This window comes from Thermodesulfobacterium sp., from assembly GCF_030445475.1.
Taxonomy (GTDB): Bacteria; Desulfobacterota; Thermodesulfobacteria; order Thermodesulfobacteriales; family Thermodesulfobacteriaceae; genus Thermodesulfobacterium; species Thermodesulfobacterium commune.
Window position 1 is genome coordinate 1 of record NZ_JASUTP010000001.1, and the last position, 227,266, is coordinate 227,266.

234 protein-coding genes, 3 tRNA genes and 1 pseudogene (1 of these 238 cut by a window edge) are annotated in these 227,266 nt (G+C 37.3%); 73 read left to right on the forward strand and 165 right to left on the reverse strand.

Annotation, left to right across the window (positions count from 1 at the left end; all coding sequences use genetic code 11):
* Positions 1–217 precede the first annotated feature (217 nt).
* The 9 genes from PWP26_RS00005 to PWP26_RS00045 form a co-directional block, all read right to left on the reverse strand.
* Positions 218–1,069: an HDOD domain-containing protein gene (locus tag PWP26_RS00005; protein ID WP_038063514.1), complete on the reverse strand. Its 852-nt coding sequence runs from the start codon at positions 1,067–1,069 to the stop codon at positions 218–220.
* Positions 1,066–1,548 (reverse strand): chemotaxis protein CheD, encoded by a 483-nt coding sequence (locus PWP26_RS00010; protein WP_038063511.1) that lies wholly within the window; start codon positions 1,546–1,548, stop codon positions 1,066–1,068. Before PWP26_RS00010 ends, PWP26_RS00005 begins: the two co-directional genes overlap by 4 nt.
* Positions 1,549–1,561: 13 nt before the next feature.
* Positions 1,562–2,866, reverse strand: coding sequence for a homoserine dehydrogenase (locus tag PWP26_RS00015; RefSeq protein ID WP_273011460.1), 1,305 nt, complete (start codon positions 2,864–2,866; stop codon positions 1,562–1,564).
* A gap of 18 nt (positions 2,867–2,884) precedes the next feature.
* The gene (locus PWP26_RS00020; protein WP_051754419.1) at positions 2,885–4,651 is read right to left on the reverse strand and encodes an adenosylcobalamin-dependent ribonucleoside-diphosphate reductase; all 1,767 of its coding nucleotides are present in this window, start codon (positions 4,649–4,651) and stop codon (positions 2,885–2,887) included.
* A 14-nt stretch (positions 4,652–4,665) separates the two neighbouring features.
* Entirely contained in the window at positions 4,666–6,450 is a 1,785-nt protein-coding gene (locus PWP26_RS00025; protein ID WP_038063507.1) for a DUF6178 family protein, read from the reverse strand.
* Positions 6,422–6,805 (reverse strand): YraN family protein, encoded by a 384-nt coding sequence (locus tag PWP26_RS00030; RefSeq protein ID WP_051754418.1) that lies wholly within the window; start codon positions 6,803–6,805, stop codon positions 6,422–6,424. Before PWP26_RS00030 ends, PWP26_RS00025 begins: the two co-directional genes overlap by 29 nt.
* Positions 6,802–7,401 carry a ribonuclease HII gene (locus PWP26_RS00035; RefSeq protein WP_038063623.1) on the reverse strand — a complete coding sequence of 200 codons (600 nt, stop codon included), beginning with the start codon at positions 7,399–7,401 and terminating at the stop codon, positions 6,802–6,804. The genes PWP26_RS00030 and PWP26_RS00035 overlap by 4 nt, the downstream gene beginning before the upstream one ends.
* 84 nt (positions 7,402–7,485) lie before the next feature.
* Complete coding sequence (gene rplS / locus PWP26_RS00040) at positions 7,486–7,851, reverse strand: 50S ribosomal protein L19 (protein WP_022854530.1); 366 nt, start codon at positions 7,849–7,851, stop codon at positions 7,486–7,488.
* Positions 7,852–7,902: 51 nt separating this feature from the next.
* Positions 7,903–7,977 (reverse strand) — tRNA-His (locus PWP26_RS00045).
* Between the two features lie 163 nt (positions 7,978–8,140).
* Here PWP26_RS00045 and pgsA point away from each other — a divergent pair.
* Complete coding sequence (gene pgsA / locus PWP26_RS00050) at positions 8,141–9,004, forward strand: CDP-diacylglycerol--glycerol-3-phosphate 3-phosphatidyltransferase (protein WP_038063505.1); 864 nt, start codon at positions 8,141–8,143, stop codon at positions 9,002–9,004.
* On the opposite strand, the gene PWP26_RS00055 is transcribed toward pgsA, so the two are convergent.
* Positions 9,001–9,420 carry a hypothetical protein gene (locus PWP26_RS00055; protein WP_038063503.1) on the reverse strand — a complete coding sequence of 140 codons (420 nt, stop codon included), beginning with the start codon at positions 9,418–9,420 and terminating at the stop codon, positions 9,001–9,003. The two genes, pgsA and PWP26_RS00055, sit on opposite strands and share 4 nt — an antisense overlap.
* Positions 9,421–9,575: 155 nt before the next feature.
* Here PWP26_RS00055 and PWP26_RS00060 point away from each other — a divergent pair, with 155 nt between their 5' ends.
* Positions 9,576–10,841, forward strand: coding sequence for a class II fructose-bisphosphate aldolase (locus PWP26_RS00060; protein WP_301398715.1), 1,266 nt, complete (start codon positions 9,576–9,578; stop codon positions 10,839–10,841).
* On the opposite strand, the gene dprA is transcribed toward PWP26_RS00060, so the two are convergent.
* From dprA to lhgO, 6 genes are all read right to left on the reverse strand, one after another.
* The gene (gene dprA, locus PWP26_RS00065) at positions 10,831–11,886 is read right to left on the reverse strand and encodes a DNA-processing protein DprA (RefSeq protein ID WP_301398716.1); all 1,056 of its coding nucleotides are present in this window, start codon (positions 11,884–11,886) and stop codon (positions 10,831–10,833) included. The two genes, PWP26_RS00060 and dprA, sit on opposite strands and share 11 nt — an antisense overlap.
* Entirely contained in the window at positions 11,879–12,472 is a 594-nt protein-coding gene (locus tag PWP26_RS00070; RefSeq protein ID WP_301398717.1) for a hypothetical protein, read from the reverse strand. The genes dprA and PWP26_RS00070 overlap by 8 nt, the downstream gene beginning before the upstream one ends.
* Positions 12,469–13,077 carry a recombination mediator RecR gene (gene recR / locus PWP26_RS00075; protein WP_301398718.1) on the reverse strand — a complete coding sequence of 203 codons (609 nt, stop codon included), beginning with the start codon at positions 13,075–13,077 and terminating at the stop codon, positions 12,469–12,471. The genes PWP26_RS00070 and recR overlap by 4 nt, the downstream gene beginning before the upstream one ends.
* A 5-nt stretch (positions 13,078–13,082) precedes the next feature.
* The gene (locus PWP26_RS00080) at positions 13,083–13,421 is read right to left on the reverse strand and encodes a YbaB/EbfC family nucleoid-associated protein (protein ID WP_022854537.1); all 339 of its coding nucleotides are present in this window, start codon (positions 13,419–13,421) and stop codon (positions 13,083–13,085) included.
* Between the two features lie 4 nt (positions 13,422–13,425).
* Positions 13,426–14,940 (reverse strand): DNA polymerase III subunit gamma/tau, encoded by a 1,515-nt coding sequence (dnaX, locus tag PWP26_RS00085; protein ID WP_051754415.1) that lies wholly within the window; start codon positions 14,938–14,940, stop codon positions 13,426–13,428.
* A 241-nt stretch (positions 14,941–15,181) separates the two neighbouring features.
* Entirely contained in the window at positions 15,182–16,375 is a 1,194-nt protein-coding gene (gene lhgO / locus PWP26_RS00090; protein ID WP_301398719.1) for an L-2-hydroxyglutarate oxidase, read from the reverse strand.
* A gap of 87 nt (positions 16,376–16,462) precedes the next feature.
* Between lhgO and PWP26_RS00095 the strand changes: the two genes are divergently transcribed.
* Entirely contained in the window at positions 16,463–17,386 is a 924-nt protein-coding gene (locus PWP26_RS00095; RefSeq protein WP_301398720.1) for a TIGR01212 family radical SAM protein, read from the forward strand.
* Here PWP26_RS00095 and PWP26_RS00100 read toward each other — a convergent pair.
* Positions 17,383–17,796 (reverse strand): BON domain-containing protein, encoded by a 414-nt coding sequence (locus tag PWP26_RS00100; protein ID WP_301398721.1) that lies wholly within the window; start codon positions 17,794–17,796, stop codon positions 17,383–17,385. The genes PWP26_RS00095 and PWP26_RS00100 overlap by 4 nt on opposite strands.
* Positions 17,797–17,809: 13 nt before the next feature.
* On the opposite strand from PWP26_RS00100, the gene PWP26_RS00105 reads away from it, so the two are divergent.
* A complete protein-coding gene (locus PWP26_RS00105) occupies positions 17,810–18,199 on the forward strand; it encodes a hypothetical protein (protein ID WP_038063485.1) in 390 nt (129 codons plus the stop codon).
* Here PWP26_RS00105 and PWP26_RS00110 read toward each other — a convergent pair.
* The 14 genes from PWP26_RS00110 to PWP26_RS00175 all read right to left on the reverse strand — a co-directional run bounded on the left by PWP26_RS00110 (position 18,196) and on the right by PWP26_RS00175 (position 27,633).
* On the reverse strand, positions 18,196–19,131 hold the full coding sequence (locus PWP26_RS00110; protein WP_287567528.1) for a D-alanine--D-alanine ligase: 936 nt from the start codon (positions 19,129–19,131) through the stop codon (positions 18,196–18,198). The two genes, PWP26_RS00105 and PWP26_RS00110, sit on opposite strands and share 4 nt — an antisense overlap.
* The gene (locus PWP26_RS00115; RefSeq protein WP_273010411.1) at positions 19,076–19,687 is read right to left on the reverse strand and encodes an HD domain-containing protein; all 612 of its coding nucleotides are present in this window, start codon (positions 19,685–19,687) and stop codon (positions 19,076–19,078) included. The genes PWP26_RS00110 and PWP26_RS00115 overlap by 56 nt, the downstream gene beginning before the upstream one ends.
* Positions 19,688–19,698: 11 nt before the next feature.
* Entirely contained in the window at positions 19,699–20,475 is a 777-nt protein-coding gene (locus PWP26_RS00120) for a phosphatidate cytidylyltransferase (RefSeq protein ID WP_301398722.1), read from the reverse strand.
* On the reverse strand, positions 20,465–21,202 hold the full coding sequence (locus PWP26_RS00125) for an isoprenyl transferase (RefSeq protein WP_301398723.1): 738 nt from the start codon (positions 21,200–21,202) through the stop codon (positions 20,465–20,467). Before PWP26_RS00125 ends, PWP26_RS00120 begins: the two co-directional genes overlap by 11 nt.
* Positions 21,203–21,206: 4 nt before the next feature.
* Positions 21,207–21,761, reverse strand: coding sequence for a ribosome recycling factor (gene frr, locus PWP26_RS00130; RefSeq protein ID WP_273019043.1), 555 nt, complete (start codon positions 21,759–21,761; stop codon positions 21,207–21,209).
* 15 nt (positions 21,762–21,776) lie between these two features.
* Positions 21,777–22,493, reverse strand: a complete 717-nt coding sequence (pyrH, locus tag PWP26_RS00135; protein ID WP_301398724.1) for a UMP kinase — start codon at positions 22,491–22,493, stop codon at positions 21,777–21,779.
* Between the two features lies 1 nt (position 22,494).
* The gene (tsf, locus tag PWP26_RS00140) at positions 22,495–23,091 is read right to left on the reverse strand and encodes a translation elongation factor Ts (RefSeq protein ID WP_038063471.1); all 597 of its coding nucleotides are present in this window, start codon (positions 23,089–23,091) and stop codon (positions 22,495–22,497) included.
* 19 nt (positions 23,092–23,110) lie between these two features.
* Complete coding sequence (gene rpsB, locus PWP26_RS00145; protein ID WP_301398725.1) at positions 23,111–23,953, reverse strand: 30S ribosomal protein S2; 843 nt, start codon at positions 23,951–23,953, stop codon at positions 23,111–23,113.
* A 161-nt stretch (positions 23,954–24,114) separates the two neighbouring features.
* Positions 24,115–24,741 carry an imidazole glycerol phosphate synthase subunit HisH gene (gene hisH, locus PWP26_RS00150; RefSeq protein ID WP_301398726.1) on the reverse strand — a complete coding sequence of 209 codons (627 nt, stop codon included), beginning with the start codon at positions 24,739–24,741 and terminating at the stop codon, positions 24,115–24,117.
* Positions 24,738–25,193 carry a hypothetical protein gene (locus PWP26_RS00155; RefSeq protein ID WP_301398727.1) on the reverse strand — a complete coding sequence of 152 codons (456 nt, stop codon included), beginning with the start codon at positions 25,191–25,193 and terminating at the stop codon, positions 24,738–24,740. The genes hisH and PWP26_RS00155 overlap by 4 nt, the downstream gene beginning before the upstream one ends.
* Positions 25,194–25,208: 15 nt before the next feature.
* The gene (gene scpB / locus PWP26_RS00160; RefSeq protein ID WP_301398728.1) at positions 25,209–25,748 is read right to left on the reverse strand and encodes an SMC-Scp complex subunit ScpB; all 540 of its coding nucleotides are present in this window, start codon (positions 25,746–25,748) and stop codon (positions 25,209–25,211) included.
* 5 nt (positions 25,749–25,753) lie between these two features.
* Positions 25,754–26,704, reverse strand: a complete 951-nt coding sequence (locus PWP26_RS00165) for a radical SAM protein (RefSeq protein ID WP_301398729.1) — start codon at positions 26,702–26,704, stop codon at positions 25,754–25,756.
* 186 nt (positions 26,705–26,890) lie between these two features.
* A complete protein-coding gene (locus tag PWP26_RS00170) occupies positions 26,891–27,235 on the reverse strand; it encodes a type IV pilin protein (RefSeq protein ID WP_028840534.1) in 345 nt (114 codons plus the stop codon).
* Positions 27,236–27,285: 50 nt separating this feature from the next.
* Positions 27,286–27,633: a prepilin-type N-terminal cleavage/methylation domain-containing protein gene (locus PWP26_RS00175; RefSeq protein ID WP_301398730.1), complete on the reverse strand. Its 348-nt coding sequence runs from the start codon at positions 27,631–27,633 to the stop codon at positions 27,286–27,288.
* A 227-nt stretch (positions 27,634–27,860) separates the two neighbouring features.
* On the opposite strand from PWP26_RS00175, the gene purE reads away from it, so the two are divergent.
* Positions 27,861–28,367: a 5-(carboxyamino)imidazole ribonucleotide mutase gene (gene purE / locus PWP26_RS00180; protein ID WP_022854558.1), complete on the forward strand. Its 507-nt coding sequence runs from the start codon at positions 27,861–27,863 to the stop codon at positions 28,365–28,367.
* A 4-nt stretch (positions 28,368–28,371) separates the two neighbouring features.
* Here purE and purD read toward each other — a convergent pair whose 3' ends face one another.
* On the reverse strand, positions 28,372–29,655 hold the full coding sequence (purD, locus tag PWP26_RS00185) for a phosphoribosylamine--glycine ligase (protein ID WP_287567549.1): 1,284 nt from the start codon (positions 29,653–29,655) through the stop codon (positions 28,372–28,374).
* A 169-nt stretch (positions 29,656–29,824) separates the two neighbouring features.
* Here purD and rpmB point away from each other — a divergent pair, with 169 nt between their 5' ends.
* Positions 29,825–30,022: a 50S ribosomal protein L28 gene (rpmB, locus tag PWP26_RS00190; protein ID WP_038063452.1), complete on the forward strand. Its 198-nt coding sequence runs from the start codon at positions 29,825–29,827 to the stop codon at positions 30,020–30,022.
* Here the strand turns inward: rpmB and PWP26_RS00195 are convergent.
* The 5 genes from PWP26_RS00195 to xseA all read right to left on the reverse strand — a co-directional run bounded on the left by PWP26_RS00195 (position 30,019) and on the right by xseA (position 36,689).
* Positions 30,019–32,226: a bifunctional (p)ppGpp synthetase/guanosine-3',5'-bis(diphosphate) 3'-pyrophosphohydrolase gene (locus PWP26_RS00195; protein ID WP_301398731.1), complete on the reverse strand. Its 2,208-nt coding sequence runs from the start codon at positions 32,224–32,226 to the stop codon at positions 30,019–30,021. The two genes, rpmB and PWP26_RS00195, sit on opposite strands and share 4 nt — an antisense overlap.
* A 64-nt stretch (positions 32,227–32,290) precedes the next feature.
* On the reverse strand, positions 32,291–34,159 hold the full coding sequence (gene dxs / locus PWP26_RS00200; RefSeq protein WP_287567552.1) for a 1-deoxy-D-xylulose-5-phosphate synthase: 1,869 nt from the start codon (positions 34,157–34,159) through the stop codon (positions 32,291–32,293).
* A complete protein-coding gene (locus tag PWP26_RS00205; protein ID WP_038063443.1) occupies positions 34,159–35,064 on the reverse strand; it encodes a polyprenyl synthetase family protein in 906 nt (301 codons plus the stop codon). Before PWP26_RS00205 ends, dxs begins: the two co-directional genes overlap by 1 nt.
* Positions 35,054–35,302: an exodeoxyribonuclease VII small subunit gene (gene xseB / locus PWP26_RS00210; protein ID WP_022854564.1), complete on the reverse strand. Its 249-nt coding sequence runs from the start codon at positions 35,300–35,302 to the stop codon at positions 35,054–35,056. The genes PWP26_RS00205 and xseB overlap by 11 nt, the downstream gene beginning before the upstream one ends.
* A gap of 10 nt (positions 35,303–35,312) precedes the next feature.
* Positions 35,313–36,689, reverse strand: a complete 1,377-nt coding sequence (gene xseA, locus PWP26_RS00215; protein WP_287567553.1) for an exodeoxyribonuclease VII large subunit — start codon at positions 36,687–36,689, stop codon at positions 35,313–35,315.
* Between the two features lie 187 nt (positions 36,690–36,876).
* Here xseA and leuC point away from each other — a divergent pair, with 187 nt between their 5' ends.
* From leuC to PWP26_RS00255, 8 genes are read left to right on the forward strand one after another with little or no spacing between them, the layout of a single operon-like run.
* Positions 36,877–38,151 carry a 3-isopropylmalate dehydratase large subunit gene (gene leuC, locus PWP26_RS00220; RefSeq protein ID WP_022854566.1) on the forward strand — a complete coding sequence of 425 codons (1,275 nt, stop codon included), beginning with the start codon at positions 36,877–36,879 and terminating at the stop codon, positions 38,149–38,151.
* Positions 38,152–38,172: 21 nt separating this feature from the next.
* Complete coding sequence (gene leuD / locus PWP26_RS00225) at positions 38,173–38,673, forward strand: 3-isopropylmalate dehydratase small subunit (RefSeq protein ID WP_022854567.1); 501 nt, start codon at positions 38,173–38,175, stop codon at positions 38,671–38,673.
* Positions 38,674–38,675: 2 nt separating this feature from the next.
* Positions 38,676–39,458 carry a nucleoside triphosphate pyrophosphohydrolase gene (gene mazG / locus PWP26_RS00230; protein WP_038063440.1) on the forward strand — a complete coding sequence of 261 codons (783 nt, stop codon included), beginning with the start codon at positions 38,676–38,678 and terminating at the stop codon, positions 39,456–39,458.
* A complete protein-coding gene (locus PWP26_RS00235) occupies positions 39,455–40,186 on the forward strand; it encodes a metal ABC transporter ATP-binding protein (RefSeq protein ID WP_287567554.1) in 732 nt (243 codons plus the stop codon). Before mazG ends, PWP26_RS00235 begins: the two co-directional genes overlap by 4 nt.
* A gap of 2 nt (positions 40,187–40,188) precedes the next feature.
* A complete protein-coding gene (locus PWP26_RS00240) occupies positions 40,189–41,016 on the forward strand; it encodes a metal ABC transporter permease (protein ID WP_287567555.1) in 828 nt (275 codons plus the stop codon).
* On the forward strand, positions 41,017–41,793 hold the full coding sequence (locus PWP26_RS00245) for a TatD family hydrolase (RefSeq protein ID WP_038063432.1): 777 nt from the start codon (positions 41,017–41,019) through the stop codon (positions 41,791–41,793).
* 38 nt (positions 41,794–41,831) lie between these two features.
* Entirely contained in the window at positions 41,832–43,634 is a 1,803-nt protein-coding gene (aspS, locus tag PWP26_RS00250; protein WP_301398732.1) for an aspartate--tRNA ligase, read from the forward strand.
* Positions 43,631–44,083, forward strand: coding sequence for a Mut7-C RNAse domain-containing protein (locus tag PWP26_RS00255; protein ID WP_273019160.1), 453 nt, complete (start codon positions 43,631–43,633; stop codon positions 44,081–44,083). The genes aspS and PWP26_RS00255 overlap by 4 nt, the downstream gene beginning before the upstream one ends.
* On the opposite strand, the gene PWP26_RS00260 is transcribed toward PWP26_RS00255, so the two are convergent.
* The 14 genes from PWP26_RS00260 to grpE form a co-directional block, all read right to left on the reverse strand.
* Positions 44,073–45,080, reverse strand: coding sequence for an electron transfer flavoprotein subunit alpha/FixB family protein (locus tag PWP26_RS00260; protein WP_301398733.1), 1,008 nt, complete (start codon positions 45,078–45,080; stop codon positions 44,073–44,075). The two genes, PWP26_RS00255 and PWP26_RS00260, sit on opposite strands and share 11 nt — an antisense overlap.
* Positions 45,081–45,089: 9 nt before the next feature.
* Entirely contained in the window at positions 45,090–45,884 is a 795-nt protein-coding gene (locus PWP26_RS00265; RefSeq protein ID WP_301398734.1) for an electron transfer flavoprotein subunit beta/FixA family protein, read from the reverse strand.
* A gap of 14 nt (positions 45,885–45,898) precedes the next feature.
* Entirely contained in the window at positions 45,899–47,047 is a 1,149-nt protein-coding gene (locus tag PWP26_RS00270; protein WP_353735817.1) for an acyl-CoA dehydrogenase family protein, read from the reverse strand.
* A 96-nt stretch (positions 47,048–47,143) separates the two neighbouring features.
* Positions 47,144–47,635 (reverse strand): DUF655 domain-containing protein, encoded by a 492-nt coding sequence (locus PWP26_RS00275; RefSeq protein WP_287567563.1) that lies wholly within the window; start codon positions 47,633–47,635, stop codon positions 47,144–47,146.
* A 9-nt stretch (positions 47,636–47,644) separates the two neighbouring features.
* Positions 47,645–47,965, reverse strand: coding sequence for a TusE/DsrC/DsvC family sulfur relay protein (locus PWP26_RS00280; protein ID WP_038063418.1), 321 nt, complete (start codon positions 47,963–47,965; stop codon positions 47,645–47,647).
* Between the two features lie 119 nt (positions 47,966–48,084).
* Entirely contained in the window at positions 48,085–48,537 is a 453-nt protein-coding gene (locus tag PWP26_RS00285; RefSeq protein ID WP_038063414.1) for an N-acetyltransferase, read from the reverse strand.
* 17 nt (positions 48,538–48,554) lie between these two features.
* Positions 48,555–49,244, reverse strand: coding sequence for an SPOR domain-containing protein (locus tag PWP26_RS00290; protein ID WP_301398735.1), 690 nt, complete (start codon positions 49,242–49,244; stop codon positions 48,555–48,557).
* A 13-nt stretch (positions 49,245–49,257) separates the two neighbouring features.
* On the reverse strand, positions 49,258–50,910 hold the full coding sequence (argS, locus tag PWP26_RS00295) for an arginine--tRNA ligase (protein ID WP_287567566.1): 1,653 nt from the start codon (positions 50,908–50,910) through the stop codon (positions 49,258–49,260).
* Positions 50,891–51,082: a hypothetical protein gene (locus tag PWP26_RS00300; RefSeq protein ID WP_287567568.1), complete on the reverse strand. Its 192-nt coding sequence runs from the start codon at positions 51,080–51,082 to the stop codon at positions 50,891–50,893. Before PWP26_RS00300 ends, argS begins: the two co-directional genes overlap by 20 nt.
* 3 nt (positions 51,083–51,085) lie before the next feature.
* Positions 51,086–51,823 carry an RluA family pseudouridine synthase gene (locus PWP26_RS00305; protein ID WP_301398736.1) on the reverse strand — a complete coding sequence of 246 codons (738 nt, stop codon included), beginning with the start codon at positions 51,821–51,823 and terminating at the stop codon, positions 51,086–51,088.
* Positions 51,820–55,494, reverse strand: a complete 3,675-nt coding sequence (locus tag PWP26_RS00310; RefSeq protein ID WP_301398737.1) for an AsmA-like C-terminal domain-containing protein — start codon at positions 55,492–55,494, stop codon at positions 51,820–51,822. The genes PWP26_RS00305 and PWP26_RS00310 overlap by 4 nt, the downstream gene beginning before the upstream one ends.
* A 45-nt stretch (positions 55,495–55,539) precedes the next feature.
* Positions 55,540–56,487, reverse strand: a complete 948-nt coding sequence (gene pdxA / locus PWP26_RS00315; protein WP_273011433.1) for a 4-hydroxythreonine-4-phosphate dehydrogenase PdxA — start codon at positions 56,485–56,487, stop codon at positions 55,540–55,542.
* 48 nt (positions 56,488–56,535) lie between these two features.
* The gene (gene dnaK / locus PWP26_RS00320; RefSeq protein WP_038063402.1) at positions 56,536–58,425 is read right to left on the reverse strand and encodes a molecular chaperone DnaK; all 1,890 of its coding nucleotides are present in this window, start codon (positions 58,423–58,425) and stop codon (positions 56,536–56,538) included.
* Positions 58,426–58,448: 23 nt separating this feature from the next.
* Positions 58,449–59,051, reverse strand: coding sequence for a nucleotide exchange factor GrpE (grpE, locus tag PWP26_RS00325; protein ID WP_301398738.1), 603 nt, complete (start codon positions 59,049–59,051; stop codon positions 58,449–58,451).
* A 102-nt stretch (positions 59,052–59,153) separates the two neighbouring features.
* Between grpE and nadC the strand changes: the two genes are divergently transcribed.
* Positions 59,154–59,999: a carboxylating nicotinate-nucleotide diphosphorylase gene (gene nadC, locus PWP26_RS00330; protein WP_301398740.1), complete on the forward strand. Its 846-nt coding sequence runs from the start codon at positions 59,154–59,156 to the stop codon at positions 59,997–59,999.
* Between the two features lie 32 nt (positions 60,000–60,031).
* Here nadC and PWP26_RS00335 read toward each other — a convergent pair whose 3' ends face one another.
* On the reverse strand, positions 60,032–60,994 hold the full coding sequence (locus PWP26_RS00335; protein ID WP_038063393.1) for a manganese-dependent inorganic pyrophosphatase: 963 nt from the start codon (positions 60,992–60,994) through the stop codon (positions 60,032–60,034).
* A 186-nt stretch (positions 60,995–61,180) separates the two neighbouring features.
* On the opposite strand from PWP26_RS00335, the gene PWP26_RS00340 reads away from it, so the two are divergent.
* From PWP26_RS00340 to PWP26_RS00350, 3 genes are read left to right on the forward strand one after another with little or no spacing between them, the layout of a single operon-like run.
* Positions 61,181–61,693, forward strand: a complete 513-nt coding sequence (locus tag PWP26_RS00340) for a PilZ domain-containing protein (RefSeq protein WP_287567572.1) — start codon at positions 61,181–61,183, stop codon at positions 61,691–61,693.
* Entirely contained in the window at positions 61,694–62,551 is an 858-nt protein-coding gene (motA, locus tag PWP26_RS00345) for a flagellar motor stator protein MotA (RefSeq protein WP_287567573.1), read from the forward strand. It begins immediately after the preceding gene.
* A 10-nt stretch (positions 62,552–62,561) separates the two neighbouring features.
* Complete coding sequence (locus tag PWP26_RS00350) at positions 62,562–63,359, forward strand: OmpA family protein (RefSeq protein ID WP_273010393.1); 798 nt, start codon at positions 62,562–62,564, stop codon at positions 63,357–63,359.
* Here PWP26_RS00350 and der read toward each other — a convergent pair.
* The 23 genes from der to PWP26_RS00465 form a co-directional block, all read right to left on the reverse strand.
* Complete coding sequence (der, locus tag PWP26_RS00355; RefSeq protein WP_287567574.1) at positions 63,348–64,661, reverse strand: ribosome biogenesis GTPase Der; 1,314 nt, start codon at positions 64,659–64,661, stop codon at positions 63,348–63,350. The two genes, PWP26_RS00350 and der, sit on opposite strands and share 12 nt — an antisense overlap.
* A 33-nt stretch (positions 64,662–64,694) precedes the next feature.
* On the reverse strand, positions 64,695–65,135 hold the full coding sequence (locus PWP26_RS00360; protein WP_038063383.1) for an archease: 441 nt from the start codon (positions 65,133–65,135) through the stop codon (positions 64,695–64,697).
* Positions 65,136–65,152: 17 nt separating this feature from the next.
* Entirely contained in the window at positions 65,153–67,591 is a 2,439-nt protein-coding gene (locus PWP26_RS00365; protein ID WP_301398741.1) for a ComEC/Rec2 family competence protein, read from the reverse strand.
* Positions 67,566–68,273: a YggS family pyridoxal phosphate-dependent enzyme gene (locus tag PWP26_RS00370; protein WP_301398742.1), complete on the reverse strand. Its 708-nt coding sequence runs from the start codon at positions 68,271–68,273 to the stop codon at positions 67,566–67,568. Before PWP26_RS00370 ends, PWP26_RS00365 begins: the two co-directional genes overlap by 26 nt.
* Entirely contained in the window at positions 68,261–68,821 is a 561-nt protein-coding gene (locus PWP26_RS00375) for a 5-formyltetrahydrofolate cyclo-ligase (RefSeq protein WP_038063374.1), read from the reverse strand. The genes PWP26_RS00370 and PWP26_RS00375 overlap by 13 nt, the downstream gene beginning before the upstream one ends.
* Positions 68,822–68,883: 62 nt before the next feature.
* Positions 68,884–69,312 (reverse strand): F0F1 ATP synthase subunit epsilon, encoded by a 429-nt coding sequence (locus tag PWP26_RS00380; RefSeq protein WP_038063371.1) that lies wholly within the window; start codon positions 69,310–69,312, stop codon positions 68,884–68,886.
* 11 nt (positions 69,313–69,323) lie between these two features.
* Positions 69,324–70,742, reverse strand: coding sequence for a F0F1 ATP synthase subunit beta (gene atpD / locus PWP26_RS00385; RefSeq protein WP_287567577.1), 1,419 nt, complete (start codon positions 70,740–70,742; stop codon positions 69,324–69,326).
* A gap of 31 nt (positions 70,743–70,773) precedes the next feature.
* Entirely contained in the window at positions 70,774–71,655 is an 882-nt protein-coding gene (gene atpG / locus PWP26_RS00390; protein ID WP_038063365.1) for an ATP synthase F1 subunit gamma, read from the reverse strand.
* A gap of 41 nt (positions 71,656–71,696) precedes the next feature.
* Entirely contained in the window at positions 71,697–73,241 is a 1,545-nt protein-coding gene (atpA, locus tag PWP26_RS00395; protein WP_038063362.1) for a F0F1 ATP synthase subunit alpha, read from the reverse strand.
* A complete protein-coding gene (atpH, locus tag PWP26_RS00400; RefSeq protein ID WP_038063358.1) occupies positions 73,241–73,789 on the reverse strand; it encodes an ATP synthase F1 subunit delta in 549 nt (182 codons plus the stop codon). Before atpH ends, atpA begins: the two co-directional genes overlap by 1 nt.
* Entirely contained in the window at positions 73,786–74,382 is a 597-nt protein-coding gene (gene atpF / locus PWP26_RS00405) for a F0F1 ATP synthase subunit B (protein ID WP_038063356.1), read from the reverse strand. Before atpF ends, atpH begins: the two co-directional genes overlap by 4 nt.
* On the reverse strand, positions 74,379–74,804 hold the full coding sequence (locus tag PWP26_RS00410; RefSeq protein WP_273010389.1) for an ATP synthase F0 subunit B: 426 nt from the start codon (positions 74,802–74,804) through the stop codon (positions 74,379–74,381). Before PWP26_RS00410 ends, atpF begins: the two co-directional genes overlap by 4 nt.
* Before the next feature lie 103 nt (positions 74,805–74,907).
* Entirely contained in the window at positions 74,908–75,999 is a 1,092-nt protein-coding gene (locus tag PWP26_RS00415; protein WP_038063351.1) for an FtsW/RodA/SpoVE family cell cycle protein, read from the reverse strand.
* On the reverse strand, positions 75,980–77,911 hold the full coding sequence (gene mrdA / locus PWP26_RS00420; RefSeq protein ID WP_301398743.1) for a penicillin-binding protein 2: 1,932 nt from the start codon (positions 77,909–77,911) through the stop codon (positions 75,980–75,982). The genes PWP26_RS00415 and mrdA overlap by 20 nt, the downstream gene beginning before the upstream one ends.
* A 7-nt stretch (positions 77,912–77,918) precedes the next feature.
* Positions 77,919–78,422, reverse strand: a complete 504-nt coding sequence (locus PWP26_RS00425; protein ID WP_273010386.1) for a hypothetical protein — start codon at positions 78,420–78,422, stop codon at positions 77,919–77,921.
* Positions 78,423–78,430: 8 nt separating this feature from the next.
* Positions 78,431–79,255, reverse strand: a complete 825-nt coding sequence (gene mreC, locus PWP26_RS00430; protein WP_038063346.1) for a rod shape-determining protein MreC — start codon at positions 79,253–79,255, stop codon at positions 78,431–78,433.
* Between the two features lie 12 nt (positions 79,256–79,267).
* Entirely contained in the window at positions 79,268–80,659 is a 1,392-nt protein-coding gene (gene thrC / locus PWP26_RS00435) for a threonine synthase (RefSeq protein WP_038063344.1), read from the reverse strand.
* Between the two features lie 12 nt (positions 80,660–80,671).
* Positions 80,672–80,890 carry a hypothetical protein gene (locus PWP26_RS00440; RefSeq protein ID WP_287567583.1) on the reverse strand — a complete coding sequence of 73 codons (219 nt, stop codon included), beginning with the start codon at positions 80,888–80,890 and terminating at the stop codon, positions 80,672–80,674.
* Between the two features lies 1 nt (position 80,891).
* A complete protein-coding gene (locus PWP26_RS00445) occupies positions 80,892–81,278 on the reverse strand; it encodes a DUF2703 domain-containing protein (protein WP_038063338.1) in 387 nt (128 codons plus the stop codon).
* The gene (locus PWP26_RS00450; RefSeq protein ID WP_038063335.1) at positions 81,275–82,036 is read right to left on the reverse strand and encodes an MBL fold metallo-hydrolase; all 762 of its coding nucleotides are present in this window, start codon (positions 82,034–82,036) and stop codon (positions 81,275–81,277) included. Before PWP26_RS00450 ends, PWP26_RS00445 begins: the two co-directional genes overlap by 4 nt.
* The gene (locus tag PWP26_RS00455) at positions 82,033–83,541 is read right to left on the reverse strand and encodes a lipopolysaccharide assembly protein LapB (RefSeq protein ID WP_301398744.1); all 1,509 of its coding nucleotides are present in this window, start codon (positions 83,539–83,541) and stop codon (positions 82,033–82,035) included. The genes PWP26_RS00450 and PWP26_RS00455 overlap by 4 nt, the downstream gene beginning before the upstream one ends.
* Complete coding sequence (gene selA, locus PWP26_RS00460; RefSeq protein ID WP_273010384.1) at positions 83,519–84,901, reverse strand: L-seryl-tRNA(Sec) selenium transferase; 1,383 nt, start codon at positions 84,899–84,901, stop codon at positions 83,519–83,521. The genes PWP26_RS00455 and selA overlap by 23 nt, the downstream gene beginning before the upstream one ends.
* 2 nt (positions 84,902–84,903) lie before the next feature.
* The gene (locus PWP26_RS00465; protein ID WP_301398745.1) at positions 84,904–86,139 is read right to left on the reverse strand and encodes an aminotransferase class I/II-fold pyridoxal phosphate-dependent enzyme; all 1,236 of its coding nucleotides are present in this window, start codon (positions 86,137–86,139) and stop codon (positions 84,904–84,906) included.
* Between the two features lie 255 nt (positions 86,140–86,394).
* On the opposite strand from PWP26_RS00465, the gene PWP26_RS00470 reads away from it, so the two are divergent.
* Together PWP26_RS00470 and PWP26_RS00475 are read left to right on the forward strand one after the other, a co-directional pair.
* Entirely contained in the window at positions 86,395–88,197 is a 1,803-nt protein-coding gene (locus PWP26_RS00470) for a cache domain-containing protein (protein WP_301398746.1), read from the forward strand.
* A complete protein-coding gene (locus tag PWP26_RS00475) occupies positions 88,187–89,437 on the forward strand; it encodes a PD40 domain-containing protein (RefSeq protein ID WP_038063323.1) in 1,251 nt (416 codons plus the stop codon). The genes PWP26_RS00470 and PWP26_RS00475 overlap by 11 nt, the downstream gene beginning before the upstream one ends.
* On the opposite strand, the gene flgL is transcribed toward PWP26_RS00475, so the two are convergent.
* The 13 genes from flgL to lysS form a co-directional block, all read right to left on the reverse strand.
* Entirely contained in the window at positions 89,434–90,375 is a 942-nt protein-coding gene (flgL, locus tag PWP26_RS00480) for a flagellar hook-associated protein FlgL (RefSeq protein WP_273019065.1), read from the reverse strand. The genes PWP26_RS00475 and flgL overlap by 4 nt on opposite strands.
* Positions 90,376–90,392: 17 nt before the next feature.
* Complete coding sequence (gene flgK, locus PWP26_RS00485) at positions 90,393–93,614, reverse strand: flagellar hook-associated protein FlgK (RefSeq protein WP_301398747.1); 3,222 nt, start codon at positions 93,612–93,614, stop codon at positions 90,393–90,395.
* 11 nt (positions 93,615–93,625) lie between these two features.
* Complete coding sequence (locus tag PWP26_RS00490; RefSeq protein WP_301398748.1) at positions 93,626–93,955, reverse strand: hypothetical protein; 330 nt, start codon at positions 93,953–93,955, stop codon at positions 93,626–93,628.
* Positions 93,956–93,977: 22 nt separating this feature from the next.
* Positions 93,978–94,298 carry a hypothetical protein gene (locus PWP26_RS00495; protein WP_028840592.1) on the reverse strand — a complete coding sequence of 107 codons (321 nt, stop codon included), beginning with the start codon at positions 94,296–94,298 and terminating at the stop codon, positions 93,978–93,980.
* A 13-nt stretch (positions 94,299–94,311) separates the two neighbouring features.
* On the reverse strand, positions 94,312–95,409 hold the full coding sequence (locus PWP26_RS00500) for a flagellar basal body P-ring protein FlgI (RefSeq protein WP_301398749.1): 1,098 nt from the start codon (positions 95,407–95,409) through the stop codon (positions 94,312–94,314).
* A gap of 10 nt (positions 95,410–95,419) precedes the next feature.
* Entirely contained in the window at positions 95,420–96,082 is a 663-nt protein-coding gene (locus PWP26_RS00505; RefSeq protein ID WP_301398750.1) for a flagellar basal body L-ring protein FlgH, read from the reverse strand.
* A 41-nt stretch (positions 96,083–96,123) separates the two neighbouring features.
* Complete coding sequence (flgA, locus tag PWP26_RS00510; RefSeq protein WP_301398751.1) at positions 96,124–96,828, reverse strand: flagellar basal body P-ring formation chaperone FlgA; 705 nt, start codon at positions 96,826–96,828, stop codon at positions 96,124–96,126.
* 6 nt (positions 96,829–96,834) lie between these two features.
* Entirely contained in the window at positions 96,835–97,617 is a 783-nt protein-coding gene (flgG, locus tag PWP26_RS00515; RefSeq protein WP_301398752.1) for a flagellar basal-body rod protein FlgG, read from the reverse strand.
* A 28-nt stretch (positions 97,618–97,645) separates the two neighbouring features.
* On the reverse strand, positions 97,646–98,407 hold the full coding sequence (gene flgF, locus PWP26_RS00520; protein WP_301398753.1) for a flagellar basal-body rod protein FlgF: 762 nt from the start codon (positions 98,405–98,407) through the stop codon (positions 97,646–97,648).
* A 273-nt stretch (positions 98,408–98,680) separates the two neighbouring features.
* Complete coding sequence (gene bamA, locus PWP26_RS00525; protein WP_301398754.1) at positions 98,681–101,314, reverse strand: outer membrane protein assembly factor BamA; 2,634 nt, start codon at positions 101,312–101,314, stop codon at positions 98,681–98,683.
* Between the two features lie 10 nt (positions 101,315–101,324).
* The gene (locus tag PWP26_RS00530; protein ID WP_287567599.1) at positions 101,325–102,023 is read right to left on the reverse strand and encodes an ABC transporter ATP-binding protein; all 699 of its coding nucleotides are present in this window, start codon (positions 102,021–102,023) and stop codon (positions 101,325–101,327) included.
* Positions 102,016–103,248, reverse strand: coding sequence for an FtsX-like permease family protein (locus PWP26_RS00535; RefSeq protein WP_301398755.1), 1,233 nt, complete (start codon positions 103,246–103,248; stop codon positions 102,016–102,018). Before PWP26_RS00535 ends, PWP26_RS00530 begins: the two co-directional genes overlap by 8 nt.
* Before the next feature lie 13 nt (positions 103,249–103,261).
* Entirely contained in the window at positions 103,262–104,755 is a 1,494-nt protein-coding gene (lysS, locus tag PWP26_RS00540; RefSeq protein ID WP_287567602.1) for a lysine--tRNA ligase, read from the reverse strand.
* A 208-nt stretch (positions 104,756–104,963) separates the two neighbouring features.
* Between lysS and PWP26_RS00545 the strand changes: the two genes are divergently transcribed.
* The 3 genes from PWP26_RS00545 to PWP26_RS00555 are packed head-to-tail and all read left to right on the forward strand — an operon-like array spanning position 104,964 to position 106,560.
* Entirely contained in the window at positions 104,964–105,479 is a 516-nt protein-coding gene (locus PWP26_RS00545) for a bifunctional nuclease family protein (protein WP_287567604.1), read from the forward strand.
* Between the two features lie 11 nt (positions 105,480–105,490).
* Complete coding sequence (locus PWP26_RS00550; RefSeq protein WP_287567605.1) at positions 105,491–106,138, forward strand: histidinol phosphate phosphatase domain-containing protein; 648 nt, start codon at positions 105,491–105,493, stop codon at positions 106,136–106,138.
* Positions 106,096–106,560 carry a hypothetical protein gene (locus PWP26_RS00555; RefSeq protein WP_301398756.1) on the forward strand — a complete coding sequence of 155 codons (465 nt, stop codon included), beginning with the start codon at positions 106,096–106,098 and terminating at the stop codon, positions 106,558–106,560. The genes PWP26_RS00550 and PWP26_RS00555 overlap by 43 nt, the downstream gene beginning before the upstream one ends.
* Before the next feature lie 31 nt (positions 106,561–106,591).
* Here PWP26_RS00555 and rlmB read toward each other — a convergent pair whose 3' ends face one another.
* From rlmB to PWP26_RS00585, 6 genes are all read right to left on the reverse strand, one after another.
* Positions 106,592–107,329 carry a 23S rRNA (guanosine(2251)-2'-O)-methyltransferase RlmB gene (gene rlmB / locus PWP26_RS00560; protein WP_301398757.1) on the reverse strand — a complete coding sequence of 246 codons (738 nt, stop codon included), beginning with the start codon at positions 107,327–107,329 and terminating at the stop codon, positions 106,592–106,594.
* Entirely contained in the window at positions 107,326–107,946 is a 621-nt protein-coding gene (gene gmk / locus PWP26_RS00565; RefSeq protein ID WP_022854637.1) for a guanylate kinase, read from the reverse strand. The genes rlmB and gmk overlap by 4 nt, the downstream gene beginning before the upstream one ends.
* A complete protein-coding gene (locus tag PWP26_RS00570) occupies positions 107,933–108,214 on the reverse strand; it encodes a DUF370 domain-containing protein (RefSeq protein ID WP_022854638.1) in 282 nt (93 codons plus the stop codon). Before PWP26_RS00570 ends, gmk begins: the two co-directional genes overlap by 14 nt.
* Before the next feature lie 77 nt (positions 108,215–108,291).
* The gene (pssA, locus tag PWP26_RS00575) at positions 108,292–109,029 is read right to left on the reverse strand and encodes a CDP-diacylglycerol--serine O-phosphatidyltransferase (RefSeq protein ID WP_287567610.1); all 738 of its coding nucleotides are present in this window, start codon (positions 109,027–109,029) and stop codon (positions 108,292–108,294) included.
* Between the two features lie 4 nt (positions 109,030–109,033).
* Positions 109,034–109,675 carry a phosphatidylserine decarboxylase gene (locus PWP26_RS00580; protein ID WP_287567611.1) on the reverse strand — a complete coding sequence of 214 codons (642 nt, stop codon included), beginning with the start codon at positions 109,673–109,675 and terminating at the stop codon, positions 109,034–109,036.
* A 4-nt stretch (positions 109,676–109,679) separates the two neighbouring features.
* A complete protein-coding gene (locus PWP26_RS00585; RefSeq protein ID WP_287567613.1) occupies positions 109,680–111,542 on the reverse strand; it encodes an ASKHA domain-containing protein in 1,863 nt (620 codons plus the stop codon).
* Between the two features lie 222 nt (positions 111,543–111,764).
* On the opposite strand from PWP26_RS00585, the gene PWP26_RS00590 reads away from it, so the two are divergent.
* Together PWP26_RS00590 and PWP26_RS00595 are read left to right on the forward strand one after the other, a co-directional pair.
* The gene (locus PWP26_RS00590) at positions 111,765–112,793 is read left to right on the forward strand and encodes a mechanosensitive ion channel family protein (RefSeq protein ID WP_287567614.1); all 1,029 of its coding nucleotides are present in this window, start codon (positions 111,765–111,767) and stop codon (positions 112,791–112,793) included.
* 60 nt (positions 112,794–112,853) lie between these two features.
* A complete protein-coding gene (locus PWP26_RS00595) occupies positions 112,854–113,348 on the forward strand; it encodes a rhodanese-like domain-containing protein (RefSeq protein WP_287567616.1) in 495 nt (164 codons plus the stop codon).
* Between the two features lie 53 nt (positions 113,349–113,401).
* On the opposite strand, the gene PWP26_RS00600 is transcribed toward PWP26_RS00595, so the two are convergent.
* Positions 113,402–113,863, reverse strand: coding sequence for a hypothetical protein (locus tag PWP26_RS00600; protein WP_301398758.1), 462 nt, complete (start codon positions 113,861–113,863; stop codon positions 113,402–113,404).
* Positions 113,864–113,956: 93 nt separating this feature from the next.
* Between PWP26_RS00600 and purM the strand changes: the two genes are divergently transcribed.
* The 7 genes from purM to PWP26_RS00635 are packed head-to-tail and all read left to right on the forward strand — an operon-like array spanning position 113,957 to position 122,317.
* A complete protein-coding gene (gene purM / locus PWP26_RS00605) occupies positions 113,957–115,000 on the forward strand; it encodes a phosphoribosylformylglycinamidine cyclo-ligase (RefSeq protein WP_301398759.1) in 1,044 nt (347 codons plus the stop codon).
* A 12-nt stretch (positions 115,001–115,012) separates the two neighbouring features.
* Positions 115,013–115,867 carry a glycine--tRNA ligase subunit alpha gene (glyQ, locus tag PWP26_RS00610; protein WP_287567619.1) on the forward strand — a complete coding sequence of 285 codons (855 nt, stop codon included), beginning with the start codon at positions 115,013–115,015 and terminating at the stop codon, positions 115,865–115,867.
* A complete protein-coding gene (glyS, locus tag PWP26_RS00615; protein ID WP_287567621.1) occupies positions 115,860–117,935 on the forward strand; it encodes a glycine--tRNA ligase subunit beta in 2,076 nt (691 codons plus the stop codon). The genes glyQ and glyS overlap by 8 nt, the downstream gene beginning before the upstream one ends.
* A gap of 9 nt (positions 117,936–117,944) precedes the next feature.
* Entirely contained in the window at positions 117,945–119,858 is a 1,914-nt protein-coding gene (gene selB / locus PWP26_RS00620; RefSeq protein WP_273011855.1) for a selenocysteine-specific translation elongation factor, read from the forward strand.
* The gene (locus tag PWP26_RS00625; protein WP_287567623.1) at positions 119,858–120,538 is read left to right on the forward strand and encodes a uracil-DNA glycosylase; all 681 of its coding nucleotides are present in this window, start codon (positions 119,858–119,860) and stop codon (positions 120,536–120,538) included. The genes selB and PWP26_RS00625 overlap by 1 nt, the downstream gene beginning before the upstream one ends.
* On the forward strand, positions 120,513–121,802 hold the full coding sequence (locus PWP26_RS00630; protein ID WP_287567624.1) for a nodulation protein NfeD: 1,290 nt from the start codon (positions 120,513–120,515) through the stop codon (positions 121,800–121,802). The genes PWP26_RS00625 and PWP26_RS00630 overlap by 26 nt, the downstream gene beginning before the upstream one ends.
* Positions 121,799–122,317 carry a hypothetical protein gene (locus PWP26_RS00635; protein WP_287567625.1) on the forward strand — a complete coding sequence of 173 codons (519 nt, stop codon included), beginning with the start codon at positions 121,799–121,801 and terminating at the stop codon, positions 122,315–122,317. Before PWP26_RS00630 ends, PWP26_RS00635 begins: the two co-directional genes overlap by 4 nt.
* Here the strand turns inward: PWP26_RS00635 and PWP26_RS00640 are convergent.
* The 7 genes from PWP26_RS00640 to PWP26_RS00670 all read right to left on the reverse strand — a co-directional run bounded on the left by PWP26_RS00640 (position 122,295) and on the right by PWP26_RS00670 (position 129,814).
* The gene (locus PWP26_RS00640; protein ID WP_301398760.1) at positions 122,295–123,506 is read right to left on the reverse strand and encodes a pyridoxine 5'-phosphate synthase; all 1,212 of its coding nucleotides are present in this window, start codon (positions 123,504–123,506) and stop codon (positions 122,295–122,297) included. The genes PWP26_RS00635 and PWP26_RS00640 overlap by 23 nt on opposite strands.
* On the reverse strand, positions 123,506–124,273 hold the full coding sequence (locus PWP26_RS00645; RefSeq protein WP_273011872.1) for a tRNA (adenine-N1)-methyltransferase: 768 nt from the start codon (positions 124,271–124,273) through the stop codon (positions 123,506–123,508). The genes PWP26_RS00640 and PWP26_RS00645 overlap by 1 nt, the downstream gene beginning before the upstream one ends.
* A 30-nt stretch (positions 124,274–124,303) precedes the next feature.
* A complete protein-coding gene (locus tag PWP26_RS00650) occupies positions 124,304–125,725 on the reverse strand; it encodes an aminopeptidase (RefSeq protein ID WP_287567626.1) in 1,422 nt (473 codons plus the stop codon).
* A gap of 31 nt (positions 125,726–125,756) precedes the next feature.
* On the reverse strand, positions 125,757–127,184 hold the full coding sequence (locus tag PWP26_RS00655) for an NAD-dependent malic enzyme (RefSeq protein WP_287567627.1): 1,428 nt from the start codon (positions 127,182–127,184) through the stop codon (positions 125,757–125,759).
* A gap of 20 nt (positions 127,185–127,204) precedes the next feature.
* Positions 127,205–127,612 (reverse strand): tRNA (N6-threonylcarbamoyladenosine(37)-N6)-methyltransferase TrmO, encoded by a 408-nt coding sequence (tsaA, locus tag PWP26_RS00660; protein WP_287567628.1) that lies wholly within the window; start codon positions 127,610–127,612, stop codon positions 127,205–127,207.
* Positions 127,613–127,703: 91 nt separating this feature from the next.
* On the reverse strand, positions 127,704–128,000 hold the full coding sequence (locus PWP26_RS00665; protein WP_287567629.1) for a hypothetical protein: 297 nt from the start codon (positions 127,998–128,000) through the stop codon (positions 127,704–127,706).
* A gap of 164 nt (positions 128,001–128,164) precedes the next feature.
* Positions 128,165–129,814, reverse strand: coding sequence for a glycosyltransferase family 39 protein (locus tag PWP26_RS00670; RefSeq protein ID WP_287567630.1), 1,650 nt, complete (start codon positions 129,812–129,814; stop codon positions 128,165–128,167).
* Between the two features lie 68 nt (positions 129,815–129,882).
* Here PWP26_RS00670 and PWP26_RS00675 point away from each other — a divergent pair, with 68 nt between their 5' ends.
* Positions 129,883–131,418, forward strand: coding sequence for a glycosyltransferase family 39 protein (locus PWP26_RS00675; protein WP_287567631.1), 1,536 nt, complete (start codon positions 129,883–129,885; stop codon positions 131,416–131,418).
* Here PWP26_RS00675 and PWP26_RS00680 read toward each other — a convergent pair.
* The 14 genes from PWP26_RS00680 to PWP26_RS00745 form a co-directional block, all read right to left on the reverse strand.
* Complete coding sequence (locus PWP26_RS00680; RefSeq protein WP_273019799.1) at positions 131,400–132,383, reverse strand: hypothetical protein; 984 nt, start codon at positions 132,381–132,383, stop codon at positions 131,400–131,402. The genes PWP26_RS00675 and PWP26_RS00680 overlap by 19 nt on opposite strands.
* 16 nt (positions 132,384–132,399) lie before the next feature.
* Positions 132,400–133,398, reverse strand: a complete 999-nt coding sequence (locus tag PWP26_RS00685) for a beta-ketoacyl-ACP synthase III (RefSeq protein WP_301398761.1) — start codon at positions 133,396–133,398, stop codon at positions 132,400–132,402.
* Positions 133,389–134,396, reverse strand: coding sequence for a phosphate acyltransferase PlsX (plsX, locus tag PWP26_RS00690; RefSeq protein ID WP_287567634.1), 1,008 nt, complete (start codon positions 134,394–134,396; stop codon positions 133,389–133,391). The genes PWP26_RS00685 and plsX overlap by 10 nt, the downstream gene beginning before the upstream one ends.
* An 18-nt stretch (positions 134,397–134,414) precedes the next feature.
* Entirely contained in the window at positions 134,415–134,597 is a 183-nt protein-coding gene (gene rpmF / locus PWP26_RS00695; protein ID WP_022854664.1) for a 50S ribosomal protein L32, read from the reverse strand.
* A 1-nt stretch (position 134,598) separates the two neighbouring features.
* A complete protein-coding gene (locus PWP26_RS00700) occupies positions 134,599–135,147 on the reverse strand; it encodes a DUF177 domain-containing protein (protein ID WP_287567635.1) in 549 nt (182 codons plus the stop codon).
* Between the two features lie 133 nt (positions 135,148–135,280).
* Complete coding sequence (locus PWP26_RS00705; protein WP_301398763.1) at positions 135,281–135,838, reverse strand: hypothetical protein; 558 nt, start codon at positions 135,836–135,838, stop codon at positions 135,281–135,283.
* On the reverse strand, positions 135,829–137,370 hold the full coding sequence (guaA, locus tag PWP26_RS00710; RefSeq protein ID WP_301398764.1) for a glutamine-hydrolyzing GMP synthase: 1,542 nt from the start codon (positions 137,368–137,370) through the stop codon (positions 135,829–135,831). The genes PWP26_RS00705 and guaA overlap by 10 nt, the downstream gene beginning before the upstream one ends.
* On the reverse strand, positions 137,367–137,831 hold the full coding sequence (locus tag PWP26_RS00715) for a phosphate-starvation-inducible PsiE family protein (RefSeq protein WP_301398765.1): 465 nt from the start codon (positions 137,829–137,831) through the stop codon (positions 137,367–137,369). The genes guaA and PWP26_RS00715 overlap by 4 nt, the downstream gene beginning before the upstream one ends.
* A 1-nt stretch (position 137,832) precedes the next feature.
* A complete protein-coding gene (gene pth / locus PWP26_RS00720; RefSeq protein WP_301398766.1) occupies positions 137,833–138,396 on the reverse strand; it encodes an aminoacyl-tRNA hydrolase in 564 nt (187 codons plus the stop codon).
* Positions 138,397–138,401: 5 nt separating this feature from the next.
* A complete protein-coding gene (locus PWP26_RS00725) occupies positions 138,402–138,998 on the reverse strand; it encodes a 50S ribosomal protein L25/general stress protein Ctc (RefSeq protein ID WP_301398767.1) in 597 nt (198 codons plus the stop codon).
* A 32-nt stretch (positions 138,999–139,030) separates the two neighbouring features.
* On the reverse strand, positions 139,031–139,987 hold the full coding sequence (locus PWP26_RS00730; protein WP_287567644.1) for a ribose-phosphate pyrophosphokinase: 957 nt from the start codon (positions 139,985–139,987) through the stop codon (positions 139,031–139,033).
* Positions 139,988–140,006: 19 nt separating this feature from the next.
* On the reverse strand, positions 140,007–140,849 hold the full coding sequence (ispE, locus tag PWP26_RS00735) for a 4-(cytidine 5'-diphospho)-2-C-methyl-D-erythritol kinase (protein WP_301398769.1): 843 nt from the start codon (positions 140,847–140,849) through the stop codon (positions 140,007–140,009).
* Positions 140,850–140,862: 13 nt separating this feature from the next.
* Complete coding sequence (locus PWP26_RS00740; protein ID WP_038063208.1) at positions 140,863–141,135, reverse strand: DUF1844 domain-containing protein; 273 nt, start codon at positions 141,133–141,135, stop codon at positions 140,863–140,865.
* A 1-nt stretch (position 141,136) separates the two neighbouring features.
* Positions 141,137–141,508, reverse strand: a complete 372-nt coding sequence (locus PWP26_RS00745; protein ID WP_038063205.1) for a zinc ribbon domain-containing protein — start codon at positions 141,506–141,508, stop codon at positions 141,137–141,139.
* Between the two features lie 83 nt (positions 141,509–141,591).
* Between PWP26_RS00745 and PWP26_RS00750 the strand changes: the two genes are divergently transcribed.
* The 3 genes from PWP26_RS00750 to PWP26_RS00760 all read left to right on the forward strand — a co-directional run bounded on the left by PWP26_RS00750 (position 141,592) and on the right by PWP26_RS00760 (position 143,895).
* Positions 141,592–142,698 carry an AI-2E family transporter gene (locus tag PWP26_RS00750; RefSeq protein ID WP_273018783.1) on the forward strand — a complete coding sequence of 369 codons (1,107 nt, stop codon included), beginning with the start codon at positions 141,592–141,594 and terminating at the stop codon, positions 142,696–142,698.
* A 3-nt stretch (positions 142,699–142,701) separates the two neighbouring features.
* On the forward strand, positions 142,702–143,511 hold the full coding sequence (gene mutM, locus PWP26_RS00755; RefSeq protein ID WP_301398771.1) for a DNA-formamidopyrimidine glycosylase: 810 nt from the start codon (positions 142,702–142,704) through the stop codon (positions 143,509–143,511).
* 105 nt (positions 143,512–143,616) lie between these two features.
* Positions 143,617–143,895 (forward strand): HU family DNA-binding protein, encoded by a 279-nt coding sequence (locus PWP26_RS00760; RefSeq protein ID WP_022854677.1) that lies wholly within the window; start codon positions 143,617–143,619, stop codon positions 143,893–143,895.
* 11 nt (positions 143,896–143,906) lie between these two features.
* Here the strand turns inward: PWP26_RS00760 and PWP26_RS00765 are convergent, their stop codons facing one another.
* The gene (locus PWP26_RS00765) at positions 143,907–146,513 is read right to left on the reverse strand and encodes a ChaN family lipoprotein (protein WP_301398772.1); all 2,607 of its coding nucleotides are present in this window, start codon (positions 146,511–146,513) and stop codon (positions 143,907–143,909) included.
* Between the two features lie 79 nt (positions 146,514–146,592).
* Between PWP26_RS00765 and PWP26_RS00770 the strand changes: the two genes are divergently transcribed.
* The 6 genes from PWP26_RS00770 to PWP26_RS00795 all read left to right on the forward strand — a co-directional run bounded on the left by PWP26_RS00770 (position 146,593) and on the right by PWP26_RS00795 (position 150,522).
* The gene (locus PWP26_RS00770; protein WP_301398773.1) at positions 146,593–147,405 is read left to right on the forward strand and encodes a phosphoribosylformylglycinamidine synthase subunit PurQ; all 813 of its coding nucleotides are present in this window, start codon (positions 146,593–146,595) and stop codon (positions 147,403–147,405) included.
* Complete coding sequence (locus PWP26_RS00775; protein WP_301398774.1) at positions 147,405–148,163, forward strand: twin-arginine translocase subunit TatC; 759 nt, start codon at positions 147,405–147,407, stop codon at positions 148,161–148,163. Before PWP26_RS00770 ends, PWP26_RS00775 begins: the two co-directional genes overlap by 1 nt.
* Before the next feature lie 64 nt (positions 148,164–148,227).
* Positions 148,228–148,301: transfer RNA gene (locus PWP26_RS00780), tRNA-Ile, on the forward strand.
* A 22-nt stretch (positions 148,302–148,323) separates the two neighbouring features.
* Positions 148,324–149,163, forward strand: coding sequence for a Nif3-like dinuclear metal center hexameric protein (locus PWP26_RS00785; protein ID WP_022854681.1), 840 nt, complete (start codon positions 148,324–148,326; stop codon positions 149,161–149,163).
* Positions 149,139–149,906, forward strand: a complete 768-nt coding sequence (locus PWP26_RS00790; RefSeq protein ID WP_022854682.1) for a zinc ribbon domain-containing protein — start codon at positions 149,139–149,141, stop codon at positions 149,904–149,906. The genes PWP26_RS00785 and PWP26_RS00790 overlap by 25 nt, the downstream gene beginning before the upstream one ends.
* Positions 149,887–150,522 carry an L-threonylcarbamoyladenylate synthase gene (locus PWP26_RS00795; protein ID WP_038063192.1) on the forward strand — a complete coding sequence of 212 codons (636 nt, stop codon included), beginning with the start codon at positions 149,887–149,889 and terminating at the stop codon, positions 150,520–150,522. Before PWP26_RS00790 ends, PWP26_RS00795 begins: the two co-directional genes overlap by 20 nt.
* Position 150,523: 1 nt before the next feature.
* Here PWP26_RS00795 and PWP26_RS00800 read toward each other — a convergent pair whose 3' ends face one another.
* The 10 genes from PWP26_RS00800 to argH all read right to left on the reverse strand — a co-directional run bounded on the left by PWP26_RS00800 (position 150,524) and on the right by argH (position 159,386).
* Entirely contained in the window at positions 150,524–150,724 is a 201-nt protein-coding gene (locus tag PWP26_RS00800) for a hypothetical protein (RefSeq protein WP_038063190.1), read from the reverse strand.
* A gap of 100 nt (positions 150,725–150,824) precedes the next feature.
* Positions 150,825–152,423 carry an L-aspartate oxidase gene (gene nadB / locus PWP26_RS00805; RefSeq protein ID WP_301398775.1) on the reverse strand — a complete coding sequence of 533 codons (1,599 nt, stop codon included), beginning with the start codon at positions 152,421–152,423 and terminating at the stop codon, positions 150,825–150,827.
* A 17-nt stretch (positions 152,424–152,440) separates the two neighbouring features.
* Positions 152,441–153,751, reverse strand: a complete 1,311-nt coding sequence (locus tag PWP26_RS00810) for a cofactor-independent phosphoglycerate mutase (RefSeq protein ID WP_273010828.1) — start codon at positions 153,749–153,751, stop codon at positions 152,441–152,443.
* Positions 153,752–153,765: 14 nt separating this feature from the next.
* Entirely contained in the window at positions 153,766–154,476 is a 711-nt protein-coding gene (locus PWP26_RS00815; RefSeq protein ID WP_273010829.1) for a twin-arginine translocase subunit TatC, read from the reverse strand.
* Positions 154,454–154,762, reverse strand: coding sequence for a Sec-independent protein translocase protein TatB (tatB, locus tag PWP26_RS00820; RefSeq protein WP_273010830.1), 309 nt, complete (start codon positions 154,760–154,762; stop codon positions 154,454–154,456). Before tatB ends, PWP26_RS00815 begins: the two co-directional genes overlap by 23 nt.
* A gap of 3 nt (positions 154,763–154,765) precedes the next feature.
* Complete coding sequence (gene alr / locus PWP26_RS00825; protein WP_367652115.1) at positions 154,766–155,878, reverse strand: alanine racemase; 1,113 nt, start codon at positions 155,876–155,878, stop codon at positions 154,766–154,768.
* A 2-nt stretch (positions 155,879–155,880) separates the two neighbouring features.
* A complete protein-coding gene (locus PWP26_RS00830; RefSeq protein WP_301398776.1) occupies positions 155,881–156,801 on the reverse strand; it encodes an NAD(P)/FAD-dependent oxidoreductase in 921 nt (306 codons plus the stop codon).
* 17 nt (positions 156,802–156,818) lie between these two features.
* Positions 156,819–157,007: a DNA gyrase inhibitor YacG gene (locus tag PWP26_RS00835; protein WP_273010832.1), complete on the reverse strand. Its 189-nt coding sequence runs from the start codon at positions 157,005–157,007 to the stop codon at positions 156,819–156,821.
* 23 nt (positions 157,008–157,030) lie between these two features.
* A complete protein-coding gene (locus PWP26_RS00840) occupies positions 157,031–157,993 on the reverse strand; it encodes a universal stress protein (RefSeq protein ID WP_273010833.1) in 963 nt (320 codons plus the stop codon).
* On the reverse strand, positions 157,986–159,386 hold the full coding sequence (argH, locus tag PWP26_RS00845) for an argininosuccinate lyase (RefSeq protein ID WP_301398777.1): 1,401 nt from the start codon (positions 159,384–159,386) through the stop codon (positions 157,986–157,988). Before argH ends, PWP26_RS00840 begins: the two co-directional genes overlap by 8 nt.
* Before the next feature lie 209 nt (positions 159,387–159,595).
* Between argH and queC the strand changes: the two genes are divergently transcribed.
* From queC to PWP26_RS00865, 4 genes are all read left to right on the forward strand, one after another.
* Positions 159,596–160,285: a 7-cyano-7-deazaguanine synthase QueC gene (gene queC, locus PWP26_RS00850; protein ID WP_287567654.1), complete on the forward strand. Its 690-nt coding sequence runs from the start codon at positions 159,596–159,598 to the stop codon at positions 160,283–160,285.
* Entirely contained in the window at positions 160,278–160,628 is a 351-nt protein-coding gene (locus PWP26_RS00855) for a YkgJ family cysteine cluster protein (protein WP_287567655.1), read from the forward strand. The genes queC and PWP26_RS00855 overlap by 8 nt, the downstream gene beginning before the upstream one ends.
* A 62-nt stretch (positions 160,629–160,690) precedes the next feature.
* Positions 160,691–161,104 (forward strand): Fur family transcriptional regulator, encoded by a 414-nt coding sequence (locus tag PWP26_RS00860; RefSeq protein WP_301398778.1) that lies wholly within the window; start codon positions 160,691–160,693, stop codon positions 161,102–161,104.
* 573 nt (positions 161,105–161,677) lie between these two features.
* Positions 161,678–164,101 carry a diguanylate cyclase gene (locus PWP26_RS00865; protein ID WP_301398779.1) on the forward strand — a complete coding sequence of 808 codons (2,424 nt, stop codon included), beginning with the start codon at positions 161,678–161,680 and terminating at the stop codon, positions 164,099–164,101.
* Position 164,102: 1 nt separating this feature from the next.
* On the opposite strand, the gene PWP26_RS00870 is transcribed toward PWP26_RS00865, so the two are convergent.
* From PWP26_RS00870 to PWP26_RS00940, 15 genes are all read right to left on the reverse strand, one after another.
* The gene (locus PWP26_RS00870) at positions 164,103–164,690 is read right to left on the reverse strand and encodes a hypothetical protein (RefSeq protein WP_038063149.1); all 588 of its coding nucleotides are present in this window, start codon (positions 164,688–164,690) and stop codon (positions 164,103–164,105) included.
* Positions 164,691–165,122: a hypothetical protein gene (locus PWP26_RS00875; protein ID WP_038063146.1), complete on the reverse strand. Its 432-nt coding sequence runs from the start codon at positions 165,120–165,122 to the stop codon at positions 164,691–164,693. It lies immediately after the preceding gene.
* Position 165,123: 1 nt separating this feature from the next.
* The gene (locus PWP26_RS00880) at positions 165,124–166,431 is read right to left on the reverse strand and encodes a FliI/YscN family ATPase (RefSeq protein ID WP_038063143.1); all 1,308 of its coding nucleotides are present in this window, start codon (positions 166,429–166,431) and stop codon (positions 165,124–165,126) included.
* A complete protein-coding gene (locus PWP26_RS00885; protein ID WP_301398780.1) occupies positions 166,421–167,185 on the reverse strand; it encodes a FliH/SctL family protein in 765 nt (254 codons plus the stop codon). Before PWP26_RS00885 ends, PWP26_RS00880 begins: the two co-directional genes overlap by 11 nt.
* The gene (fliG, locus tag PWP26_RS00890; protein WP_287567661.1) at positions 167,178–168,188 is read right to left on the reverse strand and encodes a flagellar motor switch protein FliG; all 1,011 of its coding nucleotides are present in this window, start codon (positions 168,186–168,188) and stop codon (positions 167,178–167,180) included. Before fliG ends, PWP26_RS00885 begins: the two co-directional genes overlap by 8 nt.
* 3 nt (positions 168,189–168,191) lie before the next feature.
* Positions 168,192–169,763: a flagellar basal-body MS-ring/collar protein FliF gene (fliF, locus tag PWP26_RS00895; protein WP_287567662.1), complete on the reverse strand. Its 1,572-nt coding sequence runs from the start codon at positions 169,761–169,763 to the stop codon at positions 168,192–168,194.
* A gap of 20 nt (positions 169,764–169,783) precedes the next feature.
* Positions 169,784–170,077: a flagellar hook-basal body complex protein FliE gene (gene fliE / locus PWP26_RS00900; protein ID WP_287567663.1), complete on the reverse strand. Its 294-nt coding sequence runs from the start codon at positions 170,075–170,077 to the stop codon at positions 169,784–169,786.
* A 17-nt stretch (positions 170,078–170,094) separates the two neighbouring features.
* Entirely contained in the window at positions 170,095–170,514 is a 420-nt protein-coding gene (gene flgC / locus PWP26_RS00905) for a flagellar basal body rod protein FlgC (RefSeq protein ID WP_038063129.1), read from the reverse strand.
* 2 nt (positions 170,515–170,516) lie between these two features.
* A complete protein-coding gene (gene flgB, locus PWP26_RS00910) occupies positions 170,517–170,915 on the reverse strand; it encodes a flagellar basal body rod protein FlgB (protein ID WP_038063127.1) in 399 nt (132 codons plus the stop codon).
* 3 nt (positions 170,916–170,918) lie between these two features.
* Positions 170,919–172,268 carry a sigma-54-dependent Fis family transcriptional regulator gene (locus tag PWP26_RS00915; protein WP_301398782.1) on the reverse strand — a complete coding sequence of 450 codons (1,350 nt, stop codon included), beginning with the start codon at positions 172,266–172,268 and terminating at the stop codon, positions 170,919–170,921.
* A 7-nt stretch (positions 172,269–172,275) separates the two neighbouring features.
* A complete protein-coding gene (locus PWP26_RS00920; protein WP_301398783.1) occupies positions 172,276–174,138 on the reverse strand; it encodes a hypothetical protein in 1,863 nt (620 codons plus the stop codon).
* A gap of 21 nt (positions 174,139–174,159) precedes the next feature.
* Positions 174,160–175,170, reverse strand: coding sequence for a sigma-54-dependent Fis family transcriptional regulator (locus PWP26_RS00925; protein WP_301398784.1), 1,011 nt, complete (start codon positions 175,168–175,170; stop codon positions 174,160–174,162).
* A 58-nt stretch (positions 175,171–175,228) separates the two neighbouring features.
* Positions 175,229–177,067, reverse strand: a complete 1,839-nt coding sequence (locus PWP26_RS00930) for a hypothetical protein (protein WP_301398785.1) — start codon at positions 177,065–177,067, stop codon at positions 175,229–175,231.
* Entirely contained in the window at positions 177,067–177,960 is an 894-nt protein-coding gene (locus tag PWP26_RS00935; protein ID WP_287567671.1) for a MoxR family ATPase, read from the reverse strand. The genes PWP26_RS00930 and PWP26_RS00935 overlap by 1 nt, the downstream gene beginning before the upstream one ends.
* Positions 177,961–178,185: 225 nt before the next feature.
* Positions 178,186–178,365, reverse strand: a complete 180-nt coding sequence (locus PWP26_RS00940) for a hypothetical protein (protein WP_156095593.1) — start codon at positions 178,363–178,365, stop codon at positions 178,186–178,188.
* 247 nt (positions 178,366–178,612) lie between these two features.
* On the opposite strand from PWP26_RS00940, the gene lysA reads away from it, so the two are divergent.
* Together lysA and queA are read left to right on the forward strand one after the other, a co-directional pair.
* Positions 178,613–179,869, forward strand: a complete 1,257-nt coding sequence (gene lysA, locus PWP26_RS00945; protein WP_301398786.1) for a diaminopimelate decarboxylase — start codon at positions 178,613–178,615, stop codon at positions 179,867–179,869.
* A complete protein-coding gene (gene queA / locus PWP26_RS00950) occupies positions 179,870–180,913 on the forward strand; it encodes a tRNA preQ1(34) S-adenosylmethionine ribosyltransferase-isomerase QueA (protein ID WP_038063110.1) in 1,044 nt (347 codons plus the stop codon).
* Here the strand turns inward: queA and hemL are convergent.
* The 3 genes from hemL to PWP26_RS00965 are packed head-to-tail and all read right to left on the reverse strand — an operon-like array spanning position 180,910 to position 183,739.
* Positions 180,910–182,202 (reverse strand): glutamate-1-semialdehyde 2,1-aminomutase, encoded by a 1,293-nt coding sequence (gene hemL, locus PWP26_RS00955; protein ID WP_301398787.1) that lies wholly within the window; start codon positions 182,200–182,202, stop codon positions 180,910–180,912. The two genes, queA and hemL, sit on opposite strands and share 4 nt — an antisense overlap.
* 12 nt (positions 182,203–182,214) lie before the next feature.
* Positions 182,215–182,772 carry a class II aldolase/adducin family protein gene (locus tag PWP26_RS00960; RefSeq protein ID WP_301398788.1) on the reverse strand — a complete coding sequence of 186 codons (558 nt, stop codon included), beginning with the start codon at positions 182,770–182,772 and terminating at the stop codon, positions 182,215–182,217.
* Positions 182,759–183,739, reverse strand: a complete 981-nt coding sequence (locus tag PWP26_RS00965) for an NAD-dependent epimerase/dehydratase family protein (protein WP_301398789.1) — start codon at positions 183,737–183,739, stop codon at positions 182,759–182,761. Before PWP26_RS00965 ends, PWP26_RS00960 begins: the two co-directional genes overlap by 14 nt.
* 169 nt (positions 183,740–183,908) lie before the next feature.
* Here PWP26_RS00965 and PWP26_RS00970 point away from each other — a divergent pair, with 169 nt between their 5' ends.
* The 10 genes from PWP26_RS00970 to PWP26_RS01015 all read left to right on the forward strand — a co-directional run bounded on the left by PWP26_RS00970 (position 183,909) and on the right by PWP26_RS01015 (position 193,877).
* Positions 183,909–185,462: a murein L,D-transpeptidase gene (locus PWP26_RS00970; RefSeq protein WP_287567679.1), complete on the forward strand. Its 1,554-nt coding sequence runs from the start codon at positions 183,909–183,911 to the stop codon at positions 185,460–185,462.
* Between the two features lie 8 nt (positions 185,463–185,470).
* A complete protein-coding gene (locus tag PWP26_RS00975) occupies positions 185,471–186,001 on the forward strand; it encodes a DUF882 domain-containing protein (protein WP_273019249.1) in 531 nt (176 codons plus the stop codon).
* Positions 186,002–186,070: 69 nt separating this feature from the next.
* Positions 186,071–187,399: a signal recognition particle protein gene (gene ffh, locus PWP26_RS00980; RefSeq protein WP_273019250.1), complete on the forward strand. Its 1,329-nt coding sequence runs from the start codon at positions 186,071–186,073 to the stop codon at positions 187,397–187,399.
* A gap of 72 nt (positions 187,400–187,471) precedes the next feature.
* Positions 187,472–187,729 carry a 30S ribosomal protein S16 gene (rpsP, locus tag PWP26_RS00985; RefSeq protein ID WP_287567681.1) on the forward strand — a complete coding sequence of 86 codons (258 nt, stop codon included), beginning with the start codon at positions 187,472–187,474 and terminating at the stop codon, positions 187,727–187,729.
* A gap of 32 nt (positions 187,730–187,761) precedes the next feature.
* Positions 187,762–188,001, forward strand: coding sequence for a KH domain-containing protein (locus PWP26_RS00990; RefSeq protein ID WP_028840977.1), 240 nt, complete (start codon positions 187,762–187,764; stop codon positions 187,999–188,001).
* Complete coding sequence (gene rimM / locus PWP26_RS00995) at positions 188,001–188,516, forward strand: ribosome maturation factor RimM (protein WP_301398790.1); 516 nt, start codon at positions 188,001–188,003, stop codon at positions 188,514–188,516. Before PWP26_RS00990 ends, rimM begins: the two co-directional genes overlap by 1 nt.
* 11 nt (positions 188,517–188,527) lie before the next feature.
* Complete coding sequence (gene trmD, locus PWP26_RS01000) at positions 188,528–189,841, forward strand: tRNA (guanosine(37)-N1)-methyltransferase TrmD (RefSeq protein ID WP_301398791.1); 1,314 nt, start codon at positions 188,528–188,530, stop codon at positions 189,839–189,841.
* A 73-nt stretch (positions 189,842–189,914) separates the two neighbouring features.
* Entirely contained in the window at positions 189,915–191,369 is a 1,455-nt protein-coding gene (locus tag PWP26_RS01005) for an acetyl/propionyl/methylcrotonyl-CoA carboxylase subunit alpha (RefSeq protein WP_301398792.1), read from the forward strand.
* 30 nt (positions 191,370–191,399) lie between these two features.
* Entirely contained in the window at positions 191,400–193,472 is a 2,073-nt protein-coding gene (locus PWP26_RS01010; RefSeq protein WP_038063083.1) for a biotin/lipoyl-containing protein, read from the forward strand.
* Between the two features lie 63 nt (positions 193,473–193,535).
* Positions 193,536–193,877 carry a histidine triad nucleotide-binding protein gene (locus PWP26_RS01015; RefSeq protein ID WP_028840973.1) on the forward strand — a complete coding sequence of 114 codons (342 nt, stop codon included), beginning with the start codon at positions 193,536–193,538 and terminating at the stop codon, positions 193,875–193,877.
* An 11-nt stretch (positions 193,878–193,888) separates the two neighbouring features.
* Here PWP26_RS01015 and metG read toward each other — a convergent pair whose 3' ends face one another.
* The 11 genes from metG to PWP26_RS01070 form a co-directional block, all read right to left on the reverse strand.
* Complete coding sequence (gene metG / locus PWP26_RS01020; protein ID WP_367652114.1) at positions 193,889–195,775, reverse strand: methionine--tRNA ligase; 1,887 nt, start codon at positions 195,773–195,775, stop codon at positions 193,889–193,891.
* Positions 195,772–196,647: a regulatory iron-sulfur-containing complex subunit RicT gene (locus PWP26_RS01025; protein ID WP_287567691.1), complete on the reverse strand. Its 876-nt coding sequence runs from the start codon at positions 196,645–196,647 to the stop codon at positions 195,772–195,774. Before PWP26_RS01025 ends, metG begins: the two co-directional genes overlap by 4 nt.
* A complete protein-coding gene (gene moaA, locus PWP26_RS01030) occupies positions 196,648–197,607 on the reverse strand; it encodes a GTP 3',8-cyclase MoaA (RefSeq protein ID WP_287567692.1) in 960 nt (319 codons plus the stop codon).
* Positions 197,601–198,134 carry a DUF4416 family protein gene (locus PWP26_RS01035; protein WP_038063073.1) on the reverse strand — a complete coding sequence of 178 codons (534 nt, stop codon included), beginning with the start codon at positions 198,132–198,134 and terminating at the stop codon, positions 197,601–197,603. Before PWP26_RS01035 ends, moaA begins: the two co-directional genes overlap by 7 nt.
* Before the next feature lies 1 nt (position 198,135).
* Positions 198,136–198,330: a Trm112 family protein gene (locus tag PWP26_RS01040; RefSeq protein WP_038063070.1), complete on the reverse strand. Its 195-nt coding sequence runs from the start codon at positions 198,328–198,330 to the stop codon at positions 198,136–198,138.
* Between the two features lie 13 nt (positions 198,331–198,343).
* On the reverse strand, positions 198,344–200,230 hold the full coding sequence (locus PWP26_RS01045; protein WP_301398794.1) for a sensor domain-containing diguanylate cyclase: 1,887 nt from the start codon (positions 200,228–200,230) through the stop codon (positions 198,344–198,346).
* Between the two features lie 74 nt (positions 200,231–200,304).
* Positions 200,305–200,655: a hypothetical protein gene (locus PWP26_RS01050; RefSeq protein ID WP_038063064.1), complete on the reverse strand. Its 351-nt coding sequence runs from the start codon at positions 200,653–200,655 to the stop codon at positions 200,305–200,307.
* Positions 200,656–200,657: 2 nt separating this feature from the next.
* Entirely contained in the window at positions 200,658–200,870 is a 213-nt protein-coding gene (locus tag PWP26_RS01055; protein ID WP_038063062.1) for a hypothetical protein, read from the reverse strand.
* Complete coding sequence (efp, locus tag PWP26_RS01060) at positions 200,871–201,434, reverse strand: elongation factor P (RefSeq protein WP_273010746.1); 564 nt, start codon at positions 201,432–201,434, stop codon at positions 200,871–200,873.
* 4 nt (positions 201,435–201,438) lie between these two features.
* Complete coding sequence (locus tag PWP26_RS01065) at positions 201,439–202,488, reverse strand: bis-aminopropyl spermidine synthase family protein (RefSeq protein ID WP_301398795.1); 1,050 nt, start codon at positions 202,486–202,488, stop codon at positions 201,439–201,441.
* A 99-nt stretch (positions 202,489–202,587) separates the two neighbouring features.
* Positions 202,588–202,664 (reverse strand) — tRNA-Met (locus PWP26_RS01070).
* A 143-nt stretch (positions 202,665–202,807) separates the two neighbouring features.
* Between PWP26_RS01070 and PWP26_RS01075 the strand changes: the two genes are divergently transcribed.
* Positions 202,808–203,395, forward strand: coding sequence for a DJ-1/PfpI family protein (locus tag PWP26_RS01075; protein WP_022855641.1), 588 nt, complete (start codon positions 202,808–202,810; stop codon positions 203,393–203,395).
* A 44-nt stretch (positions 203,396–203,439) separates the two neighbouring features.
* Here PWP26_RS01075 and PWP26_RS01080 read toward each other — a convergent pair whose 3' ends face one another.
* From PWP26_RS01080 to PWP26_RS01100, 5 genes are all read right to left on the reverse strand, one after another.
* The gene (locus PWP26_RS01080) at positions 203,440–204,918 is read right to left on the reverse strand and encodes an ammonia-forming cytochrome c nitrite reductase subunit c552 (protein ID WP_301398796.1); all 1,479 of its coding nucleotides are present in this window, start codon (positions 204,916–204,918) and stop codon (positions 203,440–203,442) included.
* Positions 204,919–204,936: 18 nt separating this feature from the next.
* Entirely contained in the window at positions 204,937–205,386 is a 450-nt protein-coding gene (nrfH, locus tag PWP26_RS01085; protein WP_022855639.1) for a cytochrome c nitrite reductase small subunit, read from the reverse strand.
* A 100-nt stretch (positions 205,387–205,486) separates the two neighbouring features.
* A complete protein-coding gene (gene xerA / locus PWP26_RS01090; RefSeq protein ID WP_038063048.1) occupies positions 205,487–206,383 on the reverse strand; it encodes a site-specific tyrosine recombinase/integron integrase in 897 nt (298 codons plus the stop codon).
* The gene (locus PWP26_RS01095; RefSeq protein ID WP_301398797.1) at positions 206,380–207,891 is read right to left on the reverse strand and encodes an ATP-binding protein; all 1,512 of its coding nucleotides are present in this window, start codon (positions 207,889–207,891) and stop codon (positions 206,380–206,382) included. Before PWP26_RS01095 ends, xerA begins: the two co-directional genes overlap by 4 nt.
* A 29-nt stretch (positions 207,892–207,920) precedes the next feature.
* A complete protein-coding gene (locus PWP26_RS01100; protein WP_301398798.1) occupies positions 207,921–209,159 on the reverse strand; it encodes an MFS transporter in 1,239 nt (412 codons plus the stop codon).
* A gap of 231 nt (positions 209,160–209,390) precedes the next feature.
* Between PWP26_RS01100 and PWP26_RS01105 the strand changes: the two genes are divergently transcribed.
* From PWP26_RS01105 to ppcA, 3 genes are all read left to right on the forward strand, one after another.
* The gene (locus PWP26_RS01105) at positions 209,391–209,624 is read left to right on the forward strand and encodes a cold-shock protein (protein WP_273010741.1); all 234 of its coding nucleotides are present in this window, start codon (positions 209,391–209,393) and stop codon (positions 209,622–209,624) included.
* Positions 209,625–209,685: 61 nt separating this feature from the next.
* Positions 209,686–209,916, forward strand: a complete 231-nt coding sequence (locus PWP26_RS01110; RefSeq protein ID WP_273010740.1) for a DUF4911 domain-containing protein — start codon at positions 209,686–209,688, stop codon at positions 209,914–209,916.
* A 35-nt stretch (positions 209,917–209,951) separates the two neighbouring features.
* A complete protein-coding gene (gene ppcA, locus PWP26_RS01115; protein WP_301398800.1) occupies positions 209,952–211,433 on the forward strand; it encodes a phosphoenolpyruvate carboxylase in 1,482 nt (493 codons plus the stop codon).
* A 17-nt stretch (positions 211,434–211,450) separates the two neighbouring features.
* Here ppcA and aroC read toward each other — a convergent pair whose 3' ends face one another.
* Complete coding sequence (aroC, locus tag PWP26_RS01120; RefSeq protein ID WP_301398801.1) at positions 211,451–212,545, reverse strand: chorismate synthase; 1,095 nt, start codon at positions 212,543–212,545, stop codon at positions 211,451–211,453.
* A 70-nt stretch (positions 212,546–212,615) separates the two neighbouring features.
* Between aroC and ispD the strand changes: the two genes are divergently transcribed.
* The 10 genes and pseudogenes from ispD (at position 212,616) to PWP26_RS01175 (ending at position 223,117) form a co-directional block, all read left to right on the forward strand.
* Entirely contained in the window at positions 212,616–213,308 is a 693-nt protein-coding gene (gene ispD / locus PWP26_RS01125; RefSeq protein WP_038063558.1) for a 2-C-methyl-D-erythritol 4-phosphate cytidylyltransferase, read from the forward strand.
* Between the two features lie 30 nt (positions 213,309–213,338).
* Entirely contained in the window at positions 213,339–214,016 is a 678-nt protein-coding gene (locus PWP26_RS01130) for a hypothetical protein (protein ID WP_038063029.1), read from the forward strand.
* 33 nt (positions 214,017–214,049) lie between these two features.
* Positions 214,050–215,990 carry an aconitate hydratase gene (locus tag PWP26_RS01135; protein ID WP_301398802.1) on the forward strand — a complete coding sequence of 647 codons (1,941 nt, stop codon included), beginning with the start codon at positions 214,050–214,052 and terminating at the stop codon, positions 215,988–215,990.
* Entirely contained in the window at positions 215,945–216,970 is a 1,026-nt protein-coding gene (locus PWP26_RS01140) for a lytic murein transglycosylase (RefSeq protein WP_301398803.1), read from the forward strand. The genes PWP26_RS01135 and PWP26_RS01140 overlap by 46 nt, the downstream gene beginning before the upstream one ends.
* Positions 216,951–218,126: a Xaa-Pro peptidase family protein gene (locus tag PWP26_RS01145; RefSeq protein WP_287567716.1), complete on the forward strand. Its 1,176-nt coding sequence runs from the start codon at positions 216,951–216,953 to the stop codon at positions 218,124–218,126. The genes PWP26_RS01140 and PWP26_RS01145 overlap by 20 nt, the downstream gene beginning before the upstream one ends.
* A 3-nt stretch (positions 218,127–218,129) precedes the next feature.
* Positions 218,130–219,800 carry a CTP synthase gene (locus tag PWP26_RS01150; RefSeq protein WP_038063021.1) on the forward strand — a complete coding sequence of 557 codons (1,671 nt, stop codon included), beginning with the start codon at positions 218,130–218,132 and terminating at the stop codon, positions 219,798–219,800.
* Between the two features lie 3 nt (positions 219,801–219,803).
* The gene (locus PWP26_RS01155; RefSeq protein WP_000227988.1) at positions 219,804–220,649 is read left to right on the forward strand and encodes a PHP domain-containing protein; all 846 of its coding nucleotides are present in this window, start codon (positions 219,804–219,806) and stop codon (positions 220,647–220,649) included.
* 50 nt (positions 220,650–220,699) lie between these two features.
* Positions 220,700–221,614, forward strand: a complete 915-nt coding sequence (nadA, locus tag PWP26_RS01160) for a quinolinate synthase NadA (RefSeq protein WP_038063019.1) — start codon at positions 220,700–220,702, stop codon at positions 221,612–221,614.
* 16 nt (positions 221,615–221,630) lie between these two features.
* Positions 221,631–222,741 (forward strand): annotated as a pseudogene (locus PWP26_RS01165) (NAD(P)H-dependent flavin oxidoreductase).
* 175 nt (positions 222,742–222,916) lie between these two features.
* The gene (locus PWP26_RS01175) at positions 222,917–223,117 is read left to right on the forward strand and encodes a hypothetical protein (RefSeq protein ID WP_028840946.1); all 201 of its coding nucleotides are present in this window, start codon (positions 222,917–222,919) and stop codon (positions 223,115–223,117) included.
* A gap of 84 nt (positions 223,118–223,201) precedes the next feature.
* On the opposite strand, the gene PWP26_RS01180 is transcribed toward PWP26_RS01175, so the two are convergent.
* From PWP26_RS01180 to murJ, 3 genes are read right to left on the reverse strand one after another with little or no spacing between them, the layout of a single operon-like run.
* Positions 223,202–223,684 (reverse strand): DciA family protein, encoded by a 483-nt coding sequence (locus PWP26_RS01180; protein WP_038063009.1) that lies wholly within the window; start codon positions 223,682–223,684, stop codon positions 223,202–223,204.
* Positions 223,685–223,695: 11 nt separating this feature from the next.
* The gene (locus PWP26_RS01185; RefSeq protein ID WP_301398805.1) at positions 223,696–225,066 is read right to left on the reverse strand and encodes a phosphomannomutase/phosphoglucomutase; all 1,371 of its coding nucleotides are present in this window, start codon (positions 225,064–225,066) and stop codon (positions 223,696–223,698) included.
* A gap of 32 nt (positions 225,067–225,098) precedes the next feature.
* A complete protein-coding gene (gene murJ, locus PWP26_RS01190) occupies positions 225,099–226,646 on the reverse strand; it encodes a murein biosynthesis integral membrane protein MurJ (RefSeq protein WP_301398806.1) in 1,548 nt (515 codons plus the stop codon).
* A gap of 112 nt (positions 226,647–226,758) precedes the next feature.
* On the opposite strand from murJ, the gene PWP26_RS01195 reads away from it, so the two are divergent.
* Positions 226,759–227,266: the beginning of a bifunctional 3,4-dihydroxy-2-butanone-4-phosphate synthase/GTP cyclohydrolase II gene (locus PWP26_RS01195; protein WP_287567723.1), read on the forward strand. Its footprint extends 695 nt past the window's final position; 508 of the gene's 1,203 nt are visible here — the first part of the coding sequence; it begins with the start codon at positions 226,759–226,761; its stop codon lies beyond the right edge, outside the window.

The window sequence follows — 227,266 nt, forward strand, 5'->3', positions numbered from 1 at the left end:
TGCAGGCTGAGCTGGAGCCTCTGTCTTAGGTGCTTCAGGCTTTGGTGCCTCTTCCTTCTTCTGCTGACATCCTGCTAATCCAATCACACCAACTAAAGCTAAACTTAACATGAAAGATACTACCTTCCTCATCTCTCTTACCTCCTCCCTTTAATTTTTGATTTGTATAAAGTATTCAACTTTTATTTTTTTGTCAAGGGGTTTTTTTATCTAAATCCTAAAATTCTTTTTTAAAAACTAAACTCTTGTATAAACCTATTTTCATGTATTTTAATAATCTGTCCTGTTTTATATCAAGAAAGCCTAAAAGTTGAGAAGGAACTTTATATTTAAAAACATCTACTCCCCCGCCTATCCCTAACATATTGATTAACATGTTTGAAAGAGCAACTATAGCTGCCACATCACTTTGCAACATAAGGTCAGGGTCATGATGCGCTCTTATGGCAAAACAGATGTTTTCAGGGAATCCCCATCTTTTTAAAAGAGTAGCTCCAACCAAACCATGGTCTACCCCAAGTACTAACCACTCTACTTGAATAAAATCTTGTTTTGGATTTTCTTCAAAGGTTTCAATAAACTTATTTAACTCCAACTTAGTATAAAGATCTAATACAATTTTTCCTATATCATGTAATACTGAAGCTACATAAACTGCGTCTATTTTATTTATTGAAAAGCCTGCGTCTAAAGCTATTTCCTCAGCAATAAAGCCACAACCTAAAGAATGCAACCAAATATCTTCAGAACTTAATCCATAACCTATTAGATTTTTCTCAAAATAGTTTTTAGCTACAGAAGCGACAATAATAAACTTAATCTGGTTAACCCCAAGCAGCATCAAGGCTTTAAACAAGGAGTCTACTTTTTGGGGTAGTCCAAAAGCAGGAGAGTTAACTATCCTCAAAAAATTGGCTACGATACCAGGATCACTTTTGATAACTCTCTCTACCTCTCTTAAGTCTACATCTTCTTTTCGTAAAATCTCTAAGGCCTGCATAGCTACTTTAGGAAAAGTTGGAATTTTATCAACCTTATCAAAAATTTTTTCCAAAACTTGTTCTATCATAGTTTTTCTTCTTTTCCGTCAATTTTTATTTTGACAACCTTTTCTTCTAAATCTACCTCAACTTTTACACCACTGTTAAGCCCTACCCTAAATATTACCTGATCTTCTGGTATCATATATCTTTTAAACATCATCTTTACTATTTTTAGGTTTACCTCTGTAAGGTTTAAAAAATCGGGGTTGTTCTGGTATACACCACCTCCAGCAACCACAATTTTAGCGTTACCCCAGCTTATCCCAGAACGTTCTATTTCTTCTAAAAATAAAGGAATAAGAGATTCTCCAGAAAAAATTGTGACCCCTTCTTCTATTTCTAAATCTAAATCCTTATAAGGCAACACAAAACAACATAAACCACCTTGTGTTTTGGTTTTATCCACCACTCCTATAGCCAAACCACTTCCAAGAAAACCTGTGGTTAAAACCACTGGTTTATCTTTTAAAATTTGATATTGACCCATATCTACTTTCACTTTCATACTCAGTCCTTGTTTAAGTGAGGTCCATGATCCGATATTTTTTGGTAGGAGCGCTAACTACCTCTAAGCTGTCTATTTCTTGTAAAGCCTTTAATACGTTTCTTTCTTTAGCTTCGTGAGTAAGCATCACTATAGGAACCGCCTGTTTTTTCTTTTGTCTTCCAATTTGAACCACAGAGGCAATACTTATGTTATACTTACCTAAAACACCAGAAATTTTAGATAAGACTCCTGGTTTATCTATTGCAGAAAAACGAAAATAATACTTAAACTCTACGTCTTCCATAGGCTTTATTTTATATCTTTTTTTATCAAAGGTCAAGGGATACTTTATAAAAGGCTTCTTTTTAAAAAAAGAAAACTCTATCGCTGTAATAAGATCACTTACTACGGCACTAGCAGTAGGTTCTTTACCTGCCCCCAATCCATAAAGTAGAACGTCTCCTACAAAATCTCCTGTAACATAAAAAGCGTTGTAATTTAAACGAATAGAGGCTAATACGTGATTTTCAGGAATAAGGGTAGGATGAACCCTTACTTCTATGTGATTTTTATGTTTGATAGCAAAAGCTAAAAGTTTGATAACATAACCAAAATTTTTGGCAAAATTTAAGTCTATAAGGTCTATGTTTTCTATTCCTTCTACATAAACCTGAGATGCTTTAATAAAACTACCAAAAGCAAGAGAAGCTAAAATAGCTATCTTGTGGGCTGCATCCATACCGTTTATGTCTAAAGTGGGATCAGCCTCTGCGTAACCTTTTTTTTGAGCCTCTCTTAAAGCTTCTTTAAAATCTGTCTTTTCTTCCAACATTTTAGTAAGGATATAATTGGTCGTTCCGTTTACTATTCCCACTATCGATCTTATCTGATTCCCTATAAGTGCTTCTCTAAGAGTTTTTATGATGGGAATACCTCCACCTACCGAGGCCTCAAAACCTAGAAACCTTTGTCTCTTTAAAGCCTCTCCCCAAATTTCGTCTCCGTATTCAGCAAGTATAGCCTTGTTTGCTGTCACTACCTCTTTTCCCTTTTGTAAAGCCTTTAGCACATACTCTTTAGCCGGTGTAATTCCTCCCATCAACTCACACACGATAGATATCTCTGGATCCTCTAATATGTCTTCAAAAGAGGTGGTAAAAATCTCTGGGCTAACCGAAATACTTCTTATCTTCTTTGGGTCCCTTACTAAAATCCGTTTAATCACAGGTACTAATCCTATTCTTTCTTTGATAACCTCGCGATTTTTTTCCAACAACTCATAAACCCCTGTCCCTACCGTTCCAAAACCTAAAAGCCCTATCTTTACCTCCTTCATAAAACCCCCTTTCTTAATCTATCTTAAAGATAGGTCACATACCGAACACCCTAATCCTTCAACCTGGTCTTCCCCTAAATATATCACCTGTTCCTTTTTACAGCCATAACGATAAACGGTAACTCCTTTAAGACCTAACTCATAAGCCTTTAAATAAATAGCCTTTATTTCTTCAACGGTAGTCTCTGGAGATAAATTTATGGTTTTAGAAACGGCATTATGGGTATGCCTTTGGAAAACGGCTTGAACCAAAAGATGATTTTCAGGAGATATTTCATAAGTAGTTACAAAAAGTTTTTTAATTTTTTCTGAAATTTTTACATGTTTTAAGGTGCCTACTTTTTTTACCTGAAATAAAATCTCTTCTACCTCATCGTCTTTATAACCTTCTTTATACAAAAACTCTAAAAACAACGGGTGAAATCCTTTTAAAAGTTTATTCTCTAAAGTCTTTCTTTCGTAATAAATTCCAAAAAGAGGTTCTATCCCTGAAGACACACCAGCTATTAAAGAAATGCTACCTGTAGGAGCGATGGTAGTGGTGGTAGCATTCCTTATAGGTAGATTAAGACTATCCCAGAAGCTACCGTAAAAAGCAGGGAAACACCCCCTTTCTTTAGCTAAATGATGAGAGGCCTTTACAGACTCTTTTTCGATAAATCCCATAACCTTTTCTGCTACCTCTATTGCTCTTTTTTCTCCATAAGAAACCTCTAACTTGATAAGCATATCGGCAAAACCCATCACTCCTAATCCTATCTTCCTGGTAAGCCTTGTAATTTTAGCAATCTGCGGGAGAGGGAACCTGTTAACCTCTATTACGTCGTCTAAAAACCTTACTGCTAACCATATAACCTCTTTTAGTCTTTCCCAATCGATTTTTTTATCTTTAACAAAATTTGCCAAGTTTATAGATCCTAAATTACAAGACTCAAAAGGTAATAAAGGTTGTTCTCCACACGGGTTAGTAGCTTCGATTTCTCCTAAATGTGGGGTTGGGTTATACCGGTTTATGGTATCAAGAAACAAAACTCCAGGATCTCCAGATGCCCAGGCACAATAGGCTATCTTTTCAAAAAGTTCTCGGGCCTTTATATACCTTTCAACTTTCTTATTTCTTGGGTTAACCAGAGGAAAAACGTCTCCCTTTTTTACAGCCTCCATAAAAGAATCAGTTATCCCTACCGAAAGATTAAAATTTTTTAAAGCTTCAGGGTCTTTGCACTTTATTTCTATAAACTCTTCTATGTCAGGGTGGTCTACCCTGAGAATTCCCATGTTAGCGCCTCTTCTTTTCCCCCCCTGCTTGATAGCCTCAGTAGCGGCATCAAACACTTTAATAAAAGAAATAGGTCCACTGGCTATCCCTTGAGTGGTTGCTACTATATCTCCTTTAGGCCTGATTTTTGAAAAAGAAAAACCTGTTCCTCCACCAGATTTATGGATAAGAGCAGCGTGTTTTAGGGTTTCAAAAATAGATTCTAAAGAATCTTCAACAGGAAGGACAAAACAGGCAGAAAGCTGCCCCAAAGGAGTTCCTGCATTCATAAGGGTGGGAGAGTTAGGTAAAAAATCTAAATTAGCCATAAGCTGATAAAATTTTTCCTGATAAAAATCTACTTGAGAGTTACCACCAAAATTAAGCTCTCCTTCTGCCACGGCTTTGGCTACTCTTTGAAAAAGCTCTTCGGGAGTCTCTACTACTTCTCCCTCTTTTTTTAAAAGGTATCTTTCTCTTAGAATCAGCCGAGCTGTTTCAGTTAGATTAACAGGGGTTTTTGTCATAAAACCCAAAATTTTTAATGGTTTAGGTCTACCAGAACCAAAGTTTGATATTTAGGGTCAGGTGGATTTTGCAGGTCGATGTTTTGAAACTCTAAAGATAGTTTGTTCAGAACAAAGTTAAGAAAAGAGTCTAAAAGTTCCTTTTCGTAATACCAATGATTTTTTACATAATTTTCAAAACTTGCAAACAACATCTCTTTTATTTCTGGTTTAAGTTCACAACGATTTTCTTTTTCATAAAAAAGTTCGTTTATAACCTTTTGCCAAGAACTTTTAGGTAAAGCTTTAAATACAAATTCACCTTTATATTTCCAGTAAAAAAGAGAGGTGATGATAAGGCTACTCCAGGTTAAAAAGTTTACATCATAGTTTCTGCCTGGGAGGTTTACCTCTCTAATCCAGGCAAGGGTTGAACCAAACATTCTCTCTATCACAGGAGCCATATATCCGATCTCTTCGATATATCTACGGACGGTATTAACCTCGCTAATTCTTTTGAAAAAGGTATATTCTTCTAAAGTACCTATTTTTTCCGGACAAAAACATTTAATTTGATTGAGATTTTTCACCCAAACCCCTTCTAAGTATCCTTTATATGGTTGGTCAAGATATCTCAAAACCGAGAGGTCAAAATCTTTGCTTTTAACTATAGACAAAGCAAACCTTCTAAGATTTTTAAGTAAGGTTTGGGCTATTCTAAAAAGATCTTCGAGAAAATGTTCTTCTACCAATCGTTTAGCCACCTCCAAATTCCCCTGAGAAAGATATTCTATTCCTAAGTTTAAACTACCCCAGACTTTATCAAGACTTTTTTTAACCTGTTCTATCTCGTCTATCACTACATTATCAACGATAATTACCTTATTAGACAACCAGGCAAGCTCTTTTTTAATCCTATCTATCTGATAGGAATCTTCGATTGTTTCTAAAACTTTAAAAATCATTAAAGGTTCATCTCCGGTATAAACCATGATGTTAACCGGAGAAAACTCCTCTTTCCCTTCAGAAGGAGGAAGATAAACAGGTTCAATTTTCTTTAAACTTTTAGGATGCAACGGAGTATAAACATCTAAAGCCTCAAAATATTCAGGAATTCCTTCGTCAGCTAACCTTCCATTCCTCCATCTATAAGCTCTTTCTTCTACCTCTATCGGTATCTCCCAGATTACAGACTCAAGCAAAGCAAAATAAGTTTCTGGCATTTCTTCTCTTAAAAGTTCTATCATCCTTCTAAAGTAAAACTCTAAAGCTTCGTTTTTAAACTCTATAAAATAAAAATCATCTAACGTAAAATACGGCAAAAAATCCATAGCTTCTATCAGTTCCATATCATCTGGTTTTTTATATACCTTGATAAACTTTTGGAAAATGGCTATTAAAAAATCAAAATCTGCTACCCTCAACCATTCTACAACCTTACCTTCTCCTGCCTGAAAAAGCAATACAATCCAAGAAGCTACCCTTTCTGGTTTGATCCGATCTTTATACCAGCAATCTATGTCGAACATAAACTGAATCTGAGTCCCTTTAGCATAGGAAAGGAGTTCTACCGCTAAGTCAAGAGAAGAAGCTTTTATGGTTAGGAATAACTCTTGATAAGGTAGATTTTTTACCAAACCCTCTGGATAAGGAGAGTTTAGTATAAGTTTAGCTTTAGCTTCCCAAGGGACACTGAGCACTAATTCATATGCTTTATAAAAATCTAAAGCTTGAAGCTTTTTCTCTAATTCTTGGTCTGGACTTTTTAAGATCTCCTCTAACGTGAGACCTTCATAGGTCCTGTTGAAAAGCATCTTCATAATGAAAAACCTCCTTTTCTTTAACTACTACCACATCAAACCTTATATTTTTTATTTTACTTAAACTTTGAGAATTTTTAAACCAAAATTCTTCAGCTACCGCAAGAATTTTTTTCTTTTTTCTTAAATCAACCTTGTCTTCTGCAATAAGTCCTAAGTTTTGAAAATCTGCCTTCACCTCTACAAAAACCAATAAATCTTTTTTAACCGCAATCAAATCTATCTCTCCTTGCTTAGTACGAAAATTCTTACCTATAATCTTAAATCCCTTGGACCTAAGATATTTTTCTGCTAAACTTTCGGCTAAATTTCCTTTTTCTTTTGAGGAAAAAAGGCCGATTAATTTTTTAATCATAAAAAACACTGATAATAAGTTCTATGAACCTCGCAAGGACCATAAATTTTAATCTTACTGAAATGAAGCTTAGTCCCATAACCTTTGTGCTTTTCAAAACCATATTGGGGATAAACCTTGGCAAGCTCTTTCATATAGTTATCCCTTGCCACCTTAGCCAGTATCGAGGCTGCAGCTATACAAACACATAGATTATCACCATCTACTACCGCTTTCTGAACTCCTCGATATTCAGGAATCAACAAAGGTCCGTCTACTAAAACCACCTGAGGTTGAGGATTGAGCCTTTTTAAAGCTTCAAACATAGCCTTAAAGGTAGCTTTGAGGATTCCTTGAGCGTTTATCTCGTCAACGTCTACCTTAGTGATAGCATAGGTTAAAGCATGGGAACAGATGTAGTTAAACAGCTCTTCTCTTTTTTTTGGGGTTAATTTTTTAGAATCTTTTATTTCCTTAGGGTCAAAACCTTCTGGAAGGATCACTGCTGAAGCAAAAACCGGACCTGCAATAGCCCCTCTTCCAGCCTCATCTACCCCAGCTATAAGAGTATATCCACATTCTTTTAGATGACGTTCTAAATCTGAAAAACGAGTTATTAAAGATTTATAAGAAAAGAAAAAACAACCCTTTTTCTTCAACTTTAATTTCTAATACAGGAAGGGGCTTAGCCCCTTCCTGTATTATTCCATAACTTTGTTATCAAACCTTTCTTTGATACGAGCAGCCTTACCAAAACGTTCTCTAAGATAGTAGAGTCTTGCCCTTCTTACCTTACCTCTCCTAACAATTTCTATTTTTTCTATCCTTGGAGAATGTAAAGGGAAAGTTCTTTCCACACCTACCCCAAAGGAAACCTTTCTTACCGTAAAAGTGGCGTTAATTCCAGAGCCCCTTCTCCTAATCACTATCCCTTCAAAAACTTGGATTCTTTCTTTTTCCTCTCCTTCTTTTAACCTAAAATGAACCCTCACTGTATCCCCAGGATTAAACTTAGGAAGATCTTCTTTTAAATAACGTTTTTCTACCTCTCTTACCAAGGGATGCATAAAATAACCTCCTTCTTATTTACCATACCTTTTAGATTTTTAAACATAAAATGGGGAGGCCGACGGGACTCGAACCCGCAACACCCGGGGCCACAGCCCGGTGCTCTACCATTGAGCTACGGCCTCCACCTTAAAGTTAAAGTAATATTATAGTATACCCTATAGAAAATTCAATAGCCTAACCAAAACTTTACCTTAAAATCCAACAAAGTTTTGATGTAAACTATCAGAACTTGTAGTATAATCAAAAATCATAAAAACATAACAAGTATTTAAATACATCAAAACCATGACCAACAGAATAAATCCTAACCTTCTTACCTTGTTAAGGGTGGTATGTTTACCTGTTCCTTGCCTACTTCTTTTTATAAACTCATCGATCGCTAAATTAATGGCCATAAGTTTGTTGTTATTTCTTTCTCTAACCGATTATTTTGACGGCCTCTTAGCCAGAAAATATAACCAAACCTCAAAACTTGGTGCCCTTCTTGACCCGATAGCCGATAAAATCTTTGTAACTACCATCTATCTTATCATGGTAAAACTAGACTATTTCCCTTTTTTACCTGTCTTTTTTCTTCTGCTGAGAGAAATTCTAATCTCTTTTTTAAGAAGTATACTTCCTCAAACCATGAAAGTTAATCTGATAGCTAAATTTAAAACTTTCTTCCAGATGTCCTTAGCTGTAGGGGTAATATTTGCTAAAACCCTCTATCCTGCCCTAAACCCTACCTTAGTAGAAATACTTGTTTGGATAGCAGTACTTCTTTCTTACCTTAGTGGTTTAAAATATATTTTACGTACTATTAATAAGTTAAATTATATTTTTCAAAAACAATTTCAAAATAAACTGCTCTATGAGGTTTTTTGTCCTTTGTTGTTATTGTTATTTTTTCCGTTTACAGAAAACTTTTTCTGGGTGGTACCCTTTCTTATAGGGATGTTATTTTTAAAAGGTGTTAACAAATTAGAGACAGAAAAAAAAGAAAAACGATTTACTTTTTTAGGATTTTCCTTGTTATCTTTAGCGGGAATACTTGAAGTTATCTTTTGGGGAAAGATACAATTTTCAATACTTTTCTTGTTGTTTTATCTAATCTTAAAAGAAGGGATTAAAAGTTTTAACATTATAAAAGAAGCTTTTAAATTCTAATTTTCTGGTTCTTCTTGTTCTTCTTTTTTACCTGGAAATGGGATAACCTTTTCTTCAGGTTCTTTTTTTTCTGGTTTTTTGGGGATTTCTTTTTTTTGGCTGAAAGAAAATGAAGGTTCGGTAAACTTAATAGGAACTGCTTGTTGATAAAGGCTTAAAAGAGTCTTAGGTATCTCAAGGGTATACCAAACTATATGAATCCTCTGTAAAGTAATCGTAGGTATCCCAATTAAATAAGGATAAAGTCCTGTTTTATCAAAGTTAACCAAAGCAGGCCATTCTACCTCAAAAAACTCCTTTTTTTCTAACACAAACTGGATGCTTTCAAAAAGAGGATTATAACAAACGATACCTAAAAAAAGGCCTGTCTGCAGCTGAAAAAGTACAGGTTGTTTACCTACAGGTTGTTCTCTCATATAAATATTTTATTCTCCTTTATGGTTTTTGCAACTTTGATTTTTAGTACAGTGTATGCCTTAATAAACTTTAGGTTGTAAAAATTACTTTTTATGTTTAATTTAAAAGTAAAGATTTAGAAAAATTGGGTCAAGTGTAAAAGAAGGGGGGGTTAATGGAAAAAGCTCAAATTTTAGATCAACTTCAACAAAACCCTGAGACTATAGATTGTTTAGTTTATCAAGCGGTGTTTGAAAAAAGAGGTCTTTTAAATGTATTACATGAAACACTAAATGATTTAGGGTTTCGTGGTTATAGCATTTATCCCTTATATAGGGAATTTTCGAAAAAATTTCTTGGGTTTACCGTTCCTGCGATAAACATTCGAGGGATGACTTATGATATCGCAAGGAGTATCTTTAGAACAGCCAAAAGACTTAAAGCCGGAGCTTTTATCTTTGAGATAGCCAAATCTGAAATAGGGTATACCAAACAACCTCCGTTAGAGTATGCTACCGTAATTTTAGCCGCTGCTTTTAGAGAAAACTATCGTCTGCCAATCTTTATCCAGGGAGACCATTTTCAACTTAACAGAAAATCCTTCTTTGCAAACCCTGAAAGAGAAAAAGAAAATCTTAAAAACCTGATAAAAGAGGCTATATCAGCCCAGTTCTATAACATAGACATAGATGCTTCAACGTTGGTAGACTTAGAAAAAGAGGATGTGTTTGAACAACAGAGATACAACTATGAAGTAACCGCAGAGTTTTGTGACTTTGTAAGAGAAAACGAACCTAACGGGATTAAAGTAACCTTGGGAGGAGAAATCGGAGAGATAGGAAGTAAAAACAGCACCCCAGAAGAACTAAGAGCCTTTATGAAAGGGTTAAATCAGAGTTTAAAAAAGGGAGAGGGAATCTCTAAGATTAGTGTCCAGACAGGCACCACCCATGGTGGGGTGGTATTACCTGATGGGAAAATAGCTGAAATCAAACTTGATTTCAATACGTTAAGAGAGCTTTCTAAGATAGCCAGAGAAGAGTTTGGGCTTGCAGGAGCCGTCCAGCATGGAGCCTCTACCTTACCTGAAGAATACTTTAGTCTTTTCCCAGAAAACGAATGTGTAGAAGTTCACTTAGCAACCGGCTTCCAAAACCTGCTTTACGATCATCCAGCCCTTCCCTCTGAGTTTAGACAAACAATCTATCAGTATCTTAAAGACAACTTCAAACAGGAATGGAAAGAAGGAATGTCAGAGGCACAGTTTATCTATAAAATCAGAAAAAAAGGGTTTGGTGCCTTTAAAAAAGAGTGGTGGGACCTTGATTTAGGAGTAAAAAAAGCCATCTTAGAAGATATGGAAAAGCTTTTAGAGAAAATCTTTTTACGGTTAAACCTTAAAGATACTGAAAACCTGATAAAAGATTTGTTTAACCTTTAAGTTTTATAAAATTACCTGGTAAAACCTGGACTATTCCTTTAAACTCAAGTTCTGTGATGGCTGACAAAACCTCAGATGCAGGAAGGTCGGTTTGCAAAAGAAGGTCCTCTAAGTGGATAGGATAAGATGAAAGAAAAGATAACACCTCTTTTTCCTCTTTGGTTAGTTTTTCTTGAGTTGCCTCAGCTTGACCAAAATCAAACAGGTTAGGAATTTTATCCTTTTCTTGTACTCCCAAAAATTCTAACAATTCTTCTGGAGAAAAAACTGGTTGAGCCCCTGATTTTATGAGAAAATGGGTACCTTCACTTTGAGGAGAAAAGATACTCCCTGGAACAGCAAACACTTCTTTGCCCTGATTTAAAGCCCATTTAGCGGTGATAAGGGTTCCGCTCCTCTTCCCGGCTTCTACAACCAAAATAGCCTCTGAAAAACCACTTATCAGTCGGTTTCTTGTGGGAAAATTTTCTTTTCTTGGAGAGGTGCCAAAAGGAAACTCTGAGACTACAGCTCCATATCCATCAGAAATTTTATCGAATAAAGGTTTATTTTCAGGAGGGTACACCACATCTAAACCTGAGCCTAATATTGCTATCGTTTTACCCTCAACCTCTAAACACACCTTATGTGCTATCGTATCGATCCCCCGTGCAAGACCAGATACCACGACTACACCTGCCTCTGCAAGCCTTTTAGAAAACTTATAGGCTACCTCTTTTCCATAGTTAGTAGGCCTCCTTGATCCGATTACCCCAACCGAAGGACTTATTTTCTCAAGATTACCCTTTACATAAAGAAAAATAGGAGCATAAGGGATAAGTTTAATTTTTTCTGGGAACTCTTTGTCCTCTCTAAAAAGAATCTTTATTCCTAATTTTTCTGCCTTTTCAAACTCTTTAAGACCTAAAATCTCTATTTCTTTAACTTTGTATTTTTTATAAGCTAAAATTTCCTCTAAAGGGATGTTTTCCTCAAAAAATTTTACGGTTTTTAAGACGTTTTTTTCTTTAAGATAAAAACCAAGCCAAAGGATCTTTTTATCCATCCATAAACCTTAAGGTCAAGTTTTGCCTGGAAAGCTTAAAATCTATAAAAGAGGAAAAACTTTCTAAAAACGCTTTAAGGCGTTCTAAAATTTCGAGTTCTAAAGGTTTATCCCAGTTAAACTCAACTGATTTCCCTTTGATGGTAATCACAAGTTTACCTTGTTTTAAGTTCAAAAATAAAAGCTCACCAATCCCACAAAACAAACCTTTTACAAGGTTATTAGGAAGGCTTACCTCTCCTTTCTCTTCTTCTACCACCTCTTTTAAGACGTTATGTTTGAAAACTAAATCTGCTTCCCAAAAACCTAAAGTCTCTTCTAACAAAGCTTTTAAGTCCCATGGTCCTAATGAAGTATCGTTTATGTCTGCATAGGCTATGTCTAAACGTTGCAAAAGTTTTTTAAGAAGGCTAAAAACCTTTTCCAACCTTACGGTTAATTCTTCTGAGGATAACACGTCTTTTTTCATCAAAAGTATCTGAAGTTCTAAAAAAGCCCCTTGCAATATTCCTCTGAGATTATGAAAATAACCTTGGGTTAAACTTCCTAAGGCCAAAGTTTTGCAGAAAAAAAGATCTTCTTTCATTGTTCTTTCAAAAGTTCCCTTGAAAGTAGGGCTCTTTTAAGGGTTAAAGGGTCTACAAACTGTAAATCCATACCCATAGGTACACCACAGGCTAACCTGCTAACCTTTATAGGATAGTCTTTCAGCACCTGTAAGATGTAGCTTATGGTGGCTTCTCCCCCTAAGGTTGGAGAAAGGGCAAAAATAACCTCTTCCACCCTTCTTTTTCTTATCAAAGAAAGAAGTTTATCCATTTCTATCTCTTTAGGACCTATTCCATCTTTAGGGGATAGAAGATAGTGTAACACAAAATAATATCCTTTATATATACCTGTATTTTCTATGTGAAAAAGGTTAACCGGATTTTCTACGATACAAAGAGATTTAGCCTCTCGGGTATCATCATTACAGATTTTACATATCTCTTCTTCAGAAAGATTTCTACAAAACTTACACAACCTTACCTTATAAGGAAGTTCTTTTATTAAATCACCTAAGGTTTCACAGAACTCAGGCTTTGATAACAAGAATAAAGCAATCCGAGTGGCACTCTTTTCTCCTATGCCTGGAATTTTAGAAAGAGATTCTATAACTTTTCTTAAAGTAAGTGGATAACTAACTGACATAACGTCTAAAATAATCCAGGAAGGTTGAAACCTCCTGGTAACTTCAAGCCACCGGTAATCTTTGCCATTTCTTCTTCTACCATTTCTTTAGCTTTTCTTAAGGCTTCGTTTACTCCGGCTAAAACCAAATCTTCTAACATCTCTTTTTCTTCTGGGTTTAAAAGTTCTTTTTCTATTTCTATAGAAAGGATTTCTTGTTTTCCGTTAGCAGTAACGGTTACCATACCTCCACCTACCTGTACAGTAACCGTCTTTTCTTCAAGTAACTTTTGAGCCTCTTCAAGTTTCTTTTGCATCTTTTGAATTTCTTTCATCATTTGTTGTAATTGGGGTGGTAGCTTCATACCTTTACTCCTGGTTTAAGATTTGAATGTTAGCTATTTTAGCAGAAAAAATAGACAAAACCTCCTTTACTTCAGGCCTTTCTTTTATTTCTTCAACCTTAGGTTGAGATACAGGCTCAACCTCTATGTTTACTGTTTTTTTAAAAAAATCTTTAATCTTTTCTATAAGTTCTTCAAAATGTGGAGAATTTTTTAGTGTTGTTTTAACTCTTAAACGTATATGGGAGGCATCAAAAGAAGGGTCAGGTAAACTTTTGGCAAGACCAAACAAAAGAGGACGTTCCCTTTTAAGTTTTTCTAAAAACTCTTGCCAGGTTTTCTCATCGGAAACCTGAGGCTCTTTTTTTTCTTCAACTTCAGCTACCAAAGGTTCTGAGCTTACCTGACGAAAGGTAAGGTTAGGAAGGCTTTCAAGTTTTTCTATAAGTTTGTTTATCGGAACCAATTTAGCTTGTTCACAAATCCTTACCAAGGCTAACTCAAACTGGAGTTGTGGATAACTACTTCTTCTTAAAACCTCAAGGTCTCTGGTAAGACTTTGTAAAATCAAAAAGATTTCTTCCAACTCATACTCTAAAACCAGTTCCATAAGCTGAGGATTTTGGAATGGCTGAGTTTTTTCATGAGGTAAGGCTTTCATCAAGAAAAGTTCTCTAAAAAATTCAGTAAGTTTTTCCATAAGATAGACTAAGTCAGTGCCTTGTTCATAAATTTTTTGAGCTACTTCTAAGGTTTTTTTAAGATTCTTTTCTAACAATACCCGGGCTAACTCTTCTACCAAAAGGGCTTCATGCCATCCAAAAGCCTGGATGATATCCTCTTTGGTATGACTACCATAGGCCATAGCCTGATCTAAAAGCGATAAAGCATCTCTTAAGCTACCTTGAGCTTCCTTAGCGATAAGCCTTAAGGCATCTTCTTCTATTTGATAGTTCTCTTTTTCACAAATAGACTTGAGATGCTTTATTAACTGAGGAAGGTCTAACTTTCTAAAATCATAACGTTGACATCTCGAAAGTATAGTAGGTAAAAGTTTGTTAGGCTCTGTGGTAGCTAAAATAAAATAAACGTGGGAAGGAGGCTCTTCTAAGGACTTAAGCAAGGCATTTGAAGCTTCTTTAGTAAGCATATGGGCTTCGTCAATGATATAGACCTTAGCTTTACCTCTGGTAGGGGCATATTTAAAGTTTTCTATGATTTCACGGATCTGGTCTATACCTCTGTTTGAGGCAGCATCTATCTCTATAACGTCTACAAAAACCCCGCGGTTAATCTCCAAACAATTAGGACACTGATTACAGGGCTCGTAACCGTCAATTAAGTTTAAGCAGTTTAAAGCTTTAGCTACAATCCTTGCTATCGTAGTCTTACCTGTTCCCTTGATGCCAGAAAATAAAAGGGCATGAGAAAGTTTCCCAGATTTTATAGCATTAGCTATAGTCTTAACCACATGGATTTGACCGATTACTTCACTAAAAGTTTGAGGTCTATACCTTCTGGCTAAAACCAAATAAGACATGTTTACTATTTTAAAGCTATTTTGAAAGTTTACAACCGAAACCTGAAATCCAGCTCTCTTTTAATTTTTCGATTTCTTCCTCATATTCTTTTGCAGGCCTCTCTATACCACAGGTAAGACACCTTACCTTAGCCTTAGCTCAGGTGCCCTCTAAAACCGCCTTTCCTCCACAGTACTTACACGTAAGATAATTCTCGCTCTCCTTTGTTTTATAACTTTCTGAAAACCTGTCCATTTTTCTCTAAAAAAATCGAGTTACTACATATTCTGCAAAAGGAAGACAGGCTGTAAAGGCTGGAGAAACGGCATTTAAAATATGAAGGCTATGTTTGTCCCCTTCTATCACAAAATCCTGAACTAATTCCAAAGTATTCTTGTTTAAAAGTTGAGCTCTTATCCCTGGCTTGCCCCATCTGTTAAAACCTTTTTCATCCATTTGATAGACCAACTTTTTAGCCTCCTTTATCAGATAACTCCTGTGATATTTCTTCAACTCATCCCAGGCAAGACTTCTAAACTTAGGATTTTTAAAAAAGAGCAAGCCTAAATAACCTGTAATTTCAACCAACTCAGAAAACCTTAGGTTAGAAAAAATCTGATAGTTTTCTCTCGAAAAACAAGGGGTAGCCGTAGGGCCTATTTTAATGGTACCGTCAACTTTTATCGTAAAATGAACACCTAAAAAGGGATTTTTAAGATTTGGTGTGGGATAGATATTTCTCGAGATAAACTGAGAATTGCCTGTATATTCCAAATAAAGTCCTTTGAAAGGTAAGATAACGTAGTCTTTACCAAAACCAAAGTCTTTGGCTATCTTATCCGCATAAAGACCGGCTGCGTTGATGATTTTTTCTGCAGAAAAAACAAGGTCTCCTGCTAAAACGGTATTTTCACCAAGTCTTTTTTGATAAGGGGTTTTAAAGAAAAACCTTACTCCTTCTGCCTCTAGGTCTGTTTTAAAAGCATGTAGGATCTCTATCGGGTTTACGGTAGAGGTGGTAGGACTCCAAAGGGCTAACTGAAAGGTTCTTGCGTTAGGTTCGATTTCTTTAAGTTCTTTTTCATCTATCAGATAAACTTCTACTCCGTTAGCCTCACCCCTTCTTTTTAGTTCATAAAGGGTAGGAAGGTCTTCTTCAGATTTAGTTACTACTACCTTTCCACATTTTCTAATACTAAGGCCTTTGGCCTCGCAATAACGAGTAAGTTCTTCGTTACCCTTTTTGGTGAATTTAGCCTTTAGCGAATCTGGATAGTAGTAAAAACCTGCATGAAGCACCCCACTATTTCTTCCACTACTATGAGCCCCCAGTGTCTCTTCTTTTTCTAAGACAATGATTTCTTTTTCTGGAAAACGCGTTTTTAATTTTAAAGCCAAAGCAAGTCCAACGATGCCTGCTCCGATGATAAGAAAATCTGTCTTTATTTTTGGCATAAGCTTAAATTAATTAAGTTTTTTCTTTAGTCAAGGCTTGCGTTTTTTTCAGTTGAAAAAAAACAAAAAAACCCTATTATTTAAACCATGAAAAACTTAGTTCTTTACAGGTCGCTAAACTCCTTTTTAAAAGAAAAATTTGGAGAAAAGGTAAAAAAAATCCCCTTAGATGCTGGGCTTACCTGTCCTAACCGTGATGGGACCAAAGGATATGGAGGATGTATTTACTGTGATGCCAAAGGGTCTGGAACCGGGCTTTATGCCCAAGGTAAAACCCTAGAAGAACAGGTTTTATACTTCTTAAATCTCTATAAACCTAAAGGATTTAATAAGTTTATCGCTTACTTCCAGTCGTTTAGTAATACCTACGCAGACCCTCAAACCCTTAAAAGATTTTATGACGTCTTGTTTTTAGACCGTTCCATCGTAGGGATGGCGATAGGGACTCGCCCTGATTGTTTAAACGAAGAGATAATCAAACTTTTACTTAACTACATAGATTTGGGTTACTACGTATGGGTAGAGCTTGGATTACAAACCATCCATAACGAGACCTTAAAAAAAATAAATAGAGGTCATACCTTTGAAGATTTCTTAGAAGCCTATCATCTGTTAAAAAAGTTTGGTATACCGGTGGTGGTACATATTATCTTTGGATTACCTAGAGAAACCAGAGAAATGATGTTAGAAACAGTAAAAACCCTTGGTAGACTTAAGGTCGACGGAATTAAATTTCACGCCTTATACATCCCTAAAGGGTCTCAAATTGAAAAACTGTATCGTCAACAACAGTATACCCCTTTAGACAAAGAAGAGTACGTTTCTTTGGTGGCAGAAGCTTTAACCTATCTTCCAGAAACAACGGTGATCCATAGACTCTGCTCAGAAACGCGAAAAGAAGATTTGGTTGCACCTCTCTGGGTTGCCCAAAAACACGAGGTAGTATCTCAGATTCAAAAATTTATGCAAACCAACCAGCTTTATCAAGGGAAAAATTTTAACCGTATTTAATGTTTTATCTGCAGGTTGTTTATTATGGTCTTAACCCCTGGTACACTTTTAGCTATAGCTACTGCTTTAGACCTCTGATATTCGTTTTCTACCACCCCGGTAAGGGTTACCACACCGTTTACCGTATCTACATCTATAGAAAAAGCTTTTAGATCTTTATCTTCTATAAGTTTCATTTTGATCTTAGCGGTGATCTTGGCATCATCTATCTGTGTACCGACACTCCTTGGATCAGTAGCCACCTTATATCCTGCCGCAACTCCACCACCCACCAATACCCAACCACATCCTCCAAGGTTTAACCCTAATCCTAAAATCACCAAAGCCAACCCTAATTTTTTAAAAATCATCTGACTAAAGGTTTCTTGATTTTTTCCGATTTTATATCTAAAATAAAAATAACTAAGCATAAGGAGCCTCCTTATGAAAATAGAAAATAAAAACTTAGCTTTTTTTAATTTTACCATAAAACCTGAAAAGGTAGAAGGAGGGGACAGCTCCTTCGCCGAATATCTAAAGGTAGCTCTTTCCGAATTAGAAACACAGGAGTTTTTACAAAAGACCCAAGAAGAGAAAACCCAGATGGCTTTTAACAAAATAGAGCAAACTCTAGAAATCTTAGAAAGTATGGTAAACACCTCTTTATCTTCTTCAAAAGCAGAAACTATAGGAGACTTCTTACTTTCGCAAGCGATGGAGATAGATAAGATTGTCTCCTCTTTACCTGAGTCTTATACCAAAAAATTTATCAAAGACTGGGCCTTTCTCCTTGGGGTAGAAGCCCAGAAAATAAAAAAAGGATTTTATTCTTAATACCTTTTTCTTAAGGCTAATTCTAACAGTTTTTGAATTAAACTTTCAAAGGTATAGCCTGCTACTTTAGCAGCAAGAGGTAAAAGGCTTGTTTCTGTCATACCAGGGATGGTATTAGTTTCTAAAACATAAATTTCTTGGTCCTTTATGATCATGTCTGTTCGGCTATAATGTCTTAGTTTGAGGCAGTTGTGTGCTATCAAGCCATAGTTTTGCGCTTTTTTTGTCAGCTCTTCTCCTATAGGTGCGGGGCAAATTTCTTCTGCCAATCCTGGGGTGTATTTGGTAGTATAATCAAAAGTTTCAGAAGCCTTAGGCACGATTTCGACCACAGGTAAGGGCTTGTCATCTAAGATTCCTACCGTGATTTCTCGCCCTTTCAAATACTCTTCTATCAGTATTTCGTTATCGACAGCATAGGCCTTTTCTAAGGCCTCAGACAAATCTTTTTCCTGTTTAACTATGGTTAAACCGATACTTGAACCTTGTGTTGCGGGTTTTACCACCACAGGATATCCTAACGATTTAGCAAAATCTCTTGCTTTTTCAAAACTTTCTTCCTTGGTAAAAGAGCGTCCTTCTGGAATTTTAAGCCCTGCTAAACGATAGAGTTGTTTGGCTAAACCTTTATGCATAGCAAGGGCGCTCCCCAAAACTCCTGCCCCCTGATAAGGAAGACCTATAGAATCTAAAAAACCCTGCAAGGTTCCATCTTCTCCCCCAGGTCCATGTACTACCAAAAAGGCACAATCAAACTCTTTAGCCCTCTGCATCAAAGCCAAAAGGTCGGTTGCTGGGTCAAAAAACTCCCATCTATGTCCTAAAGTCTCTAAAGCCTTCTTTACTGCTTGGGCTCCTTTAAGAGAAACCTCCCTTTCAGAAGACCTCCCCCCTGCAATTAGAGCAACCCTTAAAACAGACTTCGAACACATCCCTTGCCTCCTTGTCAAGTCTTTCTAAGGTTAAAAGTTGTTCAGGACCAAAACTTAAACCTTTAAAAATTCTATCTTCTATCACATAAGAAAGCTTTTCTAAAAAGTAAATCCTAACCTGAGAAGAAAGGGTTTTACCATATCTTATCTTAAGGTCAGAAAACCTTTCTTTAAGGCAAACTATCTCTTCATGTTTTACCCTTTTGTCTGTATAATAAACGATCTCCTCTTCGGTTATCGGACCTTTTAGGGTACTAAGGTCTAAATATACATGTGATTTTATGATAGAAGCTATTTGAGGATAGCCTAAACTTTTTAAAAACCTATAACCTGCTATAGCATGGTTAGTTCCTTTTAAGATAGCTTCGTATTTTTTTATGTCATGAAGCAAAGCCCCTGCGATCAGTAAAGGGATCTCAAGATTTGCCTTACCTTCTTTTTTTAATCTACATCCTAAAAATACCGAAAGTAAAGCTACCTTTTCAGAATGTCTGATGATATGAGGAGGAACTTGTTCTTTTTCTAAAAGAGCATAACAATCTTTTACCGAAAGCATCGCTTAAAGGTTTAGGTTATAAATTTTAGCCAGAAAAGATAGACAGGAGAGGCTATCATAACCCCATCGATCCTGTCAAGAAGGCCACCATGTCCCCAAATAATTTTCCCTGAATCCTTTTTACCTACCATCCTTTTAAACGCAGACTCTAAAAGGTCACCTACTACCCCGAACAAGCATAAAAGTACACCTGTTAAGAGATTTATCTCAAAACTAAAAATTTTAAAAAAGTAATTACAAAAAACACTTACCACAACCCCTAACAATATTCCTCCTATAAATCCCTCCCATGTTTTTTTAGGAGAGAGCGTGGGTACAAGGAGTCTTTTTCCTAGAAGTTTTCCTGTTAGATAAGCTCCAGTATCATTAGCAAAAACTACCGAAAAAAAATAAACCAAATGTTCCCTACTAAAAAAACTTATAATTTCTAAAAAAGGGTAAAGCCCTATTCCCACATAAATAAGACCTAAAACTGCCGGAAAAAACTCTTTAGCAAATCTATCTTTTTCGTAATCCTTAAGAAAAGGTAAAAAAGGAAAAATCAAAAACATGTAAAAAACCATCAAAGGGTCTCTTAACCAAAGAAGGCTTAACAATCCAAAGAACCATAAAATAGACAAGCCTAAAAACCAAGAAAACCTTAGGTCATAAAGACTTGTCCATTCATATAGGCAGATTAAGCCAGACAAACCTACCAAAGTTATAAGTAATTGATAAGGGCCTTTGATTAAAACAACCACCAGAAGAGGAAAAAGAACTAATGCTGTAACTACACGCTTAAAATTCACAAACACCGCCAAACCTTCTTTCTCTCTGTTGATAAGACCAAAGCGCCTTTAGGTATTCTTCTTCGGTAAATTCTGGCCAATAAACAGGGGTAAAATAAAGTTCAGTATAGGCTATCTGAAAAAGCAAAAAATTAGAGATCCTTTCCTCACCGCTTGTGCGGATAAGGAGGTCTGGATCAGGTATGTCTTTGGTATAAAGATGTTCTCTAAATACCTTTTCGTCTATGTTTTCTGGGTCTAACAGGCCTTGTTTGACCTTGTTGGATATCTCTTTCACAGCTTTTAAAATCTCCGACCTCCCTCCATAACTTAAAGCTAAACACAAAGTAAGCTCAGAGTTATTTTTGGTTTCTTCCTCTATCTCTTCTATCAAATTCACCAAATCTTCGGAAAAATCCTTCCTATCCCCGATTACCTTTAAACGAATACCTTTTTCTATTAAAAAGTGCTTTTCCTTGGTAAGATAAACCTTAAGAAGTCCTAAAATAGCCTCTACTTCTTCCTTAGGGCGCTTCCAGTTTTCTTTAGAAAAGGCAAAAAGGGTTAGATAAGGTATTTTTAGTTCATAGGTTTTTTCTATCACTTTTTTAGCGGTTTCTGCCCCTTTTTGATGACCATAAAACCGAGGAAATCCGTGCTTTTTAGCCCATCGACCATTACCATCCATAATGATAGCAACATGCTGGGGAAGTTTAGAAAAATCTAAAGAAAATGAAGAAAAAGCCATCGGGTTATACGGAGAGGATCTCTTTTTCTTTATCTTTTAAAACGGTGTCTACCTTTTTGATGTAATCGTCTGTAAGTTTTTGCACTTTCTTTTCAAGTTGAGTGTAGTCGTCCTCTGAGATCTCTCCTTTCTTTTTAGCGGCTTTAAACTTTTCGAGCACATCCCTTCTGATATTTCTTATGGCAATGCGAGCCTCTTCAGCCAGCTTGTTAGCTACCTTTACCAGTTCCTTTCTTCTTTCTTCGGTAAGAGGTGGCATCACAAGTTTGATGGTTTTTCCGTCTGAGGTAGGATTAATCCCAAGGTCAGATTTTTGGATAGCCTTCTCTATCTCTTTTACCAAACTTGCGTCCCAGGGTTGAATAACTATGGTTTTCCCTTCGATAATATTAACGGTTGCTATCTGAGGAATAGCCATCTTTGTCCCATAGCAATCCACTTTGATACCCTCTAATAAAGCTAACGAAGCCCTGGAAGTCCTTAAATGGGAAAACTCTTCTTTAAGGTTTTTAACTGCCTTTTCCATTCTGTTTTTCGCATCTTCTAAGGCTTGGTTCACAGACCTCACCTCCTTTTAAGCTTTGATGTAAGTTCCTACACTTTCTCCTAAAACTGCTTTTTTAATATTCCCGTAGTTTAAAAGGTTAAAAACCAGGATAGGAAGTTTATAGTCTCTAGCTAAGGAAAAAGCTGTAGCATCCATCACTTTAAGGCTCTTATGCAAAGCTTCATCAAAAGTAAGCTCGTCAAATTTTTTAGCATCAGGATGTTTTTTCGGGTCTTTATCGTAGACCCCATCTACCTTGGTAGCCTTAAAAAGGACCTCACACTTAAGCTCAAGAGCCCTTAGCACTGCTGCGGTATCGGTGGTAAAGAAAGGATTTCCGGTGCCACAGGCAAGAATAAGCACCCTACCTTTTTCAAGATGTCTGACAGCTTTTTCTCTTATGTAAGGTTCTGCCACCTCTATAACTTCAAGAGCAGACATCACCCTGCAAGACACTCCCTGCGCTTCTAGGGCATCCTGCAGGGCTAAAGCGTTGATAAGGGTTGCAAGCATCCCCATGTAGTCTGCACGGGCTCGATCCATCCCCTGCTTTTCTCCGGCTATCCCTCGAAAGATGTTCCCTCCTCCTATCACTATACCTATTTCAAGACCATACTGATAAACCTCTTTTAACTCCTCTGCTATCTGGTTGATCACCTTAGCATCTATACCAAAAGATTTGCTTCCAAGGAGAGCCTCTCCCGAAATCTTAAGAAGCACTCTCCTATACTTTAGTTCAGTCACCCTATTCTCCTATCTGAAACCTGGCAAATCTTTTGATAACTATCTTCTCTCCAGTTTTGGCTATCAACTCGTTTAAAAGGTCCTGGATGGTAATCTCTGGGTTTTTGATAAAAGCCTGTTCTAAAAGTACGTTTTCTTTATAAAACTTTTCCATCTTACCTTCTACAATCTTAGGAATTACGTTTTCAGGCTTTCCGCTTTCTCTTACCTGCTCTTCATAGATTTTCTTTTCTCTCTCGATTACTTCCTGAGGCACCTCTTCTCTGGTGACAGCTATAGGGTTGGTGGCAGCAATCTGCATAGCTATGTCATGGGCAAACTGTTGAAACTCCTCGGTTCTTGCCACAAAATCTGTCTCACAATTTACCTCAACAAGCACACCGATTTTTTTGTTGCTGTGAATATAAGCAGCTACCACCCCTTCAGTGGTTGCCTTACCGGCTCTTTTAGCGGCGATAGCAAGACCCTTTTTCCTCAAAATGTCTATTGCCTTTTCTATGTCTCCTCCTGCCTCTTCCAAGGCTTTTTTACAATCAGAAAAACCAGCAGCAGTCCTTTCTCTAAGCTGTTTTATAAGGTCTATACTAATCTGAGCCATCTTGTAAAACCTCCTTTTTTTAATCTATGTTTTTAGCAAGTTCTTCAAATTCAGCTTCTTTCTTTTCTTCTGCAAGTATCTCTTCTAAAATAGCCTCAGCCGCAGCCTCTTCATCTCTCTTTAAAAATTCTTCCTCTAAACTTAACTCTTTGTCTGTTTGAGCAGCCACCTTTTCTTTATAGATCTCTAAACCCTCCAGGCAAGCATCAGCGATCTTTCCGGTAATAAGTTTGACTGCCCTTATAGCATCGTCATTTCCAGGAATGATATAGTCTATTAAATCCGGGTCACAGTTGGTATCAACGATGGCTACTATAGGAATACCAAGTTTTCTGGCTTCTTTTACCGCAATTTCCTCATGGACTGGGTCTACCACAAACAGCGCCTGAGGAAGGGTTTCCATATCTTTAATACCTTTTAAGTTCCTCTCAAGCTTGTTTTTTAAACGCTCAAGTTTTAATCTTTCTTTTTTAGGAAATCTCTCTATCGTTCCATCTTCGAACCAGGACTCAATCCTTTTTAACTTTTCCACACTCTGTCTTATAGTCCTAAAGTTGGTAAGAGTACCACCAAGCCAACGATAGTTCACATAATACATCCCACATCTTTCTGCCTCTTCCCTGATGGTGTCTTGTGCCTGTTTTTTGGTGCCTACAAAAAGGAGTTTTCCGCCTTCTGCTACTAAATTTACCACAAACTCGTAGGCAATCTCAAAATACTTAATAGTTTGTTGAAGGTCGATGATATGGATCCCGTTTCTTTCCCCAAAGATGAAAGGCTTCATCTTTGGATTCCAACGACGGGTCTGATGTCCAAAATGAACACCAGCTTCCAAAAGCTGCTTCATCGTAATGTGAGCCATTTCTCCTTCCTCCTTTTTGGGGTTTTAGCTTCCGCCTAAGGTAATGGAACACAAGACCCCTTGTTTCAAAAAGGGGCACCCCAAACCTTAGACGTGCTTTTTACATGTTTCCCTAATTAAAACATAGTTTTATATTTTTTCAACTTAAAAACCTGTAAAACCTAAGGGTTCCAACGACAAAACTGGTCTAAAATTTGAAGACCAGGCTTTCCGCTTTTTTCAGGATGAAACTGAAGGGCTACCAAGTTTTTATAGGCTACCACCGAAGGAAAGGATATGCCATGAAAGGTAACCCCGTATATTACCTCTTCCTCCTCTGGCACAACATAATAGCTGTGAACAAAATAATATTCATACTCTGGATCAAGGCCCTGAAAAACAGGATGAGGCTTCTGCCAAACCACCTGGTTCCACCCCATATGCGGCACCTTTAGTCTTTCTCCTTTAAACAAAAGAGGCTCAGGAAACCTTTTTACCTTACCTTTTAGAAGACCTAAGGTCTTAGTTCCTCCGTCTTCTTCACTTTCTTCAAAAATTACCTGCGTCCCAAGACAAATACCTAAAATAGGAGTTCCTTTCAAAAAAATCTCTTTTAAAAACTCGTCTAAACCTGCTTCTTTTAAACTATCCATCGCACTTTTAGCTGCCCCTACTCCTGGAAAAATAATCCTTTCTGCCTTTTTAAGCTCCTCTGGGTCATGAGAAATAACCCATCTATATCCAAAAAAGGAAAGTGCTCTGGCTACACTGGTAAGATTACCGGCCTTGTAGTCAACTATCCCTATCATAACCCTTCCACCTCTCTTTTAAAATCTCTAATCTCTTCCCTGGTAGCTACATTCTCTAAACTGAGGCTCTTCCTCTTTAAATCTGCCTCAAACCTTTTAAAAAGCCTCTTAAGCTTTCTTCTCAAAGCCCCGTCTTTAAAGTCTTCTTCCAACCCAGAATTCTTGATGAAATTTTTAAGCCTTCTTACGTTTATAGCTGCCCGAGATAGGCCACGATAAAAGGGTTTTTCAATAAACTCAGCCGTCAAATCACGCTCTATGATGACTAAATACCTTTCTATTACAGCTTGCTTTAAGGCCTTGAGCTCTTCTTGAGTAAGGGTAAGGCCTAACCCTTCAGGGGGATGAGAAGTAAGATAAAAAAAACTATTCCAAAAACATACCTCAGGGATCTCTCCTCCTTCATACAGGATAAACTCTATCTCTTGTAACACCTCTTTTCTTATACCCATCTTTTCCTGCAGTGTTTAATCTTCTCTTTCAGCTAAACTTTTTAGCTCATCTAAAGGTGGAAGGTCTTTCAGGGATTTTAATCCAAAATATTCTAAAAAGAAAGTAGTGGTCCCGTAAAGAAGTGGCCTTCCAGGCACGTCTTTTCTACCAACCACCCTGATGAAGTTGTTTTCAAGTAAGGTTTTAAGGGCAGCCCCGACATCAACCCCTCCTCTTTTGGCAGAAATCTCAGCCCTGGTAATCGGCTGAAAATAGGCTATCACAGCCAAGGTCTCAAGAAGGGTTTTCGTCCATCTAAACCCTTTGGGCTTTAAAAAGGTCTTAAGATAGTCTGCTACCTCTGGGGCACTTTCTAACCGATAACCCTCAGCCACCTCAACCAGCCTAACCCCTCGTGCCTGATACTCCTCTTTAAGTTCCTGTAAAATGCTTAAAATTTCTTCCTTCGAAAGGTTGTCACAAACCTGAGACAACTCCTTTAAACTTACCGACCGACCTGCCACAAAAAGCACCGCCTCAACCACCTTTTTATAAAAATCCCTCTCGTAAAACATCGTTTTTAGGCTGAATAGTAGGTTTGACCTTCAAGTTCTTTTAACTTTAAGACTCCTTCTTGGGAAAGTCTTTCTAAAAGCTCTAACAAAACCTTAGGCTCTACCCCAAAGGCTTCGCTTAATTCTTCGACTGAGGCAGGCCTTCTTTTTACGTAGGCTACCACCTCTTTCTCTAAACCTTCAAGAGTTAGACTTAAAAGCCTTTTTTCAAGCCTCTCTTTATTTACTATAACCTCTGTCTTTTCTCCTAAAAACCTGGCTATTTCCTCTAACTTAGCATAAGATAAAGGCCTGGCCTCTTGATAGGCTACCGGCCTTACCGCTGTGTTTAACTGAACCTTATGAGGGTTTATTTCTTCTATACATTTTTTAAGTGCCTCCAAGTCTTCTTGGCTGTCGTTTATCCCTGCAAGAAAAAACACCTCAACCCACATCTCACCCTTCATCTGTTTTCTCAACGCTTTTAACCCATCGATGATGTTTTCTAAACTTATCCCTTTAGCCGGCCTGTTTATGAGGTTAAAAGTTTCTGGACGGGCAGCATCAAGGGAAGGAAGCACAAGGTCAGCCTCACACAAAGCCTCTCTAACCGAAGATATATGCAACAAAGTGCTGTTGGTAAGCACAGCCACAGGCTTTGAAAGGTGCTTTTTAGCTAAAAACAGGGTCTCTTCAAAATAAAAGTTTAGGGTAGGTTCTCCACTCCCTGTAAGGGTAAAAACATCAAAAAAATCCTGTTTTTCTTTGGCAGTAAGTATGGCCTCTTCTATCTCCTCTTTGGTAAAATAAAACCTTCTTTCAGCGGTAAGAAAGGTGGTTTTTCCTACCTCACAATAAAGGCAATCCATAGAGCAGACCTTTCTTGGAACCAAGTCTATCCCAAGAGACCTTCCAAGCCTTCTTGACCGAACAGGACCAAAAAGTAGCCTTTTATGAGGAATAAAAGAACCTTCCATCAAATCCTCTCAAGTTTTTTACTAAAGAAAATAATATAACACTTTTTTGTTTCTAAAAAAGAGGAAAAAACCCTCTCTCTTTTAAAAATTAGATTGGTAAAAAAACAAAGACAAAACCTTTGAACGACCAACTCTAATCTACCAACTCTAATCTACCAACTCTAATCTTCAGATAAAAAAGACTTTTTATATTTCGCTACAGGAAACAGCACCAGAGGTTTCGTTATAACTGCAGGAAACATCGCCTGAGACAGAGGTAGCAGTAAGTTTGATGGGAGTCTCTGACTCAAGGATCAGAGTTTGGGTGTATTTAGACTTAGAACAGTTGGCTACTATTTCGGCTGTAGAAAAGGATGAGTCCTCTTGCTTAGAGATGGCGATTTGATTAAGGCAGTTTCTTATGTCAGAAAGTAGGGAAGTTCTTATGGCCTTTGGTAGGTATTGATGGTAAAAAACGATAGCCATCCCTACAAGGATGGCTATCACCGCTATAACTACCAAAAGCTCAATCAGCGTAAAGGCTTTAGACATAAAAACCCCTCCCCTCGCAAAAGGAGGAGAGGGTTTTTAATTTAACATTATTATGAACAGGTCATGGTTCCGTTGGCAGCTATAGTGCAAGTCACACCTGTTGCAGGACCTTTACAAGTACCCGTAGCGGTATCGTTGCCAAATTCTACCTTTACATAGGTAGTCTCCTTCATAATCTCAGAAGCTGATTGACAAGCATCCATACTCTTAGCTTCAGGATGTTGTGCAAGATAAGCTGCACATTGGGTCATTGCGTTTCTCAAGTCTGCCTGACAAGCTGCTTCAGCTGCATTTTTTCTATACTTTTGAAACTGAGGGATGGCAATGGCAGCTAAGATGGCGATGATGGCAACCACGATTAAAAGCTCAACCAACGTAAAACCCTTACCTCTACTCATAACCTACCTCCTAAAGTATTTTTTACTTTCTATAAATAACAACTTTTTATCAAAAAGTCAATAGCTAAAATTATTTTTAATTTTATTAAAATTTATAAAAAATAAAGGGAAAATTATTTTATTTTTATATTTTCAGATATTAACCAAAAATTTGCCTATCTTTTGAATGTTTTCAGAATTTTGGTATACTAATTTTTAAATAAAAATAAACCAGCAAGGAGGAGGAGATGAAAGTAGGTATTATCATGGGAAGTGACTCTGACCTTGAAGTTATGAAAGATGCTGCAGAAACCTTGGAAAAGTTTGGGGTACCCTTTGAGATCACCGTAGCCTCTGCCCACAGGACTCCTGAAAGGGTACATCAGTGGGTAACCACCGCAGAACAAAGAGGAATAGAGGTAATCATCGCAGGGGCTGGGATGGCAGCCCATCTTCCTGGGGTGGTTGCCTCTCTTACTACCCTTCCGGTGATAGGAGTTCCTATAAAAGGTAAAGCCTTAGAAGGACTTGATGCCCTTTTTTCTATTGTCCAGATGCCACCTGGAATCCCTGTAGCAACCGTTGCCATAAACAGTGCCAAAAACGCCGCCCTTTTAGCCTTACAAATCCTTGGGATAAAATATCCTGAGGTCAAAGAAAAACTTAAGGCCTATAAAGAAAAGATGAAAGAAGAGGTACTTAAAAAGGCTGCAAAACTTGAGGCTATAGGTTATAAAAAATACTTAGAAGATTAACCGCTTAGGTTTCTAAATACTTAAAATAGCGTTGCCCGATGTCTTTACGGTAATGGGCGCCGTCAAAGTGGATTAAAGATACCGCCTGATAGGCCCGTTTTATGGCTGAGGGGATGTCTTTATCAAGGGCGGTAACACCTAAAACCCTTCCGCCTGCGGTATAAAAGGCATCCCCCTCTTTTTTTGTCCCTGCGTGAAAAACGATTACGTCTTCAAGCTGTTTTACCTTATCTAAACCTTCTATCTTTTTCCCTTTTTCATAGCTTCCTGGATAGCCTTTGCTTGCCATCACCACACATACGCAGGCCTTATCGGTTTCAACAAGGTCTACCTTATCAAGCCTGCCGTTAAGGGTTGCGTCTAAAAGCTCGATAAAGTCATTTTCTACTCGGGGAAGAATTACCTGGGTCTCAGGGTCTCCTAAACGACAGTTAAACTCAAGCACATACGGGATGTGGTTTACGATCATTAGCCCTGCATACAAAAACCCAAGATAAGGATGGCCTTCCTTGGCCAAGGTCTTTAAAACAGGAGAGATAACCTTTTCTTCTATCTCCTTTCTTAGGTCTTTAGTAATCAAAGGGGTAGGAGAATAGGCTCCCATTCCTCCTGTGTTTGGGCCCTGGTCTCCGTCTAAAAGTCTTTTGTGGTCTTGAGAGGTGGGTAAAGCTTTAAAATGTTCTCCGTCGGTGATTACGATATAAGAGGCTTCTTCACCCACAAGTTTTTCCTCGATCACCACCCTTTGACCAGCCTCTCCAAAAATCCTTTGTTCCATCAACTTTTCTACGGCTTGAAAGGCCTCCTCCTTGGTATCACAAACAAACACCCCTTTTCCGGCACAAAGTCCATCTGCTTTAACCACCAAAGGTGCCCCAACTTTTTCTATGTATTGCCTTGCTTTATCTGGGTCCTCAAACACCTCAAACCTTGCGGTAGGAACCCCTGCTTTAACCATTATCTCCTTGGCAAAAATTTTGCTTCCTTCAAGGTTTGCGGTATAACGATCAGGCCCAAAAACTTTAATCCCTTTTTCTTCAAGAACATCTCTTATCCCTTTTACCAAAGGCTCTTCAGGCCCTGGCAAAACAAGTTCTATCCCTTCTTTTTTACAAAACTCTACAAGGGCAGAAAAATCGCCAGCTTGAATATCTTTGGGAACCTCGGCTATCTCTTCGATCCCTCCGTTGCCAGGAACACAATAAAGTTTCTCCAGATGTTTTGATTTTTTAAGCACATAGCAGATGGCATGCTCCCTCCCACCACCACCAACAACTAATATCTTCATATCTCTACCTCTCAGCCCCGTTTCTTACTCAATTAAGTTATTATAAATCTGAAAAATTTCAACCAAAATTGGATAAAAATGGCTGTTTAGATAGGGTTGTTTTTTTGTCAATTTATTTTATATTTTAGAAGTCTCTAAGAATATTTTTATATCAGCAAGGGAGGAAAAGATGGCTAGGATTTGTGAGATTTGTGGGAAAAAGCCTCATGCTGGAAACCAGGTAAGCCACTCTGGGAAAAGGTCCACAAGATGGTGGTATCCTAACATTCAGAGTGTTAGGGTAAAACTGGAAAACGGTCAGGTAAAAAGGATGAAGGTGTGCACCCGTTGTCTAAAGGCTGGAAAAGTCAAAAAAGCAGTAAGTTAAACTAACTTTCTTTCTACTGAAAGAACACCGTTTATTTTAAAAAGATTAGAAATAATCTTGTCTAAGTGTTCTTTATTGTTAACCTCGATATAAAAGTCAAAAAAGGCTTTTTGGTCAGAGGTGGTCCTCACCTCTGCCTTTAATATGTTACTTTCTGAGGCAGCTATCACAGAAGAAATGTTAGCCAGTAATCCTTTACGGTCTGAACAAACTATAGAAATATGTACAGGATAAGAACGATTTTCTACCTTACCCCATCTAACCTCGATCAGCCTTTCGGTGTCTAAATCCTTTAAGTTTGGACAATCAAACCGATGAACCGAGATTCCCTTGCCCCTTGTAATATAACCTATGATTTCATCTCCTGGAATGGGTCTACAGCACTTGGCTAAATGGAAAAGAACGTTGGTAGTTCCGTCAACCACCACCACATCTTTTAGATTCTGGGTTAAAAACTTTTCTACTAGATCTTCTTTTATTCCTAACTTTTCTACTTGTTCTTCTATCGGAAGCTCTTCTTGAGGTTCTTCTACCTTTTTGGTTTCTAAATAGTTTTTTAATATTTGCTTTGGGGTAATCTTTCCAGAACCTATAAGAAAATAAAGGTCTTCTGTATTTTTTATCCTAAACTCTTGGGAAAATCTGATAAGATCCTCTTCTTTTATAGAGGTGGTACTTAATCCTTGTTTTTTTATTTCTTTGTTCAGAAGTTCTTTTCCTAACTCTATCATTTTTTGTCTTTCTTCTCGGTTTAACCACTGTTTTATCCTGCTTTTGGCCCTACCTGTTACTACGATTTTTAACCAGTCTCTGCTGGGGGTTTGGTTAGGAGAGGTTTCGATTTTAACGATATCGCCTGTTTGGAGCTTATAGTCTAAAGGCACAAGCTTATCGTTCACATAGGCCCTTACACACCTGTGACCAACCTCGGTATGAACCGCATACGCAAAATCAAGGGGAGTGGCTCCTACAGGAAGGGTAATAATATCTCCTTTAGGGGTAAACACATAGATTTCGTCAGGAAAAAAATCAAGCTTTAATGACTCAAGAAATTCCCGTGGGTTTTTTAGCTCTTTTTGAAGTTCTATCAGCTTGCTTAACCATTCTAAATACTTGTACTGTCCATGTTTTGAGGTGAAAACTCCTTCTTTATATAAAAAATGAGCAGCTATTCCTTCGTTAGCCACCTTATCCATGTACTCAGTTCTGATCTGTATTTCTATCTTTTTGCTATCAGGTCCTAACACCGTGGTGTGTAAACTTTGATACATGTTAGGTTTGGGAAGGCTTATAAAATCTTTAAACCTACCAGGGATGGGAGGCCAAAGGGCGTGCACCAACCCTAAGGTTTTATAACATTCCTCTACGGTGTTTACGATAACCCTAAAACCTATGATGTCGTAAATCTGGTCCAGATCTTCTATGGTCAAGTTGTATTTAAGAAGCTTCCTGTAGATACTATAAAGATGTTTAACTCTTCCTAAAACTCTTCCGCTAATTCCGTTTTTCTCTAGAAGGTTTTTTAAAAGGGACTTAACTTTTTCTATATACTCTTGAGAGGCCTCTACCCTCTTTTTTACCTCTTGTTCTAACCTACGAAACTCTTCAGGGTATAGATACTTAAAACACAAGTCTTCTAACTCGCTTTTTACCCAGTCTATTCCTAACCTACCAGCAAGAGGAGCGTATATTTCAAGAGTCTCTCTGGCGATCTTTACCCTTTTATGTTCTGGTTGATATTCTAAAGTGCGCATATTATGCAGTCTGTCTGCTAACTTTACCAGGATCACCCTCAGGTCTTTTGACATTGCAAGGATGATCTTTCTTATGTTTTCTGCCTGTTTGGTAAGCTTATCTTGAGAAGCTGCTCTTTCAGCAGGATTGGGCAGTTTTTTAAGCTTAGTTACCCCATCTACGATAAAAGCTACCTCTTCTCCGAACTCTTTTTTTATTTCCTCTAAACTTATCGCACTGTCCTCTACCGCATCATGGAGCAATCCAGCGGCTATGGTAGGAAGGTCAAGCTTCATTTGAGCAAGGATATAGGCTACCTCCATAGGATGTGAAAGATAGGGATCTCCTGACTTTCTAACCTGACCGTCATGCAGTTTGGCAGCCCAAACGTAAGCCTTCTCTACCAAACGAGTGTTACACCCAGGTAAATAACTCTGTATCTGGTCTAAAATTTTACTTAACGTAACCATATAAATAATTATTAAACAATTATCAATTTTTACAAGGTTGATAAAAATATCGATTTGATATTTTTTAACCCAAAAACTCTTTGATTTTTAAAAGAATACCCTCGGTGTTGAGATGATATTTAGCATGTAAAGTTTTGAGGTCTCCATGTTCTATGAATTTATCTGGAAGACCTAACCTTTTAACCTCGATGCCTTTGATCCCTTTATCTGTCAAAAGTTCAAGCACCGCCGAACCAAAACCACCTATCAAGGTGTTTTCCTCAACCAAAAGCACTCTTTTGGTCTTTTGTGCAGAGCTTAAAATTAAGTCTTCATCAAGGGGCTTAACAAACCTTGCGTTGATTACCTCTACGGAAAGGCCAAACTTTTCTGCTTCCAAAGCTGCTTTTAAGGCTGGATAAACCATAGATCCTACGGCAAGAATGGTTAGGTCTTTACCTGACTTTAAAACCTCTCCCTTTCCAAAAGGTATTTCTTTAAACTCCCAATCTAAGCTTACCCCAACTCCAGCACCTCTTGGATATCGTATAGCTACAGGGTTAGGATATTTTAAAGCACTGTATAGCATGTGCTGAAGTTCGTTTTCATCTTTAGGCACCATTATCACTAAGTTAGGAATAAGTCTAAGGTAAGAAAGGTCAAAAGCCCCGTGATGAGTTGGACCATCCTCTCCTACCAACCCTGCCCGGTCTAAAGCAAAGATTACTTTGGCCTGGTTTAAGGCTACATCATGAATTATCTGGTCAAAAGCCCTTTGTAAAAAGGTAGAATAGATAGCACACACAGGGATAAAACCTTCTAAGGCTAAGCCAGCGGCAAAGGTAACGGCATGTTGTTCACAAATACCTACGTCAAAAAACCTCTCAGGATATCTCTCAGAAAATTCCTTAAGCCCTGTGCCTGAACGCATCGCGGCAGTAATAGCTACCAACTTGGGTTCAATCTCAGCAAGCCTGAGCATGGTCCTACCAAAAATTTCTGTATAGGAAGGCGGGGAGTTAGGAGACTTTAAAGGCTTGCCTGTTTTAACATCAAAAGGCCCTATTCCATGAAACGTCTCCGGGTCTGCCTCAGCATAAGGATAACCTTTCCCTTTTTTGGTAATCACATGCAATAAAACAGGACCTTTTAAAGATTTTAGGTTATTAAGCACCTTTATCAATTCTTCTAAGTTATGCCCATCAACCGGCCCTACATATTCAAAGTTTAAAGCTGTAAAGAGAGCACCAGAGGTTATAGCAACCTTTAACAACTCTTCTCCTTTTTTAAGTATACTCAGTAAATTTTCTCCCCCTGGAACTTTATGACTGATAGACTCTATTTCTCTTTTGATAAACCTTACCAGGTTTCCGGTAAGCCTTTTTGAGATAAAAGAAGAAAGGGCACCTACGTTAGGAGCGATAGACATTTCGTTATCGTTTAAGACCACCAAAAGGTCCTCTTTAGAAAAACCTGCGTTGTTTAACCCTTCAAAAGCTAACCCTGCGGTAATAGACCCATCACCTATAACAGCTATTACTTTTCCCTTTTCTTTTTTAAGACGCAAAGCTGTTGCCATCCCAAGCCCTGCAGAAATAGAGGTGCTGCTATGACCTGTGTCAAGGATGTCATGAGGGCTTTCGGCTCTTTTAGGAAAACCTGCTATACCTTCATACTGCCTTAAAGTGTGAAACTGGTCTCTTCTTCCTGTAATAAGCTTATGGGTATAGCATTGATGGCCTACGTCCCAGATGATTTTATCCTTAGGGGAGTCAAAAACATAATGTAAGGCTAAAGTTAGCTCTACTACCCCTAAATTAGGGGCAACATGACCTCCGTTTTTAGAGGTTACCTCTACGATATAGTCTCTTATCTCCTGAGCTAAAGCCTTCAGATGAGAAATCTTAAGTTTTTTTAAATCCTGAGGGGAGTTAATGTTTTTTAAAAACTTCATCAATATACCCTTTTTAAAACAAACTCAGCCATCGCTCTTAAAGGTATAGCTTTTTCTCCAAAAGGTTCTAAAGCAGAAATAGCCTTTTGGGTGTGTATTTCCGCAAGCTCTCTGGTTTTCTCAAGCCCTACCACAGAAGGATAGGTAAGTTTTTGTTTTTTTAAATCAGAAAGGTTTTTTTTCCCTAACTTTTTTTCGTCCCCTATCACGTCTAAAAGGTCGTCTACGATTTGAAAAGCCATCCCCAGATGTTTAGCATAAGATTTTAAAGCTTGCAACTCCTTTTTTTTAGCCTTGGCAAGTAAAGCCCCTGCCAAAACCGAGGCCTCGATGAGTTTTACGGTTTTGTGAAGATGGATCCATTTTAGTATTTTTAGCCCTGCCTTTTTTCCTTCCATCAAAAGGTCAGCCATCTGACCTCCTACCATTCCCTCAAAGCCTACGGCTTGAGAAATCAGATGAATGGCCTTTAAAAGCGCGCTTTTGCTTACCCTTTTTACCTGTTCAGGGTGGGTAAAAAACCAAAAAGCCAAACTTTGCAACCCATCTCCAGCTAAAATAGCTGTTGCTTCGTCATAGGCTTTATGACAAGAGGGTTTACCTCGTCTAAAATCATCGTCATCCATAGCAGGAAGGTCATCGTGTATCAACGAATAGGTATGAATACATTCGATGCCAGCAGCAAAAAAGAGGACATCTTCATCCCTTCCACCTACAACCTCACAGCTTGCTAAACATAAAACCGGTCTTATCCTTTTCCCTCCGGCAGAAAGGCTATAACTGGCAGCCTCAACCACACGGCCACCATATCCCTTGGGTTGTGGGAAAAACTCGGTTAAAACCTTTTCTACCTTCTCAGCCTTTCTCTTTAGGTAAGCAAAAAAATCAAAATTTTTAGTTTCCATCTTTTAAGATCTCTGAAGCCCTCTCTAAGGTTTCCAATTTAAAACCTTTCTCATCTTTAAGGATAACCTCTACCTTAGCCTTGGCTTTTTTAAGCTTCTCCTCACAAAAATGTATCAAAAACAACCCTCTTTCATAAAGTTCTATAGCTCGTTCTAACTCAAGGTTTTTATTTTCTAACTGCCTTAAAATTTGTTCTATTTCAGCTAAAGCCTCTTCAAAGCTTAGCTCTTTCTCCATCCCCTGCTCCTTACTCTTCGGTTTTTAAAACCTTAACCAATAAACTTCCTCTGCTAAGCTTTACTTCTAAAACCTCCTCAATTTGCACCTCTTCTATCGACCTAACTATCTTTTTGGTTTCTAACTTTCTTACTATACTATATCCTCTTTCTAAAATATTTAAAGGCGAAAGCGAGGTTAGAAGACTTTTTAAGCCGGTCAGTCTGTTTTCGCAGAGCTGAAAATAATTCTCAAAACTCAACTCAAGGCGCCTTCTATAGTTCTGTAAACGGTCCTCCTCCCTCTGTAGAGTTTCGGCTGGATGATATCTTCTTAAAGAAATTTTCTGGTTAAGAACCTTTTTTTCTTTATAAGCTATCACCTCGTTTAAGAGTACGTTTAACCTGTAAAACTTTTGTTTTAGGTCCTTTTCTAAACTATACAGAAGGTTAAAGGGGCTTCTTTCTGTTAAGGCTAACTTTACTTGATAAAGCCTGTTTTGCTTCTTAGAAAGGATGATGTCTAAAAACTGTTTATACTTCTTTTTATAAAGCTCGAGTTTTTCAAGCCATTTATGTTTATCAGGGATAACCTCTTGAGCGGCGGCAGAGGGGGTAGGACATCTTTTATCAGCTATCATGTCGCATAGAGTATAATCTATCTCATGGCCTACAGCAGAAACTACCGGTATTTTTGACTTACTTATCCCCAAGATGATCTCTTCTGTGTTAAAAGGAGCAAGGTCTTCAGCAGAACCACCGCCTCTGGTAATAAAGATTACATCTACATCGTAAAAATGAAGGTTTATATCTTTGATAGCCTGAACGATTTCTTTTTCTGCCCCTTCTCCTTGTACCCTCGAGGGATATACCAAAACCTCTATCTCCCATCTTTCTGAAACAATCTTTAAAAAGTCTTGCAGGGCAGCACTAAAAATAGAGGTTATCACCGCTATTTTCTTTGGAAAAAGAGGTATAGACCTTTTTTTGTTTGGATCAAACAAGTATTGATATTTTTTTATCAGCTGTTGTTTTTTTAACTCAAGATATCCACTTCCCAGAAGTTCTATCCTTCTCACGATAAGATAGACTTCACCTGTCTTAGGATAAAAGTTCAGCTTACCCCAACATAAAACCTTAAGCCCATTTTGAAGATAAGAAACTATTTCTTTTTCTTTCTGGGCGTTAAAGATTATGGCTTTAATGGAGGCTTCTTCTTCAGTAAGATTAAAATAAAGATTTCCGTTTTGAGCATGTCTAAGGTTACTAATCTCTCCTTCTACCCATAAAAGAGAAAAACCCTCTTCTACAAGTTTTTTAACCCTTTGAGTAAGCTCTTTTACCGTAAAGTAGGATCTTTCTAAACCTTCTATCGGTTGGTTAAGCTGGTATTCAAATTGTTGCCCCATACTTTAGTAAATTAACATAATTTTTAAGTTTTACATCAGGACAGATCTAAAATCAAAAAAACATTTTTAACGGAGGCAAAAAAATTAACCAATTACCTATAGGTAGGGCAAAAAACTTTAGGTTGCAAAATCTGGCTTAAGTTTTAAAATTTATTATCTCTTAAAAAATTTTAAAAGGGGTTAACCTATGGGAAAAAAGCCAATGACCTTAGCAGAGAAAATTTTAGCCCAAAAGGTTGGAAAAGAGTATGTAGAGCCAGGAGAGCTGGTAGAGGTGCCGGTAGACCTAACCTTAGCTAACGACATCACCGGGCCTTTGGCCATCAAGGTTTTCGAATCTACAGGGATAAACCAGGTTTTTGACCCAGAAAAAATCGCCTTGGTTATGGACCATTTTACCCCTAACAAAGACATTAAAAGTGCAGAACAAGTAAGGATATGTCGGGAGTTTGCAAGAAAACATAAAATCACCCATTATTATGAAGGTGGATCCTGTGGTATAGAGCACGCCCTTTTACCTGAGTTAGGGTTGGTTGTGCCTGGAGATGTAGTGATAGGTGCTGACAGCCATACCTGTACCTATGGAGCTTTGGGTGCCTTTGCTACAGGGGTTGGGTCTACAGACCTTGCTGGAGCTTGGTTAACTGGAAAAACCTGGTTTAAAGTCCCTGAAACCATAAAGTTTGTCTATTATGGAACTCTTAAACCCTGGGTTACAGGAAAAGACTTAATCCTTTATACCATAGGAGATATCGGAGTAGACGGAGCCCTTTATAAGGCAATGGAGTTTACCGGTGAGGTTATAGAAAAATTATCTATGAGTGACAGGTTTACGATGTGTAACATGGCCATAGAGGCTGGGGGGAAGGTAGGATTGATTGCACCAGATAAAAAAACTTTAGCCTTTGTAAAGAAACATTCTACCAGAAAGCCTTTAGTCCTAAAACCTGATAAAAAAGCAAACTATGTAGAAATAAGGGAGTATGATGTATCTAAGATAGACCCAGTGGTTGCCTTACCTCATCTTCCTTCTAACGTAAAACCAGTAAAAGACTTACCTAAGATTTACATCGACCAGGTAGTAATCGGGTCCTGCACCAACGGAAGATTAGAAGACCTTATCATAGCGGCTAAAATCCTTAAAGGAAAAAAAATAAACCCCAACGTAAGGTGTATCATCATCCCTGCTACTCCTAAAATCTACAAGGAAGCCTTGAAAAAAGGGTTGATAGAAATTTTTATAGAAAGTGGGGCCATCATTTCTCCTCCTACCTGTGGGCCTTGTTTAGGAGGACATATGGGTATTCTTGCTAAGGGTGAAAAGGCGGTAGCTACCACCAACAGAAACTTTGTAGGAAGGATGGGACATCCTGAAAGTGAGGTGTATTTAGCCAGTCCGGCTGTGGCAGCTGCAAGTGCAGTGGTTGGCTATATTGCTACACCAGAAGAATTAGGCTTATAAACTCAAAGGGAGGGTTAAATCATGAATACCATAAAAGGTAAAGCCTGGAAGTTTGGAGACAACATAGATACAGACGTTATCATACCTGCAAGATATCTTAACACCACCGATCCACAGGAACTTGCCAAGCATTGTATGGAAGATGCTGACCCAGAGTTTTCTAAAAAAGTAAATCCTGGAGACATAATTGTAGCAGGTAAAAACTTTGGATGTGGCTCATCCAGAGAGCATGCCCCTATAGCGATAAAAGCCTGTGGTATCTCTTGCGTGATAGCTGAAAGTTTTGCCAGGATTTTTTACCGCAACGCATTTAACACTGGGCTTCTTATCCTTGAATGTCCCGAAGCTTCAAAGGATATAGAAACAGGAGATGAGCTTGAGGTCTATCCAGAAGAGGGAAAAATCCTCAATCTAACCAAAAATAAAACCTATACCACCAAACCCTTACCACAGTTTATGAAAGAAATTTTAGAAGACGGAGGGTTAATACCTCATATCATGAAAAGATTAAAACAGGGTTAAAAATGAAGGTGACCAAAGAAGAAGCCAGTTTTGAAACCTTAAGAGAAATAGTTAAAATCTTAAGAGGAGAAAATGGATGTCCCTGGGATAGGGAGCAAACTCCTCAGACTTTGAAAAAATACCTTATAGAAGAAACTTATGAATTGATAGAAGCTATAGAAAAGGAAAAAGATGAAGAGATAAGGGAAGAGTTAGGAGATCTTCTTTTTTTGTTGATCTTTATCCTGTATCTTTATGAGGAAAAAAACGTCTTTTCTTATAAAGACGTTTTTTATTATACTGCCCAGAAAATGATAAAAAGACACCCCCATGTATTTGGCGATGAGGTTGCTAAAACAGCAGAAGAGGTGCTCAAAAACTGGCAAAGGATCAAAAAAGAAGAAGGAAAAAGTTCTTCTGTTTTAGGGAACATCCCTAAAAGTTTACCAGCCCTGCAAAGGGCCTTTCGTTTAGGAGAAAGGGCAGCAAGAGTAGGGTTTGACTGGGAAAAACCTGAAGAGGTTTTAAATAAACTTAGCGAAGAAGCTGCAGAGTTAAAAGAAGCTATCCAAAAGGGGGAAAAAGAGGCCTTAAAAGAAGAAATAGGTGACCTTCTCTTTACGATAGCCAATCTCTCTCGCAAGCTAAACATCAACCCTGAAGAAGCTCTTAAGGTGGCTTTAGAAAAGTTTGAAAACCGTTTTAAACGGTTAGAAGAAGTAGTAGAAAAAAGAGGACTTTCTTGGAAGGACCTTAATTTAACCCAACTTGACCAAATCTGGGAAGAGGTAAAAACCTCTGTATGAATCAAACCATATTGAAGGTAGAACATCTTTCGTTTGCCTACGACGGAAGCTTGGTCCTTAACGACATAAACTTTGAGATAGAACAAGGGGATTTTTTAGCCATCATCGGACCTAACGGAGGGGGAAAATCCACTTTAATCAGATGTATTTTGGGGTTCCTAAAACCTATTAAAGGGAAAATCCTTTGGTGGGGGAAAGAACTAAAAAATTTTAAAGAGTGGTTTAAGATAGGATATGTCCCACAAAGGGCTGGAGACTTGATAGATTTTTTAACCCCACTTACAGTAAAAGAATTTATATCTTTACCTGCAAAATGGTACCACAAATCTTTAGATAAAAGTTATTTTGAAGAGGTGATCCATCTCTTAGGGCTACAAGACCTTTTAAATCAAAAATTAGGGAAACTCTCTTATGGACAGCTCCAGAGAGCCTATATCGGAAGGTCTTTGATCTTAAAGCCAGAGGTATTAATCCTTGATGAACCTTCGGTAGGCTTAGACTTTTTTTCCCAGGAAAGGTTTTATAAGTTATTAGAAAGCTTACATCAAAAAGGGTTAACCATTCTACTCATTACCCATGAAACCTGGTTACTAACCAAATCGGTAAACAAAATAGCCTGTATCAACAAGAATCTCTTTTTCCATGGAACCCACGAAGAGTTTTGTACCTTAAGCCAACAAAAAGATTTCTATTCGGAATATCACCGGATAGAACATTCCCACTGGTAAAAATGACTGAACTTTGGTTATCCTTAGAATTATTAAAATATGGGCTTTTAGCTGGAATTTTTCTTGGGATTTCCTTTGCATTTACTTCACCCTTTTTGGTTTTAAAAAGAAATTCTCTTTTTCCCCATGCCTTAACTCACGTTTTATTCTTAGCTATCATCCTTATTTCTATAATCTCTGAATATTTCCCAAATATTTTTACCTACCCTCTTTTAGAATACCCTATCATGGGGCTGGTAACCCTCTTTTGCACCTCTTTGGTATTTGTTTTAAAGAGAACGTTTAGACTTTATGAAGACACAGCAACTTCTATCATCGCAAGTTTAGCCCTTGGTATAGCCTTAATCCTTATTACCAAAACCTCTCAATATGACACGAGACTCCTTTCCTATCTATTTGGAAGTTTGATGACCGTTACTTCTAAGGATATGTTTAACAGCCTATGGATAGCCTGTCTGACGTTGCTGGTGTTTTATAAATACTATCCTCTATGGATCACCCAGACGACAGACCATGAAATCCCCGGGGTTAACTTTAAATGGGCTAACTTTTGGTTTCTTACCATCTTAACCCTTCAGGTGTTTATCAGTATCAAACTTATGGGAGTGCTTTTAGTCTCTTCTTTGTTTGTTTTTACCAGTGTTTTAGGGCTAAAAACAGGAAACAACGTAAAACAAACTATCTTTTTAACTGCTTTAACCAACCTTTTTAGCATCTTATCAGGAACAATAGTTTCTCTAGTATGGGACATTCCTTTTTCAAGTGCTGTAGTTCTTTGTATGAGTTTTTGGCTTTTAATCTCTTTTATTCTGAAAAGCTGGAGGACTTAAATGTTAGAGTTTATAGACAGCCATGCTCATCTTAACCTCCCAGAATTTAAAAAAGACTTAGAAGATACCATCAACCGGGCTAAACAAAACGGTGTTATCCATTGTGTGGTAGTAGGGATTAACCCTTCTACCAATAAAAAAGCCTTAGACCTGCATCAAAAATATCCTGACTTTATTTCCCCGGCTCTGGGTTTTCATCCCCATGAGGTAAAAAAACTTTCTGAAGAAGATTACAGGGAATTAGAAAAACTTTTGCCTCAAGCAGTAGCCCTTGGTGAAATCGGACTTGACTGGGTAAAAGAGTATTCTCCTAAGGAGATGCAAATCAAACACTTTGAAAGACAACTTGCGATAGCCAAGTCTCAACAAAAACCGGTAATCCTTCATCTTAGAGGTGAAGAAAACCTCTGGGAAACTGCGATAGCTATCCTTAAAAATTTTTTACCTATTAGGTTTGTATCTCATTGTTTTACTTCAGGACCTGAAATAGCTAAAAAAATACTTGATTTAGGGGGTTATATTTCTATTCCAGGGGTGGTGACCTTTCCTAAAGCAGAAGAGCTAAGAGCCGCTGTAAAGTTTATTCCTTTAGAACGAATGCTTATAGAAACGGACTGCCCTTATCTAACCCCTATGCCTTTCAGAGGAAAAAGAAATGAACCCGCTTTTTTACCTTATACCGCTCAAAAAATAGCAGAAATAAAAGGACTCCCTTTAGAGGAAATAGCAGAAAAAGTTAAAGAAAACACTATAAGATTTTTTTCTTTGGTGCTATAATATAGAAGCGATTCCTAAAGGATTAGGAGGACGGTTAAATGCGGCTAAAAAGAGAGGTTTATATAGGTGAATTAAACAAAGATTTTATAGGAAAAGAAGTTACTGTTTCTGGTTGGGTGCTTAGAAGACGAGACCATGGAGGTATCATCTTTTTAGACTTAAGAGATAGGTCTGGTCTACTTCAGGTAGTTTTTGAAGAAGACATAGACCAAGAGGTACATAACTTAGCTGACTCTATCAGAATAGAGTATGTAGTAAGTGTTAGAGGTAAGATAAGGAAAAGACCAGAAGGAATGGAAAACCCTAAGATTTCTACCGGTGACATAGAGCTCGTAGCTACAGACGTAGAAATACATAACACCTCAAAAACCCCACCCTTTCCGCTTGACGAAGACCTTTCTGAGGTCTCAGAAGCTCTCCGTTTAAAATACCGTTATTTAGAGATGAGAAGTCCTGACGGTTTAACCCCTTTTATCTTTAGACACAAGGTAAACCATTCCATAAGAGAATTCTTAAACAGTAGAGGTTTCTTAGAGATTGAAACTCCCTATCTTACTAAAAGTACTCCTGAAGGAGCAAGAGACTATCTGGTTCCAAGCCGTCTTTATCCTGGCAAGTTTTATGCCTTACCTCAATCCCCTCAGCTTTTTAAACAGATTTTGATGGTAGCAGGGGTAGACCGGTACTATCAGATTGTAAGATGCTTTAGGGATGAGGACCTTAGGGCAGACAGACAACCAGAGTTTACTCAGCTTGACATGGAGATGTCCTTTGTAGAAGAACAGGACGTGATGGCGCTTATAGAAGAACTTATGAGTTACATTTTTGAAAAGAACCTGGGAATTACCCTTTCAACACCTTTTCCGGTGATAACCTTTGAAAAAGCCTTAGAGGAATATGGTACAGACCGACCTGACCTAAGGTTTGACCTAAAATTACAAAACCTGTCTGAGTTGTTTAAAGATTCTTCTTTTAAAGTCTTTCGAGGTGCTTTAGATGCAGGTGGGGTGGTCAAAGGGTTAAAAGCCCCTGCCACTTTTTCTCGAAAAGAGTTAGAAGATTTGACTAAGTTTGCTCAAGACTTAGGAGCCAAAGGTCTTGCCTGGATCAAATACAGTAAAAACGGAAAAACCTTTGAAGAGAAATGGAACTCCCCTATCGTAAAATTTTTTGAACCCTCTGTTTTAGAACGACTGGTAGAAGTCTTTAAGGTTGAAGAAGAACAAGTTACCTTCTTTTTTGTGGCTGACTCTAAAGAAATTGCTAACTTAGTTTTAGGGGAGCTAAGAAAACATATAGCAAACAAGCTTAACTTAATACCTCAAGGAGTTTTTACCTTCACTTGGGTGGTAGATTTTCCACTTTTTGAATGGGATGATGAAGAAAACAGACTGGTTTCTGTGCACCATCCTTTTACCCATCCTAAAGAAGAAGACCTTCCTCTTTTAGACACAGACCCCCTTAAAGTAAGGGCTAGGGCCTATGACTTGGTTTTAAATGGTATAGAAGTAGGAGGTGGAAGTATTCGTATCCATCGTAAAGACTTACAACAAAAAATCTTTAAACTTTTAAGTATCTCAGAAGAAGAGGCTGAAGAAAAATTTGGGTTCTTGCTTAATGCTTTAGAATTTGGAGCTCCTCCTCATGGTGGAATAGCCTTTGGACTTGACAGATTAATCATGCTTATGCTTGGGAAAAAGAGTATAAGAGAAGTTATAGCCTTTCCGAAAACTCAAAGAGCCCAATGTCTACTTACCGGCGCACCTGCAGAGGTTAAAATAGAACAGATACTGGAACTACATCTTCTTCCTGGATGGGAAAAAAAACCTAAAACAGAATGATAAAATTTTTTTTAGAAGGAAGTCTGAAAGGTTTAGGCAAATGGCTCCTGTTTTTAGGCCATCCTGTAATCTTTTGTGAAGGCAAAATTTCAGACCAGGATATTTTAAAACATAAAGATTGTGTTTTTCTTATCACCAGCCCTGAAACAGCCATAAGGTTAGAAAAAGCAGGAGTAAAATTTTTACTTCTCCCCAGAGATAACCTAAAAACTCAGCTTAAACTTTGTTTAAATCGCCTTAACCTTAAACCTGAGCTTAAACTTAACCTTTGTACGTTATGCGGAGGACAACTTATCCCTGTGAACAAAGAAGACTTTAAATCTCTTATACCTGAAAAAGTATATCAACGTTATGAGGAATTCAACTACTGTCCTTCCTGTCAAAAACTTTATTGGGAAGGAGATCACGTAAAAAGGCTTCAAGAAAAGTTTCAAAAACTTATTTCTTAAGTTTTTTTATCAATAAGTCTAACACTTTAGAAGCATCTCCTATCAACGCAAGATGTGCCATTTTAACCAGTGGAGCTTCTTTATCGGTGTTTACCGCCACGATAAACTCTGAGTTTTCCATCCCTACAGTATGTTGAAGTGCTCCAGAGATCCCAAACCCTATATAAACTTTAGGTCTAACAGTTACTCCACTTACCCCAATCATCCGGTCTTCTTCAACCCAACCTTCGTAGCAGACCGGACGTGTAGCCCCAACCTCAGCTTTTAGGAGCTGAGCCAGCTCAAAAAGCTTCTTAAAGTTTTCCTTAGACTTAAGCCCTCTCCCTCCAGCCACAACCACTTTAGCGGTAGAAAGCCTGTTAGGTTGCTTGGCAGAGGGTTTAAAATTTCTAACCTTTATTTTACTTACCCAAGTAAATTCCTCAGGCATTGCTACTTCAAAAAACTTCGGTTCTCTTTCTCCGTAAGAAGGAGAAAAGGCACCGATAGAAAGGGTTGCCATAACAGGTGTAGTTTTTGATATAAGTTTAGCTATGATGTTTTCTCCATAAGTAGGTCTTGCCATAACTATCTTTCCGTCTTCTACCTCTAAATGATTAACATGAGCACAAAGCCCTAAATTTAGTTTTCCGGCTATCCTTGGAGCCAAAGCACAACCAATTGAGGTTGCCGGAAAAAACAACCCGTAAGGAGAGGTTTTTTTGACAATTTCTATCAAAACTTCAGCATATAAATCATCTTTAAAATGGACCAACTCTTGATGACAAACCATCCAAACTTCATCAGCAATAGATTTTTTTAACACCTCTAAATCCTGAAAAGATTGAAGATTATCCATCAAACAGACAAGTACCACCTTTTTATCTAACTTTAGACCTAATTCTTTTAAAGGAGTAAGCACTTCTATAGCCGAAGGGTGTAATTTCCCGTTAAAAATTTCTCCAAAAGCTAAAAGACTTCCTTTCTCAAGTTCTTCTAAGTTCTTTTTTTCGATCATGTTTCACCTCTAAAGATGAATTATTCCTTTTTGTTCTAAAACCGAGATAAGCTTTTCTACCAGAAAAGAAGGTTCTCCCTCCAACACCTGCCCCTTAGCTTCAAATTTTTTCTCAAAAACATCTACTACCTGAGTAGGTGAACCATTAAGCCCTAATCTTTCAGGAGATAACCCTAAATCTTGAACTGTAAAAACCAAAGGATCTTTTTCTTTGACCTCTAAAAGTCTCTTTAAAGAGGGGGGCCTTAGATAATCAAAAGCCTCAGGTAAAACAGAAGCTACAAAAGGAGGTTCTACCTCTAACTCTTCTTCACCATACTCTGTCTGTCTTAGCACTACCCAATTATTCCCTTCTTTTAAAACGGTTTTAACATTAGTAATAGATGGCAATCCAAGTAAAGCTGCTGTTTCGGGAGGAACTTGAGAGGTCTCTCCGTCTATGGATTTAAGACCCATAAGGACTAAAGAATAAGGGGACATCTTTTTGATAGCCTCAGCAAGGACATAACTTGTAGCTAAGGTATCTGCACCGGCAAAAGCCCTATCAGACAAAAGTACCATTTCATCAGCCCCTATCCCGTATACCTCTTTTAAAAGAGGTATAACATTAGGAGGACCCATAGTAATCACAGTAACCTTCAATCCATAATTTTCTTTAAGCCTTACGGCCATTTCTACAGCCTGTCTGTCTGGAGGGTTAAGAATTAGTTCTAAACTATCTCTCTTTAGGGTATGGGTCGATGGGTCTACCTTAACTGTCCCTGGTTTAGGCACCCCTTTTATACAAAGGATTATTTTTTCCATCTCTGACCTCTCGTTTATTTATAGTGTTTAAGCAACTCTCTAGCAATCACGTTTCTCTGGATTTCATTTGTCCCTTCGTAAATCTGCAGACACTTTGCGTCTCTAAAATACTTTTGAACAGGATAATCTCTCATATAACCTAAACCACCCATCATTTGGATAGCTCTTTCGGTAACCCACATAGCCACATCTGTAGCAAAACATTTTACCATAGATGAAGCCCCAGAAAAATCTTTAGCCCCCCGATCTATAAACCGGGCTACACTATAAAGTAAACTCCTTGAAGCCTCGATTTTCATCGCCATATCAGCAAAGGTATGGCTTACTGCTTGAAACTGATAAACAGGTTGCCCAAATTGAATCCTTGAGGAAGCGTGTTTTAAAGAAACCTCCATCGCTGCCTGAGCTATTCCTACAGCCTGGGCTCCTGCACCGCATCTGGCATAATCTAAGGTTTTTAAGGCCACAATAAATCCCATACCTTCTTTAGCAAGAAGTCTTGACTTAGGGATCACACAATCATTAAAAAAAAGCTCAGTGGTAACCGAAGTTCTTAACCCCAACTTCTTTTCCTTTTTGCCTACTGTAAAACCGGGGTCACCCTTTTCTACTATAAAGGCACTGGCACCTCTTGCCCCTTTAGAAGGGTCTGTAAGGGCTATAACCACATAAATATCTGCTATACCTCCGTTAGTAATCCACTGTTTTACTCCATTTAATACATAATAGTCTCCTTCTTTTTTAGCTGTAGTTTTGATCCCAAAGGCATCACTTCCTGCCTGAGGTTCTGTCAAGGCAAAAGCACAAAGGCTCTCTCCTTTAGCGATACGAGGTAAGTAATGAGCCTTTTGCTCTTGATTACCAAAAAAAATAATAGGATAAGCTCCAAGAAAAGAAGCAGCATAAGTAGTAGAAACACCTGCACAATAGTAAGAAAGATGTTCCACTGCAAGACACATCTCCAAACTACCCAAACCCAAGCCTCCATATTCTTTAGGAACAATTATTCCAAAAAAATCGGCTTGGGCTAAGGCCTTTATAGGTCTTTCATCATAAACTTCTTTTTCGTCCCATTCCAAGGCATAGGGCTTTATATACTCTTCTCCAATCCTTTTGATAAGGTCAACCAACAATTTCTGAGTTTCATTTAGCCCGTAATCAATCATAAAAACACTCCTGCAAAATTCAAAATTTCCTCTATTTTACTAAAAAATCTCTGTTAGGCAAGATAAAAACAGGAAAACTATGAAAAATAGAGGTTATGGGTTTAAAGGCTTTAACGTGTTTCTATATTTCGAAGGAACAGTCTGAGGAAACTGAGTATAATGAACTTTACCTTTTTCGTCTACGTAGTAATAAATTGGGTTGTTCACTTCTAAATTAGAAGGAAGGTTTTTATTTCTACTTTTTGAGGTTGATTTTTTTTCTTGTTTAGCTTTTTCTCCTTCTTCTCCTAGAGTAAGATAAGGCTTTAACAATTGCAATTTTTTAGGACCTATCCCTTTTACTTTTTCTACGTCCTCCCAGGATTTAAAAGGCCCGTTTTTCTCACGATAGTCTACAATAGCTTGGGCTGTTTTCTTACCAATGCCAGGAAGTTTTTCTAAATCTTCTACTGTAGCCTGATTTATGTCTAATTTTTTAGCAAAAACTAAAGAAACACTCAATAAGACGCACAAAAGAAAACCAACACTACATAAATAAAAGAAAAGAAAGGGGCGAGAAAGCCCACCCCTTTTATGAAAAGACATTTTTGTGCTTTACACACACCCGGTAGGTTTAGGTAATCCAGCCATCTTACAAGCACCTTTTCCAGGACCAGAAGGGAACAACTCATAAATCTTCTTTAATGGAAATCCGGTGACCTTGGACAAAATTCTAACCATAGGAGCAACACCGTTCTTTCTGTAGTAATCCTGAAGGACGTTAATTACCTTCCAGTGTTCTTCGGTTAACTCCTGGATACCTTCTAATTCCTTCACATACTCAACCCATTCTTTACACCAAGCATCAAGACCACCTGCTAAGAATCCGTCCTCATCTACTTCAAAAACCTTACCTTTGTACTCAACTGTTGGCATACCTAACACCTCCTTTTATTTTTTAATAAAACGTTTTTTTCAAAAAAAATATTCTAAACCTTAAAACTTATTTTTACAATTTATTTTTATCTATTTTTACAAAAAAGTCAAGGGTAATTTTAAAAAATTTCTTTAATCATCGGTACTTCATCACAATCAGGAAATTTGGGACATCTTACGCAGTCTGACCACACCTTGTAAGGCAACTCAGACTTATTAGTTCTTACAAACCCTACCTTTTCAAAAAAAACCGGCACTCTGGTCAACACAAAAACCCTTGGTATTTCAAGTTCTTTTGCCTCTTGTAAACAAGCCTTTACCAAAGCTAAACCAATACCCTTATTCTGATATTCCTCACTTACCACCAAAGACCTTATCTCTGCTAAATCTTCCCAACAAATCTGCAAGGCACAAGCGGCAACCACTAAATCTTTATCTTGATAAACAAAAAAATCCCGCACATGTTCATACAATTCAGATAAAGACCGAGGAATAACCTCTCCAGTTTTAGAAAAATGTAAAATTAGTTTATAAATATACTTTATATCAGAAAGTTTTGCCTTTCTTATCATTATTTAAACCTGATAACTTACTTTAATTCTACAACAAAGGGGTTGCTTACTCCAAGGTCAGAGACTACCTTAGTAGCTGCTTTTTCTGCCTCTTCTCTGGAGGCATATCTACCTACATAAACCTTATAAAGGGTTTTTCCCTCAGAAGGAATAGCTTTTACCGTAACCTTATAACCTTTTTTTTCAGCTAAAGTCCTCAACTTTTCAGCAGATTCCTTTTGCGAAAAAGCACCCACCTGAAGCGCAAAAGACCCTTGTTTTATCTGGTTAGCAATTTTCGCTACCTCTTTGGTTTTAGAAATAGATGTTTTTTCTTTGGAAGGTTCTTTTACTTCAGATACCTTAGGTTTAGCCTGCTTTTTTTCTTTTTCTATTACTTGAGCTTCTGGTTCAGGTTTGGAAGGAGAAACAAAGGCTTGAGAAGAGGCATTTCCCTTAAGATCTACAGGTTTTTCAGCTGTGGCGTTTAAACCAGAAAGAGATGGGGTTGTCGCACTTTCATTACTTGTAAGAGAAGGAGGAGGTGGAGGGGGGAGCTCCTCTTTAGAGGTAGACTCTGCGGCTATCTTCTCCTGTTCTTTAGAACCTAATTTACTTCCTACCCAAACTCCTCCAATAAAACTCCAAACCAACAAACATAATCCAAAAAGTATAATAAAGACTAAAGCAATTCTACTTACCTCTATTTTTACCTTCTTACCCTCCATAAAAACCTCCTTTTTACATTTTTTCTGGAGAGTTAACCCCCAAAAGGTTTAGACCATTTTTTAGAACTATTTTACACCCTAAACACAACCCTAGTCTAGCTAAAGTTAACGGTATATCATCTGAAAGCACTCGATGTTTAGTATAAAACTCATGAAATTGTTTGGCAAGGTCTAACAGGTAATAAGTAATTTTATAGGGAGCATAAAACATACTTGCTGATTCTATAACCTCTTTAAATTCTTCTATCTTTTTGGCAAGAGCAATCTCTTCCTCTGAAGAAAGAAGGCTAAAATCTACCTCTCTCCAGTTTATTTCTCCTAAACCTTGCTCTCTTGCTTTCTCAAAAATACTGCAAATCCTTGCGTGAGCATATTGTACATAATAAACTGGGTTTTCTTGAGACTGCTTTTTGGCCAAATCTATATCAAAATCTAAAGGAGAGTCAGAAGACCTGGATAGAAAAATAAATCTGGTAGCATCTACCCCTACTTCGTTTAAAAGCTCTTTTAACTCTACAAACTCCCCTTGTCTGGTGGACATGCTTTTTAGTTCTCCACCTTCTATAAGATTAACCATCTGAATAAGAATTACTTTTAAATTTTCTGGATTTAAACCTAAAGCCTTAAGAGCCCCTTTTAACCGTTTTACATATCCATGGTGGTCTGCTCCCCAAAGGTTGATCGCAAGGTCAAACCCACGGTCTACAAACTTTTCATGATGATAGGCGATGTCTCCTGCAAAATAGGTATATTCTCCGTTAGAACGAATAAGCACCCGGTCTTTTTCATCTCCAAAATCAGAAGACCTAAACCATAAAGCACCTTCTTTTTCATAAACTAAACCTTTTTGTTTTAAAAAGTTTATCAAAGCATTTACTTTGCCTTTTTCATAAAGGCTTTTTTCTGAATACCAACTATCAAAAACTACCCTGAACCTATCAAGGTCTGATTTTATATCTTCAAGGATGGTCTTTATCGCTATCTCTCTGCAGATGGCTATAGCCTCTTTTTTTTCTAATTCTAAAAGGTTAGGATAGTCTGCCAAAACCTTTTTGGCTATATCGTAGATGTACGCACCTTTATAAAAATCTTCCGGAAAATTGATCTTTTCTCCTTTTAACTCCTTAGCCCTGAGATAAACAGACTCCCCTAAAATATCCATTTGAGTACCTTTATCGTTTATGTAATACTCTCTGATAACAGAATAACCAGTGAACTCTAAAACCCTTGCTAAAGAATCTCCATAAGCTGCACCCCTTCCATGTCCTATATGAAGAGGCCCGGTGGGATTGGCGGAAACAAACTCAACCAAAACCTTTTTCCCTTTACCTAAGTCAATCCTACCATAGTTATCTTTCTCTTCTATGGCTTTAAGCAGGTTTTCAAGATAATACTGAGTAGATACCCAAAAATTGATAAACCCCGGTTTAGCAACCTCTACCTTTTCAAAAAGAGTTTTTTCGTTAGTAAGTTCTTGAACCAACTTTTCAGCTATTTCTAAAGGAGGGAGGTTTAAGGAGTTTTTTAAAACAAAGGCTATGTTGGTAGCATAATCACCAAAAAAACCTTTTCTTGGGGTCTCTATTTCAAACTGAGGTAAAGGTATCTCGCCAAAAACAGTTTTAACAGCCTTTTCTACTGCCTCTTTAATCCTCTGTTTTATCAACCTTCGTCTCCTTTCTTAGATTTTTTAAAAGGGTTAGGTCAGGAGAATAGTCAGGACACTTCAAGGGTTGGGTATTGTCAAAAGAAAACTTTTTAGCACAAAACTCCCTCCAAGCGCAGGTAGCACATAAAACAGGAAGTTCTAAATTTGACCTTTCTTTTTCTTTCTCCAAAGCTTACTCCTGGTAAAGTTTTTTTAAATCTTGAAACTTTTTATTAAAAAACTCCAAATTTAAGGTTTTGTCAAGATTGGAGAACGAAAAATATTGAGGTAACGGAGCCAAGACTTCAACAGGCTCTTTTTCCAGAGGATGGGGGAAACATAAAAAACAAGCATGTAAAAGAATAGCCTTACCTTGGTTGACCAACCTTTTAGATCCATACCTAACATCCCCTACCACAGGGAACCCAAGACTACTTAGGACAGCCCTTAGTTGATGTTTTCTTCCTGTAATAGGAAAAAGCAAGACTAACGATCTATTTTTTATAACCTGTAATGTTTCATAATAGGTTAGACTTTCTTTTGCACCTTCTTTAGGTTCCCAAAAAACCAAAGCTTTGTGAAATTTTTGATCCCATTTAAGATAAGCCCTAATCAAGTTTTGACCTTTTAAAATTCCTTCTACCTCTGCAAGATAAAATTTACCCACCTTTTTTTGTTTAAAACTTTCGGTAAGTCTTCTGGCTGCTTTTGTGCGCTTGGCAAAAACTAACGCTCCAGAAACAGGTTTATCCAAACGATGAACCACCGCTAAAAAAACGTTTCCTGGTTTATTATCTCTTTTTTTTAAATAATCTTTTAACAAATTTAACAAAGATACCTCTAAATCCTTTGCTCCCTGAACCACCATTCCAGCAGGTTTATTTACCACCAAAAGACTTTTATCTTCAAAAAGGATAAAATCTTCTTTCATGGAGTTCGATTTATGTTCTCTCTTTCTTTTAAAAGTTCTTCTTTCTTTTCCTGAAAATTAGATGCCTTTTGAGAAGGCTTTTGATAAAACTCTTCAGAAATTCCGAATAACCTAAAGATAAAGGTGAAAACCCCTTTTCCTAAACTACTGGGATGTAAGGGAATGATGTTATAATTATCGTATGTCCCTACCACCTGTAAAGGTAGGTAAACTAACATCCTCGGTTTCCCAAGAACCCATTTCCCTAACCCTGGAACCTTTTCTAAAATCACGTCTATCGTTTTGAAAGGAGAGGCATAAAAAGTAAGGTTTAGTTCCTTGTTTTTCAAGTTTATCGGTCCCTCGCCAAACAATCTAAAACCTGAGGCTGAAAGAAAGGCTTCATCTATGAGTAAAGTCGTATCGGTAAAGCGGGAGTTGAAAATTAATTCTTCGTAGGGTAATAACTGACTTTCTAAATTAGGAATTTTTTCTCTAAAAAGATCTATCGGACTTAAAAAACCCAAAAGATGAGCTATAAGAGGAGCACGGTAAATATATCCCTTTTTAGATTTAAGGGTCAACTCTCCTCTACTATTCTTAATCCAATCTTTACCATCTCCTTCCCAAAAAACATATCCTTTTACCTTATAAGGACCTTCTAAGATTACGGTAGGCATCTCTTCTGGATACAGACAGGAAAAAAGGTCTAACAGGTCTCCTTCTGAAGGTAAAAGTTCTACAAAAACTTGATGGGCTTCCCCTGATAAAGAATAGATAAAATCTAATCCTAATCCGCAAAAATTAGCCTTGTTCAGGTTGGCCCATAAAAGTTTCGCTTTAGTGTTTAAACTTAAGTCTAAACTAAAGTTTTCTACCTTATGGGAGGTAGGAAGAATAAGGTCGTTTGCGTTCACCTTTAACTCTGCTATTAGAGGAATCCCTTGGAAATAGTCCCAGATTTCTTTTTTAACCGTTTTATCAGAGGTTTCTTGGGTTGAGCTTAAACCTAAAAACTTTTTTAAATCTATTTTTTGAGAACTTAAATCCCCTGTAACCAAAACATATTTTTGGTTGGTATCCACCTTTAAGTCAGCTAATAAGGTAGAATTGTTCCATTCAAACTTAAACTTTCCATGAATCGTATGGTTCTTAGCAATCTTTCCTTCACCCTCAATCGCTATTCCATCTTTAAACTTAACTCCTTGAAGTGTAAGCCAACCTTCTTCAAGAAAAAGGTTTCTGTTTAAGTAGTCGTTTGCCAAAGACACTAAGATATTTTTTTCTTTTTTAAACTTTAAGTGCAAATTGTTTTCTACTAAACCTTCTAATGGGTAAGGTACCTTATCAAAGATTGTTCCTAACTCTTCCAAACGAGTTTTACCTTGCAGGGTTAAATCTATTTGATTTTGGTTTAACCTTAATCCAAACTTCTGCTGACTTTCTTTTCCGTTAAAACTCCCCAAAATTGAGGTTTGGTCTTTAGTTTGGTCCAAAGTTACAGAAATTTCTTTATCTGAGATCTTAAAGGTTCCTCGGGATTGAACCTGTCCGTCTCTATAAACCAAAGATAGGTTTTCTATGTTTATCGGAGATTTTAATAGAAAAGAAGCCTCTTTAAGCCCTAAGACCTTCTCAATCTTATCCTTTAGTCTTTCTTTCACCTCTCCTTTTAGTTCTAAAAAAATTTCTTGGTCAAAAACCCTACCCTTACCTACAAAATTAGAGTCTTCTATTTCAAAAGCGGCCTCTCCAAAAGAAAGACACCCATCGCGCCAAACTAAAGGTAAACTTTCTGAATAACCAGAAAATCTTTCTCCTTTTACCTCTTCACCTATCCTAAGATTTACTGCTTTTCCCTTTAAAAAGAGATTGCCTAAAATAGCCTGTTTTAGGTTTACTTGCTCTTGGGCTAACTGTTTTAAATTCCCTCGAAATTCCCCTTCTTCTATCTCTAAATTTTCAAATTTAAGGCCCTTTTCCTTAAAAAACACAGCTACCTCTCTTACCTTATCCTTTAGAAACTCTAAAAACTCAGGTTTTATGGTCACTCCCCAAACTTTAACCCTAAAGTCTAAAGAGGATAAATTTAACTCCAAACCTCCATCTTTTATCGCCAATTCTTTATTAAATACATTTAGATTGGAAAGATTTAGTTTGTTTTTGTAGTAAAAAATTTTAGCTGTTTTTAAGTACAAAGGTTTGTCATAAAAAGGCACGGCTAATGAGGCATCTTCTGAAGCTATGTCAAAGGAGAGTTGAAGAGCATCTAAAGGACCTTTTAGGTCTATCTTAGAAACAATAGAACCCTCTGTCTTAAATTCTTTTATTTTTTCTCGGTAAGGCTTGAACATGTCAAAGTTTGCTACAAGCTCTTGGATTTTTTCTGCCCTACCTGAGATGGTTCCTTCTAACCAGAGCTCAGGCTGTTTTTTTGAAAGGTCTAACTCAAAACTTTTTACCGTCCCCAAGACAGAACCTTCTGCTGTCAACGTTCCGTTAAAGATAAGCCTTCCTTCTGAAAAACCCAGCTCTCCTGTGACTTGTTCTAAGTCTAAAGGAAGAAAACCCAGAATTATCTGACCTTCTTTCAACTTACCTTTCGCTTTTATCCTTTTATAGTCGATAAGCTCTTGCCAATCTTTCCCAGAAAAAACAACCTCTAAATCTTCCAAACTCCCTTTCCCTATAAAATCAAAAGCTTCTTTTACCCCCTTTTGTTTTTCAAAAAAAAGAAGTCCTACTCTTTTTATCTCTGCCAAATCAAGTTTTTTAACCTTAAGAGTTGCTTCTAAACCGTCCTTTTTCTTTAAAAACTCTCCCTGTGCCTCTAAAAAAGGATTTCTCAAAACTATTTTTTTAAGGTTTAACATAAGCCCATCTTTTTGAGAGCTAAAGATTCCGGTAATAACGCCACCTAAAAGTTTTTCTTGAGGGAACTGTTTCAAAATCAGTTGGGGATTTAACATTTGAAAAGAAAGATAAAGGTTTTCTTTTTCTAAAGTCAGCTCAGCCATCAAATCAGAAGTAAGACGCCCTATAAACGGTTCTCCCCCCTTAATAAAACCGGTAAAATCAAAATTCCTAGCCTCAATTGAAGTTTCTAAGAAAAGAGATGCAAGATTTAACCTTCCTTTTATTTCAGCTTCTTTAAACTGAGGACTTTTAAGAGATTTTAACTCCCATAGGGTTTGTTGATTGTCTATTTTCAAAAAAAGATCTGTCTTATCGAAAATCAACCAGCCTATGGAAGATTCATACTCTATAGTGGCTTCTTTAGCTTTAAGGTTAAAAGGAGCCATCTTTTTTAACTGGTCTCTTAACTGATACAAGTTTAAAGGTTCCGGTGACCGATAAGATTTTAATTTAAGATTTTTTACCTGAATGCTTTCGGGGAAAAATTTTAACCTAAAAATTTTGGATAAAGATAAAAAAGCAGTAACCTCAGGAGCCTCTACCTCACGATATCTATTTTTAAACACAAAATCTTCAATCTTTACCTTTCCTTCAAAAACATCTATCTTTATTTCTTTATAGTTTATATCTATCTTCTGGGTGTTTTTTAAAAAGTTGATCAGAGGTCCTTTAATCCAGGGACGATTAAGAAAAAAATCTATGTTCACTACACATAAAAATAACAAAGAAAAGACAAAAACAAGCAAAAGAAGAGTAAAACGAATTTTTTTCACCATTGTTTATGGATTTTAACCCTAAAAGGTTAAAAAATCAAGAAAAGTTTAGACTTGGATAAGTTTATAAGCTAAATGTATTGCCTGGATAAAACTTGATGGGTTAGCAACACCTTTGTTTGCTATATCATAAGCTGTACCATGACAAGGAGAAGTCCTTATTACTGGAAGTCCTAAGGTTATGTTTACCCCGTCTTCAAAATGTATAAGTTTAAAAGGAGCAAGCCCCTGATCGTGATACATGGCAACTACCAAATCATAACGTCCTTGATAAGCCCAGAAAAAAAGACTATCTGCAGGATAAGGGCCATATACGGGAAGACCAGCTTTTTGACAAAGGGTTATGGCCTCTTTTAAAACCGTTTTTTCCTCTTCACCTATAAGGCCTCCTTCTCCGGCATGGGGATTAACCCCACAGAGGGCGATTTTTGGATTTAATACTTTAAGTTTTAGTAAAAATTCAAAGGAAAGCTTAGCTGTAGCAAAAACTTTGTCTGCGGTTATCTTTTCTGGGACCTCTTTTAGAGGAATATGTGTAGTAACCAGCGATACTTTTAATCTTTCTCCATAAAAACTCATCACAAAATCTTTAGCCCCAAGCTCTTGAGCCAGCCACTCTGTATGTCCCTTATATTTAATCCCAACCTTTTCTAAACCCTCTTTACTTATAGGTCCGGTAACAATCGCCTTTATCTTACCTTCTTTAGCAAGGTCTATGGCTTTTTGTACAAAAAGTCCCATTGCCTTAAATCCATCAACCGAGGGTTCCCCAGGCTTTACCTCTATTTCGGTAAGAGATAGAATTTCTAACTCAGGAGGGATTTTAATCCCTAACCATTTAGCCCTTTGTTCTATAACCCGAGCGTCTCCTATAATCAAAAGAGAGGATAAAACCTCAGGAAATTTCTCTTGAAAATGTTGAAGTGATTTAAGGATTACTTCTGGACCTATCCCTGCAGGACACCCTAAGGTAATACCTATTTTATTTTCTATCAAAAAAGACCTCCTTGGGAAAGGAGGCTAAAAAGCCCCCTTTTCCCAAGTTTATTTCATTTCTTCGAAATCAGCGTCTATCACATCATCTCCACCTTTTTTCTGAGAACCTTCTTGAGATGTATAAGAAGTTTTTTCTCTGTAAAGCATCTCTGCAAGTTTATAAGAAGCCTGGGTTAATTCATCGCTTGCCCTTCTTATTTCGTTTATGTCCTCCCCTTCCATAGCCTTCTTTAGTTGAGCTATCTTTTCTTCTACTTCTTTTTTAAGAGGTTCTGAGACCTTGTCTCCTAATTCTCTTAAGGTTTTTTCTACAGAATAGATAAGACTGTCTGCCTGGTTGCGAGCTTCGGCAAGCTCTTTTTTTCTTCTGTCTTCTTCTGCAAACTGTTCTGCCTCTTTAATAATTCTCTGGATTTCCTCTTCACTTAACCCTGAAGTAGGTCTTACCACGATAGACTGTTCTTTCCCGGTGCCTAAGTCTTTAGCAGTAACATGTAAGATACCATCTGCGTCTATGTCAAAAGTAACCTCTATCTGGGGTACTCCTCTTGGAGCAGGAGGTATACCTACCAGGTCAAATTTTGCGATACTCTTGTTGTCTTTAGCCAAAGGCCTTTCTCCTTGCAAAACATGAATGGTAACTGCTGTCTGATTATCGGTAGCTGTGGTAAAAATCTGACTCTTTCTAGTAGGAATGGTGGTACCTCTCGGTATGATAACTGTAAAAACACCTCCCAAGGTTTCAATTCCCAAAGAAAGAGGAGTTACGTCTAAAAGAAGCACATCCTTTACCTCTCCTTTTAATACTCCAGCCTGAATGGCAGCACCCATAGCCACCACTTCATCTGGGTTAACACCTTTCACCGGCTCTTTTCCAAAGATTTCTTTTACCTTTTGTTGAACCCTTGGCATACGGGTCATACCACCAACTAAAATAACCTCACTTATATCCTTAGGAGTAATTCCTGCATCTTTCATGGCAATACGACAGGGTTCTTCTAATCTTTCTATCAAATCCTCTACTAAACTTTCAAGCTTTGCCCTGGTTAACTTCATTACCAAATGTTTAGGTCCTGAGGCATCAGCGGTAATAAAAGGAAGGTTTATCTCAGTCTCTAAGGTGCTTGAAAGCTCAATTTTAGCCTTTTCAGCAGCTTCTTTTAACCTTTGTAAAGCCATTTTATCCTGTCTTAGGTCTATCCCATGCTCTTTCTTAAACTCTTCTGCGATGTAGTCTACTATTCGCATATCAAAATCTTCACCACCTAAAAAGGTATCTCCAGAGGTTGACTTAACTTCAAATACACCATCTCCTATTTCTAAGATAGAGATATCAAACGTTCCTCCTCCAAGGTCAAAAACAGCAATCAAACCTTCTTTTTTCTTTTCAAGTCCGTAAGCTAAGCAAGCAGCTGTAGGCTCATTGATAATTCTGATAACGTTTAAACCTGCAATTCTACCTGCATCTTTGGTTGCCTGTCTTTGACTGTCATCAAAATAAGCAGGAACAGTAATTACCACATCTTTTACTTCCTGGCCTAAATACTCTTCTAAATCCTGCTTAATCTTCCTAAGAATCATGGCTGAAATCTCAGGAGGACTATACCGTTTTCCTCTTATTTCTACATGTGCATCTCCGTTAGGAGCTTCTACTATCTTATAAGGAACTCTTTTTTTCCATTCCTGTACCACCGGATCGTTAAACTTTCTACCCATCAATCTCTTAATTCCAAAAATGGTGTTTTCTGCATTGATGATGGCCTGCCTTTTAGCAGGAAGACCCACCAATATTTCTCCGTTTTCTTGGAAAGCTACCACCGAAGGTGTAGTCCTTGTCCCTTCTCTGTTAGGGATTACCTTGGGTTCACCACCCTCAAATATGGCAACACAAGAGTTAGTAGTTCCAAGGTCAATACCTACTATAGGTACCTTGCTCATTTTTCAACCCTCCTTTTAATTTTTTATTCGTTTTCCACTATATTTTCTTCTTCTGTTTCTTCTGGTCTTTCTTCAGTAGTTTTTTGTTCTTCCTTTTTCCCCATACACACACAAACTAAAGCTGGTCTTATTAACCTATCATGTAAGGTATAACCTTTTTGATATACCTTGGTGATAGCTCCAGAAGGAACTTCCGGATGAACCTCTGTAGAAAGAGCTTCATGATAAAGAGGATGAAAAGGTTCTCCTACAGCTGGGACTACTTGCTTTAGCCCAAATTTTTCAAGGGTAGAAACTAAATATTTAAAAGTTAACTCAACCCCTTGTTTTAAAGCCTCTATATTTTGCGTGGTAGAAAAAGCCTCTAAGGCTCTTTCTAAATTATCTATAGCAGGTAAAATCTCTTTAAAAAAGTTTTCTAAGGCAAATTTATAATATTCTTCTTTTTCTCTTTTAAGACTTTTTTTAAGATTTTCTATTTCAGCTGCATATCTTAAAGCTAAATCCTTCCAGTATTTAATTTCTTCTTCCTCTTTAGTTTTAGTCTCTTCTTGTGTTTCAAGATTTTCTTTTAAATTTTGTTCTTTTTCTTCTAGACTTTGTTCCTTTTCTTTAATCTCTTCCATATAAGATCACCTCCCAAAATTAGCACACTTTACATCTTACCATTTTAAGTTATGATAAAAATTAAGACTTTTATTTAATTTTTCCAGAGGATTAAGCAAAAAATGCTTGAAAAATGGAAAATTAAAAATCTTTTAGCTAAAGCTTTTGAAGAGGATATTCCTTTTTATGATTTAACCACAGAATTGGTTATAAAAGAAAACCCTATAGTAAAAGCTTATTTTTTAGCCAAAGAACCTATGGTAGTATGTGGTACGTTGGTGGTAGAAGAAGGGTTTGCATTTATCGACCCAGAAATAAAAACCTTTTGGCACTACCAAGATGGTCAAGAAGTAGAACCCTATACTAAAATAGGAGTAGTAGAAGGAAGGGTAAAAAGTATACTAAAAGCAGAAAGGGTAGTTCTCAACCTTTTTCAACATCTTTCTGGGATTGCCACTTATACCCGAAAGATGGTAAAAAAACTTAGCCCATATAAAACAATTCTGCTTGATACGAGAAAAACCCTTCCTGGCTTAAAGGTTTTACAAAAGTATGCGGTTAAGGTAGGAGGGGCACAAAATCATCGTTTCTCTCTTTCTGACGGTATTCTCATAAAGGATAATCATATCAAAGTTTTAGGAGGAATAGAAAAAATCCCTCAAGTACTTAAAACTTTACCTCATTACCTAAAAGTAGAAATAGAGGTAAAATCTTTAGAAGAGTTAGAGTTTTTACTGAAAGCCAAAGCACCTATAGATGTAGTTCTTTTAGATAACTTTACCCCAGAAAATGTCCAGAAAGCAAAAGATCTTATCAAGCAATACAACCCTAACCTTAAAATAGAGGTCTCGGGAGGAATTAATTTAGATAACATTGAGTATTTTGCCAAACTTGAGGTTGATTATCTCTCATCTGGGAGTTTAACCCATTCGGTTAGAGCGGTAGACATTAGCTTAAAAATAGAATAAGGGAGGGAAGACCCCCTCCCCTCGGTCTTATCTTAGAGGTTAGCAAAAGTTTTTTCTAAAGGTGGTACCACTTCTTTCTTTCTACTCATAACACCTGGTAACCACACGCTTTTTCCTTCTAATTTCTTCCCAAAAGTAATCTCAATGATCTTTGGTTCGTCTGTGATAACCATCAACTCAGTACCTTCCTTCATGATGTCTGTTAACATCAACACCACAGAATGATAAGCCCCTTCGACCTTAATCTTGTTAAGCTCATCATAGATTTCATCAAACCTATGTTCTATAGTCTTTAAATCAATCAACTCGATCTGTCCTACTCCCACTTTTTTACCACTCATGTTGTAGTCTTTGAAGTCTCTCATGATGATGTCTTTGGCAGACATTCCAGAGACATCAGAAAGTTTGGACTTTACTTCTACACCGAAGCTTACGATATCTTCTATCCCAGCGATCTTGGCTAAAGCTTCAGCTGCTTCTTTGTCAGCCTCGGTGGTGGTAGCAGACTTAAAAACAACAGTATCACTTAAAATGGCTGCAAGCATAAGACCAGCCATTTCTTTAGGAATTTCAACACCGGTTTTATCAAAAAGAAATTTCAAAACAGTAGCAGTACAACCTACCGGGAAGTTAACAAAAAATATTGGATTAGGGGTGGTTACATCTCCTATTTTGTGATGATCAACCACGGCTACTATTTCTGCCTTGTCTATGTTATCAACACTTTGAACCTTATCAGAGTGATCTATTAGAGCAATAGTCTTGCCTTCTCCATCCGTCATAATCTCAGGCACTGCTATCCCAAATTTTTCTAAGACAAACTTTGTTTCTGCATTAGGTTCTCCCTGAATGACAGGCACGGCTTCCTTTTCTACCTTCATGATTTTACAGCCTGCTTTTTTCCAAGCGTTTAAAAGATAAGCAAACACTATAGCAGAAGCCACAGAATCAGTATCAGGTTTTTTGTGCCCTACCACATAAATTTGATGATGCATAAGGTCACCTCCTAAAATTTTATTTTTGATTTTTAAATAAACTATTATACTAATTTTTCCGTCTTGTCAACCCTAAAAATTAACTATATAATTTCAAAATTAAAAAAATTTGGTCCCCAAAAGGGGGATTTTTAAAGTTTTTTGAAATCTTTCCGATTTATTTTATAAAATCTTTTCAGAGGATTTATGGGCAGAGAAGCCGTAAGAATAGATGTGGTAATTCCATTAGAAGTGACAAAGTTAGACCCCTCTGAGATAGAAAACAGAATAGCTCATGTGGTAGGAGATACTTCTGTTTTTTCCTACATTCCTGTTAAAGATACCATAGATGAAGCGTTAAATTCTTGGTTAAAGTTAATTAATGCAAAGCTTGATTATTTAATCAACCTTATGTCTCGAGAAAAAGAAGGATTTAACAAACTCCCTTATAAAAAAGTAAACTTAAATGAAAAAGGTCTAAGATTTATTAGCCAAGAACCTTTTGAGATAAACGATTTTGTAGAAATAAAAACAGTATTAGACCTTTATCAGCCTGTAGGTTTTTATCTTTATGGCAAGGTAGTCAGATGTAAACCTGTAGAGGGTAAGTTTGAAGTCGCTGTGGAGTTTGTCAACCTAACCAAAGACATCAGAGAAAAGATAGGTTTTTTTATTCTACAAAAGGAAAGAGAAATCATTAGAGAGATGAGGGAAATCTAAATGCCTTCTATAGTAGGTTTTATTGTAGTTATAATATGTGTATTTGGTGGTTATGCCTTAGAACATGGTAACTTTTCAGTTCTTATACAACCGGTCGAATGGTTAATCATCTTTGGGGCAGCAGGAGGAGCCTTATTAGCAGCTTCAACCCAACCTGCTTTAAAAGGGGCTATCCAATATTCTATCAAAGCGCTTACTAAACCCCAAATTTATGAAAAACAAGATTTTATAGACCTACTACTTCTTTTAAACGATATTTTTAGAAAGATAAAAAAAGAAGGTTTAATCTCGATCGAGCAGGACATTGAAAACCCAGAGGCAAGTAAAATCTTTTCAAGCTATCCTAAGGTTCTTGCTAATCATCACGCCTTAGACTTTATTAGAAACACTTTTCGTTCTATTTTAACCACCAACATCACACATTTTGAGTTAGAAGCCCTTTTAGAAAATGAGATAGAAATCATCCACCATGAGAATTTAGAACCGGTACACCGTCTTGAAAAACTTGCAGACTCTATGCCAGGTTTAGGTTTGGTGGCTGCAGTTTTAGGTATAATCTTAACGATGGGAAAGATTGATGAGCCACCTGAAGTTTTGGGTCATCATCTTTCTATAGCGCTTGCAGGTACGTTTATCGGTATCTTAACCTGTTATGGATTTTTAACCCCTCTTGTCCAAAAATTGGAGTTTTTTTGCAATCAAGAAAAAGAATATCTTAACGTCATCAAAACCGCTATCGTTTATTTTATAGGAGGTGGAGCCCCTCAAATAGCGGTTGAATTTGCCAGGAGATCCATATCCCCTCATATGAGACCATCTTTTGAAGAACTTGAAAACCTTATGAAAGGTAAAAAATAACAAATAAACCATGACCACTCCTCCTATAATCATCAAAAAGGTTAAAAAAATAGTCGGAGGGCATCACGGAGGTTCCTGGAAGATTGCCTATGCAGACTTTTTAGCAGGGATGATGACTTTTTTTCTTTTGATGTGGCTGGTAAGTATCATGGAACCAAAACAGAAGGCTCAGGTTGCAGCCTATTTTAGAAAGTTTAACATTTTTGAAAAGGCTGGTGTAAGTATGCTTATGGAGTATTACCGAAAAGGCACATTAAAAAGTGAATATAGTGGACTTATGCCTGAGGCCAAGTTTGACCTAAGAAAAGAAGAAGAAAAGATAAAAAAAATCGTAGAAACAAGACTAAAGTCTCTTAAAGAACATATTTTAATAGAAATTTCAGAAAAAGAAAAAATCATCCGTATAGAAATTGTAGAACTTACCAATCAACCTTTATTCCAGAGCGGTAGTGCTGAGTTAACTCCTACTGCTAAGGCTATCTTACAAACCTTAGCCCAGGAGTTAAAAAACGTTTCTGGAACCATAACCATAGAAGGACATACAGACGCTGTCCCTTCAAGAAGAGGAAAATTAGGAAACTGGGAACTCTCTACTGCCAGAGCCCTTTCAGCCATGTTAGAGTTAGAAAAAAACGGATTTTCTCCAGAAAAAATAAAAAAAGTAGTAGGATATGCAGACAACTTCCCTTTAATAAAGGATAATCCCTTTGACCCAAGAAACAGAAGAATAAGCTTAGTCATACATTACCAACCACCTAAAGAAACCTCCCAAGTCCAACCTATTTCCTCTACCAATTCAACTCCTTAGCCTAAAAACCACTTTAATAGGAACTTTATCAAAGTTCAGATGTTTTTGAAAACTGTTTCTGATAAACTTTTCTATGCTTTTAGGCACCTCTTCTGGGTCAAAATTGATAAAAACTACAAAGGTAGGAGGCTTTGTGTCTGTTTGAGTAGCATAATAAAATTTAAGCTTTTTCCCTTTTATCGAAAAATTATAGTTCTCTTTTAGGTACTCCAAAAGTCTATTCACCTGAGCGGTGTTTACCCTTGAACTATATTGTTCCATTATTTCCTTTAAAACACTCCAAATTTCCTTTACTCTTCTTCCGGTTTTGGCTGAAATGGTAAGAATAGGAAGCCAAGGCATAAACCTTACTCCATATTTTATATTTTCTAAAACCAGATTTCCAGCCTCTCTCTTTTTATCAAAAAGGTCCCATTTATTTACTAAAAGGATACACGCTTTGTGATGCTTATATACCTGTCTTAACAAACGCTGGTCTTGGTTGGTTATTCCTTCCTCTGCAGTAATCATCATAAGTACCACATCTACTTTTTCGATAGTATGTAAAGCCTTATCTACAGCAAATTTTTCTACTCTCTCTTCTAATCTGGTTCTCCTTCTTATTCCTGGAGTGTCTATCAACAAAACACTTTCTCCAGTAGGTAAACTTAACCTTACATCTACACAATCTCTCGTAGTCCCAGGAATTTCAGATACAATTACCCTTTCATATCCTACCAAACGGTTGATAAGCGTACTTTTCCCTACATTTGGTCTTCCAAGAATCGCTATCTTTATTGGCTCTTCTTGAGGTATTTCTTCTATAGATCCTTCTAACTGCCTTTCTATTAAATTTTTTAATTCAGTAATATTTTTTTTGTTTTTAGCAGAAATAGAAATAATCTCTGGAAAACCTAAAGAATAAAATTCAAAAACCCTCTCTTGATCTTCCTTGGCTTCTACTTTGTTTATTACTAACAAAATCTTTTTATCTTTTTTTCTCAAATATTCCGCGATAACCTTGTCTCCTTCAGTCAATCCCTGTTTAGCATCCACAACAAAAAGAACTAAATCTGCTTCTTCCAAAGCCTGGTCTACCAACTTTTTGATAACTTCACTAAAAAACTCCTTCCCCCCCCATTCTATACCCCCTGTATCAATTAATTTTACTCCTTTTCCTTCTTTTAACTCAAGATATCCTTCTACCAAGTCTCGGGTAACACCAGGGGTTCGTTCAACTATAGCCTTTTTTTCCCCGATAAGAGTATTAAAAAGCGTAGATTTACCTACATTAGGTCTTCCTACAATAAGTATTTTAGCCATACATCATCCCTTTAACTAAATTTTTATCAAGATTCATACATCTACCACACATTGAGCTACCCAAAGATCACCATTTTTCTCTACCTTAGCTAAAGTAAAAGTAGCTCCTTTTACCTCAACCCCATACCCAAACTTTTCTGGAGAATATTTTTCTCCTAATAACGTCCCCTCTAACCTTACTCTCTGATCACTTTCCCATATTTTACCTTTAAATTCTTTAAAAAAGATATTTTCTAAAGCAAACAAACTTAACACTTTATTGATAAAAATCACCACCAGTTCCTCTAAAAAATCTGCCTCTACCTCTATCCCTACCCTTTGATCAGCTGCTACTTTATTAAAGTCTACTTCTTCTCCAATCAAGCTAAAAAGGGCCTTTATCAAATTAGAAAAAGCCTCTTCTAAGGTCTTTCCATAACCTCTTATCCCTATGTCTGCTCCATGTTCAAAAGTTTCGTAACTTTTAGATACCATAACCTTCTCCTGAAGTTTTAGTTTAATTCCCCATATCTATGATAACTAAAGGTTTTACAAGAATCATGACTTATATAGTACGGAATTAGAGGGAAAAACATCTTAACCTCAAAATTTGTTCTTCTTGTTTTTTCTAAACATAATATAAAATAATCATCTTTTGGAAAAACATAAAGAGTTCCTTCTTCCGCAGTAGAAAAATGAGGAATACCTTGTGTTTCAAGTAATAATTTAACTTCTGGGTGTGGATGATAAGGTCCTCTACCTGACGTTAAAACCACTTTAGGTTTTAGCCAACTTAAAACCTCCTGATTTATCCCCTTTTTTGAACCATGATGAGGAGAAATCAGCACCTCAGCTGGAAAAACCCTACCCTCTTCTTTTAACCTATAAAACCGCTCTACGTCTATATCGCCAGGGCAAAAAATGGTCAAACCTCCGTGTTCTAAAACTACAACCACACTTTCTCGGTTAAGATCTTCGTAAGATTCAGCTCCAGGGAAAAGAAAAACTTCTGTCTCTCCTATTTTTAAACTCTGAGGAGAAGAAATCTCTTCTAAAGGATAAAGTAAATTTACCTTTTCCCAGTCTTGTGAGTTAAACTTTCCAGTAACTTCTCTTTTTATCAAAAAATTTTTTTTCAGGGTGTTAAACCCTCCGCTGTGGTCAAGGTCAGGATGAGAGATTATTAACAGTTCTATTCTTGAAATCCCAAGTTTTCTTAAAGTAGGCTCTAAATAAAACTTCGTCCAATTAAACCCTTCACTCGCTGAAGAGTTAGTATCAAAATTGGGCCCTGTATCTATCATGATATACTTATCTTTAGACTTAAAAACCATGGCATTTGCTCTTCCTACATCTAAAACAAGAAAGTAACTTGCTCTTTTGTACAGAGTATCAACAACTATCACAAATAATGAAAAACTTAACAAACAAATCAGAGAAACCTTTTTAGAACCAAAATACCAGACAATACCTATAAAAATAATAAAGCTTAACCATAACCAACAAAAAAGGTTTAAAGGTAAGTTTAAAGTTAGATAGCCTTCCCAAAAAGGTAAGTAGCTATATAAGCAAAAAATTTTTCCTATAAAATTACCTAAAACTAAGGCTATGTCTGGTAAAATGAAAGAAAAAAAAGCTACTAAGATGCATCCAGGGATAAAAATAAAACTCCAAAAAACACCTGCTAATAGATTGTTAAAAACCGTCCATATAGGGAATTTTCCGTTTATGGCAAAGATAAAAGGCATAAGTAATATACTTACTACCACAGAAATCCAAGAAGAATAAATTATCCAGTTTAAAAACCGATGGTACCACCTATCAGAGGATAAAACTCTATTTAAAAAATCAAAAAAATAAAACCTATAAAACCTATCACCTAAAATTAAGCCTAAAGTAGCCATAAAAGAAAGTAAAAACGAAAAGTTACCTATCAAGTAAGGTTGTAAAATAAGAAGAACTCCTACGGTAATAAATAGGATGATTAAACCTGAGGTTCTTCGAAAAAACAATCGAGAAAATACGTAAATAGAAAGAAATAAAAAAGCTCTATAGGCTGAAGGGCAAAAACCAGAAAAGACAAGAATAGAAAAAGCTGCTGGAAGGGCTGTTATATAAGCTAAATTTTGTAAAGGATATCCCCATTTTACCGCAGGAGTAAAACCAAGCAACCAAAAGCTAAAACGGTAAAATAACCAAAACATCACAGCTAAATTAAAACCTGAGATAGCTAAAAGATGGTAAAGTCCTTGATCTTTTAATCTTTCTTTAACTTCCTCTGGAAGGTTAGTTTCTACTCCTAAAACCAAAGCTTGAAAAAGACCTTTGGCCTCTTGGTCAAGTCTTTCTGAAAACTGAAAAAGTTTAAACCTTAAAGCCTCTACTTGAAAACCCTTAGGATCCCTGCATACCCACCCTTTTTCCTTTATAAAGGATAATTCTTTTTCATATCCTTTAGCTTTTAATCTTAATTCCTTCTGAAAAAAGAATGGAAGGGAATACTCCTGTATATTTTTAGGTTTGAACCATAGAAGACACTCTTGACCAGGTTTAAAATATAAACCATCAGTTTTAAACACAATCCTTCCTTTTTCTTTATCATAGGCTTCGACAAAATAACCTCCAAAATAGGGTTCCACCTTTTCTATACTTACATAACTTTCAAACTCTTTGCCTTCTTTTAAAGTTAAACGAGATTCCCAATAATTTTTGCTAAAAATTAACGAACCAATAAGAATAAAACTGAATAAGAGAAGATTAAACGACCTCTTTCCTTTAGACAAAAAACAACAAAAACCCAAAAAAAGCATCAAACCTAAAGAAGGTAGCCACCAGGGAATCCCTAAAAAACCTAAAAAAAGACCTAAAGAAAATCCTGATACCAACAAGAAAAGCTTAGAATTCTTTTCAGGGAAAAAGGTTTTCTTAGGGGTTACGCTCTCTTTTACCAAAAAGAGCTTCTCCTATTCTAATGATAGTAGCTCCTTCTTCTACTGCCACGGTATAATCATGACTTGTTCCCATAGAAAGTTCTCTAAATTCGTTTCCTAAATAAGGTTTCAACCTTTCAAAAAGTTTTCTCATTTCTACAAAATAAGGCCTTACTTCTTCGGGATTTTCTTTATAAGGAGGTAAACACATAAGACCTATTATTTTAATTCTGTTAAAATTACTTATTTTTTCTAAAAAATCCTCTATCTCACCTTTGGTTATCCCTGCTTTGGTTGGTTCCTCCCCTATATTTATTTCTATAAGCACTGGGACTGATTTGTTTAATTTCTCAGCCTGTTTTTGTATTTCTTTAGCCAAGTCATAACGATCTAAGGTCTGTAAAACCGAAAAAAGGTTTAAAGCCTTTTTCACCTTGTTGGTCTGAAGCCTTCCTATGAAATGCCATTCTATATCTAAGAAAGAAAGTTCTTTGATCTTTTTCTCCCCTTCCTGTACATAGTTTTCTCCAAAAAGTTTTATACCAAGTTCATAAGCAATCTTTATTTTCTCTGGGCTTTGACCTTTAGAGGCACCTAGAACTCGAATTGAATCCATTGACCTACCAGCTTTTAAGCAAGCTTTTTGTAGGTTGTCTAGCAAAATTGCATAATTTCTCTTTAAAACCTCTTTTAAGGACTGCATACCAAAACCCCCTTTTCAGTAACCAAAAAATCTACCTTACAATCATGAGGTTCTAAAGGAAGTTTGTTGAAAACTTGAAAGGAAAAAGCAACCCCTATTTTTTTACCTTTTACTTGAAACAAAACCCGGTCATAAAAACCTCCTCCATAACCTATCCTACCTCCTTTCAAATCAAAGGCTAAACCAGGAACAAAGATCAATTCTATCTCTTCCCATTCTATTTTAGGATGTTCAACCGGTGGTTCTAACAAACCAAAGGGTCCTGGTCTTAAATCAGAAAAACTGTAAACTTGATGAAAGGTTAGTTTTTTTTGTTGAACCCAGGTTTTAGGTAAATAGACCTTTTTTTCTAAAAAACCTTTTCCTATCAAATAAAGAAGAGACACTTCACCGTCTTTTGGATAGTAGTAAACAATTTTTTGAGTTTTTTGATAAAAAGATAATTTTTCTATGTGTTTGCAAATAATAAGACTTAACCTTTGTAAACATTCTCTAGTATAAGACTTTCTAAGAGAGCGAATTAATTCACGAAATGTTGACTTTTGCAATTTTTAAAAATTGAGGCCCCTACCGTTTTCAGGGGCCTCAATTGATAGAGTTGTCTAAATTTTTATCGAGGAACGCCTGTTTTTCCTTTTTCTGCTACCAAAAGTCTGGTCAAAGCTCTTTGAAGAGCAGCTCTTGCCCTGGCATAATCAATTTTCTCCGCCTGAGCCATATATTGTTGAATCCTTTTTTCTGCTCTTTCTTTAGCTCTTAACGCCCTTTCTACGTCTATTTCGTAAGCTCTTTCGGCTGATTCTACTAAAAAGGTTATCTTGTTATTAAATACCTCACAAAAACCTCCGCTTATAGCCACCCATTCTTCTCTATCTCCTACACGATAACGAAGAGGACCTATCTTCACCGCCGCTATCATAGGGGCATGGTTAGCTAAAACTCCAAACTCTCCAACTACCCCTGGAGCGGTAACAATGTCTACTTCTTCGCTTACCACCACTCTATCTGGGGTTATTATTTCAAGTAAAATCTTAGCCATTTATCCCTCCGTTAACCCTCCAGTAACTTCTTAGCTTTTTCTACTGCTTCTTCTATAGTTCCAACCATATAAAAAGCTTGTTCTGGAAGGTCGTCATGTTTTCCTTCTAATATCTCTTTAAAACCTTTGATGGTATCTTCAAGTTTTACATATCTTCCAGGAGTACCTGTAAACTGTTCTGCCACGTGGAAAGGCTGAGAAAGAAACCTTTGTATTTTTCTAGCACGAGCAACGATGATTTTATCTTCTTCAGAAAGTTCTTCAACGCCAAGGATGGCTATGATGTCTTGAAGGTCTTTATATCTCTGTAAGACCTGTTGTACTTGACGAGCAACCATATAGTGTTCCCAACCTAAAACATTAGGATCAAGAATACGAGACTGAGAATCTAATGGGTCCACCGCAGGATAGATACCAAGCTCTGCAATTTGTCTGGACAAAACCACCGTACCATCAAGATGAGCGAAGGTAGTAGCTGGTGCTGGGTCTGTCAAGTCGTCTGCTGGCACGTAAACACACTGCATAGAGGTAATAGAACCTTTACTGGTAGAGGTAATCCTCTCTTGTAAAGCTCCCAAGTCTGTAGCCAAAGTAGGTTGATAACCCACTGCAGAAGGAATTCTTCCAAGAATAGCAGAAACCTCAGAACCTGCTTGGGTAAAACGGAAGATGTTATCGATAAACAAAAGCACGTCCTGTCCTTCTTCATCTCTAAAATATTCAGCTACAGTAACCCCTGTAAGACCTACTCTCGCACGTGCTCCAGGAGGCTCGTTCATCTGACCATAAACCAATGCAGCTTTATCGATAACTCCAGAATGTTTCATCTCTAAATAAAGGTCGTTACCTTCACGGGTCCTTTCTCCAACACCACAGAAAACAGAAATACCACCGTGTTCCATAGCGATGTTATGGATCATTTCCATCATGACGACTGTCTTGCCCACACCTGCTCCACCAAATGTACCCATCTTTCCACCACGAGGGAAAGGAATGAGAAGGTCAAACACTTTAACACCTGTTTCCAAAACCTTGATGGTAACGTCTTGTTCTGTAAGAGCTGGAGCTGGTCTGTGAATAGGATAATATTTATCAGAAATAATCGGACCTGCTTCATCCACAGGATCACCTACTACATTCATAATCCTTCCAAGAGTTGCCTTACCTACAGGCACTTTAATAGGCTCTCCGGTTGCCCAAACTTCTTGTCCTCTTCTCAGCCCGTCGGTAGTATCCATAGCAATACAACGAACAACATTATCTCCTAACTGTTGAGCTACTTCTAAAACTAAGTTCCACTCTCTATCATCTATAGCTGGGTTGGTCACCCTTAATGCATCAAGCAGTTTAGGAACCTGTCCCGGAGGGAACTCAACGTCTACAACCGGACCCATAACCTGAACTATCTTTCCTATTACTTTTTCAGCCATACTTTAACCTCCTAAAAGCTTTTAATATTTGTTAACCTTTTTTGATAGCTTCAGCACCACCAACTATGTCCATCAACTCTTTAGTAATAGAAGCTTGTCTGGTTTTGTTGAAAAGCAAGGTTAATTGCCTTACCATATCCCCACAAGCCCTGTTAGCATTGTCCATAGCTGTCATACGAGCTGCTTGTTCACTGACTGCCGTCTCAAGCATAGCCGCAAAAACTACCGTGTTTACATAAAGAGGTAAAATCTCAGGTAAAAGCTCCTCCTCTTCTGGTTCATAAATATAAGAATAGCTAACCTTAGGCTTTTCTTCAGCTTCTTTTGGTTCAAAACTTAAAGGTAAAAGCTTTTCTACTTTAGGAATTTGTTTTATAAGGTTCACAAAGTAACCATATACAACATAAACTTCGTCCCACTCACCATTTAAAAATGCTCTCATAGCCGAACGAGCTATCTTTCTTGCATCTTGAATAAGCACTTTACCCATCACATCTGTATAAGCTTCTTTGATAGGTGCCCTTTTGGCAAAATAATTTGCACCTTTCTTACCTACACAGATTAACTCTACTTCTTTACCTTCTTTTTTAAATTTGGCTAACATCTTTTCAGTTTCTTTTATCAACATAGAGTTAAACGCACCACAAAGCCCTCTATCGGCAGTAACTAAAATAATACCAACCTTTTTTACCTCTCTTACCTGAAGCAGTTCTATTTTCTGGGGGTTAATACCACCAGAGCTTATAAGGTTAGTTATTACTTCTTCAAATTTGTTTTTATAGGGACGAAAACCCTCAAGTCTTCTTTGGATAGAACGAAGCTTAGCAGAAGCCACCATGTTCATAGCTTTGGTGATCTGCCCTATCTTCTTTACCGCATCTATCTTCTTTCTTATATCCCTTAAGTTAGGCATATTTACCCCCTTTATCTATCAACCAGCTAAACCCTCCATCCTTATGGAATAGGAACAGGCTCGATGTTGTTGTTTTTCTTAAACAATTCATTAAACTCTTTAAAAACTTGCATCATCTTTTGTTCTAACTCTGGAGAGATCTCTTTTTTCTCTCTTATTTCTTTATAAATTTCTGGGTATTTACTTTCAATAAACTCATACAGCTCTTTTTCGTACTGTCCTAAAACATCTAAAGGCATTTCATCTAAAAATCCCCTCGTTCCAGCAAAAAGAATGCATACCTGTTTTTCTACTGGAAGAGGTTGATATTGAGGTTGTTTAAGAATCTCTACCAACCGGGCACCTCTGTGAAGAATCCTTTGAGTAGCCTTATCAAGCTCTGAACCAAACTGAGCAAAAGCCGCCAACTCTCTATACTGAGCAAGCTCAAGTCTTAGCCTTCCTGCAACTTGTTTCATAGCCTTAATTTGAGCAGCACCACCTACTCGAGAAACCGAAAGACCTACGTTAATGGCCGGACGAATACCAGCAAAGAACAAACCAGGTTCTAAATAGATTTGTCCGTCAGTAATAGAAATAACATTGGTAGGAATATAGGCAGAAACGTCTCCTTGCAAGGTTTCGATAATAGGTAAGGCTGTTAAAGAACCTGCACCATAGTTCTCATTCAGTTTAGCAGCTCTTTCTAAGAGTCTGGAATGGTTATAAAAGATGTCACCAGGATAAGCCTCACGTCCAGGTGGTCTTCTTAAAAGGAGTGAGACCTCACGATAAGCATTAGCCTGCTTAGAAAGGTCATCATATATGATTAAAGCATGTCTACCTGTATCTCTGAAGTATTCACCGATGGCACAACCAGCATAAGGAGCAATGTATTGTAAAGTAGCTGGATCAGAAGCAGAAGCTACCACCACGGTGGTGTATTCCATAGCCCCATATCTACGTAAGATTTCTATAATCTGAGCTATGTTGGATTTTTTCTGTCCTATAGCCACATATATACAATAAATATCCGAATCTTTTTGAGCTAAAATAGCATCTATAGCAATCGCCGTTTTTCCTGTTTGTCTGTCACCGATGATAAGCTCTCTCTGTCCCCTTCCAACAGGGGTCATAGCATCAATAGCTTTGATACCGGTATACATGGGTTCATGCACTGGTTTCCTCTTGATGATACCTGGAGCTTTAACCTCTATCCTTCTAAATTCTTTGGCTTGTATAGGACCCTTTCCATCAAGTGGTCTTCCTAAGGGGTCTATCACCCTTCCGATAACCGCCTCCCCAACCGGAACCTCTGCAATTCTGCCCGTTCTTTTTACAGTCTGTCCTTCCTTAATCTTAGTAGCATCACCCATAATAGGAATACCAACGTTGTCAAACTCTAAGTTAAGAGCAATTCCCATTTCCCCTGCTTCTACAAACTCAATAAGCTCCATAGCCTGACAATTTCTTAAACCAAAGACACGAGCAACACCGTCACCCACCGAGATAACTACACCCATCTCGTTTAAGTCTATCTTTTTCTCGTACTCCTCAATTCTTTTTTTAATTAAATCACTAATCTCCTCCACCCTTATCCCCTGCATCACAGCACCTCTCCTTTTATGATTTCTTTAAATTTTTCCAACTGAGTTTTAATGGTGCTATCTAAAACCAAATCTCCTACCTTTACCTTAACCCCACCTATAATACTTTCATCCAGCTTAGGCTCTAAAACCACTTCTTTTTTCAGGAAATCCTTCAAAACTTCCTGCAATTCCTTAACCTCTTCTTCAGTTAAAGGATATGCAGTATAAACTTCCCCTCTCGCTATTCCAAGTTCTTCATCTAACAACTCTTGATAAAGAGCAAAGATCTCTCTTATCAACTGGATCCTTCTTTTTTCAACCAACAACCTCAAAAACCTTTCCACCTCAGGCTCAACCTGAAGCGCCTTTAAAAGCTCCTCTACCACCTCCATCTTTAAATCAGGGGGGTAGATAGGGCTTTGTAAAGCTTGTAAAACTTCAGGCATGGACTCGAGCAACTCTTTAATCTTTCCGAGTTGCTCGCCAAACTCCTTGGTTTTACCTAACTCTTTTGCTGCAGCAAAAAAACCTTTAGCATACTTTAAGGCTATAACTAGTCCTTTCAATGAACCACCCTCCCTCTGATTTCGTTTATAAATTCTTTATAAATCTTTTTCTGGTCTTCTTCGGTTATGCTTTTTCTTAAAAGATCTTCAGCTAACTTAACAGCAGCCTCGGCTACCTCTTCTCTTAACATGTTTTTAGCCTTTTCTATCTCTTGTTGAATATAAAGCTCTGTCTGCTGCTTAATCCTTTCAGCCTGAAGATTGGCCTCCTCTATGATTCTTTCCTTTTCTTTAAGACCCTGGGCTACATAATTTTCATAGATAGCTTGCGCTTCTTTTTCAAGATTTTTAACCTTTTCTTGTAATTCTAAATATTTAGCCTCAGCTTCCCTTTTCTTTTCCAAAAGCTCATTATACTGACGCAATATATTCTCTTGTCTAGACTTAAACATATTCACTACAGGCTTTCTAGCAAACTTATAAAGAATGACTACCAAAGCTATAAAATTCAAGGTAAACCAAAAAAGATTTTTTAACTGGGTAGGAGTTACACCATGAGAACCACCTTCTCCTCCCCCAGCCGCCCAAACCAACTCAACTCCAGCTAACAAAAGGATCAACAAAAAACTAACTATCTCTTTCATCCTTATCATACCTTCCTCCCTAAAACTCTTTCAACAATCAAACTTGCAAACATCTCAATACGGCCTTGCAAATCTTTTCTAATAGCTTCAAGTTGATTGGTAAATTCTTGAGACCATCTAGCTTTATATTCTTCTACTTCTTTCAACACCTTAGAAAGAAGCTCCTTTTCGATTTTACGAGCTTCTTCTTTTAAAAGTTCTCTTTTCTGAGCTCCCTCTGCCCTGGCTTTAGCAAGTTCTTCTTCATATTTTTTAATAATCTCGGAAGCTGAATTTAAAAGCTCTTGTGTCTCCTTTTCCAGGCTTGCAAAATGTTGTTCTCTCTGTTGCATAGCATTCATCACAGGTTTAATCAAAATGTAATACAAAATAAAGGTCATAATCAAAGCTTCAACAATTTGAACAAAAAGCGTAAAATCAATGTTTATCATCTTTCGTCCACTCCTTTACCTAAACTTTTTTAATCATCTTAAAGCTACATTTGTATTATAAATTTTCAAAAAGTCAAGTTGTAAAACATTACAAAAAATAAAATTATTTAAAGAAATACTTTTTTATTGCCACGTTAAATAGCAAATACAATAAAATATAGACCGAAACCGTGATAGAACCACCGTAACTTAAAAAAGGTAAAGGAATACTAGTCATGGGTAATAAACCTGAACAACCACCTAAGTTAAAAAACAATTGCCATAAAAAAATTAAACTTACCCCTAAGCTTAAATATTTACCAAACCAGTCTTTGGTAGTTTGAGAAACACAGATTCCGAAATAAATCAAATAACCATAAAGCACTAAAAAAACTGAAACCCCTAATAAACCCCAAGTTTCTGCCCAAACAGCAAAGGCTAAGTCGGTATGCTTAGCAGGTAAATATCCTAAACGGGTAGACCAACCTTTATAAAATTTTTGTCCTGTCAGACCACCAGAACCTATAGCTATAAGAGACTGGTTTAACTGATATCCCCATGTTTTAGCATACTTTTCAGGTTCAAGATATCCATAAATTCTCCCTTTTTGGTGAGGCTTTAATTTTTGCCATGCTATAGGAACAAACAAAAAAGAAAATAAAAGAACACCACTCAAAAGCAGTATAAAAATTCTTTTAGGTATTCCAATAAAAAGTAACCAAGAAAAAAACATCACTCCCATGATAAACGCATAGTCAAGATCAGTCGGCATGATTAAAATAAGGGGCAAAGCAATCAACCCAAATATCTTAAGTAGTTTTTTGGGGGGGATTACTTCAGAAGGTTCTCTACTTAAATATAGACTTATCAACCACAACAAAATAAACTTAACAAACTCTGAAGGTTGTAAGGACAAAAATCCTAAATTTAACCAACGCTTATGGAATATTAACATGACAAACAAAACTAAGTTTAAAAACCAATAAGCATACCAAAGTGTTTTGAAAGACACCTTTTTATAATCTGTAAAGAAAAGCAAAAAGAAAAAGATAGAAAGGCCTAGAACATGCCACAATAAATTTTTTATAAAAAAGGCTACATTTTCAGCAAGAAAAAACTGATGGATATTCCCTAGAACAAATAATGATAAAACCACTAAAAAACCCTTTAAATTTCTTTTTATGGCCTCTTTATAATTATCTTTTTTCACCTGCATTTTCTTCCTCTAAAGGATTAACTATTTCTCCGGTAAAATTTTCTCCAACTTCTGGTATCCCCTCTCTCTCTTCTTCTAAAGCTTGGTTAGGAGGTGCAGAGATTTTAAAAAATACCTTGTAAAGTTCTCTCGCAAGAGGTGCAGCTACCCCTCCTCCATGTCCTCCATGTTCTACAAAAACTGTACTAACTATCTCTGGTGTTTCCTTTCCTGCATAGCTTACAAACCAGGCGTGATGTTCAAGGTGTTTTGTCTTAGCAGCCAAAGAAACAACCTGAGCAGTACCAGTTTTACCAGCTACCATTATACCTGGAACTGCAGCTGACCTTGCAGTCCCAGACCTTACCACCTCTATAAGACCTTGTCTTATCCATTCTAAGTGAAAAGGGTTTATTTCTATCTTTCTTTCTAAAACCGGTTGAAATTCTATTTTCGTCCCATCTACCTTTTGGATAGCCTTTACTACATAAGGACGGTATAAAAACCCTCCGTTTGCTATAACCATATAAAGCCTCGCCAACTGTATAGGAGAAACTAAAAGATATCCCTGTCCTATGGATAAAACAACCGTTTCTCCTTGAAACCAATCTTGTTTTAGCTTTCTCTTTTTCCATTCCCTATCAGGGATAAGGCCAGAGTCTTCCTCTGGCCAACCTAAAGCTTTTTGCCCTAAACCAAATTCTTTAGACACACTGGCTATATCGTCTACATCAAGTTTAGTTCCTAAGGTATAAAAATAGACATCGCAGGAAACCGCTATAGCCTTTATCAACCCTACGGTTCCGTGTCCTCGATGTTCCCAACACTTAAAAGTCCTGGTACCAAAATTAAAATATCCTGGACAAAAAACAGATTGACTGGGGTTGGTTATCACCCCTTTTCTGAGTGCAGTTAAAGCAGTGATAACCTTATAGGTTGAACCTGGAGGATAAGCCCTTAGAGCTTTATTTAAAAAAGGGCTTTCTTTAGCAGATGAGATAGCTTGCCATTCTTCCTTAGTAAATCCTATAATAAACTTCTGAGGGTCAACAGAGGGAGCACTAACCATCGCCAAAATACCTCCGTCAAAAGGAGAAAGAGCTACGATGGCCCCTCGTTTACCTTTAAGCAATTCATAGGCTGTGAGCTGAAGATTATGGTTTATGGTTAAAATAAGGTCGTTTCCAGCTATAGGTTCGGTACGGGCAATCACTCTTCCTAACCTACCATAGGCATCTCTTTCGATTTCAACATATCCATTTTTACCCTTAAGTTCCTCCTCAAAAACCTTTTCTAACCCCTGCCTTCCTATCAAATCCTCTACAGAATATCCTTTATCTTTAAGTTTAAGATACTCCTCTCGGTTAATCTTAGAAACATAACCTATTAGATGAAAATAAGCTTCTCCATAGGGATAATACCGCTCTGACTCTACTTCTATACTTACCCCAGGTAAATAGTAAAGCCTTACCATAATTTTAGCCACTTCATCCCATTGTAAATCAGACTTTAAAAGCACTCGGCTTATTGAAGTTTTTTTTAAAAGGTAAAATCGCTCTTTTAGACTTCCAAAATCTTCTTTTAAAAGTTTACTTAATTTATATAATACTTCATCCTCTTTATCTTTAATACCCTCTACATCTATGTATAGATTAAAAACCGCTTTATTTGTAGCTACTACTACCCCATCTGTGGTGATGATGTTACCTCGCGGAGCTTTAATAGTATAGGTTACTACCGAACGAGACTTAGCTTTTTTAACATAGTATGAATGTTTTATAACCTGTAAGTAAAAAAACCTACTCCAAAGAACCGCTAAGATAAAAAATAACAAAACTTTTGCCCAAAGAACCCTTTTTTCCCAGAAATCAGATTTTAAAATTTTTTGCTTAACTTTACTTAAGTCTTGAATTACAAAGGTTCTGTTCTTCATCCACCTATTATTCATTTTTTCTAATCAACAGATCTTTAAGAAAAGATTCAAGCCCTAAAGTCCATCCCAAGGTAACCACAAAAAAGTGAAACAACTTTTGAATCTGATGAGCCCAAAAACTGAAAGCAAAGGTAAAAGGTACGGTCCAAAGAAGAAATAAAAACAGCTTAATGATAAAAAAAACTAACAGGTTAATACCCCAAAAAAACAGCTTATTTCTAATATTGTTTAAGTTTAAATATCCTTTAAACCAATCAAAAACTAATCCCATAAGAAAAAAAACCGCTACGTTCAAAATCTCTTGGTTGGTTTCTATCCCACTTATAAAGCCTAAAATTAAAAGGTACACCCATAACCAAACATTAACGTTTCTATAGCTTAAAAAAATTAGGGCTATACTCAAAAAAGGATTACCTACAGGAGTCAAGAAAAAAGATTGTAAAAAACCTTTTAAAAAAAATACCACAAAAACTAAAGGGATCCCTATAAAAAAAAATTCTATAAGATTCATCTCAAACTTTAAAAACTTATCTCAGGAATTTTAGCCAGTACAAAAACCATATCAACACGATAAAGGTCTACCAAAGAAGCTATTTCAGCCATTTTAAAAACACTTTGAGCAGGGTCTCGATATACATTAACTATCTGTCCTACCAAAAGGTCTGGAGGGAAAAGACCGTCCTGTCCTGAAGTAATAACCTCATCTCCTGCCTGTACCTGGGCATCTGAAGGTAGATAATATACAAAAGGATGAGATTCTGCCCTTCCTCTTAAAATACCGCGGTCTCCGGTCCTTAAAACCTTAACATCTGCGGCAAAAGAAGGATGGTTTATCAAAATAACCTTACTCCAATGGTTATACACCTCAACCACCTGCCCTATCAAAGCCACTGCCTCACCACCTGCAATAGCCAACACAGGCATCTGAGGCATCACCCCATCCTTACTCCCTTTGTCTATAAAAATAAGGTCAAAAAAGTAGTCGAAAGGTTTATAAATAACCCGTGCGGCTATTTTAGGATAGTTAAGCTTAGAGGAAATTTTATAAAATTTTTCTAACTCTAAGTAAACCCTTTCTCTTTCTTGATATTGAGCCAATTGAGCTTTTAAAAGTAAGATTTCTTCTTTAAGTTTTTCATTTTCTTTTTTTAAGTTTACCAAAAATAGATAATTTTCTAAAAAACCCCTGCTTTTTTCTCCAGAATAGGTAGCACCTTTCCAAAAAGGAGAAAGAAAAAAACCTAAAAACTCATTAAAAAAATATGTCTTTTTTACTGCATACCAACTAAGAAATAAACTCAACAAACCTAAAACAATAGACAGTTTAAGCTTATTTATCTTCATTGTGTATAGGTTTTAAACAGCCTTTGTCTCAATAAATTCCTTTACTTTACTTATTGAAGCAGGTAATACCTCATATTTTTGAGGAAGTTGATAAAGCTTTTTAATTTCAAGAGGAAGGTCTAACTCAAAACCTAAGGCCTTGCTTACTGTTTCAGGAAATTTGGCAGGATGGGCGGTAGCCAAGCAAACTATAGGTATATCCTCTTTAAAACGTTTAGCTGCTTTTACCCCTACAGCAGTATGTGGGTCTAAAATATACCCGGTTTCTTGATAAAAAGTCTTAATCGTACTAAGGATTTCCTCTTCTGTAGCCCGGTCAGACATAAAATCTTGTTGAATTCTTTCTATCATTTCTTGATCAAACCTTAAAGCCTTTTCAGAAGCAAACCTCTCCATAGCCTGTTTAGTTTTTTCAGGATCCTCTCCTAAAAGGTAGTAAAGGTAGCGTTCAAAATTACTCGCTACCTGAATATCCATAGAAGGGCTAATAGTAGGTTTTACCGTGCCTAAGGAATAATCCCCAAAATTTACAAACCTATATAAAATATCATTCTCATTGGTAGCCAGGATTAGCTTAGGAATTCTTTCGTTACCTAACATTCTTCTTACTAAATAACCAGCAAAAATATCCCCAAAGTTTCCTGTAGGTACAGAGAAAATTATCTTTTCTACCCCTTCTTTTTCACAAACCCTAAAATAAGCCCAAAAGTAATAAACCATCTGAGCCATAACCCTGGCCCAGTTGATGGAGTTAATCGCCGTAAGTCTGTATTTTCTTTTAAATTCAAGGTCCATAAAAATTTTTTTCACTATTGCCTGACAGTCATCAAAGGTACCTTCTATTGCCAAGTTAAAAACATTTTCATCAGTCACAGTATTCATCATTAAAGCCTGAACTTCAGAAACTCTTTTATAAGGATAGAGGATAAAAATAGCGATGTTTTTCTTACCCCTCACCCCATATATAGCTGCAGACCCGGTATCTCCTGAAGTAGCACCTAAAATATTTATCTTTTTTCCTGTTTCTAACAAAAGCTTTTCAAAAAGATTTCCTAAAAACTGCAACGCTACATCTTTAAAGGCCCAGGTAGGTCCATGGAAAAGTTCTAAGATATAAAAGTCTCCTGCTTTTACTACTGGAGTAACCTCTTTAGTCCTGAAAGTTTGATAAGATCTATCGATGATTTCTTTTAGTTCTTCTTCTGGCATATCGTCTATAAAGTACCTAAACACATTTAAAGCAAGTTCTTGGTAAGAAAGAGAACTTAAATGTTTTATCTCTTCAGGAGATAGTGTGGGGACTTTCTCTGGGATGATCAAACCACCATCAGGAGCCAATCCCTCAAACACGGTCTGCTTAAAAGAAAGTTTTTCCATTCCTCCTCTTGTGCTTATATATTTCATCTTCTGCTCCTTTTAATATCCTTTAGTTTTTAAAATCTCTAACCGATTTTTCATCCTATCTATAAACTGTCTGATTTCAGCCTTAAACTCAGCTAAACTTTGATGGTTTTTCTGATAAACCTTTAAAAGTTCGTTAAGCCAGTATTCTATCGTCTCTATCTCTTTTAAGGCAAGTTCTTTCTGAACCTTTTGCTTCAGTTTATTTAGAATCTTAGGGTCTAAACTCTCCATTTTAACCCTCCATTTTGTCTAATTTTTCTCTTACCACGTGAAAAACCGCTGCAATAATAAGATGGTCAGGGATTTCTTCAATCTTATCTTTACACAACACATCACATACTTTACCACACAGTCCCAAACAAAAACTTTGTCTTGTTTCTATGTCTAAAAAGTCCTCTATAAATTTATCCTCTATTAAAATCCTTTTTTGCCAATCTTTAAGGTTCTTAGGTCTTTCTTCTACCTCCACTTTCTCAAACTCAACCTTAACCCCCATCTCAAGTAAAATAGGGGTTAACGTCATAAGTGCTCTTTCCAGGTTTAGATAAGTAAGGTTCATCCTTTCAGCAAGGGGGTTTTCTTCTTTTCCTTTTTGCCAGATTATTTTAAGAGATGTCATAAAGTTAAAACCATAAAATCTTCAGCTAAAATTACCTCACCTGAAAAATGTTTTTTTATTATATCTGGTATTTCTTTTTTTTCACTATGAGGATAAAAATGAGAAAGGATAAGTTTACCTACTCTACTTTCTTCTGCGATAACCCCTGCCTCTGTAGGAGAAAGATGCCCCTCTACCTTAAAATCTTCTGAATTAGCACATTCTAAAATAAGAACATCTGCTTTTTCAGCAAGCCTTATAAGAGAGCTACAAAAACCAGTATCTCCAGAATACACCAGACTTTTCCCCTGGGTTTCTAACCTAATGGCTAAACTTTCAGGATTATGTTTAACCGGGGAGGTCTTGGCTTTAAAAGGTCCTATCGAAAATTCATACCCTTCTGTTAACGGAAGTTCAATCAACCTAAAAATCTCTTTCGGGGGTTCAACCCAATGGTTCAAGGCCTGATTTAATTTTTCAAGAAAGGTTAAGAACCCCTTTGGTGCATAGACATGTACCGGTTGAAGCCTTCGATAACCAAGCTTGTAGCGGCTGGCAAAAAAGAAAGGAATAAGGTCAGAAAGATGGTCTGGATGAAAATGAGAAATAAAAATTGCTGAAAGGTCTTCTAAACTATAACCAAGCTTTAAAATCTGTTTTAATACACCATAACCAAGGTCAAGAACCAGTAAAAAACCATCTTTTTCTACCAGATAACCTGGAGAGTTTCGGTCAAGTCTTATCCATCCGGTCCCAGAGCCTAAAATAGTTATTCTCATGTAAAACTAATCCCAAACTCTTCAGCCAATCTTTTTTTCTCTTTTTCAGTAAGTAATTTTTTAGCCTCTTGTTTCAGCAGCTCAGAAACCTCTTTTTCTTTGTTAAAATAAACATAAAGCCAGGCTAAGAAACTTAGAGTTTCTCCGTCTCTTTCTGGAAGATTTAAAGTCTTTTTTAACAAATCAAAGGCTTGTTCATACTTCTTTTGTTGAAAAAATAGCTTTCCTAAATACAACTCTTCTTTAAGAGTTAACTTGTTTGTGTTTGAAAGAACCTCTTCTAACTCTTGATAAGCACCTATATCCCATAAAAATTTTACCAAAGCCTCTCTAAAAACATGATTTTTTGGCTCCAAAAGATGGGCCTTGTAAAAGTGATACCTTCCTTTTTCATAATCTCCTTTTTGATAATAGATCAAGCCCAGGTTGTAATGAATGGTAGGGTCTTCCTTCTCACATCCACAAAGACGAGATTTTAATATCTTTTCTGCTTTATCAAAATCTCCTAAAAGATAGTAGATAGCCCCCTTACTTAAAGCAAGCTCTATCGGTTGTTTAGTATAGTTTTCGGCTAAGTTATAGTATTTCAAGGCTTTACCTAAATCTTCCCATTCATAGTAAAGGTCTCCTAACACATGATAACTAAAACCCTCAAAAATTACCTTGTTTTCCCCTTTCAACCTTCTTGCATGCTCTAGAGCAGAAACAGTATACATCAAAGGCGAAGCACCTTCAACTCTATAGAAATCCCAGACTTCTTTGGTAAGAACCCCTATGTTCTTAAACAAACCCTGTGTATTAGCCAATAAGGAACTAAGGGTTCCTTTTCCTACCAGCAACAATCTTTCTTGATTTTCTAATCTTTCTAATATCTCTACATCGTTAAACTGCAGTTCTAAAATAGACTCTTTTTTGTCTGCTAAGAAGATAAAATCTCCTTCAGTTAAAAACCTTTCTTCTATAGTGTTAGCCAACCTTAAATTCTCAAAAGGGAGATAATTCTGTAGGTGTTCTTTGGTTGAGAGGCTAAATCTACTAAAGTCTAACCGTTGAGGTATCTCTAAAAACTGTTTACAATCCTCTAAGGTTTCCAGTTCCACCTCAACCGCTATAAAAGGGACTTCTTTTTTCCAAAGAGAAAAAAGAAGCTTGGTCAAACCTCCCCAAGCAATAGGATAAAAAAACAGATTTTTTTCTATCCTTATAAAGGAAAATCCGTCCAGGTTTTCTAAAAAAGTCTCAGGACATCTAAAAAGATATCCTTTTACCTTTTCTTTTTCAAGCACTAAACTTAACATCTCACTTTTAAAAAAACTTCTGTCAACATTTTCCCACAGATATCTTTCTATCAGTAAAAGTGGCAAAAGTTTTTCTTTAGGATAGTGTAAAAAAAGCTCTGGAGTTGAGTACCTAAAAAAATCTCCTGAGCGTAAGTTTTCACCTGAAAATTTTTGTTGTAAATAAGGCAAAAACCAAGACCAGTTAGGAGGAACCCTCAAACTCATTTTTAAACCTCTGAAAAGCTCTTAAAATTTCAGGATAGTCTTCTGGAAAAAGACATCTTGGATCTATCACCAAAAAATCTTCTTCTATCCTGGTAATGATGGGAGGGTTATTTTTTCTTAAAAACTCCTGCAACCTTTGAGGAGAAAACTTCTCTGAATAAACACCTACTACAAAAGAAGGAAGGTCTAACAAAGGCAAAGACCCTCCTCCTGTTTTTCCTGAACTTTCGATCATTTTAAAAGTAAAACCTTGTAAACCAATCTTTTTTAATTGTCTAACAAGCTTTAAACACGATTTTTTTAGTTTTTCTTTAGGGGTGAGGATCATTTTTAACGTAGGTATATGCTCTATAGCTAAGGTTTCATCACGGTAAAGTCTTAGAGTTGCTTCTAAACCTGCTAAAGTCAACTTATCTATTCTTAGAGCACGGTTTAAAGGATTTTTTCTTATTTTTTCTATAAACTCTTTTTTTCCAAGAATGATACCGGCTTGCGGGCCACCTAAAAGTTTATCTCCTGAAAAAGTAACCACATCAACCCCTGCAGCTAATACCTCTTTAACCGTAGGCTCTTTGGAATAGCCGTATTTAGAAAGGTCGATCAAACATCCACTTCCCAAATCTTCCATCACCGGAAGATTATATTTTTTGCCTAAAGCCACTAACTCTTCTGAACTAACCTCTTTAGTAAACCCTATGATAGCAAAATTACTTTTGTGAACCTTAAGTAGTAGTCCGGTATTTTCGTTTATCGCCCTCTCATAGTCATAAAGATGGGTCTTATTGGTGGTTCCTACTTCTCGCAAGATACAACCAGACCACTTCATCACATCAGGCACTCTAAAAGACCCACCGATCTCTACCAGCTCTCCTCTCGAAACGATAACCTCTTTTCCAAAAGCTAACGTATTAAGTGCAATCAGCACGGCAGAAGCGTTATTGTTTACTACCAGTGCACCTTCAGCTCCTGTAATTTCTATAAGAATTTCTTCTACATGGACATATCTACTTCCTCGTTTACCCTCTTCTAAATTAAACTCTAAGTTACTATAAAATCTTGCAACCTTTACTATCTCTTGAATAGCCTTTTCGGCTAAAGGAGCTCGTCCTAAGTTGGTATGTATGACTACCCCGGTAGCGTTTATCACCCTTTGCAAAGAAGGTCTTTCATAAGCTTCAAAAACCTGCTTGGCTAAGTCTATCAACCTTTCTTCAGTAAGGTCTTTTAGTTCCCCTTTTTGCCATTTTTCCCTTATAAGAGCGGTAACTCTTCGAGCAGGTTCAGTAAAATAACTCAACGGATATTGTGGATAAAGATGAGCTAAACATTGCTTGACTTCGTTGACAGAAGGAATCCTCATGTCTAAAGAAACTTCTTCACAAACCTTTCTATCCGTTCTAATGCCTTTAAAATTACTGCTTCTTCAGGAAGAAAGATGATACGAAAATGTTTAGTGTTAGGTTTTTGACCAAACCCACTTCCATGTACTACTACCACACCTTCTTCTAAGATCAATCTTTTCACAAAATCCAAATCTTCGATTCCTGGGATCTCAAACTTAGGAAAAGCATAAAAAGCACCCTTAGGTTTTACACAAGAAAGACAAGGAATACTGTTTATTCCATCTACCAAGAGGTCTCTTCTCTTTTTAAGTTGAGGTATCACCTGCTTTATGTAAACATTTTCTTGATTAAGGGCAGCAGGAATGGCAAACTGGAGAGGATGAGAAGCACAAAGTCTAGTGCGGGCAAGCTTATGAATAGCATCTATATAATCTTTCAGCATTTCCTCTGGACCAGAAACTATCCCCCAGCCTATCCTAAAACCAGGAGCAAAGTAATTTTTAGAAAGACCGTTAAAGGTTAAGACAGGAACTTTATCGGTTAAAGCTGCGATCGAAACATGCTCTAATCCTTCTTCCAAAATAAATTGATCATAAATCTCGTCAGAAAGTACTACAAGATGGTATTCCTCTGCTATTTCTAAAATTTTTTCCAAAGTTTTCTTAGAATAAACAGCTCCGGTGGGGTTGTTAGGGTTGATGATTACTATGGCCTTGGTTTTATCATCTATAAGCGGTTCTATCGAGTCTATATCTATTTCCCAGTCTTTTTCTTCATCAAGATAATAAAATCTTGGCTCAATCTGAAATTTGGCAACTATAGCCTGATAGAGAGGATAACAAGGAGAAGGGAGAAGAATGTTATCCCCAGGATTAGCCAAGGCAGAAATGGCAAACTCTATGGCCTCAGATGCCCCTTGAGTAATATAAATATCAACAGGTTGAATCCCTTTTTTAAGGGCATAGCCTTTTATAGCTTCTATAGCTTCAGATATGCCGGTAGATTCTGAATAAGAGTTAAGATTATTTAAAAGGGCTTCGCAAGCGGCTTTAATGATATGTTCTGGTGTTTTAAAACCATACTTAACAGGGTCTCCTATGTTAAGGCAGATAAGGTCTTTTCCTGCTTTTTTAGCCTCCTGAGAGGCTTCAACGATATCTCTTATCGCATATTCTACCCCAAAAGTCCTTTCCGCAGGGATGATCTTAAACTCTTTGCTCAATTTTTTCACCATCTTCTCTGCGTTTAAATACATATCGAAAATTAATATTCCTACTAAAAATTGTTTTGTCAACCCTTTTTTAAGCTAAATAGTCTAAATTTTTTAATGAATGATAACATAGAACTTGATTTTTAGCTAATTCCTTTTAAATTTACTATATGTTATCTTTTAGGTAAGGGTAAATGCCGCCTGCTGGGGGAAAACCCTTACCTGAATAAAAGGCGGGATACAAATACCCCCAGTCCAAGAGGTAAACTCTTACCTCTTGGTATAAAAAGGGAAAGAACCATGCTAAAATTAAAACCTCGCAAAGATATCTATACTTTAAAAGATGTAGAGACACCTAATCTTTTTAAAGAATTTTTTCCTTACATAGAACCACCAAGAATTTTCTTTGACGGAAAATACATACCCCCTCAACCTGCTAAAAATTTCTACATCACAGACACCACTTTTAGAGATGGGCAACAAGCCAGAGTTCCTTACACTCCAGAACAGATAGAAACCCTTTATAAGTTTTTACACAAACTTAGTGGGCCTAAAGGGATAATAAGGAAAACTGAATTTTTTCTTTATACCCCAAAAGATCGAGAGGCTTTAGAAAGATGTTTAGGCTTAGGATACCAGTATCCTGAAATTACAGGATGGATAAGGGCTAACAAAAATGACCTAAAATTAGTAAAAGAGGCTGGACTTAAGGAAACAGGTATTCTTACCTCCTGTTCTGACTATCATATCTTTTTAAAACTCAAAAAAACAAGAAAACAGGCTTTAGAGGATTATCTAGCTATCGTAAAAGAAGCCCTTTCGTTAGGAATTCGCCCAAGGTGTCATTTTGAAGACATAACCAGGGCTGATATTTATGGGTTTGTGATACCCTTTGCCATAGAGCTTATGAAACTTAGAGAAGAAAGTGGTATAGACGTTAAAATCAGACTTTGTGATACCTTAGGATTGGGTGTGCCTTATTCTGAGGCAGCTCTTCCTGTAAGTGTACCTAAGCTTATCAGGGCTTTGATAGAAGAAGCTGGGGTTCCTGAAGAACTTCTTGAGTGGCATGGCCATAACGACTTCTATAAAGGGGTAATAAATGCAACAGTTGCCTGGCTTTACGGATGCACCTATGTTAACACTTCCCTTCTTGGTATAGGGGAACGCACAGGTAACACCCCTCTTGAGGCGATGGTGTTTGAATATATTGCTTTAAAGGGTACAGCTGATGGTATGGATGTTTCTGTCATAACTGATATCGTAAATTACTATAAAACCGAACTTCATGAAAAAATACCTCCCAGACAGCCTTTGGTGGGAGAAGAATTTAACGCTACCAAAGCAGGAATCCACATAGATGGTTTGATAAAAAATGAAGAAATTTACAATTCTTTTGATACCCTCCGTGTATTAAAAAGACCTATACAGATCATCATCACTGATAAAAGTGGAACCGCTGGAATTGCCTATTGGATTAACATGCACTTTGGGCTTAAAGGAGACAAACAGATCGATAAAAGACATCCAGGGGTGGCTAAAATCTACAAAAAAATCATCGAAGAATATGAAAAAGGAAGAGTTACCCCTATTTCTAACGAGGAAATGTTGACTTACACCAAAAAATATCTCCCTGAACTCTTTGTATCTGAGCTTGATCATCTAAGGGACTATGTCATAAAACTTATGTCTCATTACATCGAAGACCTCTCTCAAGAAAAAGAAATGTCTACCCTTAAAGCAACCAAAATAAGGCCTGTGCTCAAAAAATTTTTGGAAGAACATCCATACGTTCAATTTATTTACATAGTTGACGCAGAGGGGAAACCCGTGGTGGGGTTGACCAACGATATCGAATACCTCCACAAGTTCGAAGAACTTCTTAAAACAGAAACTTTTGAAAACAGAGAGTGGTTTAAGGTGCCGATGAAGACAGGTAAAACCTATACTTCTAAGTTTTATACTTCTAGAATTACAGGTAATCTTTGTATCACTCTTTCTATTCCTATAAGAAATAAATACGAAGAAATAATAGGAATATTAGGGATGGATATAAAGTTCGAAGATGTGGTGAAGATGGAAAACGGTTCCTATGAAGTTTAAGGGTATCTGGATATTCTTATCTATATCTATTCTCTTAGCTTTAGCAGGAGCTTTACCTGCTAAAGCTACTGAACCCTCTGAAGGTCTTCCTCTCATTACTGTTGAAAGTCAAACCTTTGGGAAAATTTTAGTCAGGGTTCCTGATTTTAAGGGAGACCCTTCGGTTTCTGCCAAATTAACCTCCCTTTTAAGAAAGATGATAAACCTACATCTTTTTGTCTTAGCAACCCCTAACCCTCCTTTTTCTCAGCCTATCTCTAAAGAATATTACCTAACCGGAAGTTTTAGCCTAACCTCATCGGAGATCACCTTTAAAGGGCAACTTGAAGACCTTCTTGAAAAAAGGATCATAGGCGAATACCACCTAAAAAGTTCTCCCTCCCAACCAGAAAGACTTATCTATGTCCTTACAGATAAAATAATCGAAGACCTCTCTCACCATAAAGGAATAGCCTACTCTAAAGTAGCTTTTGTAAAAAGAGTTTTAGGAAAAGACCGTCTATACCTTGCAGACTTCTCTAAAGAAAACCCTAAGGAATTGAGATCAGCCCCTCTTATTCTCTTCCCTAAGTTTTCTCCTTCTGGTCAAAAGTTAGCTTATTTAGTATATGAAAAACAGCTCTACTTCTTAGAAATTTTAGACCTTAAAACCGGAGAAAAAAAGGCCTTTAACATAAAAGGTATAAGTTCTACTCCTGTATGGAGTCCTGATGAAAAGGCTCTTTTCTTAACCATAGAAGATCAAGCAGAAATAGGAATTTATAGATTTAGCTTAGAAAATCAGACCCTCGAACCTATCTTAAAAGGAGAAGGGGTTTATCAGGTAGGAGACTTATCACAGGATGGACAAAAACTTCTTTATGTACATGATAGAAGGACAGGAAAACCTACTATCAATCTTTTTGACTTAGAAACCAAACAGACAAAAAAAATTTCCAAAATAAGGGCTTACAATACCTCTCCCAGGTTCTCACCAAAAGGAGATAAAGTCCTTTATTTGTCAAGAGGCGGGGGCCTAACCTATTTAGTTTTACAAGACCTTACCACTGGAAAGGAAGATAAATTTGCCTTCAAAGGCCGTTTAGAAGACCCAGCCTTCTCACCTACAGGAGACTATCTCCTTGCCTCTGGAGAAGGTCCTCAAGGGCATGGTATATACCTTATCCACCTGCCCTCTCATCTATCTCAGGTCTACATCTCAGGAAAAAATTTTCTCTTTCCTACCTGGAGTAAACTTTAGACATACTTCACTAAACTCATTCCACTTACCATAGCTGTAGCTTTAAGGGCTGCATCATAAGCTATAGAAAGCATCTGCATCTTGGTAGCAAGCTCTGCCAAATCTGCACTTTCAAGAGACCCAAGATTATTCTCCAAAGTCTGTTTAAAATCTGTATAAAGTTCTTTTTTAGTCTCAAGATGAGATATTTGAGCCCCTATCAAACTTCTTTTTTCTGCTATATGGTTGTAAACTTCATCAAGCTTACCTATAAATCGTTGGATATTATATGTTTCCTGCTGATAGTCTATCTGGTTATCGGTTAAAAGTAGTCTTTTTAACCCTATAAGGGTTTCAAAAATCCCTGAATCCATAAAAACTTTTTGTCCGTTTTCTCCCAATTTTATCTGCATACCTTTATCATAGCTTATGGAAAAATCTTCTACTGAACCGTTATAAACTACCTTCTCGATTACCTGACCATCAGGAAGGGTTTCTTTGGTTAGTTCAAAAGGAAAAGTACCTGGAGCAAAACCGCTGGTTTTTTGCCCTGCAAATAGGTATTTCTCTCCTAACTGAGAATTTGCCAAGGCTAAAACTGACTGGATGATCTTATCTATTTCCTCTGCGGTAGCTTTTCTTGCGTTGATATCTTGGGTGGCGTTTGCAGCCTGGATAGCAAGCACCTTTGCCCTTGCCACCAAGTCTTCTACATTCCCTAAGGTTGACTCCTGAGCTTTTAAAAAGGCCAGTCCGTCATCGATAGCCTTTTGATACTTCTCGATCTTATTAATTCCTTGTTTATAATTAAGAGAAATAACCACGTCTGAGGGATTATCTGAAGGTCTGATAAAATTTTTACCTGAAGAGATCTTAAGTTGGGTGAGGTTTAAGTCAGAAGAAAGTCGGTTTAGGTCTGTAAGTACACTATTATATTTGGTGTTAAAACCTATTCTCATGGTCTTACCCTCTTATATTAACGTTTTGCGTTGATAAGGGTTTCTAACATATCTTCTACTGAGGTTAAAATTTTTGCAACCGCAGCAAAGGCTTGCTGATATTTGATAAGATTGGTCATCTCTTCGTCTAAAGAAACTCCTGAAATGCTATCTTTTATCGCCTTTATCTGAGAAATTAACGTCTCTAAAAAGTTTTTGTTATCTTTTACAGCCTTGGTAGCAGACCCCACCTCTCCTACCAAACTTGAGTAATAGTCCTCAAGGGTAGCATAATTTAAATCTTTTCTGGTAACAGAAGAAAGGTCAGCTATAGCCTGAGCTGTGCGGTTATCCCCTCTCTTAAACTCATAACCCTTAAGAGCATTTATAAACCCTTGATCATATTTAGTTTGGGTATAGTTGATTCCATCATAGAACTCATCTTGGACTACAAAGGTTGCCGTTTGATATAGTCCGGTAGTTTCTATTATTAGTTTTCCAGACCTATCAAGCCTTGCAGAAAGACCATACTTTGCATTTTGAGGGGAATTGATCTCTTTGATCACGTCTAAAATGGTCTTTCCATCATCAAGCCTTACCCTGAAGGTATCTAAGTAACTCCCTTTCTTATCGAAAAGATAAAATGAAAGATAGTCCTCGTCTATAGGATCTAAATCAAAGTCTTCAAAACCTGTCGTTACCCTAAGGGTAGCCACATCTGGGTCTCCTCTAAAAGAAGGGATATACATCTGTTGAGCGCTCAAAAAATCTATAAACCCGTTTACGTTACTGTTGTCTCCTATTTCAAAGGCGTAAGCTCTAGTCTGGTTAGTCTCAAGCCCTAAAACCGCTTTATTTTCTGCATCAACGTAAGCTCTTAGATAAGGAAGTCTGTCTATTTTAGCAAGGATAGAAGAGAGGACTTCGTTTGTGGCCACAGGAATCTCTACAAAATACTCTTGAGAAGGGGTAACGTTCCATCTATAGTTAGGGCCAAAATAACTATTCTGAGTTAACTCAACAGAATTAAAGGTTAACTGACTATCGCCTGCAGTTTTATTTTCTATACATAACATCCCGTCTTTTATATAAACCTCTACCGTATAGTTGTAGGTAGCTCTAATGCCTTCCATAAGGTCTTTTACCGTGTTAAAAGGATTGACCGTAAAAGTACCGGCTACTGCTGTTCCATCATAAAGAGTTCCTCCGTAGTTTATGATAGTTCCGTCAGAAAACCCAAGGTCTGTCAATTTGGTATTTTCAGAAACATTACCTCCTAACACAAAGAAAACCTTCTCGTTATAAGGGTTTTGGTCAAACAAAGGCACCTGATTGACCTTATCATCATAAAACCTAAGATAAATTTTACTTAAGCTATTATCAAAAGTTTGAAAAGGGTTAACTGTGGAAACACTCTTATAGGTTTTAAAAAGAGAATTTTCTGTTCTTAAGGCGTTTAAGTCCATCTTACCTGAGGCAATTAACTCTGGCTTTAGCACAAGAGCATTGTTTACAGAAAAATCTTCTGGGTCTGTTCCTACAAAAAAGAGATTTATCCCCGTAGAAAGAAGAATCCCTGAGGTATCGTTTGAAAAGGCAAAAGCATAGCCGTCTTTAGCCTGAAAGACAAGTTTCCCTCCTCTTACCAAAACCTTAAGATATGTAGCATTTGGGTCTGAAGGGTCATAAAAACCTGCTTGTTGAAGGGAAACATTGATCATATTTGCTAAATCATCAAGGGTAGCGTTTACAGATAACCCTTCAACCGATACTTTTACAGGAGTAATCTGACCTTGAGGATTTTTAATCCATATATAGAAAAACCCTGTAAATTGATTTCCTGTCTGATTTTTGGCAAGGTCAAGAAAATAGGGCAATTCTTTGATATATTTTTGGGCTGAATAAGCCCCTTCTAATTCTCCTGTATAGAACGTAAGCCCTACCCCTTGAGTATGAAGCTCGTTTACAGCCTTTACCAGCTCTTCGCCAAAAAGTTTAAGTTTTCCTGCCAGGTTTAATTCTTCTACCCTTCTTTGATAAGCAGGGTCTGAAAAGTTTCCAAAATCAAAAGGCCCACTTATAGAAAAACTAATCTTTCCAGGACCCCTAAATTTGTCTTCCACAAAAAGCCTACCATCCTTTATATAAGCTTTGACTGTATAGTTGTAAAATCCTTCTATTTGGTCCAAAAGATCTCTTAAGGTGACGTCAGGGTTGGTTGAAAGGTCATAAGAGATACTTCCAGAGATAGCATTTCCAAAATGGTCGGTGCCTGTAACATTAAAGGTTACAGTACCAGAAAGTCCAAGGTCTGAGAGTTTGTCACTCTCAGAAATCGCTCTCCCCCAAATATTAAAATTTATCTTGTTTCCTGAAACATATTCATAGTTGTATTTATCTGAGAGCTGTTCAAGAAGTCTCAACCAACCCCCAAGTTCTCCGGAAGCTACCTCTTTGCTTGAGATAGGTACTTTGGCTCCTGAAGTATCTACCCAGTATAAATCTGTACCAGAGATCTCAAGCTTCCAGGTTCTATCCAAATTTACCAGGTTAAACCCTTTACCTAAAACAACGTTATAAGCCCCTTCTTTGGTTTCAAAATACTGAATGGAAGCCAGCTGTGAGAGTTGTCTAATAAGATTATCTCTTTGGTCTCTTAGGTCGTTAGCGGTTTTTCCTCCAGACTCAAGTGCGGTAATCTGCAGGTTTAATTCAGCGATCTGAGAAGATATTTTATTGATACTTTCTACCATGGTTTTAAGTTTAAGCCCAATTTGGTTTTCAAGATCTCTAAGTCCTTGGAACTTACTTTGAAAAATTTCAGATATTAACTTTCCGTTCTCTAAAACTTGCGTTCTTGCAGCTAAATTTTCAGGGGTGTTAGCTAAGGCTTGCCAAGAATCCCAAAAATTCTTTAAAACTGTCGTAAGTCCGACCCCTTCGCTTACCTCGTTAAAAAGACTTTCTAAAACGTTAAGCCCAGACTCTTCTGCATTGTATAGTCCCAAATCTGTATACTTTAGATTCAGGTTTCTTTCTAAGAAAGTGTCAAAGTATCTCTTGATGAAGTCTACCCTTACACCTGTTCCTATAGGCCCTACAGGAGATGGACTGGGAGGATAGGTGGTTTCTACGACCTTTTGTCTGGAGTAGGCCTCGTTATTTATATTAGAAATATTATGTCCTATAACCTGAGTAGCTAACTGAAAGGCAAGAAGCGAATTTTTAGCTATGTTTAAAGTGCTTGTAAGCCCAGCCATGGTCTATCTCCTTAAGCAGATTTAGAAATAACCCTTGGAGGTTGTTGTGAGACTTTTCCATAGGTCTCTTGCTGACAAAAGATGTTGGTTAAAAAACTATAGGCTTCTTCTACAAAATTAAGACCAGCCTGGATTATCATTTTATTTTTTTCATTGATTCTAAAAATCTCCTCCAACATCTCTTGTTCTTCTTTGGTAAAGTCATTTTTATCTTTTAAAGAGTTTGCAAGCCTGGCTTTATAAGAAGCCCATTTTAAAATTTCCTCTATCGCACCTTTCATAAGAGCCTTTTTTTCCTTTTCTAAAATTTCTTTTAGTTCGATAAGTTCTTTTCGTACCATCTTAAAATCACCTCCTGTATAGTTATTTATCGGATTTTTCTATCTTATTCTTTAGATAGGCACTTTTTAAAAGGTTTTTATAAAGATAATCCCCTAAACTTCCTGGCCTTCCAGCTACATTCCTTCCTATTTCCTGATAGAGAAAATCTTGATAAAAATTTTTTTCTAAGGTTTCTGGAAATAAATTGCTTTTAAACATAGATTGGTCAAAGTTTTTCAAAATTTCATACCAGACAAGGGATTCAAACTCATTACAAAGGGTTTTTAAAGCAGCCTTAGGGTCTTTTTTTGCTAAATTGTTTATTTCATTTAGGTTTTGATAGTAAATTCCATAAGCTTTCATCGTTTAATCCTCTTTATATGATCATCAAATCTGCGTGTAAAGCCCCTGCAGCCTTTATTGCCTGTAAGATAGCGATAAGCTCTCTTGGAGTTGCTCCAACTGCATTAAGGGCCCTAACCAGTTCTCCTAAGGTTACTCCTTCTTCTAAAACCACAATCTTTGCTTTTTGTTCTTTAGCCTGTATTTCTGTTCTTGGAGTTACCACCGTTTCACCTGGAGAAAGAGGGTATGGCTGAGAAACTTCTGGGGTCTCTTTTATCTCAACGCTTAAATTTCCATGAGCTACTGCTACCCTTGAAATCTTTACGTTTTCTCCGATGATAACCGTACCGGTTTTTTCGTCTATAACCACCCTTGCCGGGCTATCAGGTATAACCTCAAGGTTACCTATTTCTCCCAAAAGTTTTACTACCCTTTTCTGATAGTTAGAAGGTACGTTTAACTCTACGTTTTTAAGGTCTAAAGCCTTTGCATAGTTTCCCTTTAAGTAAGTGTTGATAGCCTCAACTATCTTTGAAGTCGTGGTAAAATCTTCGGTTTTCAGGCTTAAAACCACCTTTGATAGACTGTTTAGGTCTTCCATCGGAACCTCCCTTTCTACTATGGCTCCGTTAGGGATTTTACCTACGGTAGGATGGTTTACCTGAACTTGAGCCCCACCTCCTTGGGCCCCAAAACCACCTATAGAAATAGGTCCTTGAGCTAAGGCATAAACCTGACCATCAGGACCTTTTAAGGGTGTCATCAATAAGGTTCCTCCCTGAAGACTTTTAGCATCACCTATAGCAGAAACCTCTACATCGATCCTTTGTCCTGGCTTAGCATAGGGAGGTAAATAGGCAGTAACCATCACAGCAGCCACGTTCTTTAATTTCACCTGTTCCTTAGGCACCAAAATCCCAAACCTTTCAAGCATGTTTACTATAGACTGTACGGTAAACTTAGTCTGGTCTCCGTCTCCGGTTTGTTTAAGCCCAACTACCAGTCCATAACCTACCAAAAAATTACCCCTAACCCCTTCTACCTCGCTGATATCTTTAAGCCTTACAGAAAAGGCCTGGTCTACCAGAAAAAAACTCAAACAAAGTAAAAGACAGATTATCCTTCTCATACCCCTCCCTCTAAAACAACCAAAATAGTTGTAAAAGTCTGGTAATGATTCCCGGTCCACTTGCAGCCTCACTATTAGGCCCTTTACCGCTGTATTCGATATAGGCATCAGAAATCTGGGTAGAAAGCACTGAATTGTCTGCAGCTATATCTTCTGGTCTTACGATCCCTGTAAGGGTTATATACTCAAGGTCTCTATTTCTCTTTATGGTTCTCACCCCTTGAATTACTAAATTCCCGTTTGGTAAAACTTTAACCACCCGTGCACTTAAAGTGGCTACAATCCTACTTTGTCTTGATATCTGTCCCTGTCCAGAGGTAGAAGAACTCATCTCACCTTTAAACAGAGTCCCTAAATCTGCGGCATCAGGTAAAAACATATTTTTTATATCTTTTTCATAGCCTAAAATACTTGAGAGACCCGCAGAAGCAGAACTACTTTTTCCACTTTTTTGACTTACCGTGTTAGAGCTTTGATAGGTCTCTACAATCTTAACCGTAAGAATATCCCCTACAAATCTGGCTCTTTTATCTGCATAACCATATAAATCCCTTCCCTCTTTAAACAAAGACCCCTTAGTCAAATACCGCCCTTCTTCCACTTGAACGGCTACCTCAGGGGGTGGTGGAGGAGTAGGAGGAGTTTTAGGGTCAAACTCCCAACAGCCCCACAAAAATATAAGCCACAATGATAGCCAAATTTTTGACATTCTCATTATAGCATCACCTCAATTTCGTTTGTTGAGATTACTTTGCCTAAAACTTCTTTTTTACTGGTTAAATTTTTAACCTTTATAACCTCCCCTTTTCTTCCATCTTGTAAGGCCTTACCCTTGGTTTTAACTAAAAAACCTCGCCCTTTACATATGATTAACACCTCTTGACCTCTTTTTACTAAAACAGGTTCGTTCAAAAAAGACTTTCTCAAAACCACGTTAGGCTTAAGGCTTGTTCTTACCTCTTTACCTAATGCCTCTTTTTCTTCTAAAACCACATCCTTAGGAAGCCTCGATAGCGGTTTCTTTTGAAAAACTAAGTGGTTCTTAGTGATTACCTCTCCTTTTTCTAACGGCTTAGCTACCACTGCCACAGAAACATTACTTTCTACATAACCCCAGAGTCTAACCCTAAAAGCTTCTTTTCCGTCTTTAAAAAACACCAGGATAACTGTATTAAACCCAAGACCTGGTCTTCCTAAAAATTTAACCTGGTAAGGCATTCCTTTAATCACCTTAGCTTCCCTTGGTTCTACACTAAACCTTTCTAAACTCAATTTTGGATATACCTTGCTTAGCCTTGATTGTATTTCTTGGAAGAAAATTTTTTTATAATCTTCTTCTGTGTAAAACTCTACTCCCATAACAGGCTTAAAGCTCACCAACACAGCCATAAAGAAGACAAACAACCATACTCCTTTCATCTATCGCTACCTCTTAAGGTTGTTAGCTATCTCTAAAAGCTGGTCTGCCGTTAACACTCCTTTAGAATTAGATTCATAAGCCCTTTGGGTAATAATCATTTTTACCATCTCTTCTACGATGTCCACGTTAGACATCTCAAGATAACCCTGAGCTATGGTTCCAAATCCATTTTGTCCAGGGTTACCCTCTATAACATCTCCAGCAGCATCTGTAGATTTAAATAGATTTCTTCCCACCGCATAAAGACCAGCTGGGTTGGTAAAATCATAAAGAGTAAGCTGAGCTTGGGCTAAGGTCTCTCCTCTTGGGCCAAGGGCAGTAATGATTCCGTCTGGGGTAACCTCAATCCTTGCTGTACCCTGAGGAACGGCAAACTCAGGTTGTAATCTTGCACCGTCAGGGGTAACGATGTATCCGTCACGATCAAGTTTAAAGTTTCCTGCCCTGGTATAATATTCCTCTCCTCCCATGATTACCATAAAGAACCCTCTACCCTCTATCGCCCAATCAAGCTCTTGGTTGGTTAGCTGATATTCTCCTTGGGTAAACAATTTAGACACAGCAACCGGCCTTACCCCAAGACCTATCTGCATTCCCACGGGTACCTGAGTTCCGTCTGCTGTCAAAGCTCCGGCAAGCTTTAGGTTTTGATAAAACAAATCCTCAAAGTCAACCCTACTCTTTTTAAAACCTACGGTGTTTACGTTGGCAAGATTATTGGCTATCACGTCAAGTTGCAACTGCTGTCCTTGCATCCCTGTAGCAGCACTCCAAAGTCCTCTTATCATCGTGCTTTTCCTCCTCTACCAATTATCTTTATCTATTTAAACCTAACAGTTTTTCTGTTGCTTCATCCCAACCTTGAATGCTTTTTTGGACTGACTGAAAAGTCCTTTGGATCTCAATCAAGCCAACCATCTCTCTTATAGGATTTACGTTAGACTTTTCTATAAAACCTTGTCTAATCTCATAATTAGTAGCCGGTATCTCTTCCATACCTTCTGCTATATATAGGTTTTCTCCTACTTTTTTAAGTTTGTTTAGATCTTGAAAAGTAACCACGTCAAACCTTCCTAACTCTGTTCCATCTATAGATAAAACCCCATCAGGAGAGACCTGAAGTCTATAGTCCTCCATCGTAATAAGTCCTCCTCTTGCCATACCAGGGTCAACCACCAAAGGAGTTCCGTTAACCAAGACTGGATATCCTTCTGGGGTAACCAACCTCCTCTGAGTGTCAATCGTAAAATTACCTGCCCTGGTATAGGCTATTCCATTAGGGGTTTGAACCTTAAAAAACCCCTCCCCTACGATAGCAAAGTGTAAGGGATTTTGCGTATGCTCTAAAATACCCTGCTCTTTATTCAAATAAGGTACTGTCTCTTTAAACGCCCTTTTTCCCTTAGGCCCGATTTTTTTCATCAAAACTTCTTGAAAACTCAACCTATCTTCTTTATAACCTGGGGTGTCAACGTTGGCCAAATTATTGGTAGTAACCGTTAACCTTCTGTCAAGAAGTTGAGCCGCCTCTAAGGCCTCAAGCAACCCTAACTGAGGATTAATATGTATCCCTCTCATATAAACCTCTCTTATAAACTAAAAGTTTCTGAAAGATTATATACAAAAACCATGCCCATTTTTAAAGATGTAGATATTACTAATGCCACCTGCGGGAAAAAAAAAAAGAAGGTAAAACTTTTCCTACCGATTGTCAGGTCAAGGAAAATTTTTCTTTATACTACTAGAAATATTTTTCCTGAAAAAACCACGCTATTAGATATTAAACAAACTACGAAGTACCCAAAAATGTCATTTTTTTGACTTTATCAAAAAGTTGACTTTGTGTAAAAACTAAAAATTTCCACCGATACTAAAGTTGAAGTTACTTGAATCCTCTCGAGGTTTCTTATCGATATTATAACCCCATTCTAACCTTAAGGGACCAAAAGGAGAAAGCCATCTTAAGCCTATACCTACACTTTTTCTGAGGTCTGAAAACTGAAATTCGGTATTTTTATCCCAGACGTTTCCCATGTCGTAAAAGACTACCCCGTTTAAATTGATATTTTTTATCAGTGGAAAGATAACCTCGAACTGGGTATAAAACTTTCTGGTACCCCCTATTTTATCTTCTGTCTCAGGATCCTTAGGAGAAATATCTCCGTATTTATATCCTCTTACCGAATTTATTCCTCCTAAGAAAAACCTTTCATAAACTGGGATTTTTCTGGCTCCACCTTCGGTTAGATATCCGTACCCTAGGACTCCGTGGAAAGTAAGCTTATGAAAGGTGTGATAGACTTGGTGTTCACCTTCTACTTTTATGTAATTACTGTCTCCTCCTAACCACTTTTCGGCAAGTTCAAAATCTAAAGCATGGTACCAACCCTTGGTAGGCATAAAAAACCTATTCCTTGAGTCATAGTTTAACCCAAACTGAAAGGCACTGGTAAGTTTGATATCCTTAGATTCTAAAATGATTTTGGCTACGTTATCTGAAAGATCTTCAAGGGTGGTATGGTCTAATCTATAGCCTGCATACACAGAAAGTTTTGAGGTAAGGTTATATCCTACTTTTAGGGAAGCACCTTTACTGTCCTTGGTAAAATCGTCATATTCTATATCAAAGTTATAAAGAGACCAGCCGAGAGAATATTTGGTATCTCTAAAATATGGGTCGTAAAAATTTATAGAGTAACGGCTGGTTTTAGTACCCAGTCTTGCTGCTAAGTTTAATCTTTGCCCTTTTCCTAAGAAATTTCTTTCTGTTATGTCTAACATTAACATAAACTTATCATAGGAACTATAACCACCACCGATACCAAACGAACCAGTAAGCATTTCTTTAACCTTTACCTTAAGGTTAACTTCATCTTCTTTGGCAGCTTTTTCTTTTTCTATCTTTACATCTTCAAAAAATCCCAACCTTCTTATCCTTACCTCACTTTCTTCTATTCTCTTCTCACTATAAGGCCAACCTTCAGCTATGTTAATTTGTCTTCTAATCACCTTATCCCTGGTTTTGGTGTTTCCTTCTACCTCAATACGGTTGACATAAACCACAGGTCCCTTATCCACCTTAAAGGTTAGGTTGATAACCTTTGCTTTGGGGTCTTTACTAAAATCGGTGGTCACCTTAGCATAGGCATAACCATAGTCTGCAAAAAGATGGGTAAGGGTGGTCTCATCTATTTTTAAAGACTCTAAACTAAAAACCTTCCCAGGTAAGGTCTTTAATTTTTTGTAAATCTTATCCTCTGGAAAAAGATCCTGTTGTATCTCCACCTTTCCAACTTTATATTGATCTCCTTCTTCTATAGGGATTTTTATTATTACCCCATCCTCTTCCTCTTTAACCAAAGGTTCTCCTACCTTAACATCGATAAAACCACGATTTTTATAAAAACTTTCTATTTTTCCTAAATCTCTATAAAGAAAGGCAAGATTATAAACCCCAGGTTCAGCCACTGGTTCTGGAGTAGTCAGAGTTCTCAGATATTGAGTAACTTTTTTAACCGGGGAAAATATAGATTTTTCTGAAACAGAAAGTAAACCTCTCAACTCTTTTTCTGAAATAGCTTTGTTTCCTATAAATTCTATTTTCTTTATATATTTTTTCCTTCCTTCTTTTATCTCTACTATCAACTTCACCTGAGCTTGGGAAACCTTTTCTAAGTCTATTTTCACATCAGTCCCGCTGTAACCTAACTGTTCGTAGTAGGCTTTTACCGTCTCAAGAATCCTGTCAAGCTCCTTAGACGTAATAACCGTACCTTCCTTAAGATTGATGATTTTCAACAGATCTTCACTCTTTACCTGTTTATTACCTTTAAAAACTACCTCCTTGATAGAAGGATTCTCTTTAAATTCAAAAACTACTATCGCCCCTTTGGCTCCTTTTTCTAACTTAACCTCGATGTTTTCAAAGTATCCCATCTTATAGAGATTTCTCAGATCTGTGTTTAATTTTTTATAGTCAAGGATGTCGCCAGGTTTGGTGGTAAGGTTTGGATAAATCAGGTCTTCTTTAATCCTCATATTACCTACTAATCTTATTTCTTCTACTATTTCTTTTTTCTCAAAGATACTTTTTAAATATGGTACCGTATTAGAAACCAAGGTATCTATGTTTCCTGTTTCTCCTACCACGTTAAAATACTGGGTGCTTGGTCCAGGTAAAAGAAGTTTCCATTCAAAGCTCACATTATTCCCTATAACCACACCTTTAACCTCAGCTATCCCTTCATAAATCCCTGTTTTCAGGAAGGCCTTAGCTTCTTCGGTAGAATAGACCTTTTTTTCTAAGAGAAACCCTTCTTTTTTAAGTGTTTCTTGAAGTTTTTGAAGGTAAGCTTCTAAAGTTTGACTACTGGTAGGGTCACCTATGGTTTTGGCAGAATAGATAAGAAGATTTGTTTGAGCTGAAAAAAGGGAAGGTAACCATCCCAGCCAGACAAAAACAAAAAATAGAAATATCTTCTTCAAAGCTTAACCCCTATTTGAGGGTCTCTTTTTCCCATTTTACCAGAAAACCGTTTTTTAGCAAAAAAATTTTTTTCATTCGTTTAGCTAAATCCCAGTTATGGGTTATCATCACCACTGCGGTGTTAAAATCTTGGTTAAGAGTTAAAAAAGCGTCTATTACCTCTTCTGCACTTGCTGGGTCAAGGTTCCCTGTAGGTTCGTCTGCCAGCACCAAAACCGGATTTAAAAAAAGCGCCCTGGCAATGGCTGCCCGTTGTCTTTCTCCTCCAGAAAGAGAAGAAGGCTTATGGTGTTTTCTATGAAAAATTCCAAGTTTTTGCAAAAGAACCTCCGCCCTTTGCATACATTCCTCTATGGTCAGATTGGCAATCAACCCTGGAAGGATAACGTTTTCCAAAACCGTAAACTCTGGTAATAAATGATGTAGCTGAAACACAAAGCCTATCCTCTTTCGTGTTTCAAGGATATGCTCCTCTTGTTTATAATCTATCTTTTTACCCAGAAAATATACCTCTCCGTTTGTAGGCTGATCAAGGGTACCCATAAGGTTTAACAAAGTGGTCTTCCCAACCCCAGAAGGTCCTACTATCGCTATAAGGTCTCCTGGATATACCTCCAAGTCGATTTTTTTTAATACCTCGATCTCTTCGTTTGCATGTTGGTATTTTTTTGATATAGATTTTAGGACTAAAACAGGAAGGTTATCCATGGCGTAAAACCTCTGCAGGCATAACCTCAGAAGCTTTCTTAGCCGGATAAAGGCAGGCTAAAAGACTTATCAAAAAAGAAATCAAAACGATAACCAAAAGGTCGAAAAATTTTAAAGAAACCGGCATGTATTCTACTGGATAAACATCGCTCGGGAGTTTTACCACTGGATATTTAGAAAGAACCCAACAGAGACTTCCTCCTAACACCAAACCTAACAATACCCCTATAACTGCAAACAAAAAGCCACTATAAAAAAACAGGATCATTACATCCTTAGAAGAGGCTCCAAGAGCTCTTAAAATAGCTATATCCATTTTTTTCTCAGAAACAAGCATGATCATGGCGGCGATTATCGTAAAAAGGGAAACGGCAATCATAAGACTTAGCACTACAAAGAGACCTAACTTTTCCATCTTAAGGGCAGCAAAAAGGTTTCTATTCCATTCTTGCCAGTCAAGGATTTGAACTCCAAAACCTAAGGAGGAAAGCAACCTATCTTTGTAAATCCCTGATTTAAATGGGTCTTTTAGCTTAATCTCTAAAGACCTGTTGGTAGGGGTAAGATAAGAAAAAAACGTTTCAGAAGGGGCAAAAACAAGGTTTAAATCAAAATCATAAACCCCTGTTTCAAACCAACCTACTACTTTTAGGTCTAATATTTTTGGCATAAAACCGAAGGGGGTAAACATACCCTGAGCACTCATAAAATTTAAAACTTCTCCTACCCCAAGCCCTAACCGGTCTCTTAATTTTTTACCTACTACCACCGGAACTACTTTCTCTTCTTTGGCACTTATTAAAAAATCCTTCTCTACATAAAATACCTTAAAACCTTTTTCTTTGGCCAACATATCTAAGTTAGAAGCTTTAAGCACTATACCTATAGGATGGGAACGAGCGATGATTAATCCCTGAATAGAAGATGTCTCCTGAAGGCTTAACAATTGGTCTTTAGGAATCTCTTTTTCTACTAAAGTCTTTATCTTAGGGGTTAACCCTTCTTCCCAGAAGGTGATCGTGATGTGGGGGTTTAAACTTAAAATCTTTTCTGCTACTGCTTCTTTAAAACCAGTTATTACGGCATTTACTACAGTTAAGGCTCCTACACTGAGAGCTACCCCTAAAACAGCAATAACCGCTATTATCCCTGTAAAACGCTCTCTTTTCCGTGAAAAAACATATTTTAAAGCTAACCAGAGCCTCCAGTGGTTAGAAAAACTCATTCAAAATATCCTTTTAAAGATCCTCTTTTTTCCTTAAGTGAGGGAAAAGAATGACCTCTCTTATCGAGGGACTGTCGGTAAAAAGCATAACCACTCTATCTATACCGATACCTTCTCCCGCACAAGGAGGCATACCATATTCAAGGGCTCGGATAAAATCTTCGTCAATCTCTGGAGGGATTTCTTCGTCTATTTCCCTTAGTTTAAGTTGTTCTTCAAACCTTTTTCTTTGGTCCCTTGGGTCATTTAACTCTGAAAATGCGTTAGCTACTTCTTTTCCTGCAATATACAGCTCAAACCTCTCTGCAAAATCAGGGTCTTCATCACTTCTTCTGGCTAAGGGAGAAACCTCTACAGGGAATTTTATCACAAAGGTAGGTTGTATAAGTTTTGGTTCTACTAATTCTTCAAAAAGCTTAGTCCACCATTTACCTATACGTGGATCTTTTAGGTTTAGCTCAATTCCTTTTTCTTTAGCAAACTTAATAAGTTTTTCCTTTTCAAAGAGTACTTCCCTAGGAACACCTCCTAACTCTATAAGAGCTTCTAAGAACTCAATCCGTTTCCAAGGAGGAGTAAAGTCTATCTCTTGACCTTGGTAAGTAATCTTAGGGCTACCTGTTATTTCCAAAGCAAGCCCATAAAACAACTCCTCGGTTCTTTTCATAAGATCTTCATAGGTAGCATAAGCCTCGTAAAACTCTAACATAGTAAACTCTGGATTATGTCTACTTGAAACCCCTTCATTTCTAAAATTTCTGTTAAGTTCAAACACCTTATTAAAACCGCCTACTATAAGTCTCTTTAGATAAAGCTCAGGCGCTATCCTAAGGTACAAATTCATGTCTAAAGCGTTGTGATAGGTAATAAAAGGTTTAGCAGCAGCACCGCCTGCTATAGGATGCATCATCGGGGTTTCTACTTCTAAAAATCCTTGAGAAATAAAATAATCTCTTATATACTGAATAATCTGGGTCCGTAGTCTAAAAAGCTCTCTTACCTTAGGATTCATGATAAGGTCTACATAGCGCATCCGATACCTTAACTCAGTATCTTTAAGTCCGTGATATTTTTCAGGTAAAGGCCGGAGAGCCTTGGTTAAGAGTTTAAAACTCTTCACTAATATGGTAATCTCACCGGTCTTGGTTTTGATAAGCCTTCCTTTAACCCCTATGATATCCCCTATGTCTATAAATTTCTTAAAAAAATCAAAATCTTCTTGAGCCAACTCATTTTTAGCCACTAAAATTTGAATTTTATCTGTATCATCTTGGAGATGGGCAAAAATAAGTTTACCCATCTCCCTTTTTGCCATAATCCTCCCTGCTACCACAAATTCTTGGGTCTTTTTTTCTATCTCCTCAGGGCTTAACTCTTGGTATTTTTCTTTTATATATTTTGCTTTATCTTTAGGACGAAAATCGTTGGGATAGGTCTTAATTCCCATAGACTCAAGTTTGGCAAGTTTTTCAAAACGCACTTTGATAACCTGACTTTCCTCTAACATCTATTATCCCTCCAAATTTTTTACTCCAGCCCTATTTTATTACGAATTTTACTTTTTCCAACCTACTTTAAAGTCTGGAGGTAAAAAACAGTAAAAGGCAACCTTTCAAATTCGAAACCATACAAACCCCTTTGTATTGCTTGACTTTTTAAAGATTAAGTCTTAACATATTAAAAATAAAGAGGGTATAAAAGGGGGGTTTGATTTTATGAAAATAAAAATGGTGTTGCATGGAATAGCCATGGATCCTATGTCTAACAGTCCTGTGATGTTATTAAAAGAAGCAGAAGGAGAAAGGATTCTTCCCATTTGGATAGGGGTTTTAGAAGCTACTTCTATCGCAGCCAAGTTAGAAAACATACAGTTTCCAAGGCCATTAACCCATGACCTAATCAAAAATATATTCGAAAACCTGGGGATTACTATTCCCAAGGTTGAAATCGTAGACCTTAAAGACAATACTTATTATGCCCTTATTACCATAGTTACTGGAGATAAGGTTTTAGAAATAGACTCCCGTCCAAGCGATGCTATAGCTTTAGCTTTAAGGCTTAATGCGGAGATCTTTGTAGATGAAGAGGTATTCAAGAAGAGTCAAATTTATTCTGAAACCCCAGTGACCGAAAAACAAGGAGAATTAGTAATCACCACCAAAGAGGAAAAAGAAAAACTAAAAGATTTTCTGGAAAAGCTGGATCCTAAAATTTTTAAATACAAAATGTAGAGGATTGCAATTTGTTTGATTTGCATTGCCATTCAGTTTTTAGCGATGGAGAACTTATTCCAGCAGAGTTATGGAGAAGGGTTCAAGCTTTAGGCTATCAAGCCATAGCCATTACCGACCACGTAGACCACTCAAACTTCGAACACATCCTTCAAAGTCTTTTAAAGTTTAAAAAATCTGTTCAAGGGTTAATCCCAGAATTTATCGTAGGTGTAGAAATAACCCATGTACCTCCAGACCTTATTCCTCCTCTTATCAAAGAATGTCGAAAAGCTGGGGCAGAGATAGTGGTAGTCCATGGAGAAACTATCGTAGAGCCTGTGGCTGAAGGCACAAATCTTGCCGCTATCATGGGAGAAGCCGACATCCTTGCTCATCCAGGGCTTATTAAGCCTGAAGAAGTAAAACTTGCAGCTCAAAAGGGAATCTTTTTAGAAATATCTGGGAGAAAGGGACACTGTCTTGCCAATGGACACGTAGTTAGCTTGGCTAAAACTTATGGAGCCAATCTGGTAATAAACTCAGACGGACATAGTCCCTCAGATTTTATGTCCAAAGAATTAGCTCTTAAAGTAGGGATAGGAGCTGGGCTTTCAGCTGAAGAAGTTAAAAAGGTATGGGAAATCGCTCAGAAAAGGTTTCTAAAAACTTCTTCATAGAAAAGCAACTTTCTTTTATCTTTAGCACCTTAGGGTACCCTGAAACTTTGTTTAAATTTAATACCAAACTTTTCATATCTCTCGAAGACTTTTCCTATGAGTTAACCCTACCTCTTATCATCCAAGAAAAAGATTACACCTATTTTTGGGTAGACTACAAACCTCAAAACTTTTTATCTTGTTTTGAACGAGGTTTTATAAGCTTAGCAAGACTTGTTAGTAATCCTTTACCTTTCTTTGGAGTTATAACCAACCTTACAGAGTTTATATTAATAGACTTTTATCAAGGAAAAACCTCTAAAGGAAATAAAGAAATAATTCCACCTTATGGTAAAATAAAAACCTATCCTCCTGGTCCACCCAAACCCTTTAACCCTGAAATTGAAACCAAAATATTGAGGCTTTTCCTAAAAGGGGGATGAAAAAACTTAGCAAACAGGCTGTAAGCCGGGCTTAAAAAATTGAGCGTTGTCTTTGGGTCTCAAAAAGAGCTATAGCAGCAGCTACCGAAACATTAAGACTTTCTACCTTTCCTTTCATCGGAATTTTGGCTAAAAAGTCGCACTGAGTTAAAATTCCAGGTCTAATCCCTTTTCCTTCGTTTCCTACGATTAAAACCAAAGGAATTTTAAGGTCCAGCTGATATATGGACTTTTCGGCTTTATGGGTAAGTCCTAATACCCATAAACCTTTCTCTTTAAAAAATTGAAGAGCATGTTTTAGGTTGGTAACCTTAGCTATAGGGAGGTTAAACACAGCTCCTGCAGAAACTTTAGCTACTGTTTCTGTCACTTCACAGGCTCTAACCTTAGGGATTACCACTCCATGAACCCCTGAGGCATCAGCACTACGGATGATAGCCCCTACGTTATGAGGATCTTCTACCTCGTCCAACATGACCACCAAAGGCACTTCACTTCTCTTTTCCCAGTTGGCTACTATATCCTCTAAATCAGCATAATTAAAAGTTAAAAGATAGGCCACCACCCCTTGGGTGTTTAGATGTGCTGGTATTTTGGGAGGTAATTTTTCTGAGATTTTAACGGGAATCCCAAGTTTTTTCGCTTTTTCTAAAATTTGATATTTTTTTCCTGAGAGACGGTTTTTATCAAACCATATTTTTTCGATAGACTGAGGGTTGTTTTTAAGAGCCTCTAAGACAGGGTTTATTCCATAAATAAAAGAGGTCATAGATTAAGGTTAAAGTTAGATAAAAAATATTTCCACTGAGGATTTCTATAAGGTCTACTTAACTCTGCTTTAACTATCGAAAAGAAAAGCTCTTTACTTTTTTCTAAGTTTTCGTTTACTATCACATAATCAAACCAAGAGGCAAACCTGAGTTCTTCTTTAGCCCTTTTTAAACGATTTTGTACCTCAGCCTCGTTTTCTGTACCCCTTTGAATGATACGGGTTTTTAGGGACTGAAGGTCAGGAGGGGCTATAAAAATAAATATGGCATCTGAACCAAAATATGACTTAAGTCTGGTGGCCCCTACCACCTCTATGTCTAACACTAAGTGTTTGTTCTGGGTAAAGGCCTTTTCTATCTCTGTCTTTGCCGTTCCATAAAAGGTCCCAAAAACCTCTACCCATTCTAAAAATTCATCTCTCTCTATCATCTCTAAAAAAACAGAACGACTTACAAAATAGTAATGTTTTCCATCTTCTTCCCCAGGACGTGGAGCTCTAGTAGTATGAGAAACAGAAAAATAAAATTCATCCTGAGGCAAATCCTTAAGTATCGTGCTTTTACCAGCCCCAGAAGGACCGGTAACCACTATGATTAGTCTTTTATTCCTCTTCATCTTTCTCCAACCTTTCTAACCCATCAGACATCAGCCTTTGAGCTACAGTTTCTGCTTGTATAGCAGAAAGGATGATATGATTGCTATCGGTGATGATGATAGAGCGAGTCTTACGTCCCTGAGTGGCATCGATAAGCCTTCTGGTTTCTTTGGCCTCTTCCTTTAACCTCTTCATAGGAGCAGAGTTTGGATTTACGATAGCAATGATTCTATCTGCAACCACATAGTTGCCAAAACCTATGTTTAAAAGTTTACAACTACATCCCATAAAAACCTCCGTAAAAAGATAATTTTGGTTTAAAAGAGATTAATCAAGTTTATCTCTAGTTATTGTAAAACATTTTTCTATTTTGTCAATTTTTCTTTAAAATCCTTTCTTTTACGAAGTTTTTTTATGACTTTAATACTCTTGGTTTTAAAAAATAAAGCCGGTCCTAATAAGGTATATACTACGATTAGAACAAAGATAGAGTAAGAAGGATAGGCAGCGGAGATGGTAAGACCACCTACAAAAAGCAGTAACAGATAAAAATTTTGAGATTTTTCTATTTTTATGTGCTTAAAGCTGGGATATTGGATAGGAGAAACTAACAGGTAAGAGACAAGGCTTACAGCAGTTAGAGTAGCCCATTTAGGAAGCTCAAAATCAGGACGATAGGATTGTATAAAAAGCACAGAAGAAGCCAAAATAGCCGCTCCTGCAGGTGAAGGGAGTCCTTCAAAATAACCAAGCCCAGAATGGACTTTTACGTTATATCTTGCAAGCCTTAAAGCTACACAGGTAGTATATAAAAAACAACTCACCCATCCCAGTTTACCAAATTCTATAAGCCAAAACTGGTATATAAGAATAGCAGGAGCTACTCCAAAAGAAATAAGGTCACTTAAAGAGTCATATTCAAGGCCAAACTTAGAAGTCTGCTTTAAATATCGAGCAATCCTCCCATCAAAGATATCAAAAACCATCGCTAAAAAAATAGCCCAGCCAGCTTTAGTAAAATCTCCGTGTATGGAACATATGATCGAATAAAAACCAAAAAAAAGGTTAAAGGTAGTAAAAATGTTAGGTATTAGGGCTAACATAGTTTTAATCCTTCTTTAATAACACCCGACCCAAAACAGTTTCTCCAGCAAAAACTTTATGTCCTTCTTTTACATAGATTTCAGAGTTTTCAACCGGGAAAAAAAGCTCTACCCTTGAGCTAAACTTTATGATACCAATAGGGTCTCCTGCGACCACATCATCTCCAGGAAGAACAAAAGCCCTTATCCTTCTTGCAACCATCCCCGCTATCTGTACCACCCAAAAAGGAGTACCATCTTCTCGTTCTATAAGATAAAGTTGTTTTTCGTTTTTCTGAAAAGCTTCTTCTTTAAAAACAGGAAATTTTTCTCCTCTTACATACTGCATACGTAAGACTTTCCCCGTGATAGGAGAGCGGTTGATATGAACATCCCATAGCCTCATAAAAATCCCTATTCTCCAAAGGGGGGCAGAAAACCAAGAGGGATTTTCTTCTATCCGACAAGTAACTACCTTTCCGTCCGCAGGAGAGATGATGAGTTCTGGGTCTAAGACAGGTTCTCTTTTAGGGTTTCTGAAAAAAAAGGCATTAGCCAACCCTATTCCTAACCCTAAGAGCGCCGCTTTTCTTTTTTTAAACAAAAGGCTTGTCCCTGCAAACAGCAAGGGATAAAACACCCAAGGGAAGCCTTCTTTGTGCACCATAAAATTACTCCTTTTTATTTTTTATGGTAGGGAATAAAGTTTCGTCTGTATGAGGTAAAAACAGGGCAGCTACATAGGTCTCCATATAACCTGGGTAGTTTGAAAGCTCTAAGTGGGTCATAGACTTAGCTATGTCTCTCATTTTAGCAAACTTTTCTTGAGAAAGAAGGGCTATTTTAGCTCCGAGTAAACTGGTGTTACCTAAAAAGAAAAACCGGTCTCTATCTAAATCCGGTAAAAGGCCTATAGAAATAGCGTCTTCTACATCAAGATAGTTTCCAAAGGAACCTGCTAAATAAACCCTCTCTATGTCTTTTAAAGATAACCCTACAGACTCAACCAAAACCTGGCATCCCGCAAAAATAGCGGCTTTGGCTCTGATAACATTATCTATGTCTGCTTCAGTAAAAACTATGTCTTCTCCTGTTTGGGTGTCTTGTTTAAAAACCACTACATACTCCCACCCTTCTTCCCCTCTTCTTATACGGGGATGAATCAGGTCTTTTTTAATTTTTCCAGATTTATCTATGATCCCTACTCTAAAAAGAGAGGCCAACAAAGAAAGGATTCCCGAGCCACAGAGACCTATAGGTTTTGTTTTACCGATAGTAACCACCATGGGTTCATAAGTATAAGGGTCTATGTTTACCATTTCTATAGCACCAAGGGTGGCTCTCATCCCGTGTTTTATACCGCCTCCTTCAAAAGCTGGACCGGCAGAACAGGCAGCACAAACCAAAAAATCCTGATTCCCTAATACTATTTCTCCGTTAGTTCCAAGGTCTATAAAAAGGGTCAAAGGGCTTTCTTCATACATCTTAGAAGCTACCACACCCCCTACTACGTCTCCTCCGACATAACTTGCTTTACAAGGAATAATCTGGATAAGTGCGTTTAACTCTGTAAAACCTAAATCTTTAGCCCAGAAAACAGGAAATTCAGTAGCTACTGGAACATAGGGATATTCTCTTAAATATCTTGGCTCAAGTTCAAGAAAAAGATGGGTCATCACTGTATTAGCCGCTAAAGAAATAAGTTTCACCTCTTCTAACCGCCCTTTTGATCCCAAGGCTTCTTTTATCAAAAGGATTAATCTTTCTTTTAAAACCTCAGATAATATCTTTAATCCTCCATCTCTTCTGCAAAACTCTATCCTGCTAATAACATCATCACCATACTTGATTTGAGGGTTATAATCTGAACTAAAACCCAAAACTTCTCCTTTCTTTAAGTCAACCACCTCTACCTGTACGGTGGTAGTTCCAACGTCTATCGCTACCCCTAAAAAGGGCTCTAAAGGCTCTGCGGTAAGGTCTAACAAGAATGTTTTAGGATTATCTAAAGCCTGATAAACATAAGCTATGGTTTCGAAATTTTTTTGACGAAGAACATGGGGAATTTTTCTTAAAACTTCTAAGGAAACCTCTGGTTCCGAGATACCCTGTTTATAAAGCCCCTCTTTTAGTCTGTTAAAATCTGCGGTGTTTTCCTCCAAGGTCGGAGGGGTTAGTTTCAAAAATACTTCTTTAACCGGAGGGGAATCAAAATCAACTTGAGATAGTTCTAGAAACTTAGCCCTTTTTTTAACAGGGCGATATAACGTTTTCTGGTCTAAGAAAGTAGTTAAGGGGACTTCTACCACCACGTCTGTTAGAGGGTAACTACCACAAGCCTTATAATACTGACCTTCTAAAATCTCTCCTTTCAGTTCTCCTGAAACCAACCTTACTTTACACCGATTACAGCTTCCGGTTCCACCACAAGAGGCGTTGATATGAATACCTGCTTTTATTGCTACATCAAAAAGGGTCTCCTCTTCAAGAGCCTCATACTCTTCGTTAAACGGTAGAAACTTAACCTTAGGCATTTTTTCTAATCCCTTAAAATCCTTAAAGCTAAACCTGTATTATACCAAACTAAAAAAATTGTTAAACTCCTTAGCCAAAGGTATCACTAAGTTATGTGTGATAAATTTGTACTCAACTTTAATCGATTGAACCGTTGAATTTTTTAACGTTGTCTTTTATAGTATAATTTTATACTATTTATACAATAGACAAAACCTAACATAAAATTTGGAGGATAGCTTATGTGGGACCTTCTTCCTATCTATCTAAAAACTTTTATTTTTATAGCCTTAGTGATAGCTGCTTCTTTTACCATAAAATGGGGGATTAAAAAAAAGTTTAGCTTTCTTGAGAATTTGGTTGGAATAAAACTAAAGGAAAAAACGGTAAACCTTATTTCTTGGGCCTTTTTTCTCTGGGTTTTCACCTTGGGTCTCTATTTGGTAAACGAACTTCATAACCCTTTACCGACACTAAACCCGCTTATCAATAAATTACTGATCATCTTTTTTGTATTTTCCTTAGTTTGGTTTATTTCTCAACTTATAATAACTCTTATTACTCAATATTTAACCCAAAGATTTGAGGTCATACCCAGTGTTTCTATCATCGAATTGTTAGTAAAAATAATTATCTTTTTTATCGGGTTTATTTTGGTTTTAGACATTTTAAAAATAAACATAACTCCTTTTATCACTTCCTTAGGTATAGCAGGCCTTGCGGTGGGATTGGCTTTAAAAGACACCCTTGAAAATCTATTTTCTGGACTTCATATCTTGATGGCCAAACAAATCAAACCTGGAGATTACATCATGTTAGATAACAATTTAGAAGGCTTTGTGGAAGATATTTCCTGGAGAAACACCATCATACGTCAACTCTCAAACAACCTTATCATCGTTCCTAACTCTAAGATATCTTCTTCAGTGATCGTTAACTACAGTCTTCCTGAACCCGAACTAAGCATTTTAGTTGGAGTAGGGGTAAGCTATGATAGTGATTTAAACAAGGTAGAAAGGGTGACGATAGAAGTTGCTAAAGAAGTACTTAACACAGTTAATGGGGGTGTCTCAGAGTTTGAACCTTTTATCCGCTATCATACCTTTGGGGATTTTAGTATCAACTTTAACGTAATCTTAAGGGTAAAGACTTATGTAGATCGATATCTGGTGGCTCATGAGTTCATAAAAAAACTACATCAAAGATACAAAGAAGAAGGAATAACAATACCCTTCCCTATAAGGACAATCTATCTCCAAAAAACCTCTTGATTTTTTAGAAAGTGGATTAATATTATCTAAAATAAAATCCTAAAAACAGGAGGTGTGGCTATGAAAGCAGGTAAGTTTCTTTTAAGTTGGTTTTTCAGTTTTTTGGTATTCACCTTTTTAGCAGTAAACACAGGTTTTACTGCTACTCCTTTAAGTAAAGAAAGGGTAAAAGAGGCTAAGACAGTTTGTGGTGTACAAGAGGTAGATGTAGAAGGTGCTAAGAAACTCATAGCTGAAGGAGCTGTTATACTTGATGTAAGGGAATATACAGAATATAAAGCCGGACATATTCCTGGGGCTATTTGGGCACCAAGAGGGCTTTTAGACTTTAAAGCCTACGAGTGGCTTCCAGACAAAGAAAAAACCTATTTAGTTTATTGTAGAACTGGAGGAAGAGGGGTAGTAGCTACTTGTGACCTTAAAAAATTGGGTTACAAAAAGGTTTATAATTTAAAAGGTGGTATCGCTGCCTGGAAGGAAGCTAAGCAACCTATAGAAACTGGAGAGCCTGAAGGTCCAGGTAAAGGGATGAAAAAAGCAACCTATATACACTAAAACTAAAATCTTTTAGCAGAAGGGGGATATCCCCCTTCTGAACAGTTTTTCAACTATAGATTTTTCAGCACCTTTTCTTCAAGATAAGCAAAAAGTTTTCCAGGTAGATAAAGGCCACAACCTAAAACCCATTTCTCATCTTTAAGAACAACGTAACCCGGTTCTAAGTCCAGGTTTATTTCTACCTTTTTATGTTTTTTTAACTCTTCTATAAGTTGAAAATCAAGGGTTACTATATTTTTGGTAGCAAAATTCCCAAACCTTTGCAAGAAAGCAGAGGTAGGCTTAAGATAAGAAGAGACTTTTCTTAGAAAAAGAAGACCTACAGTTTGGACCTCAAGAGAGGTTAAGCTTTCTAAATAAGGAGTTTTAGGAAAAAGCCAAAAGTTTGAAACTCCTTTTAATACTTCGTAGTCTTCAAAGAGAGAAGGAGAAAAACCGAACCTCTCTTCTAAATAGTCAAAAATTTCTTTTTTCTCTTCTTCATTAACTTTTTTAGGGAATTTTCTTTGCATATTATTTTTTCCTCATCGTTAAAGAATCTTGTTTTTAAAAAAATATAATATAAAATTTTGAAATCATCAAACATATTGACCAAGGGGATTTCTATGAACGCTGCAGAAAAGTATAGAGCTGCAGGGGTTGACCTGGAAAAAGCCAATCTTTTGGTAGAAATCGTTAAAAAATACTCTTCAAGTCTTCCTCAAAAAGGGGTTCTTTCGGGGATTGGAGGCTATTCTGGACTCTTTTCTTTAGACTTAAATAACTATAAAAACCCTGTTTTAGTGTCTTCTACAGATGGGGTTGGCACTAAAATCAAGCTTGCTATCAAGTTAGGAAGCCATAAAGGGATTGGGATCGACTTAGTGGCTATGTGTGTAAACGATATCATTACCTGCGGAGCTAAACCACTTTTCTTTTTGGATTATTTAGCTTTTGGGAAGTTTGAAGAAAAAATTTTTGAAGAATTGATCGCAGGGATAGTAGAGGGATGTAAGATCTCTCAATGTGCCCTTTTGGGTGGAGAAACAGCAGAAATGCCAGGAATGTATGCCCCTGGAGATTATGATTGTGCAGGTTTTGCGGTGGGAATAGTTGAAAAAGAAAAGGTTATAGATGGCTCAACCATCTCTATAGGAGATGTCTTAATAGGAATACCTTCAAGCGGGCTTCATAGCAATGGATTTTCTTTAGTAAGAAAAATTTTGGAAGAAAAACAAATAAGTTTAGATTATATTCCCGAAGAGTTAGGAAGACCTATAGGAGAGGTGGTTCTTACCCCTACCAAAATTTATGTGCCTATCATGTTAACCCTTACTAACAAAGGGTATAACATCAAAGGTTGTGCTCACATCACAGGAGGTGGTTTTATAGACAACCTTCCAAGGATTTTACCCAAAAACTGTAAGGTAATAATAGAAAAAAATACATGGGAAAAACCGGTGATTTTTCAACTTCTTCAGAAATGGGGAGAGATCTCTGAAGAAGAGATGTATCACGTGTTTAACTGCGGAATAGGATTTGTTTTGATAGTAAGTAAAGAAGAGATAGAGGAAATAACTAGTCTTATTTCTGCTTTAGGGGAAGGCTACTACATAATAGGATATGTTGACAAAAAAGAGGAAAATGAACCACAAGTTATATTGGTTTAGAGGGGTTGAGACATGTATTTTCAGGAGGTGATTGCTACTTTAAATCGTTTTTGGGGAGAAAAAGGGTGTGTAATACTCCAGCCATATGATATGGAAGTAGGGGCAGGCACCTTTCATCCTGCTACTTTTCTTAGGGCTCTTGGACCTGAACCTTTTGCCTGTGCCTATGTACAACCTTGCAGAAGACCTACAGACGGAAGGTATGGAGAAAACCCTAACAGATTACAACATTACTACCAATATCAAGTTATCATTAAACCCTCGCCTGATAACATCCAGGACCTTTACCTGGAAAGTCTTCAAGCTTTAGGTATTAATCCTAAGGAACATGACATAAGATTTGTAGAAGACGACTGGGAATCTCCCACCTTAGGAGCCTGGGGATTGGGTTGGGAGGTTTGGCTTGACGGGATGGAAATCACTCAGTTTACCTATTTTCAACAAATAGGAGGTTTTGACTGTTCTCCGGTAACGGTAGAAATTACCTATGGGCTTGAACGTATTACCATGTATCTTCAAGAGGTAGAAAACATTTTTGACATAAAATGGAATTCAAAATATACTTATAAAGACATCCACCATCGCGGAGAAGTAGAATACTCTATCTATAACTTCGACGAAGCAGATGTAAACCTTTTAAAAGAACTTTTTGACAAATACGAAGCCGAAGGCAACAGACTTTTAAGTTTAGGTCTTGCGCTTCCAGGTTATGACTTTGTGATCAAATGTTCCCATACCTTTAATCTTCTTGATGCAAGAGGAGTTCTTTCCCCTATAGAAAGAGCAAATTACATAGGTCGTGTGAGAGGTTTGGCAAAAAAAGCTGCTGAAACTTGGCTAAACAAAGGAGAAAGGGAAGATGAATAAAAATCTTCTTTGGGAAATAGGGACAGAAGAGCTTCCGGCAAGGTTTATCGAACCTGCCCTTTTAAGCTTACAAAAGGCCGCAGAAAAAAAATTAAAAGAACTTTTTTTAGATTATCAAGAAATCAAAACCGCAGGAACATTTAGGAGATTGGTCCTTTTTGTAAAGGATCTTTCAGAAAAACAACCAGACAGAGAAGAAGAAGTTTTAGGGCCTTCTATCAATGTAGGGCTTACTAAGGAAGGAACCTTTAGTCAGGCATTAATTGGGTTTGCTAAAAAGTACGGAGTAAACCCAGAACACCTTAAAACTAAAAAAACCCCTAAAGGTGAGTATTTTTACTTCAAAAGAACCATTCCTGGACAAAAAACAAAAGACCTTTTACCTTCCTTACTTTTGGCTCTATTTAAAGAAATCTATTTCCCAAAAACCATGAAATGGGGAGATTATGACGTAAGATTTGGTCGTCCCATAAGATGGATGGTTTGTCTTTTTGGGGAAGAAGTCATTCCCATTGAAATAGCAGGGGTGCAAGCAACAAACCAAACCTTAGGTCATCGTTTTTTAAGCCCATCTCCCATCGTGCTTAACAAAGCAGATTGGGAAGAATATGAAAAACAACTTGAAAATAACTCTGTTATAGTTTCTCCTGAAAAAAGATTAACTTTTACTAAAAAAAGCATCTTTGAGGTTTCTCAACCCTATGGTGTGCCTGAAATAGATGAAGACCTCTTAAAAGAAAACGCCAACTTATTAGAATATCCCTTTCCCATAGTAGGCAGTTTTCCAGAAAGTTTTTTAACCCTCCCAGAACCTCTAATCACAACTGCTTTAAAAGAACATCAGAGATATTTCTGTATTAGAACCCTTGAGGGAAAACTTCTTAACTATTTCATCGCCGTGAATAACAACCGTCCTAAAGATTGGGGGGTAGTAAAAAAAGGACATGAAAGGGTTACTAAGGCCAGGCTTGAAGATGCCAAATTTTATTTTGAAAAAGACCTTAGTCAACCCCTTTCCTACTTTTTAGAAAAAATTAAAGGTATAGTTTATCATATCAAATGCGGAACCCTATGGGAAAAAACTCAACGGTTAATAGATCTGGGTAAATATTTAGCGTTAAAATTAGATTATCCATACCTTCTCTCTAAGATAGAGAAAACCTGCCTTTACGCTAAAATAGATACAGCCTCAGAGGTAGTAAGTGAATTTCCTTCGTTACAAGGAGTTATAGGGAAGATTTTGCTTGAGCATAAAGAAGAAAAGGATATTGCAGAGGCAGTTTTCGAACAGTATCTCCCCTCCCCCAAAGATGAAACCCTCCCTCAGTCTTTTGAAGGAATAATTCTTTCATTAGCTGATAAAATAGACCATCTTTGCGCCCTTTTTGGGGTTAACGAAAAACCCTCTGGAGAAAAAGATCCTTATGGGCTTAGAAGAGCAGGTTATGGCATAGTAAAACTGCTTATAGGAAAAGAAAAATTCTTAGACCTGGGAGAAGCTATAGAGTTTTCTCTTAGCTTGTTAGAAAAACAAGGGTTTCTGAAAAATCCTGAGGCTTTAGAGGAAGTTACAGAATTTATCAAAAAACGCTTAGAGGGAGAGTTTTTAAACTTGGGTTTTAGCAAAAACGTGATAGGGGTTGTGCTTCAGTTACCTCTAAATCCTTATGACCAATACCTAAGACTAAAAGCCCTTTCAGATTTTCAGGAAAAGAAAGATTTTGTTGACCTTATTACTGGATTTAAACGGGTAGCCCAGTTGTTAAAAACCGTAGACAAACAAACTCTTTTAGAAGAAGTTGAAGAAAACCTTATCGTATTAGAAGAAGAAAAAGAGCTTTATCAACAGGCTTTAAATCTAAGACCAGTTTTACTTGGCCTGATAGAAAAAAAGGATTATCTTTCTTATTTAGAACATTTGGTAAGTCTTAAAGAACCGATAGACAGGTTTTTTGATAAGGTGTTTGTGATGGTAGAAGATGAGGATTTAAGAAACAACCGTTTAAAAATCTTACAAAGGGTGGCTGAACTTTTTGAAAGGTTTGGTGACTTCACGGCCTTTATTTAAAGGTGGGTTATGAAAAGGGTGATCATAGGAACAGCCGGTCATATAGATCACGGAAAAACCACCTTAGTTAAAGTTCTTACCGGAATTGATACAGACAGACTAAAAGAAGAAAAAGAACGAGGCATTACCATAGACATAGGGTTTGCCCATTTAGTTTTACCTTCAGGCACCCTTGCAGGAATAGTAGATGTTCCTGGTCATGAAAGGTTTATTCGAAACATGGTAGCTGGAGCCTCAGGTATAGACCTTGTTATCCTTGTAGTGGCTGCTGACGAAGGAGTTATGCCTCAAACCAGAGAGCACATAGAAATTTGCGAACTTTTAGGGATTAAAGACGGAATAGTGGTTTTAACCAAAGTAGATTTGGTAGAAAAAGACTGGTTAGACCTAATAAAAGAGGATTTAAAGGAATTTTTAAAAAACACCTTTTTAAAAGAGGCACCTATCTTAGAATTTTCAGCAGTTACAGGACAAGGTAAAGAAGCAATAATTAAAGCACTAGATGAAAAGGCTTTAAAGGTCTCTGCCAAGGTAGAAGACCAACCTTTTAGGCTCCCGGTAGACGGGGTGTTTACCGTAAAAGGGTTTGGAACGGTAGCTCGTGGGACAGCCATTTCAGGTAAGGTTTATCTTAACCAAAACTTGGTAGTTTATCCAAAAAATCTTACTACAAAAGTAAGAAACATTCAAGTTCACGGAAAAAACGTGGAAGTAGCTTATGCAGGGATGAGAACTGCACTTAACTTGCAAGGTATAGAAAAAGAAGACATAGAAAGAGGAGACGTGCTTGCAGAACCTGAAGTCTTAAAACCTTCTCAGTGGATAGATGTAAAACTTGTGTCCTTAAAAAGCATAAAACCTCCGATCAAAAACTTTGAAAACCTTCTTTTTTATATCGGAACCAAAGAAACCGTAGCCAAGGTTTTCCTTTTAGGAAAAAACCAGTTAAACCCAGGGGAAGAAGACGTAGCTCAATTGTTTGTGCAAGTTCCAATAGTTGCCTGGAGGGGAGACAGATTTATCTTAAGACGAGCCTCTACTAACCAGACAGTAGGCGGAGGGGAGGTTTTAAACCCTGTAGCTTATAGAAGAAAAAGAACTAAACCCTGGGAAAGAAAAGAAGTCGAATACTTAGCTCAGGCTTCGGAAAAAGAGCTTATCCAGTTTTGGATAGAAAAAAAAGGATTTTTAGGTATCTCTAAAAAAGACCTACAGATTACCGTTTCTCTCTTTGGAGAAAGGTTTGAAAAACTCTTAAAAGACTTAAGTAACAACTTGATTGAAATCAAAGACGGAGAAAAGGTCTTTTATTTTAGTAAAAAAGCAGAAGAAGACCTAAAAGCAGAGATTATCACTGGTTTAAAAAATTTTCACATGAACAATCCCTTTAGCCCTGGACTTACTAAGGAACTACTAAAAACAAGAATTTCTTCCTTTGTTTCAGAAGGATTTTATCAGTACGTCCTTGAAAGTTTGATACAACAAGGGATCTTAGGAAAAAATAAAGAGATAATCTTTCTAACCGAGTTTAAACATCTAAACTCTGAAGAAAAAGAAAAGTTAAAAAAAGAGCTCGAAGAAAAGTTTCTTTCAGAGGGATATACCCCACGGGATTTTGAAACCATCCTTCTTGATTTTAAAGAAAACTATAAAGCCGCTAAAGAGCTGGCACAGGCCTTATTAAAAGAAGGCGTTTTGGTAAAACTTACTGACAAACTAGTCTTTCACGCTAAAATTTTAGAAGAATGGGAAAATTTAGTAAGGACTGCCTTTCAAAAGAAAAAGGAATTAGAGCTAGCAGATTTTAAAAACCTTACTCCAACCCAGGTGAGTAGAAAATTTTTAATTCCTCTGGTAGAATATTTAGATAAAAAAAAGGTTACCCTTAGAGTAGGGGACAAAAGGATATTAAGAAAAACTTAATGGATGTTAAAGCTGAAATAATTAAAAACCTTCTATACCTTAAAGAAATAGGCTTAACCAGTATTCCAGCTTCTGAGGCTATCAAAAGACTTCTCCAACGCGAAATCTCTTTAGAAGAAGATTCCCTCTCAGCTCTAAAAGACAAAATTATTCACTGTAAAAAATGTTCCCTTCATAGGGTTAGAAAAGCAGTGGTTTGGGGTGAAGGTCCTACCGAACCTGAAGGATTGATGATAATTTCAGAATATCCTGACCGAGACGAAGATTTTTATGGGAAACCTTTCGTAAAAGAAGTAGGTAACCTGCTTGACCGCATGCTTAATGCTATCAATCTAAAAAGAGAATTGTTTTTTATTACCCATACAGTTAAATGTAAAACTCCGGGTGGGAGGCCACCTGAGCCCGAAGAGATAGAAGCCTGTAGACCATATCTTTTAAAACAAATCAAATATTTAAGACCTAAGCTGATTTTAGCGTTAGGATTTACTCCTCCTAAGGTGCTTTTAGAAGGAAAGAGCCTAACCTTGGTTAGAGGGAAGGTGTTTACCCTTAAGGAAACCTCTCTCTTTTTTACCTATCATCCAGCTTATATTTTAAAAAATCCTGGAATAAAAAGGGTAGTATGGGAAGATTTACAAAAATTTAGGAAGCTTTATGAAGAGATATTTTTATCTAATTAGTTTAGTACTTGTTTGTTTTTGGGTCTCTTATTTAAAGGGTGCAGAGCCAAGAAAGGTTTTTCATGTAAAAATCGATGCTCCTATCACTCCTGTTATAGCTAATTTCATAAGCTATGGGATAGATCTTGCCAATAAAGAAAAGGCTGAAGCTTTTGTCATAGAGCTTGATACCCCTGGTGGGCTTGTTGAGTCTACTAGGGAAATAGTAAAGGACATCTTACAAAGTAAGGTCCCTGTTATAGTTTATGTAAGTCCCTCTGGGGCAAGAGCTGCCTCTGCCGGTACCTTTATTCTCCTTTCCTCACATTTAGCGGCGATGGCTCCTGGTACTCACGTAGGAGCTGCTCATCCAGTAGAACTTACAGGCAAAGCTGATAAAGAGGTAATGAACAAGATAATAAACGACTTGGTAGCCTGGGCTAAAAACCTTGCTCAAATGCGTAACCGCAACGAGACCTTTGCAGAAGAAGCCGTAAGAAAAAGTAAAAGCATTACTGAGACCGAGGCACTACAAACTGGAGTAATAGAAATCATAGCCAAAGATTTAAACGACCTTTTAGATAAGGCCCACGGAAGGCAGGTTTTCTTAGGAGAAGAAAAACGGGTTTTAAACCTTAAAAACGTCCGGATAGAAAAAATACCTGAAGACCTAAAGACAAAAGTGCTAAAAATTTTAACCAATCCGAATTTAGTATATTTCTTACTTATGTTAGGGTTAGCTGGCCTCTATTTTGAGTTATCTCACCCTGGAAGCATATTCCCTGGTGTATTAGGGGCTGTATGTCTTATATTGGCCCTGGTAGGGTTAAGTGTTATTCCTGTTAACTATGCAGGGCTGGTCTTTATTTTATTAGCCGGTGTGCTTTTCTTCTTAGAACTTCAGGTAACCTCACATGGGCTTTTAACCTTAGCCGGAGTAATCTGTCTTTTCTTAGGTTCTATCATGCTTTTTGGTAAGAACCCGCCTGCTTTAAGGGTTTCAACCCCTGTTTTATATTCTTTGGTGCTTATCTTTTCTTCGTTATTAGCAGGTATCACCTATATCGCCCTTAAAACCATACGGAAAAAACCGGTTTCAGGAAAAGAAGGTATGGTAGGAAAAGTGGGGAAGGTCTTAAAAGAAATAGGACCTGAAGGTGGAAAGATATTCATCGAGGGAGAAATCTGGCAGGCTTATGCAGATGAAACCATTCCGGAAGGAGAAAAGGTAGTAGTGGTAGAAAAAGATGGTCTGATCTTAAAAGTAAGGAGAAAAGATCGATGAAAAACCTCTTAAACATAGGAATAAGCTTATTAATTCTTATAGTTTCTCCTGTGATCGTTTATGGGGAAATAGCTTGCGACCCTAAGGTTTTATACCAGGCAGACGAAAAGTTTTTTGTCAGTCTCCCGGGATATCAAACTACCCAGATAAAAGAAACTAACCTCAATTTTTTTGGAAAGATCCATAATAAAGAAAGAACCTACAAAAACGCAAGCGCCAAGGTTAGGGTCAGGATATTTTGGGGAGAAAATTTAATTCCTAACTGGCAAGATTTTATTTTAAATCTTTTAGAAATTTCTAAAAATGAGCTGAAAGACGGAGAAATCGATGGAATAAAGGTTAAATTTTACGAAAACGGAGAAAAAAAGGTAATAGTTGTGCCCATTTTAGAGGAAATTTCTCAAGGATTTTTAATTTTATTTAGCTCTAAGGACCTAAGCTTAGAAGCCCTCAAAAATTTCGTCTCGCAGTTTCCGATAAAAACCCTCTGTTCTACCCCCGAGCTTTCCAAATGAGTTCTTTCATCTCTCTTACTGCCTCTTTCATGCCTACCATGATAGCCCGAGAAACGATACTATGTCCGATACTAAACTCTTCTATCTCAGGAATAGCAGCCACAGGCCCTATGTTTTCATAACTTAAACCATGTCCTGCATGTACGATAAAACCAAGTTCTTTGGCTAACCGAGCTGCGGTTTCTATTTTACCAAACTCTTCTTCTCTTTTTAACTCATCCTCTGCTTCAGCATACATCCCTGTATGTATTTCGATGATCTGAGCCCCGGTTTTTTTAGCAAGCTTTATGGCTTCCTCATCTGGGTTTAAGAAAAGGCTTACCTTAATACCTGCCTTGTTTAGCTCCTTTACTGCCTTTTTTACCTTTTCTACATTTCCGGTTAAATCCATTCCGCCTTCGGTGGTGATTTCTTCTGTCCTTTCTGGAACTAAGGTTACCTGGTAAGGTTTAATCTCTTTAGCAAACTTAATCAATTTCTCATCTATGGCCATCTCTAAAATCAGTTTGGTTTTAATCACCTCTTTTATCAACCTTACATCCCTTTCTTTTATATGTCTTCTATCTAATCTTAAATGCACAACGATTCCGTCAGCTCCTCCTAACTCTGCCAGCACGGCTGCATGCACAGGGTCAGGATAAGGGGCTTTTCTTGCCTCCCTGACTGTGGCCACATGATCCACGTTTACCGCAAGTTTGGCTGGCATATACTCCCTCCTTTTTAAAAAGTTTAAAACCTCTTCTTTACCTTCAGAAAATCCTACTTTTTCAAACAATTGTATCTCTTTTTTTAACATAAGCCAAGGAGAAAAAATTCCCTTTTCGTGGTCATAGTCAAGGAGATGAACCAACCCATGAATGGCTAAACTTAAAAGATAGTTTTTAAAGTTTAATCCATAAAATTCTGCCTCCTCCTTAGCCTTTTCTACCGAAATAATAATCTCCCCCAAAAGGTTGCTTGGAAAACCCTGTTTACCAAAAAAAGAAAAAGAAAGCACATTAGTAGGATAGTCCCTTCCTAAGTATTTAAGGTTTAACTCCCAAATGGTAGAATTATCAACCAGGGTTAAAGAAACTTCTTTTTTATAAAGCTTTAGTTCTTTTAAAGCTTGATTTAACCTTGAAGTTATTTTCTTTTCTAAATTTTTTGAGACAAAGTTCTTGCATGAGGTAAAAACAAAAACAGGCATTACTTTTCTACCACCTTTTTAGCAAAGATTAAATATCCAGTATGAGCAACCATCCTATCTTCTGGTCTTAACCTTTCAGGATTGGGTTTGTATTGCCTAAGTAGGATTTCAGAAACCTCTATGTCTAAGAAAGGTAAACGCTGTAACTCTAAAAGGCATCGAGAAACTTGATTAGCCGTAGGGACAAGAATTCCTAAAAAATGACCTCCTTTCAAGGACTCCCAAGCTGCTGGGATCAACGTCCAGGGTTCCTTTAAGTCTAAAAAAACCGCATCTACTTCTTTTTCTTCAAAAGCCTCAGTTATTTCTACGTTCTTAAAAATTACTCTATCTAAAAGATTAAGCCTTTCAAGGTTTTTTATAGCAATCTTCTGAAATTTTGGCTCCTTCTCGTAAGAAATAACCCTTCCCTCTTGACCAACCATAAAAGCAAGGGCTGTAGTTAAAGCCCCAGAACCTCCACCACATTCTAAAACCAAACTTCCTGGCCCTACGTTAAGTTTAAGTAAAATATACCCTATATCCTTAGGATAAACTATTTGAGTAGCCCTTTCAACCTTCATCAAAAAGTCATAAAGAGAAGGTTTTAACACATAAAATTTTTCGCCCTTTTTTCCATAAACTATTTCTCCGTAGTTTTTTCCGATCAAATCTTTTAGGTCTAAAAAATCTTTATGTGTGTGAAAAGAGGTATCTTTCACCTCAACTAAATACTTTTTTTCATCTGAGGTTAAAATAAGAACGTAGTCTCCTTCTGCGATCTTCATAAAACTCCCTTTTAATAAAAAAATAACAGGCTAACGGCTAAAAAAACTTTTATAAGCCCGATAGCACATAAAAAGATCTGCTTTATGAGCCACCTCGAAGGGAGAATGCATAGAAAGTAAAGGTGGTCCTGCATCCACCACATCCATCCCATAAGAAGCAAAATACTTAGCTACCGTACCTCCTCCTCCTTCATCTACCTTTCCCATAGAAACTACTTGATAAACCACTCCATCTTCATCCCAACTCTTTAAAAGTTCTGCCAAAAACTCGGCATGAGCTTCGTTAGCCATATACTTTCCGCCATGTCCTGTATACCTGTTTACCGCTATACCAAATCCCATCTTAGCATCATTTAGTTTATCATGTACCTCGACATAATTAGGGTCTATACCCGCGGTCACGTCTGCAGAAATAGCCTTGGTGTTAGCCATAACCTCAAAAAATACATCAGGAGTAGGAGATAACCCCTGTTTCTTGATAAGCTCATACACAAACCTTTCAAAAACCCTGCTTTTAGCAGAAGTATTTCCTTCTGAACCTATTTCTTCTCTATCCATGAAAAGTAAAACATTCGTATATTCAGGCTGTTCTACCTCTAAAAAGGCCTTAAGAGAGGTAAATGCACAGATACGATCGTCTTGGCCATAACCTCCTATAAACGCCTTGTCTATCCCCACCTCTCTTGCCCTACCAGCAGGAACGATATAAAGTTCTGCCGAAACAAAGTCTTCCTCCCTTATGCCATAGGTTTGATATAAAAGCTTTAAACAGTTAAGTTTAACCCTTTCTTTGATTTCCTTTTCTTCCTCAAGCTTCTCCAAGGGAATGCCTCCAAAAAGAACGTTGAGCTTTTCCCCTACGATAGCCTCGGAAAGTTTTTTTTCTGTCTGAACTTTTCTTGAAAGATGGGGAAGAAGATCACAAATGGTAAAAACTGGGTCATCTTCCTTCTCTCCTAACACTATCTTAACCAAACTACCGTCTTTTTTAGCCACAACCCCATGTAAACTTAAAGGTTGAGCTACCCAGTGGTATTTTTTGATACCTCCATAATAATGAGTTTTTAAAAAAGCCATTTCTGTGTCCTCAAAAAGAGGATGTAACTTAAGGTCAAGCCTGGGGGTGTCTATATGGCTGACAACTATCTTTAAACCCTCAGTTATTTTTTTCTTACCAAAATTCCAGGCAAAAAGAAGCTTATTTTTGTAGACTACCCATCCCTTTTTGGATTCTTTATCAAAAAAGCCCTTTTTTTCCAAAAGAGTTAAAGCCCTTTCTATGGTTTCTCTTTCAGTCTTAGCCTGAGAAAGAAACTCTATATACTCCTTACTTAGATCCTCAACCTGTTTTTTTTCTTCCTCCTTTAAAACATCAAACACATGTTTGGGTTTCCAGACTAAACCCTCTAAAAACTCAGAATTTTTTTTAGAACTACCTTTTTTCCTCGCCATAAGCCTTCCCCTTTTTTCTGAGAATATGATTTTAGTTTAAACTTTTTGAGGGTTTTGTCAATTTTTTTACCACTGCTTGAGCTACGGCCTTTACCACCCTTTTATCAAACATGCTGGGTATTATATAATCTTCCTTTAATTCCTCTTTCTTTATGACATAAGCAATAGCTTTTGCTGCCTCTATAAAAACCTCTTCATCCACCTTTTTAGCCTTAGCCTCAAGTAATCCCTTAAAAAGCCCAGGGAAGGCTAAAGCGTTGTTGATCTGATTAGGATAGTCTGAACGTCCGGTAGCCAACACCCTGACCAAAGGTAACGCAATTTCAGGAGAAATCTCAGGGTCAGGATTGGCTAAAGCAAAAACTACTCTATCCTGAGCCATAGCCTTTAAGTCTTCAGGTTTAAGAATGTTTGGAGCTGAAAGACCAATAAAAATATCCGCCCCTGCTAACACCTCTGAAAGTGTACCTTTTAACCTTTCCGGGTTAGTAAGGGAAGCAATTTCTTCTTTATAAGGATTCATTCTTTCTTTTCTTCCCTGATAAATAGCCCCATATGAATCGCATAAAATAAGATTTTTGACCCCATATCTTAAAAGTAGCCTTGCCGTTCCGATGGCAGAGGCCCCAGCACCTGAAATTACTATCTTCATATCCCTTAAACTTTTTCCTAACAACCTTTCTACATTAATAAGACCTGCTAAAACCACGATAGCTGTGCCATGCTGGTCGTCGTGAACCACAGGCACCTCAAGCTCTTGCCACAATCTCTTTTCTATTTCAAAACATCTTGGGGCAGAAATATCTTCCAAGTTTATTCCACCAAACACCAAAGAAACCTGTTTTACCACCTCAACAAATTCATCTACATCTTGGGTAGACACAGCTAAAGGGAAGGCATCTAATCCTGCAAATTCTTTAAAAAGCATACATTTACCTTCCATAACTGGTAAAGAAGCAAGAGGCCCTATATTACCCAACCCTAAAACCGCTGATCCGTCGGTAATAACCGCAATGGTATGACCTTTGATAGTATATCTATAAATCTCTTCTGGATGATCTTTCAGATGTAAACAAACCTTGGCCACTCCTGGGGTATAAACTTCAGCCAAGGTATTCTGGTCTTTTATCTGAACCCTATTAACTATCTCTATTTTTCCTCCTTCATGCAACTCAAAGGTTTTATCTATAACCTTTAGCACTTTTATATCTTTTAGCTCTTTAAGCGCCTTGATGATTTGCTGACGTTGTCTTTCCTCAAAACAGATTATCTCTATCTCTCTTATTACCTTATCCTTAGAAACTCTAAGTAAACTTGAACTTCCTATCTCGCATCCATATCTATTCAAACGTCCTACTATTTCTCCAAACTTTCCTAGCAAGTTAGGCATTTCAAGTTTTACCCTAAAAGAAAAACCTGAAAAACAAACCCTATCCAAATTTTTGGTCATTTTTTTCATAAGAACTCCCTTCTAAGAGATTAAACAGAATTCTTTTGATAGGCTTTAAACGGTTTAAGGTCAAGGACAGGGGTTCCATCAAACATATCGATTCCTTTTACCTTGACCTTATTGCCTGAAACTTCTAACACCTCTAAAACCGAAAGACCTATAGGATTAGGTCTTATAGGAGAACAGGTGCTAAAAACCCCTTTTAATTCTTGACTGTGTGGAGGCTTTTGTAAAAGTTTTTCAGGGGTAAAGGGAGGTGACTTATGAAATACAAAAAGTACTACTATCTTATCTCCTTTTTTAAAGTCCCTTAATCCCTCTTGGTATTCAGGTTTTATCTCTAAATAACCTTCTATTTCTGAAATAGACCAATGACGAGGTATCTCTTTAGCTTCAGTTCTTACATAGCCTATAGGATGAAATATATACTCTTCCATTTTTTCTCCTAAGAATAAATAAAATGTAACAGAGGGGACACCCCCTGTTACTCACAACATCGTTTACCAATTTAATATACCAGAAAATAACCTACTGAGAAGTGGAATTTCTAGGCATACCTTTCTTGAGGGTCTCTTTTTGCTGCTGTTTTAAAGCTTTATGCTCCCTAATCCTTGATTTTTCACGAGCTCTTTCCCTAACCTGTTTTCCAAAACCTTTTTTAGCTTCCTCTCCTTTAAGTTGTTTGGTAGCATTGCTAACCTCTTTTCCTATCCCAGCCCCCTGATAAGGCTTAGGACCAGCAGGCCCTCCTTTAGGACCCTGAGCATATCCTAAAGAAACCCCTAACAAAGAAACTCCTACCAATAAGGCTATTAGCTTTCTCATCTCCCCACCTCCTATAACTTGTCTTTTTATTTTATTATATCAAAAAGCATACCTAAAAGTTATTTGCCTCTTAACCCTAAAAGACCTAAGATTTTAAAAATTCAACCTCAAAACCTGAAGGAACATTTTTCAAACTTTGCATTTTTTGCAAATAGTCCTAAACTTTAATAATTTTTAACCAAAAAATAAAGCTTTTTCCTTACTGGTAACACCCTTAACTCGCTAAACTCTTTCTCGTTAAAACCTAAAGAGTCAAACCTTTTTTTAGAAATCAGAATCCATCTATCTTTAAGTTTTGAGACCACATCTGAATTGCAATTTTTAAGATATATAAAATCTAAAGCCTGATATCTATATTTTCCGTAGTAAATCAAATGATGAGGAGTTTCCTCGCAAAGATATATCACCTCATTTTTTCCTACGGTTAAAATAAGGTTTTTGGCTGCTTTTCTAAAATAATCAAACTTTTCCTTATGGTAAGAATAATAAAAGGCAGCATAGGCCTGTTTTATAAAAAACACACAAAAAACTAAAAACCAAAAAACGCCTTTATACGTAACTTCTTTACGAAATCGAAATCCAAAAAATATGCCTCCAGACATCAATAAAATGGTAGTTAAAAAAGCTTCCCAATAATAAAAACCTTTAAACATAAGATACGCTAAAAAAGAAAGGCTAAGAAAAACGCAGAACCAAGGTAAAAAGCGGATACAAATCTTACCTATCTTAGAAATCATCCTTTGTTTTTCTAAAATCAAGTATAAAAAAACCGTAGAAGAAACAAAAACCAAACCCCCTACTCCAGGAAGCATATATCTTAGCCTTGCACCTAAGCAAAAAAGATGAAACAAATATGAAAAAACAAACAGAAAAAGAGAGAAAAGGACCAACTTAAAAAAATTAGGATGCTTATCAAGAAAACTTTTAAAAGACTCTTTTTCTTTTAAAACAAGAAAGGAAAAGAGCCAAGGGGCATATCCTATAAGAAAATCAAGGGTAAAGGCCTCAAAATGTTGAGTTAAAGAAACCTCTGCCCCAGATACTGCTCCCTGATATTCTCCTAACCAGGCCTTAAAAAGGGTTATATCAAAACCCAAACTAACTAAAAGCCATGTTATAAAAATTCCCAAGGTAATCCCTATACCTAAAAAATGGGGAATAGAAAAAAGTTCTTTAACTCTTTTAAAGTAAAGTAGATAAGGTATCCAGGCTAAATAAAAGAAAAGCAGAGCATGGAAAGTTTTGGTGAGCACAGCAAGTCCCATAAAAATGCCCCATAAAACAAATCCAACCATTATTCGTTTTTCTATCTCATAAAAATAAAACCAGGAAAAAAGGCTTGTTGAGACTAAAAAGGTGTAAAAACCGTCTATCTCGGCCCTTATAGCTTTATCTATGACCTCTGGTGTGGTTAAAAAAATCAGACCTGGAAGCCCCAAAACAACCCAAGAAATGTTTTTTTGTTCGACAATCTCTTCTTTTTTTAAAATTTTTATCCATATCCAGGTAAAAACCAAAGAAGTAAAAATTAAACTCACAGCAGAACTGGTTCTGGCTGTCCATTCTGAGAAGTCTTTAAAAAGATAAAACCAAAGAGCAAGAAACCAGTTATAGCCTGGTGGTTTTAGGAAATAAAAGGTGTCGAAAAGCTTAGGAAATAAAAATTCCTTAGTTTCAAGCATCTGTAAAGCAATTAAAACCCTCCTACCTTCTTCTCCCTGAAACTCCTTTTCTCCTATAAAAGGAAAATAAAGAGCCCCTCCAAAAGCAATTAAAAACAAAACTATTTTAATAAAAAAGGCTTTATTTTTCATAAAAACCTCTTAAACTTATAAAAATACTACCTTTTTGCTTTAACTACAACCTGTAGTAGAGGCTTTTTATGAAAAAACAAAGGTTGATTTTAGTTTTGTTGGTTTTAGCTCTTTTACTGATTTTTTGGAATTTAGGAGAGAGACCTTTTTTTGGGGTAGAGGGAAGATGGGCTGAAGCAGCAAGAGAAATGGTGCTTAGAGATTCCTGGTTTGTTCCAACCATCAACTTTGAACCTCATGTAACCAAACCCCTCATCCCTTTTTGGCTCATAAAAATTTCTGGGATGATTTTTCAAGGTTTTAATGAGTTTACGGTAAGACTACCAGGGGCTTTGATCGCTTTAGCAAGTTTGGTTGTTTTCTATATAGGTGTAACCCCTCTTTTTTCTTATCCTTGGAACCTTATAGCCTCTGGCCTTTTACTTACCTCAGTAGGTTTTTTAGAGTTTTCTCGTTTAGCTCAGTCTGAAATCTATCAACTTTTTGGCATCATCACAGCCCTTGCCTTTTATATTCATTTTAGGGATAAAAAGAGCTTTTTAGGATACTTAGGATTTTTTGGTGGTATGGTGATAGGAGGGTTGTCAAAGGGGATAACCTCTTTTGCGGTGTTATTGACCTTGCCTTTGATAGATGCCATCCTCGAAAAAAGATTCTATCATGTAAACTGGAAATCTATCTTAGCAGGAACCATAGCGTTAGGACTTTATTTTTTACCTTATTACTTAACAGCTCAAGAACTGAAAAGTCAAATCCCCTTTTATCTATGGATAAGAGAAAACTTACAACAGGCAGTAAACCCTTATGACAACCTTAGACCCTTTTACATCTATTTCTTATATTGGCCTATATGGGTAGCACCCTGGTCACTTTTTCTTTTTGCTGCTCTCGTGAAGTTTATCAAAAAATTTAAAAAATTATCAAAGGAAGAAAGGCTTTTCTTTTTAACCTCTATTTTCATTTTTCTGATTTTTACCATAGCCAAAGCCAGAAGAGGTTATTATCTTCTCCCAATTCTACCTTTTTCTATAATTTTTATTACCTACTATTTAAAAACTCATGCTGACTGGTTTTTGTTAAAAATCTATCGATTAGTTGGACATTGTTTAGTGTTTTTACCTTTGATATTTCTTTTAATTTTACCCTTTTTAAAGTTATCCCTTTCTTATACCTTGGGGTTAAGCCTGATATTAGGCTTTTTGTTCCAAGTTGTAGTATTCTTTCTTTTTAAAAAAGAACCTGTTTTCAAAACCATCCTACACTTTGCGATAGTTGAGTGGTTAGTCTTTACCGTAATTATACCCTGTTATGCTAAAAGTTCAGAAAAAGAGGCAGGTTTGTTTGTAAACTATTTACTTTCTAAAAATCCAAAAGCAACCCTATGTCAGGTTAACAACCCTGTAGCTAACGTCTATTTTTATGCCCGTATCCCAAAGAAGGTAGAAGCTTTTACCTCTTCTCAAACCTGTGACGTTATAATTATAAGAAAAGCACTCCCTAAAGAAATAGAAAACCTATCTTTTAAAGGATACAAAATTATAACTTTTAAGGCTCAAAAAGACCCCTCAAAAACTTACTTTATTTTCTATCGAGATTTTAAATGATCCTCTACCAGCTTTCTTGCTTCTTTGTAGTCTTTTATCCAAAAAAGTTTAGAATAAAGCCTTTTGCAGTCCTCAAAATCTAAACGTTCTACCAATTTTATAGCACGAAGTTCTTCCTTAAAATGAGGAAAGGGATTTTCTTCGTGGGGAAGAAACTCTTCCTTGGGTATGATTTTTATGTAAACCAGAGACCTTGCAGCAAGAAGATTTTCTGTTTTTGGGTTTTCTTTGCGGTTAAAGATGTATCTTAAGGTCAAAAGTTCTCCAGGAGGAAAGACGTAGGGTTTACCAACAAGAGATTTTAAAACCTTCTGTAGTAAAAAAAACTGAGAGACTTTACCCAAACTTAACGTATTTAATTGCAAAAGTTTTTTAAAATAAAGGTGTATAGTTCCAGCTTCTACATATACCTTTTTTAATCCCTGTTTTAAACTTAACAGCACTTTTAAAATCGCCTCAACCCTCAGTTGATCTCTTAGTCTAAACCTTTCAGCATCTGCCTTAGAAAAATCCTTTACACTATCAACGATTTTTTCGAAATCACCGGTTAAAGAAACTTCATAAAACCTGAGAAGTTTTCCTATGGCATTTTTTTCTGTCTCTGCTATCCTCTCTAAGAGAACCTCGTCTATTGACTGGTGAGAGACAATCCCTTCCGCCCTTTGTTGTAAAATCTTGACTCCCTCTAAATAAGGCTCTATCTGAAAAATTTTCTTTCCCTGTTGATGAAAATTTTTGAGCAGTTTAAGGGTCTGTTTTTCAAACTCTGGGAACCAAAACTCTTCGTTTAAAACATAATCCTCTTCAGAAATTTTACCTTCAAGAACTAACCTAAAATTTTCATTAGGTGGCTCTTCAAGGATAATAATATCAGCCCTTTCCATAAAGTTTTTAGCAAAAGGAAGAACCTCTATCCTATGGGTTGAAAAACCGACTATGATTTCTATTTTTTGAGAAGAATTCATCTGAAAAGGATTTACTCTACCACCTTAACAATACGCCTCCAAAGGTGAAACCTCCTCCAAAGGCAACAAGTAAGACTAAATCTCCTTCCTTAAGTACACCTTCCTTTTCTGCTTCGTAGAGGGCTATAGGAATGCTGGCTGCTGAAGTATTTCCATATTTATCGATATTTACGAAGACCTTTTCTTTAGGAAGGTTTAGCCTATCTCTCAGGTATTCTATAATTCTTAAGTTTGCCTGATGAGGCACCAAAAGGTCTAAGTCTTCCTTAGAAAAACCGTTTCTTTCAAGTAACTCTAACGCTATTTTTTCCATTACTCTGGTAGCAAACTTAAATACCTCTCTTCCTTGCATTTTGATGTAATACTCTTCTCTTGGTAGTCTATCATCAAAAGGAGGGAAAGCACTTCCCCCTCCTTTTAAGGTAAGTAAAGGCCACTTGCTACCGTCTGCCCCAAGGATAAAATCGATAATTCCTTTTTGGGAAGGTTTAGTACTTTTTCCTACCACAGCAGCACCTGCTCCGTCTCCGAAAAGCACACAAATGCTCCTATCTTGCCAGTTGGTTTTTCGAGAAAGGGCTTCAGCCCCTACTACCAAAATTTTCCATTCAGGGTTTGCCTTTATAAACTGGTCAGCGATACTTAAAGCATAAACAAAACCGGAACAGGTAGCAGAAAGATCAAAGGCCCCAGCTCTTGAAGCCCCTAACCCTTCTTGAACCAGCACAGCAAGAGAAGGAATGAGATAGTCTGGGGTTACGGTTGCGCAAATGATAAGGTTTAAATCCTCTGGAGAAATCCCTGCTCTTTCTAACGCTTCTTTAGAAGCTTTGATAGCATATTGACTGATGTTTTCTCCATCTTCTAAGATATGTCTTTCTTTTATTCCTGTTCTTTCTGTAATCCAGGCATCTGAGGTTTCAACTATCTTTTCGAGGTCGTGATTGGTAAGCACCTTAGGAGGAACTGCCATTCCCATACCTAAAATCGTCGACCTAACAGTGTTTAAGCACACTCCTTTTCCTCCTCGATCAAGTTTTCTTTAATGGCGCTCTCCAATTTTTCAACCAGATTGATCTTGATGGTATTTACCGCTACCCTGATAGCATTTTTGATAGCCAAGGCATCGGACCTCCCATGAGCGATGATTACGTTGCCTTTCACCCCTAAAAGGGGGGCCCCTCCATATTCTCTCCAGTCAGCCTTTTTCTTAAATCCATCGATAGCCTTTTTAGCCATAAAAAGACCTAAACTAGAAACCACCGACTTTTTTACCTCGTTTTTTAACATCTCTAAGATAACCTCAGCCAACCCCTCCGAAAGCTTAAGACAAATATTCCCTATAAAACCATCACATACTACCACATCTACTTCTCCACGATAGATATCTCTACTTTCTATATTACCTACATAATTAAGGTTAGAATTTTTAAAGAGTTGATGTGCCTTTTTGACCAAAAGGTTGCCTTTCCCTGACTCTTCTCCGATAGATAAAAGGGCTATCTTTGGATTAAGTCTCCCCCAGACCTTTTCTAAAAAGACCTTTCCCATGATGCCAAACTGAAAAAGGTCTACGGGCTTTGAATCTACATTAGCCCCTACATCTATCAACACAAAAGGCTCTTTAACCGTAGGAAGAAGGGTAGCGATAGCCGGACGTCTCACCCCTTCTATCCTTCCTAAGATAAAAATACTCCCTGCAGCTACAGCCCCTGAATTTCCAGCAGAAACAAAAGCACCAGCCTCTTTGGATTTTAAAAGTTCTATCCCCTTAAAGATAGAAGCCTCTCGTTTCTTTCTTAGAGCATCTCCTGGACTTTCATCCATTTCTACCACTTCTTCAGCAAAAACCACAGAAACCCTTGGCTTTCCTACATAGGTTTTTAAAACCTCTTCCCTCCCTACTAAGATAAGCTCTAACTCGGGGATCTCCTGAAGGGCAAGGTCTGCACCTCTAAGAATCTGGGAAGGGGCAAAATCCCCTCCCATTACATCCAAGACTACCTTATACATAGGTTAAACAATCAAAAACTAAGAAGATTCTTTTTCTAAAACCTGTTTACTTTTGTAATACCCACAGCTTGGACAAACTCTGTGAGGAAGTTTAGCAGATTTACACCTTGGACACACAGAAAAAGAAGGAGCTTCTAAATGCTTATGAGCCCTTCTCATCCCTCTTCTTGACCTTGAAGTCTTTCGTTTAGGTACAGCCATGTTACTTACCTCCTCTTTTTTCCAAACTTTCCTTTTCTATCATCTGCTTTAATACCGCAAAAGGACTTTCCTTTTTATATACCCCACAACTACAACTTCTCTCGTTAAGGTTAACCCCACAATATGGACAGAGTCCTTTACAATTTTCTCTGCAAAGCTTTTTGTAAGGGATAGACAGCCAAATCTCTTCTCTTAATATGTCATAAAAAGAAATCCAGGAGTTTTCAAAAAAACTAACCTCCATCTCCTCATCCGAAAGTTCTTTTTCTTCCTCAAAATTAAGGGATGTTAACGGCTTTAAATCTAAAGCAAAAGAATGCTCTAAATCAAACTCAAACTCTGTTAAACATCTATCACACTCTAAAACCAAAGAGCCACTTATAAAGCCTTCTAATTTTACCTCAATACCTAATTTTTTCAATTTAAAAAATCCAAAAAGAGGCTTTTTTATCTTAAACCCCTCTAAAACCTTGACGTCAGCAAATTCAACTTTTAAACCCTCTAACGGGATGTCTTCTAAACTAATACCCCAATTCTTAAGTTCTTCCATGTTTAACTAAACCTCTCTTCGTTTGTTTTTAAAATAACTCTAAATCTAAAAAAGTCAAAGGGATATTTTAGTCAACCTACAACCTTCTCATAGGCACCTTTTGAGAAAGATTAAGCCCTATAGAAACCTGACTCTAAACCAGATATTTAAGGTAAAGACCACCTACCAATGGAATCCAGAAATTATCCCTCTTAGTTAAAAGTTCTATAAAACTAAGAAGGGCGGTTAAACCAAAATACTGAAAGGTTAATGACCCTTTTAACAACAATACAACCAAAAGAGACATCAAAAAAAACGCCACTCCTCCCTCTAACGTTTTTCCCCGGAATATTTTCTTTTTCCCTAAATAAAAACCTACCAAAGAGGCTATCGGGTCAGATAAGGTTAAAATCAAAAGTATCAAACGAAAATCTTCCCTCCCTACCAAATAATAAAGGCATGTAGTTCCGACCAAATAAAACCAACCATCACTTATTTTGTAAAATTCCTCTTTCTTAAGAAGTGGAGTCCAAAGCCTTTTCAAAGGAAGATAATCATAAAAAAAGAGTCTTAAAACTTCAAAGACAGAGTTTAAAATAACCAGACTTACTAAAAGAAGGCCTAGTAGGTGATAAGAAACAACATAAGACAGCCCAAAAATTAGAAAACCAAAACCTAAATGAAAAATCTTTCTATAAAAGTTTATTCCCATTCGATCGTAGCTGGAGGTTTAGAAGAAATATCGTAAACCACCCTATTAACACATTTTACCTCGTTTATAATCCGATTCGACAGCCTTTCTAACAGATCATAAGGCAATTTTACCCAGTCAGCAGTCATAGCATCTTGGCTTTCTACACATCTAATCGCCACCACATATTCATAGGTTCTTGCATCTCCCATAACCCCTACCGTCTTTACCGGCAAAAGGACCGCAAAGCTTTGCCAGACCTTATAATACCAACCTGAGTTGAGCATCTCTTCTGTAACTATAGCGTCAGCCTCTCTTAAAATATTCAGTTTTTCTTCCGAGATTTCTCCTATTATTCTTATAGCAAGACCTGGTCCTGGAAAAGGTTGCCTCCATATAATATGTTTAGGTAAACCTAAAAGTTCTGCTATCTTTCTAACCTCATCTTTAAAAAGCTCTCGCAAAGGTTCTATCAACTTAAGATGCATCCTTTCAGGTAAACCACCTACATTATGATGGGACTTGATGGTAGCAGAAGGCCCTTTAAAAGAAACACTTTCTATTACATCCGGGTATAAAGTACCTTGAGCAAGATAAACCACGTTATCAAACTTTTTAGCTTCTTTTTCAAATACCTCTATAAAGGTTTCCCCGATAATCTTTCTTTTTTTCTCTGGGTCTTCCACCCCTTTTAGTCTCTTCAGAAAAAGAGAACTTGCGTCTACATAATCTACTTTTAGCCCTAAACTTTTCATCAAAGATAGAACTTCTTCTGGTTCGTTTTTTCTTAAAAGTCCATTGTTTACAAAGATAGGTATCAACCTATCTCCTATGGCTTTATGGACCAAAAGCGCTGTTACGGTAGAGTCTATACCTCCGGAAAGGGCACAGATTACCTTTTCATCTTCTTTAACCAGATTTTTAATATCTTCTACGGTTTTTTCTATAAAAGAAGGCATACTCCAATCAGCTGTACATCCACAAATCTCAAAAACAAAGTTTCTCAACACATCCTGGCCTATCTCTGTATGGACTACCTCTGGATGAAACTGAACCCCATAGATAGGTTTTTCTACATGGGCTACAGCAGCAAAAGGGGTATTTTCTGTCTCAGCCAATACATAAAAACTCTTAGGTAAAACCTCAATTTTATCGCTATGACTCATCCATACCTTATATTTCTCCCCCTTTTTTAATCCTTTAAAAAGGGCATTTTCTTCTATTATTTTAATATAAGCAGGACCAAATTCTCGTTTTTCACTTCTTTCTACCTTCCCCCCTAAAAGATAACTTATCAACTGTAATCCATAGCAAATACCTAAAATCGGAATCCCTAATTCAAAAATCTCAGCAGATATCATAGGTGCATCTTTATCGTAAACACTGCTTGGGCCTCCTGAAAGAATGATCCCTGAAGGGTTAAAACCTTTTATCTCCTCCAAAGGCACAAAACAAGGTTTTATTTCACTATAAACCCCTAATTCTCTAATCCTTCTAGCAATAAGCTGAGTAGTCTGAGAACCAAAATCAAGAACTAATATTTTATGTATCATCTTCCAACCCTCAACTTTCTTAAAATAGCTATTCCTCCTATCAACATCAAAATCAATATACCTATCGCTAATATCTCAAAAAGATAATACTTAAAACGTTCTGGGTCAAAAGAAGAGGTATGAGCTATCTCAAAACCTACGATCAAAAGTCTTCGGACTAAAGCAATGATTCCTACCAGTAAAAAAGGCTCTAAGCATTTAAGCTTATATTCTTCTCCAAAAATTACCTGCAGAGTATAAAAAACCTCCAGAAACATCATGGCTATCAAAAATTTATCTAATACCCCGATAATTCCCTCTGTAAAATTAACGTAAGAAGGAATGTCCAAAATACCCTTAAACCCGTAAAAAATGATAAAACCTGTGGCGATCAGTATTCCTAAACCTATCAATATATAAAGAACTCTTTCAAACTTCACAAAAAATTCTTGCACATAATAGTTCCAACGTGCTAAGTTCATCTTACACCACTGCCTGTGAATTATAAATAGTCATTGTCTTCAGCAGACCCTTATAAAGAAGATCTTCTAAAGCAGCTACCGCTACTTCGAGTATTTTTTTTACTTTCTCTTTCTCTTCTTCGTTAAATGGGCTTAGCACATAATTAACAACATCTCTATCTTCAGGCTTACCTATTCCTAACTTCATCCTTGGGAAATCAGAAGACCCCAAACACTCTATAATCGAAAGCATGCCTTTATGCCCACCAGCTCCCCCCTTAGGTAAAATCTTTATTTTACCTAAAGGGAGGTCCATATCATCATAGATTACCAAAAGATTGTTTAACGGTATTCGTTCTTTTAAAACCCACTTCTTAACCGCTCTACCAGAAAGGTTCATATAAGTTTGGGGTTTAACTAAAATTGCTTTATCTTTATAAAAGGCTACTTCACTTTCCATTTCTTTATAAAATTTAAACTTAAGCTTATGCCTTTCAGCAAAGGCATCTAAAACTAAAAATCCAAAATTGTGTCTTGTTTCTTTATACTCCTCTCCAGGATTACCTAATCCGCAAAAAAGCCACATCTTAACTATTCAGATTCCTCTGTAGAAGCCCCCTCTTCTCCACCTTCAGCTACGATGGTAATCACGGTATCCTCAGGAGCATCTAAAACTTTTACTCCTTCAGGAACTTTTATATCTTTTACATGTAAAACATCTCCTAAATCTAAGTTAGATATATCTACCTGGATTTTATCAGGGATGTTAGAAGGAAGACATTCTACCGTAAGGTCATGCATAAAAATTTCGATTACTCCACCTTTAGTAAGTCCTACTGGACGTCCTACAAACTCTAAAGGTACGTCTATACTTACAGTTTCTCCCTCTTTAATCGCTACAAAATCAAGGTGAATAATCTTATCGGTAACAGGATGGAGCTGATAGTCTTTTAAAATAGCTTGTATTCTCTGAGTTTCTCCGTTTTGTACCTCCAAGTTAAAAAGTAAGGTTTCACCTTTGTATTTATGCAAAATACTCTCAAGTTCATTAGCCTTAACTGAAATAGGAACTGGATCAAAATTATGTCCATAGACTATAGCTGGTATCAGACCTTGTTTGCGCAACTTTTTAGCACATTCCTTACCAGTTTTTTCTCTTTTAACAACGGATAAATTCACCTGTCTCATTGTATCTCCTCCTCCTTTTAGTTAAAAAAAATTTATACAAAAAGAGAACTTATAGACTCGTCGGTGTGTATCCTTCTTATAGCTTCAGCCAACAAACCTGCCAAAGAAAGAACCTTTATCTTACCTATAGCCTTTGCTTCCTCTCTTAACGGTATGGTATCACTTACCCAAAGAGCTTTCAACGAAGAATTAGCAATCCTTTCTAAAGCCTTACCAGAAAGTACAGGATGGGTTGCCATTCCATAAACCTCTAAAGCTCCTCTTTCTATGATAGCATCAGCTGCTTGACACATAGTACCAGCTGTATCTACCATATCGTCTATGATGATGGCTATTTTATCCTTTACTTCTCCTATAATATGCATGACAGCACTTTCATTAGGACGTTCTCTTCTTTTATCTATGATAGCGATAGAGGCTCCTAGCCTTTTAGCATACTCTCTTGCCCTTTCTACTCCACCGGCATCAGGAGAAACGATAACTAAGTCTTTTCCTGAAAAATTCTCCTTGATGTGCTTTAAAAAAACCGGCAAGGCATAAAGATGATCTACAGGTATGTCAAAAAAACCTTGGATCTGTCCAGCATGAAGGTCAACAGTTAAAACTCTTCTTGCCCCTGCTACGACTATCAAATTAGCTACTAACTTGGCTGAAATAGGAGTTCTTGGAGCTGTTTTTCTGTCTTGTCTTGCATACCCATAATAAGGAATAACCGCAGTAATTCTTCTGGCTGAAGCCCTACGAGCTGCATCTATCATAATAAGAAGTTCCATCAAATGTTCGTTTACAGGGGGACAGGTAGGTTGGATAATAAAAACGTCTGCTCCTCTTATGTTATCTTTAATCTCAACAAAAATCTCTCCATCGCTAAAACGCTTTACTACCGCCTTACCTAAAGAAAGGTCTAAAAAACTACAAATCTTTTCTGCTAAATCTAGATTAGCATTACCAGAGAGCACACAAATCCCTTTAAAATTATACCCTCCCATCTTTATTTCTCCTCCTAACCTATTCCAAATTTTGCACTAAAAATACCTTGACTTCCTTAAGTGTTCTTTTTAGGGTTTCATAAACATAAAAGGGAGGTTCTTTTTCAAAAATCCCAAAAATTGTTGGGCCTGTACCACTAAGACTAACGGCACAGCATCCAAAAGTTTTGAGGTTAGCTTCAAGTTCTCCTAAAAACGGAAACTTCTCAAAAACTAAAGCCTTAAAATCATTTATAAGTCCCTGAGGATGTCTCCAGGGAGGGACTTCGGTAGAATAATAAACAGGATTTTTTGAATTTGTCAATCCTAAATTTTGATAAGCCCACTTAGTACTTATTTCAAAGTTAGGACAAATAAGTAGATACCACGCTTGAAAAGAAGGATAAGGTATTAAAACATCTCCTATGCCTTCACCTATAGCTGCAACATAAGGACTTAAAAAAAAAGGCACATCTGCTCCTAAACTCTTAGCTATGCTATACAATAAAGGTTCTTCTCGATCTATACCATAAATATAGGCTAAACCTTTAAGTATGGTAGCAGCATTACTACTCCCCCCTCCTAAGCCAGCTCCGATGGGAATCGTTTTTTTTACCCTTATATGATGATTTTCGTTAATCCTAAAAGTTTCTTTAAACTTTATATAAGCCTTATAAACCAAATTTTCTTCCAGAGGAATATCGCCTCTGTCAGAAATAAAATCCAACCTAAAATCTAAAGTCCCTTTTTTAATTTCTATCTCATCAAAAAGGTCTATTTTTTGAAAAATCGTATAGAGATTATGGTATCCATCCTCTCTCCTGCTTAACACTTGCAACACCAAATTTAGCTTGGCTGGAGATAGGAAAAGATATTTTTTCATAAGAATAGAACCTTTAATCTGAAACCTTCAAAAATTTAAGTTTAAGCTCATAAAGTATCGCATTAATCAGACGTTCTTCGTCTAAAGTAAGATTGCCTTTAGTTTTTTCTTTTAGCATCTCAATCGTATCTATGGTTTGTTTAGCTAACAGAAGGTTTACCTCTTTTTTGTTGGTTAAGGGGTTTGGAAGCTCTCCCAAATGGATAAGGGCAGCAGTGTTTAGAGAAAGGATAAACGTACTAAAGGTAATTAGGTTTGAAAAGAGGTCATCCTGCTCTTTACCCATTTTATCCTTTCTCCTTCTTTTTGGTAATCACATATTCAGTCTTACTTATATATCCTGTTCTCACTGCTTTTCTTTCTGAAAGAAGGTCGGAGAGCTTTTTTACCCTATCTGAAGGATGAAACTCTTTGGCTTTTTCTAAAAACCGACGGGCCTCCCCTACCTTACCGTCTATTAAATAATCTCTGGCTCTCTTAAGGATAGAGAGCTCTCTTTGAGATTTTTGAGATATCCTATCTTGAAATCCAAAAATAGAGGGAAGTTTCATTACTTCTAAGCTTCCACATTTAGGACATGGAGGATAATCTTCATCCATCCTCTGCAACCTTTCAAAAACCTCCCCGCAGATTTCACACCTAAACTCATAAATCGGCATAGTTTAAATTATAATATCTATTTTTAAGTTTACAACATAAAAAACCTTGAGAAAAATATAACCTAAGCTATACTGAAAGAAAGATGAAGATCGATAGAGAAACTTTTTATCATAAAGTAGGGCTTTTTATTTCCCTTCTTTTAGCTTTTCTTATCATCGCTGGATTTGTTTATCTGTTAAGTCCTCTTTTTTCTATAATTTGCTGGGCGGGTATCATTGCTTTTTTTATCTATCCTTGCTATCAAAAAATCTATCAAAAACTTAAACGTAAAAACCTATCTTCTTTTATAGTTCTCTTTTTTCTAATCCTATTTGTAATAGGACCTTTTTCAGCCATCCTTTTTAACCTCTACCAGCAGATCCTTTCTATCTTAGACTGGGTTAAACCTGTTGCCAACCAGAGCCTTTATGATTTTGTCGAACAACTAAAAAAATACCCTAAAATTTATGCCTTTTTTACTAAACTATTATATTATCTACAACCTTATCTTCCTCAAATCCAAGAAAAAATCGCTCAAGCAATATCCTCTATCCTTCAGGCAGGGGTTTTTTCTATCACGAATTTGGCTAAATTTCTATTTTCTTTTGGCTTTCAGTTAGCTTTTACCATCCTTACTTTACACTATTTTTTGATAGACGGAGAAAAGGTGATTCAAGAAATAGTCAGCCTTATACCTGGCAAAAGCCAAGAAAAACAAAAAATGTTACAAAGAATAGGGTTGATCTTAAAAGGGGTCTTATATGGTAACATTCTTACTGCTTTTATCCAGGGACTTTTGGCCTTTTTTATCTATTTTATTTTGGGAATACCCCATAATCTTTTCTGGGCCTTTCTTACGATGTTAGCCTCTTTCATCCCAGCCTTCGGAACTTTTCTCATTTGGGGACCTTTGGTTGTCTATCTATTCTTGGTAGGAAGTTATGTAAAAGCGGTGATCCTTTTGGTTTTTTGTGGAGTTATCATTTCTAACTTAGACAACTTCCTAAAACCCTTTTTAATCGGTGGAAAAACTAAAATCCACAACCTTCTCATCTTTTTTTCAGTGCTTGGTGGAATTGTAAAGTTTGGTGTATTAGGAATTTTTTTAGGGCCTCTTATTTTAGCTCTTTTTCTATCGATCATAGACATCTACAAGAATCACCTAATTACCCACTTAAATGGATTCTCTTATCCTGATCAGGATGAATAACCTATGCCTGAACTTCCTGAAGTAGAAACTATAAGACACCAACTAAAAACCAAACTTTTACTTCAAAAACTGGTTAAAATCGAGATATTAGACCCGAGATTTACTAAAAAAATTTCTTTTAAAGGTGCACTTAGCATAGAAGGAGAGAAACTTTTAGACATAAAAAGAAAAGGGAAATATCTATTGTTTATTTTTGAAAAAAAAGGTCTCTTATGGCACTTTGGCTTAACCGGTGGTTTAATCCTATTAAACCACTGTCTTATTCAACCACCTCACAAATTTTTGAGACTGCTATTAAGGTTTGAAAACGAAATCTTAGGATACTTTGACATAAGAAAGTTTGGGAAAATAAAAACCTTTGACCTTCCCCATTTTCCTGAAGAGATAGAAAATTTAGGAGAAGATGCGTTAGAAATAAAACAAGAAAAATTTGCTTCTATCCTTCAAGGTTCTTCAAAACCGATTAAATCCTTGCTTTTAGACCAAACAAAAATTGCAGGACTTGGAAATATCTATGTAGACGAAGCCCTTTTTAGGGCTGGAATACATCCTTTAAGAAAAGCCTGTTCGCTTAGCCATAAAGAGGTAGCGAAGCTTTACCATACCATTAAAATGCTCCTTAAAAAGGCTATAGAATTGAGGGGTTCTTCGATAAAAGATTATTTAGATGCCTTTGGACAAAAAGGCAAGTTTCAAGAAGAACATCTGGTTTACGGCAAAAAAGGGCAGAAATGCCGTTTTTGTGGACAACCTTTGCAATACCTAAAACTCAATCAAAGAGGGACTACCTTTTGTCAAACCTGTCAATCTTAGTCAATCTAAAAAAAAGCTACAAAAACTTGGCTTTTACCCTTGACAAAAAAAGAATAATCTTTTATAAAATTGAAAAATAAGAAAATTCTTCTAAAGGAGGGAATTATGAACAAGGCAGACCTCGTAAAAAGGATGGCAGAGATCGCAGAAGTACCTAAGTCTACTGCTGAAAAGCTCTTAGACGCTTTTATGGAAGCTGTAGAAGAAGCAGTTTCAAAAGGAGACAAAGTAGTATTGGTTGGTTTTGGAACCTTTCAAGTGTTAAAAAGAGCTGAAAGAGAAGGAAGAAACCCCAGAACAGGCAAACCTATCAAAATCCCTGCTAAAAAGGTGGTTAAGTTTAAGCCAGGCAAAAAATTAGAAGATGCCGCTTCTAAAGCATAAAAAGTCTGAATTTAACGGGGGCTGCTTTCTCCCCCGTTAAACAAATAATCTCCTGTTTCTGTAGACAATCTTTTCTGGTTGTCAAGAATTATCCTTTTAAAATTTAAAAAGTTTTTCTTTTGTAATCCTTGCGTAATCCCAGAAACAGTAATAATTTCCTCTTTAGTAGTAATAAGAATGGTCTGAAAGTTTGGGTATTCTTCAAGCACCTGAAGTAATTTTTCTGTAAGAGCTTCTTTTTTTAGAAGATGAGCTTGATAGAAATTTTCAAAGGGAGGAAAAGGCTGTTTTTTCTGTTGATATTTTTCGTAGAGATACGTTTTTAAAAGTGGGTTCATCAAGTCCATCTCTGGAAGATTAGAAATTTCTTCTTGAGAAAGGCTGAAGATTCCTTTATCAAGTACTTTTTGGAAAAGACTCTCTTCTACCCCTATGGCTAAAACCTTTATTTTTTTGATCTTAGCAAACCTTAGAACTTCAATTAGGTTCTCAAGATTAACCCCTACTTCTACCTTTGAGAGTTCTTTTTTCAGGTATTCTGCAGAAACTTTATTTTCAAGAAACTGGTCTATCAAAGATTGATAGGAAGAAGGTAAGTCTAAAGTGATTATTAGATTATCGTTTAGTTGATGCAGGTTTTCTAAAAATTCTCGATAAAATTGAGTAAAATCAGAAGCTGGATTTTGTCCTTCTTCTCCTATCAAAACCAGCTGAGTATTAGCCAGTTGAAGTGCAAGTTCATAGGTTGTGATAGAAGTCTTGGTATAAAACCCCTCCGGTTTAAGCCTTACAGGAACTAAAATCCCTTGTTGAGAATCTAAGGTTTTTTTGGAAAATATCTTGCCTGATTTTATCCATCCTTCAGTTAAAGAATTCAAGCTATGCCAAAGATTAACTACAAGCTCCGTTTCCTTTACTGAAGAGGAAAAAAAATAACCTAACATCCCATCTTTTTCAAAAGGTTGAGGAACTAATTTAAAATATACTCCCTGGTCTATATGCTTTATCATCCAGGGAAAAGGGAATCTATGTAAATAAACCACGTTTTTAGCCTCATCCAAAACAACTTGAGAAGGGTCTTTAACCGGTAATATCTTATATCCCTTTTTCCTAAAAATCTCTATTATTTTTTGATAAAGTAGGAGCTCTTCTTCAGGATAAACCAAAACTCCTGGATTTTCTAACAGCCTGTCCAACCCCACATACTCTTCTTTTTTTTCTAAAACCCTCCATACAGTATACTCTGGGTCTAAATATATCTCTTCAGGTCTTTCTTTTACCCAAACCTGAACGATTTGGTAAGGACTTGTCACATTTTTTACAAAAGAATAAGTCACGTTTTTACACACCACAGAAAATTTAACCACCACCTCACGTTCGTTTGGAGTAAGGGTATGTGGAGAATTAGACTTGATTAGAGCTAAGGTTAATTCGTAGCCTCCATCCTTAGGTTGCAAAAATACTACCTCTCCTCTGAGATAGAGCTTTTTAAACACAGAAAAATCCGAAAAGGAAACAAAAACTTCCGGGAAAGAAGACTTTAGATAAGTTAAAAGGTCTTCAAAAGATTGAGGGATAAAAAGTTTGGCTTCGTAAAAATGTTTTAGTCTACTTAAAAGAACTTCCTCACCTAATCTTTGCTTAAGTTCTAAAAAGTAAAAAAAACTTTTGCCTTCTAAGGATGAAGTGCTGAGGAGTTTCTTGCGCAATTCCACTTTTCGCTGAGCCACATCTTTTAAAAACAAGGCAAGTCCTTTAACCCTTTGATCTTCTTGGTAAAAAACCCCTTCTTTCAAACGTTTTTCGTTCACTAAAGCGCTAAACTCCCAAGGGTCATCCAAAATTGAAGAATTAACCAAAAGAGTATTTGAATAATCTAACTTAGGTTCCTGATCCTTTATCAAGAACACAAAAAGCTTAGAAAATGGATAAACCTCAGAAAATTTCTTATCTAAAGCTGCTAAAGCAGGCTTAACTTTTTGAAACCAAGAAGAAACCTCTTCTTTAGAGAAAACCTTGTTGTTATCTAAGGAATACAGAGAAATTTTCAAATTTTTATAGGTTAAAACTGAAGAGACAAAAGGTTCTTTCGAAAGAATTAAAACCGGAGATTTTATCGGTTTTAGGTTTTTAAACTTATATAGCAAAAATCCCCCTTCTTCTTTTACTTCGTAATCCTCTGAGGGGATTAGCGCAAAATATCCTAGTTTTTTTGGAACCTTTAAAGTAATTTCATAAGTAAAGGGCTCCCTAGGTAAGGGGATAAACCGGTCTATGAAATTAAAAGGAACCACGGTAAAATTTACAGATTTTTCGAAATATAAAAATAATGGGCTGTTTGGCTTTTCAGCCAAAAAGGTTAAAGCCGATTCTTTAAAAGGTACTGAAGAAAAAGGTTTCCCATCTAAAATGGCTTCTTTGAAACGAAGCCCTTCTGTCTCAAAGGTTTGAATCTTTTTTTCCTGTAAAACTGTTTGCAAGCTACCTTCTATAGCATTGGGTTTTAACTCTAAATCCATTTTGAGATGCAAATAAGCTCCGTAAGACCAAAAAGGGCACAAAAACACCCCCAAAACTATTAATAATAAAAGAAAAAAAGCTGTTTTCCAGTTTGCCATATTTTCCCTTTTTGAAAAATAAAAAACTTGAAATATAATTAAAAACACTATAACTTAACTCAGGAGATTTGTAAAGGCTATGAAAAAACCAAGAGTTCTTGTTCTATGGGGATATGGTATAAACTGTGAAGTAGAAACTTCCTATGCTTTTAAACTTGCGGGAGGAGACCCTGAGATAGTTCATCTATCTGAAATCTTTTCTGGAGAAAAGAACCTTCTTGATTATCAAATCATCTGTTTTCCTGGAGGTTTCTTAGACGGAGATCACTTAGGGAGTGCTCAGGCTTGTGCCCACAGGTTTAAACATTTAAAACTAAAAGACGGGACTTATCTCTGGGAAAAACTTATGATTTTTCTGAGAAAAGGAGGGCTTATCTTAGGAATATGTAATGGATTTCAACTGTTGGTGAAAATGGGGCTTTTACCAGGAGGAAAATACTTAGGAGAAAGAAAGGTTACCCTTACCTATAACGACTCAGGTAAGTTTGAAGACAGATGGGTTTATCTGAAAGTAACCCCACAAACCAAATGTATCTTTTTAGAAGGTTTAGACGAACTTTACCTTCCGGTAAGGCATGGAGAAGGTAAATTTATCCCTCAGGACGAAAAAGTGCTTGAAGAGATAAAATCTCAAGGACTTATTGCCCTCCAATATATCCACCCTGAAACCCGAAAATCCACCTTAGAATATCCCTACAACCCTAACGGGGCAGTTGAAGCCGTGGCTGGTTTAACAGACCCTACCGGACGTATTTTTGGACTTATGCCTCACCCAGAAGCCTTTAACCATTTTACCAACCATCCTCGTTGGACACGAGAAAAGAACCTAACAGTAGCTGGGCTTGAAATTTTTAAAAATGCAGTAAACTGGGTTAAAGCCAACTTACTTTAATGTATACCAAAAAGATAGCTCAATCTCTCAAATATCTCTTAACCTTTTGGAAGAAAAAAAGTTTCTTAATCCTTTTTTTCTTTATCTCTCTTTACATAGGTTTTTTTTTAGCCTCTCCTTATATACTTAATTTTCTTCAACATACCTACCAACAAAAGTTTGTTTTCTATAGCCTGTCAGAACCTATTACCTCCTTTTTAAAATTTTCCTTGGTTTTAACTGTTTTAGTCATTTTTCCGTTTATTTTTTATCTTATTTTAAATGCTTTGAACTTGATTTTCAATTTAAAAAAAAAGTTTTTTTGGATGTTCTATCTATTGGGATTGGGTCTTTTTTATTTGGGGGTGGTGTTTGCCTATTTTATTACCCTACCTTATGGAATAAGGTTTTTGCTTTCCTTTCGCACAGAAAAAATAGAGCCTTCCATTTCCTTAAGGCATTTTGTTAACTTTTTTTCTTTTTTTGTGATTGCCTTTGGGCTAATCTTTGAGCTCCCTCTTTTTTTAACCTTTTTGTCTCTAACCAAAATATTAAATCCCTATAAAATCACCAAGTATCGCAAGGAAATCTTTTTTGGTATAGCTGTGCTTTCTGCGGTTATAACCCCAACTCCAGATGCCTTTAATATGGCCCTTTTGTCCATTCCTCTTTATGTACTCTTTGAGTTAGGAATTTTCCTTTCAAGGTTTTTGCTGAGAAGGAATCTTTTAGAAAACACTCAAAACGAAGTATTAGAATCTTCTAAAGAAAACGATTAATTTTATTAAACCCTTAACCACCTTGACAAACAAATAAATTATATTATCTTTGTTATTGTATAATGGGCCCGTAGCTCAGCTGGTTAGAGCCACCGGCTCATAACCGGAAGGTCCCAGGTTCGAGTCCTGGCGGGCCCATTTAAAAATCCATATAATCTATATGTCTTTTAAAACAAAAGACTTTTATAACTTTTTAAATCAACTTGCTCCACTTACCATAGCAGAACCACAAGATAATAATGGTCTACAGGTAGGGTCTTTTGAAGATGAAGTTTCTGGGGTTCTCTTGGTTGTAGACCTTACCTCTAAGGCCATAGATTATGCTTTGGAAAACCGACTTAATCTTATTATAAGTCATCATCCGTTTATTTTTAAACCTCTAACCCAAATAATAAAAGAAGACCCTAAAGGCCATCTTATCTATCGGTTAATCCAAGAAAAGATAAATCTTATCTCATGGCACACACCATTAGACAAGATAGAAGAAGGGGTCTCAGAGGCAATCTTAAGGGCTTTAAATCTCAAAGGGGAACGGTTTATCTCTTTGCAAGAAAAAAATCAAAAAGTTTTTGGATTAGGAAGGGTTGTATATTTAAAAAAATCTATTAAACTGCAAGACTTAGCTAAAAAATTAGGAAAAGTTCTTAAAAGTTGGGTGATGGTGGTAGGAGACTTAGAGACCCCTATCAAAGCCTTTGGGGTATGTGGAGGTTCAGGGGCTTTTTTAAAAGATGAGCTTAAGAACTTAGGGATTAACACCCTGATAACCTCAGACGTAAAATACCACGTAGCAAAAGATTCTTTAGAAGAAGGGTTTAATTTTATAGTCATAGACCATGGAATAGCAGAAGGTTTGGTACTTGACTGGTTAAAAACATCTCTGGTTAAATTTATAACTTCTTATAACCTTAATCTCAAAATAGAAATTTTTAGAGAACCTAGTCCATATCAAATATTATTGACGGAGGAGAATAAATGCAAGAGGAAATTCTGCGATTGATAGAGCTTCAAAACTTAGACTTAGAAATCCTTAAGATAGAAAAAGCCGTACAAGAAATACCTCAAAGTCTTCAAAAAGCACAAAAAGAAAAAGATCAGTTGTTCAACAAAATAGAACATTTTAAAAACCTGATAGAAGAAAAAACCAAACAAAAAAACCTTTTTGAAGAGGAATTAAAACAGGAATACCAAAGGCTTAAAAGCACCCAGGCAAGATTAGTCCAGATAAGAGGTACCAGAGAATATCAGCTTCTATTAAGAGAGATAGAAGAAATCAAAAAGGCTAACAAACAAAAAGAAGAAGAAATTCTAAAACTAATGGAAGAGATAGAGAAGTTAGAACAAGAAAAAAGAAAATTAGAAGAGGAATTTGCCAAGGTAGAAGAAATTTTTAACCAGGAAAAACAAAAGTTTGATGATTATTGTAACCAGCTAAATCAGGAAAAGGCCAAACTTATAGAACAAAGGATAAGTTTAAGTAAAAAAATACCTGCCAGACTCTTAAAAAAATACGAGCTTTTAAGGGAAAGAAAAGGAGGAATAGGAATAGCCCCGGTCGATAACTATGTATGTGAAGGATGCCATATGGCCATACCTCCGCAACTCTATAATGAAATCCAAAGAGATAATAGATACTACGAATGTCCCCACTGTAAAAGACTGATCTTTTTTAAAAAGTTTTATCTACCGGAAGAACCTTCCGAACCAGCCTTAGAAGAAAAAGATGCCTCCTCAGCTTCTTAAACTTAAAAAAGACCTTTCTAATCTGGAAGAAATTGCTAAACAGACGGCCCAATTTTTAAAAAAACAGGCTGTAGGTGCTATTCCTACAGAAACCTTTTATGGTCTAGCTACAGACCCTTTTTCAGATAAGTCCTTAGAAAAACTTTTTTTACTCAAAAATAGGCCTCAACACAAACCAATCCTTCTTCTTATAGGAGAAAGAGAACAACTTTACTTTTTAGTAGAAGAAATTCCTCCGATTGCAGAAAGACTTATAGAAAAATTCTGGCCAGGACCTTTAACCATAGTTTTTCCAGCCAAAAAAAACCTTTCTGATTATCTAACCGCAGGGACAGGAACCATCGGGATAAGGCTTTCCTCTTCCCCAATAGTAAAGGCCATTGTCAAAGCCTTTGGTAAACCTATAACCGGAACCAGTGCTAATCTTTCAGAAAAGCCTCCTTGTTCTTCTCCCGAAGAAGTTATACAACAACTTCCAGATCTTGACTTTATAGTCGATTATGGCTATTTAGAAGCGACTTCTCCATCTACGGTAGTTTCTGTGGTGAACAATCAACTTTCTTTGATTAGAGCTGGTGCTATACCTTTTAAAAACATCTTGAATTTATTTCTCTAAACTACTCCTCAGCCAGTTCTAATTCTATATATGAATGGCCACATTCGTAACATTTAACATCTAACACCCCTTCTAAAAGGGCTACATAAAGGGTATCCCCCCCACATACTTTACATATCTCTCCAACGTTTTCCTCTTCTATTGACTTTATGATATCTTCTTTTAACTCTTCTGGAATGTCTGGGTCAAAAATAACCTTCACCCTAACCTCCTGCACACTCAATTTTTATTAATCTTATCAAAAATTTTTGTTTTGTAAAGCTAATTTTTGTTAATTTTTAACTTTTTATTTAATTTTTTATTTAATATTTTGTGAGGATTGTTTCCTTTAGATATTCTACCCTTTTTTCAGGATAGTCTATCAAATAGTGAGTCCCCCGAGATTCCAGACGAGATTGAGCAGATTTTATGATAATCTCAGCCACCATACATAAATTTTTCAGTTCCATTACATCAAGGTCTAAGTAAAGTCCTTCCCAGTTGGCTTCTATTTCTCTTCGAATAAACTCAAGCCTTTTTCTCGCAAACTCCAACATTTTCAAACTTCTTACTATCCCTACAAAATCCCACATTACCTTTCTTATCAAATCCCAATTATGAGAAACAAATACCATTTCTTCCTTGATTTCTTTGATGATAGGGTCTTTTATCTTAGGTATGGTAAAGGAAGTTTCCCTGATTTCAGGCCAAAGTTCTCTGATTTTAAGACTTGCTTGATGAGCAAAACAGATGCCTTCTAAAAGAGAATTAGAGGCTAATCGGTTTGCTCCATGAAGACCTGTATAGGCACATTCCCCCACGGCAAAAAGGTTAGGGATGTCAGTCTGACCCCAAAGATTGGTATAAATCCCTCCACAAAGATAATGAGCAGCAGGCACTACAGGGATAGGTTGAGAGGTAATATCTATCCCATATTTCAAACAAGTTTCATAGATCTGTGGGAACCTCTTTTTTACGTAGTCCGAAGGTAAATGGGTAATGTCAAGATAGACACACTCAGCACCGGTCTTTTTTAACTCCATGTCTATCGCTCGGGTCACCACATCTCTTGGGGCTAATTCTTTTCTTACCGGGTCGTATTTATGCATAAATCTTTTCCCTTCGGCGTTAAGCAAAACCGCTCCCTCTCCTCTTAAGGACTCTGAAATTAGAAAATTCTTAGCTTTAGGGTGATAAAGACAGGTAGGATGAAATTGAATAAACTCCATGTTAGCAACCCTACATCCTAAAGAATAAGCCATCGCAATCCCATCACCGGTTGAGGTATCAGGATTACTGGTGTAAAGATAGACTTTACCTACCCCTCCCGTACAAAGTACTATCACCTTAGCGAGTATTATTAGAGGTTTGGATTGATTAAGGTCAAGCACTAATCCACCTATCACCTTAGGCCTTGAACTTCCTCTTTTTTTGTCTCCAAGAATCTTTACTACAAAATGGTTTTCTAAAATTTCTATATTTTGTTCTTCAAAAACTCTTTCAAGCAAGGTCTTTTCTATAGCCCTTCCTGTATAATCTCCTACATGGAGGATCCGTCTCCTTGAATGGCCTCCTTCAAGGGTTAGATGGTATTTTTGAGGATTTTCAGGGTCTCTGTCAAAAGAAACTCCCCAGTTTATAAGATCTTTTATCCTGTCAGGAGCAGACTTAACCACCAACTCTACTGTCTCTCTTTTACATATTCCGTCCCCTGCTATCATCGTATCTTGAATATGCAACTCAAAACTATCATCTTCTCCCATAACACAGGCAATTCCACCTTGAGCAAGAGAAGTTGCTGTTTCAAAAACCCTCTTTTTAGCAAGTACAGTAATATGTCCTAAATCCTTTAATTTTAAAGCTAAACTTAAACCTGCAATACCTGTACCTACGATCAAAACATCGGTTTTTTTTATCTCCATTTCTTTTATTCCTCTCTTTAATGTTCTATTTTTGGTTTTCTCTGGAGGAAGATCTCGAGAAGTTCTGGTCCAGACTTTATGTAATAAGGTGAACGATAGGCTTCTTTTTCACAAAACTTTAAGTCCTTTTTCTTTTCTCTATCTTTTACAGAATCAAAAATGGCAAAAGGTACAGGTTTGGATGAATGAGTCCTGATAGAGATAGGTGTGAGATGGTCACAACAAACAAGAATTCTATATTTATCTGTAATCTCTATAATCCTTTCCATAAAATATCTTACAACCCTTCGGTCAAACTCATTTATGGCTTTGACCTTTTTTTCAAGAGAACCTTCATGAGAAACCTCATCAGGAGCCTCTACATGGATCAGTACAAAGTCATGATCCTTTAATGCTTCAATTGCATAATCTACCTTACCTTCATAGTTAGTATCTAAATATCCTGTTGCTCCTGGTACGTTTATAACCGACATCCCAGAAAGGACAGCCAACCCTTTTATCAAGTCTACGGCTGAAATAACCGCACCTTTCAAATGCCATTTTTCCTCAAAAGGTTCTAAGTTAGGAGTCCTACCCTGTCCCCAAGGCCAAATAGCATTAGCAGGAAGAAGATTTTCCATCTTTCTTCTCTGATTGATAGGATGTTTTTCTAAAATCTCTATAGCTTTTAAAATATAATCTTTTAAAAAAGGTTCCTCATCATAAGAGCTAAAGGCAAACCATACGTTTTTACCTAAGAGGTCATGAGGAGGGTAAGTATGTAAGCCTCCAGAACCTCCTCTCCAGATCAAAATATGTCTATAACTGACCCCAGGAATAATTTCTATTTTTTCGTTAGAGATGTTTCGATTTATTGCCTGGATCAACTCTATAGCCTCTTCTGTAGAGATATGCCCTGCAGAATAGTCTTCCATAATAAGCTCTTCTCCTTCAACCTTAAGGGTTACCAGATTACATCTATAAGCTACATCTTCAGGCTTTAGAACAATTCCACGACTCGCAGCCTCGATAGGCCCTCTTCCTGTATACTTTTCTTCTGGAGGGTAACCTAAAAGTCCCATAATGGCTACGTCTGAACCTGGATGCATTCCTGGGGGAATGGTCTGACAATATCCTATCATACCGTAAGAGGCTATAAAATCCATACCAGGGGTGATAGCTACCTCAAGAGGAGTTTTCCAGTCGAGTTCTTGAACCGGAAAATCTCCCATACCATCCCCTATAATCATCACATACTTATAACCTTCTAAATTTTCTTCCCGCAATTCCTCCCCTTCTAACTTGTATTGCTCTAAATCTACTGCTTCTTTTTTCTTTTTTCTTCCCATAAAAAAACCTCCTGTTAAAAAATCTTAGCTAAAACAAAGGATAGTTTAAAAAATAAGAAAAAAATCAAGGTTAACAAGACTTGAGAAAAAAAATCCGTAGGTGCAATCAACAAAGATATCCCATAAAAAAAGCCAAGAAAATAAACCCTCCGTTTTTGGTAGAACTCTTTGGTAACGATTTCCTCTTTAATAAGCAAGGCAAAAAGCAAGGGGAGTTGAAAAAACACTATCGAAAAAAGAAGAACCCTTAAGATAAAAAATAAAAAATAGTTAATCTTAAGATTGGCTTCGAAGTTGCTTCCAAAAAACAGAAAAATCTTTATAAGAAAAGGAACAAAAACCAAATATCCTACACAAAGCCCGATCAAAGCCAGTCCTAAAGAAAGAAAAAAAACCTTTTTAAAAAAAACCTTCTCGGGATCATAAAACTCTGAAGAAATTACCTTCCAAACTTTTAAAAGAAAAAAAGGTAAAATTACGATAAGAGCCAGATAAAAAGAGGCACGCAATAAAACAAAAAGGGCCTCTTCCAAGGAGGTAAAGACTAAAGGCTGTCCTTGAATGACCTTAAAATAAGGAAAAAGTAGATAAGGGAACAGATAAGGTAAGGCTAAAAAAAAACCTAACCACAACCCTAAAAAGATCAGGCCATAAAGGATTATCTCTCTTCTTATTTTAGCTAAAACATCTACCGCTAAAATTTTAGGAAGGTTTATCTTGCTCATCTTTTTTATCAAGGGTTTTCAAAGGTTCTTGAGAAATTTCTTTTATAGGAACGTCTATCACCGAGGTTGCCTCTTCTTTTAGATGTTCTATCTCCTTTTTAGCCTCAGTCAACTCCTTCCCAACCTCATCAACCTCAAGTTCTCTTTTAATCTCTTCTATACTTTTTCTAAGCTCTATAGAAAGTTTAGCCAAAAATTTACCCAGTTCAGGTAGCCTCTCAGGACCAAGAACTATTAGGGCAACCAGAAAAAGGACCATCAATTCTGAAAAACCTATGTTAAACATAACCTAATCTTGCCTGTATTCCCTGGGGATAGACCTTCCTATACTACAGAAAAGCTCATAACAGATAGTCCCGGCAAGGGCTGCCAACTCCTCTGCAGGAACCTCTCGATTTTTTCCACCAAGAAGGATGACCTCTTCCCCTACCTGAGGACTTTCAACCCCGGTTAAATCCACGTAAAGGGCTTTCATAGAGATAGTCCCTACTACCTTAACCCTCTGATTTCTAAAAAATGCAAATCCCTTGTTTCCTAAACTTCTTAAATAGCCGTCTCCATAACCTACAGGCACTACCCCTAATAGGGTTTCTCTCTCTGCCTTAAAGGTAGGGCCATATCCAGCATACTCTCCCTTATGCAACCTTTTTAACTCAACGATACGCGACCTTAAGGTCATCACAGGATACAACTCGATTTTATCCCGTGCAGAGAGGTCTGGATAACCACCATAAAGACTAACCCCTGGTCTTACTAAATTCCCCTTTTCAGATAAAAAGATAATCCCTCCTGAGTTGGCAAAATGGATAAAAGTAGGATTGAGGTTATTTTGCTTGAGTAATTCTAAAGCTTTTTTAAAATTAGCAAGTTGTAGCTGGGTTAGTTCTGAATCAGGTTTTTCAGAACAAGAAAGATGGGTCATTAGCCCTGTTAAGGATAAAAAATCGGTGTTTCTAAGTTTCTCAATGAATTTAGGTAGGTCCTCTATGTTCAACCCAAACCTATGCATCCCTGTGTCTACTTTTAGATGAAAAGCTACCTTTTGTTGCCTTTTTTTAGCCTCCTCCTCCAGCCATTCTAAGGACTCAAAACCGGTAACCACCGGAGTTATCTCAAGTTCAAACATATAGGTTAACCAGCTTTTTTCAAACCCAGAAAGCAGTAATAGAGGTTGCCTAAAACCGGCCTCTCTTAAAAAAAAAGCCTCCTGAGGTTCAGAAAGCCCAAAACCCCAAATCCCTTCTTCGGAAAGGGTTTTGGCAACCTCTATAAGCCCATGCCCATAGGCATCATTTTTGATGACAGGAAGAACCTTGGTACCCTCAGGTAAAAACCTTTTTAAGGCCTTTAAGTTCTTTTTTATGTTTCCTAAAGAGATTTCCAGTTTTTTATACCAAAAAATTTTTACACCTCCTTTAAGTTCTTTAAAACCTGTTTTACATAATCAGAAGCAGAAAGTCCTGCTACACATCCTTCCCCTACAGCCTTTGCTAACTGAAGTGGAGAACCTGTAAGGTCTCCACAGGCAAACACACCCTGGACGTTGGTTTGCATCTTTCTGTCTACTTTTACATAACTAAATGTCTCTGGGTCAAGCTCAATCCCTATAGGAGCAAGAAGTTCTATCGGACCTTTAGCACCTATCTCTATAAAAATCCCATCTAACTCCAACTGAGTTCCATCGTCAAACATAACCCCTTTTACCTCGTTATCTCCCATGATTTCTACAGGTTTTTTCTCTAAAACCTCTATATTAACAACTCTCAATTCAGAAAGAGATTCTTCAGATATAGGTTTTAACCCATAAAAATAAACTTTATCTGCAAACTTTTTTAAGGTTTTAGCCCCATGGATTGCGGCACTACCGTCTCCTATAACCAACACCTTCTTTCCTCTATAAAACCAAGCATCACAATCGGCACAATAAGAAACCCCTTTTCCTACAAACTTTTCTTCCTGTTGAAATACCCTTTTCTTCCTCTTAACTCCCATAGCAAGGATAAGTGAAAGGGCGGTGATCTCCCTTTCCTTTTCGGTAATCAGTTTAAAACCCAATTCTAAAGGTTCTATACTAATCACATCTTCCAAAATAAGCTCCCCCCCAAACTTTTTCACTGCCTTTAGACCTTCTTCAAGTAAAACCTTACCATCTACCTTTTCAGAAAATCCAAAATAATTCTCTATATGTGCTGACCAGAGAGCACTTTCTTCGAGTTTTCCTAATAAAACCACCTTATGTTTCCTTCTTCCAGCATGTAACCCTGCCTGAATTCCAGCAGGACCTATACCAATAATGGCAATCTCATAATCATAGTTAATCTTCATCTTTTATACCTCATTCTTTATTCTTTCTTATCTCCAGAAGATTCCTCTTGAGGTAAAGGCTTCTCCAGCCATTCCTTTTCTTCTCTTATTTTATACTCCTCCTTTAGCCAGTTGTAAAGGTCTGCAAGTTTACACTCCTTAGAACAAAAAGGACGATAAGGATTATTTTTTAACTTTACATGTTTATGACAGATGGGACATTTCATCGTTTTTTTTACCTATGCTTGCTTTATATTACCAACCAAACAGTACGGTCCTCAAAATAGGTAGTTACTTTATGACTTACTGAACCTAAGAAAAACTTGGTTAAACCTCCCCTTCCTCTTCTTCCAAGTACTATAGTAGAATAATCCCCTTTTTTAGCCATTTTAATGATCTCTGCAGCGGGGCCTAAAAAGCCTCTTTTCATTATAAGTCTAATTTTTTCCTTAGGCAGACCATTTTCTAAAATAAGATTGTTGGCTTTGGTTAAAAAATCCTGATATTCAGGATGTTTTAACTCCTTTAAAGCCTCAGAAAAACTACCTTCGAAACTTTTTTTAGAGGAAAAAGGATAAAAAATGTGAAAAAAGGTAATCTCTGCCTCTGGATGAAAAGAAAGGATAAAACTTATATAATCAACCACCCTTAAACCCATCTCTCCAAGGTCTAAGCCTACTAGAAATTTTTTATTCCATCGTTCTCCTCTGATTAACCAAATTGGTAGACAACACTTTTCAAGTAGTCTATGGGTCACTCCCCCTATAAAATAGGTACTAAGCTTAGAAAGACCTCTTCTTCCTACTACAATACCGTCAAAAAGGTTTTCCCGAGCTATCCTTAAGATATCTTCTGCCAAGGGCCCTACTCGAAATTGAACCTTAAAAAAAACCTTTCCCCTGACATACCTTTCTAAAGAACTAGCCACGTTTTTTAACTCTTTTTCTGCATTAAAAAAAACTTCACGAGCTTTTTTTTCTATTTCATCTTCTCTTTCGAACTTTTTTATTAAACTTATTTCCCACTGAGAGGAGAGCTTTTCTGGATGTTCTATTAACTTAAGGACCGTTATGTTTAGCTCGGTTTGATAAAAAACCTGTTTTAAATAGGCTAAAGCACGATAACTTGAGGGACTCCCATCATAGCAAAGTAATACATGGGGGGTCACCTTGTTAATTTCTTGTTTTTCGTAAGCTTGAGTTTGACTAAACATTAAACCTTTCAGAAAGTTCCTTTTTAGCCAATTCTATCGCTTGTTTTACCACGTTAAAACCTGTCCCACCCAAGATCTCTCTTCTTTTTATAGCATTTTCTATGGTAAGCCAGTTATATACATCTGCTTCTATCCTATCACAAAAAGCTTTAAACTCAGAAAGGGTTAAATTTTCTAAGCTCTTTTTCTCTTTTTCTGCATAATAAACGATCTGTCCGGTTATATGATGAGCCTTCCTAAAAGGAATACCTTTACTTACCAGATAGTCGGCAAGTTCGGTAGCTAAAAGATAGCCTTGGGAAAGGTGTTTTTCTATGTTTTCTTTTTTAAGGATTAAACCTGACACCATCAAAGACATGAGCCTTAAACACTGCCAGGTAGTCTTAACAGCCTTAAAAACAGGAGGTTTATCTTCTTGCATGTCACGGTTATAACTTAAAGGAAGACCTTTCATTAAACCCCAAAGTTGGTTAAAAGCTGCGTTTACTGAAGAGGCCTTTCCACGAATAAGCTCAGCTCCGTCAGGATTTTTCTTTTGAGGCATAAGAGAACTTCCGGTACAAAACCTGTCAGGAAGGTCGATAAAGGAAAATTCAGGGCTCATCCAGATGATAAGCTCTTCACACCAACGAGAAAGGTCTAACATTATAAGACTTAACACAAAAAGAAGCTCTAACGCAAAATCCCTTGAACTAACAGCAAACACACTATTTTGGGTTGGTTCTATAAAACCAAGCTTCTCTGCAAGCTTTTTTCGGTCTATCCCAAAGGCACAACCTGCGAAAGCAGAACTCCCCAGAGGACAAATCTTTAGCCGTTTCTCGTAGTCTTCTAATCTCTGAAAATGATATTTCATCATCTCATAGTAAGCCATGATCCAGTGAGAAAAAAGAACTGGCTGAGCATGCTGAAGGTGGGTAAAACCAGGTATAATCACCCCATAATATTCCTCTGCCTTATCTACAGTCGCTTGCATCAAACTTTTTAATTCTCTCTTTATTTCTTTTACCCGGTCAGCTAAATACAGTCTGAAATCTGTTACCACCTGCTCGTTTCTGCTTCTTCCTGTATGAAGTTTATAAGCTACTTCTCCTATTTTTTCAAAAAGGGCCTTCTCTATATTCATGTGAACGTCTTCATATTCCTTACGAAAGAGAAAAAGTCCTGCTTTTATTTCTTCCTCTATTTCAAGAAGACCTTTTTTGATAGCAAGACATTCCTCTTCTAAAAGAACTCCTGCCTCTTTCAAAGCCTCAGCATAGGCAAGGCTTGCCTTGATCTCATACAAGGCTAACTCGTGGTCAAAAGAAATTGATTCTGAGAATTCTTCAAAAAACTTGTCTAACTCTTCTTGAAACCTACCACCCCAAGGTTTTGCCTCAATCCCCCCCATAATCATTTTATTTTAACCTTCTTTTAAAAAAAATAAACCTGATAATTTTGAAATTATAACCTAAAAGCAGTTATCCTAAATATCTTGTAATCCTTTAGATGCTATAGTTAACAAATTTAAAAAAGGCACAAACTCTGTTTTTGTGGTTGAAATCCAAGGGGAATATGATAAAATAAATTTGTTTCTTAAAATTTTTTTTTGGAAATAAAATGTCATTAGAAATAACTGAGCAAAAAAAGAAAAAACTGGCTGTGATTTTGTTGAGTGCCGGGATGGATAGTGCTGTATGTGCAAGTGTTGCAGCTCAAGACCATGCCTTGGCTTTTCTACATTTTCAGTATGGGCAAAAGGCTGCTAAAAAAGAACTTGAATGTTTTTACCGATTGGTTGACCACTTTAAACCTCAAAAATATTTAGTAGTAGAACTAACTTTTTTTAAAATAATCGGTGGCTCAAGCCTTACCTCAGAAGAAATGAAAATTCCTCAGCCTTCAAACACACAGGAAATTCCTTCTACCTACGTACCTTTTAGAAATGGAGTATTTTTAAGTTTGGCGGTAGCTTGGGCTGAGGTGATAGGAGCAGAGAAAATCTTTATAGGAGTAAACGAAATAGATTTTTCTGGATATCCAGATTGTAGAAAAGAATTTATTCAAGCCTTTAACCAGGCAGCAAACCTTGGAACCAAACCTGAGACAAAAATTATGATAGAAACCCCTCTTATTCATCTGTCTAAAAAAGAAATTGTAGAGCTTGGTAGAAAACTTAATACCCCCTTTCATCTCACCTGGTCTTGCTACAGAGAAACGGAAAAAGCCTGCGGAGGATGTGACTCTTGTCAAATAAGGCTTAAAGCCTTTAAAGAAGCCGGTATAGAGGACCCAATAGAATATGCTTAAGTTAGAAGGTTTTACCTGCCAACGTTGTGGTACCTGTTGCCAAGGAGAAAGTACTGTCTCTTTAACCCAAGAAGAAATTCTTAGAATAGCCCAATTTTTAAACCTTTCAGAGGAGGTCTTTAGAGAAAAGTATACAGTTAAGGTCGGGAAATACAGGGTTGAGATGAAAACCAAGGATGGCTACTGTATCTTCTTTGATAAAAAAGAAAAACTATGCAGGATACATCCGGTTAAACCTAAAAAATGTAAAGAATGGCCTCTGATAGAGGCACTATCCAAAGACCCTTCAACCTTAGAAACGTTGAAAAATTATTGTATGGGAATTAAAATTTTACAAATTTAAACCTTGAATAAATTAAAAAATGTTTTAAAATAATAAAAAAATAAGCTGTTGAGGTGAGGAAAATGGATGAAAAAAAGTTAGAATTTTATAAAAGTTTAGGGATAAAACTAACCCCTCAAAGGATTGCCATCCTGGAATACTTGGAAGGGAACAGGGAACACCCTTCAGCAGAAGACATCTATAATTCCTTAAAGAAAAATTTTCCAAGCATGTCTTTTGCTACTGTTTACAACACCTTAGACGTGTTGGTAAAAAAAGGACTTATCAAAGAAATCATAGTTGACCCTTACAAGAAAAGATTTGACCCCTTTACCCATACCCATCACCACTTTGTCTGTAAATACTGTAAAAAGGTTATAGACATTTCTCAAGAAATAAATTTTCCGTTACCTAAGGAGATTCAAAACTGTGAGGTTGAAGACTTTCAAGTAGTGTTTATCGGGCTTTGTCCTGAGTGTAAAGATAGAAAAAACTAAAGTTAATATCCCTAATTTGCCGATAAAAATTTATAATCATCCATGATCTCCCCATTTTCCAATTGCTCTAAACGATTTATAATTTCACCCATTGGGTGAAAAAACCCTCTAAATCTAAGAGGGTGCCATTATGCCAAAACTCTCTTAACTTCAAAATCCTAAAAACTAACGAACCTATCACCCCTCGTTCAGAACTTGCTCTTGTTGATGCCTTCCTCAAAAACTCCGAAAATAAAAACCTTAATAGACCAACATAATACCTTTACCTGGTTCAAACAGAGGTTACACCGCCTGGCAATATATTCAACCTATCCTCCCTATCCTTATAGGGAGAGCCCATATCTGGGAGTTTAAAAATGTATATGGGATAATAATTTCAAAATCAGGAAAATTTGAAAGAGAAAAAGTTGTAGATAGAAAAGGGAGTAGAAAATACATAATATTTGGAAAAAATTAAAGAAAAATTTTTGATTTTATTCTTTACCGGCAATTTTAGGTTCTAAATCTTGCTTGTTTTTTTTTAGTTTTAGGTATAATTTAAATTTTAATCAAACCCTAAATTAGGGATTATCTATGGTTTTTACCGAACTTTTGGCATGTTTAATCCCTAAACCTGCTCTAACCATCACCGGAAATACTACCTTTCAAGAAGTCATAGAAAAGATGAAAAAGACAGGAGAGACCTTTGTGGTCCTTTTAGAGAACCATTTTCCCACAGGAATCTTTACAGAAAGAGACCTGATAAAATGTTTAGCAGCAGGTATTCCCTTAAACGAAAAGGTCAGAAACTTTGCCCCAAAAAATCTGGTAAAAATACGTGAAGACCGTCCGTTAGCAGTAGCCCTTACCATCATGATAGAATACGGTATAAGAAGGCTGATAGTGGTCGACCAAAAGGGAAACTATCGAGGGATAATAACCCACAAAGATATCTTTGAAATTTTAGACCCAGAGCTTTTCAAAAAAGAAATCACCGCAGCCCATTTTATCAAAAACAAATCTCTTTATTATCTTAATCCCAATCGTACTTTACAAGAAGCCTTAAGTTTGATGGTAGAAAAGAACATAGGGGCTGTGCCTATAGTTGATGAAAACAAAAAACCTGTAGGAATACTTACTGAAAAAGATTTCATCTTTAAGCTTGAGCTGAGCAATCTTTCCGAAAAAATTGGTAATGTAGCCTTAAAAGAGGTCTATACAGCTTCTAAGAGTGACCCTATTTCACAGCTAAAACTTAAGTTTAAAAATCTCAAGGTCAACCACTTAGTAATCGTCGATGAAGAGGGAAGGGCTGTAGGGATCATTTCGACTCGAGATTTATTAGGTATGGCTAAAGAAACCTATGCCTCTTATATGGAAAATAAATTCAGACAAGCCAAAGACTTACTTTATATACTTCCTGAAATAGTGCTTGAGATCTTAGACTTAGGGTATGAACAGGTAATATACTGGGGAAGTGCTAAAGCTCACGAAATTTTTGGGAAAACGATAGACGAAAAAAGTGTACTTGAGATTTTTGACCAAGAAGACTGGTACCGTGTATTTGGGAAGCTAAAAAAACTCAACAAAGTCCATAAAGAAACTATAAAAAGTTTAAACGGACATATTTTTGAGGTTTCAGGCTCATACCTTAAACTTCACCTCGAAGGGGAAGGTAAAATCCATCTTGTTTTAAGAGATATCACCCATAACTATCGGTATTTAACCGAATTAAAATCCCATGCAGAGTTTATCCAAAACCTAATCAACTCTATCGACAGTTTAATTTTGGTGGTAGACCCTGAAGATGGAACCTTCAAATTTTATAATCATACAGTCTTGTCCTGTCTTGGTTATGACCAAAAAGAGATGGCTTATAAAACCATCTATGACATCGTCTATCTGCCTTATCAACAAATAAAAACCAACCTGCAGATGGTAGCCAACGAAGGAAAAGAAATAAAGGGAGAAAGGCTTTATCTTTCTAAGACTGGAGAGAAAATACCGGTAGAAACCTATGCCTTTAGGTTGATCCTTGACAAATCTTATGTTGCGATCTCAAGCAAGTTAAAACCAATCTATCAACTTGAAACCCTTAACAAAGAATTAAGCCTTTGTAAATCTCAGAAAGAAGCCCTTTCTGTTCTCTCTAAATATCTCTTAAACTTTATAGACACCCTTCAATTTTTGGAAATCTCTCCAGAAACAGGGGAGATCCTTTCAACCTATGTAGAAGGAGACCAAGATCTGTGGAAAGGTTGCATAGAGAATAAGGCTAAAGAATGTAAAGCTTACAGCCATGGTATTTTGATAGAAAAGACAGAGATACTTTGTCCAAAGGTCAAAGCTGAAAAAGATTTAGACTTCTTTTGTTATCCTCTGATTTTAGAAGGAAGGGTGGTAGGGGTTTTTAGCCTTATAAGAAAATTGCCTTTAAATAATCTTGAAAAAGAAAACATCAAAAAAATGCTCAGCAACTTTTCTTTTTACTTTTTTAACCTCTATCTTATCAACAAACTAAAGGAGTTATCGCATACTGACTACCTTACCAAGGTTTATAACCGACTTTTTCTGCAAGAAGTATTAAAAAAAGAATTCAGTATTTGGAAAAGAAAAGGAGGCAAGCTTTCTATCATTCTTGTAGACCTTGACAACTTTAAGGCTGTAAACGACACCCTTGGACATTTTAACGGAGATCTCGTATTAAAACAAATAGCTAACATACTTAAAAACAACACAAGGGAGATGGACATACTTGGCCGCTGGGGAGGGGAAGAATTCATGATAATCCTTCCTTATACTTCTAAGGATGAAGCCCGTAGACTGGCTGAAAGACTTAGACTTATCATCGAGGGAACACCCATTAATTTAGAGGATAATACCATAAACATCACCGCAAGTTTTGGTATAGCAAGCCTACCTGAAGACACCGACAACTTAGATGATCTATACAAAATAGCAGATCAAAGGCTTTACAAAGCTAAAAATCTGGGGAAAAATTTGGTAGTCTTTGAATAATCTATTCTTTACCTTCCTTACCTGAGAGGCTTTCTGAAATGGAGGCTGCTTTATCTGGAGGCATAGCGCTTAAAATACTTGCTACCTGGGAGCTTTTCAGCTGGGAAAGGATTTTAACAGCCATATCTTTGTCCATGTTTATCAACATGTCTGCAGCCTTAGAAGGTTTCATCTCAGAAATAGCCTTAACTAAAAGTTTGGTCCTCTCATCCTGGACTGCCTGGATCCTGTTTAGTTTTTCTTCTACTGAAGCCTCTAACTCTTTTAAAGAGGTTAGTTGCTCCTGAATACGGGCTTCTAAAAGTTTCAATTCCTCTTGTTTTAACCTTAACTCCTTTTCTTTATCACTAAGCCTTTGCCTTTCTACCTGTAGAAAATCTGCAAAATCAGGAGGACAACCTGCGGGTAATTTCTCTTCCTTTGCACTTAATTCATAAACATGCACCCCAAAAACCAGTAAAGCTAAAAACAACTTAAAAATCCCTAAACCAAACAAAAACAAAAAAAGATTTTTAGTTCTGGTAAGAAACCTCATGCTTTCTAACGGTCTTATCCCTTTCTTTAAAATTTCGTCAAACCTATTTTTCATCTACTTTCCTCTTTTAAGCATCATAAGATCATCCATCTGCCGATAAAAATTCTTTAAACCTTCTTCATAAAAAAGTCTGTAAGTTTTATCCCTTAAAACCTCAGCTACCCTTTTTTCTTGATGGGTTTGCCTCAACTCTTCTAAAAGCAAGTCTAACTCCCTTTTTTGAGCTTCTATCTTTTTTTCTAACTGTTCTTTTTCCGAAAAAAAAACTTCTAACCTTTCTAAGTAGGCTTTTAATTCTTCTGCTGTTAAGACCTTTTTTGTCTGTAAATCTTTAAGATCTTCTTCCTTTTCCTTTATCATTTTTTCTTTTTCTTCCAAAAGGCTTTGATAAACCTGCTTAGCATGTAACATCTTAGCTTTAGTTTGTTCTTCCTTTAGCTCCTTATACCAAGCTAAGGTCTTGAAAACCTTGAGTTTATTTTTCATTTTATCCTGCTAAAACATTCTTGAGAAGTGTTAGAGAAGTACCTAAATCATACTTTTCGTCCAAGTTTTGTCTTAAAAACTCTTTTAAAGGTTTTATCAAGGATAAAGCCCTGTCTATTTCAGGATTAGAACCTTTAACATAAGCACCTATGTTAATTAAGTCTTCGGCTTTTTTATAGGTAGCAAGTATAGAAATGGTTTGATAGGCCAATTCTAAATGTTCTTTGGGGACGATGTCCTTCATCAACCTGCTTATGCTGGCAAGGACATCTATCGGAGGATAATGCCCTTCATGAGCAAGGTCTCTGGAAAGGACAATATGGCCATCTACGATACTTCTAACTGCATCTGCGATCGGGTCGTTAAAATCATCTCCTTCAACCAGCACAGTATAGATAGCGGTGATATCTCCTCCTCCAACCTTAGCTCCTGCTCTTTCTAGCACCTTAGGAAGCATGGCAAACACAGAAGGGGTATAACCTCTCGCAGTAGGAGGTTCTCCTGAGGCTAATCCTATTTCTCTTCCTGCCATACAAAATCTGGTAAGGGAATCCATCAGCAAAAGTACCCTTAAACCTTTATCCCTAAAATATTCAGCCAAACTCATAGCATAATAAGCTGCCCTTATCCTCATAGAAGGAGCCTCATCAGAAGTAGCCACAACCACCACCGATTTTTTAATACTCTCCCTTAAGTCCCTTTCGATAAACTCTCTTACCTCTCTTCCTCTCTCTCCTATCAAGGCTATCACGTTAACATCAGCCTCTGTATACCTTGCAATCATACCAAGCAAGGTACTTTTCCCAACCCCAGACCCTGCCATGATAGCCATTCTCTGGCCCCTTCCGATCGTCAAAAGGGCGTTTATTGCCTTTATCCCTACGTCTAAAATCTCTTTTATAGGAGCTCTTTCCAGAGGTTTTAAAGGTTCTCCATAAAGAGGATATAAGTCTGAAGCCTTTGGAGATAGACCCTGGTCTAATGGTTCTCCTAAGGCATTAACTATCCTTCCTAAAAATTTTTCGCCTACCGGGGCATAAGAAGAGCCTAATGGATAAACCTTAGCTCCAACCTCTATCCCTTTTAAATCTCCTAAGGCTGTAAGGATAAACCGATTATCATTAAAACCTACTACCTCAGCCAAAACACTCTTTTCCTGACCTTCGACCTTACAAAGGTCTCCTACCTTTAGGAAAGGCCCTGTACTTTCTACAGTCAACCCTAACACCTTGGTAACATAGCCATAAACCTCAAAAGGTAAAATGTTTTCTACTCTTTTTAAATAGACTCCTAGATCTTTAACCTTCATCTTTAAAAAGTTCCGCTAAAAGCCTTTCCCATCTCTTTTCTAAAGTAGCATCCACCACACCTAAAGCAGTTTCTATAAACACCCCACCCTTAGAGATGTTAGGATCAGCGATAAGATTGATTTTCGAGGAAGGACCAACTAACTGAGGAAGATTTTCCTTTATAAAAACAAACTCCTCAGGGTTAACCTTCAGGGTAATTTCTATTCCCTCGGCTATATAATTTAAAGCCTCTTTTATCAAGTTAAGCGTGGTTTCTTTCTCTATGGTTATTTCTCTTAAAACCATCTTTTGGGCAATCTTTAACGCTAAGGTTAAAACCTCTTTGTCAAGATTTAGAACAAGAGCTTGAACTTCTTCTTCTAAGTTTTTTAAAAATTTTGAAACTTCCTCTAACTTAAGTTGAAATTCCTTTTTTAAAGCTTCCTCTAACTCTTGATACTTAGTCTTTAGTTCTCCCTCAACCTTAGCTTTTCCTTCTTCGTATCCTCTGGTTAATCCCTCTTGATATCCTGCCTGGAACCCCTCAGTTTTCCCCAACTCAAATCCCTGCTGATATCCCTTTTCATACGCCTCTTTAAGTTTTTGTTCTACCAACTCTTCTGAAGAAACAGTAGAGGCTTTTTTGCTAGAATCTTTTTTGGTTTCTTCCTGTTCTCTAAGGATAGATTTAAAGCTTTCCTCTTCTGAGGGAGTTAGATCTGGAGTTAAAAGTTCAAAACAAGAAATTTTATGACTCTTCAGTACCTTAGACAAACTCCTCTTCACCTTTACTGAGTATTATCTTACCTTCTTGCTCTAACTTTTTAGCCACCCTGATGATGTTTTGCTGAGCCTTTTCCACCTCACTAATCCTTACAGGCCCCATCATTTCAAGTTCTTCTTTCATAAGGTCTGCCGCTCGTTTACTCATGTTCCGGAAGAACTTTTCTCTGATCTCAGGAGAAGCCCCTTTTAAGGCCAATTTCAAATCATCGGTAGAAATCTCTCTAAGCAAGGTTTGGATAGCAAAGTCATCCACGTTAAGAAAGTCTTCAAACGTAAACAGATATTTTCTGATTTCTTCTGCTAAGGCTGGGTTTTCGTCTTCTATCTCGCTTAAGATTTCATCTTCTAGTTCTCTTCCTGCATGAGAAAGAACCTCTGCTGCTTTTTCTGGTCCTCCAATCTTTTTACCCAAAGCTCCCCCTACACTTTGAAGCTCACTTTCTAAAGCATCGCTTATTTCTTTAACAATCTCTGGGTCTACCTTGTTTAAAAGTGCTATTCTTAAAAGCACTTCAGCCCTAAGTTTTTCAGGCAGAAACTGTAAAACCTGTCCTGAGAGTTCTGAGTCTAAGTGAACCAAGATGATGGCTATAGTCTGAGGATGCTCGTTTGACAAAAAACTAGCGATAGTCTTTGGGTCGAGTTTCTTAAGTTTCTTAAAGGTTTCTGGCCCTATTTCCTTTTTAATTTCTTCAAAAATTTCTTTTCCTTTTTCACCATAAGCCTTGATAAGGGACTGCTTCAAAAAATCTTCAGGAGAAACGGTCACATCTCCTAACATTTCCTTAGCTTCGATGTTAGCCTCTTCAAGGACCTTGCTTACTGCTTCAGCAGGGATGTACTCAATCCTTGCCATCTCTATACCGATACGCTTTATGTCGTCTTCGTCTAAATATTTATAAACCTGAGAAGTAAACTCCTCTCCCATCAACATAAGGAATATAGCTGCTTTTTGAGGACCGGTAAGCTTATCAGGGTCTATTTTAGCCATAACCTAGTACCCAGCCTCTGCCAAAGCCTTCTTTCTTTCTTCTATACTTTCCTCTAAAAGCCATTTTTTAACCAGCATAGCAGCCTTTTCAGGTTGACTTTGAATGATACCTAAAGCGATTTCATGTGGTAAAGGCCCCTCTTCTTCAGCAACCTTAGCTTCTAAAGTAGGAGGAACAGCCTCTGCAACTGGTTCTATACCTGGAGCTGGTGCAGGCTTAGGAGCGATACTCTTTAGCAATGGTCGTATCACCAGAAGATAAAGCACTATCAAACCTAAAATCAACAATAAAGGCTTATAAAATTTAGCTACATAATCCATCATTCCTGGTTTCACCACCGGTGGTTTTGAAAATTCTTTAACTTCAACCTTAACCTCATCTCCTCTGTCTGGGTTATACCCAATAGCACCTTTTACCAAGTTTTCTAACCATACTACCTTTTCTGTAGAGTTATCTGGAAGGACTGACTTGTCAACCAACACCGCTACACTTATTTTTTTAATACTTCCTGGAGAAATTTCAAGATTTCTTACCTTTTTACTAACTTCGTAGTTTTTAACCACCCTTTTCTTAGAATAAGTTTCTCCCTGCCCTTGCTCTGGGGAGGTTGCCTCAAACTTTTGTTCCAGAGTTCCTTTAACCCCTGCCACCCCTCCTTCAGTAAGGCCCCTGGAGGTCTTTTGCTCTTCTTCTGCCTCTTCAGAAACCACCGCGGTACCTTCTGGGTCGTAGGTTTCTTCTACCAATTTTTCTTTATCAAAAGAAATCTCTACCGCAACCTGAGCTACCGCTTTACCTGGACCTAAAGCCTTTTCTAACATGTCTTCTATCTTAGTTTTAAACTCCTCTTCTATCTTTTTTTTGTAAGCAAGCTGAGTGGTGGTAAACTCCTCTTCTTCAGAAGGCAGTTTGATGCTTTTCCCGGTGGTGGCATCTACGATGGTTACATTCTTTGGGTCAAGCTTAGGAACTGCCCCACTTACAAAATTGATGATGCCTCTTATTTGATTGGGAGTAAGTTCATATCCAGGAAGAAGTTCTATCAAAACCGAGGCCTTAGGAGGCTTTTCTTCCTCGATAAAAAGACTTTCCTTAGGCATAGCTAAATGCACCCTGACTGATTTTATCCCTTTTATTCCTTGAATACTTCTTGCCAGCTCACCCTCTAAAGCTCTCTGATAGTTCACCTTTTCCTGAAACTCAGTAAGCCCCATCTGTTCTTTATCGAAAAGCTCAAACCCTGGACCTCGATACCCCCCTACCAGCCCTTTTCCTGCTATCTCCATACGAAGCTCAGGTACTTTATCCTTAGGAACGTAAATACTTCCATCTAGGTCAACCTTGTAGGGAATCTTCTGTTCCTTTAAATATTGAATAATCTGATGATTGGTAGCTTCATCCATCCCCCGGTAAAGTAAACCCCAACTTGGTTTAGAAATAAACCAAACCCCTAAAACCAAAAATAAGGTAAGCCCTAAGCTTCCCCCTATTAACATAAAACGCTTTCTGTTATCTAACTTTGACCAAAATTCCTTTAGTTGACCTGGCAACTCTCTAAGGTTAGGCATAGCCATACCAAACTTCTCCTAATACCTTAAATTTGCATCCTCATAATTTCCTGATAAGCCTCAAGCACCTTATTTCTTATCCTCAAAAGAAGTTTAAAATTGGTATCAGCCTTGGAAATACTCAAAGCTACATCCGAAATGTCTACATCTTCTCCTTTAGCCAAAGCCTCGATAGCAGCCAGAGCCTTTTTCTGAGAATCATCCACCTCTTTTAATTTTTCCATCAAAAAATCCTTAAAACTTAGGCCTTCTACCTTATCTTTCTGAATAAGGTTATCAACCTTTTGATAGTTACTTAACAACGAAGGATTAACCTTCATCGATTTATTTCACCTCCTTATTTTAAAAGCTCTAAAGTTCTCTGGATCATACTTTTAGAGGTAGACAACACAGAAAGATTAGCCTCATAAGCCCTACCTGCAGAAAGAAGCTCAACCATTTCAGTAATCACATCTACGTTAGGATATTTAACAATCCCCCTTGCGTCTGCATCTGGATGTCCTGGGTCATAAACCTCCCTAAATGGCGCTTTGCTATCCTCTATCTTTTCTACCTTTACCAGCCTTAACGGACTCTCCTTTGAATTCTTTGAATTAAAAGGGACAGCCTTTAAAACTACATTTTTGGCCTTATAAGGACCTCCTTCTAAGGTGCGCGTAACTTGAGCGTTAGCAATGTTGGTAGCTGCTACGTTTAACCTGGTTCTTTGGGCAAAAAGCCCACTTGCAGCAACCTTAGAAACATCTAAAAGCCTCATCCTTATTTACCTCCCTCAGTAATAGCCTCCTTTAACCTTTCTAACTCCTTGGCTAAAGCCTGCAACGTAGCTTCATACATCAACTGGTTCTCTGTGAGAGCACTTATTTCTTCTTCCAAACTCACATTATTAGGGGTACCTAAGGTTTGCCATCTCTCTACAGTTTCCGTCAAATTTTTGACAAGAGATTCTTTTCCGGTAATATGTTTAGGTCTGGTGGTTTTAAGGTTAGGTTCGTTCGAAAGATAAACCTGCATAACCTTTTCGAACGGTAAATCTCTTCTCCGATAACCAGGGGTATCTACATTTGCTATGTTTGAGGCAAGCAAGCTATGTCTCTTAGCCCTTAAATTTAGAGCTAATCTTACTGTGTTAAAAGTTTTTTCAAATAAGCCCCACATTCCTTAAAACCTCCCTTCAAACCCCTTTTCATTCTTATATTGCTTTAACTTATTTCTTAAAGTCCTAACCGTAATTCCTAAAAGCTCAGCTGCCTTAGTTTTATTACCTTTAGCTACCTCTAAAGCCTTCATGATAGCCTCTTTTTCAAGCACCTCTAAAGGTTTTACCTCTATCTCTGTCTGTTTGTTATCAAAATTTATGCCTAAATACTGGACTAAATTTTCAGACTGAGAAAAAGGATCTATCAGATGTTTAACCTCTATCAACTCTCCTTCACAGGTAAGCACCGCCCTTTCTATCATGTTCTTTAACTCTCTTACGTTCCCAGGAAAAGAATAATCCATCAAAAACCTTTGAGCCTCCTCAGAAAAACCCTGTAAACTCTTTTTGTACATACGGGAAAATTTTTCCAGAAAAAATTTTGACAAAAATTTGACATCTTCTTTTCTCTCTCTTAACGGAGGAATTTTGACGGTAATAACGTTTAATCTATAAAACAGGTCTGACCTAAACCTTCCTTCTTTGACCTCCTTTTCTATGTCTCTGTTGGTTGCTGCTAAAAACCTAACGTCTACTTTAATAGGATGGTATCCACCAAGCCTATCAACCTCACCCTCTTGTAATACCCTGAGTAGTTTACTTTGAAGGGAAGGATGCATTTCAGCTATTTCGTCTAAAAAAAGGGTACCTCCTTCTGCCAGTTCTATCTTACCTTTTTTTCTAAAATTAGCCCCTGAAAAAGCTCCTTTTTCATAGCCAAAAAGTTCTGATTCAAGAAGGGTTTCTGGGAGGGCAGCACAATTAATAGCGATAAAAGGCCCAAACCTTCTGGGACTTTTTTGATGTATATACTTAGCAAGAAGTTCTTTTCCTGTCCCAGATTCCCCTAACAAAAGAACAGGAGCTTTACTTTGGGCTACTACTTCAAGTTTTTTTAAAATGTCTAACATGTAAGGGTTTTTTGTAAGAAAGGTTTCTTCTTGCCACAAGATTCTTTTATCTTCTAAAGCAAAAAGCACGGTGTTTTCTATCAGTTCAAGAGGGGTAGAAAGAAGCTTGAAATCATAAGCCCCATGTTTTACAAACTCAACGGCATCCTCTAAGTCTGCCTTTTCTGCTAAAAAGACGATGTTTTTGAAACCTTGTTTAAAAAGTCTGTTTAACACCTCTAAGTTTTTTGTCCGTTCATATTCCAATTCATAGACCAAAACATCTATGTTGTTTGGGTCTATCTTGGGAGATATTTCTTCTTCTTGAGAAAACAAAATAGTTTCTATCCCTCTTTCTGTTAAAAGGTCTTTTAAAAGTTTTACCTCTACGCCTTTACCGATTAAAACAACCCTTCCCTTCATCTTTATTCTAAAAAACCAGCTTTTGGGCCTTCTCTACTAATTCCTTTTGTTTTTTATAAATATCTGCAAGTTCTTTTGCTATATCAGAAGCTTCAGCTAATTTTTCCCATAGTTTATCCGCTGTTCCTACCTTTCCTTTTTTCTCCAAGTAATATATCTCTATCAAAGTTATTTTAGGTTCCTTAGGAAACCTTTGTTTAGCTACCCCTAAAGCTCTTTCAAAGGTTATGTTATCTTTCCCCAAGCTTTCTAAAAGGAGAATTAGATAATCCTTAAGCTCTGGTTGAAAATAAGGGTTTTGAAGGTATGCCCATGCCTTTGCATACTGTTTGTTGTTAATAGCCTGTAAAAACATAAACCCAAGTAGTTTTTTTTTATAAAACTCTGATAGATTAGAAGAGAGCGCTTGAGAAAGGTATTTTTCTGCCTGACCTAAATTTCTTTTGCTTTCATATAAAGTCCTTAGATAAAAATAAAAAGGATAGCTGGTTAAACTTTTTTCTCGGTAGCTTGAAATTAGGTACCCAAAAATCGAAGAAAACGTATCTATCTCACCTGTCTCTATAGCGGTAAAGCTCAAATTTAAAAGTAAAGAAGGTTTTAGTTCAGAGGGGACACCGATTTCGAAAGCCTTGATATACTCTAAAGTAGCCTTGGTAAAAAGTTTGTACTCTAAAAACATGTCACCTAAGATATAATAAGGTTGTCCACATTTGGCTTGGTTTAAGTACTCGCTATCTTCCTTTTCCAAAGATAAAACCTCAGCGATACGTTGAGCTTTAATCCCTTCTTTAAAAAGCTCAGAAATCGCAGTGCAGTAAAACTGAGAAACCTCCTTTAAGTTTGAGCTTTCGGGAAAAGTTTTTAAAAACTCTAAAGAACTTTTTCTTAAAAGTGTATAATTTTTTAGGTCTGCAAGGACTCTTATTTCTACTAAATGGGCCTCTTCAGCCAAAGGGGTTTTAGCCATCTTAGCCTTTATCTGAGCAGCAAAGAAGAGTAAATCCTCTTTGGTTTGTTTGGGTAAAAGTTCTTTAATAGGTTCCTTTTCGTAGGCTATCTGATAAAGCCTAAACTTAGATATTAAACCGGGGATACCTTTATCCCAAAGGGTGATGATAAGTTGATACAAATTTTTGGCCTTTTCTCTTTCGCCCTTTTTAAAGTAGGCTTCAGCAAGTTTTAAAACGAGGTCTGGGGTCTCTTCTGGTGTTCCATAAACGTTTATGTAATAAAAAACCTTTGCCCTTGCTTTATCCACCTTCCCTTGACGCAAAAGATAAACTACCTGAGTTTTGTAGATCTCTTTTACAATTTTTTTTATCTCTTGAGATGAAACTTCTTTTAGCTCTTTTTCAGGTAAAAGCTTAAAATGATAAAGAAGTACCTTAGCCTCTTTTTTTTGAGCCTCATCACAATAGGAATCGAGAAACTCTTTAACTTTTTTGACTATCGTAGGGCCTTTACCCAGCAAAAACATGGCCTTAAATCGAATAAGATCAGCCCTACAGGCCTCACTTCGCCCTTTAGTCACAGAAGCTACCCGTTGAGCATAATCTATAGCCTCCTGTAAAAAACCCTCCTTTAACGCACTCTCTGCAATAAGCAAATTTTCCTCTGGTCTTAAAGAAAAAAGCTTAGGCATTTTTTTAGCAAGAAAAACCACCCTTTCATACTCTTTCCTCGCATAGGCATTTTTTATCTCTTGCAATAACTCCTCTCCCTTTTGCTGATAAGGAAGGGTAAAATTAAAAAAAGGGGTTTGATTGGTTGCGTTTGAAGTCTTTTTAGGTTGAGAAAACACTATAGGTACAAAACAAAGCAAAACTAAAAACAACAAAAAACCGACAAGTTTTAACTCCTTAGACATCGTTCAAGTGTATAGCAAAACTTATACCAAGTTATATTTTTTAAGTTTTTCTATAAAGGTAGTTCGGTTGAGCTTAAGGAGCTTAGCAGCTTTAGTTTTTACCCCTGAAGCCTTTTCTAAGGCTTTTTTCAGGTAAAAAACCTCGATTTCTTTGATAAGGCTGGTCAAATCAATCCCTTCTTCGGTAAGGTCAGGCAAAGCTAATCCCTCTTGGTTTGAAGAGATGGGAGATAAGCACACCGGGGTTCTGACAACCTCACTCTCTCCAGAAGTTAGAGAACTCCCAAAAGGATAAGAGAGGTCTTCAGGTTCTATAATCTCTTTATCAGTTAAAATTACCAGTCTTTCTACCAGATTTTCAAGCTCTCTTACGTTACCTGGCCATCTATAATCTAAAAGTCTCTGGACAGTCTTTTCAGACAATCTTTTTAACGGAACCCCTTCTCTTTCGCACACCTTTTTAAGAAAAAAATTAGCTAAAAGAACTATGTCTTCTTTTCTTTTTCTGAGAGGAGGTATTTTTATAGGGATAACGTTGAGTCTGTAGAACAAATCTTCTCTAAACCTACCAGCTTCCACCTCTTTTTCTAAATCCTTGTTGGTGGCAGCAATAATCCTTACGTCTACCTTGATAGGCTGTTCTCCCCCTAACCTTTCTACTTGTCTTTCCTGAAGCACCCTTAAGAGTTTTGCCTGAAGTTTTGCGCTTAAATCACCTATTTCATCAAGAAATAGCGTCCCTTTGTTAGCTATTTCAAACTTACCAGGTTTGGTCTTGATAGCACCGGTAAAAGCCCCTTTTTCATAGCCAAAAAGTTCAGCCTCAAGCAACTCTTCTGGGATGGCAGCACAATTAATCGCTACAAAGGGCCCCTGACGCTTGCTGTTAAAATGTATGTATTTAGCCAGAACCTCCTTTCCTGTGCCTGATTCTCCTAAAATAAGGACAGTACTATTTGAAGGCGCTACCTTTTTGGCCAACTGATAGACTTCTTTCATCACCGAATTGTGAGTTTCTATCAAATAACTCATAAAAATATTATATCATGTTTTTGACATATATGTCAAATTTTTGGAAAATTTTTAGGTGTTATTTGTTGATAAACTTATGGGCATATTTTCTCACATGAGCTCCTTCAAGCACATGAAAGATCCTAATCTTTTCTAAAAGGTTTTTAGAAAAAGACCCTATAGGGAGAAAAATTACTTTTTTCCCCTGTCTGTAAGCCCAGTTTTTGGCAAAGGTTGAAGGAGGTTTTTTGGCTATATAAAGAACATACTTCTCAAGGCTGTAGTCTATCCCAGCTAAAAGCAACCTTTCTGCCTTGTTTTCTGCAAGAGAAAAAAGAGGGTCTGACCAGATGTCATAAACCCTTTTTGGGGGGTAAGTCAACATAAAACCTCCATATTTAGCCCTGGCTATTCCTGGACCTATCACCTTTTCTTTAGGGTCTGTAGCATAAAAGGCCATGTCAGACTCCTGATGGTGCTCTCCATGCCAGGTAAAATTCCAGGGATACTTTTCTTCTCCTGAAACAGGGTCTGGGTCTTCTTCAAAGATGATCACCAGGGAACCTATCTTGGCATTGGTCTGTGGGTCTTCTTTTATGTAGATGGTTTCTTTAAAAACCCAGTTTCTGATGGTTTCCCTTATGTCAAGCCCATCTTTAAGGGAAGAGATAAATGGTTCTATTTTTCTTAGGTTTTCTGTGATGACTTTAAGCCCTTTTTCTGAGGCTTTTTTACCAAAGGTTTCAACCACTATGTCTTCTGGTGGAAAAGAACAGATGGTTTTACCAGAAAATTTTTGAGCAAAGGTCTTTCTTTCTTCCCTGGAGGCAAACTTTTTTAAAAACCTAAGTCCTGCCCTTATACTTCTTATCTTTCTAAACAACCTGAACCTTTTAACAGGTAGGTTTAGTTCTTCAGGAGAAAGCTTGATCTCAGGATAAACTATACCTTCTTTTTTTAATTCATAAGCTGTTGCTATCTCCCAGACCCAAAAGGCAAACTCGTCTCCTCCTACCCCTCTTGCAGCAACGATCAAATCAAAAAGCTCAGGAAAAAAAGCCCCCTTAATCAAAAGATAGTTTCTAAGAAACTGGCCCAATACCTTTAAATCTTTAGGAGAAAACTCGGTTCCAGTTTCGTCTTTAAACTTAGTTATGGCCTTTTTTAAAACCTCTTCCCAAAGAAAAACTCTCTCTATCCAAAAAGATGGGTCTTCTGCGACACGTTCCCGGTTTTCTTCGTAAAACTGTTGAAAAAATCCTGGCTCAGATAGTATTTCTCTTATACTTTGGATATGTAAACGATAAAGATTTATTTCTACATGCTGTTTTTGTGGAAAAAAACACAAGTTGTCCGGATTTTCTAAAGCCTTTAACACCCCTAAAACAAAGGTATAAGGCAAAACCACAGCAACCAAGCCTTCTTTTGCAAGTTGAGCCACTTTATTGGCTATATAACGCTCTTTCACCGTAACCTCAGGGATTACTCCCTGATTACCCCAACCAGAAATAAGAGTTTGGGTATAAGTCTGATAACCCATCGCAGGCAAAAAATAGGGAGAAAGAAATTTATCTATCTCAACAGAGTCTTCTTCTTTGCAGGGTAAATCTATAAAAAAAAGGTCTTTTTTATACTCTAAAGCATAACGGGTAGCTTCAACCAAAGGACATAACGGGGAAACTATAAGGTACTCTAAGCTTCCGTCCTGGTAGTTAATTTCTAAGGTAGTAATGGTAGGAAGGATTTTTACGGCAGACAGCCATTTTTCTTTGATAAAAGGTGGAAGGACTAAAGCTACAGCCTCAGGGTTTAACCGGTGAAGTTCCTTAGAGATCCCTTGGGTAATCTCAAGATTTTCTGGGAAAAAAGGTAGTAGAAAAAGAGGAAACTTCCCCTGTTTTAGGTCAACCTTAAGCATCAGTCTAAAGGAAAAAGAGTAGGCTTTTTAAACTTTCTACCTTTTTCGATAAATTCTTTGAAAAAGACCAGAGCCTGTGGTCCTAAAATAAGAGAAATAGCCTCTTTTAAAACCTCTAAAACAGCTATCTGAGTAGCAGGAGAGGTTTGGTTTAAAAAAATCAATTTCTTAGCTACATACCTTCCTATGTTTACCCCATCTCTTACGCTGTAAGGCTCTCCGTATTGATGGGTTATCTGAAGAAAATCTACGATATAATTTACCGTGGTCTCATCCAGCCAAGGAAGGTTAGTTTTAAGGATATATCTTTCCTCTTCAGCTTCAGGAAAATCTATAAAAATTTGAGGTTGAAGCCTTGATTGGATATATTCTGGAAGCTCAAAGGTAGAGGCATCTTCGTTCATCGTAACACATAGCCTAAATTCTTTATGAGCCTTTATCTTAATCCCTGCAACCACAGACTCTACGTACCTTCTACTATCAAGAAGAGGGGCTAAAGAGGCCCAAGATTTTTCGCTCATCCTGTTTGCTTCATCGATAATAGCCACTCCACCTTTAATCATCGCAGAAACGATGGGGCTTGCCATATATCTTATCTTTTTGTCCTCTGAAATAACAGGGGTAACGATAAGGTCTTCTGGTCTTGTGTCTACCGTAGCCTGAAAAATATAGACCGGCTTGTTAAGTTTTTTAGCAGCTAAATAAGCAAGGGTTGTCTTCCCTACCCCTGGTTTACCTACTAACCTAGGGGTAAGAGGCAAGTCCTTTTCATCTACGGTTAGCCAGCAAGCAAGTATTTGGTCTAAAATACCTTTTCTTTCATAAACTGGAATGTCAAGCTCATCAGGATGGCTAAGATAAAGGGTTACACCATCTATTACCGCTGTTTCCATAAAAATTCCCTATACTAATGATATTATATTATATTAAGAAATTCTACCACGAATTAACCGTTCAAGCAACGTTTTTTATCTTACCCAAATTTGCCGATAGAGAATAAAATAAAAAATCTTTCCGTAATCTTTAAACTTAAAAATCATATTCCTTAGTTACTTTCTATAGTTCTTCCCCATTTTCCATATAAAATCTATTCCATTTTCTACCTGTACCCACTCCTCTCAATCTTTTTCCCCTGATTCTAAACATATTGCTCCCATATCCTCTCTTAACCTCCCCATATTATAAACTCTACTAACCCCACCTTCCACACCAACCCATTTAACCGGCTCTATTCTTCTCCTCCTGTAATACCATGGCAGTAAATCCTTGTAACCTCTGTTTGAACCAGATAAAGGCATCAACAAAAAATCCTGAACGAGAGGTTAGGTTTTCGTTAGTTCTAAGTATTGTGAAGTTAAGAGAATTTTGTGGCATAACGAAATCCTCTTAGTTTTAGTTTAGGAATCGTGTAGACAGATTGGAAAATAGGTAAAACATAAAAGAATATAAATTTTTATCGGCAAATTAGGGGAGTCCTCTAAGCATTGACAAAAGCAGGGTTTTATGTATATTTAAAAAAATTCTAAAATAACGAGGGGAGTAAGGATGCATTATTTTGGATATAAAAACGGAGAACTTTTTTGTGAAGAAGTTCCTGTGAAAAAGATCGTAGAAGAGTTAGGCACTCCGGTTTACATATATTCTGCCAGTACGATCAAAAGGCACTTTAAGGTGTTTGAAAATTCCTTTCTTCCTGTAGACCATATTATCTGCTATTCAGTTAAAGCCAACTCTAACGTAGCCATACTTTCTCTGTTAAGAAGTTTAGGCTCAGGGGCTGACATAGTCTCAGGCGGAGAGCTTCAGAGAGCCTTAAAAGCAGGTATCCCTCCTCAGAAAATTGTTTTTTCTGGTGTAGGAAAGACTGAAAAAGAAATGGAAATGGCTCTTTCAGCAGGGATTCTTATGTTTAATGTTGAAAGCTTAGAGGAGCTTGAGGTTTTGGGTGAGGTTGCCCGAAAATTAGGTAAACCGGCTCCTTTTGCCTTAAGAGTCAATCCAGATGTGGACCCACAGACCCATCCTTACATCTCAACAGGTCTTAAGAAAAACAAGTTTGGTATTCCTGAAGAATTGGTGGTTGAAGCCTATAAAAAAGCCAAAGACCATCCCTTTTTAAAACCTATAGGACTTGACGCCCATATCGGCTCTCAGATAACCTCTATTTCTCCTTTTAAAGATGCTCTCTACCGGCTAAAAAAGATCTGGGAGGAAATTACCTCTTTAGGTATAGAGCTTAAATATTTAGACTTAGGTGGTGGCCTTGGTATTATCTATAACAACGAAGAACCACCTTTACCAGAAGAATACGCTGAAGCCATCATAAAAGAAGCTCAAGACCTTAAAGCCACCCTTATTTTAGAACCTGGTAGGGTGATTGTGGGTAACGCAGGTATACTGGTGACCAAAGTGCTTTACAACAAAGAAAACCTTGAAAAAAAATTTGTTATCGTGGATGCGGGAATGAACGACTTGATAAGGCCTGCTTTTTATCAAGCCTACCATAAAATCATTACGGTAGAAGAAAAAAACGAGGAAGAAGTGGTGGTAGACATCGTAGGTCCAATCTGTGAAAGTAGTGATTTTTTTGCTAAAGATCGAAAAATACCAAGGGTTAAAAGAGGGGACTTACTTGCTATCATGAGTGCTGGAGCCTATGGTTTTGTGATGAGTTCTAACTATAATTCAAGGCCAAGAGTCCCGGAGGTTTTGGTAGACGGAGACCATTTCTTTGTGATAAGAAGAAGAGAAACTATAGAAGACCTTTTAGCCCCTGAAATGGTTCCTGCTCTCTATCTTTAAATGAGTGTCATTCCTAAAGAATTTAGACTAGATTATTATGATTATCCTCTTCCTGAAGAGCTGATAGCCTATTTTCCTGTAGAAGACCGAAAAAGCTCTCACCTCTTAGTTATAGACAGAAAAACCCAGAAACTTTTTTTTCACCAAACCTTTGCTGAAATAGAAAGGTATTTTCAAAAAGGAGACCTTTTAGTCCTTAATAATACCAAAGTTTTTCCTGCAAGGCTTAAAGGTATAAAGCCTACTGGAGGGGAGGTCGAACTCCTTCTTTTTCAAAAACCTCAAGGGTTGTCTTTTCAAACCTTAGCCCTTATCAAAGGTAAAAGAATAAGAAAAGGCACAGAAATCATGGCTAATGAAATTACCATAAAAGTGTTAGAATCGTTAGAAGGGGGTAGATTTTTAGTTGAACTTAAAGCCAACCAGCCTTTAGAAATCTTGATTTATAAACACGGTAAAGCTCCTCTTCCTCCTTACATCAAAAGAGAACCAGAAGAATTAGACTTATTGCGATATCAAACGGTTTATGCACAAAAAGAAGGGTCTATCGCAGCCCCTACCGCAGGGTTTCATTTTGACTCTTATCTACTTGACCTCCTTAAACAAAAGGGGGTCAGCATAAACTTTATTACCCTTCATGTAGGTTATGGTACCTTTGCCCCGATAAAAGTTCAAGACATAAGAAAACACCGGGTAGAGCCAGAATACATAGAGGTAGAGTCTGAGGTGATAGAAGAAATAAAAAAGGCTTTGAAAGAAAAAAGAAGGATTTTTGCGGTAGGTACAACCACAGTTAGAACCTTAGAATTTATCGCTCAAAAAGGTTTTATACCTTATAAAGGTCTTTGCGACCTTTACATCTATCCTGGTTTTACCTTTCAGGTAGTTTCTGCGATGATTACCAATTTCCACCTCCCTAAGTCTTCTTTACTTCTTTTAGTTTGCGCCTTTGCCGGAAGGGACCTTATTTTAAAAGCCTATCAAGAGGCCATAGCTCAAAAATATCGTTTCTATTCTTATGGAGATGCTACCCTTATTCTTTAATCTTTTCTAAGCTTTTTTAGCACCTTATACACCGCCTCAACGGTTTTTTCTATCTCTTTTTCCTTATGGGCTAAAGACACAAACCAAGCCTCAAACTGGGAAGGAGGAAGGTAAACCCCCTTTTCTAACATCCTTTGCCAGAACTCTGCGAAAAGATCAGTATCGCAACTCAACGCTGTTTCAAAATCAACCACCTCTTTCTCGGTAAAAAAGAGGGTAAGCATAGACCCAACTCGATGTAAACGATAGTTAAGACCAAGGTCTTCTAAAGCCTCTCTTATTCCCTTTTCTAAAAGTTCTGCCATCAGATTAAGTCTCTCATAAGTCCCTGGTTTTAGTAATTCCTTTAAGGTAGCAAGACCTGCGGCCACAGCTATAGGATTTCCAGAAAGGGTACCTGCTTGATACACAGGTCCCTCAGGAGCAACTAAGTTCATAATTTCAGCTTTACCTCCATAAGCACCTACCGGAAGCCCTCCTCCTATTATCTTTCCTAAACAGGTAAGGTCTGGGATTACCCCATAGGCTTCTTGAGCTCCTCCCACCCCTAACCTGAAACCTGTAATTACCTCATCAAAAATCAGAAGGGATCCATACTGCTGGGTTATTTCTCTTAAAAACTTAAGAAAACCCTCCTTAGGAGGAATAACCCCCATGTTAGCTGGCACTGGTTCTACTATCACCGCGGCTATCTCTTCTCCAAACTTTTCAAAGGCCTCTTTTACCTTTTCGAAATCGTTAAACGGAAGGTTTAAGGTATGAGCCGTAAGTTCTTCAGGAACCCCTGGGCTTGCAGGTATCCCAAAGGTAGCCAAACCTGAACCAGCTTTTACCAATAAAGCGTCTACATGCCCATGGTAACATCCCTCAAATTTGATGATTTTTTTACGGTTGGTATAGGCTCTGGCAAGCCTTATGGCACTCATCGTGGCTTCGGTTCCTGAGTTAACCAGACGAATTTTTTCGATAGAAGGAACTGCATTTTTTATAAGCTCCGCAAGTTCAACCTCTTGCCAGGTAGGTGCACCAAAGCTTGTGCCTCTTTTAGAAGCAAAATAAACCCCGGCGATTACCTCTGGATGGGCATGGCCTAAAATAAGAGGACCCCAGGAACATACATAATCTATATATCTATTGCCATCTACGTCTATCAAATAAGCACCCTCTCCTCTTTCAAAAAACACAGGGTCTGACTTTACCGCTTTACAAGCCCTAACAGGGCTGTTTACCCCTCCAGGTATAACCTCTAAAGCTTTTTTATAAAAAAGTTGTGACCTTATCCTTTCCATAACCTTCCCCCTTTATCTCGTATTTTTTAGCAACTCAAACTTAGAAAGTTTCTCTAAGATTTCAGTTAAGCTTACCGCCTCTTCTATCGTTTCTCCCCAGGTAACCAATCCATGACCTTGCAAAAAAATCACCTTACTTGTCAACGAAGCCTCTCCAACCCTCTCCCAGAGTTCCTGAGATCCAGGAGGTAAAAAAGGAACTTTTGCTATGTTTTTTAACAAAATTTCTGCCTCTTTAAGGCTAAACTCATTAAAATCAAAATCCGTTGAAAACAAACGTAAAGTATAAAGGGGGTGAGTATGTATCACCGAGTTAGCCTGAGGATTTTTTTCGTAGACCAAAAAATGCATCCCCCATTCAGAAGAGGGTCTTCCGTTGATAAAGCTCTTGTCCCAACCTACAAAAACAAAATCCCTTTCACTTAATCCTTGTTTTAATCTTCCAGAAGGGGTGATCCAAAAACCATACTTAGTTCTTACAGAAAAATTACCTTCAGACCCTACTACCAAACCTTTTTCTGACAAAGTCCGGGCAAAAAAAACAAGGGTTTTTAGGTTATTCTGTATCAAGGTTTACCGCCTTTACAAGTTCTATGTTTTCAAGGCTCCAGTCAACTGTTTTTTTAAGCCCCTCTTCTATAGAAACTTCAGGTTCCCAGCCTAAAAGTCTTTTGGCCTTACCTATCTCAGCCCAGGTAATCTTCATGTCTGCCTTATGAAAAGGTCGATACTCTACCTTGGCTTTTTTCCCAAGCAAACCTTCAAGAAGGCTGATGATTTGGTTGATAGAAATTGGGTTCCTTCCTCCACCAAGATTGATGATTTCATAACCTAAGGGTTTCAAAGCAAGAAGCGTTCCCTTAGCGATATCATCTATATAGGTAAAATCTCTTGCCTGGGTGCCATCTCCATAAACCACTATAGGCTTTCCCTCGTAGATCCACTTTATAAACCTAAAAATACTCATGTCTGGCCTTCCTGCAGGTCCATAAACCGTAAAATATCTGGTAACCGTTATATCAAGCCCATAAAGATGATGGTAGGTATAAGCCAAAAGTTCTGCAGAACCCTTGGTAGCGGCATAGGGAGATAAAGGTTTATTTACCTTTAATTCTTCATCAAAAGGAGGATTAAGGCCTGCATAAAGGGAAGAGGTAGAGGCTAAAACCATCTTGTTGACTTGAAAATCCTTCATAGCCTCAAGAAGGTTTAACGTTGCTTTTACGTTGCTTTCTACATAAACCCAAGGGTCAACTAAGCTTGCTCTCACCCCTGCTCTTGCTGCAAGATGAATAACTGCCTTGATGTTATAGTTTTCAAACAACAACCTGAGTGCCTCAAAGTTAGCCAGATCAAGCTTGTGAAATTTAAAGGTATCAAAACGTTTTAACTGAAAAAGCCTCCATTCCTTTAGCTTAACATCATAGGCCGCATTAAGGTTATCCACCCCTAATACCTTTTCCCCTTCCCTTAACAAAAACTCACTTACCTTCCATCCTATAAACCCAGCTGCCCCTGTAACAAGATAATATCCCATCCTCTTTTTTCCCTCCTTGCAATCTCCGTAAAATTTCATTTTACCAAAACTTAAACAAAAACCAACCTTAATAACTTTTGTTAAAAGGTTTAATGTTGCTTGCTAACAAACCTTTTTATGTTATATTCCAAATTCTAAAAAATTTTAGTTAAAAACCACTAAATTTTGTATGAAAAAAGTTTTGGTTTTTTCCCTGTTTTTTTCTGTATTTTTTATATATGCCTGTAAAAGCATACAGGGTGCTGAAGAATGTCCCTCAGGAGCCCTCTCAGAATACCAAAGTTCTCTTAACTATCCCTCTCAGATAACCAGCCTTTACCAGCTGTTAGGATGTAAACCCATCTGGAATGAAAAAAACATAGAAAAGCTTAAAAAACTAATAGAAAATTCAGCCTGGGAGGGTTTAAACCCTGCAGACTATCAGGTAGACTTTAATGAAGATAATGAAGAGGTTTGGAAAAAAGAGATAAAGCTAACAGATACACTGTTTAAACTTGCCTATCATACCTATTATGGAAGGGTTAATCCTAACAAAGTCTTTTCTATGGTGAACTTTCCCCCTAAAAAGGATACGGTAGTAACCACTTTAGCCAAGCTTTTAGAAGAAGATAGGTTAGAAGACCTATTTACAGCCTTAGCCCCAGAGTTCGAGGAATATCATATTTTAAAGGATTATTTAAGGCGTTATAAAGAAATCATAGAAGTAACCAAAGATGACCCTATAGAACTTGACAAAAAATTAAAACCGAGAGACCAAAGCCATCTAATACCTAAAATTAGGAAGAGGCTTTATCTCCTTGGTTACTTAGAAACAGTTACAGAAAGTCAAACCTATGACCAAGAGCTTAAGGTAGCTATCCAGAAATTTCAGAAAGGACAAAACCTAAAGCCAACCGGGATTATAGATCAGCAAACAGTAAGGTTGTTAGAACTTTTACCAAAAAAACGGGTGACTCAAATCAGCATCAACTTAGAAAAGTTTAGATGGTTACCCCAGAAAAAACCAGAAGACCTATACGTTTGGGTAAACATACCCTCTTTTGAGCTTTTTATCATAAAACAGGGTAATGTGATTTTTTATAGCCCTGTTATCGTTGGGAAAAGTAGCCCTAAGGATTTTAGGCCCACCCCTCTACTTTACAGTAAAATGACCCATTTAGTAATAAATCCTCCCTGGAACATCCCCCCTAATGTCTATCTAAAAGATTTCTTTCCTAAAATTACCAAAGACCCTGGATATCTTTTAAAACAGGGGGTAAAAGTCTATGCCAACAACACGGAAATAAGTCCGTTTAGTATAAACTGGGAAAACTACAAACGTCCTCATTTACCTTTTAGACTGGTCCAACCTCCGGGGAACGGAAATGCCTTAGGAAAGGTTAAAATTCAGTTCCCCAACCCTTTTGACGTTTACCTACATGATACCCCTAAAAAACATCTTTTTAGATATGCTAAGAGGGACTTTAGTTCAGGATGCGTAAGGGTTAAAAATGCGGTTGAATTAGCCAGGTTTTTGGTAGCTAATGGTTATACTAACGGTTGGGATGAAAAAAGGCTGATAAAGGCTTTACAATCAGATAAAACCATCTATATCTCCATTAATTCCCCTATTCCTGTTTATCTTGTTTATTTTACTACAGTAGTAAAAAAACCTTATATCTACTATCTTGAAGACCTCTACGGTTACGACCAAAAGATAGCAAAGCTCCTAAACTTAAAATAAACCTAAAAATGTTTACCCGAAGGGTCTTTCTTAAAGCTATAGGGTTGGTTTTAGCCAAACCTGTTTTATCTTTTGGAAGTTTATTGAGTTTTCCTGAGAGGACGCTTAAAATCTACAACCTACACACAGAAGAAAAAGTAGAAGCAACTTACTGGGCTAACGGAGAATATTTAGGAGATGGAATCTCTTTACTTTTCTATATTTTTAGAGACTACAGAAAAGGTGAGGTTTACCCTATAGACGTTAAACTTTTTGACCTTTTATTTTTAGTAAGTCAAATGGTTAACCCAAAAACTCCTATATGTTTAGTCTCAGGCTATAGATCTCCTGAGACTAACGAATTTTTAAGAAAAGCTACTTCTGGGGTTGCGAGTAAAAGTTTGCATACAGAAGGAAAGGCGGTAGACTTTTTTTTGGAAGACACACCTTTAGAAGATTTGTTAAAAGCAGGATTAAGCTTGGGTCTCGGAGGGGTTGGATACTATCCTGGGAGGTTTATTCATCTTGACGTAGGGGGACCAAGATTTTGGACTGGATAAAAATAGTTGCCTAAAAGAAAATAATGATTAAACTTTACTCAGACGAAAAAACTGAAGAGGGAGTCAAAAATGCTTGAAGGATTAAGTCAAAGGTTAGAGGAGGCCTTAAACAAGTTTAAGGATAAAGGAAAACTTAGCCCAGACGAAATAAAAAAAGGGTTAAGGGAAATCCGTCTTGCCTTACTTGAGGCAGATGTAAACTACAAAGTAGTAAAAGATTTTATCGGAAGGGTAGAAGAGAGATGTCTTTCTTCTGAGGTTACCGAGAGTTTAACTCCCTTTCAGCAAATAGTAAAGATTGTGTATGAGGAGTTGGTAAAAACCCTTGGAGGGGAAGCCAAAGGCCTTGATTTAGGCGGCCCCAAACCTGCTAAAATTTTGCTTGCAGGGCTTCAAGGGTCAGGAAAAACCACTACCGCAGCCAAACTTGCAAGATATCTAAAAAAGAAAGGACATCATCCCCTTTTGGTCTCAGCAGACATCTATCGTCCTGCAGCCATAGAACAGCTTAAAGTACTTGCACAAAAGATAGAGGTCCCCTTCTATGAAGCCCAACCTGGAGAAAAACCGTTAGAAATCGTTCAGCATGCCATAGAAGTGGCAAAAAAAGAAGGCAGAGATGTGGTAATCATAGACACCGCCGGTAGACTACATATAGACGAAGCCCTTATGGAAGAGTTGATAGAGTTAAAAAAAGCCTTTAGTCCTTCGGAGGTACTACTTGTGGCTGATGCCATGATGGGACAGGATGCGGTGAATGTAGCTAAAACCTTTCAAGAAAAAGTAGGGCTAACAGGCATCATTCTTACAAAAATGGAAGGGGATGCCAGAGGAGGTGCAGCTCTTTCTATAAAAGAAGTCACCGGATGTCCCATCAAGTTTTTAGGGGTAGGAGAAAAAGTAGATGCTTTAGAGGTTTTTTATCCCGAAAGACTTGCAGGAAGAATTCTTGGGATGGGAGACATTTTAACCTTGATAGAAAAAGCTCAAGAAACCTTTGACCTTAAAAAAGCCAAAGAATTAGAAAAAAAACTTAAAAAACTTGAGTTTGATTTAGAAGACCTGAGAGAACAGTTAAGACAGATGAAAAAATTAGGTTCTATAAGGGATATACTGGGATTTTTGCCTGGTATAGGGAAAAAAATGAGTCAGATTGAGTTTGATGAAAAAGAGATTTTAAAAATGGAAGCCATCATCAACTCGATGACCAAACAGGAAAGGAAAAATCCGAAAATAATCAATGCAAGTAGAAAAAGACGCATAGCCAAAGGTAGCGGAACTACAGTTCAAGATGTAAACAAGCTTCTAAAAAGCTATGAGGAGATGCTTAAACTATTGAAACAAATGAAAACACCAGGAAGACTTCAACAAGTTTTTCGAAGAATGTTTGGCGCTTAAAATCGATTGTAAAAAATAAATTAGGTGGTAAAATATTAAGGCTAAAAATTTTTTTAAGGAGGTAGAGGAAAAGTGCCGGTCAGGATTAGACTTATGAGATTTGGTAGAAGGAAAAGACCTTTTTATAGGGTAGTAGCAGCAGATTCTCGTGCTCCCAGAGATGGTAAATTTTTAGATATCTTAGGGTATTACGATCCTTTAAAACAACCTTTTGAGTTTAAAGTAGATGAAGAAAAAGTTAAAGCTTGGCTTGAAAGAGGTGCTGAACCTACAGAAACGGTAAGAGCGCTTCTGAAAAGGATAGGGATTAAAGTAGACCAAAAGGGGTAAACTCAAACTGCCAGTAGAGAGGAGGTTAGAAGATGAGCAAACTTAAAGATTTGGTGGAGAGCATTGCTAAGGTTCTGGTAGACAAACCAGAAGCAGTACAGATTAACGAAATCGAAGGAGAGCAAACTTCTGTAATCGAGCTTAAGGTTGCCAAGGAAGACCTTGGTAAAATCATAGGTAAAGAAGGGCGTACGGCTAAAGCTATTAGAACCATCTTAGGGGCTGCAGGAAGTAAACTTCGTAAAAGAGTTGTATTAGAAATCATAGAATAGTGAAGGTTCCTGTTGCCAAAATCTTAAGCACCCATGGACTTAAGGGAGAGGTTAAAGTCTCTCCCTTGGTCTCTTCTTTTGAGCTTCTTTTTCAAACAAAAAAATTCTATCTTTCTCCTAATTCTTCGGAAGAATTGGTGGTTGAGTCTGTTAAAAAAGGGCCTGGGTTTAACGTGCTCATTTTTAAATTTAAAGACTTAGACTATGAAAAAGCTCAAAGTCTTGTTAACCAAAAACTTTACTTAAGTTTAGAAGAACTTCCTGAGCCTTTGGAAGATGAATTTTACTATCACCAAATAGAGGGTTTTTGTATTAAAGATCCTTTTGGTAAAATTTGGGGTAAGGTTAAAGAGGTCATGCCGATGGGGGAGTATGACCTTCTATTGATAAAAACTCCAGAAGGATTTGAGTTCTATGTCCCTATGGTAGAAGAATACGTTGTGGAGATGGATTTTTCTTCTCGAACCATCATAGTCCAAAACTTAGAAGGCCTTGTAGAAGTTCAAAAACCCTAAGATTTAAACCCATGCAGATAGATATTATCACCATTTTCCCTGAATACTTTGAAAGTCCATTAAAAGTTGGGCTTTTAGGAAAGGCTTTACAAAAAGGTCTTTTAGAGATTAATCTTGTCAATTTAAGGGATTTTTGTCAGGACAAACACCGTGTGGTTGATGATGAACCTTTTGGTGGTGGAGAGGGGATGGTTCTTAAACCTGAACCTCTCTACCGAGCAATAACATTTCTTAAACAAAAAAGTGAAAGCCCTTGGGTGGTCTATCTCTCCCCTCAAGGAGAGGTGTTAAATCAAAAAATAGCAGAAGAGCTTTCTCAAAAACAACATCTTATCCTTATTTGCGGAAGGTATGAAGGAATAGATGAAAGAATAAAAGAAACCTTAGTAAACCAAGAAGTATCTATAGGAGATTATGTGGTTTTTGGGGGGGAAGTAGCAAGTCTAGTCCTAATTGAGTGTATAGCCAGACTAATCCCTGGAGTAGTAGGAAAAAAAGACTCTGTGGAGAAAGAATCTTTTTCTTCAGGACTTTTAAAATATCCTTGTTATACCAGACCCAGGGATTTTATGGGGTTAAAAGTCCCAGAGGTTCTTTTAAGCGGAAACCATATGGCTATAGAGGTCTATAGAAGACAAAAATCCTTAGAATTAACCCTCAAAAAACGTCCTCACCTTTTAAGACAAACTCAGCTTTCTCAAGAGGATTTAAAGTTTCTGGCTAATCTTTTAAAAAAACAAAGGGTCTATCTCTTTTTACTCCATTATCCGGTTTACAACAAGAGAAAAGAGGTAATTACTTCAGCCATTGCCAACATTGACCTTCACGATTTGGGACGTCTTGGAAGGACCTATGGATTAAAAGGGATCTATATAGTTCAACCCCTTGAGGACCAAAGAGAGTTAGCCCAAGAACTCTTAGACTTTTGGTTGAAAGGTGGCGGTGCTAAATATAATCCCTTGCGTAAAGAGGCCCTTAAACTAGTAAAGATTTTCCCTACCTTTGAAGAAGCCTTAGATGCAGTGCACCGTCAGGAAGGAGAAAAACCTTTATTGATCGGGACAGATGCTTCTCCTAAAAAACCCCCTATTCCTATAGAAACTCTACAGAAGTTTTTGTGGGAAACACCTATAGTCATTGTTTTAGGAACTGCCTGGGGACTTACCGAAGAGTTTCTAGCAAAATGTGATTATTTCTTAGAGCCTATCTGGGGAAGGCTTGACCCATACAACCATCTCTCTGTCCGCTCAGCAGCCTCAATCATCATCGACCGTCTGTTAGGACTATATAGTTTCTACAAAAAATCTTATAAAAGAAAAGATTGATTTTTATCAAAAATAGGTTAATTCTAGATAATTTAAAATTCTAAATAATTTAAAAACAGAAACTGGAGGGCGTATGAAAAAAATCAACAAAGTTTTGATAGCCAATCGTGGGGTCCCTGCAGTCAGGATTATGAATACCTGCAGAGATAAAAAAATTAAAACTGTGGCTATCTATAGCACACCCGACAGATTAGCCTATCACGTCTTTTTGGCTGATGAAACAGTCCATATCGGAGAAGCCCCTCCTCACGATTCTTACTTAAACATGGAAAAAATCATTAAAGTTGCTTTAGAAAAAAAGTGTGATGCCATCCATCCTGGATGGGGATTTTTGGCAGAGAATGCAGATTTTGCAGAGTTGGTGGAACAAGCTGGGCTTGTGTGGGTAGGTCCTCCTCCGGAGGTTATAAGGCTTATGGGAGACAAAATCAGGGCCAAAAAAATAGCCCAAAGGGCCAACGTTCCGACCATCCCTGGTCTTTTGAACGTAAAAACGGTAGAAGATATCCTGAGATGGATGCAAGAAGATGAAGTAGATTTCCCTATCATGATCAAGGCTGCTTCAGGCGGTGGTGGAAAGGGAATGGTAAGAGTAGATACAGCTGAAGAGTTACCTGTAGCTCTTGAAAAAGCAAAGTCTGAGGCTAAAAAAGCTTTTGGGGACGATACTTTGTTAGTAGAAAAGTACATTCGAAGCGGTAGACACATAGAAGTACAAGTCTGTGCAGACAAATACGGACATGTAGTCCATCTGTATGAAAGAGAATGTACTCTACAGAGAAGAAACCAAAAAATTTTAGAAGAAGCCCCGTCTCCAAGCATATCTGATGACCTAAGACAAGAGATATGTTTTACAGCCGTAAGGTTGATGAGAGAAATAGGATACCATTCTGTAGGAACAGTAGAATTTCTTTTGGATCCCAAGACCAATAAATTTTATTTTCTTGAGGTTAACACCAGGCTCCAAGTAGAACATGGGGTAACAGAACTTATAACCGGTCTTGACCTGGTCAGCCTTATGTTTTCTATAGCAGAAGGCCATCCCCTTCCTTTTGAACAAGACGACATACTTCCCAACAGACATGCCATAGAAGTAAGAATTAACGCTGAAGACCCAAAAACCTTTAATCCTTCTTTTGGAACTATAACCAGACTTGAAATCCCTCAAGGTCCAGGGATAAGGGTTGCCTCTGGGGTTTATGAAGGGGCTGAGGTACCTCCCTACTACGACTCACTTATCATGCTGGTTATGTCAGCTGGTGCTGACAGGTCAGAAGCTATTAGAGTCATGGACAGGGCCTTGAGCCGAGGGTTAAGGGTAGAAGGGATAAAAACCATCGCTCCTTTGCTTTTAAGCATTATCAGGCATCCTGATTTTATAGAAGGTAAGTTTTCTACCAGGTTTATAGAGGAACATCATGAAGAGCTTCTTTCTATGGTAAAAGAAAAAACTGCAGATGATGAGGTCTTAAAGATAGCTAAATATATAGCTGAAATCTCAGCCTTAGGACCCCAAGACTGGATGTAAAAAATATACCTCAAACCATGGAGGGGAAAGATGAACTATATTTTTGTAAAACCAGGTATGAGCCCAAGAGAAATAGTACAAAAAGTAAGAGAACTCCCTGGCGTATGTTTTGTTTCGGTTGGTATGAGAGATGCAGGTCAGTCAGATTATAAAAACAGACTAAGGATTTACGATTTAAAAACCCTTGCCCCTTATTATAATGAGATGGGACTCTTTGCAGCCGAATGTCATGGAGGGGCGAGATGGCACGTAGGAATTATGAATCGAAGAGAAAGTCCCTTCGAAGAGATAGCAATTTTAAGAGAGCTCATGCCTAACGTACTTTTACAAACCCTTATACGAGAAACTAACATGTGGGGTTATCGACCATACCCTAAAAACGTCATAGAGTATGTAGTAGAAGTGGTAGACATAGATGTCTGGAGATGTTTCTCTTTTTTAAACGACATAAGAAACATGCGCCCTGTAGCTGAAGTGGTGATGAAAAGAGGAAGACTTTTTGAACCTGCCATCTCTTATACCGTTGCCCCTTGGTTTGACACCAAATATTACCTAAAAGTGGTTGACGAAATAGTAGATCTCTGTGGTGGGGTAGACGAAATAGTTCTTTGTATCAAAGATATGGCTGGTGTAGGAACGGTATCTTCGGTTACTGAATTGATAGATAGCATCAAACAAAAATATCCTGATTTGGTGATCAACTACCATCGTCACATCACCGATGGACTTGCCATCCCTGTGCTGTTAGCAGCTGCCAAAGCAGGAGCTAAGATCATAGACGTAGAAGAAGATACCCTGGTCAGGTTTTATGGACATTCCCCTATCTTGGCCGTAGAAGCTATATTTAGAGAAGAAGGAATCCCAGTACATCTTAACAGAAAAGCTGCAGAACAGGCAGTAGAAAAGGTTAGAGAATGGATCAGAGACTATGACTGGGCTGAGTCTCCTTTTAAAGGTTTTGACCATATGGTTACCAAACATAAAATGCCAGGAGGTGCCTTTCCCAGTTCTTTTGAACAGGCAGAAAAAGGCGGGTTTCTTCATCTAATGCCTTACATCCTTCAAGTAATGTCTTTATACAACCAAATAGTAAAATACTTTGACGTAACCCCTGGCTCCCAAATAACCTGGGTAACCTGTAGTGGTATAGTCAACAGATATGCCAAAGAACAGGGAGAAGAAGGGGTTAAACATGTCATCAAACTTCTAAAGAAATTCGTAGAAGAGAAAAATCAGGATTTTTCTGCCATGGAACCCTGGGAACAGGAAGAGCTTTTACAACTTTTCAAAAACGCACCTGGAGATTTTAAAAATCTCATCCTTGGTCATTACGGGAGGATGCCTGTAGGATGGCCAGCTGACTGGGTATATCAGAGCACCTTTGGAGACGAGTGGGAAAATAAAATAAAAGAAAGAAAGGAGTCCTCCCCTGTAGAGGCTATTCCTGATGAAGATCTAACCGCTTTAAGAAGAAAACTGGAAGAGGAGCTCGGAAGAAAGGCCACAGAAGAAGAGTTTATCCTGTACCTTATGCATCCTAAGGATGCCTTAGATTTCATAAAATTTAGAGAAAAATATGGAGATGCCCCTTTATACCTTCCCACCAAAGTCTGGAGAGAGGGCCTTAAAAAACCAGGAGATAAGGTAGAGTTTATCTATGAAGGTAAACCTTACTGTATAGAATTAGTGTCCATAGGTGTAGAAAACGACGGGATCATCCATGTAGTATTAAAAGTAAACAACAAGACCAGGGTTTTTGAAGTGAAAACACCAAGAGCTAAAAAAGAAGAGGTGAGAAAAGCAGTAAGACCTAATGAAATAGGTGCTCCTATTAGCGGAACAGTTTGGAGAATAGGCAATCCAAAAAGAGGCACCCTTAAGGTTGGAGACATCGTGCATAAAGGAGAGGAAATCGCTAACTTAGAATCGATGAAAATGGAAAACCCTGTGTTAGCACCTTTTGATGCTCAAATCGTAGAAATTTGTGTAAGGCTTAACCAGATGGTAGAAGAAGGCCAACTGCTCTTTGTGCTTAAACCTTTAGAAAACAACGCTAATATAGAAAACACAGGAGAATCCAACATAGAAAAATTACCTCATTAACCCTTGATTTTTTAAACCAAAAGTTTTATAAATTTAAAAAAAACCCTTTTAAAAGGGGGGCTTATGGATTGCATATTTTGCAAAATCGTTAAAAAAGAAATACCGTCTAAAGTCGTTTATGAAGACGAAAAGGTAGTAGCTTTTCATGACATAAACCCTCAAGCTCCTTACCATATCTTGGTAATTCCTAAAAAGCATCTTTCTACGTTGCTTGACCTAACCGAAGAAGACAAGGATTTAATCGGGCATATCTATCTTGTTATCAACAGATTAGCCAAAGATTTAGGGTTTGCTGAAAGAGGATACAGGGTGGTTGTAAACTGTAAGGAAGAGGCAGGGCAGACGGTATTTCATCTACATTTTCACTTACTTGCTGGCAGAACTATGGGTTGGCCTCCAGGCTAAACCTTTTTATTTTAGCTAACTTTAGCCCCTGGGGCCATTTCTTTCTCAGGGGTCACCAAGCATAATCCCTTTTCATCTTTGGCTGCAAGAAGCATACCCTCTGAAAGGATTCCTCTGATTTTAGAAGGTTTCAGGTTAGCCACAATAATTACCTCTTTACCTATCAATTCCTCAGGTTGATAATACTGGGCTATTCCTGAAACAATCTGTCTTTTTTCTGGGCATAACACTTCTAACCTTAAAAGTTTATCTGCATTTGGGACCTTTTCTGCAGCGACTATCTTCCCTACCCTTAAATCTATTTTTCTAAACTCATCTATAGAGATAAAACCTGTCTCTTCTTTCTTTTCTTCTACCACCTTTTCTTCCTCCTTTGGTTTATCTTCTATTCTTGGAAAAAGAGGCTTCCCTTTTTTAGCAGCCGCTCCTTCTTTTAACCCCTTAAAATTAAAAACCTCTTCCCAAGAAAGTGGCCTTTCATAAGACATATTTTCAAGTAAAATCTGAGAGGTTTCAGGCATCACCGGAGAAAGGGCTATAGCAAAACTCTTGATAACTTCAAGTAAAACCCTAAGAACCGTTCCTGCCCTGTCTAACTCTCCTTTTTTTATAAGACTCCAAGGGGCCTGTCTGTCGATGTAAACGTTACCTTCTCTGATGGCTTCCCAAAGTCTTTCTAAAGCTCTATGAAACTGAAGTTCAGAAAACAACTTATGGTAATCTTCTAAAGCTGTCTTCACCATGTCTAAATAAGCCTGGTCCTCTTCTGTCAGCCCGTTTAAAGGGGGGACACAAGAGTTAAAGTATTTTTCTGTTAGGTTTAAGGTACGATAAACAAGGTTACCATAGTCATTAGCAAGGTCTGCGTTTATCCTGGTGATAAAAGCTTCAAAACTAAACTCTGCATCATAACCAAAAGCCATCTCTCTAAACAAGAAATACCTTAGCTGGTCTTTACCGTATGTTTTGCTCAAGGTTACAGGATCTACGATGTTTCCTAGGGATTTAGACATTTTTAACCGATCAACCAGCCAGTATCCATGCACAAAAAGCTTTTTGTATACAGGTAATCCCAAGGCTTTTAACATGATAGGCCAATAAACTGCATGGGGTTTAAGGATGTCTTTGGCGATAAAGTGATGAGACTCCTTCCACCAGTCCTCCCAATTTGGGTCCTCTGGATAACCTATTCCTGTAAGATAGTTTAAAAGGGCGTCAAACCATACATAGGTTACGTAGTCTTTATCAAAAGGAAGCTCTATACCCCATTCAAGTCTTTTTTTAGGACGAGAGATACAAAGTGGAGGAAGCTCTTCTTCTAACATATGGAGTACTTCTTCTTTGTAAAAAACAGGGTATATCAGGTCATTTTTTTGAATGTAGTCTTTTAACCAAGAACGGTATTTTTCCAAGTTAAAAAAGTAGTTTCTCTCTTTGATAAGTTCAGGGGTTTTTTGATGGTCTTTACATCTTCCTTGTTCGTCAAGTTCTTTGGTCGTCAAAAACCGTTCGCAGCCAACACAGTAAAGCCCCTCATATTCATCCTGATAGATTTCTCCTTTTTCGTAAAGTTGCTGCAAAACCCTTTGTACGGTCTTTTTATGGGTTTCTTCAGTAGTCCTGATAAAACGACTATAACCAATCCCAAAGTAATCCCAAGTTCTTTTAAAAGATTCACTTATCTCATCAACTAAAGCTTGAGGAGAAAGTCCTTTATCTTTAGCTGTTTTCTGGATCTTATCCCCGTGTTCGTCTGTACCTGTAAGAAAAAATACCTGCCAATTTTTAAGTCTGTAAAACCTGGCAATCCCATCTACTATCAACGTGGTATAGGCATGTCCTAAATGAGGATAAGCGTTTACGTAGTAAATTGGTGTAGTGAGATAGATCCGCATCAATCCTCCTCCTCTTCAAGGTTCTTCAATTGATCTTCAACAGAAAAATCTTCTAACTGCTCTAAAATGTAAGACTTTAATTCTTCAACAGGTAAGGTAATAACTTGACCATCTTTTGTTTCTAAGTAAACTAATCTTTGAAAAAAGTGATATTTTAAAACCCGATAAGATTCTTCATTAATCTTAATCTTACTCCCAAGCTTAGGTAAATTTTCTAAAAATTCTCTATATACCTCCATCTCATAACTTAGACAACAAAGCAACCTTCCACAAGGACCTGAAATTTTATTAGGGTCAAGGTTAAGCCCTTGTTCTTTGGCAAACTTAATAGAAAGAGGGGCAAAGGATTTTAAAAACCTGGCACAACAAAACTCTTTTCCGCAATAACCTATACCACCCAAAAGGGCTGTTTCGTTTCTTACCCCTATCTGCCTCATCTCTATTCTCATCCTCAAAGCCCTGGCTAACTCCTTTACCAGCTGCCTGAAATCAATCCTGCCCTCTGCGGTGTAAAAAAAAATGATCTTGCTTCTATCAAAAAAACAATCTACCCTGACAAGATTCATCTCAAGTCCAAGCTCTTTAGCAAACTGGAGGCAAAACTCTTTGCCTTTCTCTTCCAGTTCTAACTTTTTCTCATATTCTTTGATTTCTTTAAGGGTAGCCTTTCGCAAAACTACAGGAATTCCTTCTACATCAAAGGAGATTTTATAAGAAACCTCGGTTAGTAAACAAACCTCCTTTCTCCCATCAGGCATCTCTACCAAAACATAAGTGCCTTTAGGAAGAGGCTTGAAAAGTTTTAATGCCATGTCAGGATATCCCTGTTTTAAGGTACCAGCACTCAACCAAACCTGAACCTCTTTATTTTCCATCTAACCTCCGATAGCCCTCATAGGTTTTAAAGTAGAATTTAATCTATGCCCTTCGGGCTTTACTTTTAGTGCCTGAAGAAACAACTCTTCTAAGGAAACCTTCTTTTCTCTTAAAGCGGTTTTTAAGTTTATCTCATAGTCTGAAAAAAGACAAGGCCTTAACCTTCCGTCTGCGGTAATCCTAAAGCGATTACATCTATGGCAAAAATGTTCAGAAATAGGAGAGATAAGCCCTATTTTACCCTTAGCTCCCTCCCATCTAAAAACCTTCGCAGGACCACCACCTACTGAATCAGCAGGTAAAAGAGGCCGGTATGTTTCCAATGTTTTTTTGATTTCCTTTGTGTCCACTATATGGCTCTTATCCCAAAGGGAATTTCCTCCTATTGGCATAAACTCGATAAACCTTACCTCTATCGGTTTTTCTAAGGTAAGCTTAGCCAAATCTAAAACCTCTTCGTCGTTAAAACCTCTAATCACTACCACGTTAACCTTTACCGGGGAAAAACCTAAATCTAAAGCCAACTCTAAACCTCTTTTTACCTTTGAAAACCCATCGACCCCTGTGATTTTATAAAATTTTTCTGGGTTGAGGGTATCTAAACTAAGGTTTATTCTTTTTAAACCTGCCTTTTTAAGTTTTTCCCCAAGCTCCTCAAGAAAATAGCCGTTGGTGGTAAGACTTAAATCTTCTATCCCTGAAATACTGGCAATCCTTTCTACCAGACTTTCTATGTTTTTTCTCACCAGAGGCTCTCCTCCGGTAATCCTTACCCTTTTAACCCCAAGCTTAGCACCTACCTTAACCACCTCTTCTATTTCCTCAAGCCTAAGAATTTCATGGTGTGGCAACCATTTCCAGTTTTTATGGGTAAAACAATAAATACATCTAAAATTACACTTATCGGTTACAGAGATCCTGAGATACTCTATTTTCCTTCCAAAAGGGTCTATCAGCATAAAGACCTCTTTTTCAATCCCTTGTAAATCTCTCTCGCCTGGTTAAAAACCGGAATAAAGGCCTGGTAGTCTGGATAAGTCCAGGGAAGACTGATAAAACTTTTATCCTTGTATATCAAGGTAACTTCAGCAAATACTCCCCTACCTAAATAAATCCTGTGAGCATAATCTTTAAAGGTGGACAAAACTACCTTAGAAAGTTCCACATATCCTGGGTCAAGGTTAACCTTTCTTTTCCCAAATTCTGTGGTATAAGAAAGCTCTATCTTGTAACAAATATGTTTTAACTCCACCAAAAAATCAGGACTTTTCAAATTTTCAAAAAAATAAAACCTCTTTTTTAGATTTCTTCCCATTTCTTTCTCGTAGTAATGGGTGAAAGAAGAAAAGTCAAAAGCTTCAGAGGAAAAAATTACTCCTCCAAGCTCTGAGGTTAAAGGAGTTAAAGCCTGTTCTCCTATAGAAAAATCCTGAGTAGTCAGAGCTATAAAGAAACAGACAGGAGCTGGTTCTTTAGGATGGCTCATCTCAAAAACTTAAATCTTCAAGTTTTAAAGCCTCTTCTACCAACATCACCGGGATGTCTTCTACTATCGGATAAAGTAGTTTACAGGTCTTGCAAACAAATCCTTCTTTATCCTGAAAAACCAAAAACTCAAGCTCGCCTTTACATTTAGGACAAGCAAGTACCTCTAAATAAACTCTAATTCTCTCTTGTTCCATAACCTACATAATATCATGTTTCAAATTTTACGCAATTTTTCCCCGACCTTTTTGCTAAATAAAGGGCTGAGTCTGCTCGTTTTATTAAATTTGAGATTTCTTCTTCTAATTTATATTCACTTACCCCTAAGCTTATGGTGATTTTAAGTCGATGGATACCTATTTCTAAATCTTCTACTGCTTTTCTTAATTTTTCTGCTACCAAAACTGCATTTTTAAGGTCTGTTTCTGGTAAAACTACGATAAACTCTTCTCCTCCCCAGCGCCCAACTATATCCTGCTCTCTAAGCTGACCTCTAAAAGTTTCAGCAAGAACCTTCAAAACCTCATCACCTACGTCATGCCCATAAAGGTCGTTTATCCTTTTAAAGTTGTCTATATCTATTATAATTACTGAAAAAGTTTGTTTGGTCTCGCTGGCTTTTTCTTTAAGATTTTCTAAAACCGTAACTATAAACCTTCTGTTAAAAAGCCTGGTAAGTGGGTCGGTGATAGAGTCCCAATAAAGTGCATCTTCTAATTTTTTTCTTAAAGTTATATCCCAAAAACATACGACTGTTTCAACGACCTTTCCTAACTCATCTCTAACATGAGAAACCTTAACATTAGCTATCAAATAAGACCCATCTTTCTTTTTAAGCACCATATCCCCTGTAAATTCCTCTCCTTTATAGATAGCCTCACATATCGCACACCTGTCCTCTACCGGCTCTACAAAAACCTCATGGTCCCTCTTTCCGATCAAATCTTCTTCTGAATACCCTAAAAGTTTTAAAAGTTTTGGGTTTACAAAGTTAATCTTAAACTCTTTTACCGTATAAACAGCACTTTCCATGAACTGAATAACCGTATTAAATTTTTTCCGTTCCAAAAAGCTTTCCCTTGCTTTACGGTTGGTGTAAAAAGAAATGAAAAGTATCACCAGTAATAAGAGGGTGTAAATATAAACATTCCTATAAAAATCTCTATATAACCCCTCTATCCCCTCTGCCCTCTGGATGATTAACAAATACCCTACAGTTTTTTCTTTAAAATCCTTGATAGGAAGGGTTACTACCTCATAAACTTTTCCTTGTTGTTTTAACTCAACAATATGTGGCTTATCTGAAGATATGGCCTTTTTAAATTTAAGGTCTTGCTGTAAACCGTGTAAGGTACTACCACATAAACTGTCATTTCTAAAACTTCCCTGGTATTCAACCAAGTCTTCTCCAAAAAAACTGTGCGAAAACTGAGACTTATATGGTTCTTCAAGTTTGTCTACCGTCTCTTTTTTATTAAAAATCAGCCTGAAACAAGCTCCTGGGTTTAGCTGATAAACCAACTTTTCAAAATGTTTTAAAGAAATGATAAAATCAACACCTCCTAGGTAATCCCCTCTTTCATCAAGTAAAGGAAAAGTATGTCTAAAACCACTCAGCATTTTTCCTGTAGAAAATCCAAACACAGGTTTTTTGTGTGTCATTACATAAACCACGTCTTCTCTATATTGAGTAAGATCCTCTCCATAAACAGAAGGATTATAAAATCTTAAAAGACTCCTTCCTTCTTGAGTATGAAAATGAAGGTCTATTTCTAAACTGACAAGGCTTTTGATAAAAGGCAAAAGAAACTGATAGATCTTCTTTCTTAAGACCTCTTCATTCTCCTTATAGGTTGTAAAAATGTTTTTTATGTTTTGAGAGGCTCCTATCCCTTGGGCATAAAGGGAGGTTAACTCTTTCATCGAATAAAGGGTCGAATTATACATCGCAAGCTTATGGTCTAAGTGGTTTGAAAAAATAGTTTGCTTTTGCTTCTGAAAGTTATAATAGATAAACCAAATACCTAAAGTCCAGCCAAATAAAACTGAAATCAGAATTAGAATGTAAGATTTATAAGACCGTAAAAAATCTTTCATAGTTCCCCACACAATAACATCGAATTACAAAAATTCAAGAAAAAATTTTTCACCATCGAACAAACCACTATGGGTTAAAGGATAGGTTTGAGGGCTTTTTGAAGGATTGCTAAGAAATCCTTTAAAGACTGATAAACCTTTTCCAGATCTTGCTCTTCAGAAAAAATCACCTTTTTAGTGGTTAAAAGGACTTCCTGGTCTTCTGGGTCGACGGCTTCTACAGCTTTTTGCCAGATTTCTTGGAAAGATGGAGGTGTGTCTGGAGGAGTTATCTGAGAAAGAGACCAAAGGGCTTTGAGCCCTGTTTGGAAAATTTCTTGAGCCTTTTTCCTAAATTCCTCTGGTTTTTGTTTGTAAAGATGAAGGTCTTTAAATAGATCTTGGGCATATTTATGATAAGTTCTTGCTCGTATAAAATAAACCATTTCTAATCAGAAGGCTTTTTCAATACCTCTTCGCCCCATTTTCTGTAAAAATGTTTAGATATCACCTCATCTGCTATCTCACAAATCTGAAAAAGGGTCTCTATCATATCTAACATCTCTTCTTGTCCATCCTTAGGTCTCATCTCAAAATCCTCTATAAAAGCTCCACTTTCTAAATATTCTTTAAACTCCTGAAGTTTTTTAAGAGTAAGCATCTATACAGCCCTCTCGATATATTCGCCTGTCCTGGTATCTACCTTTATCTTGTCCCCTTTGTTGATAAAAAGTGGTACTTGAATGACAGCTCCGGTTTCAAGGGTAGCCGGCTTGGTAGCAGAACCAACGGTATCCCCTCTAACCCCTGGCTCAGTATCTATCACCTCTAACTCCACGATGTTAGGAAGGTCTATACCTATCACCTTCCCCCGATAATAGATGATATAAACATTTAAGTTTTCTTTGAGAAACTTTGCTGCCTCCCCTACTTCTTCTTCTCTAAGGTAAACCTGGTCATAATCCTCTAAATCCATAAATACATATTGTCCTTTTTCCTTGTATAAAAACTGCATCTCCTTTTCTTGTAAGTCAGGTTTTTCAAACTTTTCTCCTGCACGAAAGTTTACCTCAAAAACCCTTCCAGTAGTCAAGTCTTTTAATCTAGTTCTAACCGTAGGCTGGTTTTTGGAAACCTTGACATGCTGAAACTCTAAAATCTCGTAGGGTTTCCCCTCCCATTCTATTTTTAAACCTCTTCTGAAATCTGAAGTAGTATAAGCCATAGCTTTACCCCTCTTTTCTATTTTTCTCTAAATAAGAAGGTAAGGGGGTTGCCCAGGATTCATCATCAAAATAAAGCTCTTCAAGATCAGCAGGAACCTCTATGTCTAACACTTTAGGATCTTCTACAGCTTCAAACCTAACAAAACAAGACTTATACCAATCTACCTCTGGCATCGACAAATCAAACTCCCTCATAATCCTGTAAGTCCGGTAAAAATCCTCCCATTGATTTTCTTCCTCAGGATAGGTGGTAAAATCCCTTAGAATATCAGTTAAAACAAAACCTGAGTCCAAGATAAACTTTTGAAAGTCATACCATTTTTTTAACGAAGCTTCTCGATGGGTAAACCCTATATAACCCACCGATCCCTCACCTTTTAAAGACTGGATACATCTGTTTACAAAAAGTTTTAACCCCTTCTGCGTCTCTACAGGGTCTGTGACAAATATATCAAACTTTTTACAAAGCTCGGCGGGAAGTTTTTCTATCACGTTGTAATTATAGACCTCTATGTTTTGATAACCAATCAGGTTTGCTTTTTCTTTGATAAATCTGTTAATCCTTTCGTCTATTTCTACCACCACTATCCTTTTTGGTAGTTTAGTAAGAGCCATACTGAGAGAGATTAAATCGTCATCTCCTAAGATAAAAACCTCTGTCCCTTCAAGATCACCTCTTTCATAGATAAAAGCGGTCCTTTTGACTGTATCTTCTGGTTTTATAAAACCCTGGTCAAAATCACTGGTTGGTAAAGGACGGTCCTTAGTAATCTCTATAAAATCTTTTAAAACCTGCTTCCAAAAAGGACTTTGTTCAAAGGGAGAGCAGAAAAGACATCCTGGACTTTCATATGGAAAAATTGGTAAACTCTCGTCAGCAAGATAAAAATAAGGTTTTTCATATTTTATTTCACCTTCTTGAAGAAGCTGCTTAATAGCTTCCAAAAAATCTACCAAATGGGCATCTTGATAGTTTATCAACTGCCAAAAAGATGCCTTCTCTTTAGCCAGTACTCTTAACACTTGTTTTTTAATACGCTCTAAACTTTTCACTTTCTAACCCTCTTCGAAAATTTTTATGTATATGTATAAAAAGAGACCTAAATAAGGTTTTAACCCCTGGTAAGATTGTTTACAGATAGAGAAACAAATTGGTTGCGGGGGTGGGATTTGAACCCACGACCTTCGGGTTATGAGCCCGACGAGCTACCAGACTGCTCCACCCCGCGATCTTTCAACCTGTGCTTTATAATATAATAAAAGTTTTAAATATGTCAAGGCTTAAAGAGGTTTTTTATGATTAAAAAAACCTTGAAAGAATCTTTTCTAATTTTATCTTTTTTTAAAAAATACCTGACAAGGGGGTAAAGTTATGGGTGCCAAAAGGATACTGATGTTGGTGGGAGACTATGTGGAAGATTATGAAGCTATGGTTCCATTTCAGATGCTTCAGATGGTGGGGCATCAGGTCGATGCAGTGTGTCCTGGGAAAAAACCTGGAGATGTGGTAAAAACAGCAGTCCACGATTTTGAGGGAGACCAAACCTATTTAGAAAGAAGAGGGCATAACTTTAGGATCACCGCAGATTTTGATAGTATAAACCCAGAAGATTATGATGGCCTTGTAATACCTGGAGGAAGAGCTCCTGAATATTTAAGGTTGAACGACAAAATCATCCAGATAGTCAAACACTTTGCCGAAAAAAACAAACCCATCGCAGCCATATGTCATGGGCCTCAACTACTCACCGCAGCAGACGTGATTAGAGGTAAAAAGCTTACGGCTTATCCAGCAGTAAAAGCTGAAATAGTGCTTGCTGGTGGGATATGGTGTGACGTAAACGAAACTTTTACTAACGTATGCGTAGACGGAAACATCGTTACTGCCCCCGCCTGGACGGCTCATCCTTGGTGGATGGCTAAATTTCTTGAACTCTTAGGGACAAAAATTGAACCTTAATAAAATAATTATAAAAGGGGGGGAGTTCTCCCCCCTTGTTTATCTTAAAGCATCCCTTCAAAAAGTTGTTGTATTCCAAAGGGGTCTTTGAACTCCTGCTCTGGCCTAAAGTTAAGTTTCTTTTCACCTCTGTTGTTAATATATTTAGAAATCTCAAGGTCTATTTTTGCAGGAACCTCTACTCCTGCTTTAGCCAGAATAGTTCTTAAAAGAGACTCTGACTTAGAGGCAAATCCTAAAGCATCTGTTAAAATCCTCATAGCCTCTGTGGGGTTGTGAAACCCTACTGAATTTTCTGCTCCTACAAAGATTACCCTATAGATAGCTTCTAAATAAAGGTCCTTAGCTTTGTTGTATAAAGTCTGGTCTATGGTCTTCCCTTGAGTTTGAGCCAGATGCACCTTCTCGAAAAGTTTGGCTGCTACCGCTGTCTGATATCCAGCCCTTATATAGGCAGAAATCGTCCTATCCTGAATGGCAATCACTTGCTGTTTTAACCAATCAGCACTTTGAGGATGGCATTGTTTACAAGACCTCATGTTATCTTTTAGAGGACTCATTACTCTGTGTTCACTTACCTTATAGCTTCCCATCCTTTTGTAAGGCATATGACAATCAGCACAAGAGACTCCTGCATTCCAGTGCACCGAGTTTCTTGAATAAAGCTCAAACTCAGGATGTCTGATAAAAGCTAACTTAAACCCTGTAACCGCCTGTTTCCACTCTCCATAAGCTGGGTTGCTCTTTAGAACCTTGATGATATTTTCTATACTAATATCTCCCCATTTACTGCCTTGCCAGGGGAAAAAGATACCTGTAGGCTTCATATCCTGATCCCTTGGGATTACGTAGGTAACATGGCATTGAGCACACACCAAACTTCTCATCTGTTGATGGGTTAACCCTTTTTCATCTATTCCTAAATCCTTTAAAGCCTTCCCTAAAGTAAATGCCCATCTTATATGGAGGTTCATCGTTTTAGGGTCATGACAATCTAAACAAGAGCCACCAAGGTTTCTGTGTTTTTCTGGTATCCAACTCACGACTTCTTTAATAGGCGTATGGTAATATTTAGCCCCATACTGTTTTTCAAGGTCAGCAGCATAGGGAGTCTTACAGGTCAGACAAACTCCTCCAGGTTTAGGCCTTGAAGGGTCTATCTCTTGAATGTCTATCATCTTGTAATAATGTGATCTTGGTTCGTTATACTCTATACCAAAACCCCAGCCATTATAAAGCACAGCCAAAAAAGGAAACTCTGAAAGTCTATCATACACTATTTTATCAGTATCCCAACCTCTCTTATACTTGCTTAAGCCTGCAGGAGTAGGTTCAGACTCTTTTTTCCACATTTCATAGTGAAGAGGGAAAGCTTTTCCCCATACCTCTGGGTCTATTTCATTTTCAGCTATCTTAAAAGCTTCCTGACGGAAATCTTTTGCTTTTTCAGGAGGTTTACAACCTGCTATCAACGAAACCAAACCCATAAGGGTTAAACCTAACCACAAAGACTTTCGTTTCATCTTATCCCCCCTTATATTTTATTTTTCTAAAACTTCTAAACTGCTACTCAATTTATGTCTTACCTTTACATGACATTCCCAGCAGTTTCTGTCTTTCACGTTTATCATAGAAACCATATCTTGATGACACCTTATACAATTTTCCTGAACCAAAACTTTACCATGAGAAGATAGGGTAATTTCTTCTGGTATAAGATTTAGGTGAAACTTTACCAAATCCTTAGTTCCGTCAACACCTTTCCAAAAATAATGTCTGAGTTTATTGTCATGAGGAAGATGGCAGTCTATGCAATTAAGTTGATTATGCAACCCGGACTTTCTTAAAGATAGGCTCTGGTCTTCCATCACATGACAACTTGCGCAATAGGAATTTTTACTGGTATAGGCAACAAGCTTAGGCATACCTAACAAACCCACAAACAAAACCACCCCTAAGAAAACTACCCCTATAGCTACCTTATTTTTCATAAGGCCCCCTTAGAAGATTTAAGCATCTTCCTATAAAATTCTAAATATAAAAAATCTTTTAAAATTCTTTGACTTAGATCAAGAAAATGGATTTTACAGGTTATTCCTTTTTAGCCCGGGGATGGGACTTAAGATAAACTTTGAGTAGATGTTCGTAACTAACCTTGGTGTACATTTCTGTGGTAAGAAGGGAAGCATGTCCCAAAAGTTCCTGAATAGCCCTAAGGTCAGCCCCTGAGTTTAAAAGATGGGTAGCAAAAGAATGTCTTAAAGTATGAGGATGAAGGTATTCTATTCCATAACTTTTTCCTAAGGTCTTAAGTATGTATCTAACCCCCCGATCGGTTAACTTGTCTCCCTTTGAGTTAATAAACACAAACTCATGATTTTTTCCTAAGTTTAAAAGTACTTTTTCTCTTTCTCTCAGATATCTTTCTAACAGCTGTTGTGCCTTCTTGCCAAAGGGGATCATCCTTTCTTTATTACCCTTTCCTATGACCCTTAAAAACCTAAGTTGCAGGTTTAGCTGGTTAAGCGTTAGATTGGTAAGCTCTCCTACCCTTAAACCACAGCCATAGCCAAGTTCTAAAATCGTCCTGTTTCTAAGACCAAGAAAACTATCCTCTTTTACCTGTTCTATCATCTGGTTCAGTTCTTCTTCTGTAGGAACACGAGGAAATCTTTTTAAGACCCGAGGGGTTAAGAGATAAAGGATTAAGTTTTTAGGTATGACCTCTTTTTTAGAAAGAAACCTAAAAAAGCTTCTTAAAGCACTTACCTTCCTTGCGATGGTAGTGGGTGCTTTTTTAGTTTTTTTAAGGTTCGCAAGATAAAGCCTTAGATGAAAAGGCTGTAAATGTTTAAAATCTTTTATGTTTAAAGCCTGGTAATGATTCAAAAAATCTTCTAAATCCTTTTTATAGGCCTTTAAAGTCTGAGGTGAATAGTTTTTCTCTACTTCTAAATATTTTAAAAACTCCTCTAACCATCGGTTCATAGCATAACTTCTTCAATCTTAGCCAAGAGTTGTTCTACAGTAAAGGGTTTTAAAAGCAGTTTAAAACTGGGAAGTTCTGCCAGAGATAACAAATCTCCTGTCAAAAACAAAACCTTTAGGTCTGGAAATTTTTGTTTTAAATTCTGGTAGACTTCAAACCCTTTTATTCCTGGCATATGATAGTCGGTAATAAGAAGGTCTGGAGAAGAAATTTTATCAAGGTTTTTTTCTAATTCTTCATAGTTAGAAAAAGCCCAAACTTGATGCCCTTCTCCTTCCAATATTTCTTGCATACTTGTTAAAATTTCTAGTTCGTCTTCCAGAAGGATGATGTTAAGTTTTTTGATCTCCGATTTTTTCAACGGGCTTAATAAGGTCACACTTAGCGCAGGAACATTGCCCGAATTTACGTTTGGATTTATCAGAGGATTGCTTAATAAGGTCACACTTAGCGCAGGAACCCAAATCTTAAAGGTTGTGCCTAAGTTAACCTTACTTTCTACCTCTATTTTTCCACCCAAGCTTGTGATATGATTTTTTACCAAGAAAAGGCCTAAGCCACTGCTTTCCTTTTTGGTAGTAAAAAAGGGCATAAAAATTTTTTCTAAGTTTTCTTCAGGTATACCACATCCGTTATCTTTTATCTTGATTATCAAGTATTTCTTTTCAAGGGTTTTTAAAGATAGTGCTATTTCTATCTCTCCTTCGTCTTCGATGGCATCCTTAGCATTGCTGATAAAATTTAAGAAGATATACCTCCAAAAAGTTTCTTCTCCTGGGACAAAAACGTTTACTAAAGACCCTAAAGAGAGCTGTATTTGAATTTTAGGTCCGGCAATGATCTGAAAAATATCTAAATTGTTTTTTAAAAAAGAAACCATTTCTAACTGAGAAGAAAGGACATCTCTTATTCCTTTGGTATAATCTATAAGCAAACGGTTAAGGTCAATCCAAGATTTTAAGGTTTTTTCTGCCAAAAACTTATACCTTTTAACCTCTTCTGGTTTGTCTACGTTTTCCTCTATGTTCTTTAAGTACTTAAGGGTATTTTGCAGAATGTTGTTAAAATCATGGACTAAGCTTCTTAAAAACTCGGAAAACCGTTGATTTTTTTCCAACTCTTCTATCTTGGTTCTTAATTCTGTCAGCTCTCCGGTGTCTTTTCCTACCATCAAAATAAAAATTTTCTGTGGAGTCAACTCTACCTTATAAAAAAAAGCCTCCAACGTAATAATCTTACCTTCTCTGGTTAGAAATTTAATTATAGTTTTATGCTTATGCTTTTTTAAAAGTTCTTTTTTTAGCTCTGTCAGGAAATTAGGATGGTAGGCTAAAAATCCCCCTATTCCTTTTTCTAGAAGCTCTTCTTTTGTGTATCCTAAATTTTCTTCAGCCACCTTGTTTAAATAAACTACCTTATCCTGTTCAAGAATCATCACATACAAATCTAAATCTCTAGCACACTCATCAAGATTTAGGGTTTCTACAATCTTTTTTAGCTCTACCATTTCTAAACCCTCTCTGAGAAATTAATAAACTATTTTTTTAGTTTAGCAATATTTAAAAGAAAAAAATTTACTAAAACTAAACTTAATACATAAAAACTTACCAGCCATCCTACACCTACCTTTTCTGCAAGTACCCCTGCTAAAAAACTCCCTAAGGGATGAACCCCTAAAAAAGAAAGAGTAAAAAAACTCATCACCCTACCTCTTATTTCTGTAGGGGTATTTTCTTGAAGGTATGAGTTGGCTATCGGATAAAAATTAGTAAAAGAAAAACCTAAAAAAAGACAACAAAAAAGAGCCAACCACCAAATTTTAGACCACACCAACCCTAAAGCCCCTAAGGCAAAAATACAAGTAGAAACCCAGAGTTTAGAAAGTTTGTTTTTAACTTTCCCTAAAATTATATAAACCGAGCCAAGAATAGCCCCTATACCTACCATAGAAGAAAGTTGACCAAACTCTTTTCCGCCTCCTCCGAATAATTTGTCAACAATTATCGGAAACAAAATGAGAATAGAAGCTCCAAAAAAAGTAAAGCTAAAAACCATACCTATAACAGCAGGAAGTGCTCGTTGTTTTCTAAACAAAGTAAAAACTTCTTTAAATGCTTCTATAAAATTTTTCTTATTTTCAAGGTCTATCTGATAGGATTTTTGATATTTGATAAAAAATAAAAGAAAGAGAAAAAAAGGTAGATAAGAAAGGGCATTAAAATAAAAACATTGATAAAGCTGTCCATAAGTAATGATAAGACCTGCTAAAAAAGGACCAACCATCCTGGCTGTATTAAAAGAAAGAGCCTGGAAAGATATAGCTTTGGTAAGGTAGGTTGACGGAACTATTTCGCTGATAAACACCTGTCTCAAAGGGGTGTCAACAGAGGCAAGACTAACAGCCAACATGTTTATCAACACTACCAGCCAAAAACTTAACCTTCCCTCTTGAGTAATGAAACCCAACAAAACTGAAGGCAAAATCCCTAAAAACACCACCCATGTTAAAAGTTTTTTTCGGTCAAATCGGTCTATGATTAATCCTGCCAAAAAACTAAAAACAAAAGTAGGTAAAGAGTTAAACAAACTAAAGATACCTAAATAAAAAGAAGACCGGGTTAGCTCATAAACCAGCCAAACAATAGCGGTGTTATAAGTCCAAGAACCGGTAAAAGAAATAAAGTGTCCTAAAATAAAATATCTGAAATTTTTAATCTTAATAGGATTTTCAGAAAGGTCTAAAAAAGCCAAAAAGTTCCTTATACCAATTTCCATTTATTTTAAAATTTTAGCTTTATTTTCTAAAATAGCAATCTGTTTAAGATAAATCTTAAAAAAAACACCTCTCAAACCCATCAGACGATAATCTTTTCATCAATACACTACAAACCTTCAGTTTTAAACTATTTTTAAAAATTTTTAAAATTTTAAAATTTACCCCTTTACAAATAAATTTTTTGAGGTTAAGTATAACTAATAGAAAAACTTAAAGGAGGTTTTAGTAACATGTTTAGAGGTAAGGTTAAGTGGTTTGATGAGAAGAAGGGGTATGGTTTCATTTCCAAGGATGATGGTGGAGATGTGTTTGTGCATTACTCTGCCATCGAAATGCCTGGATTTAAAACCCTTAAAGAAGGACAGGTAGTAGAGTTTGAGGTAGTCCAAGGTCCTAAAGGCGAGCAAGCTTCAAAGGTAAAGGTCGTCAACAGCGGCAATCCAGGAAGATCACCTAAAAGCTAATAAACCATAGTCTGACTTTTAAAATCACTGAAGGGGGGCCTCCTCCCTTCTCTTTAACTAAATGCGGAGTGCTTGGTTTCTGGTTAAGATTAATCCTTCTCAGATTGCCTTTCTCAAGTTTATCCTTGAAGGCTACGACCATCTCTCAAGTTTAACCATCTTAGATCCTAAATCTGGTTTAACTAAAATCTATTTTCATCCTAAAAATCTTGTTTTTATAAACGAATTACTGGAACATCTTAAAGAAAAACTTGAGCTTGAAATATTAGAAACCTCTGTTAGTGTTAACTAAATGGAATCTTCAAAAACTTTTTAATAGAGGTGATTATGAAGGTTCCAAGGGTGATGTCTACTCAACATCCAGACAACGTTTCCATGCCTTTTTTTGCAGAACATCCTGACATGTCAGGTGAAGACGAGATCCAAGAGGCCTATTATGCCTTTTCTCATTTAGGTTGCGACGAACAGATGTGGGACAGTGAAGGCAAAGAGGTAGACGACTTTGTGGTCAAAAAGCTTTATAGTAAATATCCTAATTTTTTTAAAAAGCATCTTTTAGGCAAAGACTGTTTTATCACCCTTAGAATCCCTAACCCTACTGTGGAAAAGGATGAAGCTAAAATCTTGGTTGAGGCTTTAGAAAGTATACCTCGGTCTATGGATGCAGCTCGTATCTTTTTAAAAGACCATCCTCCTCCAATTTTTGAGGTAATACTTCCGATGACCACCTCAGCCAAGGAACTTAACAGGGTTTATTATTATTATAAAAACTTTATCGCTAGTCTTCAACATCAACCTATTTACCCAGGAGACATCACGGTAGCAGAATGGGTAGGGGAGTTTTTACCTGAAAGTATTAATGTTATTCCACTTTTTGAAAACATCGAATCCTTTTTCAACATAGATCAAATCTTAGAAGAGTATATCAAAGACAAAAATCTGCCCTATCTTCGGGTGTTTTTAGCTCGATCTGACCCAGCATTAAACTATGGGCTTATAAGTGCAGTTTTAGGGGTTAAAATTGCCTTAAAAAAATTAGAAAGTTTTGCCTTAAAGCATGATGTAGAGGTTTATCCTATATTAGGGGTAGGAACCCCTGTTTTTAGAGGGAACTTTTCTCCTTACACCGTAGAAAAGGTTCTTTCTGAGTATTCTTCGGTAGAAACCTTTACCGTTCAGTCTGCCTTTAAATATGATTTTCCGGTAGAGGATGTAATTTCAGGGATCAAAAAAGTAAAAACTTTTATAAGACATCCTATTTCAGACGTAGACATTAAATTTTGTCAAAGAATAATCCAAAAGATTTCAGAAGAGTATAAAGCTACCATCGCCCCGATTGCTCCTGCGATAAACGAATTAGCCAAATTTGTACCAAAAAGAAGGATGAGAAAACTCCATATAGGCCTTTTTGGTTACTCAAGAAGCCTTCATGGGATAGTGCTCCCAAGGGTCATAAGCTTTTGTGCTGCCTGTTATTCTATAGGTCTTCCCCCTGAAATCTTTGGGTTAAACGCTTTAACCAAAGAAGAGTTACATGAACTTAAAAACTATTACCACAACTTAGAGTTTGATTTTTCTAAAGCTCTCCAATATTTTAACCCAAAATGCTTAGACCTTATGCCTGAAGAGGTCAAAAACAAACTTATCAAAACCCTAAACCTTCTAAACACCTTAAATCTTAACTATGAGCCAAACGAGGAACATAAAGAAGTAACTTCTACCCTGCTTAAAAACCTTAAAAAAGGACTTTCTTCGCAAGCCACCAGCTTGATAGTAGAAGCAGGTTACCTGCGTAAATTTTTAGGTTAAACTAACCGAAAAAACCTTTACTCCCAAAAGTTAGGGAAACGTAATCTTTGCTGAAAGGCCAGATAGGCTAACTGCCTTAAAAGATGGTCTGCAAGTACGATTCTAACCATAGCCTCTACCACAGGTACAATCCGTGGTATTGCAGAAACATCATGTCTTCCTTCTATGATAAGGTCTAACTCTTCTTTTTGGAGATTTATCGTCTTTTGAGGTTTTCTTATACTGGGGATAGGTTTTACCGCAACCCTTAAAACTATATCTTGCCCTGAAGAAATCCCTCCTAAGATCCCTCCGGCATCGTTTTTTAAAAATCCATAAGAAGAGATAGGGTCGTTATTTTCAGAGCCTTTAAGTTGAGCAGCCTTAAAACCAGCTCCCACCTCTACCCCTTTTACCGCCCCTATACTCATCAAACCCTTAGATAGATCAGCCTCAAGTTTATCAAAAACTGGCTCTCCCAGTCCTGCAGGCACTCCCCTGGCTAAAACCTCTACCACCCCTCCTAAAGAGTCTCCCTCTCTAACTGCTTCTTCAATCTTTTGGCACATCTTTAAATAGGCCTCCTCATCAGGGCAGTAAAGATGATTTTTATAAATAAACTCAAGGTCTCTTTTTTCAGCAACTACCCCACCAAGAGCAATGGTATATGCTACCACAGATATCCCATATTCTTCAAGCACCCTTTTAGCTACAGCTCCGGCAGCTACCCTTACCACCGTTTCCCTTCCGCTACTTCTTCCTCCTCCTCTGTAGTCTCTAAAACCTCCGTATTTCATATGATAGGTAAAATCTGCATGGCCTGGTCTAAACACCTCTTTAAGCTGTTGATAGGCAGAAGACTTTACGTCGGTGTTATACACTAAAATCCCTATCGGAGTTCCCGTCGTATATCCTTCAAAAACCCCAGAAAGAATTTCCACCCGATCCTTTTCTTTACGAGGGGTTTGCCCGATAAACTCCTTAGACCGTCTTTTATCTACTTCTTTCTGAATATACTCCTCTGACAAGGTTAAACCAGGTGGACATCCCTCTACCACCGCTCCAAGGGCCTTACCATGAGATTCTCCAAAGGTGGTAACCCTAAATAAAACCCCAAAACTATTTCCTGACATGTCTTTTCCCCTTTATTTTCTGTTTTTGTTTATTATAATTCTAAACCTAAAAAAACAAATCAGAAGGCCTATGGTAGTTGCTATACTCCCTGCTGCAGGAAAAGGAGAGAGGCTGGGAGAATCCCTCCCCAAACAGTTCTTAGACCTGAAGGGAATACCTCTTTTAGTAAGAACCCTTTTAGCCTTTGAAAAAGCCCCTCAGATAGACGGGATAATCATAGCTACCCACCCACTTTATTTAGAACATACCGAAAACCTGATCAAAAGCTTTAACCTCAGAAAGGTGTTAAAAATAGTTGAGGGTGGCACAACCAGACAGAGGTCAGTTTATCAAGCGGTTAAAATAGCCCCTCTAGAAACAGAAGTCTTCCTTGTGCATGATGCCGTAAGGCCTTTTGTTCCCGAATCCCTTATAAAAAGGGTGATAGAAGCTACTCGTTCTTATGGAGCCTCTGTCCCGGCTATCCCTGTAAGGGATACCTTAAATTTAGTGAAAGATCACCTTGTGAAAGCTAACGTGCCCAGGGAAAATCTGTTTCATATCCAAACCCCTCAAGGAATAAAGGCTAACCTTTTGAAAACCTGTCTTGATGAGGCCATAGCCAGGGGGTTAGAGTTCACAGACGAAAGTTCTCTTTTAACCTATTTTGGCCATCCTGTTTATGTAGTAGAAGGTTCTTGGCTAAACTTTAAAATCACTTTTAAAGAGGACCTTATCCTTGCAGAAAAGTTAATTGATTGTAAAATAGAAACATTATTTTAACCAAACTTTATTAAGGATTGCTTTGTTTTCATGAGGTTTAACTGGATAGGTAGCTTACCAGAAGACCCAAAAGAGTTTTTGTCGGTAGTTAAGCAACAGCTGAAACTGCCTTTAGAAGAGGCCTTTAAGCTTTTCTATCTTACATTAAGGATAAAGGCCTCAAGTGATAGCCCGGTTTATAAATTTTTAGAGCGCACCCCTACCGGAATAAAGTTTGACGAAATCGGGAAAAGGGAGTATTTACTTACCCTTTCTGTTTATGCCTTAAGGGAGATCATTTCTCAGCATATAGACTTGAAACTAGTTAAAAACCTTTATCTTCTTCTTTCTAAAGAGCTTCCTTCTGAGTTTTTAAAGGACGTTTCTCCCAAACATTCCATCGTTGTGTCTCAAGATATCCTTTTAGAGCTTTTAACCACGGCAGGAAAAACCGAGCTTCCTGCCTTTTTAAAGGCTAAGCACATAATCTTTAACCTGAGGATAGATGGTAACAGCGAAGATTTATTAAAAATTACCCCCTATCTTACCAACTTTTTCTTTGTTTTTGAGCCTAAACCTAAAGAGTTTTGCCTTTACACCTCATTTTCTATCTCGGAATTTGTTCTTTTTTCGATAAAAACTGAAAAATTCAAGTCAATACAACCGGAAGTAGAAAAGACCTTAGAAAAGTTTAAGGCCCTTTTCCCAGAGTGTTTTGGAGAGTTGTAAAACAACCTCAGTAAATCTTCTAAGGAGGAAAAGATGGGGAAACCTTTGGCTTACAAAATTTTAGAAAACCATTTAGTGTCTGGGCGTTTAGTGCCTGGAGAAGAAATCGCCATCAAGATAGACCAAACCCTTACCCAAGATGCAACCGGGACGATGGCTTATCTTGAGTTTGAAGCCATAGGTATAGACAGAGTAAAAACAGAACTTTCGGTATCTTATGTAGACCATAACATCTTACAGAGTGATTTTAAAAACGCAGACGACCACAGATTTTTACAAAGCATAGCCAAACGTTATGGAATTTGGTTTTCTAAGCCAGGGAATGGGATCTGTCATCAGGTGCATTTAGAAAGATTTGCCAGGCCTGGTAAAACCTTGTTAGGTTCTGACAGCCATACCCCTACTGCAGGCGGATGTGGGATGATTGCCATAGGTGCAGGTGGCCTTGATGTAGCCATGGCTATGGCAGGAAAGCCCTTTTATCTCAGAACTCCTAAGATAGTAGGAGTTTATTTAGAGGGAAAACTTCAGCCTTGGGTAACAGCAAGAGACATTGCTCTTTATCTTCTTTCTAAACTTACGGTAAAAGGTGGTTTAGGGAAAATTTTAGAGTATTTTGGCCCCGGGATAAAGTATCTTAGCGTACCTGAAAGGGCTACCATCTGTAATTTAGGTACAGAAATGGGAGCAACCACCAGTATTTTCCCATCTGATGAAATTACCCTTAAATGGCTTATAGCTCAGGAAAGAGAACAGGACTTTGTAGAACTTTTGCCTGACGAAAACGCTCAGTATGACGAAATCATAGAGGTTGACCTTTCCAAGTTAGAACCTCTTTGCGCCTGTCCCTCTTCTCCTGACAACGTAAAAAGGGTTGCAGAAGAGGCAGGTAAACCTGTGGCTCAGGTTATCATAGGGTCCTGTGCTAATTCTTCGTTAAAAGACTTGCTAGTTGTGGCAAAGGTACTTGAGAGGTATAAAGTTCATCCTGAGGTCTCCTTTGAGGTAAACCCTGGGTCTCTTCAGGTGCTTGAAAACCTGGTAGCACTTTCAGGATTAAAATCCCTGTTAGAGGGAGGCACAAGGCTTCACCAAAGTGGATGCTTAGGTTGTATCGGTATGGGGCAAGCCCCTCCTACTAACTCCATCTCTCTAAGAACTTTTACCAGAAACTTCCCAGGACGTTCTGGCACAAACCCTGATTTCGTATATTTAGTCTCTCCTGAAACCGCGGTAGCCTCTGCCATCAAAGGGGTAATAACCGACCCAAGAGAATTAGGAGAATATCCAGAGGTAGTTCTTCCAGAAAAGTTTATTATAAACGACACCCTTCTAATACCACCTCTACCAGAAGATGAGGCAAAAAAAGTAGAAATCATAAGAGGGCCTAACATAGCTCCTCTTCCACCGTTTGACCCTCTTCCTGAAACCTTAGAAGGGATTTTTGTGTTAAAGGTAGGAGATAACATCACAACCGACCATATCATGCCTGCTGGAGCCCAAATTTTACCTTTAAGAAGTAACCTACCGGCAATCAGCCAGTTTGTATACAAAAACGTAGACCCAGATTTTGCTAAAAAATCTTTAGAGCTAAAAGAAAAAGGATTGGCTGTAGGGATTGTAGGAGGAGAAAACTACGGGCAAGGTTCCTCAAGGGAACATGCAGCCTTAGCCCCAAGGTATTTAGGGGTAAGGGTAAAATTGGCCAGATCCTTTGCCAGGATCCACAGAAGCAACCTGATTAACTTTGGAATCTTGCCTCTTACCTTTGAAAACCCGGCAGACTATGAAAAAATCTCTCAAGGAGATAGTTTTATCATAGAAAACATTCGAAACTTGATAGAAAAAGGGGAAAAAAGGGTTAAAATTATAATCAAAGGGAAAGGTGAGGTTTGGGCCTTAGCTGAACTCACAGAAAGGGAAAGAGAATGCATATTAAAGGGTTCTTTACTCAATTTAGCCAAAGCAGGGTAGTCTGGAGTTTTTCCCTAATAATTTTAGGGTTATTATTAGGGCTGTTAGGTATCCTTTTTCACCCTGCTGTAAAACCTGTAAAAGTTTTGGCTAATGATCCTTTGCTTAAACCTTATGTAGAAGACCTTAAAAACCGCATAAAAAATGACCTTAAAGGGAAGGTTCCTGAAGAATACATAGAAGAGGTTTTTTCTTCTCCTGAGCTTGCCTATCTTCCCAACCTGATGATAAAAAGACTTACCTGGAAAGAAACCAAATTACCTTACCATCAGTTTTTAGAAGACCAGAGGGTTGAGCGGGCTAAAAACTTTTTAAAAGAGAACTTAGAGTTTCTCGAAAACTTAGAAAAAAACTTTGGGGTTGATAAAGAGGTAATAGTGGCGATTTTATTGGTTGAAACCAATCTTGGACAAAACACCGGAAAATTTCCTGTATTTAACGTGTTTTTTAGCCTTACCCTTTCAGGTAATAAAGATTTGCTTAAAAACTTTGTGTATGACGAAACTATTTCGTTAGATGACGAAAGAAATTCAAACATCATCGCTAAAAGAAGTAACTGGGCTTATAACGAGCTTTTACACTTTCTTACCATCTGCTATCAAAATAAATGGGATCCTTTCTCTATCAAAGGGTCTATCTTTGGAGCCTTTGGTTATCCCCAGTTTGTACCCAAAAGTTACGTAATCTATGGTTACGATTGGGACCAAGACGGCAAGGTAGACCTTTTTAAGATGGAAGACGCCTTAGCTAGCATAGCCAACTACCTAAAAAAAGAAGGCTACAACTTGAACGGAACAGTAGAAGAGAAAAAAGCTGTTATCATGAAATACAACATAAGTGAACCTTATGCTAACACCGTTTTAGCCATCGCAGAAAGGTTAAAAAAAACAGAACAAGAAGCCTCTTCACAAACAGAACAAAAGGAAGCGGAAAATCAAGAAAAAAATTCAGAAAAAAAAGATGAACCTAACAATCGATGAAGTAAAGTTTCGTGTTCAAAGATTTCAACAATTACTTAGTCAACACCACATAGATTTAGCCTTAATTGTCACACCTCTTAACATCTTTTATTTTAGCGGAACCTTTGCCAAAGGATTTCTTTTGATAAGCCCTAAGGAAGTTAAGCTCTTAGTAAATCGTCCTTGGGAGAGGGCTAAAAAGGAAACTTTAATTCCCTGTGAACCCATAAAAAGCCTAAAAGAACTACCTTTAATCATCTCTTCTCTTCGTTCTAAAGGCTCGTTAGGCATAGAAAAAGAAAACATCCCTGTAAGAGATTTTTTAAGATATCAGGCACTGCTTGAGGGTTATTCTTTTATTGCCATAGATCAACTTATCTTAGAAACACGGGCGGTTAAAACCCCCTATGAGATCGAATGTATCAGAAAAGCAGGAAAGATGCTTGATAAAGCTCTTAAAAGGGCTTTACCTCACTTCAAACCAGGAATTAAAGAGTTAGAAGCCAGTGCTATTTTAGAAAAAGAACTAAGGATATTAGGTCATCCTGGACTTACTAGGTCTTTAAACGGATTTGAACTCACCTTTGGATACCTTATCTCTGGTAAAGAAGGTCTTAAAGCTACTCCCTCTTATACAGGAGAAGGAGGTGAGGGAGTACCTTGTTTTCCGGGAGGGGCAAGTTATAAGAAAATCTTAAAAGAAGATGAACCTATTCTTATAGACTTCAGTGGTTATCACCAGGGCTACTACATAGACCAGACCAGGATGGTTAGTTTTAAAAAACTGCCTTATGCCCATGAAGTTTATCAGGGAAGTCTTTATATCTTAAAGGAACTCAAGGAGTTCATAAAGCCAGGTTTAAACGGAGATGAGATCTTTGCTAAAGCTAAGGAGTTAGCTGAAAAAACCGGTCTTGGCAGTTATTTTATGTATTCTGACGGAGACTTAGGTTTTATAGGACATGGAGTAGGTCTGCAGATAGATGAACCTCCTGTCCTTGGGAAAAAACAAAAAATGACCATAAAAGAAAACATGGTGATAGCCTTAGAACCTAAGTTTCACCTCCCTGAGGTTGGAGTAATTGGTGTAGAGGAAACCTTTTTAGTCACAAAAGAGGGATTGAAAAGTTTAAACACCACCTCAACCAAATGGAAAATCCTAAAAAGGAGTGTGTGAGGTATGAGAAAGCCCAGGAACAGGATAAAAGTCCATACTAAGTTTATTTTTATCACAGGAGGAGTACTTTCCTCTTTAGGAAAAGGGCTTGCTGCGGCTGCTATAGGGGCTTTGCTTGAAGCTCGAGGATTAAGAGTTACCTTCCAAAAACTTGACCCTTACATCAACGTAGACCCTGGCACGATGAACCCTTTTCAACACGGAGAGGTTTATGTTACTGAAGACGGAGCTGAAACAGACCTTGACTTAGGACACTACGAACGGTTTACCCAGGCTCAGATGGGAAGTAAAAACAACTACACCTCAGGTAAAATCTACTATTCAGTTATCACCAAAGAAAGAAAAGGGGAATTCTTAGGTGGCACCGTCCAGATCATACCCCATGTTACCGACGAAATAAAACAAGCTATTTTAAGTTTAGCAGAAGACAACGTAGACGTAGCTATCGTAGAGATAGGGGGGACGGTGGGTGATATAGAAAGTCTTCCTTTTCTTGAGGCTATAAGACAGTTAGGATATGAACTTGGTAGAGATAACGCCCTTTTTATCCATCTCACCTATGTACCTTACATCAAAACCGCAGGGGAGTTAAAAACCAAACCTACCCAGCACAGCGTAAAAGAATTAAGGGCTATCGGAATTCAACCTGACATCCTTTTATGCAGGACTGACAGGTTTTTACCTACAGACATCAAGAAAAAGATAGCCCTTTTCTGTAACGTAGAAGACGATGCAGTGATCACTGCCAAAGACGTAGACTGTATCTACGAGATACCGCTGGTGTTTCATCAAGAGGGCTTAGATAAGAAAATCATAGAATACCTTAACATGTGGACCAGAGAGCCTGACCTTTCCCTTTGGGAAGAGATAGTAAAAATCTATAAAAACCCTGAAGACGAAGTAACCATAGCCATCGTGGGAAAATACGTAAACCTGAAAGATTCTTATAAGTCCCTTAACGAGGCTTTAGTACATGGAGGCATCGCTAACAAGCTAAGGGTAAACCTAAAGTTTGTAAATTCTGATGAACTTACCGAGGAAAACGTAGCCTCGATCCTTAAAGATGCCGACGGGATTCTTGTCCCTGGAGGGTTTGGAGTAAGAGGGGTTAAAGGCAAACTTTTAGCCATCAAGTATGCCCGAGAAAAAGGAATTCCCTTTTTTGGGATCTGTTTAGGGATGCAGCTTTCGGTGATAGATTTTGCAAGAAATGTCCTTGGGTGGAAAGAGGCGAACTCTACAGAGTTTGACCCCCAAACCCCTTATCCAGTAATCTATCTTATGAAAGAATGGTATAACTACCGTACAGGCAAGATAGAAATAAGAGAAGAGGGTTGTGATTTGGGTGGCACGATGCGCCTTGGGGCTTATCCTTGCAGACTTTTAAAAGGCTCGAAAGCCTGGGAGGCTTATCAACAAGATGAGATTTTTGAGAGACACAGACATCGTTATGAGTTTAACAATCGTTATAGAGAGGAATTAGAAAAAGCCGGGCTTAAGATCACAGGGACTTCTCCTGACGGAGAGCTGGTAGAGATAGTAGAGATCTCAGACCATCCTTGGTTTGTAGGGGTCCAGTTTCATCCTGAGTTTAAATCTAAACCTATCGCCCCCCATCCTCTTTTTAAGGACTTTATCAAAGCCTCTTATCAAAACAAGAAAAAAGGGGGTTAAATTTTGGTTGACCTTCACACCCATTCTACCGCCTCTGACGGAACCTTTTCCCCTAAGGAGTTGGTAATTTTAGCCAAGAAAGAGGGATTACAAGCCTTAGCCCTTACAGACCATGACACCACCCAGGGACTTAAAGAGGCCTATCTCACTGCTAAAGAGGTAGACCTTCCCTTTCTTTGCGGGGTCGAGATAAGCATTAAGTTTGAAGGACCAGGGCATTTTCATCTGTTAGGTTATTTTTTACAACCTGAAATCCCTGAAATACAATCTACCTTAGAGATTTTACAAAAAGCTAGAGACACCCGTAACCAAAAAATGATAGAAAAACTTCAACAAGCAGGAATAGATATTACCTTAGAAGAGTTAGAAGAAATCGCCCAAGGGGAGATAGGAAGACCTCATATTGCCAACCTTCTGGTTAAAAAAGGTGTGGTTAAAACCTTTGAAGAGGCTTTCCAGAAATATTTAAAAAAAGGGGCCTTAGCTTACGTACCTAAGGCCCTCCTTTCTCCTGAAGAGGCGATTAACCAAATTAGACAGGCTAAAGGTATACCTGTTTTAGCCCACCCTTTTACCTTAAAACTCTCTTATGCCGACCTTTATAAATACTTATCCTGGCTGAAAGATATAGGTTTGATGGGGGTTGAAGCCTACTATACCGAACATAACCAGGATTTTACCCGGTTCTTGCTTGAAACAGCCCAAAAACTTGACCTTATCGTTACCGGAGGAAGTGATTTTCACGGCGCTAACAAACCTGACATAAAACTCGGTAAAGGGCTTAACAACCTCTCTGTTCCTTTTTCCTGCTACCAAAACCTTAAAAACTTGCTTGAAAAAATAAATTAAAATCGTATATTTTTACTAAAATGATAAATTTAAGTCTTTAAGGAGGCTTGATGGAAAGGCAAAGGCTCATAGAGAGGATCCTTGAGCTAAAAGAAAAGAGAAAGGCCATCATTTTGGCCCACAACTATCAACCTCCTGAGATACAGGACATTGCAGACTTAAGAGGAGATTCCTTAGAGTTAAGTCTTAAAGCCAGTAAAACCGACGCTGAGGTTATCGTTTTTTGTGGTGTTTATTTTATGGCAGAAACCGCTAAAATCGTATCACCCAAAAAGAAGGTCCTCTTACCTGTAGGAAGTGCCTGTTGTGAGATGGCTGACATGATAACCCCAGAGGATGTGTTACGCCTAAAAGAGGCCTATCCAGATGCACCGGTTGTCACCTATGTTAACTCAACCGCTGAGGTGAAGGCTTTAAGTGATGTATGCTGTACCTCTGCTAATGCAGTAAAAGTAGTGGGAACGTTTAAAGAAAAACAGATTATCATGCTTCCAGACATGAACCTTGCCCGTTATACCCAGAGGTTTTATCCTGACAAAAAGATCATTTATTTTGAAGGTTTTTGCCCTTTTCATCATCTTCTTACCCCTGAAGAAGTGTTAGAGGCCAAAAAAGCTCATCCTGAGGCCCTTTTTATCGCCCATCCTGAGTGTAGACCTGAGGTTATAGACTTGGCAGACAGGGTAGCCTCAACCAGCGGAATGTTAAGATTAGCTAAAGAACTCCCAAATCAGGAGTTTATCATAGGAACTGAGGTAGGCCTGCTATACCCTTTATCTCAACAAAACCCTGACAAAAAATTTTATCATCCTGCCCCAGAAAAGATGGTTTGCCCCTCGATGAAAAAAATTACCTTAGAAAACCTTTTGTCCTCTTTAGAAAACCTTGAGTTTGAAGTGGTAGTAGAAGAAGAAATAAGGGTCAAGGCTTATAACGCTGTAAAAAAGATGTTAGAAATAGTCTAAAAAGGAAAAAATTGGTATGGGTTTACCCAAACTTACCATAGGAAAAATCACCTTAGATGTGCCTATCATTCAAGGAGGAATGGGGGTAGGTATCTCTTGGGAAAATTTAGCAGGAGCTGTGGCTAAAGAAGGAGCGATGGGGGTTGTTTCAGCCGTAGGTACAGGGTATCGCTTCCCTGAGCTGGTTAAAAAAGACAAATTTGGTAGACCCATAGGACCTGAAAACACCCACAGCCGAGAGGCACTAAAAAGGATTATTCAAAAGGCTAAAGAGCTTTCTCAAGGTAGAGGTGCGATCGGGGTAAATGTGCTTTGTGCGATCACAGATTACCCAAGGGTGGTAAGAGACGCTGCTGAGGCAGGGGCTGATGCTATCATCTCAGGAGCAGGGCTACCTCTGAAACTCCCAGAATACGTAAAAGGTTTTGACATAGCCCTAATACCTATCGTCTCTTCTGCCAGAGCTTTAAAGCTTATCTGTCAAACCTGGGAAAAACGCTACCAAAGACTACCAGATGCTGTGGTCTTAGAAGGGTCTCTTTCAGGAGGACATCAAGGGTTTCATAAAGAAGATTGCTTTAAAAAGGAATATCAATTAGAAAGTTTGTTACCAGAGGTGCTTGAAGAAGCCAAAAACTGGGGGGACCTTAAGGTTATCGTAGCTGGTGGTGTTTGGAGCTATCAAGATATCAAGAAATATTTAGAACTGGGGGCTTCAGGGGTGCAGATCGCTACCCGGTTTATCTGTACCTATGAGTGTGACGCCCCTCAAATTTATAAAGAAATACTCCTTAGACTTAACCCAGAAGACATAATCCTGATCAACTCTCCTGTAGGATATCCTTTAAGGGTAGTCAAAACACCTTTTGTAGAAAAATTCCTTGCAGGATACCGAGACTTTAAAGGTTGTGTTTCCAACTGTTTAACCCCTCAAAAAAGGAGAAAAGGCCTCTCAGGTAGGTTTTTGCATAGCTGAAAAACTGAGTGCTGCCTGGATGGGAAACTACGAAGAAGGCATCTTTATAAGCGGAGCAAACGGACATCTGCTTAAAAAACAAGGAATCATCCGTGTAAAAGACCTTATAGCCATCCTTACTGGACAAAAAGAAGACCCAACCTTGCAATAATCAATCCTGTGTAATTTTTGCATAAAACCCTCTGTGCAATTTTTGCAAAATACCTTTTTCTTAAAACCACTTCCTTAGTAAAACCCCTTTTAAAACCTCAATTTCAAACCTCAAAAATTTGGGCATCCTTTTTGCTAATATACAAGACAAAAAACTCTAAGGAGGGAGGTAGGTTATGAAAAAGGTATTAGGTTTAGTTGCTGCTTTAGCTCTTTTAGTATCTCCTGTTTTTGCAGCTGAACAGGCTGCCCCTGCAGCTGACAAAGCTGCTCCTGCTGCTGAAAAGAAGGTAGAAAAGAAAGCCAAGAAAGCTAAGAAAGCCAAAAAAGCCGCTAAGAAAGAAGCTGCTCCTGCAGCCGCTCCTGAAAAGAAGTAAGCTTTCTTAGACATTTTCCCCTGGGGATTACCCCAGGGGTTTTTATCAAATCTATAAGTTTTTGGGTTGGAAAGTTTGATTTTGTTAAATTTTTTGAATCTTTTTAGCCTTGAAGTATGTCTTTAATAATCCTTTAAACAACTTCGCAAGTTCAGGGTCTTTCAGGTTTTGTAAGGTTTTTTCAAGTTCTTTAACGTCTTCGGGATTTACCCTTAAAACCCCTTCTTTTGAGTTTACCAACTGTTTATTTTTAGTTAATCTTTCGAAGATCAAAGGATTTATTACTATCTTAAGGTCAACAAAAAGTGGTTTTTCTTTTTCAGGCGCTACTTTTTCAAGGGCTTCTATAATTTCTCTACCTTTTAGTTGAAGCTGTTGGAGATGGTAGTAGTCTGAGGTCTCTACAACTAAGGTACCTTCTTCATACCTTATAGGATTTGAGCATAAGGCTAATTCTCTGTCTAAAAGCTTAGGCCACAAAGACTTAGCCAGTTTCAAGGCTCGTATAGCCTTTTTAGTTTTGTAAGGAATAGGAAGAATTTGGAGTAGATGCTCGAAGGATTCCATCAGACTCCCTTTTAGGGGTTTATTTCTTTTAAAACTTCGTCTAAGGCTTGATAAACTTTCTGTTTTAAAGTTTCAAGAAACCCTTCTGTTTCAGCTTCAAACCTTAGGACCAACACCGGTTGGGTGTTTGAGGCTCTAACCAAGGCCCATCCTTCAGGAAATTCAACCCTTGCACCGTCTATGTCTACTACGTTGAGTCCTTCTTGTTTAAACTTAGCCACCAACCTTTCCACCACCTTAAACTTAACCTCATCTGGGCATTCAACCCTTATCTCTGGGGTAGCATACATAACCGGCAGTTCTTTAAGTATTTCAGAAAGAGGCTGTTCTGTTTGAGAAAGGATTTCTGCCAGCCTGAGAGAGGCATAAACCCCATCGTCAAAACCAAACCATTTGTCTGCAAAAAACATGTGTCCGCTCATCTCTCCTGCAAGAATAGCCCCCTCCTCTTTCATCTTGTTTTTTATCAAAGAATGTCCTGTTTTCCACATGATAGGAAGACCTCCCAACTTTTTCACCCCTTCAAACAAAGTTCTCGAACACTTAACCTCAGCGATAACCTTAGCTCCAGGATGTTTTTTAAGTAAAAACTTGGCAAACACATAAAGAAGCCTGTCTCCCCAGATGATGTTACCTTTTTCGTCTATCACCCCAAGCCTATCTCCGTCTCCGTCATACCCAAAACCAACTTCATACCCTTCAGAAACTACCTTTTCTTTTAGCCATTTCAGGTTTTCTGGAACGACTGGGTCTGGGAAATGGTGAGGAAAGTTTCCGTCTATCTCACAAAAAAGACACTCAACCTCACAGTTTAAACGTTTAAAAATCTCTGGTGCGGTCAGAGCACAAACCCCGTTACCAGGGTCAAGACATACCTTTACTGGTCTCTTAAGTTCAACGTTTGAGCTAACATATTCTATGTAATCAGAAAGTACATCTATGTCTTCTACTTTCCCTGATCCCTTTTCATAGTCTTCCTTTTCTATCAGTTCTCTTAAGGCCTGTATTTGTTTACCAAAAAGGGTGTCTTTACCTAAGCAGATCTTTAGTCCGTTAAACTCTGGTGGGTTGTGAGAACCGGTAACCTGTATACCGCCGTCAACTTCTGGCAAACGAAAAAGGGAATAATACATCACCGGAGTAGGAGTAAGCCCGATGTTTAAAACCTCTACCCCGGTAGATAATATTCCTTCGATTAAAGACCTTTGAAGGGCTTCTGAAGAAAGCCTTCCGTCTCTTCCACTAACCACCCTTTTTCCTCCACTACGTCTAACCATCGTCCCATAGGCCCTTCCTATTTCTCTTACTATCTCTTCGGTAAAATCTTCCCCCACCTTTCCGCGAATGTCATATTCCCTAAAAATATAGGGACTTACTTTCATTTTGGCCTCCTATTTTTTTTATTTTTTTATATCTATCGTTTTTTAAGTAGCTTAACCCAAAAAAGGTAGGTCTCTTGAGGTCCTAAAATCTTACAAGTCCCTAAAAATACGATGGCCCCTAAGGGTATGGCTGTAATAAGGTAAACCCAGCTGTTAAATCCCAAATGTGCTAAAAAAATTAAAATCCCACTTAAGGCTAAAACAGCTATCCCAAGGGTAAAAAGACTTCTTAGTAAAAATTTTAAAGGAATTTGTTTGAAAAGCAAGGAGCTAACCAAAAGCAAAAACATGCACTGAAAAACCATAGAAAGAGAGGTTCCTAAAGCTACTCCCTTTATCCCTAAGGTTTTGATGGTAAGAAGTATTACGGTTAAATTTGCAAACACTGAAAGGATACTTCCTAAGGAAGGAATGATCGTTTTACCCAACGAATAAAAAAGCGGGACCGCAGTTTTTGAGAGCCCGTAAAAAGGCAAAGACAGGGCTAAAATCTTTAAAATCTCTGCGGTGTTTATCGTATCTAAACTGCTAAACTTTCCTCTTTCAAAAAGCACCTCTACCACGGGCTGAGCCAAGAAGTAAAGCCCAACAGCTGAAGGTAAAGAAAGGCTTAGAGAAACCACCAACGCACGAGAAAAGGTGTCTTTGGCAGAGGCCAAATCTTTCCTGGCAACAGCCCTTGAAAGCTCAGGAAGTAAGGCCTGTGAAAGCCCTACCCCAAAAAGTCCTAAAGGTACATACATGATCCTGAAGGCATAACTATACCAAGAAACCGCCCCTTCTCCGCAAGAGGTGGCAAAAAAGGTGTTGATAAAGATGTTGATTTGTACGGCTGAAAGCCCAAGTATGACCGGTAAGATCAACCTGCAAACTTCTTTAAAATAAGGGTCCTTAAAATCAGGAGAAAACCTGAAAGAAAAACCTCTTTTTCTCACCTCAGGATATTGAAAATAGAACTGTAAAAACCCTCCCAAGGTGACCCCTACTGCCATGGCATAGATAGGATTTATGTTAAGGCTTATACACAAAAAATAGCCTAAAACCCCCACCAAAACTGAGGTTATGTTAAAGATACTTGACGAAAAGGCAGGTAAAAAAAACACCCCTAAGGAATTAAGCATTCCTGCTAAAACAGAGGAAAGGCTTATAAAAAGAAGAAAGGGCATCATAACCTGAGTAAGTTTTACCGTTAGGTCAAACTTAGCCGGATCTTTGGTAAACTCAGGGGCAATAAGCCCTACTATCCAGTCAGCACTAAACATCCCAAGGATTACTATACCCCCTAAAATTACAAGGAGGTTAGAAAGAATGACCTGAGCTATCTTAAAACTTTTTTCAGGCCCTTCTTTTTCTAAGGTAGAGCTGAAAACCTTAACAAAAGCTGACCCAAGTGCCCCCTCAGCAAAAAGGTCTCTTAGAAGGTTTGGGATGCGATAACCTACCACATAGGCATCCATACTTTTTCCTGCCCCAAAAAAATAGGCAAGCACCTGTTCCCTTACCAGCCCTAAAATACGACTGATAAAGACTGCTATGGTTACAGAGGTTGCAGACTTGGTTAAACTTTCTATCTTTTTCATTTTTTGCGTAAGCTTATGGTTGCTAAAATTTAATTGAGTTTTATTATATTAAAACGATTTTTCAAAATTAAAACCTAAAACAACCTTCTAAAAGAATAGGGAGGCAAAGTAGATGCCTATAAGCACTGTGGAAGAAGCGTTAGAAGATTTAAAGCAGGGTAAGCTTATCATCGTCGTAGACGATGAAGACAGAGAGAACGAAGGAGACCTTATTTTGGCTGCTGAAAAGGTAACCCCTGAGGCCATCAATTTTATGGCTAAATATGGAAGAGGTCTTATCTGTTTAGCCATCACCCAGGAAATCGCAGACAGGCTTCAACTTCCTTTGCAACCAAGAAGAGGGATAGACCCCTTTGGGACTGCCTTTACGGTATCTATAGACGCAAGGCATGGGATCACCACAGGTATTTCTGCGTATGACAGGGCTTATACCATAAAGCTGGTTATCGACGATAAAAGTACCCCTCAGGACTTTATCACCCCTGGTCATGTTTTTCCCATCATAGCCAGAAAAGGAGGGGTTCTGGTTAGGGCTGGGCATACAGAAGCTGCCGTAGACCTGGCAAGACTTGCTGGTCTTAAACCAGCTGGGGTTATCTGTGAGGTGATGAAGGATGATG

Excerpts from the sequence above, each read along its gene's own strand:
- PWP26_RS00415 (WP_038063351.1), bottom strand. The coding sequence starts at position 75,999 with ATGCAGGTGAAAAAAGATAATTATAAAGAGGCCATAAAAAGAAATTTA.
- PWP26_RS00595 (WP_287567616.1), top strand. The coding sequence starts at position 112,854 with ATGAAAGCAGGTAAGTTTCTTTTAAGTTGGTTTTTCAGTTTTTTGGTA.
- thrC (WP_038063344.1), bottom strand. The coding sequence starts at position 80,659 with ATGAAATATATAAGCACAAGAGGAGGAATGGAAAAACTTTCTTTTAAG.
- PWP26_RS00465 (WP_301398745.1), bottom strand. The coding sequence starts at position 86,139 with ATGTATTTAAACGCAGAGAAGATGGTGAAAAAATTGAGCAAAGAGTTT.
- PWP26_RS00370 (WP_301398742.1), bottom strand. The coding sequence starts at position 68,273 with ATGCAGTCCTTAAAAGAGGTTTTAAAGAGAAATTATGCAATTTTGCTA.
- PWP26_RS00450 (WP_038063335.1), bottom strand. The coding sequence starts at position 82,036 with ATGAGAATAACTATTTTAGGCTCTGGGACCGGATGGATAAGACTTGAC.
- PWP26_RS00335 (WP_038063393.1), bottom strand. The coding sequence starts at position 60,994 with ATGCATCATCAAATTTATGTGGTAGGGCACAAAAAACCTGATACTGAT.
- PWP26_RS00965 (WP_301398789.1), bottom strand. The coding sequence starts at position 183,739 with ATGGGATATTATCTTGTTACAGGGGCAGCTGGGTTTATAGGATGGAAG.
- rpsB (WP_301398725.1), bottom strand. The coding sequence starts at position 23,953 with ATGGCTCACATTACGATGAAGCAGCTTTTGGAAGCTGGTGTTCATTTT.
- PWP26_RS00080 (WP_022854537.1), bottom strand. The coding sequence starts at position 13,421 with ATGAAGCTACCACCCCAATTACAACAAATGATGAAAGAAATTCAAAAG.
- tatB (WP_273010830.1), bottom strand. The coding sequence starts at position 154,762 with ATGTTTAACATAGGTTTTTCAGAATTGATGGTCCTTTTTCTGGTTGCC.
- lysA (WP_301398786.1), top strand. The coding sequence starts at position 178,613 with ATGCATTATTTTGGATATAAAAACGGAGAACTTTTTTGTGAAGAAGTT.
- xseA (WP_287567553.1), bottom strand. The coding sequence starts at position 36,689 with ATGGGGCAACAATTTGAATACCAGCTTAACCAACCGATAGAAGGTTTA.
- PWP26_RS01025 (WP_287567691.1), bottom strand. The coding sequence starts at position 196,647 with ATGGAAAATAAAGAGGTTCAGGTTTGGTTGAGTGCTGGTACCTTAAAA.
- flgB (WP_038063127.1), bottom strand. The coding sequence starts at position 170,915 with ATGTGGGGCTTATTTGAAAAAACTTTTAACACAGTAAGATTAGCTCTA.
- leuD (WP_022854567.1), top strand. The coding sequence starts at position 38,173 with ATGAATACCATAAAAGGTAAAGCCTGGAAGTTTGGAGACAACATAGAT.
- xseB (WP_022854564.1), bottom strand. The coding sequence starts at position 35,302 with ATGGAGAAAGAGCTAAGCTTTGAAGAGGCTTTAGCTGAAATAGAACAA.
- flgG (WP_301398752.1), bottom strand. The coding sequence starts at position 97,617 with ATGATAAGAGGACTTTGGAGTGCTGCTACAGGGATGCAAGGACAGCAG.
- selA (WP_273010384.1), bottom strand. The coding sequence starts at position 84,901 with ATGAGGATTCCTTCTGTCAACGAAGTCAAGCAATGTTTAGCTCATCTT.
- nadC (WP_301398740.1), top strand. The coding sequence starts at position 59,154 with ATGCTTGAAAAATGGAAAATTAAAAATCTTTTAGCTAAAGCTTTTGAA.
- PWP26_RS00310 (WP_301398737.1), bottom strand. The coding sequence starts at position 55,494 with ATGGTGAAAAAAATTCGTTTTACTCTTCTTTTGCTTGTTTTTGTCTTT.
- PWP26_RS01100 (WP_301398798.1), bottom strand. The coding sequence starts at position 209,159 with ATGGAAATTGGTATAAGGAACTTTTTGGCTTTTTTAGACCTTTCTGAA.
- dprA (WP_301398716.1), bottom strand. The coding sequence starts at position 11,886 with ATGGATAAAAAGATCCTTTGGCTTGGTTTTTATCTTAAAGAAAAAAAC.
- PWP26_RS01130 (WP_038063029.1), top strand. The coding sequence starts at position 213,339 with ATGAGGTTTAACTGGATAGGTAGCTTACCAGAAGACCCAAAAGAGTTT.
- PWP26_RS00775 (WP_301398774.1), top strand. The coding sequence starts at position 147,405 with ATGTATACCAAAAAGATAGCTCAATCTCTCAAATATCTCTTAACCTTT.
- PWP26_RS00760 (WP_022854677.1), top strand. The coding sequence starts at position 143,617 with ATGAACAAGGCAGACCTCGTAAAAAGGATGGCAGAGATCGCAGAAGTA.
- queC (WP_287567654.1), top strand. The coding sequence starts at position 159,596 with ATGTCATTAGAAATAACTGAGCAAAAAAAGAAAAAACTGGCTGTGATT.
- fliE (WP_287567663.1), bottom strand. The coding sequence starts at position 170,077 with ATGAAGGTTAATCCTTCGTTGTTAAGTAACTATCAAAAGGTTGATAAC.
- PWP26_RS01080 (WP_301398796.1), bottom strand. The coding sequence starts at position 204,918 with ATGAAACGAAAGTCTTTGTGGTTAGGTTTAACCCTTATGGGTTTGGTT.
- xerA (WP_038063048.1), bottom strand. The coding sequence starts at position 206,383 with ATGAACCGATGGTTAGAGGAGTTTTTAAAATATTTAGAAGTAGAGAAA.
- gmk (WP_022854637.1), bottom strand. The coding sequence starts at position 107,946 with ATGAAGAGGAATAAAAGACTAATCATAGTGGTTACCGGTCCTTCTGGG.
- atpG (WP_038063365.1), bottom strand. The coding sequence starts at position 71,655 with ATGCCTAACTTAAGGGATATAAGAAAGAAGATAGATGCGGTAAAGAAG.
- tsaA (WP_287567628.1), bottom strand. The coding sequence starts at position 127,612 with ATGGAAGAGTATATATTTCATCCTATAGGCTATGTAAGAACTGAAGCT.
- PWP26_RS00285 (WP_038063414.1), bottom strand. The coding sequence starts at position 48,537 with ATGATAAGAAAGGCAAAACTTTCTGATATAAAGTATATTTATAAACTA.
- PWP26_RS00790 (WP_022854682.1), top strand. The coding sequence starts at position 149,139 with ATGCAAGAGGAAATTCTGCGATTGATAGAGCTTCAAAACTTAGACTTA.
- ispD (WP_038063558.1), top strand. The coding sequence starts at position 212,616 with ATGGTAGTTGCTATACTCCCTGCTGCAGGAAAAGGAGAGAGGCTGGGA.
- nadB (WP_301398775.1), bottom strand. The coding sequence starts at position 152,423 with ATGGAGATAAAAAAAACCGATGTTTTGATCGTAGGTACAGGTATTGCA.
- aspS (WP_301398732.1), top strand. The coding sequence starts at position 41,832 with ATGCGGCTAAAAAGAGAGGTTTATATAGGTGAATTAAACAAAGATTTT.
- PWP26_RS00940 (WP_156095593.1), bottom strand. The coding sequence starts at position 178,365 with ATGCCTTTATCTGGTTCAAACAGAGGTTACAAGGATTTACTGCCATGG.
- PWP26_RS00970 (WP_287567679.1), top strand. The coding sequence starts at position 183,909 with ATGAAAAAAGTTTTGGTTTTTTCCCTGTTTTTTTCTGTATTTTTTATA.
- mreC (WP_038063346.1), bottom strand. The coding sequence starts at position 79,255 with ATGAAGATAAATAAGCTTAAACTGTCTATTGTTTTAGGTTTGTTGAGT.
- mazG (WP_038063440.1), top strand. The coding sequence starts at position 38,676 with ATGAAGGTGACCAAAGAAGAAGCCAGTTTTGAAACCTTAAGAGAAATA.
- flgA (WP_301398751.1), bottom strand. The coding sequence starts at position 96,828 with ATGAAAGGAGTATGGTTGTTTGTCTTCTTTATGGCTGTGTTGGTGAGC.
- PWP26_RS01140 (WP_301398803.1), top strand. The coding sequence starts at position 215,945 with ATGCATATTAAAGGGTTCTTTACTCAATTTAGCCAAAGCAGGGTAGTC.
- PWP26_RS00025 (WP_038063507.1), bottom strand. The coding sequence starts at position 6,450 with ATGAAGATGCTTTTCAACAGGACCTATGAAGGTCTCACGTTAGAGGAG.
- PWP26_RS00675 (WP_287567631.1), top strand. The coding sequence starts at position 129,883 with ATGAAAAAACAAAGGTTGATTTTAGTTTTGTTGGTTTTAGCTCTTTTA.
- PWP26_RS01015 (WP_028840973.1), top strand. The coding sequence starts at position 193,536 with ATGGATTGCATATTTTGCAAAATCGTTAAAAAAGAAATACCGTCTAAA.
- selB (WP_273011855.1), top strand. The coding sequence starts at position 117,945 with ATGAAAAGGGTGATCATAGGAACAGCCGGTCATATAGATCACGGAAAA.
- lhgO (WP_301398719.1), bottom strand. The coding sequence starts at position 16,375 with ATGCCAAAAATAAAGACAGATTTTCTTATCATCGGAGCAGGCATCGTT.
- PWP26_RS00175 (WP_301398730.1), bottom strand. The coding sequence starts at position 27,633 with ATGAGTAGAGGTAAGGGTTTTACGTTGGTTGAGCTTTTAATCGTGGTT.
- purD (WP_287567549.1), bottom strand. The coding sequence starts at position 29,655 with ATGAAGATATTAGTTGTTGGTGGTGGTGGGAGGGAGCATGCCATCTGC.
- PWP26_RS00360 (WP_038063383.1), bottom strand. The coding sequence starts at position 65,135 with ATGGTATCTAAAAGTTACGAAACTTTTGAACATGGAGCAGACATAGGG.
- queA (WP_038063110.1), top strand. The coding sequence starts at position 179,870 with ATGAGTGTCATTCCTAAAGAATTTAGACTAGATTATTATGATTATCCT.
- PWP26_RS00055 (WP_038063503.1), bottom strand. The coding sequence starts at position 9,420 with ATGAGAGAACAACCTGTAGGTAAACAACCTGTACTTTTTCAGCTGCAG.
- PWP26_RS00740 (WP_038063208.1), bottom strand. The coding sequence starts at position 141,135 with ATGGGTAAAGAGCAGGATGACCTCTTTTCAAACCTAATTACCTTTAGT.
- PWP26_RS00655 (WP_287567627.1), bottom strand. The coding sequence starts at position 127,184 with ATGAAAAAAATGACCAAAAATTTGGATAGGGTTTGTTTTTCAGGTTTT.
- atpD (WP_287567577.1), bottom strand. The coding sequence starts at position 70,742 with ATGGCTGAAAAAGTAATAGGAAAGATAGTTCAGGTTATGGGTCCGGTT.
- ppcA (WP_301398800.1), top strand. The coding sequence starts at position 209,952 with ATGAAGGTTCCAAGGGTGATGTCTACTCAACATCCAGACAACGTTTCC.
- PWP26_RS00490 (WP_301398748.1), bottom strand. The coding sequence starts at position 93,955 with ATGGTACGAAAAGAACTTATCGAACTAAAAGAAATTTTAGAAAAGGAA.
- rlmB (WP_301398757.1), bottom strand. The coding sequence starts at position 107,329 with ATGACCTCTTTTATTTATGGAATAAACCCTGTCTTAGAGGCTCTTAAA.
- PWP26_RS00770 (WP_301398773.1), top strand. The coding sequence starts at position 146,593 with ATGAAAAAACCAAGAGTTCTTGTTCTATGGGGATATGGTATAAACTGT.
- hemL (WP_301398787.1), bottom strand. The coding sequence starts at position 182,202 with ATGGAAAGGATAAGGTCACAACTTTTTTATAAAAAAGCTTTAGAGGTT.
- PWP26_RS00445 (WP_038063338.1), bottom strand. The coding sequence starts at position 81,278 with ATGACATCTCTTAAAATAATCTGGCAAAAAGGAAAAGAAGAAAACCCC.
- PWP26_RS00290 (WP_301398735.1), bottom strand. The coding sequence starts at position 49,244 with ATGGAGGGTAAGAAGGTAAAAATAGAGGTAAGTAGAATTGCTTTAGTC.
- PWP26_RS00495 (WP_028840592.1), bottom strand. The coding sequence starts at position 94,298 with ATGAAAGCTTATGGAATTTACTATCAAAACCTAAATGAAATAAACAAT.
- flgK (WP_301398747.1), bottom strand. The coding sequence starts at position 93,614 with ATGGCTGGGCTTACAAGCACTTTAAACATAGCTAAAAATTCGCTTCTT.
- glyS (WP_287567621.1), top strand. The coding sequence starts at position 115,860 with ATGAATAAAAATCTTCTTTGGGAAATAGGGACAGAAGAGCTTCCGGCA.
- PWP26_RS00280 (WP_038063418.1), bottom strand. The coding sequence starts at position 47,965 with ATGCCAACAGTTGAGTACAAAGGTAAGGTTTTTGAAGTAGATGAGGAC.
- PWP26_RS00455 (WP_301398744.1), bottom strand. The coding sequence starts at position 83,541 with ATGAGTTTGAGGGTTCCTCCTAACTGGTCTTGGTTTTTGCCTTATTTA.
- PWP26_RS00350 (WP_273010393.1), top strand. The coding sequence starts at position 62,562 with ATGACCACTCCTCCTATAATCATCAAAAAGGTTAAAAAAATAGTCGGA.
- PWP26_RS00700 (WP_287567635.1), bottom strand. The coding sequence starts at position 135,147 with ATGGAAGAACTTAAGAATTGGGGTATTAGTTTAGAAGACATCCCGTTA.
- PWP26_RS00865 (WP_301398779.1), top strand. The coding sequence starts at position 161,678 with ATGGTTTTTACCGAACTTTTGGCATGTTTAATCCCTAAACCTGCTCTA.
- rplS (WP_022854530.1), bottom strand. The coding sequence starts at position 7,851 with ATGCATCCCTTGGTAAGAGAGGTAGAAAAACGTTATTTAAAAGAAGAT.
- PWP26_RS00545 (WP_287567604.1), top strand. The coding sequence starts at position 104,964 with ATGAAAATAAAAATGGTGTTGCATGGAATAGCCATGGATCCTATGTCT.
- glyQ (WP_287567619.1), top strand. The coding sequence starts at position 115,013 with ATGTATTTTCAGGAGGTGATTGCTACTTTAAATCGTTTTTGGGGAGAA.
- PWP26_RS00255 (WP_273019160.1), top strand. The coding sequence starts at position 43,631 with ATGATAAAATTTTTTTTAGAAGGAAGTCTGAAAGGTTTAGGCAAATGG.
- PWP26_RS00835 (WP_273010832.1), bottom strand. The coding sequence starts at position 157,007 with ATGAAATGTCCCATCTGTCATAAACATGTAAAGTTAAAAAATAATCCT.
- guaA (WP_301398764.1), bottom strand. The coding sequence starts at position 137,370 with ATGATACATAAAATATTAGTTCTTGATTTTGGTTCTCAGACTACTCAG.
- dnaK (WP_038063402.1), bottom strand. The coding sequence starts at position 58,425 with ATGAGCAAGGTACCTATAGTAGGTATTGACCTTGGAACTACTAACTCT.
- plsX (WP_287567634.1), bottom strand. The coding sequence starts at position 134,396 with ATGTATAAGGTAGTCTTGGATGTAATGGGAGGGGATTTTGCCCCTTCC.
- mutM (WP_301398771.1), top strand. The coding sequence starts at position 142,702 with ATGCCTGAACTTCCTGAAGTAGAAACTATAAGACACCAACTAAAAACC.
- PWP26_RS00680 (WP_273019799.1), bottom strand. The coding sequence starts at position 132,383 with ATGAATTCTTCTCAAAAAATAGAAATCATAGTCGGTTTTTCAACCCAT.
- PWP26_RS00875 (WP_038063146.1), bottom strand. The coding sequence starts at position 165,122 with ATGAAAAATAAACTCAAGGTTTTCAAGACCTTAGCTTGGTATAAGGAG.
- PWP26_RS00155 (WP_301398727.1), bottom strand. The coding sequence starts at position 25,193 with ATGGGTATAAGAAAAGAGGTGTTACAAGAGATAGAGTTTATCCTGTAT.
- dxs (WP_287567552.1), bottom strand. The coding sequence starts at position 34,159 with ATGAAGTTTTTAAAAAACATTAACTCCCCTCAGGATTTAAAAAAACTT.
- PWP26_RS00725 (WP_301398767.1), bottom strand. The coding sequence starts at position 138,998 with ATGAGACAGGTGAATTTATCCGTTGTTAAAAGAGAAAAAACTGGTAAG.
- PWP26_RS00665 (WP_287567629.1), bottom strand. The coding sequence starts at position 128,000 with ATGAGAAAGCTAATAGCCTTATTGGTAGGAGTTTCTTTGTTAGGGGTT.
- PWP26_RS00205 (WP_038063443.1), bottom strand. The coding sequence starts at position 35,064 with ATGGAAACTAAAAATTTTGATTTTTTTGCTTACCTAAAGAGAAAGGCT.
- PWP26_RS00600 (WP_301398758.1), bottom strand. The coding sequence starts at position 113,863 with ATGCAAAGAAAATTCCCTAAAAAAGTTAATGAAGAAGAGAAAAAAGAA.
- PWP26_RS00305 (WP_301398736.1), bottom strand. The coding sequence starts at position 51,823 with ATGAAAGAAGATTTTATCCTTTTTGAAGATAAAAGTCTTTTGGTGGTA.
- PWP26_RS00500 (WP_301398749.1), bottom strand. The coding sequence starts at position 95,409 with ATGAGAAGGATAATCTGTCTTTTACTTTGTTTGAGTTTTTTTCTGGTA.
- PWP26_RS00475 (WP_038063323.1), top strand. The coding sequence starts at position 88,187 with ATGAAGTTTAAGGGTATCTGGATATTCTTATCTATATCTATTCTCTTA.
- PWP26_RS01185 (WP_301398805.1), bottom strand. The coding sequence starts at position 225,066 with ATGAAAGTAAGTCCCTATATTTTTAGGGAATATGACATTCGCGGAAAG.
- PWP26_RS00840 (WP_273010833.1), bottom strand. The coding sequence starts at position 157,993 with ATGTTTAGTCAAACTCAAGCTTACGAAAAACAAGAAATTAACAAGGTG.
- PWP26_RS00830 (WP_301398776.1), bottom strand. The coding sequence starts at position 156,801 with ATGAAGATTAACTATGATTATGAGATTGCCATTATTGGTATAGGTCCT.
- PWP26_RS00745 (WP_038063205.1), bottom strand. The coding sequence starts at position 141,508 with ATGCCGATTTATGAGTTTAGGTGTGAAATCTGCGGGGAGGTTTTTGAA.
- dnaX (WP_051754415.1), bottom strand. The coding sequence starts at position 14,940 with ATGTCTTATTTGGTTTTAGCCAGAAGGTATAGACCTCAAACTTTTAGT.
- flgC (WP_038063129.1), bottom strand. The coding sequence starts at position 170,514 with ATGAGGCTTTTAGATGTTTCTAAGGTTGCTGCAAGTGGGCTTTTTGCC.
- PWP26_RS00095 (WP_301398720.1), top strand. The coding sequence starts at position 16,463 with ATGAAAAACTTAGTTCTTTACAGGTCGCTAAACTCCTTTTTAAAAGAA.
- PWP26_RS00100 (WP_301398721.1), bottom strand. The coding sequence starts at position 17,796 with ATGCTTAGTTATTTTTATTTTAGATATAAAATCGGAAAAAATCAAGAA.
- PWP26_RS00170 (WP_028840534.1), bottom strand. The coding sequence starts at position 27,235 with ATGTCTAAAGCCTTTACGCTGATTGAGCTTTTGGTAGTTATAGCGGTG.
- PWP26_RS00930 (WP_301398785.1), bottom strand. The coding sequence starts at position 177,067 with ATGCTTAAGGTTGACCTAAAACAGGGGAAGTTTCCTCTTTTTCTACTA.
- PWP26_RS00920 (WP_301398783.1), bottom strand. The coding sequence starts at position 174,138 with ATGTCTAAGGAGTTAAAACTTGTCGGTTTTTTGTTGTTTTTAGTTTTG.
- PWP26_RS00425 (WP_273010386.1), bottom strand. The coding sequence starts at position 78,422 with ATGAATCTTATAGAATTTTTTTTTATAGGGATCCCTTTAGTTTTTGTG.
- trmD (WP_301398791.1), top strand. The coding sequence starts at position 188,528 with ATGCAGATAGATATTATCACCATTTTCCCTGAATACTTTGAAAGTCCA.
- hisH (WP_301398726.1), bottom strand. The coding sequence starts at position 24,741 with ATGATAGGGATAGTTGACTACAAGGCCGGTAATCTTACCAGTGTAGCC.
- PWP26_RS00115 (WP_273010411.1), bottom strand. The coding sequence starts at position 19,687 with ATGCTTTCGGTAAAAGATTGTTATGCTCTTTTAGAAAAAGAACAAGTT.
- PWP26_RS00585 (WP_287567613.1), bottom strand. The coding sequence starts at position 111,542 with ATGCCTAAGGTTAAGTTTCTACCGTTTAACGAAGAGTATGAGGCTCTT.
- PWP26_RS00870 (WP_038063149.1), bottom strand. The coding sequence starts at position 164,690 with ATGAAAAATAGGTTTGACGAAATTTTAAAGAAAGGGATAAGACCGTTA.
- PWP26_RS00410 (WP_273010389.1), bottom strand. The coding sequence starts at position 74,804 with ATGATAAACATTGATTTTACGCTTTTTGTTCAAATTGTTGAAGCTTTG.
- PWP26_RS00275 (WP_287567563.1), bottom strand. The coding sequence starts at position 47,635 with ATGTCTTTTCATAAAAGGGGTGGGCTTTCTCGCCCCTTTCTTTTCTTT.
- scpB (WP_301398728.1), bottom strand. The coding sequence starts at position 25,748 with ATGTTTTACGAGAGGGATTTTTATAAAAAGGTGGTTGAGGCGGTGCTT.
- rpmF (WP_022854664.1), bottom strand. The coding sequence starts at position 134,597 with ATGGCTGTACCTAAACGAAAGACTTCAAGGTCAAGAAGAGGGATGAGA.
- PWP26_RS01175 (WP_028840946.1), top strand. The coding sequence starts at position 222,917 with ATGAAAAAGGTATTAGGTTTAGTTGCTGCTTTAGCTCTTTTAGTATCT.
- PWP26_RS00340 (WP_287567572.1), top strand. The coding sequence starts at position 61,181 with ATGGGCAGAGAAGCCGTAAGAATAGATGTGGTAATTCCATTAGAAGTG.
- argH (WP_301398777.1), bottom strand. The coding sequence starts at position 159,386 with ATGGGGGGGATTGAGGCAAAACCTTGGGGTGGTAGGTTTCAAGAAGAG.
- PWP26_RS01055 (WP_038063062.1), bottom strand. The coding sequence starts at position 200,870 with ATGCTTACTCTTAAAAAACTTCAGGAGTTTAAAGAATATTTAGAAAGT.
- PWP26_RS00110 (WP_287567528.1), bottom strand. The coding sequence starts at position 19,131 with ATGTGTTCGAAGTCTGTTTTAAGGGTTGCTCTAATTGCAGGGGGGAGG.
- PWP26_RS00815 (WP_273010829.1), bottom strand. The coding sequence starts at position 154,476 with ATGAGCAAGATAAACCTTCCTAAAATTTTAGCGGTAGATGTTTTAGCT.
- PWP26_RS01050 (WP_038063064.1), bottom strand. The coding sequence starts at position 200,655 with ATGGTTTATTTTATACGAGCAAGAACTTATCATAAATATGCCCAAGAT.
- PWP26_RS01150 (WP_038063021.1), top strand. The coding sequence starts at position 218,130 with ATGAGAAAGCCCAGGAACAGGATAAAAGTCCATACTAAGTTTATTTTT.
- PWP26_RS00640 (WP_301398760.1), bottom strand. The coding sequence starts at position 123,506 with ATGCCTGTTTTTGTTTTTACCTCATGCAAGAACTTTGTCTCAAAAAAT.
- PWP26_RS00730 (WP_287567644.1), bottom strand. The coding sequence starts at position 139,987 with ATGGGAGGGTATAATTTTAAAGGGATTTGTGTGCTCTCTGGTAATGCT.
- PWP26_RS00925 (WP_301398784.1), bottom strand. The coding sequence starts at position 175,170 with ATGAGTTATTTGATAGAAACTCACAATTCGGTGATGAAAGAAGTCTAT.
- PWP26_RS00990 (WP_028840977.1), top strand. The coding sequence starts at position 187,762 with ATGAGCAAACTTAAAGATTTGGTGGAGAGCATTGCTAAGGTTCTGGTA.
- PWP26_RS00915 (WP_301398782.1), bottom strand. The coding sequence starts at position 172,268 with ATGAAGGGAAGGGTTGTTTTAATCGGTAAAGGCGTAGAGGTAAAACTT.
- PWP26_RS01045 (WP_301398794.1), bottom strand. The coding sequence starts at position 200,230 with ATGAAAGATTTTTTACGGTCTTATAAATCTTACATTCTAATTCTGATT.
- flgL (WP_273019065.1), bottom strand. The coding sequence starts at position 90,375 with ATGAGAATAGGTTTTAACACCAAATATAATAGTGTACTTACAGACCTA.
- PWP26_RS00060 (WP_301398715.1), top strand. The coding sequence starts at position 9,576 with ATGGAAAAAGCTCAAATTTTAGATCAACTTCAACAAAACCCTGAGACT.
- fliF (WP_287567662.1), bottom strand. The coding sequence starts at position 169,763 with ATGGCTATGCCTAACCTTAGAGAGTTGCCAGGTCAACTAAAGGAATTT.
- PWP26_RS00855 (WP_287567655.1), top strand. The coding sequence starts at position 160,278 with ATGCTTAAGTTAGAAGGTTTTACCTGCCAACGTTGTGGTACCTGTTGC.
- PWP26_RS00555 (WP_301398756.1), top strand. The coding sequence starts at position 106,096 with ATGGGAAATCGCTCAGAAAAGGTTTCTAAAAACTTCTTCATAGAAAAG.
- atpF (WP_038063356.1), bottom strand. The coding sequence starts at position 74,382 with ATGATAAGGATGAAAGAGATAGTTAGTTTTTTGTTGATCCTTTTGTTA.
- PWP26_RS00020 (WP_051754419.1), bottom strand. The coding sequence starts at position 4,651 with ATGACAAAAACCCCTGTTAATCTAACTGAAACAGCTCGGCTGATTCTA.
- PWP26_RS00470 (WP_301398746.1), top strand. The coding sequence starts at position 86,395 with ATGCTAAAATTAAAACCTCGCAAAGATATCTATACTTTAAAAGATGTA.
- PWP26_RS01110 (WP_273010740.1), top strand. The coding sequence starts at position 209,686 with ATGCGGAGTGCTTGGTTTCTGGTTAAGATTAATCCTTCTCAGATTGCC.
- ffh (WP_273019250.1), top strand. The coding sequence starts at position 186,071 with ATGCTTGAAGGATTAAGTCAAAGGTTAGAGGAGGCCTTAAACAAGTTT.
- PWP26_RS00010 (WP_038063511.1), bottom strand. The coding sequence starts at position 1,548 with ATGAAAGTGAAAGTAGATATGGGTCAATATCAAATTTTAAAAGATAAA.
- moaA (WP_287567692.1), bottom strand. The coding sequence starts at position 197,607 with ATGCTGATAGACCCTTTTGGAAGGAAAATAGAGTATCTCAGGATCTCT.
- PWP26_RS01040 (WP_038063070.1), bottom strand. The coding sequence starts at position 198,330 with ATGGAACAAGAGAGAATTAGAGTTTATTTAGAGGTACTTGCTTGTCCT.
- PWP26_RS00810 (WP_273010828.1), bottom strand. The coding sequence starts at position 153,751 with ATGGGAAGAAAAAAGAAAAAAGAAGCAGTAGATTTAGAGCAATACAAG.
- grpE (WP_301398738.1), bottom strand. The coding sequence starts at position 59,051 with ATGGAAGAGATTAAAGAAAAGGAACAAAGTCTAGAAGAAAAAGAACAA.
- PWP26_RS00630 (WP_287567624.1), top strand. The coding sequence starts at position 120,513 with ATGAAGAGATATTTTTATCTAATTAGTTTAGTACTTGTTTGTTTTTGG.
- PWP26_RS00645 (WP_273011872.1), bottom strand. The coding sequence starts at position 124,273 with ATGAAGATCGCAGAAGGAGACTACGTTCTTATTTTAACCTCAGATGAA.
- motA (WP_287567573.1), top strand. The coding sequence starts at position 61,694 with ATGCCTTCTATAGTAGGTTTTATTGTAGTTATAATATGTGTATTTGGT.
- pgsA (WP_038063505.1), top strand. The coding sequence starts at position 8,141 with ATGACCAACAGAATAAATCCTAACCTTCTTACCTTGTTAAGGGTGGTA.
- PWP26_RS00715 (WP_301398765.1), bottom strand. The coding sequence starts at position 137,831 with ATGAACTTAGCACGTTGGAACTATTATGTGCAAGAATTTTTTGTGAAG.
- PWP26_RS00165 (WP_301398729.1), bottom strand. The coding sequence starts at position 26,704 with ATGGAAGGTTCTTTTATTCCTCATAAAAGGCTACTTTTTGGTCCTGTT.
- PWP26_RS01095 (WP_301398797.1), bottom strand. The coding sequence starts at position 207,891 with ATGGTAGAGCTAAAAAAGATTGTAGAAACCCTAAATCTTGATGAGTGT.
- nadA (WP_038063019.1), top strand. The coding sequence starts at position 220,700 with ATGGAAAGGCAAAGGCTCATAGAGAGGATCCTTGAGCTAAAAGAAAAG.
- flgF (WP_301398753.1), bottom strand. The coding sequence starts at position 98,407 with ATGAGAGGGATACATATTAATCCTCAGTTAGGGTTGCTTGAGGCCTTA.
- PWP26_RS00785 (WP_022854681.1), top strand. The coding sequence starts at position 148,324 with ATGTCTTTTAAAACAAAAGACTTTTATAACTTTTTAAATCAACTTGCT.
- PWP26_RS00935 (WP_287567671.1), bottom strand. The coding sequence starts at position 177,960 with ATGGAAACAGCGGTAATAGATGGTGTAACCCTTTATCTTAGCCATCCT.
- PWP26_RS00105 (WP_038063485.1), top strand. The coding sequence starts at position 17,810 with ATGAAAATAGAAAATAAAAACTTAGCTTTTTTTAATTTTACCATAAAA.
- PWP26_RS00765 (WP_301398772.1), bottom strand. The coding sequence starts at position 146,513 with ATGGCAAACTGGAAAACAGCTTTTTTTCTTTTATTATTAATAGTTTTG.
- PWP26_RS00635 (WP_287567625.1), top strand. The coding sequence starts at position 121,799 with ATGAAAAACCTCTTAAACATAGGAATAAGCTTATTAATTCTTATAGTT.
- aroC (WP_301398801.1), bottom strand. The coding sequence starts at position 212,545 with ATGTCAGGAAATAGTTTTGGGGTTTTATTTAGGGTTACCACCTTTGGA.
- lysS (WP_287567602.1), bottom strand. The coding sequence starts at position 104,755 with ATGTTAGAGGAAAGTCAGGTTATCAAAGTGCGTTTTGAAAAACTTGCC.
- PWP26_RS00380 (WP_038063371.1), bottom strand. The coding sequence starts at position 69,312 with ATGGCTAAGATTTTACTTGAAATAATAACCCCAGATAGAGTGGTGGTA.
- rpmB (WP_038063452.1), top strand. The coding sequence starts at position 29,825 with ATGGCTAGGATTTGTGAGATTTGTGGGAAAAAGCCTCATGCTGGAAAC.
- PWP26_RS00705 (WP_301398763.1), bottom strand. The coding sequence starts at position 135,838 with ATGGGAATAAACTTTTATAGAAAGATTTTTCATTTAGGTTTTGGTTTT.
- PWP26_RS00650 (WP_287567626.1), bottom strand. The coding sequence starts at position 125,725 with ATGGCGAGGAAAAAAGGTAGTTCTAAAAAAAATTCTGAGTTTTTAGAG.
- purE (WP_022854558.1), top strand. The coding sequence starts at position 27,861 with ATGAAAGTAGGTATTATCATGGGAAGTGACTCTGACCTTGAAGTTATG.
- PWP26_RS01180 (WP_038063009.1), bottom strand. The coding sequence starts at position 223,684 with ATGGAATCCTTCGAGCATCTACTCCAAATTCTTCCTATTCCTTACAAA.
- PWP26_RS00590 (WP_287567614.1), top strand. The coding sequence starts at position 111,765 with ATGTGGGACCTTCTTCCTATCTATCTAAAAACTTTTATTTTTATAGCC.
- PWP26_RS00670 (WP_287567630.1), bottom strand. The coding sequence starts at position 129,814 with ATGAAAAATAAAGCCTTTTTTATTAAAATAGTTTTGTTTTTAATTGCT.
- PWP26_RS00975 (WP_273019249.1), top strand. The coding sequence starts at position 185,471 with ATGTTTACCCGAAGGGTCTTTCTTAAAGCTATAGGGTTGGTTTTAGCC.
- PWP26_RS01010 (WP_038063083.1), top strand. The coding sequence starts at position 191,400 with ATGAACTATATTTTTGTAAAACCAGGTATGAGCCCAAGAGAAATAGTA.
- PWP26_RS00030 (WP_051754418.1), bottom strand. The coding sequence starts at position 6,805 with ATGATTAAAAAATTAATCGGCCTTTTTTCCTCAAAAGAAAAAGGAAAT.
- PWP26_RS00260 (WP_301398733.1), bottom strand. The coding sequence starts at position 45,080 with ATGATCGAAAAAAAGAACTTAGAAGAACTTGAGAAAGGAAGTCTTTTA.
- PWP26_RS00125 (WP_301398723.1), bottom strand. The coding sequence starts at position 21,202 with ATGGCTTTTTCTTCATTTTCTTTAGATTTTTCTAAACTTCCCCAGCAT.
- PWP26_RS00070 (WP_301398717.1), bottom strand. The coding sequence starts at position 12,472 with ATGAAAGAAGATCTTTTTTTCTGCAAAACTTTGGCCTTAGGAAGTTTA.
- PWP26_RS01075 (WP_022855641.1), top strand. The coding sequence starts at position 202,808 with ATGGGTGCCAAAAGGATACTGATGTTGGTGGGAGACTATGTGGAAGAT.
- PWP26_RS00625 (WP_287567623.1), top strand. The coding sequence starts at position 119,858 with ATGGATGTTAAAGCTGAAATAATTAAAAACCTTCTATACCTTAAAGAA.
- PWP26_RS01035 (WP_038063073.1), bottom strand. The coding sequence starts at position 198,134 with ATGAGCCATCCTAAAGAACCAGCTCCTGTCTGTTTCTTTATAGCTCTG.
- recR (WP_301398718.1), bottom strand. The coding sequence starts at position 13,077 with ATGTCAGTTAGTTATCCACTTACTTTAAGAAAAGTTATAGAATCTCTT.
- PWP26_RS00015 (WP_273011460.1), bottom strand. The coding sequence starts at position 2,866 with ATGAAGGAGGTAAAGATAGGGCTTTTAGGTTTTGGAACGGTAGGGACA.
- PWP26_RS00535 (WP_301398755.1), bottom strand. The coding sequence starts at position 103,248 with ATGAGTTTTTCTAACCACTGGAGGCTCTGGTTAGCTTTAAAATATGTT.
- der (WP_287567574.1), bottom strand. The coding sequence starts at position 64,661 with ATGGCTAAAATACTTATTGTAGGAAGACCTAATGTAGGTAAATCTACG.
- PWP26_RS00570 (WP_022854638.1), bottom strand. The coding sequence starts at position 108,214 with ATGGGATGTAGTTGTAAACTTTTAAACATAGGTTTTGGCAACTATGTG.
- PWP26_RS00235 (WP_287567554.1), top strand. The coding sequence starts at position 39,455 with ATGAATCAAACCATATTGAAGGTAGAACATCTTTCGTTTGCCTACGAC.
- PWP26_RS00240 (WP_287567555.1), top strand. The coding sequence starts at position 40,189 with ATGACTGAACTTTGGTTATCCTTAGAATTATTAAAATATGGGCTTTTA.
- ispE (WP_301398769.1), bottom strand. The coding sequence starts at position 140,849 with ATGAAAAAATATCTTTTCCTATCTCCAGCCAAGCTAAATTTGGTGTTG.
- pth (WP_301398766.1), bottom strand. The coding sequence starts at position 138,396 with ATGTGGCTTTTTTGCGGATTAGGTAATCCTGGAGAGGAGTATAAAGAA.
- purM (WP_301398759.1), top strand. The coding sequence starts at position 113,957 with ATGAACGCTGCAGAAAAGTATAGAGCTGCAGGGGTTGACCTGGAAAAA.
- PWP26_RS01145 (WP_287567716.1), top strand. The coding sequence starts at position 216,951 with ATGAACCTAACAATCGATGAAGTAAAGTTTCGTGTTCAAAGATTTCAA.
- PWP26_RS00530 (WP_287567599.1), bottom strand. The coding sequence starts at position 102,023 with ATGGATAACCTTCCTGTTTTAGTCCTAAAATCTATATCAAAAAAATAC.
- PWP26_RS00860 (WP_301398778.1), top strand. The coding sequence starts at position 160,691 with ATGGATGAAAAAAAGTTAGAATTTTATAAAAGTTTAGGGATAAAACTA.
- atpA (WP_038063362.1), bottom strand. The coding sequence starts at position 73,241 with ATGCAGGGGATAAGGGTGGAGGAGATTAGTGATTTAATTAAAAAAAGA.
- mrdA (WP_301398743.1), bottom strand. The coding sequence starts at position 77,911 with ATGAAGAACAGAACCTTTGTAATTCAAGACTTAAGTAAAGTTAAGCAA.
- PWP26_RS00265 (WP_301398734.1), bottom strand. The coding sequence starts at position 45,884 with ATGGAAAAAATAATCCTTTGTATAAAAGGGGTGCCTAAACCAGGGACA.
- PWP26_RS00440 (WP_287567583.1), bottom strand. The coding sequence starts at position 80,890 with ATGGAGAGTTTAGACCCTAAGATTCTAAATAAACTGAAGCAAAAGGTT.
- leuC (WP_022854566.1), top strand. The coding sequence starts at position 36,877 with ATGGGAAAAAAGCCAATGACCTTAGCAGAGAAAATTTTAGCCCAAAAG.
- nrfH (WP_022855639.1), bottom strand. The coding sequence starts at position 205,386 with ATGAAAAATAAGGTAGCTATAGGGGTAGTTTTCTTAGGGGTGGTTTTG.
- tsf (WP_038063471.1), bottom strand. The coding sequence starts at position 23,091 with ATGGCTCAGATTAGTATAGACCTTATAAAACAGCTTAGAGAAAGGACT.
- PWP26_RS01105 (WP_273010741.1), top strand. The coding sequence starts at position 209,391 with ATGTTTAGAGGTAAGGTTAAGTGGTTTGATGAGAAGAAGGGGTATGGT.
- PWP26_RS00750 (WP_273018783.1), top strand. The coding sequence starts at position 141,592 with ATGAAGATCGATAGAGAAACTTTTTATCATAAAGTAGGGCTTTTTATT.
- fliG (WP_287567661.1), bottom strand. The coding sequence starts at position 168,188 with ATGGCTAAAATAGACCCTGATAAGCTTACCGGTCCTCAAAAAGCAGCT.
- efp (WP_273010746.1), bottom strand. The coding sequence starts at position 201,434 with ATGGCTTATACTACTTCAGATTTCAGAAGAGGTTTAAAAATAGAATGG.
- PWP26_RS00005 (WP_038063514.1), bottom strand. The coding sequence starts at position 1,069 with ATGATAGAACAAGTTTTGGAAAAAATTTTTGATAAGGTTGATAAAATT.
- PWP26_RS00195 (WP_301398731.1), bottom strand. The coding sequence starts at position 32,226 with ATGGTTACGTTAAGTAAAATTTTAGACCAGATACAGAGTTATTTACCT.
- PWP26_RS00580 (WP_287567611.1), bottom strand. The coding sequence starts at position 109,675 with ATGGTGCACAAAGAAGGCTTCCCTTGGGTGTTTTATCCCTTGCTGTTT.
- PWP26_RS00245 (WP_038063432.1), top strand. The coding sequence starts at position 41,017 with ATGTTAGAGTTTATAGACAGCCATGCTCATCTTAACCTCCCAGAATTT.
- murJ (WP_301398806.1), bottom strand. The coding sequence starts at position 226,646 with ATGAAAAAGATAGAAAGTTTAACCAAGTCTGCAACCTCTGTAACCATA.
- PWP26_RS01135 (WP_301398802.1), top strand. The coding sequence starts at position 214,050 with ATGGGGAAACCTTTGGCTTACAAAATTTTAGAAAACCATTTAGTGTCT.
- PWP26_RS00795 (WP_038063192.1), top strand. The coding sequence starts at position 149,887 with ATGCCTCCTCAGCTTCTTAAACTTAAAAAAGACCTTTCTAATCTGGAA.
- pssA (WP_287567610.1), bottom strand. The coding sequence starts at position 109,029 with ATGTTAGCCCTAATACCTAACATTTTTACTACCTTTAACCTTTTTTTT.
- PWP26_RS01005 (WP_301398792.1), top strand. The coding sequence starts at position 189,915 with ATGAAAAAAATCAACAAAGTTTTGATAGCCAATCGTGGGGTCCCTGCA.
- PWP26_RS00880 (WP_038063143.1), bottom strand. The coding sequence starts at position 166,431 with ATGAAGGTTAAAGATCTAGGAGTCTATTTAAAAAGAGTAGAAAACATT.